This window comes from Microbulbifer sp. SE14 (genome assembly GCF_059834885.1).
Window position 1 is genome coordinate 1 of sequence record NZ_JCBAJA010000009.1, and the last position, 169913, is coordinate 169913.

The 169913-nt window shown below is 61.9% G+C and carries 132 protein-coding genes and 1 pseudogene; 81 read left to right on the top strand and 52 right to left on the bottom strand.

The window, feature by feature from the left end:
• The 19 genes and pseudogenes from AC6R19_RS08360 to AC6R19_RS08450 all read left to right on the top strand — a co-directional run.
• Positions 1-129 (top strand): annotated as a pseudogene (locus AC6R19_RS08360) (IS256 family transposase); the annotation flags it as partial.
• A gap of 390 nt (positions 130-519) precedes the next feature.
• Positions 520-1458, top strand: a complete 939-nt coding sequence (locus tag AC6R19_RS08365; RefSeq protein WP_500579342.1) for a hypothetical protein — start codon at positions 520-522, stop codon at positions 1456-1458.
• A gap of 65 nt (positions 1459-1523) precedes the next feature.
• On the top strand, positions 1524-2774 hold the full coding sequence (locus AC6R19_RS08370) for a hypothetical protein (protein ID WP_500579343.1): 1251 nt from the start codon (positions 1524-1526) through the stop codon (positions 2772-2774).
• Entirely contained in the window at positions 2771-3568 is a 798-nt protein-coding gene (locus AC6R19_RS08375) for a glycosyltransferase family 2 protein (protein WP_500579344.1), read from the top strand. Before AC6R19_RS08370 ends, AC6R19_RS08375 begins: the two co-directional genes overlap by 4 nt.
• Positions 3569-3809: 241 nt before the next feature.
• The gene (locus tag AC6R19_RS08380) at positions 3810-4256 is read left to right on the top strand and encodes a hypothetical protein (protein ID WP_500579345.1); all 447 of its coding nucleotides are present in this window, start codon (positions 3810-3812) and stop codon (positions 4254-4256) included.
• 111 nt (positions 4257-4367) lie between these two features.
• Complete coding sequence (locus tag AC6R19_RS08385) at positions 4368-5522, top strand: glycosyltransferase (RefSeq protein ID WP_500579346.1); 1155 nt, start codon at positions 4368-4370, stop codon at positions 5520-5522.
• Positions 5523-5689: 167 nt separating this feature from the next.
• On the top strand, positions 5690-6616 hold the full coding sequence (locus tag AC6R19_RS08390; RefSeq protein WP_500579347.1) for a glycosyltransferase family 2 protein: 927 nt from the start codon (positions 5690-5692) through the stop codon (positions 6614-6616).
• 9 nt (positions 6617-6625) lie between these two features.
• Positions 6626-8374: a carbamoyltransferase family protein gene (locus AC6R19_RS08395; RefSeq protein ID WP_500579348.1), complete on the top strand. Its 1749-nt coding sequence runs from the start codon at positions 6626-6628 to the stop codon at positions 8372-8374.
• Positions 8375-8425: 51 nt separating this feature from the next.
• Entirely contained in the window at positions 8426-9655 is a 1230-nt protein-coding gene (locus AC6R19_RS08400) for a glycosyltransferase WbuB (protein WP_500579349.1), read from the top strand.
• A gap of 70 nt (positions 9656-9725) precedes the next feature.
• The gene (gmd, locus tag AC6R19_RS08405; RefSeq protein WP_500579350.1) at positions 9726-10847 is read left to right on the top strand and encodes a GDP-mannose 4,6-dehydratase; all 1122 of its coding nucleotides are present in this window, start codon (positions 9726-9728) and stop codon (positions 10845-10847) included.
• 20 nt (positions 10848-10867) lie between these two features.
• The gene (gene fcl / locus AC6R19_RS08410; RefSeq protein WP_500579351.1) at positions 10868-11833 is read left to right on the top strand and encodes a GDP-L-fucose synthase; all 966 of its coding nucleotides are present in this window, start codon (positions 10868-10870) and stop codon (positions 11831-11833) included.
• A 187-nt stretch (positions 11834-12020) separates the two neighbouring features.
• A complete protein-coding gene (locus AC6R19_RS08415) occupies positions 12021-12368 on the top strand; it encodes a VanZ family protein (RefSeq protein WP_500579352.1) in 348 nt (115 codons plus the stop codon).
• A 228-nt stretch (positions 12369-12596) separates the two neighbouring features.
• The gene (locus tag AC6R19_RS08420) at positions 12597-14006 is read left to right on the top strand and encodes an undecaprenyl-phosphate glucose phosphotransferase (protein WP_500579353.1); all 1410 of its coding nucleotides are present in this window, start codon (positions 12597-12599) and stop codon (positions 14004-14006) included.
• 155 nt (positions 14007-14161) lie between these two features.
• Positions 14162-15355 carry an outer membrane beta-barrel protein gene (locus tag AC6R19_RS08425; RefSeq protein ID WP_500579354.1) on the top strand — a complete coding sequence of 398 codons (1194 nt, stop codon included), beginning with the start codon at positions 14162-14164 and terminating at the stop codon, positions 15353-15355.
• A gap of 37 nt (positions 15356-15392) precedes the next feature.
• On the top strand, positions 15393-15965 hold the full coding sequence (locus AC6R19_RS08430; RefSeq protein WP_500579355.1) for a polysaccharide biosynthesis/export family protein: 573 nt from the start codon (positions 15393-15395) through the stop codon (positions 15963-15965).
• A 23-nt stretch (positions 15966-15988) separates the two neighbouring features.
• Positions 15989-18247, top strand: coding sequence for a GumC family protein (locus tag AC6R19_RS08435; RefSeq protein WP_500579356.1), 2259 nt, complete (start codon positions 15989-15991; stop codon positions 18245-18247).
• Positions 18244-18999, top strand: coding sequence for a tyrosine-protein phosphatase (locus AC6R19_RS08440; RefSeq protein WP_500579357.1), 756 nt, complete (start codon positions 18244-18246; stop codon positions 18997-18999). The genes AC6R19_RS08435 and AC6R19_RS08440 overlap by 4 nt, the downstream gene beginning before the upstream one ends.
• On the top strand, positions 18977-19741 hold the full coding sequence (locus AC6R19_RS08445; protein WP_500579358.1) for a VpsP family polysaccharide biosynthesis protein: 765 nt from the start codon (positions 18977-18979) through the stop codon (positions 19739-19741). Before AC6R19_RS08440 ends, AC6R19_RS08445 begins: the two co-directional genes overlap by 23 nt.
• A gap of 473 nt (positions 19742-20214) precedes the next feature.
• Positions 20215-21942 (top strand): DEAD/DEAH box helicase, encoded by a 1728-nt coding sequence (locus AC6R19_RS08450; RefSeq protein ID WP_500579359.1) that lies wholly within the window; start codon positions 20215-20217, stop codon positions 21940-21942.
• 146 nt (positions 21943-22088) lie between these two features.
• Here the strand turns inward: AC6R19_RS08450 and AC6R19_RS08455 are convergent, their stop codons facing one another.
• Together AC6R19_RS08455 and AC6R19_RS08460 are read right to left on the bottom strand one after the other, a co-directional pair.
• Entirely contained in the window at positions 22089-22628 is a 540-nt protein-coding gene (locus AC6R19_RS08455) for a cytochrome b (RefSeq protein ID WP_500579360.1), read from the bottom strand.
• Positions 22629-22964: 336 nt separating this feature from the next.
• Complete coding sequence (locus AC6R19_RS08460; protein ID WP_500579361.1) at positions 22965-23882, bottom strand: LysR family transcriptional regulator; 918 nt, start codon at positions 23880-23882, stop codon at positions 22965-22967.
• 184 nt (positions 23883-24066) lie between these two features.
• Here AC6R19_RS08460 and metE point away from each other — a divergent pair, with 184 nt between their 5' ends.
• Positions 24067-26301 (top strand): 5-methyltetrahydropteroyltriglutamate--homocysteine S-methyltransferase, encoded by a 2235-nt coding sequence (gene metE / locus AC6R19_RS08465; RefSeq protein WP_500579362.1) that lies wholly within the window; start codon positions 24067-24069, stop codon positions 26299-26301.
• Positions 26302-26382: 81 nt separating this feature from the next.
• On the opposite strand, the gene nagA is transcribed toward metE, so the two are convergent.
• The 5 genes from nagA to agaR all read right to left on the bottom strand — a co-directional run bounded on the left by nagA (position 26383) and on the right by agaR (position 31884).
• Positions 26383-27579 carry an N-acetylglucosamine-6-phosphate deacetylase gene (gene nagA, locus AC6R19_RS08470; RefSeq protein ID WP_500579363.1) on the bottom strand — a complete coding sequence of 399 codons (1197 nt, stop codon included), beginning with the start codon at positions 27577-27579 and terminating at the stop codon, positions 26383-26385.
• Positions 27579-28493: an ROK family protein gene (locus tag AC6R19_RS08475; RefSeq protein WP_500579364.1), complete on the bottom strand. Its 915-nt coding sequence runs from the start codon at positions 28491-28493 to the stop codon at positions 27579-27581. The genes nagA and AC6R19_RS08475 overlap by 1 nt, the downstream gene beginning before the upstream one ends.
• Entirely contained in the window at positions 28490-29617 is a 1128-nt protein-coding gene (locus tag AC6R19_RS08480) for an SIS domain-containing protein (RefSeq protein WP_500579365.1), read from the bottom strand. The genes AC6R19_RS08475 and AC6R19_RS08480 overlap by 4 nt, the downstream gene beginning before the upstream one ends.
• Positions 29618-29631: 14 nt before the next feature.
• Positions 29632-30906, bottom strand: a complete 1275-nt coding sequence (locus AC6R19_RS08485; RefSeq protein ID WP_500579366.1) for a D-tagatose-bisphosphate aldolase, class II, non-catalytic subunit — start codon at positions 30904-30906, stop codon at positions 29632-29634.
• 207 nt (positions 30907-31113) lie between these two features.
• Positions 31114-31884 (bottom strand): transcriptional repressor AgaR, encoded by a 771-nt coding sequence (gene agaR, locus AC6R19_RS08490; protein WP_500579367.1) that lies wholly within the window; start codon positions 31882-31884, stop codon positions 31114-31116.
• A gap of 258 nt (positions 31885-32142) precedes the next feature.
• Between agaR and AC6R19_RS08495 the strand changes: the two genes are divergently transcribed.
• From AC6R19_RS08495 to AC6R19_RS08505, 3 genes are all read left to right on the top strand, one after another.
• Positions 32143-33513: a Gfo/Idh/MocA family protein gene (locus AC6R19_RS08495; protein ID WP_500579368.1), complete on the top strand. Its 1371-nt coding sequence runs from the start codon at positions 32143-32145 to the stop codon at positions 33511-33513.
• A 173-nt stretch (positions 33514-33686) separates the two neighbouring features.
• Complete coding sequence (locus AC6R19_RS08500; protein ID WP_500579369.1) at positions 33687-36512, top strand: TonB-dependent receptor; 2826 nt, start codon at positions 33687-33689, stop codon at positions 36510-36512.
• A gap of 76 nt (positions 36513-36588) precedes the next feature.
• Entirely contained in the window at positions 36589-37911 is a 1323-nt protein-coding gene (locus AC6R19_RS08505) for a sugar MFS transporter (RefSeq protein WP_500579370.1), read from the top strand.
• 113 nt (positions 37912-38024) lie between these two features.
• Here the strand turns inward: AC6R19_RS08505 and AC6R19_RS08510 are convergent, their stop codons facing one another.
• Both AC6R19_RS08510 and pepQ read right to left on the bottom strand, forming a co-directional pair.
• Positions 38025-40079, bottom strand: a complete 2055-nt coding sequence (locus tag AC6R19_RS08510; RefSeq protein WP_500579371.1) for an amidohydrolase family protein — start codon at positions 40077-40079, stop codon at positions 38025-38027.
• 258 nt (positions 40080-40337) lie between these two features.
• On the bottom strand, positions 40338-41657 hold the full coding sequence (gene pepQ, locus AC6R19_RS08515) for a Xaa-Pro dipeptidase (RefSeq protein WP_500579372.1): 1320 nt from the start codon (positions 41655-41657) through the stop codon (positions 40338-40340).
• A gap of 90 nt (positions 41658-41747) precedes the next feature.
• Between pepQ and purU the strand changes: the two genes are divergently transcribed.
• The 4 genes from purU to AC6R19_RS08535 all read left to right on the top strand — a co-directional run bounded on the left by purU (position 41748) and on the right by AC6R19_RS08535 (position 45027).
• Positions 41748-42584, top strand: a complete 837-nt coding sequence (purU, locus tag AC6R19_RS08520; RefSeq protein ID WP_500579373.1) for a formyltetrahydrofolate deformylase — start codon at positions 41748-41750, stop codon at positions 42582-42584.
• Positions 42585-42609: 25 nt separating this feature from the next.
• Positions 42610-43035, top strand: a complete 426-nt coding sequence (locus tag AC6R19_RS08525; RefSeq protein WP_500579374.1) for a hypothetical protein — start codon at positions 42610-42612, stop codon at positions 43033-43035.
• Positions 43036-43459: 424 nt separating this feature from the next.
• Positions 43460-44233 (top strand): hypothetical protein, encoded by a 774-nt coding sequence (locus tag AC6R19_RS08530; protein ID WP_500579375.1) that lies wholly within the window; start codon positions 43460-43462, stop codon positions 44231-44233.
• Between the two features lie 56 nt (positions 44234-44289).
• Complete coding sequence (locus tag AC6R19_RS08535; protein ID WP_500579376.1) at positions 44290-45027, top strand: MHYT domain-containing protein; 738 nt, start codon at positions 44290-44292, stop codon at positions 45025-45027.
• A gap of 168 nt (positions 45028-45195) precedes the next feature.
• Here AC6R19_RS08535 and gcvP read toward each other — a convergent pair whose 3' ends face one another.
• Positions 45196-48087 carry an aminomethyl-transferring glycine dehydrogenase gene (gene gcvP, locus AC6R19_RS08540; RefSeq protein WP_500579377.1) on the bottom strand — a complete coding sequence of 964 codons (2892 nt, stop codon included), beginning with the start codon at positions 48085-48087 and terminating at the stop codon, positions 45196-45198.
• Between the two features lie 455 nt (positions 48088-48542).
• Here gcvP and AC6R19_RS08545 point away from each other — a divergent pair, with 455 nt between their 5' ends.
• The 4 genes from AC6R19_RS08545 (at position 48543) to AC6R19_RS08560 (ending at position 53049) form a co-directional block, all read left to right on the top strand.
• Positions 48543-48998, top strand: coding sequence for a substrate-binding domain-containing protein (locus tag AC6R19_RS08545; protein WP_500579378.1), 456 nt, complete (start codon positions 48543-48545; stop codon positions 48996-48998).
• A 58-nt stretch (positions 48999-49056) separates the two neighbouring features.
• Positions 49057-50169, top strand: a complete 1113-nt coding sequence (locus AC6R19_RS08550) for a hypothetical protein (protein ID WP_500579379.1) — start codon at positions 49057-49059, stop codon at positions 50167-50169.
• A 196-nt stretch (positions 50170-50365) separates the two neighbouring features.
• Positions 50366-52084 carry a diguanylate cyclase domain-containing protein gene (locus AC6R19_RS08555; protein ID WP_500579380.1) on the top strand — a complete coding sequence of 573 codons (1719 nt, stop codon included), beginning with the start codon at positions 50366-50368 and terminating at the stop codon, positions 52082-52084.
• A gap of 38 nt (positions 52085-52122) precedes the next feature.
• The gene (locus AC6R19_RS08560; protein ID WP_500579381.1) at positions 52123-53049 is read left to right on the top strand and encodes a 1-phosphofructokinase family hexose kinase; all 927 of its coding nucleotides are present in this window, start codon (positions 52123-52125) and stop codon (positions 53047-53049) included.
• Positions 53050-53184: 135 nt separating this feature from the next.
• Here the strand turns inward: AC6R19_RS08560 and AC6R19_RS08565 are convergent, their stop codons facing one another.
• The 3 genes from AC6R19_RS08565 to AC6R19_RS08575 all read right to left on the bottom strand — a co-directional run bounded on the left by AC6R19_RS08565 (position 53185) and on the right by AC6R19_RS08575 (position 56561).
• Entirely contained in the window at positions 53185-54066 is an 882-nt protein-coding gene (locus AC6R19_RS08565; RefSeq protein WP_500579382.1) for a dTDP-4-dehydrorhamnose reductase family protein, read from the bottom strand.
• Positions 54067-54278: 212 nt separating this feature from the next.
• Positions 54279-56015 (bottom strand): arginine--tRNA ligase, encoded by a 1737-nt coding sequence (argS, locus tag AC6R19_RS08570; RefSeq protein ID WP_500579383.1) that lies wholly within the window; start codon positions 56013-56015, stop codon positions 54279-54281.
• Positions 56016-56111: 96 nt separating this feature from the next.
• Positions 56112-56561, bottom strand: coding sequence for a VOC family protein (locus tag AC6R19_RS08575; RefSeq protein WP_500579384.1), 450 nt, complete (start codon positions 56559-56561; stop codon positions 56112-56114).
• A gap of 172 nt (positions 56562-56733) precedes the next feature.
• On the opposite strand from AC6R19_RS08575, the gene sbcB reads away from it, so the two are divergent.
• The 7 genes from sbcB (at position 56734) to AC6R19_RS08610 (ending at position 64851) form a co-directional block, all read left to right on the top strand.
• Entirely contained in the window at positions 56734-58188 is a 1455-nt protein-coding gene (sbcB, locus tag AC6R19_RS08580) for an exodeoxyribonuclease I (protein ID WP_500579471.1), read from the top strand.
• A 122-nt stretch (positions 58189-58310) separates the two neighbouring features.
• A complete protein-coding gene (locus tag AC6R19_RS08585) occupies positions 58311-59327 on the top strand; it encodes an aspartate carbamoyltransferase (RefSeq protein WP_500579385.1) in 1017 nt (338 codons plus the stop codon).
• A gap of 244 nt (positions 59328-59571) precedes the next feature.
• A complete protein-coding gene (locus AC6R19_RS08590) occupies positions 59572-61599 on the top strand; it encodes a DUF3472 domain-containing protein (RefSeq protein ID WP_500579386.1) in 2028 nt (675 codons plus the stop codon).
• A 185-nt stretch (positions 61600-61784) separates the two neighbouring features.
• Positions 61785-63158, top strand: coding sequence for an NfeD family protein (locus AC6R19_RS08595; RefSeq protein WP_500579387.1), 1374 nt, complete (start codon positions 61785-61787; stop codon positions 63156-63158).
• 34 nt (positions 63159-63192) lie between these two features.
• Positions 63193-63951 (top strand): slipin family protein, encoded by a 759-nt coding sequence (locus tag AC6R19_RS08600; RefSeq protein ID WP_500579388.1) that lies wholly within the window; start codon positions 63193-63195, stop codon positions 63949-63951.
• The gene (locus tag AC6R19_RS08605) at positions 63951-64592 is read left to right on the top strand and encodes a MarC family protein (protein WP_500579389.1); all 642 of its coding nucleotides are present in this window, start codon (positions 63951-63953) and stop codon (positions 64590-64592) included. The genes AC6R19_RS08600 and AC6R19_RS08605 overlap by 1 nt, the downstream gene beginning before the upstream one ends.
• 28 nt (positions 64593-64620) lie before the next feature.
• Positions 64621-64851, top strand: a complete 231-nt coding sequence (locus AC6R19_RS08610) for a hypothetical protein (RefSeq protein ID WP_500579390.1) — start codon at positions 64621-64623, stop codon at positions 64849-64851.
• Here AC6R19_RS08610 and AC6R19_RS08615 read toward each other — a convergent pair.
• The 3 genes from AC6R19_RS08615 to AC6R19_RS08625 form a co-directional block, all read right to left on the bottom strand.
• On the bottom strand, positions 64848-65528 hold the full coding sequence (locus AC6R19_RS08615) for a 2-dehydro-3-deoxy-6-phosphogalactonate aldolase (RefSeq protein WP_500579391.1): 681 nt from the start codon (positions 65526-65528) through the stop codon (positions 64848-64850). The genes AC6R19_RS08610 and AC6R19_RS08615 overlap by 4 nt on opposite strands.
• Positions 65521-66453, bottom strand: coding sequence for a 2-dehydro-3-deoxygalactonokinase (locus AC6R19_RS08620; protein WP_500579392.1), 933 nt, complete (start codon positions 66451-66453; stop codon positions 65521-65523). The genes AC6R19_RS08615 and AC6R19_RS08620 overlap by 8 nt, the downstream gene beginning before the upstream one ends.
• A 133-nt stretch (positions 66454-66586) precedes the next feature.
• Complete coding sequence (locus AC6R19_RS08625) at positions 66587-68350, bottom strand: IlvD/Edd family dehydratase (protein WP_500579393.1); 1764 nt, start codon at positions 68348-68350, stop codon at positions 66587-66589.
• Between the two features lie 221 nt (positions 68351-68571).
• On the opposite strand from AC6R19_RS08625, the gene AC6R19_RS08630 reads away from it, so the two are divergent.
• The 3 genes from AC6R19_RS08630 to AC6R19_RS08640 all read left to right on the top strand — a co-directional run bounded on the left by AC6R19_RS08630 (position 68572) and on the right by AC6R19_RS08640 (position 71328).
• Positions 68572-69282, top strand: a complete 711-nt coding sequence (locus AC6R19_RS08630) for a FadR/GntR family transcriptional regulator (protein ID WP_500579394.1) — start codon at positions 68572-68574, stop codon at positions 69280-69282.
• 473 nt (positions 69283-69755) lie between these two features.
• Positions 69756-69911: a hypothetical protein gene (locus tag AC6R19_RS08635; protein WP_500579395.1), complete on the top strand. Its 156-nt coding sequence runs from the start codon at positions 69756-69758 to the stop codon at positions 69909-69911.
• Positions 69912-69945: 34 nt separating this feature from the next.
• Positions 69946-71328: a serine hydrolase domain-containing protein gene (locus AC6R19_RS08640; RefSeq protein ID WP_500579396.1), complete on the top strand. Its 1383-nt coding sequence runs from the start codon at positions 69946-69948 to the stop codon at positions 71326-71328.
• An 18-nt stretch (positions 71329-71346) separates the two neighbouring features.
• Here the strand turns inward: AC6R19_RS08640 and pgi are convergent, their stop codons facing one another.
• The 4 genes from pgi to nhaC form a co-directional block, all read right to left on the bottom strand.
• Positions 71347-72972, bottom strand: coding sequence for a glucose-6-phosphate isomerase (pgi, locus tag AC6R19_RS08645; protein WP_500579397.1), 1626 nt, complete (start codon positions 72970-72972; stop codon positions 71347-71349).
• 933 nt (positions 72973-73905) lie between these two features.
• Positions 73906-74949: a DUF3549 family protein gene (locus AC6R19_RS08650; protein ID WP_500579398.1), complete on the bottom strand. Its 1044-nt coding sequence runs from the start codon at positions 74947-74949 to the stop codon at positions 73906-73908.
• Positions 74946-75080, bottom strand: a complete 135-nt coding sequence (locus tag AC6R19_RS08655) for a hypothetical protein (RefSeq protein ID WP_500579399.1) — start codon at positions 75078-75080, stop codon at positions 74946-74948. Before AC6R19_RS08655 ends, AC6R19_RS08650 begins: the two co-directional genes overlap by 4 nt.
• Before the next feature lie 59 nt (positions 75081-75139).
• Positions 75140-76621, bottom strand: coding sequence for a Na+/H+ antiporter NhaC (gene nhaC, locus AC6R19_RS08660; protein WP_500579400.1), 1482 nt, complete (start codon positions 76619-76621; stop codon positions 75140-75142).
• A gap of 232 nt (positions 76622-76853) precedes the next feature.
• On the opposite strand from nhaC, the gene AC6R19_RS08665 reads away from it, so the two are divergent.
• The 3 genes from AC6R19_RS08665 to AC6R19_RS08675 all read left to right on the top strand — a co-directional run bounded on the left by AC6R19_RS08665 (position 76854) and on the right by AC6R19_RS08675 (position 80872).
• Positions 76854-78086, top strand: a complete 1233-nt coding sequence (locus AC6R19_RS08665) for a 1-acyl-sn-glycerol-3-phosphate acyltransferase (RefSeq protein ID WP_500579401.1) — start codon at positions 76854-76856, stop codon at positions 78084-78086.
• Between the two features lie 122 nt (positions 78087-78208).
• Positions 78209-80389, top strand: coding sequence for an ATP-dependent DNA helicase DinG (dinG, locus tag AC6R19_RS08670; RefSeq protein WP_500579402.1), 2181 nt, complete (start codon positions 78209-78211; stop codon positions 80387-80389).
• 156 nt (positions 80390-80545) lie between these two features.
• On the top strand, positions 80546-80872 hold the full coding sequence (locus tag AC6R19_RS08675; protein WP_500579403.1) for a YqcC family protein: 327 nt from the start codon (positions 80546-80548) through the stop codon (positions 80870-80872).
• A 96-nt stretch (positions 80873-80968) separates the two neighbouring features.
• Here AC6R19_RS08675 and AC6R19_RS08680 read toward each other — a convergent pair whose 3' ends face one another.
• The 9 genes from AC6R19_RS08680 to AC6R19_RS08720 all read right to left on the bottom strand — a co-directional run bounded on the left by AC6R19_RS08680 (position 80969) and on the right by AC6R19_RS08720 (position 90976).
• Positions 80969-82348, bottom strand: a complete 1380-nt coding sequence (locus AC6R19_RS08680; RefSeq protein ID WP_500579404.1) for an FAD-dependent oxidoreductase — start codon at positions 82346-82348, stop codon at positions 80969-80971.
• A 234-nt stretch (positions 82349-82582) separates the two neighbouring features.
• Positions 82583-83863, bottom strand: a complete 1281-nt coding sequence (gene kynU / locus AC6R19_RS08685) for a kynureninase (RefSeq protein ID WP_500579405.1) — start codon at positions 83861-83863, stop codon at positions 82583-82585.
• Between the two features lie 193 nt (positions 83864-84056).
• Entirely contained in the window at positions 84057-84881 is an 825-nt protein-coding gene (locus AC6R19_RS08690; protein WP_500579406.1) for a cyclase family protein, read from the bottom strand.
• Positions 84882-84898: 17 nt separating this feature from the next.
• Entirely contained in the window at positions 84899-85912 is a 1014-nt protein-coding gene (locus AC6R19_RS08695; protein ID WP_500579407.1) for an amidohydrolase family protein, read from the bottom strand.
• Positions 85906-86454, bottom strand: coding sequence for a 3-hydroxyanthranilate 3,4-dioxygenase (locus tag AC6R19_RS08700; RefSeq protein ID WP_500579408.1), 549 nt, complete (start codon positions 86452-86454; stop codon positions 85906-85908). Before AC6R19_RS08700 ends, AC6R19_RS08695 begins: the two co-directional genes overlap by 7 nt.
• Positions 86451-86885 carry a RidA family protein gene (locus tag AC6R19_RS08705; protein ID WP_500579409.1) on the bottom strand — a complete coding sequence of 145 codons (435 nt, stop codon included), beginning with the start codon at positions 86883-86885 and terminating at the stop codon, positions 86451-86453. Before AC6R19_RS08705 ends, AC6R19_RS08700 begins: the two co-directional genes overlap by 4 nt.
• 179 nt (positions 86886-87064) lie before the next feature.
• Complete coding sequence (locus AC6R19_RS08710) at positions 87065-88513, bottom strand: aldehyde dehydrogenase (protein ID WP_500579472.1); 1449 nt, start codon at positions 88511-88513, stop codon at positions 87065-87067.
• On the bottom strand, positions 88513-89301 hold the full coding sequence (locus AC6R19_RS08715) for an SDR family oxidoreductase (protein WP_500579410.1): 789 nt from the start codon (positions 89299-89301) through the stop codon (positions 88513-88515). The genes AC6R19_RS08710 and AC6R19_RS08715 overlap by 1 nt, the downstream gene beginning before the upstream one ends.
• Before the next feature lie 13 nt (positions 89302-89314).
• Entirely contained in the window at positions 89315-90976 is a 1662-nt protein-coding gene (locus tag AC6R19_RS08720; protein WP_500579411.1) for a thiamine pyrophosphate-binding protein, read from the bottom strand.
• A gap of 352 nt (positions 90977-91328) precedes the next feature.
• Between AC6R19_RS08720 and AC6R19_RS08725 the strand changes: the two genes are divergently transcribed.
• Genes AC6R19_RS08725 through AC6R19_RS08735 form a run of 3 tightly spaced genes read left to right on the top strand, consistent with a single transcriptional unit; the run spans position 91329 to position 94640 of the window.
• A complete protein-coding gene (locus AC6R19_RS08725; protein WP_500579412.1) occupies positions 91329-92027 on the top strand; it encodes an ATP-dependent zinc protease family protein in 699 nt (232 codons plus the stop codon).
• A gap of 60 nt (positions 92028-92087) precedes the next feature.
• Complete coding sequence (locus AC6R19_RS08730; protein ID WP_500579413.1) at positions 92088-93620, top strand: UUP1 family membrane protein; 1533 nt, start codon at positions 92088-92090, stop codon at positions 93618-93620.
• A gap of 12 nt (positions 93621-93632) precedes the next feature.
• On the top strand, positions 93633-94640 hold the full coding sequence (locus tag AC6R19_RS08735) for an alpha-L-glutamate ligase-like protein (protein WP_500579414.1): 1008 nt from the start codon (positions 93633-93635) through the stop codon (positions 94638-94640).
• Between the two features lie 55 nt (positions 94641-94695).
• Here the strand turns inward: AC6R19_RS08735 and AC6R19_RS08740 are convergent, their stop codons facing one another.
• On the bottom strand, positions 94696-95841 hold the full coding sequence (locus AC6R19_RS08740; RefSeq protein ID WP_500579415.1) for an acyl-CoA desaturase: 1146 nt from the start codon (positions 95839-95841) through the stop codon (positions 94696-94698).
• Positions 95842-96526: 685 nt separating this feature from the next.
• Between AC6R19_RS08740 and AC6R19_RS08745 the strand changes: the two genes are divergently transcribed.
• The 5 genes from AC6R19_RS08745 (at position 96527) to AC6R19_RS08765 (ending at position 106738) form a co-directional block, all read left to right on the top strand.
• Positions 96527-98539, top strand: coding sequence for a hybrid sensor histidine kinase/response regulator (locus tag AC6R19_RS08745; RefSeq protein ID WP_500579416.1), 2013 nt, complete (start codon positions 96527-96529; stop codon positions 98537-98539).
• 190 nt (positions 98540-98729) lie between these two features.
• Positions 98730-101762 (top strand): EAL domain-containing protein, encoded by a 3033-nt coding sequence (locus tag AC6R19_RS08750; RefSeq protein WP_500579417.1) that lies wholly within the window; start codon positions 98730-98732, stop codon positions 101760-101762.
• A 404-nt stretch (positions 101763-102166) separates the two neighbouring features.
• Complete coding sequence (locus tag AC6R19_RS08755; protein ID WP_500579418.1) at positions 102167-104287, top strand: choice-of-anchor B family protein; 2121 nt, start codon at positions 102167-102169, stop codon at positions 104285-104287.
• A 273-nt stretch (positions 104288-104560) separates the two neighbouring features.
• Positions 104561-105487 (top strand): FixH family protein, encoded by a 927-nt coding sequence (locus AC6R19_RS08760; RefSeq protein ID WP_500579419.1) that lies wholly within the window; start codon positions 104561-104563, stop codon positions 105485-105487.
• A gap of 9 nt (positions 105488-105496) precedes the next feature.
• The gene (locus tag AC6R19_RS08765; RefSeq protein WP_500579420.1) at positions 105497-106738 is read left to right on the top strand and encodes a cytochrome-c peroxidase; all 1242 of its coding nucleotides are present in this window, start codon (positions 105497-105499) and stop codon (positions 106736-106738) included.
• Between the two features lie 127 nt (positions 106739-106865).
• Here the strand turns inward: AC6R19_RS08765 and AC6R19_RS08770 are convergent, their stop codons facing one another.
• The gene (locus AC6R19_RS08770; protein WP_500579421.1) at positions 106866-107669 is read right to left on the bottom strand and encodes an inositol monophosphatase family protein; all 804 of its coding nucleotides are present in this window, start codon (positions 107667-107669) and stop codon (positions 106866-106868) included.
• A 165-nt stretch (positions 107670-107834) separates the two neighbouring features.
• Between AC6R19_RS08770 and trmJ the strand changes: the two genes are divergently transcribed.
• From trmJ to AC6R19_RS08895, 25 genes are all read left to right on the top strand, one after another.
• Complete coding sequence (gene trmJ, locus AC6R19_RS08775; protein WP_500579422.1) at positions 107835-108626, top strand: tRNA (cytosine(32)/uridine(32)-2'-O)-methyltransferase TrmJ; 792 nt, start codon at positions 107835-107837, stop codon at positions 108624-108626.
• Positions 108627-108795: 169 nt separating this feature from the next.
• Positions 108796-109272 (top strand): Fe-S cluster assembly transcriptional regulator IscR, encoded by a 477-nt coding sequence (iscR, locus tag AC6R19_RS08780; protein ID WP_500579423.1) that lies wholly within the window; start codon positions 108796-108798, stop codon positions 109270-109272.
• 174 nt (positions 109273-109446) lie between these two features.
• Positions 109447-110661 carry an IscS subfamily cysteine desulfurase gene (locus AC6R19_RS08785; protein WP_500579473.1) on the top strand — a complete coding sequence of 405 codons (1215 nt, stop codon included), beginning with the start codon at positions 109447-109449 and terminating at the stop codon, positions 110659-110661.
• 153 nt (positions 110662-110814) lie between these two features.
• Complete coding sequence (gene iscU / locus AC6R19_RS08790; RefSeq protein ID WP_500579424.1) at positions 110815-111234, top strand: Fe-S cluster assembly scaffold IscU; 420 nt, start codon at positions 110815-110817, stop codon at positions 111232-111234.
• Between the two features lie 25 nt (positions 111235-111259).
• Positions 111260-111583, top strand: coding sequence for an iron-sulfur cluster assembly protein IscA (gene iscA, locus AC6R19_RS08795; RefSeq protein WP_500579425.1), 324 nt, complete (start codon positions 111260-111262; stop codon positions 111581-111583).
• A 103-nt stretch (positions 111584-111686) separates the two neighbouring features.
• A complete protein-coding gene (hscB, locus tag AC6R19_RS08800) occupies positions 111687-112211 on the top strand; it encodes a Fe-S protein assembly co-chaperone HscB (RefSeq protein ID WP_500579426.1) in 525 nt (174 codons plus the stop codon).
• 2 nt (positions 112212-112213) lie between these two features.
• Entirely contained in the window at positions 112214-114091 is a 1878-nt protein-coding gene (gene hscA, locus AC6R19_RS08805; RefSeq protein ID WP_500579427.1) for a Fe-S protein assembly chaperone HscA, read from the top strand.
• A 92-nt stretch (positions 114092-114183) separates the two neighbouring features.
• Positions 114184-114522, top strand: a complete 339-nt coding sequence (fdx, locus tag AC6R19_RS08810) for an ISC system 2Fe-2S type ferredoxin (RefSeq protein ID WP_500579428.1) — start codon at positions 114184-114186, stop codon at positions 114520-114522.
• A gap of 33 nt (positions 114523-114555) precedes the next feature.
• A complete protein-coding gene (gene iscX / locus AC6R19_RS08815) occupies positions 114556-114750 on the top strand; it encodes a Fe-S cluster assembly protein IscX (RefSeq protein WP_500579429.1) in 195 nt (64 codons plus the stop codon).
• 297 nt (positions 114751-115047) lie between these two features.
• Complete coding sequence (gene ndk, locus AC6R19_RS08820; protein WP_500579430.1) at positions 115048-115476, top strand: nucleoside-diphosphate kinase; 429 nt, start codon at positions 115048-115050, stop codon at positions 115474-115476.
• Positions 115477-115769: 293 nt separating this feature from the next.
• Entirely contained in the window at positions 115770-116930 is a 1161-nt protein-coding gene (gene rlmN, locus AC6R19_RS08825; protein WP_500579431.1) for a dual-specificity RNA methyltransferase RlmN, read from the top strand.
• 48 nt (positions 116931-116978) lie between these two features.
• Positions 116979-117758: a type IV pilus biogenesis/stability protein PilW gene (gene pilW, locus AC6R19_RS08830; RefSeq protein ID WP_500579432.1), complete on the top strand. Its 780-nt coding sequence runs from the start codon at positions 116979-116981 to the stop codon at positions 117756-117758.
• Positions 117748-118809, top strand: a complete 1062-nt coding sequence (locus AC6R19_RS08835; RefSeq protein WP_500579433.1) for a RodZ domain-containing protein — start codon at positions 117748-117750, stop codon at positions 118807-118809. Before pilW ends, AC6R19_RS08835 begins: the two co-directional genes overlap by 11 nt.
• Before the next feature lie 101 nt (positions 118810-118910).
• Positions 118911-120023: a flavodoxin-dependent (E)-4-hydroxy-3-methylbut-2-enyl-diphosphate synthase gene (gene ispG / locus AC6R19_RS08840; protein WP_500579434.1), complete on the top strand. Its 1113-nt coding sequence runs from the start codon at positions 118911-118913 to the stop codon at positions 120021-120023.
• 241 nt (positions 120024-120264) lie between these two features.
• Positions 120265-121527 carry a histidine--tRNA ligase gene (gene hisS / locus AC6R19_RS08845; RefSeq protein ID WP_500579435.1) on the top strand — a complete coding sequence of 421 codons (1263 nt, stop codon included), beginning with the start codon at positions 120265-120267 and terminating at the stop codon, positions 121525-121527.
• An 82-nt stretch (positions 121528-121609) separates the two neighbouring features.
• Positions 121610-122383 (top strand): YfgM family protein, encoded by a 774-nt coding sequence (locus tag AC6R19_RS08850; RefSeq protein WP_500579436.1) that lies wholly within the window; start codon positions 121610-121612, stop codon positions 122381-122383.
• Positions 122380-123546, top strand: a complete 1167-nt coding sequence (bamB, locus tag AC6R19_RS08855; protein ID WP_500579437.1) for an outer membrane protein assembly factor BamB — start codon at positions 122380-122382, stop codon at positions 123544-123546. Before AC6R19_RS08850 ends, bamB begins: the two co-directional genes overlap by 4 nt.
• A gap of 236 nt (positions 123547-123782) precedes the next feature.
• Entirely contained in the window at positions 123783-125177 is a 1395-nt protein-coding gene (gene der, locus AC6R19_RS08860) for a ribosome biogenesis GTPase Der (protein WP_500579438.1), read from the top strand.
• 120 nt (positions 125178-125297) lie between these two features.
• Positions 125298-126755: an NAD-dependent succinate-semialdehyde dehydrogenase gene (locus AC6R19_RS08865; protein ID WP_500579439.1), complete on the top strand. Its 1458-nt coding sequence runs from the start codon at positions 125298-125300 to the stop codon at positions 126753-126755.
• A gap of 235 nt (positions 126756-126990) precedes the next feature.
• A complete protein-coding gene (tsaA, locus tag AC6R19_RS08870) occupies positions 126991-127680 on the top strand; it encodes a tRNA (N6-threonylcarbamoyladenosine(37)-N6)-methyltransferase TrmO (protein ID WP_500579440.1) in 690 nt (229 codons plus the stop codon).
• A gap of 327 nt (positions 127681-128007) precedes the next feature.
• Positions 128008-129849, top strand: a complete 1842-nt coding sequence (locus AC6R19_RS08875) for a metallophosphoesterase family protein (protein ID WP_500579441.1) — start codon at positions 128008-128010, stop codon at positions 129847-129849.
• Between the two features lie 195 nt (positions 129850-130044).
• Complete coding sequence (locus AC6R19_RS08880) at positions 130045-132093, top strand: protein-disulfide reductase DsbD family protein (RefSeq protein WP_500579442.1); 2049 nt, start codon at positions 130045-130047, stop codon at positions 132091-132093.
• Positions 132090-132704 carry a thioredoxin family protein gene (locus tag AC6R19_RS08885; protein ID WP_500579443.1) on the top strand — a complete coding sequence of 205 codons (615 nt, stop codon included), beginning with the start codon at positions 132090-132092 and terminating at the stop codon, positions 132702-132704. Before AC6R19_RS08880 ends, AC6R19_RS08885 begins: the two co-directional genes overlap by 4 nt.
• 20 nt (positions 132705-132724) lie before the next feature.
• Positions 132725-133228, top strand: a complete 504-nt coding sequence (locus tag AC6R19_RS08890) for a protein disulfide oxidoreductase (protein WP_500579444.1) — start codon at positions 132725-132727, stop codon at positions 133226-133228.
• A 132-nt stretch (positions 133229-133360) separates the two neighbouring features.
• Positions 133361-134176: an MBL fold metallo-hydrolase gene (locus tag AC6R19_RS08895; protein ID WP_500579445.1), complete on the top strand. Its 816-nt coding sequence runs from the start codon at positions 133361-133363 to the stop codon at positions 134174-134176.
• A 93-nt stretch (positions 134177-134269) separates the two neighbouring features.
• Here the strand turns inward: AC6R19_RS08895 and nagX are convergent, their stop codons facing one another.
• Positions 134270-135367 (bottom strand): transmembrane glucosamine N-acetyltransferase NagX, encoded by a 1098-nt coding sequence (gene nagX, locus AC6R19_RS08900; protein ID WP_500579446.1) that lies wholly within the window; start codon positions 135365-135367, stop codon positions 134270-134272.
• Positions 135368-135525: 158 nt separating this feature from the next.
• On the opposite strand from nagX, the gene AC6R19_RS08905 reads away from it, so the two are divergent.
• Complete coding sequence (locus tag AC6R19_RS08905) at positions 135526-136752, top strand: hypothetical protein (RefSeq protein WP_500579447.1); 1227 nt, start codon at positions 135526-135528, stop codon at positions 136750-136752.
• A 173-nt stretch (positions 136753-136925) separates the two neighbouring features.
• Here AC6R19_RS08905 and AC6R19_RS08910 read toward each other — a convergent pair whose 3' ends face one another.
• Positions 136926-137873: a glycoside hydrolase family 16 protein gene (locus AC6R19_RS08910; RefSeq protein ID WP_500579448.1), complete on the bottom strand. Its 948-nt coding sequence runs from the start codon at positions 137871-137873 to the stop codon at positions 136926-136928.
• Between the two features lie 285 nt (positions 137874-138158).
• Positions 138159-141542: a chitinase C-terminal domain-containing protein gene (locus AC6R19_RS08915; protein ID WP_500579449.1), complete on the bottom strand. Its 3384-nt coding sequence runs from the start codon at positions 141540-141542 to the stop codon at positions 138159-138161.
• 728 nt (positions 141543-142270) lie between these two features.
• On the opposite strand from AC6R19_RS08915, the gene AC6R19_RS08920 reads away from it, so the two are divergent.
• A complete protein-coding gene (locus tag AC6R19_RS08920; RefSeq protein WP_500579450.1) occupies positions 142271-144808 on the top strand; it encodes a TonB-dependent receptor plug domain-containing protein in 2538 nt (845 codons plus the stop codon).
• Positions 144809-144907: 99 nt separating this feature from the next.
• On the opposite strand, the gene AC6R19_RS08925 is transcribed toward AC6R19_RS08920, so the two are convergent.
• The 18 genes from AC6R19_RS08925 to AC6R19_RS09010 form a co-directional block, all read right to left on the bottom strand.
• Positions 144908-145366: a hypothetical protein gene (locus tag AC6R19_RS08925; RefSeq protein WP_500579451.1), complete on the bottom strand. Its 459-nt coding sequence runs from the start codon at positions 145364-145366 to the stop codon at positions 144908-144910.
• Between the two features lie 87 nt (positions 145367-145453).
• Positions 145454-146974, bottom strand: a complete 1521-nt coding sequence (locus tag AC6R19_RS08930) for an NADH-quinone oxidoreductase subunit N (protein ID WP_500579452.1) — start codon at positions 146972-146974, stop codon at positions 145454-145456.
• Complete coding sequence (gene nuoM, locus AC6R19_RS08935) at positions 146971-148557, bottom strand: NADH-quinone oxidoreductase subunit M (protein ID WP_500579453.1); 1587 nt, start codon at positions 148555-148557, stop codon at positions 146971-146973. The genes AC6R19_RS08930 and nuoM overlap by 4 nt, the downstream gene beginning before the upstream one ends.
• A complete protein-coding gene (gene nuoL / locus AC6R19_RS08940) occupies positions 148554-150404 on the bottom strand; it encodes an NADH-quinone oxidoreductase subunit L (RefSeq protein WP_500579454.1) in 1851 nt (616 codons plus the stop codon). Before nuoL ends, nuoM begins: the two co-directional genes overlap by 4 nt.
• A gap of 1 nt (position 150405) precedes the next feature.
• Positions 150406-150723 carry an NADH-quinone oxidoreductase subunit NuoK gene (gene nuoK / locus AC6R19_RS08945; protein WP_500579455.1) on the bottom strand — a complete coding sequence of 106 codons (318 nt, stop codon included), beginning with the start codon at positions 150721-150723 and terminating at the stop codon, positions 150406-150408.
• Positions 150713-151231: an NADH-quinone oxidoreductase subunit J gene (nuoJ, locus tag AC6R19_RS08950; RefSeq protein ID WP_500579456.1), complete on the bottom strand. Its 519-nt coding sequence runs from the start codon at positions 151229-151231 to the stop codon at positions 150713-150715. Before nuoJ ends, nuoK begins: the two co-directional genes overlap by 11 nt.
• A 129-nt stretch (positions 151232-151360) precedes the next feature.
• On the bottom strand, positions 151361-151879 hold the full coding sequence (nuoI, locus tag AC6R19_RS08955) for an NADH-quinone oxidoreductase subunit NuoI (protein WP_500579457.1): 519 nt from the start codon (positions 151877-151879) through the stop codon (positions 151361-151363).
• A 28-nt stretch (positions 151880-151907) separates the two neighbouring features.
• Positions 151908-152864: an NADH-quinone oxidoreductase subunit NuoH gene (gene nuoH, locus AC6R19_RS08960; RefSeq protein WP_500579458.1), complete on the bottom strand. Its 957-nt coding sequence runs from the start codon at positions 152862-152864 to the stop codon at positions 151908-151910.
• Complete coding sequence (gene nuoG / locus AC6R19_RS08965) at positions 152861-155689, bottom strand: NADH-quinone oxidoreductase subunit NuoG (RefSeq protein ID WP_500579459.1); 2829 nt, start codon at positions 155687-155689, stop codon at positions 152861-152863. The genes nuoH and nuoG overlap by 4 nt, the downstream gene beginning before the upstream one ends.
• 187 nt (positions 155690-155876) lie before the next feature.
• The gene (nuoF, locus tag AC6R19_RS08970; RefSeq protein ID WP_500579460.1) at positions 155877-157163 is read right to left on the bottom strand and encodes an NADH-quinone oxidoreductase subunit NuoF; all 1287 of its coding nucleotides are present in this window, start codon (positions 157161-157163) and stop codon (positions 155877-155879) included.
• Positions 157141-157713 (bottom strand): NADH-quinone oxidoreductase subunit NuoE, encoded by a 573-nt coding sequence (gene nuoE, locus AC6R19_RS08975; RefSeq protein ID WP_500579461.1) that lies wholly within the window; start codon positions 157711-157713, stop codon positions 157141-157143. The genes nuoF and nuoE overlap by 23 nt, the downstream gene beginning before the upstream one ends.
• 22 nt (positions 157714-157735) lie before the next feature.
• The gene (nuoC, locus tag AC6R19_RS08980) at positions 157736-159541 is read right to left on the bottom strand and encodes an NADH-quinone oxidoreductase subunit C/D (RefSeq protein ID WP_500579462.1); all 1806 of its coding nucleotides are present in this window, start codon (positions 159539-159541) and stop codon (positions 157736-157738) included.
• Between the two features lie 132 nt (positions 159542-159673).
• Positions 159674-160321, bottom strand: coding sequence for a NuoB/complex I 20 kDa subunit family protein (locus AC6R19_RS08985; protein WP_500579463.1), 648 nt, complete (start codon positions 160319-160321; stop codon positions 159674-159676).
• 30 nt (positions 160322-160351) lie between these two features.
• On the bottom strand, positions 160352-160768 hold the full coding sequence (gene ndhC, locus AC6R19_RS08990) for an NADH-quinone oxidoreductase subunit A (RefSeq protein ID WP_500579464.1): 417 nt from the start codon (positions 160766-160768) through the stop codon (positions 160352-160354).
• 453 nt (positions 160769-161221) lie between these two features.
• Positions 161222-163996, bottom strand: a complete 2775-nt coding sequence (locus AC6R19_RS08995; protein WP_500579465.1) for a valine--tRNA ligase — start codon at positions 163994-163996, stop codon at positions 161222-161224.
• A gap of 154 nt (positions 163997-164150) precedes the next feature.
• Complete coding sequence (locus AC6R19_RS09000) at positions 164151-165029, bottom strand: hypothetical protein (RefSeq protein ID WP_500579466.1); 879 nt, start codon at positions 165027-165029, stop codon at positions 164151-164153.
• A 38-nt stretch (positions 165030-165067) separates the two neighbouring features.
• A complete protein-coding gene (locus AC6R19_RS09005) occupies positions 165068-165490 on the bottom strand; it encodes a DNA polymerase III subunit chi (RefSeq protein WP_500579467.1) in 423 nt (140 codons plus the stop codon).
• Between the two features lie 251 nt (positions 165491-165741).
• Complete coding sequence (locus tag AC6R19_RS09010; protein WP_500579468.1) at positions 165742-167208, bottom strand: leucyl aminopeptidase; 1467 nt, start codon at positions 167206-167208, stop codon at positions 165742-165744.
• A gap of 187 nt (positions 167209-167395) precedes the next feature.
• Between AC6R19_RS09010 and lptF the strand changes: the two genes are divergently transcribed.
• Both lptF and lptG read left to right on the top strand, forming a co-directional pair.
• Positions 167396-168526: an LPS export ABC transporter permease LptF gene (lptF, locus tag AC6R19_RS09015; protein WP_500579469.1), complete on the top strand. Its 1131-nt coding sequence runs from the start codon at positions 167396-167398 to the stop codon at positions 168524-168526.
• Positions 168519-169580, top strand: a complete 1062-nt coding sequence (lptG, locus tag AC6R19_RS09020) for an LPS export ABC transporter permease LptG (protein ID WP_500579470.1) — start codon at positions 168519-168521, stop codon at positions 169578-169580. The genes lptF and lptG overlap by 8 nt, the downstream gene beginning before the upstream one ends.
• Positions 169581-169913 lie beyond the last annotated feature (333 nt).

Consider the following 169913-nt stretch of genomic DNA (forward strand, 5'->3'; position numbering starts at 1 on the left):
GCGATGAAGGTGGTCTTCCTGGCCATGCAGTCCGCAGCGAAAAAATGGACGATGCCTATCCGCAACTGGAAGCCAGCGCTAAACCGTTTTATGATCGAATTTGGTGATCGCTTGGTCGATCACCAGTAACCAGCGGCATGGGCGGTTACACAGAATTATTTACAGCCTCGATTTGCCCATAGAGGTTGCGCAGTGTCTGGCCCTCTATCCCTGTAGCCCGGGAGTAATGAAGACAGTTCGGCAATGTCATTATCGAAGATCAGACCGTTGGGATTTCAATTCTTCTCTTTGGTAGTTTTTGTGCCGATATATTCTGATCCGCTCTTCTGTCAGTATTTTTCTCATCGTGACAGGAGATAAAAAAGTAATGGATAATTTATACCTGTTCTTTCGCTGGATGCTTATTTGTGGCATTGCATGTTTAGTTATGCCTCCCTTCAACAACATGCGATGGGTTTTCCAGCGCCATTTGAAAAGCTACCAGCATTCGGAACACAGGGACTTCAGGTGAAATAAACAATGAGCCGGCGTGAATCTGAATTCTTCAAGGACTCTGTCATTGTGACAGGAACCCACTATTCTATGAGTTCGCTTGTCGGCCGGATTATCGGGCAGGCACCGGAGTTTAATGTTATATATGAACCGCTGAACCATTCGCCTACACTTGGGTACAATTCGATTGCGCCAGAACACTGGTATGAATATTATGACGAAACTCGCTACTCCGAACTCAGAAGTAGTCTTTACGGCTACATGGTTGGTCGGGGTGTTGTCGGACAGACTCTGCGCCGGGCTGCCAGAGTTCGTAGCGGTAAAGATATACTGCGAGTAGGCAAGTATTCATTAACCAATGCGCGGTTCCGATGTGGGCCGAAAAGGGCTGTATTTAAAGATCCCTTTCTGGTTTTTTCTGCGAAGCAGCTGCAGAGGAACGATGGACTTTTTATTGTCTTGTGTGTGCGCCATCCTTGTGCTTTCGCGGAGAGTCTGAAGCGGAGAGGTAAGGGATTCGAATTTAAACATCTATTGCAGCCTAGTCTACTTTCTGAAATGCCCAGTCATGATGCTGCCGATATCAGAAAATTCTCAGAGTCCTCTCAACCAATTATCTTACAAGCCGCCCTGTTATGGAAAGTAGTTTATGGGTGGGCCAGTACGCATTACCTTGATCACCCGCGGAGTATTTGGATTAGGCAGGAAGATCTAGCCTTCAAACCGTATGCAGAAGTCAATCGGGTTTTTGGAACGATCGGCGCAACGTATAGCTCCAAGGTGGATAACTTTATTCGTAGTAGCCTTGCCGCAAGATGCCCAACAGACTACACACCTGGCGAAGGTTCCTACATAAAACGTAATGCCAAGGAAACCACTGAAAAATGGAAGAGTCGCATGACTACCAGCGAGATCGATGCTGTGATAAACGTTATTGGCGATAGTGCGGAGCTGTTCGGATACTAATGTATAGAAGTGCAACAAGTATAGTTTACGCTCACCCTTCTGGCCGCACGAGAGCGTTCGATGGCTTGACTTTTTTAATCGGCCTTCTGTCTTTCTGGTATGTCAATTTCGTTGGTGAACTTTATGTCGTTGAGATCATAGCGCCGCCGCTTCTATTAATACTATGGATTGCAAAGAATGGGCTGGTAATCGAAAGGCCTGCCCGTAGGATTATGCTTCTCGGAATGATCTGGCTTTTTTCCCAGGTGGCGACTGATCTCTACCGGGGAACGCCTTGGTCAGATGTGGCCCGAGGGTGGGCTGCTATCATCGTTTTTCTAATCCTTCTTACAGTCATCATACAGCTGATCTCTGCAGATCTGCGCCGGATGTACCTGCTATTGTTCGGAATAGCGCTTGGGGGAATTCTCCGCCAATTCGTTCAACCGTCCCCGTTTTTCGAAGGGGAGCCTTGGAAATTCGGGTTTGGGCAACCGCTTGCGCTGCTGATGATTACTTGGATTGGGTGGCGGTGCAAAGACACTGGCCGGGTGCCAATCCGCTGGATTGTGGCTATGGTGGGGTTTGGCGCACTATCAATCTACCTCAACGCCCGTTCCCTGGGCGGGTTTATGGCACTTGTTGCATTTTTGACCTGGCTTCGTTCTCAGAAGCTGGGACAGAGCCTTGCCAAACGTAAACTGGGTTTCAGTCGTCTTATAGTGCTTGGCCTTGCAGGGGTATTGGCTGCGATATCAGTACTGAAAAGCTATGAATTCGCAGTCACTAGAGGGTGGTTGGGAGAAGCGGCACTGAGAAAATACCAGGTGCAGGCTCCAGGTACACTCGGGTTGATCATAGGCGGTCGGGCTGAAGTAATCCCGGCGGTTTTCGCTGTGATGGACTCGCCTATCCTGGGGCACGGCTCTTGGGCGAAGGATCCGAAGTATCGGGATTATCTATGGCTTTTGCTCGACATGGGCTATGGCAGTTCCGAGGATAGCCTGAAGTACTATATTGGCAGGACCGAGCGAATTCCATCCCATTCTCACATCCTGCAGGCCTGGGTTTGGGCTGGGTTCTTGGGGGCGGTATTCTGGTTTTCGATACTCATGCTGGTAGTCCGCGCGTTGATTGTTTCGTTTCGCTTTCCGCACGCTCTTTTCGTACCTACTATGTTTTATGGGCTGCACGCTTGTTGGGATGTATTCTTTTCTCCCTTTGGTTCGATGATGAGGTTTACATGGGCTGCAACAATCGTACTGTTTCTGCTTTCGATAAGGTTGGCAAAAGATAAGTCGAATAAAAGGGAGAGTGAGGAGCAAGCGCTTGCATGAAAGTATCTATTGTAACAATTTCCTATAATCAGGCTTGGTTTCTGGAAGCTTGCATTCGTTCGGTGCTGGAGCAAGACTATTCGGAGATCGAGTATATAGTTGTCGACCCTGGAAGCACGGATGGAAGCCGTGAGATTATAGAGAAGTACCGGGACAGAATCACGCACGTCATACTTGAACCTGACAAGGGACCAGCTGACGGGTTGAATAAGGGCTTTTCCAAAGCCAGTGGTGATATCTATGGTTATCTAAATTCGGATGACCTGTTACTGCCTGGAACAGTTAGTCGTATCGTACAGGAGTTCGAGGTGCGCCCGGAATCCGGCGTTCTGAGTGGGCACGGATACAAAATCGATGCTCAGGGCCGGATAGTCCGCAAGACCTTCTCTCACCGCTTCAACCCAGTTATGTACGTTTTGGGCGCCTGCGTCCTAATTCAGCAGTCTACGTTCTTCAGGGCGGAAGCCTTCAAGAGGGTGGGAGGCTTTAATATTGATAACCATGTAAGTTGGGATGGTGAGTTGTGGTTTGAGATGGCGCTGGCGGGCGTAAGGTTTAATCGTACTCACTCATATCTTTCTGGGTTTCGCATGCATGAAGATTCTATCACAGTCTCTGGGCGTTTGGAGCACCTTGAAAAGCAAGTGAAAAGACGGCTGGCTTCTAGGGCAGGGATAAGTGAAAGATGTGTAGAAAGTCGACTGCAGCAGTACTTCTATTTGATTAAGAATCGTCTGCTCGACCCATATGGAACTGTTCTAAGAGTCAGGGATAGTATCAAAAGTGCACATTAAAAATATCCTAAAGCATAAATGTGGAAGATATCCTTCACTTTTCTTTCCGTTATATAGGGCGTTGGCTCCACGGAGGCACGTTCAGGAGTGTTTGCTGTCTTCAGACAAGGAACTTGTTATCGAGGGCTTCCCCCGATCCGCTAATACCTACGCTGTGGTGGCATTTCGATTTGCGCAAAGACGTTACGTACCCTGTGGACATCACCTTCACGTCGAGGCCCAGATACTAAGGTGTGTAAAGTTGGGCAAGCCGGTAATTGTCCTGATCCGAAAGCCGGATGATGCGATCAGTTCCCTATTGATCCGGCATCCGGAAGTTGCACCGGATTGGGCTTATGAGCGCTGGTTTGAATTCTATTCCCCTCTCATAAGATTCAAAGACAGGATAATTTGGGGCTACTTCGAAGAGGTAACCAAGGATTTTGGTAAAGTCATTGAAAGAGTAAATGAAAAGTACGGGACAAGATACCGAATTTTTGAAGATACAGAAGCCAACGTGAAGGAAGTATATCGGCGCATTGAAGATATCAATCGGATGATACATGGAGGAAAAGAAAGCCACGTGGCGCGACCGAGTGAAGCCAGAAGAAGGTTGTGTGTGGAGCTGCCCTACTGTAAGGAAAGGTCTAGAGCGATGGCGCTCTACGAAGAGCTAAAGATTGACATGCACCGTGGTTTGCAAAGTTAATACAAATAACTATGGCAGCACGGAGGCTATGCAATTTCTTCCAGGTTATTGCCAGAGCTTGTGGGGTTATAGCCGGCTAAGACGAACTGCTTTGAAGGTCGTGAGAGTGAAATGAATATTCTCCACGTTACGCCCTCTTATTATCCTGCAACCTGGTATGGGGGACCGATATTTGCAACATGGCATATGAATAACGCCTTGAAGGCGTTGCCAGGAGTTAATCTTCGTGTGCTAACGACAGATGCAGCGGGCCCGAAGCGGTTGTCCAAGCGGGAGAAATCCATGGCGGCTGCTTATGACGTTGTGTTTACGAGGCGGGTTGCAATGAATAGTTTCGCTCCAGGGCTTCTTGGCCGGTTGGGGCCGATGGCTGCCTGGGCGGATCTGGTACATTTGACTGCCCTCTACTCTTTTCCCACCATTCCGGTTCTTATGGCATGTCGCGCACTGGGTAAACCGGTAGTCTGGTCTTTGCACGGAACATTGCTTGGGGATCAAAATCGAAATCTGTATGACTCGCAATCGACGTCAAAGTCGGCGGTAAAGCGATTGTGGAATCGCTTTTGCTTGCCTTATGTGAAGGCCGGAAAAGTGACAATCCACGTGACTACCGAACAGGAGTTGGAGGCATCCCGAACAGTGTATCGGAATGCGCGCTTCGTGGTGATTCCCAATGGGGTGGTGGTCCCTGAAGCTTTTCCATGCGGGAGAGGATGTCGAACTGACGGGAACCTCCGCTTGCTGTTCATGGGGCGCATAGCACCCGTTAAAGGGCTTGAAAATCTGCTGCACGCCATGGTCCAGCTTGGCCCCGGAGTTTGCCTCAACGTCTGTGGTAGTGGGGCCCCGGATTATGTCCACAAGGTTGAAACATTGGCTGAGGAGCTTCGAGTCAGGGATCGTGTATTGTTCTCCGGTTATGTTGAAGGGGAGGCAAAGGCCCAAGCATTTGCCGAGGCAGATGTCTGCGTGGTGCCGTCATATTCCGAAAATTTCTGTATTGTTGTCGTAGAGGCGCTGGCGCATGGGGTTCCAGTGATTGTCAGCGACTACTTGGCCTGGGAAGAGGTGGCCGAGATCGGTTGTGGGCTGGTGGTTCCGAATGATGCGGAATCACTATCTACCGCGATCAACGAAATTTCTGGAATGGAAGTCGGCGAAATGGGCCGACGGGGAAGAGAATGGGTGCAGGGAAAGTATGAGTGGTCTGCGGTGGCCAACCGAATGCTGGATGAGTACAGAAAAATGGTGGGCCAAAGTCTTTGACTAAGACGGAGAAGCATTTACTGAAACGGATGCCGTAGTAATGACAGGATTTGCTGGAAGGGTGAAATAGATATAACTCACGATCTATGAAGAGATCCATATATTGGGCTGTACCAACCGTTCGATCAAGAACACGTGTTTGGATATATAAAGCTTAAGGTTCTCGAATGAAAAATGACGATTCATTGACTGTAGTCATCCTCACATTCAACGAGGAGGTTCACATCGAACGGTGTATCCGTTCGGTTCAGCAAGTTGCTACGAAAATATTCATTGTTGATTCGTTTTCTACCGATCGTACTGTTGAAATTGCCAGATCCCTGGGGGCTACTGTTGTACAGAGAAAATGGAAAAATTATGCTGATCAGTTTCAATGGGGATTAGATAATTACGCTGATTACTGTGGTGGAGCTACGGATTGGATAATGCGGGTGGATGCAGACGAATATCTGGATCCGGATCTTAAGAATGGGCTGCATTCAGCACTGCAGAATATTGGTGACGATGTGGCAGGATTTTATATCCGCTTAAAGGTTATTTTTTATGGTAAGTGGATTCGTTTTGGCGGCTTCTATCCACTCATTTTGTTGCGGGTTTGGCGGCACGGATCAGGTTTCGTGGAGCAACGCTGGATGGACGAGCATATTGTTTTACCCGAAGGTTCTAGGACCTATATGTTGAATGGCCACTTAGTAGATGAAAACCTAAAGGGCATCACTTTTTGGGTGACGAAACATAATGCTTATGCTTCTCGTGAAGCAGTAGATTTGCTGAATAATAAGTACCACTTTCTTGAGAAAGACGAGTCCTTGAAGTCATTAGAAGCTTCCCAGGCTAAATGGAAGCGTGTTCTCAAGGATAGAGTCTATTCGAGGCTTCCCATTGGCTTTCGTGCGACGCTCTATTTCTTGTATCGTTACTTTATACGATTAGGTTTTCTGGATGGTGCTAAAGGTTTTATTTGGCATTTCATGCAGGGTTGGTGGTATCGCATGCTGGCCGATGTGAAGATTATGGAAATAGAAAAACGCAGTAACGGCGATGTGAATAAGCTACGCGAGATATTGCGGAATGATCACGGTCTGGACCTATGAGGAATAAGTATGTCTTATATATTAGGGATTAATGCCTATCATGGAGATTCATCTGCCTGCCTGGTTAAAGGGGGCGCTCTTGTGGCAGCAGCAGAGGAGGAACGCTTCCGGCGCATCAAGCATTGGGCGGGATTTCCTGAGGAGGCCATACGCTATTGCCTTGAAGAAGGAAATATAAGGCTCGGGGATGTCGGCCACGTTGCAGTCAACAGAAACCCAAAAGCGAACCTTTGGAAAAAGATCGGTTTCACTTTAAGGAACCGCCCGGAGATTTCTCTGATTGCGGATCGCCTGCGCAATGCTAAAGAGTGGGCCGGCATTGAAGAGGAACTACAACGGGCGTTTCCGGAGGACTCTTTCAGTGGCCGCGTGCATCACATAGAACATCATTTGGCGCATCTTGCCTCAGCATTTTATGTGTCGCCTTTCGACGACGCATGCATCGTGTCAGTAGATGGGATGGGCGACTTTGGAAGCGCGGCCTGGGGTGTGGGAAGCGGAAGCGAGATTTCCGTTGATGGAAGGGTTTACTTTCCGCACTCATTGGGGATTTTCTACCAGGCGCTAACCCAGTATCTCGGCTTTCCCCATTACGGCGATGAGTACAAAGTAATGGGGCTCGCGCCTTATGGAGAGCCCCTGTACCTGGGCCATATGCGTGAGATACTTCGGCTGCAATCGGAGGGTGGTTTCGAACTTAATATGCGGTTCTTCCGACACGGGAAGGAACGGATAGAGTATGAGTGGGAGGGAGGAGACCCGAAGGTAGGACGGCTCTTCGATCTTGAACTTGAAGAGCTGCTAGGGCCGGCCCGTGGTATAGATGAGCCATTGGAACAGCGCCATAAGGATATCGCTCGCTCCGTGCAGACGGTGTATGAAGAGGCTTTCTTTAACCTTCTGCATGCTCTCCATATGCGACATGGCGTAGACAATCTCTGTATTGCTGGAGGATGCGGCATGAATTCGGTGGCCAATGGCAAGGTACGACGTAGTACGCCGTTTAAAAAGGTGTACATCCAGTCTGCTGCAGGCGATGCGGGTGGGGCGATTGGGGCGGCCTTCTCGGTGTGGCACCAACAGGAAACCCATCGCGGGTTTGTGATGGATCATGCCTATTGGGGGCCTGCCTTTCATGACAATAAGATCCGGGAGGTCCTTAACCTGAATCAAGACAGGCTTGATGCTGAAAGCTGTTCAGTGGAACAGGTTTCTGATGAGGGCGATTTGTGCCGGCGCACTGCAGAAGCCGTCGCCGAAGGGAAAGTGATTGGCTGGTTCCAGGGCCGAATGGAATGGGGACCACGTGCGCTTGGGAACCGTTCTATCGTATGCGATCCTAGGCGTTCTGACATGAAGGACATCCTCAACCTTAAGATCAAGCGCCGCGAATCTTTTCGGCCTTTTGCACCTTCAATTTTGCGCGAAAAGGTTTCCGAGTGGTTCGAAGAGGACGACGATGTTCCTTTTATGATGAAGGTATTCCAGATTCAGGTGGAGAAACGTAGTCTGATACCCGCCGTGACGCATGCAGACGGGTCTGGTCGTCTCCAGACTGTGTTTAAAGAAACAAGTCCACGCTACTACCGGCTGATCGAGTCATTCGAGGAATTGACGGGAGTGCCCATCGTGCTTAACACATCGTTCAATGAAAATGAGCCGGTGGTTTGTCGTCCCGAACAGGCGCTGGACTGCTTCCTGCGCACCAAAATGGATTCATTGGTGTTGGGTAACTGGCTAGTTCAGCGCCAAGGGTGAAAGCCTTGGTTTTCATGGTCAGGTTCCCCTTTGTTGTTTGCGATTAGACGTATGAAGATTCTCGTGTACGGCATCAACTATGCACCGGAGAAGACCGGTATCGGCAAATACACCGGGGAGATGGTAGCGTGGCTGGTCGGGCGCGGGCACGAGGTTCATGTCGTGACGGCCCCGCCGTATTATCCTGAGTGGAAGGTGGCCCAGGGCTTCAGCAGTTGGCGCTATCAGACATCCCAGGTTGGTGGCACGATAGTGTATCGTTGTCCATTGTATGTGCCCGGCTCCGTCACCACCTTTAAGCGTTTGATCCATCTGGGCTCCTTTGCCGTAAGTTCAATTCCCGTGTTGGTGAGAAACCTGCTCTGGAAGCCTGAAGTCGTGGTCACGGTGGTGCCTACCCTTTTTACCGCCGTGAATGCGGTAGCGTTCACCCGCTTGAGCGGAGCCCGCTCGGTGCTGCACGTGCAGGACTACGAACTGGACGCGATGCTGGGACTGGGAATGGGTCGGGGAGGGCGTCTCGCGCGGTGGCTGCACTCCGTGGAGCGGTGGCTGTTGCGCCGGTTCGACCGGGTCTCCACCATCTCCCAGTCGATGCTCAACAAGGCCCGTGAGAAAGGCGTGGATGACGACCGGCTGGTGCTTTTTCCCAATTGGAGCACGTCGCTGGCTATACCCACTGCTGAGGAGGTGGCGGCGTTCAAGCAGCGGTTGGGGCTCGAAGAAAAGAAAGGAATCATCCTGTATTCCGGCAATCTGGGGGAGAAACAGGGGCTGGAGTTGGTGATCGAGGCCTCGAGTCACTACGCCCAGGCAGGGCGCGATGGCTGTTTTGTGATCGTTGGGGAGGGGGCCGCCAAGAAGCGGCTGAAGACGATGGTGGTTGAGCGCAACCTAAAAAATGTGCACTTCTATCCTCTGCAACCGTTGCAAGACTTACCCAAACTGTTGGCAATGGCAGACTGCCACTTGGTGGTTCAACGCCGCGGCGCCGCCGACAGTGTATTGCCCTCCAAGCTCGCCAACATCCTCGCTGTTGGTGGTAACGCAGTGATCACCGCCGGCCCAACCACCGAACTGGGGCTGCTTTGTCAGCGGTACCCTGGAATCGCTACCTGCGTTGAATCTGAATCCCTCGATGCCCTTTTACTGGGCATCGAACAGGCCATGGCCATGCCAGCCACAAACCAGGTCGCCATGGATTACGCCCGACAGTATCTCGTGCAGGATCGGATCATGTCGGATTTTGAGACGGTGCTGGGGTGTGGAGGGGACGTCTAGAATTGTAGTGTCAAGAAATGGAGTAGTGGGTTTGAGTCTGGAATTAGGTCGACAAGGATAGGGCTTTATTATGCCGAAAAAAGTTGCGATCATTACAGGGATCACTGGGCAAGATGGGTCTTATCTCGCCGAGTATCTGCTGGAAAAGGATTATGAAGTGCATGGTATAAAACGCCGTGCGTCATCGTTTAATACGGAGCGGGTAGATCATATCTATCAAGATCCCCATGAACCCAATCCTACCTTTAAACTACACCACGGTGATTTAACCGATAGTTCAAATCTAATTCGTATTGTCAACGAAGTGCAGCCAGACGAGATCTACAACTTAGGTGCTCAGTCTCATGTAGCCGTTTCCTTTGAAGCGCCAGAATACACTGCCGATGTTGATGCGTTCGGTACCCTAAGGCTATTGGAATCCATTCGTTTCCTTGGGTTAGAGCAGAAAACGCGATTCTACCAGGCGTCGACTTCTGAGCTCTATGGTCTGGTAAAGGAAGTGCCTCAAAAGGAAACGACGCCATTTCATCCCCGTTCTCCTTACGCAGTGGCAAAAATGTATGCTTACTGGATTACCGTTAACTATCGGGAAGCCTATGGTATATACGCTTGCAATGGCATTCTGTTTAATCATGAGTCACCCCGTCGCGGAGAAACATTCGTGACTCGCAAGATCACGCGAGGGCTGGCCAATATTTCTCAGGGCTTGGAGCAGTGCCTGTACTTGGGAAATTTGAATGCGTTGCGCGATTGGGGGCACGCCAAGGACTATGTGCGCATGCAGTGGATGATGCTACAGCAGGACAATCCGGAGGATTTCGTAATTGCTACTGGCAATCAGATTTCTGTGCGGGACTTCGTGCGCATGAGTGCCCTGGAGCTGGGCATTGAACTGGAGTTTCAAGGGGAAGGCGTTGATGAGAATGCCGTGGTCAAGTCCGTCGTTGGCGGAAAAGCACCGGCGGTGGCGGCGGGGGATGTGATAGTCCGGGTGGATCCGCGTTATTTTCGGGCTGCGGAGGTTGAAACCCTGTTGGGGGATTCCTCCAAGGCTAAGGAAAAGTTGGGGTGGGAGCCGGAAATTTCTGTGGGGGAGATGTGCGCGGAGATGGTTGCCGAGGATCTGGATAAGGCCAAACGCCATGCGTTGTTGAAAGAGCATGGGTATGAGGTGAATGTGGCAATGGAGTAGTGTGGTTAGTATTTTATCCTATGAGTATGAAGAAAATATTCGTTGCCGGACATAAGGGGATGGTGGGTTCGGCCATCGTCCGGCAGTTAGCCAATAGTCCTGAAGTGGAAGTTGTTACCCGCGATCGGGTCGAGCTGGACCTACTTGATCAGCGGGCGGTGCGGGGCTTTTTGTTGGGCGAGCGTATTGACCAGATTTATCTGGCGGCAGCCAAAGTAGGGGGGATTCATGCCAACAATAAGTACCCCGCGCAGTTTATCTATGAAAACCTGATGATCGCAGCCAATATCATTCATGCGGCCCATCAGGCGGACGTGCAGCAATTGCTATTTTTGGGCTCGTCCTGCATCTACCCCAAGTATGCGGAGCAGCCGATGGGGGAAGACGCCTTGTTAACCGGTGTTTTGGAGCCTACTAACGAGCCCTATGCCATCGCCAAGATTGCCGGTATCAAACTGTGTGAGTCCTATAATCGACAGTATGGCCGAGATTATCGCAGTGTAATGCCCACGAACCTGTATGGCCAGAACGATAATTTCCACCCGCAAAATTCCCATGTGGTACCTGCATTGATGCGCCGTTTTCACGAAGCGAAGCTTGCCGGTGAAGAGAGGGTTGTTGTCTGGGGCAGCGGCCGACCGATGCGTGAGTTCCTGCATGTGGACGATATGGCTTCGGCGAGTGTGCATGTATTGAACATTCCGCTGGAAAAGTACCAGTCCTACACCGAGCCAATGCTTTCCCACATCAATGTGGGTACCGGCGAAGACTGCAGCATTCGAGAACTGGCGGAAACCATGGCGCGGGTAGTGGGTTTCGAGGGGCAAATTACTTTTGATATTACCAAACCTGACGGCACCCCCCGCAAGCTGATGAATGTCAGTCGGCTGGCGGATCTTGGCTGGCGCTATTCCATCAATTTGGAACAGGGTCTGGCGGCCACTTACCGGTGGTTTCTTGCCAGCCAGGACAGTTTCAGGGCTTGAGGGCGATGAAGTAGCCAGGGAAATCTTCAAGACGACAGCGTCTTACAAACCGCTCATTTCCATATTGGGACCTGCAGCTGATACTGCTACTTGGGCGCGGATTAGATCCCGGCGGGATAGTCTGTGTTGAATTTTCTGAACTATATTTTGATTGTCCACAAAGGGCTATTCGTTGAGGTAGTAGTGTGTGTTACTAATAATCCGGGGGCTGTACCTGTTGCTGGTGGCTGTGGCTTTGCATGCAGGTCTCAGGTCACAACCAGTTCCTCAAATTGTTTCCAATTTTGACTTGGTGCTGCACTTTGGCGCTTTCTTCGCTATGAGTTTTTTGTGGCAGCTTGGCTTTTCCCGGCGCTGGCAATTGTGGGGCATGATTTTTCTGTTTCTGATGGGGGGTGGGATTGAGCTTTGTCAGGGGTTGGCCCTGCCAAGTAGGACGGCTTCGGCTATTGATATATTGGCCAATTTTCTTGGTGTTTTATCGGCTTGGGGAGTTGGGAGGTTTGTGCTATCGAGAGTTGGCAGTTATTTTTGAAATAAGAAGTTTTGGCGCTTGCTTCAATGTCTTTATCAGGTGGGCGTCAAATTTATACTGAAAGGTGTCTATCCTATGGCATTGATGAGGGAGTGCAGAAAGTTGGTCTCTGGTTGAGTCATCTGGGAACCCGCAGGATCTGGGTTGGCCGTCACTTTCTCGAAAAGACCGTTTTCACCGCATTGTCGATCATGGATTTTCGGCATTGGGGAATCTCAGGAGGGCGCCGTGGGACAAGGAAGTATCCGCAGCCATCAGAGTGGTTTGACAGCGCTTTACCGTTTTCTGGACGGTCTATTCATTCTTTGTACGCTTTTTCTCTGTTGTATCTTCTTCAATCAGTCACTCACCAGTGACTGGCTTCTGGCCGGATTGCTGGCGGCCATTGGCTTTGCCTTTATGGCAGAGTCGCTAGATCTCTATCGCTCCTGGCGCACGGACACCTATCCCCAGCTGTTCGGCTACACTGCGTTTTCCTGGGCAATGGTCTGCGCATTGCTGGTGTTGCTGGCCTACTTCAGCAAGTCGGGGCCTACCTACTCCCGCTTGGTGGTTGGGTGCTGGTTCCTGGGAACTCTCTTGGTGCTTAGTGGTTGGCGGTACGCATTCCGGAGGGTGCTCTTCTATATTCGTTCCCGTGATCGCAATACCCGTTCTGCTGCGATAGTCGGGGTGACTACGTCCGGCATCCAGCTAGCGCGCAATTTTTCCTCCGAGCCGCAGCTGGGAATTCGGGTAAAGGGGTTTTATCGCGTGCCCGATAGCGATGGCTGCGAACAATCGATGCTGGACTTGGGCCCGGTCAATCTGCTTGGCGATGTGAACGATGCAATAGACAGGGCCAGGTCCGGTGAGCTGGATCTGGTTTATATCGCTTTGCCGATGCGCGAGGAGCAGCGAATTTCAGAGATATTGCAGGCCTTTGCCGATACCACTGCTACTGTGCACCTACTGACCGACCTGTTTGTAAACAACCTGTTGCATGCGCGTTGGCACCAGGTGGGGAGCTCCAGCCTGTTAAGTGTTTACGACACGCCCATTGAAGGGTTTAACAGTTGGCTGAAGCGGTTGGAGGACCTACTCTTGTCATCGTTAATCCTTATCCTGGTTTCGCCGCTGATGCTGCTGATTGCGGTTGTCATCAAGTTGACTTCTCCAGGGCCGGTGATCTTCAAGCAGCTCCGCTACGGTCTGGATGGGCGCCCGATTGAGGTGTGGAAATTCCGATCCATGAAGACGCAGGAAAATGGTGACAGAGTGGTTCAGGCTCGCCGCAATGACGCCCGTATTACACCTTTCGGTCGCTTCCTCCGCCGAACTTCCCTGGATGAACTGCCGCAGTTTATCAATGTGTTACAGGGCAGTATGTCGATTGTGGGGCCGCGCCCCCATGCGGTGGCGCACAACGAAGAGTATCGCTGCTTGGTGGAAGGCTATATGTTGCGACACAAGGTCAAACCGGGCATTACCGGCTGGGCGCAGGTCAACGGCTGGCGCGGTGAAACGGATACTATAGAGAAAATGAGCAAGCGGGTGGAGCACGACCTGCACTATATCCGCCACTGGTCCATTTGGCTGGATCTGAAAATCGTGCTGATGACGGTGTTTAAGGGGTTTGTGGGAAAAAGCGCTTATTAGTTTTCTTTGAGTGGCAAATGTTTCTACAAATGGCTATACCCTGATTGACGTATCGAGGTTCCAGGTTGCGTATTCGATTTCGGAGCCATCCACCTCGTTGAAACTGAGCAGAGTTCTCGAGCCGAATTGGGTAAATTTTTTTGGGGAATGCAACGATGACTAAAGTAGGACTTTCCGCGGCGACGGGATTGATCGTTTTTATTTCGGCAGGTTCGGCACAGGCTCAAACCGAGGCGGCGTCGGTTAAGCTGGGCGGCGGTATCTTGTTTACGCCTTCATTAAGGCTGGGTCTTATGAACGACGATAACGTCATCTTTTCTGATACAGGGAAACACGAAAGTGTCGTCGCGACTGTCAGCCCTGATTTCCAGCTGTCGGCGGACAACGGCGTTTCCACTTATAACCTGAACTACTCCCTGACCAAGGGCGAGTATTTCGACAGTAACCAGGACAACTACCTGGACCACGCCCTGCATGGTGATGCCAATTGGGAGCTGAATGCCCGCAACCGATTCACCCTGGCCGGCAGCTATGAGGACAACCACGAGGCACGTGGTTCGGGCTTCTCGCAGGGGAGCGGCAGTTCCCTGGATGAGCCGGAAACCTATAAGGAAGATGATATCCACGGTACCTACAGCTTTGGTGCTGAGACTGCCAAGGGGCGTATCGACCTGACCCTGGGTACGGGGGAGCGAGACTACGATGGCGGCGACCGTACCCGCTACCGCGATCGCGGCACTGATTATGCGTCCTTGGAGTTCTTCTATAACATCGGTGGTAAAACCGAGCTGCTGGCAGAAGTCACACGCCGCAAAATCGACTATGTCTATACCGATGTCGACGTCGAAACGCTGAACAGTGCCGAAACCGATCTGCTGGTGGGTATTACCTGGGAGGGCACCGCCAAAACCAGCGGTACCATCAAGGTGGGATCCCGGCAGAAGAAGTTCGACAGTGCCACCCGCGACGACTCCACCGGTCCTCGATGGGAAGTGAGCGTCCGCTGGCTGCCTCGTACCTACAGTGCCTTCGACCTGTTGACCGAGCGCAGCAGTGAGGAAACCAACGGCATCGGTAACTTTGTCGATGCACAGCGCTACGCCCTGTCCTGGACCCACACCTGGTTGGAGCGTCTCAGCACCGAGGTGTCCATCAGCCACACCGATATCGAGTACGAAGGCTCGGATCGCGCAGATGATTTAGATATTTCCAGTTTGAGCGTCAAGTACCAGATGCGCCGCTGGCTGGCTTTTAGTGCAGGGGTGGAGCTTTCTGACAGGAATGCCAATATAAACGGCTTTGACTACGACAGGAACCTGACCTTTATTGGTATCCAGGCCTCCTTGTGATAGATGGCCTGGAGTAATAATAAAATTGGCTACCTTTATGAACAACGCAAAGATCGAAGGGCAGGGCGCCGGGCGCTGGGCCTTTCTTGCTTTTCTGGTGAGCTGTCTGGCGCTAGTACTCTTGACTCCTGAGGCCCGGGCTTCATCCGAGAACGATTACCGTCTCGGTTCCGGAGACAAGATACTGATCAGTGTCTACGGCGAGGACGATCTCACCATCGAAATCCGGTTGAGCGACAGCGGAATGGTGAATTATCCCTTCCTGGGCGAACTCAAGGTTACCGGCCTGACAGTTGCGCAGCTGGAGACGCGCATTGTCAAAGGCCTTAGGGGCGATTACCTGGTGAATCCGAATGTGCATGTGTCAATTCTGGAGTATCGTCCCTTCTTTATTCACGGGGAGGTGGAAAAGCCCGGCGGATATCCGTTCCAGCCGGGTCTGACCATTAGCAAGGCAGCAGCACTGGCCGAAGGATTCACCGAGCGCGCCTCCCAGTCCAAGATCTTCGTGGTGCGCGGCGACGACCCCAACCAGACACCGGTAAAGGTGGATCTGAATACCCTGCTGCGCCCTGGTGATGTGGTGACGGTGGAACAGAGCTTTTTCTGAGGCCAATAATAATGAACGCGCAAATGAACTCCATCAGTCAGGAGCGTTTACTGCAGGAAGAGGTTATCGACCTGCGCCAGTACTGGCGCATAGTGGACAGGTTCAAGTGGCGCATCGCCGTATTGTCCGTCACCGTCGCGATGCTGGCCGCGATGGTGGTCTTCTCGATGACTCCGCGCTACCAGGCCACCGCTACGCTGATGATCGAGGCGGAGCAGGCTAAGGCCCTTTCCATCGAGGAGGTTTACGGGCTGGATTCCAGCCGCAAGGAATACTTCCTGACCCAGTTCGAGATCCTCAAATCGCGCAAGATAGCCGAGCGCGTAGTAGAGCGGCTGGGGTTGACCAGCCACCCGCTGTTTGATCCAGGTCAGCGCCCCCCGTCTCTGAGATCCCGGGTCAAGGATTGGCTGCCGTTCCTGCCGCAGCCGGAGCCGCTGAGTGAAGAGGAGGCGCGCCAGCGCAGGCTGGAGGGCGTAACAGCAGCCGTTAGTGCACAGCTGACCATTTCGCCGGTGCGCAGTACCCAGCTGGTGGACATTACCTTTGAATCGGAATCCCCACAGTTGGCCGCCAAGGTAGCCAATACCGTGGCCGAGGTATTTATCGAAAGCCACCTGGAGGCGAAGCTGGAGATGACCCAGAAGGCCACGTCCTGGCTGAATGGGCGCCTCGACGGCCTGCGTACCAAGCTCGAGACTTCCGAGGCGAAATTGCAGGCTTTCCAGGAATCAGAGGGCTTGGTGGATGTCGAGGGCGTGCAGGGCCTGGCGGCACAGGAGCTGAACGAAATTACCACCCAGCTGATGCAGACCCGCAAGGAAATGAAGCAGGCGGAGAGTATCTACGAATTGGTGCAGACGCGCGGCGCCGACCCGGATGCACTGGCGAGCCTGCCCGAAGTGTTGGACCACCAGGTGATCCAGAATGTTAAAACTGCGGAAGTGGAGGCCTCACGGAAGGTTTCCGAACTGGCGCGTCGCTACGGCCCCAAACACCCGAAAATGATCGCGGCGCGGGACGAGCGGGAATCTGTGCGGGAAAACCTACGCAGTGAAGTGCGCCAGCTGATCGCCGGCATCAAGAATGACTACGAAACGGCGAAAGCCAATGAGCGCGCGCTGGAGCGTGAGCTGGCCCTGGCCAAGGGCGAGTACCAGCAGATTTCCCGAAAAGAGACCCGCTACAACGAGCTGAAGCGCGAAGTGGATGTGAACCGCCAGCTCTACAACGCCTTCCTGACCCGTTTCAAGGAGACCAGTGAGACCTCGGACTTCGAGGCCGCCAATGCGCGCCTAACGGACCCGGCCACGCCGCCGCGCGCAGCCGCCAAGCCGAAGAAAGGGTTGATTATCGCCCTGGCGCTGGTGATCAGTACCATGTTCGGCGTGATGCTGGCCTTCCTGGTGGAGGCACTGAACGATGGCATTCGCAATCCGGAGGACGTCGAGAACAAGCTCGGCCAGCGCATGATCGGCCTGTTGCCCTGGGTGAAACACGACAAGGACGAACGCCTGAGCCTGGGCACTTTCTTCGACAGCGACCAACAGGGTTTTGCCGAAGCGGTGCGCACACTGCGCACCAGCCTGGTGCTGTCCCACCTGGAGAAACCGGCCAAGGTGATTTCCGTCACTTCCTCGGTTCCCGGCGAAGGCAAGACTACGGTTGCGGAAAACCTCGGTTTTGCGTTGGCACAGATGGAAAAGGTGCTGTTGGTTGACGCCGATATGCGCCGCCCGTCCATGGGCAAGGATTTTGGCCTGCCGGTTTACCACCCGGGGTTGTCCAACCTGATCGCCGGTAGCAGCGATCTGGCCGACTGCGTCTATCGTGACGAGAAGAGTAGCATGGATGTCATGCCGGCCGGTGCCGTACCGCCGAACCCCCAGGAGCTGTTGTCATCGCCCCGTTTTGCCGAGGTGCTGCAGCTGCTCACCGATGAGTACGACCGCGTGATTATCGACACGGCGCCGGCACAGGTGGTCAGCGATGCTCTCATCGTGTCCCGCGTCGTCGATTCCATGCTGTATGTGGTCAAGGCTGACAGCACGCGACAGAAGATGGTCAACAACGGTATCGGTCGCCTGCTGCAAGTCGGTGCCAAGCTGGATGGCGTGGTACTGAATCAGGTGGACACCACATCCAAGGCCAGCTACTACGGCGACTACTACGGCTATTCCGGCGACTACGCCTATCGCGAAAATACCCCCGAGTCGCATTCCACTTCCCAAAAGACCTCTGAGCAGAAGAGGATGGGCGAGAAAGACCTCGAAGTCGCATGATCGATCTCCACTGCCACCTGTTGCCGGGCATCGATGACGGCGCGCGCGACCTGGACCAGGCCCTGTGTCTGGCGCGGATGGCGGTGGCCGATGGAATCACCCACTGTGTGGTGACACCACATATCCACCCCGGACGCTACACGAATACCCTCGGCAGCATCACAGAGGCTTTTGCCGCGTTCAAGGCGCTTCTGGTTAAAGAGGGAATTCCGCTGCAGCTGGGAGTAGCCGCGGAGATCCGCCTGTCGGAGGAAATTCTCGGCATGGTGGCGGCACAGCAAGTGCCATTCCTGGGCAGTTGGGAGGGTGACAAGGTACTGTTGCTGGAACTGCCCCACAGCCATGTTCCCCCCGGCGTCGAGCAGCTGATCCGCTGGCTGCAGAAGCAGAGAATCCGCCCCATGATCGCCCACCCGGAGCGCAACAAAGATGTTCTGCGCGATTTCAGGAAGGTACTGCCTCTGGCGCGCCTGGGGTGCCTGTTCCAGGTAACCGCTGGCGCTGTGGCCGGGGATTTTGGCGAGGGGCCGAGACAGCGCGCACGCGAATTGCTGGAACAGAATCTGGTAACAGCGCTCGCCACCGACGCCCACCACGAAGTCCGCCGCCCGCCGGTACTGGAAAAGGGCCGCCGCGCGGCTGAAGCCATCGTGGGGGAATCGAAATCCTGGGAGCTGGTGCGCCAGAACCCCGCACGTATCGCCGCCAGCCATTTTGTGATTGCCAACCATGTGCGCAGAAACAGCGCCTAAACACCGCCGGCGCCGCTCCCGCCGCACACCCTGGTACCGGGCCTGGTATGGAGGGATAACTCCCGGCCGCCTGGCGGTGACCTCTGCATTGCTGGTCCTTCTTGCGGGACTGTCTGTCCACGCCGGCTCCATGGGGCTCGCGCACCTACAGGTGATTCGGGTGGAAAACGACCTGAAACGCTGGCAGAAGGCCGGCAGGGTGACGTCCTTACCGGCCATCGAAAGTGCGCTTCTGGCCATAGACCGTGCCATTCGGTTGCACCGGGACAACCCCCACCAGCTGACCCTGAAAGCTCACCTGCTGGCGTGGCGCGCCTATACCACGGGTGATGGCTCCGCTGCGGCAGACTACCGCGCCGCGCTGGAACTGTACCGGCAGGCAGCCGTCCTGCGCCCGCTGTGGCCCAACAACCGCGCGGAAATGGTCAATGTAAAGCTGAATCTGAACCAGCTCGATAGCGAACTGGATGCGCTGCTGCGGCAGGCGGACAAGCTGGGACCTTATACGCCGGCAGTACACTTGGCGATAGTGCGCGCGGGTTTCGCGACGGGGCAACGGCATGAGCAGTTATTGCAGAGGCATTTACTGCGTGGTCTCCAGGATCATCGCAGTCGCGGCCATTTCGAACAGTTGGTGCGGCAATATGGCCAGGAGGCCACAGTCTGCCAATGGTTGAATCAAGCCCCGGAACCCAGGCCGAACCTCAAGTTCTGCGAAATCCGGGAGCTATCCGCAAAGTAGTCGCCACTCGCTCCGCCAGGTAGATATCTGAATGGCACCGTGTTAAGAATTGGTATAGCACTTTTCGTAGGGTGGTCACACCTACGCCATAGTGGCATTACTGCAGGCCAAGGGTTGACCCGTCGTGTCAGAAACCACGCCCAGAAGAAATCTGACTTCCGCACGGAAGCGAGGCTCGATAAGCGGGATCACCTTATCGTATGCGGCATTAGGTCAGACTCGATTGATTTCGGCCATAGGGCCATAAGTGCGCCGTGCGCACCACACCAAGGCCGGCGCAGCTCCGGCTCCCGGTGCGCACGGCGCACTCTATTGACTTCTTCTATCATTCCCTGGTCCGGGCCTGTGACCTAGCGGGCCTGGTCAAAAAATAGTCTGCCAGTCCAGGCCGAAACCTGATAGACTGCGCGGCCTTTTACCTGCCGCAGCGGCCCCTGTCGATACCGGGGCTCTGGCTCCAAGTGAACCCCGAAATGACCGATACCCCCAATCCCGCCGGCTTCGACCAGCTGGGCCTGCCGTCCGAAATCCTCAGCGCCGTCGAAAAGCTGGGCTACGAGACGCCGTCGCCGATCCAGGCGCAGACGATTCCTTCCTTATTGGAGGGCCGCGATGTGCTGGGCCAGGCGCAGACCGGCACCGGCAAGACGGCCGCCTTTGCGCTGCCGCTGCTGGCGCAGTTGGACCTGAAAGACAAGCGTCCCCAGGCCCTGGTGTTGGCACCGACCCGTGAGCTGGCGATCCAGGTGGCCGAGGCCTGCCAGTCTTACGCCGCCAACCTGAAGGGCTTCCACGTGGCGCCGATTTACGGCGGCGCCGACTACCGCGGCCAGATGCAGCAGCTGAAGCGCGGCGTGCAGCTGGTGGTGGGTACCCCGGGGCGGGTGATGGACCATATGCGCCGCGGCTCCCTGGACCTGTCCAACCTCAAGACCCTGGTGCTGGACGAGGCCGACGAGATGCTGCGCATGGGCTTTATCGACGATGTGCAGTGGGTGCTGGAGCAGATTCCCGAGGAGCGTCAGATAGCGCTCTTCTCCGCCACCATGCCGAAGGAAATCGCGCGCATCGCCCGCGAACACCTGCGCGAACCGGTGGAGGTAAAGATCCGCGTCAAACAGGAAACCGCCGAGACCATCCGCCAGCGCTACTGGCCGGTGGGCGGCCTGCACAAGCTGGACGCACTGACCCGCATCCTCGAGGCGGAGCCGGTGGACGCGACCATCATCTTCGTGCGCACCAAGAACAGCACCGTGGAACTGGCGGACAAGCTGGCCGCGCGCGGCTTTGCCAGCGCGGCGCTGAACGGCGACATGGCGCAGAACCTGCGCGAGGCGGTGATCGACAAGCTGAAGAAGGGCGCGCTGGATATCGTCGTCGCCACCGACGTGGCCGCCCGCGGCCTGGACGTGAAGCGTATCAGCCACGTGATCAACTACGACATCCCCTACGACACCGAGGCCTATATCCACCGTATCGGCCGCACCGGCCGCGCCGGCCGTGAGGGGGATGCGATCCTGTTCGTCGCGCCCCGCGAGCGGCGCATGCTGCGCATTATCGAGAAGGCCACCAAGAAGCCGATCGAGCAGCTGGAGCTGCCCAGCGCCGCAGCGGTGAACAGCGCGCGCATGCAGCGTTTTCGCGAGCGTATTACCGGCACCCTGGAAGGCCAGACCGATCTGGCCCCCTATCGCCAACTGGTGGAGGAATACCTGGCGCAGAGCGAATCCGATCCGCTGGACGTGGCTGCCGCCCTGGCCGCCATGGCCCAGGGCGATCAGCCGCTGCTGGTCAGGGAAGTGGAACAGAAGCCCCGCCGGGAAAGGCGCGAGCGCGACGAGGAATTCGAGGGCCGCGGCAGGAAAAAGGAAGGCTACGAGAAGGACAAGAAGATGCCGCCGCCGGACGAGGGCATGGAGCGCTTCCGCATCGAGGTGGGCCGTGAGCACGGTGTCAAGCCGGGCAATATCGTCGGCGCCATTGCCAACGAGGTGGAGCTGGACAGCTCCTATATCGGCCGCATCGAGATCTACCCGGAGTACACGACCGTGGACCTGCCGGAGGGTATGCCGAAAGAGGTGTTCCAGCACCTGAAGAAAGTGCGGGTGTCGGGCCGGGAGATGAAGATTTCCAAGCTGGGCGAGGCCGGCGGCAAGCCGCAGGGCAAAGGCAAACCGAAAAAGCGCAAGCCGAAGAGTTAATCGCTGGCGCATCCGTATCATCATTCCGGCACAACGCCAGCAGGAAGATCGATCGCGGCCAACGGCCGCTTCTCTTCTCTAAAGCGGCTCCTGATGTCAACCACTTGTAGGAGCGGCCGTTGTCCGAGATCAGGGGGCGAACGAATCTACCGCTGCGGCAGCATCCTCGTCAGCGTATTGTCCTTCTGTACAAAGTGATGCCACAGCGCCGCTGCAATATGCAGTCCCACCAGAACCAATAGCGCCGGCCACAGAACCTCCTTGTGCAGGAAGGCCAGCTGCTTGCCCAGGTCCGGGTTCTCCGCCAGCAACCGCGGCAGCGCAAACAGCCCGAAGAATTCCGTGTCCCGCCCGAAAAGCTGCCGCATCGAGATGCCGGAAATGGGCATGGCCAGCAGTATCAGGTAGAGGGCGCCCTGGGTCAGTTTGGACAGGGCCCGCTGCCAGCCGGGCCCCTCGGCCTGCGGCCGCTTGTGGCGGGCCCTCCAGTAGAGGCGCAGGGCCAGCAACAGCAGCACACTGATACCCAGGGAGAAGTGCAGCCGCACCAGCCAGCCGCGCATCGGGTCTTCGCGGTCGTAGAGCTCGTGCAGCTCCACCGCGCCCCAGACGCAGATCAGCAGGATTACAAACAGCCAGTGCAGGCCCTTGCTTAGCGGGTGCCAGCCCGGGTTCTTATTGGTCATGGGTTATCTCCTCACAGAAATTGCGGTCTATCTTAGCCGCATTTTGAACGCCGCCAAGGGATAAGCGGCCGGCTTAGGAATTCTTTACAGTCCCCCGGGGCTCCTGTCGAACCTACTGTTCACCCGACTGGCGGTGCCGGCTGCGACACGGGCGAACACAGGGTTCGCCCCTACAAATATGCTCCAGTGGTTTAGAAGAGCTGACCATCACTCCCGATCTTCTCGCCACTGATGAGAAGATTCCGCACGATCCCGCGGCAAGAATCTGAAGCCGGACCCGTAGGGGCGAATCTTGTGTTCGCCCGCTTGTCGGTAGGCACAACATCCCGGGCAGAATCAAACCGCACGGATTCCGTTCAGGTTGGCAAAGCAGGTATCCCGCGCCGTCCGCAGGAAATCCTCCACAAACGCCTGTTCCAGCATCTCCTCCCGCACCGCCGCGTAGAGGGTGCTCCACAATCCCTTCTCACCCAGGCGCAGCTGCGCGACAAATCCCTTCTGTAGATACTCGTGCAGCGCCCAGTTGGGCAGGGCGCAGACGCCGCGGCCGCTGGCCGCCAGCTGCACCATCATCACCGTCAGTTCCGCGGTGCGCACATCCGCCGGCTCCACACCGGCCGGGTCGAGGAAGTGCTGGAAGATATCCAGGCGCTCCCGCTCCACCGGGTAGGTGATCTGTATCTCCTCCGCCAGATCCTCAGGCAGCACCCAGCGCCTCTCGGCCAGGGCGTGTTTGCGGCTGATCGCCAGCACCATTTCGAAGCCGAACAGCGGCTGGTAGTGAATGCCCTTCAGCTCCGGGTCCGGATTGGAGGTGACAACCAGATCCAGGTCACCGCGCACCAGCGCCGGCAGGGGCGCGAAGTGGAAGCCGCTGGACAAATCCAGCTCCACCTCCGGCCAGTCGTCCCGGTAGCTGTCCAGGGTCGGCATCAGCCACTGGTAGCAGCTGTGGCACTCGATGGCGATATTCAGCCGCCCGGCCTGGCCCGACGCCAGCCGCGCCAGGTCCCGCTGTGCCAGCGCTACCTCTGGCAGTACCTCGTCCGCCAGCTGCAGCAGGCGCAGGCCGGCGCTGGTAAAGCGCAGCGGGCGCGACTTGCGCACGAACAGCGCCAGCCCGTGTCGATCCTCCATCTCGCGGAACAGGTGGGACAGGGCCGACTGGGTCAGGTGCAGCCGCTCGGCGGCGCGCACCATGCTGCCGGTCTCCCGCAGTACGTTCAGGGCACGCAGGTGGCGCAGTTCAATCATCTTTAGAAATATTCATGTTGCAGGCAAAAAATATGAAATTGATTGAATAACAGCGCGCCCGCAGAATCAACCCCGAATTAGCTCCCCTCTCCCGCTTGCGGGGGAGGGGTTGGGGGAGGGGGCCCGGGCCGCAGGCCCGCCATTCCGCAGATGGAAAAACATTCAACAGACTTGGGGACTACAGATGGCACAGACACATATCCTCGGCTACCCGCGCATTGGCGCCGCCCGCGAACTGAAAAAGGCCCAGGAGGCCTACTGGCGCGGGGAGATCTCGCAGAAGGAACTGCTGGCGGTCGGCGCGGAGATACGCCGCGCCAACTGGCAGGTGCAAAAAGACGCCGGCCTGGACCTGGTGACCGTGGGCGACTTCGCCTGGTACGACCAGGTGCTGAACCACACGCTGATGTTCGGTGCCGTGCCGCCGCGCTTCTCCGAGGGCGCCGCGGACAACAAACTGGATCAGTATTTTCGCCTGGCCCGCGGCCGCGCCCCCTCCGGCGAGCCGGTGGCGGCCAATGCGATGACCAAGTGGTTCGATACCAACTACCACTATCTGGTGCCGGAGTTTGCCGCCGACCAGCAGTTTGCACTGGACAGCGAATGGCTGTTGGAAGAGGTGCACGAGGCCCGGGCACTGGGCCACAAGGTGAAGCCGGTGATTATCGGTCCGCTCACTTATCTCTGGCTCGGCCGCATCGAGGGCGATGCACAGACACTGTTGCCGAAGCTGCTGCCCTGCTACGAGAAACTGTTGCAGCAGCTGGCCGGGGCCGGTGCTGGGTGGGTACAGATAGACGAGCCGATTCTCGGTCTGGACCTGCCGGACCAGTGGCGCGATGCCTTTGCGCCCGCCTATAAAAAACTGGATGCCGCAGCGGGGCAACAGAAGCTGCTGCTGGCTACCTATTTCTCCCCGCTGCGGGAAAACCTGCCGCTGGCATTCGCCCTGCCGGTGGACGGAGTGCATATCGACTGCGTGCGCGCACCGGAGGAGCTGTCTGCTGCCGTGGAAGCCCTCGGAGACAACCAGGTGCTGTCCGTCGGTGTGCTGAACGGCCGCAATGTCTGGCGCGGTGACCTGGCCAAATGGCAGCGCCGGCTGAAGCCGCTGGCGGGACAGCTGGGCGAGCGTCTGTGGCTGTCCGCCAGCTGCTCGCTGCTGCACTGCCCGGTGGACCTGGATACCGAAACCAAACTGCCGGCGGAACAGTTGCAGAAGCTCGCCTACAGCCGCCAGAAGCTGGATGAGCTGCAGCAGCTGCAGGCCCTGCTGCAACAGGATTTCGTCACAGACGCCGCCGGTGAGGCCGCGGCGACGGCAGCGAACACCGTTGCGGAAGAGCTGGAAGACACCTGGCGCCCGCAGTCCTACGCCGAGCGCGCGCCGCTGCAGGCGGAGCGCTGGCAGCTGCCGCTGCTGCCCACCACCACCATCGGTTCTTTCCCGCAGACGGACCTGCTGCGCCAGGTGCGCAGACAGTTCCGCAGCGGCGAAATCAGTGAGAAGGATTACCGGGATCACCTGCGCGCGGAAATCGCCGAGGCAGTACGCCGCCAGGAAATCCTCGGTCTGGACGTGCTGGTGCACGGCGAGGCAGAGCGCAACGACATGGTGGAGTATTTCGGCGAGCAGCTGGACGGCTTCGTGCACACCGGCAACGGCTGGGTGCAGAGCTACGGCTCCCGCTGCGTGAAGCCGCCGATCATTTTCGGCGATATCTCCCGGCCGCAACCGATGACCGTCGAGTGGAGCAGTTACGCTCAGGGCCTGAGCAAGAAGCCGGTCAAGGGCATGCTCACCGGCCCGGTCACCATCCTGAACTGGTCCTTCCCGCGCGAGGATGTACACAGATCCGAGAGCTGCCTGCAGATCGCCAAGGCATTGCGCCAGGAGGTGCTGGACCTGGAGGCGGCCGGTATTGGCATTATCCAGATCGACGAGCCTGCCCTGCGCGAGGGTGTGCCTCTGCGCAAGTCGGAGCACAAAAATTATTTCGACTGGGCCGTGGCCTGCTTCCGCTATACCTGCAGCCAGGTGAGGCCGGAAACCCAGATTCACACCCACATGTGCTACAGCAATTTCAATGCGATCATGGATGCGATTGTGGCGCTGGACGCCGACGTCATCACTATCGAGTCCGCGCGTTCGGATCTGCAACTCCTGCGCGCTTTCGCCGGCAAGAACGGCGGCTACCCGAACGAGATAGGTCCGGGTATTTACGATATCCATTCGCCCAATGTGCCGGAGCGGGAGGAGCTGGTGGAGCGGCTGAAGAAGATCGCCGAGGTGATTCCGCTGGAGAAACTCTGGGTGAATCCGGACTGCGGCCTCAAGACACGCAGCTGGGCGGAGGTGGGTTCTTCGCTGTTGAACATGGTGGAGGCGGCGCGGGCCGTGCGGGCGGAGTTGGCCTGAGCCTAAGAAAGTTCGGCCGTCATACCGGCGCAGGTTCTGCGCCGGTATGACGAAAGAACGCTGTAGGGGCGGCCGTCCGCCCTACGCGTTTTCTACCTGACCTGTAAACCGGCTGCGCATGTTTTCGTCGCAGTAGATCAATTCGCCGCGGTACAACGTCGCCCGCACATTGCCATCATCGTCGAGCACGGCGATATCCGCATCCTTCCCCTGCGCAATGGCCCCGGTTCTGTCGTCGATACCGAGAAACTTCGCCGGCGACAGGCTGGCCATATGCACCGCGTCGCGAAATTCGATACCCGCCAGGCGGTGCAGGTTGGCCGCGGCCTTTTCCAGGGTCAGGGTGCTGCCGGCCAGCGAGCCGCTGTCGGTCCTGGCGATGCCGCGCTCCAGTTGCACTTCCATTTTTCCCAACCGATAACGCCCATCCGCCAGGCCGCCGGCGTTGATGCAGTCGCTGATCAGGGTGATTTTTCCCGGTTCCTTCAATTTGCAGATCATCTGCAGTATCGCCGGGTGCAGGTGCACGCCGTCGGCGATCACCTCCACGTTGACGTCCTCCATCAGCACGGCGCCGGTACAGCCTGGCTCGCGGTGGTGGATACCGCGCATACCGTTGAAGACGTGCACGCCGCCGCAGGCACCTGCCCGCAGCGCCGCGGTGGTCTGCTCGTAACTGGCATCGGTGTGGCCCAGCATCACCTTTACGCCTTTTTCGGTCAGGTAGGGAATTATCTCCATGGCCCCATCGACTTCCGGGGCCAGGGCCAGCACCTTCAGCTGCCCGCGAGCGGTTTCCAGCAGCGCGTCCATGCGCTCGCGTGTGGGGGCGAGGAAGTAGTGCTCGTTGTGCGCGCCCTTGTGCCTGCAGGCGAAGAAGAGGCCCTCGCTGTAGCCCCCCAGCACCTGGGCGCCGGGCTGGGTTTGCAGCGCGGCGCGGCCCAGGTTGTCCATCGCGGCCAGGGTCTCCTCCCAACTGCTGGTCACGGTGGTGGCGAGGAAGCCGGTGACGCCATGGCGCGCCAGGGAAATGGAGATGATGTCCAGCGATTCGGGAGTCGCGTCCATCACGTCGCAGCCCTCGCGGCCGTGGACATGCAGGTCGATCATGCCGGGTATCAGGGTGGCGCCGGGGAGATCGATCAGCGGCAGTTCGCCGCCGGGCGTGTCAGTGATTTCGGCGATGCGGCCATCTTCGATGCGCAGGCAGTAATCGGCCAGGTCTCCGCTCTCGGCAATTATGCGCGCGGCCCTGAGGTAGTAGTTGGAAGTCTTCATCAGTCGGCCTTTTCGATCCGGAGGGCGAGCAGGGCGGCACCGCGGGCGCCGCTGGCGTCACCGAATTTCGGCGGCATTACCGGCGGGGCACCGAAGCCGGCAAAGAGGTGTCTTTCGATGGCGCCGGGCAAGTCCCGGTAGAACTCCTCGATGCGGGACAGGCCGCCGCCCAGTACGAAGATATCCGGGTCGTGCGCCATCACCAGATTGGCGAAGGCCGCGCCGAGCAGGTCCAGGTGCACCGCCTTGGTAACCAGGGCCCGCTGGTCCCCGTCGCGCCAGCGCTGTACCAGCGACGGTATCTCGATTTCCTCGCCCGACAGTTGCCGGTGCAGCGCCGCCAGGCCGGGGCCGGCGATAAAGGTTTCCAGGCAGCCGTTCAGGCCGCAGCCGCAACGAAGAATTGGCAGTTGGTATTTTTTCTGCAGGTCGGCTGGCAGCGGGTGGTGGCCGTACTCGCCCGCGATGCCCTGGCGGCCGCGGTAGAGGCTGCCGTCGATTACCAGGCCGCCGGCAGCGCCGGTGCCGAGCACCGCGCCGTAAACGCGGCGAAAGCCCTCGCCGGCGCCGCCGCGGGATTCGGACAGGGCGAACAGGCGGCAGTCGTTCTCGATCGCCACCGGCCGGCCGAGTCGTGCCACCAGGGATTCCGCCACCTTTTTGCCGCTCGCGCAGGCGATATTGGCGGACAGCGAGCGGCCCCCGGCGTCGACCAGGCCCGGCATGCCGATGCCGATCTGGCCCCGGCAACCGTGGCGGCGGTCCGCGCCTTCCACCAGGTCGACGAGCGTGTCGATAAAAGCCCCATAGTCGTCGACGGGTGTGGCGACCCGCTCGCTGTCGAGTTTGTCCAGGCCTGCGTCGAAACAGGCAAACTCGATCTTGGTTCCACCGATATCCACGCCGTAGATCAACGCGCATTCCCCACGATAAACGGGTGGATGGTCACCCCCTGCACCACCCGGTTGACTTCGCCGGTGGGGCAGGGGTTGTCCGGGGTGATGCCCAGCGCGAGGGACTTGTAGAACGCCAGCAGCTGCGCGAAGACGATGTAGTGCAGCGCCAGCCAGGCGTCCTCGAGGCCGCTGCTGTCGACCAGGTCCGCCGGGCATACCAGCAACTCGGTAGTGCCGTCGCGCCGCAGTTCCCCGAGCAGGTCGTCGTCGTAGCGCCGGCAGTAGGCGTCGTTGCTTTGCAGAAGTACCACCAGGGTGGATTCGTCGAGCATCGATTTGGGGCCGTGGCGGAAGCCGAGGGGGCTCTCCGCGTGGCAGTCCACCCGGCCAGCGGTGAGTTCCAGCATCTTCAGTGCGGCCTCGGTGGCGATGCCTTTCAGGCCGCCGGCGCCGAGGAATACCACGCGGCGGAAGTCACGCTGCGCCAGCGCGCGCACTGTGTCGAGCCGGGTTTCGAGAAGCCTGCGCGCGATCCCGGCCAGGGTTTCCACCTGCCCGGCCTGGGGGGCAAACACCTGCAGCGTGCTGGCGACCATGGCGGTGAAGCTGCTGGTCATGGCAAAACTCTGGTCGAGGGTCTCCTCCAGCATCAGCAGCGAGTAGCTGTTGTCGTTGTCCTGCGCGCGGCGGGCCAGCTCGCCGTCGCGGTTGCAGGTGATCACCAGGTGGTAGCAGGCGTCGACACACTGGTCGGCCAGGTCGTAGGCGCCGACGCTCTCGGGGCTGTTGCCGGAGCGGGCGTAGGAGATCAGTAGCGTGGGCTGCTGTCGCAGCAGGTAGTCCTGCGGGTTGCTGACCAGGTCGGTGGTGGAGATCGCCTCGACCCGGCGCTCCAGCGCCCGGGTCAGGTAGGGTGCCAGGGTTTCGCCCACATAGGCGGAGGTGCCGGCGCCGGTCAGGATGATGCGCAGTTCCTGCCGCGCGAGCAGGGGCGCCAGCCAGGCGTCGAGTCGGGCGCGCTGATGCTCGACCAGTTCGGCCGTGCGCAGCCACACTTCCGGTTGTTGGGCGATTTCCCGGGCGGTGTGCTCGCCGTTTTGTGCGCGCAGTTCAGCACTGCCGATCGCTAGATTCTCGTACATCATTGTGATCCTTTTTAATGCTTCCAGCAGGCGTTGGCGTAGGCGTCGGTGACCTTGCGGATGCGCGCCTTTACCAGCGCGCGTGGCTCGTTGGCGAGCCGCCCCTCGCGGATCTCGCGATATTCCTCCGGAAAATACTGGCTGACCAGTGGCAGCGGCAGCGGTTTGTCCGACAGGTTGTCGAGCAGTCGCGCGCAGGCTTCCTTCACTTCCCTGTCGGGCCAGTAGTAACGGATGCGGTCGCTGTAACTGTAGCGGCGATACAGCGGCAGCTGTTCCCCCGCGACTTCGTAGAAGGCCTGCCAGTACTTGGGTTCGCCCTGCATGCGTTGCTCGCAGACCTGTCGCAGCTGGGATTTCTCCGCGATGCCGGGCAGCTCTTCCTCTATATGGTTCAGCGCGAACAGGGCCTCGCGCAGGGCGAAGGTGAGCTGGGGGCCCACCTTGAGGATCGCGAAGTGGTCGCGTACCAGCTGCTGGTAGTTGTTCCGGGTCTGGTAGTCGGTGGAGTGGGCCTCGAAGGCGATGCCGCCTGCTTCCTCGGCCAGTGCTTTCAGCTTTGCGGCCTTTGCCGGCTGGTAGTCGATGACCGAGGTGTGATCGAACTCCACACCCGGCTGCACCACCAGTCCGATCACGCGCTGCCAGGCTTCAGTCAGCCCCAGCTTTTCGAAGGCGGCGCGGTGCAGCTCGATGGTGTTGCGCGCCTGGGCCGGGTCGGTCACTTGCAGCTCGGCGATCGCCTCCTTTGCGCCGCCGGGCGGCGGCACTTCGGTGCCGATGATGTAGACGATATCGCCATTGTTGCCGCGGCGACCGGCGGCCTCTTCGGCGGCGCGGCAGAGATCGGCGGCGCGCTCGGCGATAATCTCGTCCGCCAGCGGCAGCGGGTCGTCGGCGCAGGGCATGCTGCAGTCCAGGTGGATCTTGGTGAAGCCGGCCGCTACATAGGCGTCGATCAGGTCCCGGGCCTTTTCCATCGCCGTCCCGGTGGGTTCCGACTGCCAGCACACGGGGCCCAGGTGGTCACCGCCGAGCAGTATCCGCGAAGGCTCCAGCCCGACCCGGTCGGCCAGCGTCATCACATAGTCGAAAAAGTCCGCCGGCCGCATACCGGTATAGCCGCCGAACTGGTTCACCTGGTTGGCGGTGGCCTCGATCAGCAGGGGCGTGTCGTCCGCCAGCGCCTGCTCCATGGCCGCCTCCAGCACCAGGCCGTGGGCAGAGCAGACGGCGTAGATGCCCCGCGGCTGCCCGCGGAGATTGGCGGCGATCAATTCTTGCAGCATAAGGATTCCTTGTTGTTGCGTAACTACTCGCCCCTGTGGCACTAAGCCGAGGCCTGGGCGGCCCTGCTGTCGGTGGCCATTTGGGAAAAAGCCTCATCGGCAAACATTTCCCAAATGGCCCCCGACATCAGGGCCTTCGCATTGGAGTTCGGTATTCTTCTCCAAGTCCCCGGGACGAGTAGTTACGTTGTTTCTTTTTAGCTGTGTTCAGCTGACGATCACTACCTTTACCCCGGCATCGGCAATCGCCTGGTGAAAGGTGTCGGGAATACCGGCGTCGGTGATCAGTATGTCGATGTCGGCAAAGTCGCAGATCTTGTGCACACCGGAACGGTTGAACTTGGAGGAGTCGGTCACCGCGATCACCTGGCGGGCCACCTTGCACATCAGCCGGTTCAGGTTGGCCTCGTACTCGAAGTGGGTGGTGATGCCGCCCTGGAAGTCGATGCCGTCCACGCCCAGGAATACCTTGTCGAAGTGGTAGCAGCGCAGCATCTCCTCGGCGGGGCGGCCGTAGAAGGAGAGGGACTTCTTGCGCAGTGTGCCGCCGGTCATCAGCACCTCCACCCCCTCGGCGTCCACAAGCTGCTGGGCCACATTGAGGCCGTTGGTCATCACCAGCAGGCGCTCGAAATCCCGCAGCTGCCGGGCTATCTCGGCGGTGGTGGTGCCCGAGTCCAGGATAATGGTGTCCTGCTCGCGGATCTCCTGGACGGCGGCCTCGGCCAGCCGGCGCTTGGTATCCAGGTGCTCGGTGACCTTCTCCTGCACCGACAGCTCCTGGGTGACCCGGTTGCTGGCCACGGCGCCGCCGTGGGTGCGCACCAGCAGGCCCTTCTTGTGCAGGTAGTTGAGGTCGCCGCGGATGGTCACTGCGGATACGCCGTACTTCTCCACCAGTTCCGGCACCAGCACCCGCCCGGCATCGGCGGCGGTCTGGATGATGTCGTGTCTTCTCTCGATCGTGTTCTTGGGCACGGCTCTTTCTCGCTGGGGCTCTATCGATATTCTACGAAACTTTCGCTTGCTTTCAATAAAATTTTATTTTCAGGTGCTTTCGTTTTGTAAAAGTGCTTTTTATTCAATGATTTACTGGAAAATTTAGGCGCCGGATTGATTTCTGCTGATTAGAAAGTGAAAGCTTTCGAAGTATTTTTTTGTTGAACGGCGGATTTCGCTTGGTTATTGTCGGAAGCCTGCGAATTCCGACTGTCTGGACACGAGGTGAATATAAAAATGAGTTCGATCGATCGTCGCAATTTCCTCAAGGCGGGCCTGGCGGCAGCCGCGGCCGCAACTGCCGCCGGCTGCGCCGCAACCGGTGGGGCCAGGGGCGGGGCCCCGGTGGCCGGCCAGAAGTCGGTGATGGGGCTGGTGGTGCCGCCGATGGAGACGGTCCGGGTGGGCCTGATCGGCGTGGGCCAGCGCGGCGTCGGTGCGGTCAAGCACTTCTGCAATATCGACGGGGTGGAGATCAAGGCCATCTGCGATATCGACCGGCAGGTACTGGATCGCGCCGTCAATATCGTCGTGGACAGGGGAATGCCGCGCCCGGCGGCCTACGGCGAGAACGACTTCTCCTACCGCGACCTGCTGGAGCGCGACGATATCGATATCGTCATCATCTCCACCCCCTGGCGCTGGCATACGCCCATGGCCGTGGAGACCATGCTGGCCGGCAAGCACGCGATGGTGGAGGTGCCCGCGGCGCTGACCATCGACGAGGCCTGGCTGCTGGTGGACACCGCCGAACAGACCCAGAAGAACTGCATGATGCTGGAGAACGTCTGCTACGGTCGCGACGAGTTGATGGCCCTGAACATGGTGCGCATGGGTCTGCTCGGCGACCTGCTGCACGGCGAGGCCGCCTACATCCACGAGCTGCGCTGGCAGATGAAGGAGATAGACCGCAAGACCGGCTCCTGGCGCACCCGCTGGCACGCCCTGCGCGACGCCAACCTCTATCCTACCCACGGCCTGGGCCCCATCGCCCAGTATATGAACATCAACCGCGGCGACCGTTTCGACTACCTGAATTCCATGAGCAGTCCGGCCCTGGGGCGCGCCGCCTATGCCGAGCGCGAGTTTCCCGCCGACCACCAGCGCAACCGGCTCAAGTACATCGCCGGCGACATCAATACCAGCCTGATCAAGACGGTGAAGGGCAGGACCATCATGGTCCAGCACGACACCACCACGCCGCGGCCCTACAGCCGCCACAACCATATCCAGGGTACCAACGGTGTCTTTGCCGGCTTCCCCAACCGCATCGCGCTGGAGGAGGGTGGCCGCAAGAGCTACCACGAGTGGGACTACGACATGGACTACTGGTACGAGCGCTACGACCACCCCCTGTGGCGCCGCATGGGCGAGGTGGCGGAGCGCAACGGCGGCCACGGCGGCATGGACTTCCTGATGTTCTGGCGGCTGGTCTACTGCCTGCGCAACGGCCAGCCCCTGGACCAGGACGTCTACGACGCGGCCGCCTGGTCCGCGGTGACGCCGCTGTCCGAGGTCTCGGTGAAAAACCGTGGCGACAGCGTGGATTTCCCGGACTTTACCCGCGGCGCCTGGAAGAGCGGAACGCCGCTGGGCGTCGTCAGCTGACCGGGGCGGGCCATGGGCCCGCCGGATAAGTCCGGCTGCTAAAGGCCGCCGAGTTTCCATCGAACGACAACGAATATTCGCCTGCAAATGGCGAAGGGGCCGCCGTACGCCCGCGTTTTGCGCACTGCGCCCGAGCTGTACCACTCTCAAAACTATAAAAGGGAAGGTGAACCATGATTAAAAGTAAAAAGCACACCCTCAGCCTGGCAATCGGTGCCCTGGTCCTGGCGTCTCAGGGTATGGCGCAGGAGGCGGAAGCGGAGCGGGCGGGCGACGACCTGCAGCCGGTTTCGGATACTGTGGTGGAAGAGGTGCAGGTCACCGGTATCCGCAGCAGCATCAAGTCGTCGCTGGATATCAAGAAAAACTCGGTCAACGTGGTGGACGCCATCATGGCCGAGGATATCGGCAAGTTCCCGGACCAGAATATCGCCGAGGCGCTGCAGCGCATGAGCGGTGTCACCATCACCCGCAACGCCGGCGAGGGGCAGAACATCACCGTGCGCGGCCTGGGCGGCGACTACAACGTGACCACCATCAACGGCCGCCGCATGGCCTCGGAGCACAGCAGCCGCGATTTCAACTACGACCTGATCGCCGCGGAACTCTTGAAAGGCGTCGAGGTGTACAAGTCGCCGGTGGCCAAGACCCAGGAGGGCGGCATAGGTTCGGTGATCAATATCCAGACCCGGCGCCCGCTGGATTTCTCCGGCCTGACCCTGTCCGGCTCGGTCAAGGGCATCTACGAGGACCGCACCGAGGACATGAACCCCCAGGCCTCCTTCCTAGTCAGCAATACCTTCGCCGACGGCACCTTCGGCGCCCTGCTGACCGCGGTCTACTCGGAGCGCACCCTGCGTACCGATGCCTACCAGGGCGAGGGCTTCTACAACGAGGGCAATGAGGACTGGATCACCGTGCGCCAGGATGTGGACGGCAACGGCGAATTCGATCCGGCGGTGGACAACGAATACGGCTCCATCATTCCCGGCTATGTGCGCTACACCAACTGGCAGGACACCCGCGAGCGCATCGGTGCCAGCCTGGCGCTGCAGTGGCGGCCGCGGGACGACATAGAGGTGAATTTCGACAGTATCTATTCCGCCTACGACACCAACGGCGAGCAGTACGAGATCTCCTTCGTGACCTACGACGAGAGCTGGACGCCGGGTATTCCCAATGTCACCGACCTGGGTTTCGACGAGGACGGCCTGGTCAATGCCCTGACCCTGAGCGACGGCGCCATGGCCGAGCTGCTGAACACCTCGCGCCCGCGCAAGACCGAGACCTTCCAGGTCGGCAACAATGTGGCCTGGCATATCCGCGACAACCTGACCCTGGCCCTGGATATCTCCCACTCGGAATCGGAAAACACCAACAACGGCGACAACCGCTATATAGTTGCGCGGGGCTTCGTGAACGAGATCCGCATTGACCAGTCCGGCGGCAACCTGCTGCCGGATATCACCATGACCCCGGCGCTCTCCCACACCTCGCCCTTCGGCGCCCACTACAGCTACAACTACGGCGACGAGATCCGTGACAAGGTGAGCGAATTCAAGTTCGACGGCGACTGGGCGCCGCTGGACTCCATCGTCTCCTCGGTGCAGTTCGGCATCAACTACGGTGACCAGACCAAGGAGCGGGATTCCTATTCCTCGGTCAACCCGTCCATCTTCAGCAACGCTGGCGCGCATTTCGAGAGATACCCGGAGTATTCGCCGGATATGTCCGCGGCGGAAAATATCGCCGGTTTCGATCTGTTCCGACTGCCCGCGGACGTTTTGGTAGCCCCGCGCTTCGACAACTTCCTCGATGGCGAACCGGGCTCGCACCCGGCACCCTGGGCCAGCTTCGACTACGACAAGCTGTTCGCCTTCTACGAAAGCATCAGCGCCGATGCCGCCAACGACCTGGTCAGGGCCCAGTTCCGGCCGAACAACTCCTTCACCGTGGGCGAGTCCACCCTGGCCGCCTATGTGCAGGCGGACCTGCAGAGCGAACTGCTGGCGTTGCCCTTCACCCTGAACCTGGGGCTGAGGGTCATAGAGACCACCGTGACCAGCTCCGGTTTCTCCCTGGACGTGGACGCCGTGCGCTTCGAGGCCGCGGATGAGCCGGGCGAGCTGCAGTTTGTCGGGGATGTCTCCGACTACCAGCGCGAGATGGATTTCGAGGATTCCTACACGGACGCGCTGCCGAGCCTGAACTTCAAGTGGGACCTGCGCGACGACCTGATCTACCGCTTCAGCGCCGCCAAGGTGATCACGCGGCCGCAGATTGACTCCCTCAAGGCCTACAGCTACGTGAACCTGCGAGAGTTCGAGCTCTATGCCTCCAACCCGGGCCTGGAGCCGATGCGCGCGAACCAGTTCGACACAGGCCTGGAGTGGTATTTCTCCGACTACGGCGCCGTGACCGGCACCTTCTTCTTCAAGGATATCGAGTCCTTTATCGAGTCGGGGCGCAACGGCAGCCGCACCATAGACGGCCACAGCTTCGCCGTCTACAGCGCCATAAACGGCGAGGAGGGTGCGACCATACGCGGTACCGAACTGGCCTACCAGCAGTCCTTCGCCGGCATTCTGCCGGGTGTTTTCGGTGGGCTCGGGGCACAGCTGAACTACACCTATGTGGACAGCGAGTACGACGATCGCGAGCGCCGCGAGGCGGGCCTGCCCTTCCAGGGCATGCCGAAAAACTCCTACAACGCGGTGCTCTACTACGAGGGCGACGCCTTCCAGGCGCGGCTGGCCTATAACTGGCGCGGCAAAGTGATGACCAACGCCGAGGCCTGGGGCGGTCCCAGCTGGGATGCGGACTACGGCCAGTTCGACTTCAGTGCGGATTACGACTGGAACGACAATATCAATGTGAGCCTCAGCGTCAACAACATCACCAACGAGCGCAACTGGGGCTACATCATGCGCTCGGACCAGGTCAGCCACCTGGCGCGCTACGGGCGACTGGTTAACCTGGGTATAAGCGCGAACTTTTAAATTGTCGCGCCGGTCCGCCCGGTCGATCCGGGCGGACCGAGTTCCTTTTGAAATAAAAATATAAGCGGGAGCACCGATGACCACTCTTGTTTCCCACGAGAATACCGGGAGCAGTTCACGCAGCAGCTTGTTGCCGATGGCGATTATCGGCCTGCTGTTCTTTATCTTCGGTTTCGTCACCTGGCTGAACGGATCGCTGATTCCCTTCCTGAAAATACTCTGCGACCTGAATGACTTCCAGGCGCTTTTCATTACCTTTGTCTTTTATATCGCCTACACGGTGATGGCGCTGCCCATGTCCTTTATCCTGCGCCGCACCGGTTACCGGGACGGCATGGCCATAGGTCTCGCCATCATGGCGGGTGCGGCGCTGGTGTTTATCCCCGCGGCGCAGACCGGCAGCTATTCCGTCTTCCTGTTGGGCCTGTTCGGGCTGGGGGCCGGCCTGACGATACTGCAGACCGCCGCCAATCCCTATGTGGTGAAGGTCGGTCCGGTGGAGAGTGCGGCGACCCGTATCGCGATCATGGGCATTATCAACAAGAGTGCCGGCGTGCTGGCCCCGTTGGTATTTACCGCCCTGGTGCTGTCCGGCCTCACGGACTTCAACTCTGAGGCCGTTGCCCGACTGGCGGAAGCCGAGCGCGCGACGAAGATGGAAGAGGTGGCCAACCGGCTGATAGCGCCCTATATCGGCATGGCGGTGTCGCTGCTCCTGCTGGTCGGGCTGGTGAAATTCTCCCGGCTGCCGGATATCGAGGACGATCGGGCGGACGGCGAGTCGAAATCCGGCATCTGGCAGTTTCCACAGCTGGTGCTGGGTGCGCTGGCCCTGTTTGCCTATATGGGCGTCGAGGTGATCGCCGGCGATACCATCGGTCTCTACGGTGAGCGCCTGGGGTTGGCCAACTTTGCCTCGCTGACCTCCTACACCATGGCCTTTATGGTGGTGGGTTACCTGATAGGCGTCTTCGCCATTCCGCGCTTTATCAACCAGCAGCAGGCGCTGCTGGGTTCGGCGATTGCCGGCGCGCTCTGTGTACTCGGTGTGCTTTTCAGTTCCGCGGAGAGTGCGTCGATTGCCGGTGTGCTCTGGGGCTGGTCCGCTATCCCGGTCATTCCCGACACGGTGGTTTTCGTGGCGCTGATGGGACTGTCGCACGCATTGGTGTGGCCGACCATCTGGCCGCTGGCCCTGGACGGCCTGGGCAGGTTTACCGCCCAGGGTTCCGCGCTGCTGATCATGGGAATCGCCGGCGGCGCGGTGATACCTTTGGCCTTCGGCAGGATTGCCGAGGCCGCCGGCGATATAGTGAATGCTTATTGGATAGCGCTGCCGTGTTACCTGTTTATCCTGTTTTATGCCGTCAAGGGGCACAGGCTGCGCAGCTGGGCCTGACCTGGTCCACTGTAATTTCTCTCTCCCCATCATGCCCTCTCCGTGAGGGCTTTTTTGTATCTGTAGGAGCGGCGGGGCGGCCGTCCGCCGCTCCTACAGATATGTGGCGGATATTATTTGGTGGCGACCGTCGCCGAGCCGTTCAGCCTGAACGGCACCGACTCGTGGAAGGGCTCGATGCCCAGGGCCCGGTACAGTTCGTCGGGTTTGTAGAGATTCTGCCCCTCGATCACCAGCGCGGCGCGGCGCAGTGCGCCGATATCCTCCAGGGGGTTGCCGTCCAGCAACACCAGGTCCGCCTCCTTGCCGACGTCGATGGTGCCGCTGTGGTTCAGGGCGCCGACCACCCTGGCCGGTACTGAAGTGGCGGTGCGCAGCACATCGGCGTTGGGGATGCCCGCCCTGGCGTAGACTTCCAGTTCGCGCAGCAGGGTGAAGCCGGGCAGGCCATCGGTGCCCGCCACCATCGGCACCTTGTGCTGGTGCAGCTTGCGCACCATGTTCAGCAATGCCTCGGCGGACAGGTCGTAGTCGTCCCTGTGCTCCGGTTTGACGTCCAGATCGGCGCCGATAAACTGCCGGCGCACATTGACCGGCAGGTGGTCGGCGATACCGGTGTACTCCGGATCCAGCTTGCCCGGCTGGCGCAACAGCAGGGACCTGAAGACGCTGGTGGTGGTGTCCACCACCGTGCCCTCGCGGGCCAGCTTGTCCAGGAAGGCCGCCACTTCCTCGCTTTCCAGGTCCAGCTCGTGGGCGTGTTCACCCACTTCGGTAAAGCGCAGTTTCTTGCGGGTGTCGATCGGGCCCATAAAGTTCAGGAACAGCATGTTGATATGCTGGATCTCGTCGAAGCCGGCATCCACCGCCTCCTCGGCGGTCATGAAGGCCGGGATATGGCCCGACAGGCGCAGCCCCCTGCTGTGGATGTGCTCCGCCAGCGGCGCTATCCACTCGGGTTCCATGGAGCTGTAGGTCTTGATCTGCCCGTAGCCGCGGGCCGCATACCAGTCGACGATTTCCTTGGCCTCTTCGAGGCTGGAGGCGGTCCTGCCCATGCGCATGGCATTTTCGCTCTCGCGGTCCATAAAGCCCGCGCGATAGACGTCGCCGCCGATCACCCTGCCGGAATCGAACAGTTCGGTGACGCGCATGATGTTCTCGTGGGTGTTGCCGATATCCCGCACATTGATGACACCGGCGGCCATATTGAGTGCACCGTCGGCGGGCGACAGGTGGCCGTGCATATCCCAGAGACCGGGTATCAGCGTCCTGCCGCGGCCGTCGATACGGGTGGCGCCGGCTGCGCCGATCGGGGATGTGCTGATGCGCACTATCTTGCCGCCTTCGATCAGCAGGTGGCGTTTCTTCAGCAGCTCACCGGCCTCCACGTCCACCAGGTCCACGTTGCTGATCAGGATGGGGCCGGCGGATTTGTGCGTATGCTCCGCCGACAGCTCTTCCAGATAGGCGTCGGCGGCCCGTACCTGGCGCTCCTTCAACTGCTCGAGATGGGATTTGTCCCACCCCTTGCGCAGTATCGCGAACCAGCCGCCTTCGTCCTGAGCGAACAGGTCGCCCTCTTCGTCGAACCAGCCCAGCGAGGGGGTAAAGCCGAGGCCGCTGATGCCGTAGAGGTGAATGGTTTTCTCTTCCTTCCCCCGGGCCAGGGTGATTTTGTCCAGTGTCTTCAGCTGCGCCTGCCCCTGGGGCAGCAGGTCTATCCTGCGATCGTCGTCGGCGAGCAGCGCCTTGACCAGTTGTGATTGCACCGCCAGGGTCGAATTCTTGGGGATATAGAATTGCGGGCCGGAGGACTTGGCATTGCCGCGCTCATCGGTACTGTTCCAACTGGCGACGCCGTCCTTTACCGAGAATTGCTCTTCCACCGGTGCACCGAAGGGGCTGATGCCCTCGATATGCAGCTTTTCCGGCATCTGCGCCGCGCCGATGGTAAAGCTTTCCGCCAGGTTCAGGCGGCGGTTGTTCCAGCCCAGTTTGAGTTCGCCCGAGACCTGCGTGCCATTTTGTTCGACGACTTCCGTACCGGCGATGCCCTCCTTGTCGTAGAAGACGTACTCCAGGGTTTCGGCGTGCAGCTGACTGCTGAATGTGACAGAGGCGAAGACCGCCGCGGCGAGGGCGGCGGGGATGTTTGTGCGCTTCATGGGGATTCCTTTCTTATTAGAATGACTCGGGTAGCATGAAGCTTTTTGCGGGGCCCTGGCAAGCGGAGGCGATCAGATGCGCCTGTGGCGCGGCCAGTCGTAGGGCGGATAAGCTGCAAGCGCATCCGCCGCGTCGGTTGGTGGATGCGCCCGGCGTGGATGCGCCCGGCGTGGATGCGCCCGGCGTGGATGCGCCCGGCGTGGATGCGCTTGCAGCTTATCCACCCTACAGTATTTCCCGAGTTCCGAGTCCCGTTACTACTCCGCGTAACAGTCCCGCGTCATATTCTCGATACGGTCGGCGTGCACTATGACATTGTCCTCGATGCGCACACCGCCGAAGGGGCGCAGCTCCTCCACCTTGTCCCAGTGCACTTCCTTCGCCAGCTCCGAATCCTTCAGCTCCGCCAGCAGGCTGTCGATGAAGTAGAGCCCCGGCTCGATGGTAAACACCTGGTTTTCCTCGATGGTGCGGCTGGTGCGCAGGAAGGGGTATTGCGCCGGCGGCGGGGTGGTGCCGCCCTCGGGTGCCGTCTGGTGGCCGCCGACGTCGTGCACCTGCAGACCGAGGAAGTGGCCCAGGCCGTGGGGCATAAAGGTGCCGGTGAGTCCGGATTCCACCGCGCTCTCGGCGGAGGTCCTGATCACGCCGAACTGGTTCAGCAGTTCGCCCACCTTCTGGTGGCAGACGCGGTGCAGGTCCGGGTAGGGCAGGCCGGGCTTCAGGCCGGCGACCAGTTCCTGTTCCTTTTCATCCATCGCCGCCACCAGCTCGGCGAATTCGCTGTCGCTATAGGCCTGGTAGGTATGGGTGCGGGTGATGTCGGCGCAGTAGCCGTTGCAGTCGGCCCCGGCGTCGATCAGGAAGCTTCTCAGCTCCCCCTCCGGCAGCCGCTGATCCGACAGGTGGGTGTAGTGCAGTATCGCCGCGTGCTGGTTCAGGGCGACGATATTGCCGTAGGGCATGCGGTTCTCGCCCTGGCCGGCGGCCTTGAGATAGGCCAGGTTGATCTCGAACTCGCTGGCACCGCTGCGGAAGGCTTCTTCCGCGGCCCTGTGGGCCCTGACTGCTATGCGGTTGGCCTCGCGCAGGCAGGCGAGTTCGTAGGGAGTCTTGTAGGCGCGCGCCCAGTGCAGCCGCGCCAGAAGTTCTTCCGGGTTGGGGGTGCCGATGGGCCAGCCGTCCAGGCCGGCGGTCTCGCCGAGGAAGGCGGCCTTGTCGGAGCTCAGGAACTGTTTCGCATCCGACGGCTTGGCGAGCAGCTCTATGTCGTAGTGGTCGCTCCAGAAGGCCTGCGGGGCCGGCGGCACATAGTGCCAGAAGTCCACCGGGCGGTAGAAGAGCAGCTTCGGCTTCTGGCCGCGGCGGTAGACCACCCAGCTGTGGGGGTTGTCGGTGACCGGCACCAGGGCCTTGAACTGGGGGTTGGCCTTGAAGGGGTAGTAGTTGTCGTCCAGGAACTGCACCTTGGGCGCGCCGCTGAATACGTTCAGGGTGTCGTAACCGCACTGCTCCAGTATCTCGTCGTAGCGGCTGCGCAGGGTGGCGATATGTTCGGCGTAGAGCTTCTTGTCCATTGGGGCCCCTGGTAAATGGAGGGATGTGTGAATCGACTATCCGGCATAGTGTATAGTCTTGATTCTGGATATTTGGCCTGAATTTCGACCATGGAAAAGAAGATACTGCTGACCGACTGCCCCGATGCCAAGGGCCTGATCGCGAAGATCACCAACATCTGCTACAAGCACCAGCTCAACATCACCAAGAATGACGAGTTCGTCGACCGGGAGCAGGCGCGCTTCTTCATGCGCACCGCGCTGGAGGGCAACTTCAACGATCAGACCCTGCTCGAAGACCTGGACATGGCCCTGCCGGAGGGCGCCGAGCGCCGCCTGATGGCCAGCGGGCGCAAGCGCCTGGTGCTGATGGTGACCCGCGAGCCCCACTGCCTCGGCGATATCCTGATGAAGTGCTATGCCGGTGCGCTGGACGTGGAGATAGCGGCGGTGATCGGCAATCACCCGGATCTCGGCGCTTTGGTAGGGAAGTTCGATATCCCCTTCCACCACCTGCCGGCGGAGGGCCTGGAGCGGGCGCGGCACGAGGAGCAGGTGCTGGCGCTGGTGGACGGCTACCAGCCGGACTACCTGGTGCTGGCAAAGTATATGCGCGTGCTGACGCCGGAGTTCGTGGCCCGCTACCGCGGCCGTATCATCAATATCCACCACTCCTTCCTGCCGGCCTTTATCGGCGCCAAGCCCTACCAGCAGGCCTACGAGCGCGGGGTGAAGATCATCGGTGCCACGGCCCACTTCGTCACCGACGACCTGGACGAGGGGCCCATCATCGAACAGGACATCATCCACGTGGATCACGCCTATTCCGCCGCGGCCATGGCGGACGCCGGGCGCGATGTGGAAAAACTGGTGCTGACCCGCGCGCTGCAGCTGGTGCTGCAGGAGCGGGTGTTTATCCACGGCAACAAGACGGTCGTGTTCAAGTAATCGTTTTTCAACCGGGAGTATTGTTTTGCTGACCAGAACTCTATCTGTTTTCCTGTGGCGGCGCTGCCTGCTGATTGTCCTGCCGCTCTTTGCGCTCGCCTGTGCCAGCGAGGGGCCGCTGCCGGTCCCCGGTCTGAAGGAATCTTTCCATACGGAGATAGCCGCCAACGGTGCCAAGCGTTTCAGTTATTCCCTTGAGATGCAACACAGCGAGGTACCGCGGCCCTACACCGGCGAGGCGGTGAACAGGCAGCGACTGGGGCGGAATGCGGTGGGGGTCGGTCGGTCGTCGCTGGGTGCCCGCCAGGGCGGGCTGCAGTTCGACAGGGCCCTGCAACAAAAGCTTCTGGAAACCGGTTTTTGCAGGGAGGGCCATTTCGAGCTGGAGCGCAGTGTTTCCGCCTTCGCCGGCGAAGTGCGCGGCGAATGCAGGGAGGGGGCGCAACGCTAATCCGTCTTATTTTTGCGGGAGCCCGAGGCTCCCCCAGCATCCATTCCTGTCTGTCGAAACTGCGATAGCCCTTCAAGAAATCCCGCCTCAGTAGAAGCCTTCGCCGCGCTGCTTACCCGATTTAATTGGTACCGATCGTTTATTTATCTTTTCCTGGCAATTCGCCCTCAACTGTCAATGTGCCTCCTTTTTATATGTGACGACAGTCGCGATAATTTGATTTAAGGAAATAATTGGCGCCAATTTCTTGTGCAGTTACAAATTGGTGCTATCTATAAATTTGATTGAGAAAAGCTAAGGGACTGGTCGCACAATAATTGTCCCGGGCTCGGCCGTTTGCAAATTAGGTGGCGGTCTTGCCGCTCAGGTTGCAATTGATCGGTTCAATAGAACGATAACTAGACGTTCAAGCAGAAGGTAGGCAATGGAAGTTGAATTTACGGTGCTTTCTGATCGCCGCGAGGGTCTGCTGCGCGAATTGGGGAATGTCATCATTCAGAGCGGCTTTTCTCTGCTACGACAGCGCATGTCGGCCGTGGAGGCGGGAGTGCAGCTCTGGTTGCGGGTCAGTGGCCGCGAAGACCGCCTGCTCGAACTGGAAGAGCGGCTGGGCTCCCACCCCCTGGTACTGAGTTTTGAATCCGAACACCAAGTCGGTGCTGCGCGGGCGTCTCCGGCGCCCGCTCCAAAACCTGTGGTACCCAAGCGTCCGCTCCAGGGCGTCGGTCGCAGCCTGCAGGGCAGCAGTGCCGGGCCGGCCGTCGGCCAGGTTGAGGCCGAGCTTCCGGGCCTGGCAAAGGAGTATCCGCGCATCTTCCCCCGTCTGCTGAGTATGCACGGCAAGCTGCCGGATGGTCAGAAGGCGCCCAGTATGGAATTTGCCGGGCGCAGGGTCGGGGCCTGGGTATACAAGAGGGACTACGCCCTGGGCGGGAAACTGGATCTCTCCGGGGCGCTCAAGCAGATAGCCCTGCCGGCCATGCGCAACCTGCTTTCCACCGACCTGAAGGAAAACTCCCTGCGGGTAAAAAACAATCCCCTGTGCATGCCGGGCAGCCGCTGTCGCAACGGCGACTTTTTCTGCGGGTTCCTGCGTGGGTTGCTCGAGGAGTCGGGGGTCGGTGGGCAGATCACCGTGCGCGAAATCTACTGTCGCAGCGATGGGGCAGAGGACTGCGTTTTCGAGATAGTCAATTGATAGCACATTCCATTTATTGAAGATCGACGGGAAAGTCGGTTAAAGGGGAACAACTCATGTTCGGTCAATACAACCTGGTTCTGGTGACCCTGTCCTATGTGGTGTCTGTGCTAGGGTCTTTTACCGCTCTGCAACTGGCCATTGCGATTCCGCAGGCGCAACCCGGAAAGGAGAAACACAACGCTATCCTGGCCGCGGGCACCGCCATGGGCGGCGGCGCCATCTGGGCCATGCACTTTATCGCCATGCTTGCCTTCGAAATGGATATGCCGGTGGCCTACGACACCTTTATCACCATACTGTCGGCGGTGATCGGCATCGCCTCCTGCTCGGTGGGACTGGCCATCGCAGGGTCCGGCGTGTTCAGTTTTGACAAGCTGCTGCCGGCGGGGATATTCATGGGTTGCGGCGTGGCGGGTATGCACTACACCGGCATGGCGGCCATGCTGATGCCGGCGGAAGTCTACTACGACCTGAATATCCTGATGATCTCGGTGATCATCGCCGTGATCGCCTCCTGCGTGGCCCTGTGGATGGCCTTCCATATGCGCGGCCTCTGGCAGCAGTTCGGCAGCGCCATCATCATGGGCGTGGCCGTCTGCGGCATGCACTACACCGGTATGGCCGCGGCCCAGTACCGCCATGTGGACGTTGCTGAAGAGGCCACTTTTGCCGGCTCAATGAGCGGTGAATACCTGGGCCTGTCGATCTTTGTGATCAGCGTCGGGCTGCTGATGTTTGCGCTGGCCATCACCCAGGCACGGCGTCGGCGCCGGGAGGCCCTGGCGATATGAGTGGTGAGTGATGAGTGGTTGGTGGGTAGGTTGGGCTTCGCGGAGCTCAGCCCAACCTACGGATGCTGGTGAATTGAGTGGGTAGCAAAAGGCCGGGAATTCTCCCGGCCTTTTGCGTTCTGGTGGATGCGCCTGCGGCTTATCCACCCTGAGGTTACTGACCACCCCTCACTCCATATAACTCTCCACCGGCGGGCAGGAGCAGATCAGGTTACGGTCGCCGTACACATTGTCGATGCGGTTGGATGCGGGCCACACCTTGTGCTCCTTCAGCCAGGCCGCCGGGCGCCCGGCCACGTCGCGGGAATAGCTGTGGGGCCACTGGTCCGCCATCACGTCTTCCAGGGTGTGCGGCGCGTTGCGCAGCGGGTTGTCCTCGGCGCTGTACCTGCCGTTGGCCACGTCTTCCACTTCCTTGCGGATGATCGCCATGGCCTCGATAAAGCGGTCCAGTTCCTCCTTGGATTCGCTCTCGGTGGGCTCGATCATCAGGGTGCCGGCCACCGGGAAGGACATGGTGGGCGCGTGAAAGCCGAAGTCCATCAGGCGCTTGGCGATATCCTCCTCGGTGATACCACTGGCCTCCTTGAGCGGGCGCAGGTCCACCAGGCACTCGTGGGCGACGAAGCCATTGGTACCGGTGTACAGCAGTGGGTAGTCCTCGCTTAGGCACCTGGCCACATAGTTGGCGTTCAGTATCGCCATCTCGGTGGCTTTTTTCATTCCCTGTTTGCCCATCATGCGGATATACATCCAGCTGATCGGCAGGATGCTGGCGGAGCCCCAGGGGGCCGCGGAGATGGTGCCGTTGGCGGTGTCGGTTTCCGGTACCCCGGTCACCGGGTGGCCGGCCAGGTAGGGCTTCAGATGCTCGCCCACCGCTATCGGGCCCATGCCCGGGCCGCCGCCGCCGTGGGGGATGCAGAAAGTCTTGTGCAGGTTCAGGTGCGACACGTCGCCGCCGAACTGGCCCGGCGCTGCCACGCCGATCAGCGCGTTCATGTTGGCACCGTCGATATACACCTGGCCGCCGGCCTTGTGCACAAGGTCGCAGATCTCGCGGATACCCTCCTCGAAGACGCCGTGGGTGGAGGGGTAGGTGACCATCAGCGCGGCGATGCGGTCGCCGTGCTCTTCGATCTTCGCCTTCAAGTCATCGACGTCCACGTTGCCCTTGTTGTCGCAGGCGACGACCACCACTTTCATGCTGACCATCATTGCCGAGGCCGGGTTGGTGCCGTGGGCGGAGGCGGGGATCAGGCAGATATCGCGCTGGGTCTCGCCCTTGGCCTCGAAGTATTTCTTGATCGCCACCAGGCCAGCGTACTCGCCCTGGGAGCCGGCGTTCGGCTGCAGGCTCACGGCGTCGTAGCCGGTACAGGCGGCCAGCATCTGCTGCAGCTGCCTGAACATCTCTGCGTAGCCCTGGGCCTGGTCGGCGGGGGCGAAGGGGTGCAGCTTGCCAAACTCCGGCCAGGTCACCGGGATCATCTCCGCGGTGGCGTTCAGCTTCATGGTGCAGGAGCCCAGCGGGATCATGGAATGATTGAGCGCTATGTCCCTGGATTCCAGGGATTTCAGATAGCGCAGCATCTCCGTCTCGGAGTGGTAGCTGTTGAACACCGGGTGGGTCAGGAACTCGCTCTCACGCACCAGGGAAGCGGGCAGGCCCTGGGGGCCCTTGGCCGCAATTTCACTGTCCAGTGCGCGCAGGTCCAGGCCGTGTTCGGTGCCGGTGAAGGCGCTGATCAGGTCGGACACGTCCTGCAATTTGCTGGTTTCGTTCAGGCTGATACCCAGGGCATCGGTGCCGACTTTGCGCAGGTTGATCTCGGCATCCAGGGCGCGCTGGTAGATTTCGCCCTGTTTGCCGCCGACGGTGACGGTCAGGGTATCGAACCAGCTGTCGTGGGCCAGGTCGAAGCCCTGCTTCTTCAGGCCGGCGGCGAGGATGTCGGTCAGGCGCTGGATGCGCGCGGCGATGGTCTTCAGGCCCTGTGGGCCGTGGTAGACGGCATAGAAGGCGCTCATCACCGCCAGCAGTACCTGGGAGGTACAGATATTGGAGTTGGCCTTCTCGCGGCGGATATGCTGCTCGCGGGTCTGCATGGCCATGCGCAGGGCGCGTTTGCCCTTGCTGTCCACGGATACGCCGATGATGCGGCCCGGGGCGGAGCGCTTGTAGGCTTCGCGGAAGGCGAAGAAACCGGCGTGAGGGCCGCCGTAGCCCATGGGGATGCCGAAGCGCTGGTTGCAGCCGACAACCACATCCGCGCCCATTTCGCCCGGCGCCTTCAGCGCCACCAGGCTCATCAGGTCGGCAGCCACGGTCACCAGGCCGTTGGCCTCGTGCACTTTTGCGATGATATCGGCCAGGTCGCGCACCACGCCGGTGGAGCCGGGGTACTGCAGCAGGGCGCCGAACAGTTCGGCGGGGATGTCCTTTTCCGGGTCGCCGACGACGATCTCAAAGCCGAAGTGCTCGGCGCGGGTCTCGACCACGGCGATGGTCTGCGGGTGGCAGTCGGCATCGACGAAGAAGACATTGGACTTGTTGCGCTTCACCTGGCGCTTGCACATGGCCATGGCCTCGGCGGCGGCGGTGCCCTCGTCGAGCATGGAGGCATTGGCCAGTTCCATGCCGGTCAGGTCCATGATCATCTGCTGGAAGTTCAGCAGGCCCTCGAGGCGGCCCTGGGCGATTTCCGGCTGGTAGGGGGTGTAGGCGGTGTACCAGCCCGGGTTCTCCAGCACGTTGCGCAGTATGACATTGGGCGTGATGGTGTCGTGGTAGCCCATACCGATAAAAGTGCGGAAGATCTTGTTGTGTTTGGCCAGTGCCTTCAGCTCCGCCAGCGCCTCTTCCTCATTGACCGCATCCGCCAGGTCCAGCTCGTCGGTCTTGCGGATCGATGCGGGTACTGTCTTCTCGATCAGTTCGTCGAGGCTGGAAATCCCGAGGGTTTTCAGCATCGCCTCCACCTGCGATTCATCGGGGCCTATATGGCGGTGGATAAAGGCGTCGTGTTGTTCCAACAGCTGAAGGGTTGGCTGGGTCATAAACTTCGTTCCTGTAATCGCAGGGAGTCGTCGCTGTGCAAAAATAGCACCTGAAAACTGTTCCACTTTCCGACAAAAGCCCGCGGCCTCCGCATTGCGGAGTCGCGACAAAATACTCGTGGGAAAAACGGGCCGGCCGCCGCCAGGCCGGCGCGCATCTTAGCAATCGCCAGCGATGCCGGCAATCTGTGTGTTTTTAGCGTTAAAAGTGCTATTTTGTGTCAATAAATGTGAACTAAATCCTGCTATTGCCGGGATGGCGCAATTTTATTCTAATGGGTGCCGGCGGTTCCCCAGCCCGGCCGGACTTTCAATCATACTCCCTGGAAGCTTCGAGAGAGGAGGCTTCGCCAGTGGCCCCGGTGGGGAGTGTCCGGCCGCCCGACCCCCGGGATAAGAAAGGTGGGCCGGGGTCGCCCAATGTAAAGGAATGCGGAGCTGCAAACTGCAGAATAATGCCGGAGAGGGATCGCCGCGTGCTGCGCCTGGCCTGTTACCTTTTTTTAGCGCTGTTACTCTTATCTGCCGCCCCGGGCCGCGCGGAGGACGAGCGCTATGTGTTCGTGGTGGTGAACAGGGCCTCGGTCGGTTCCCTGGACCAGAAAGCGCTGCGCGCCATTTTCTCTATGCGCCTGCATAGCTGGGAGGACGGCAGTAAGGTCCATGTCTTCGTGCTGCCGGACAACGACGCTACCCACCGACAGTTCGTGCGCGAAGTTCTGCGCATGTATCCACACCAGCTGCGCCGCAGTTGGGACAGGGCAATTTACTCCGGCATGGGCGAAGCACCACAAGTGGTATCCTCCGAAGAGGAGATGATCCGCCGCCTGTTGAACAACCCCGGTGCCATTGGCTACCTGAGTGAGGACCCGCGTGATGAGCGGTTGTATACGGTTGCCATTAACCAGTAGGGCGCGGGCAGCGCAGTGGTCGCGGGCGGGCTTTCTCCGCTGCGCGGGTGGGCTCTGTTTGCTCTTTGTTGCTGCGCCCCTGGCGGCGGAAGTGGAAGAGGAGGAGGGCTGGTTGTCCTCGGCCCAGTACCACGGTTTTTTGTCCCAGGGTTATATAAAGACCGATCACAATCGCTTCTTCGGTGACAGCGAGTCCGGCAGTTTCGAATTCACCGAACTCGGGCTCAACGGCACCGTCAACCCGGTCAGCAACCTGAGGATCTCCGCCCAGCTGAACTATCGCCGTGCCGGTGAAAATGCGCCGGAGGAAGTCCAGCTGGATTACGGCTTTGTGGACTATCGTTTTGTCGATGACAATGCGCGCAGGATGGGGGTGCGGTTGGGGCGTATCAAGAACCCCTATGGCTTTTACAACGAAACCCGCGATGTGGCCGCGACGCGCCCGTCGGTGCTGCTGCCCCAGTCCATCTACTCGGACCCGCTGCGCGACGTCTGGCACTCGTCGGATTCCATCGGGGCCTACTACTACGGCTTCCCCGCGGGCCTGGAGTTCAGGTTCGACAGTGTTTATGGTCGCTCTGACGCAATCGGCGAGACGGTCGCGCGGGTGCGGCTGCCGGGCTACGAAGCCGACCTGGACAGCCGCTATATCAGCCTTGCGCGCGTGAGTATCGGCAGCGATGTGGGCAGCTGGAAGCTGGCCTACACCTTCGGCAAGACGGCGCTGGATTTCTCCACCAGCGCGCCCATCCAGCTGCAGCGGGGGCAGGTGCGTGAGGCGATCAACCTGCTGTCCGGCGAATATCTGCTGGAGGAGTGGATTTTCACCGCCGAGTACCAGCAACTGGAGACCTGGAGCCGCGCGGAGAGGGTGCCGGCAGTAGTGGGGACTTCGGAGTCCTGGTATCTGCAGAGCGCCTGGCTGTTCCGCCCCAAGTGGCGGGCCCTGCTGCGCTTCGACCAGTACCGGCCCGACCGGGACTCCGGCAGTATGCGTACCCGCGACCTGGCTCTGGGACTGAGATACGACTACGACAACCACTGGATGGCGGCCATCGAGTACCATAAAGTGGAGGGCATCGCCTGGTTGTCTCCGGCAGACAATATGGAAGTCGCCGAGTCGGTGAACGACTGGCAGCTGCTGGCGGCGGTGGTGAGCTACCGGTTTTGATGTAGGGAACTGGGGACTCGGGACTCGAGGAAGGAGACACCAGTTGATGCGAAGGCCCTGATGCCGGGGCCATTCGGGAGAAGCGCCCGAGGCTGAAAAATGGCCCGATGAGGCTGTTGAGCGAATGGCCACCGGCAGCAGGGCCGCTCCGGGCTGCGGGCTGGGGCGGAGTCTGTATGATGGAGTTGCAACGGAAATGCGGTTACACAGTTTGCGGGTGAAGGCCAGTGTTTTTTCGCTGCTATTGATAGTGGCGATGTGCCTGTTTTTCATTTTACTCGGCAACGGCGGCATGCAATCCCTGTTGGAAAAAAGCCGCGAGAATCGCTATGTCACCTACCAGTATCAGATTTCCGGCCTGCTCAGCCAGTCGCGGGAAGACCTGCTCCAGCTCTCGGACCTGATCGTCCTCTGGCGCGGCGGCGCTTCCGCCAGCCCGGCAATCCTTCGCGGGCTTTTCGATCGCCAGTGGGAGTATCTGCAGATCAGTTGGGGGCTGGAATCCCTCAAATTGTATACCGACGACCGGCAGCCGCCGATCAACTGGGGCGAATCCACCCGGCGCCTGACGCCGGAACAGATCCGCGAAGTCATCATCAGCGGCCAGCCGCTGGAGAGCGTCTACTGCAACCGTATCTGCGTGCAGAGCCTGGCGGTGCCGGTGATCGGTGAGAACGGCGTCGACTATGTGCTCCAGGTGGACAGATCCCTGGCCAACGAACTGCTCAGTTTCCGCGAGATCACCGGCTCGGACATCGGCATTCTGTCCGCCGCGCACAGCACACCGGCCTTCCACACCAGTGACTACCTGGAAAACTGGAACCGGGAGGTGATAGCACTCACCTCCAAGGAGATGCTGATGCCGCTGCTGCGCCAGATTGCTGCGGAGCAGTCGCAGATGCCCGGGCTGCGCTACTCCAAGAGCTACCTGTTTGAGAACAAGCATTTTGACGTAAAGACGATACCGATCAGCAGCAGCGATGAGCAGGGAGCGCATTTCGTCATCGTCGACAATGTCTCCGACCAGGTCAGCCAGATAGGCGATTCCCTTAAGCTGCTGCTGCTCTTCTCGGTACTGGGAGCCTTTATTTTTATCAGCGCCATCACCAGTATGTTGTGGCGCCCCATACTGCGCCTGCGTCGCCTGGCGGAGGCGCTGCCGCTGTTGAGCGAGGGCAAGTTCGATGCCGCACGCAGCCTGATCCGGCCCGTCGCCAAGCGCAGTTCCCACTACGATGAAATCGATGTGCTGGACTCCACCGGGCTGGCAGTGTGCGACCAGCTGGAAGTGATGAAGGAAATCGTGTCGCAGAATACGGCGGAACTGGAGCGCATCGCCATGTACGACACCCTCACCGGGCTCGCCAACCGGCACAATATCGTCGAGGAACTGAAAAAATACCTGCACGGGGGCGACTTCAGCGAGGGCACCGGCTACCTGTTCTTTGTCGACCTGGACAACTTCAAGCAGGTGAACGACTCCCTCGGCCACCAGGGCGGAGATGACCTGCTGAGGGTGGTGGCCCAGCGGCTGGTGAGCGTGATGCGCTTTGGCGACATGGTCGCGCGCCTGGGCGGGGACGAGTTCTGCGTCTTCGTGCGCTCCCTGTCCAGCGACGGCACCTATCGTACCCTGGCGGAGAAAATGCTGAGCATCGTCGCCGAGCCGGTGCGGATCGGCGACGAGAAGGTGCGGGTTACCCTGAGCATCGGGATTGTCGCCATTCCTGAGCACGGCAACACCCTGGAGGCCATTCTGCAGAAGGCGGATATTGCCATGTACCACGCCAAGTTCCGCGGCAAGAACAACTACCAGCTCTACTCGGCGGACTTGGCGGGAATGGAGCAACTGGTGGAGGAGAGCCCGGAGCCGACTGTGCTGGAGATGGTTGCCGGCAGCGACTCCGGCAGTTGACGACCATCCTGGCGGCCCCTGAAAAACTGCGGTGACCTATGATCTGGACGCTCACCATGAATCCGGCACTCGATCTGGCGGTCACTACGCCGACGCTGGAAATCAAACGCAAACTGCGCTGTCGGGAAGTGCGTTTCACGCCCGGTGGTGGCGGTATCAACTGTAGCCGCACCATTGCCAGGTTGGGGGGCGAGTCCCACGCCCTGTTCACTTGTGGCGGCGAGATCGGCGAAATGCTGGATCGCTACCTGCGCGACGCGGGAGTGGCAACGGCCCGATTGGACGTAAAGGGCAACACGCGGATCAATGTGCTCGCCAATCCCGAAGAGGAGGAGGGGGAATACCGGCTGATATTGCCCGGCCCGGAACTGAGCGAACGGGAGTGGCAGGGCGCCCTGCGCAGGCTGGGAGAGGTCCTGACGGGGGATTCGATACTGATCGCCAGCGGCAGCCTGCCGCCCGGCGTTCCCGATGACTTCTACTGTCGGGTGGCCGCCGTTGTCAACAGCCGCGGGGCGCGGCTGCTCCTCGACGGCCCCCCAGAGGCGGTGAGCAGGGTATTGGCGGATGAGTCCCTGTTCGCGATAAAGCCCAACAAGCCGGAGTGGATGGCGATCCGGGATTGCAGGGGCGATCGCCGGGCGCTGATCGCCGAGGCGGAAATGGTGGTGCGGGAAAAGGAGCGGGCCGAGGTTGTGCTGATTTCGCTGGGTTCCGCCGGAGCCATTTGTGTGACGGGGGAGGGCAGCGAGTACATTGCGGCGCCCGAGGTTGAGGTGGTGGACACCACCGGCGCCGGAGACAGCATGTTCGGTGCCTTCGCCCTGGCCATCGCCAATCGGATGCCACCAGCCGAGGCGGCGCGCTATGCGGTGGCGGCCGGCGCGGCGACCGTGGGTGAATTCGGCAGTGAGGTCTGCAGCCTCGAGCGGTTGGCGGAATTGCTCGAGAGGATGTCCCGCTAGCAAAACCTACTGTCTGTACCTGACGCGGTTTCACACCTTACATCCGTGGCGGATGCGCTTATCCGCCCTACAGGCTGCCGGTGGCCTGGCATCGTACCAAATTGCGGACTCGGTGGCGTTCGGAGAGAAACTGGATTAAAGGAAAGGGCTGAGATACCTGGCCAGTTGCTGCTTTAGTGGCTCGCCTGCCGCAACGCCCATGTCCGTGAGACGCGACTTGTCCAACTGGCAGTTGTGCGGGCGGGGCTCGGCGAATCGGGGTTCCGGATCCCCGCTCAGGTGATCTGCCGGCAGGTTGCAGCTCTCCGCGACCATCTGCGCGAGTTCGAAGCGGGTGCAGGCGGTGTCGCCGCTCCACTGGTAGATACCGGAAAAATGCTCTCCCTCGCCAATCTTTTGCAGGCACTGCTCCAGCACCCGGGCGACGTCCTCGACGCTGGTGGGGAAGCGCACAGCCCAGTCGTCCAGCGCCGTCGGGTGGGGGGTCCTGATGGTTTCCAGCAGCGCGGTTACACCGGACTCGCGCAGTTGGGTCACCGGTCCGAACAGCAGCGGCAGGCGCAGCACCCAGTGATCGCCGTTTTCCAGCACCGCCTTTTCCCCCTTCAGTTTGCTGCGGCCATAGAAGTTGACCGGATTGGGTTTGTCCCCGGCGGAGTAGGGCGGTTCGGTGCCGTCGAATACATAGTCGGTGGAGATATACACCAGTTGGGCGCCGGCCTCGCTGCACAGCTGCGCCAGTTTTTCCGTACTCTGTACATTGAGCTTCCAGGCCGCATCCGGGTCTTCGGCACAGCGATCCGGCCAGCGCTCGGCGGCGCAGTGGATCACGATTTGCGGCCGGGCTTTCCGCAGGGTTTCCCGCACCGCGTCGAAATCGGTGAGGTCGAGCCGCAACAGTCTTCCGCCGACGCGGGACCAGGCAGTGCCGGTTACCGACAGGTCCGGATTCGAGTCGAGCTGTTTGAAGACGCTGCGCCCGAGCAGGCCGGAGGCGCCGGTGATCAGGATATTCAAAGGTGTCTTTTCCCCGTTTGCGGTGAGATCGCCCCTGCGGGCAGGGAGCTGCACGGTGACCGGCTCCCCCTGAGCTTGCCGTGTAGGGGCCGAAGGCACCGCGAATACCTGGAGCGGCTGGAACGGACCTTGTATTCGCCCGAATGACCGTGCCACCTGCGGCCCGGGCGAACACAAGGTTCGCCCCTACAAGTCCGGTTTGAGTGTTCGCCCTACATTTTTTCCATGACTTCGATACCGAGCAGGTCCAGCCCGATGGCGATGGTGCGGGCCACCAGGTCACAGAGCTGCAGGCGGCTCTGCTTCTGCTCCTCGGTGATGCCTTTCCTGAGTACCGGGCAGGCCTCGTAGAAGGCCATATAGGCGCTGGCCAGGTCGTAGAGGTAGCTGCACAGGATATGCGGGAAGGTATCCTTGGCCACCTGGTTCAGCACTTCGCCGAACTGGCACAGCTTGATTGCCAGGGCGCGCTCCTCGGCGGTGCCCAGCTGTATCCCGCCTTTCAGTTCGCCCGGCTCGATACCGGCGCGGCGGAAGATGCTGCGCACGCGGGTGTAGGCGTACTGCAGGTAGGGGGCGGTGTTGCCCTCGAAGCTGAGCATTGCGTCCCAGTTGAATACATAGTCGTTGGTGCGGGTCTTGCTTAGGTCGGCGTACTTGACCGCGCCTATGCCCACCTTGCGTGCGATCTCCGCGCAGGTATCGGCGTCCAGGTCCGGGTTCTTCTCCGCCACGAGCTTTTCCGCGCGTTCCACCGCTTCGTCCAGTAGCGAGGCCAGCTTCACGGTGCCACCGGTGCGGGTTTTGAAGGGCTTGCCGTCGTCGCCCATCATGGTGCCGAAGGCGCAGTGCTCGAGGACGACAGAGTCCGGCAGAAAGCCGGCCTTGCGCGCGGCGGTAAATGCCTGTTGCAGGTGCAGGGACTGGCGCGCATCCACCACAATCAGGATGCGGTCTGCTTTCAATTGGTTGGCGCGGTAGCGGATGGCGGCCAGGTCGGTGGTGGCGTAGAGGTAGCCGCCGCCCTTCTTCTGGATGATCATCGGGCTGGGGTTGCCCTCCTTGTCCGCCATCTCTTCCAGGAAGACCACGATCGCGCCTTGGTCCTCGACGGCGATGCCGCGGTCCAGCAGCTCTTTGACCAGTACCGGCAGGTCGTCGTTGTACTGGCTCTCGCCGTACACGTCTGAGCGCTTGAGGGTCACGTTCAGCTTTTCGTAGATCTCCTCGCTGTGGCTGATGGAGACATCGATAAACTGCCGCCACAGTTTCAGGCATTCGGGGTCGCCGCCCTGCAGCTTCACCACGTATTCCCGCGCTCGGTCGGCGAAACCCTCTTCCTCGTCAAAGCGCACCTTGGCCTCGCGATAGAAGGTCTCCAGGTCCGCCAGCGCGACCTCCGCATCGCTGTTCTCCAGTTTGTCGGACAGGTGCGCCAGCAGCATGCCGAACTGGGTGCCCCAGTCGCCCATATGGTTCTGGCGAATCACCTGGTGGCCCTGGAACTCCAGTAGCCGCGCCAGGGCGTCGCCGATAATGGTGGAGCGCAGGTGGCCGACGTGCATCTCCTTGGCGAGGTTGGGGCTGGAGTAGTCGATCACCACCGTCTGCGGCTCGGCCACCGGGGCTATATTCAGGCGTTCGTCCTTCTCGGCGGCGGCCAGTTGGTCTGCCAGCCACTGCTCGCTGAGGTGAATGTTCAGGAAACCGGGCCCGGCAATCTCCACCTTGTCGATCATATCGCCCTTGTCCAGGTTCTCGAGAATCCTTCCTGCCAGCTCGCGCGGGTTGGTGCCCATACGCTTGGCCGCGGCCATGGCGCCGTTGGCCTGGTAGTCGCCGAAGCCCGCCTTCTTCGCCGGTACCACCACAGGGCCGCAATCTTCGGGGATGCCGGCGGCGATCATGGCGGCCTGGAACTTGTCGGAGAGGAGTTGGCGAATATTCATAGGGGGGAACTGCTGCTGTAATCGTGGAAACGCGGGATTTTAATGGCAGGGGGCGGCTTTGCAACCGGCCGCCCCCGGCGGAGTGGGGGATACAGATCAGGAGAGCTCGGCGGCGCGGCGCTCCAGTTCGTCCTCGGGCACATCCTCGATATGGGTGGCGAGGAACCAGACGTGGCCGAAGGGATCCTGCAGTGTGCCGCTGCGGTCGCCGTAGAACTGGTCCTCCAACGGGCGTTTGACGGTGGCTCCGGCCTCGACCGCGCGGGCGAAGACACTGTCCACGTCCTCCACATAGAGCAGCAGGCCGACCGGGGAGCTGCCCTGGGGGCTCAGCAGGCCGCCCTCGGGGTTGTCGTCAGCGAGGGATATGCGGGTGTCGCCGATCTGGATCTCGGCGTGGGCAATACTGCCGTCGGGCATCGGGAAGCGGAACAGCTCCTTGGCGCCGAAGGCGCGTTCATAGTAATCGATGGCCTTGGCGGCACCGTTGATGCTCAGGTAGGGGGTAACGCTGTGGTAGCCCTCGGGGATGGGTTTGACTGCCATATCGATTCTCCTTGTTGTGGTTTCCGGCAATGGTGTGCCTCGCTTGGATCTTTGTCCAGCCCCGTAGGATGGGCAAAGGAGCGCAGCGACGTGCCCATCACCGCCTGGGCTGATGGGCAGGCTACAGTTCTTCCCGAGTCCCGAGTCCCGAGTCCCGAGTCTCAATGCTATGATGCCCCCCAAAACAGGGGGGGGGGCCGTGAGCAAAACCACACTCTATTGGCACGACTACGAAACCTGGGGTACGGATCCGGGCGCGGACAAGCCGTCCCAGTTCGCCGGCATCCGCACCGACGAGGACCTGAATATCGTCGGCGAACCACTGATGCTCTACTGCCGCCCGGGCAGCGATTGCCTGCCGCAGCCGATGGCCAGCCTGGTCACCGGCATCAGTCCGCAAAAGGCCCTGGCTGAGGGCGTGCCGGAGATCGAATTCATCCAGAAAATCCTCGCCGAGCTGGGTGTGCCCGGCACCTGCGGTGTCGGCTACAACAGCCTGCGCTTCGACGACGAAGTGACCCGCCACACCCTGTACCGCAACCTGCTCGATCCCTATGAGCGCGAGTGGCGCTCCGGCAACAGCCGCTGGGACATCATCGATATGGTGCGCCTGACCTACGCCCTGCGCCCCCAGGGAATTGAGTGGCCGGAGCGGGAAGGCGGGGTGCCGTCCTTCCGCCTGGAGGAGCTGACTGCTGCCAACGGCATAGCGCACGAGGGCGCCCACGATGCCCTGTCCGACGTGCGCGCCACCATCGGGATGGCGCGCCTGGTGCGCAGCAGGCAGCCGAAACTCTACGGCTATGTGTACCGGCTGCGGCGCAAGCAGGAGGCGGCGAAACTGATTGACCTGCGCAGCCGCAAGCCACTGCTGCATATCTCCGGCAAGGTGCCCGCATCCCAGGGGCACCTGACCTATATAGTCCCGCTGGCCGCGCACCCGGTGAATCGCAACGCGGTGATCGCCGCCAACCTGGCCATGGATCCGGAACCTCTATTCAGACTAGACGCGGAGAGCCTGCGCGAGCGCCTCTACACCGCCCGCGACCAGTTGAGGGAGGGGGAACTGCCGGTGGGGCTGAAGCTGGTGCACCTGAACAAGTGCCCGGTGCTGGCGCCGGCCAATATGCTCGACGACCGGCGCGCCTCCGAACTGGGTATCGACAAGGCCACCTGCGAGGCCAACTGGCAGCGGTTGCGGGACATAGACCTGACGGAGAAGCTGCACCGGATCTATCTCGACAGCGACTTCCCCAAGAGGGATGTGGAGGCCGGCCTCTACGACGGCTTCCTCAATGACGCCGATCGCGACCTGTGCCGCCAGCTGCACCGGGACCTGGCTGAGCGCGGCCCGCAAGTCCTGGCCAGTGAGGCCCCTTTCTCCGACCCGCGCTTGCCGGAGCTGCTGTTCCGCCTGCGCGCACGCAACTTCCCCGAGACATTGTCGGTGGAGGAACAGCAGCGCTGGCAGGAGTGGCGCTATCGCCGCCTGACGGATCCCGCCGCCGGCGCCAGCATCACGCTGGAGGCCTACTTCGAGCAGATTGCCGCGCTACGCGAGCAGTTTCCGGACAAGGTGGCACTGCTCGACCAGTTGGAGAGCTGGGGCGACAGCCTCCTCGCCTGAGCCCTTGCAGGAGCGGCGGAGCGGCCGCCCCGCCGCTCCTACAGCTATGTTCTTTGCCAATGCCCGAGTAGAATGCCCCCGCCAAAGACTCGCGCCCACAAGGCGCAACCAACGGAGCAGCAATGGACTTTATCGGAGCCAATATCCTTTCCGTCAGCCAGTTCGAGCGCGGCGACATCGACCGCGTCTTCGAGGTAGCCGACGCCATGGGCCCCTACGCTCGCCGGGAGAAGGTCACCCGGGTGCTGGAGGGCGCCATCCTCGGTAATATGTTCCTGGAGCCGAGCACCCGCACCCGCCTCAGCTTCGGTGCCGCCTTCAACCTGCTCGGCGGCACGGTGCGGGAAACCGTGGGCATCAGTGCCAGCGCCATGGCCAAGGGCGAATCCCTCTACGACACGGCGCGGGTGCTGTCCGGCTACAGCGACGTCATCTGCATGCGCCACCCGCAGGAGGGCTCAGTGGCCGAGTTCGCCGCCGCCAGCCGGGTGCCGGTGATCAACGGTGGCGACGGCGCCAACGAACATCCCACCCAGGCGCTGTTGGATCTCTACACCATCCGCAAGGAACTGGAGGGCCACGGCCGCACCCTGGACGATTTCCGCATCGCCATGATCGGCGACCTCAAGTACGGCCGCACGGTGCACTCCCTGTGCAAGCTCCTGTGCCTGTTCAGCAATGTACAGGTGGTTCTGGTGTCGCCGCCGGAACTGGCGATGCCGGAGGACGTGGTGGAGAAACTGCGCCAGGCCGGGCACCGGGTGACGGTGACCGACCAACTGGAGACTTCCATCTCCGGCGTGGATATCGTCTACTCCACACGCATCCAGGAGGAGCGCTTCGCCTCCCAGGAGGAAGCCAACCTCTACCGCGGCCGTTTCCGCCTGAACCGGGAGATTTTCACCCGCCACGCCCAGCCCAACACGGTGATCATGCACCCGCTGCCGCGGGACTCCCGCGCCGAGGCCAGCGAACTGGACACCGACCTCAACGAGCACCCCAGCCTGGCCATCTTCCGCCAGACCGACAACGGCCTGCTGGTGCGTATGGCGCTCTTTGCGCTGCTACTCGGAGTAGAGAGCAAGGTGGACTACTACTCCCACGAGGTGCGCTGGCACAGTCGCCGCAATCCGGTGTAGCTATTGGGCCCGGCGGTCCCTCGGATTCGGGCGGCCGGGCTTTCGTTTGGCGCATGGAGCATCTGAAAGGAATGTTTCAACGAAAGAAATTGCCAGATAATTCACGCCCCAGTAATTATTTTCGCGTCATTCCGCCTGAAGTGTGACTGGCTAGACACCTGGCGTTCAGACGCGATTCTATATTCTCCCGGCGAAATCAATCCGCGGCGGTCACAGCACACGCCGCCTTCCCTGGAGAAACCCAATGCAAAAAATAACACTCAGCGGTATTTCGCTTCTCCCACTACTTGTCGCCCAGGTCCACGCCTTCGACTGCTCGGAACTGCCCGTCTGGAATGCGGGGGACGTCTATTGGGGCGGCGACCGGGTAGAGCACCTGGACTCAGCGTACGAGGCAAACTGGTGGACGCAGGGCAATGCCCCGGACCAGTACTCCGGCGCCTACCAGGAGTGGTCCCTGCTGGGCAGTTGCGACACCGCCGCCAGCCAGCCCCCGCAGGTGAGCCTGGATTCGCCACTGGCTGGAGCTTCTTTCACTGAAAATGACAGCGTTATCATCTCCGCCAGTGCCAGCGATGCAGACGGCGCCATAGCGCGGGTGGATTTCCTGCTGGACGGCGAACTGCTGGAGTCCGTCATCGCGCCGCCCTACGAGACAAGCTGGGCGGCGCAGGCGGGCAGCCACGACCTCAGCGCCGTCGCGGTGGACGACGCAGGCGCTTCAGCCACCTCCGGCTCTGTTTCCATATCCGTCGTCGCGACAAACCCGCCGCCTCCGGCCGGCACCGGCCTGCTGCGCTCCGTCTACGACTCGAATCTGTGCCTGGATGCCGGTGACTACGCCGGCGGCGCCGAAGTCAGCTTGCAGGCCTGTGACGGGACCAGTCCGCGGCAGCTGTGGCGGTTCGACAGCCAGGGCCGCATCGCGCTGGTGGAGGACGACGCCTACTGCCTGCACGCGAGCCAGCTGGATTACTTCGGCAACCCGCAGATGGCCGCCTGCGACACCTCCGCCAACCAGCAGTGGCAGCACCTGGATGGCGCCCTGCGCAGCGGCGACTGGGCGCTGGATATCGACGTCGCCAACACCGACCTGATCGTCTACGGCTTCCACGGCGGCAGCAATCAGCAGTGGCTGGGCTTTGAAGAGTGGGGCGGGGACACCGGGGAGTGTCCGGCGGGCTCGGTGATCGAGGCGCTGACCCCGGACGCCGGTGTGGCGCGCATGGGCTCTGTCTTTTCCAGCACCCTCTACGATCCCACGGACGAGACGCAAAACAACCAGAGCCACAATCCCCAGCAGATCGCCATTCGCGTCACCGACGGTGCCGGCATTCCGGTCTCCGGCTGTGAGGTGGCCTGGCAGGTAAGCGGCGGCGCGCCAGCCGGCGGCTGGGTGTTCCCGGACAGCCCGGCCACCGACGACGATGGCGAGATCACTGCCTGGTGGACCGCCGGCAGCGCTTCCCAGCAGACGGTCGTGGCCTCAATCACCACCGAGGGCGGCGGCCAGTCCAGCGCGAATGTCAGCGGCACCGCCTATCCCCACGCGACCCGCTCCAACTCCATCCATATCAACTGGAGCAGCGGTACCTGGGACAAATTCAGCGTGGATGTCACACCGCTGACCTTCCCGGCCACCACCTACTATTCGGCGATCAACTTCCCCGGCGGCTACACCGGCATCCAGCCCCACCAGGCGATTTTCTCCGTCTGGGATGTCGGCGGCGTGGATGCGGAGATTATCGATGTGGGCGCCTCCACCTGTACCGGCTTCGGTGGCGAGGGCACCGGCGCCAAGTGCGAGTACAAGATGACACCGACGGTCGGCAACAGCTACCGCTTCGAGGTGGAAGTCAGTTACCCGGTGGCCAACCGCACCGACTACACCGGCTATATGACCGATGTCGCCAGCGGCGAGCGCATCAAGCTGGCCACCATCCGCTACGGCTCGCGCCAGTACCCGAGTGGCGCCGCCGGCTTCGTCGAGGACTGGTGGGAGGAGGGTTTCTCCTGCCTCGCCACAAGTGCGCGCACCGCCTACTTCCACAATGTGCGCTACCAGAAGGACGGTGGCAGTTGGAATGAGATCCGGTCCGCTCGCTTCAGCGCCGTCTACAACCAGTGGCACAACGAGATCTGCGCCAACTATTACTTCGGCGTTGAGGACGGCAAATTCAAGTGGAGCTCCGGCGGCGATGAATTGGTCGGTCCGCCGATCAATGTACCCAACAACAACCCGGACTTCTCCACCACTGTGACCCTGCCGTAACGGCGACAGGATAGCGGGGCAACGGGTTTTTCCTGTTGTCCCGCACTGAAATCTGCCGGTGCTGCGTGGCCGCACGTTATTTCTGTTAATCTGAGTGCAGTGCCATTCTTGCATCCGGGACAGATGCCATGCCGAATCGGATTAAGGGAAGTTTGTGCAGTAGTGCTGTCGGGGCGTTGATTGCCTTGCTGTTATGGGTTCTGGTGCTGCCGGCCGCCGCGCAGAAGCCCGAGCCGTCGGACCCGTTGCAATCTCCGGCACCCCATGTGGCGCTGCTCTCCATCGAGGGCCCCATAGGCCCCGCCACCACCGACTACCTGGTGCGCGCCACCGAGGAGGCGCAGGAGGCGGGGGCGCAGCTGATCGTCATCCAGATGGATACCCCCGGCGGCCTGGACGCGGCCAGCCGCGATATCATCCAGCATATCCTCGCCTCTCCCGTTCCCATCGCCACCTATGTGCACCCGGCCGGTGCCCGTGCCGCCAGCGCCGGCACCTATATCCTCTACGCCAGCCATATCGCGGCCATGACGCCCGCCACCACCCTGGGCGCCGCCACGCCGGTGCAGATGGGCGGCGCACCTGGGCAGCCGCCCCCCGGTGAGCAGCCCTCCGAGGAGAAAGATGAGAAGAGTGAAAAAACTGAGGAAAAGGAAGAGGCGCCCGCCTCTGGTACTGCGATGGAGCGCAAGATGGTCAACGACTCGGTGGCCTTTATCCGCGGCCTGGCCCGGCGCCACGGGCGAAATGCGGACTGGGCGGAAAAGGCAGTGCGCGAGGCGGCCACCCTGACCGCCACCGAGGCGCTGGAAGAGAATGTCATCGATATAGTGGCGAAGAACAACGAGGACCTGCTGAAGCAGGTCGCGGGGCGCAAGGTGGCACTCGAAGAGGGAGAGCTCACGATATCCGCCAATATTGCCGAGCTGCCGGTGGAGTCCTACGAACCGGACTGGCGCAACGAGCTGCTGGCGCTGATCACCAATCCGCAGATCGCCTATATTCTGTTGCTGATCGGTATCTATGGGCTTATTTTCGAAGGCTACAACCCCGGGGCGCTTGTGCCCGGCATCGTCGGCATCATCTGCCTGCTGCTGGCCTTCTATGCACTGCAGGTGCTGCCGATCAACTACGCCGGGCTGGCGCTGATTATTGTCGGCGCACTGCTGATAGTGGCGGAAGTTTTTATGCCCAGTTTCGGCGCCCTGGGTATCGGCGGTGTCATCGCACTGGTGATCGGCTCGATGATGCTGATCGATACGGATGTGCCCGGTATGCAGGTGTCGCGCAACCTGATCGGCGCCATCGCCGGTGTCAGCGGCCTGGCGATGTTGGGCATACTGATGGCGGTGGGCAGGAGCCTGCGCAAGCCGCGCGTACCCGTGGAGCAGGCACTGGTGGGGCGCACCGCTGTGGTCAGCAATATCGAGGACGGCGAGGTACTGGTGCATCTCAATGGCGAAATCTGGCGCGCCCGATGCGACCAGCCGCTGCAGCCGGGGCAGCGAGTGAAAGTGGTGGCACAAAAGGGGCTTTCGTTGCGCGTCGAGCCCGAATAAACGGCGGAATACGACAAGGAAAAGGAGGAGAGGGATGTTCAGCTATTTTATCGGATTACTGATCGCGGCGGTGGTGCTATTGTTGATGTACGCCATCCGCATCATGCGCGAGTACGAGCGGGCAGTGGTTTTTTTCCTCGGCCGCTTCCAGGCGGTCAAGGGCCCGGGCCTGATTATCATTATCCCGGTGATCCAGACCATGGAGCGGGTGGACCTGCGCGTGGTGGTCATGGATGTACCGACCCAGGATGTGATCAGCCGCGACAACGTCTCGGTCAAGGTCAACGCGGTGGTCTACTACCGGGTGGTGGATCCGCAATCGGCGATCATCAATGTGGAGCATTACCACGAAGCGGTCAGCCAGCTGTCGCAGACCACGCTGCGCTCGGTACTGGGCAAGCACGAACTGGATGAGATGCTGTCGGAGCGCGACAAGCTCAATGTGGATATCCAGAAAATCCTCGACGAACAGACCGACGCCTGGGGCGTGAAGGTCACCAATGTCGAGATCAAGCACATTGATCTGGACGAGAGCATGATCCGCGCCATAGCCAAGCAGGCAGAGGCGGAGCGCTCCCGGCGCGCCAAGGTGATTCACGCTGAGGGGGAGGCCCAGGCCGCGGTAAAACTCACCGAGGCCGCGGACCAGCTCTCCAAAAATCCCAATGCGATCACCCTGCGCTATATGCAGACGCTGATCGATATCGCCGGGGAAAAGAATTCCACCATTGTATTCCCCCTGCCGCTGGACCTGATCCAGCCCCTGCTCAAACAGGCGGTGGAAAACAAATAATGGAACTGGACTGGGACCAGTTCACCAGGTCCTTCCTGTTACTGCTGGTGTTGCTGAACCCGTTCATCATGAGTATCTACCTGCTGGATCTGGTCAAGCGGGTGGAGCTGCAGGTCTTTACCCAACTGATCGTGCGCGCCTTCCTGATCAGCCTGGCGGTCTTCCTGGTGTTCGCCTGGTTCGGGGAGAGGGTTTTCGACAGCGTCTTCCAGGTGCGTTTCCTGGCGTTCATGATCTTCGGCGGCATCACCTTCCTGATCATCGGCATCCGCCTGATCCTCGGTATGGGGCCACCGGTGAGCAGTATGAATACCCAATCCAGTGAAGTTGCCGGCGCCATCGCCATGCCGTTTATCGTCGGGCCGGGCACCATCAGCGCCTGCGTGATCGCCGGCAGCCGCGTCGGCGCCCCCGGGGCCTCCCTCGCCATAACGTCGGCCATGGTGGTGGCCGCCGTCTCCATGATTTTATTGAAGATCCTGCACGACTGGGTGCAGACCCGCCAGGAGCGCTATGTGGAGCGCTATGTGGAAATTGCCGGCCGGCTCACCGCGCTGTTCACCGGTTCCTTTGCGGTGGATATGATTTTGAAAGGGGTTGAGCGCTGGCTGCAGCTGCTTCAAGAAGGGTTGTTGGAATAGAAAAGCCCCCCGGGAACAGGGGCGTAAAGTGCTCGAGGAACTGGGGCATGGTATAGATTTTCTTTTCCAGGAAAGCGGGCAGGAAATACGTGTCGATAATGATCAGGGTGATGGCCGCCATCCATTCGCAGGAGACGATGGCGAGACCTATGGCTTAGCCCGAGCCGGACATGCCGATAATCTGCTCCGCGGAAATATTCGAGGCGATCAGCGAGGTGCCGATGGCGCACCAGGGCCTGGCTTTGTGCTAACCGACTAGCTATTTGGATTTAGTCCGGAAAATTTCTTAATGTATTTTTCCGCCAGGTCGGCAACTTCTTCAGCTGCTCTTCCCGGCTTGTACAGATCTCCGCCGATGCCGAAGCCATTGATCCCCGCGCGGTGGAAATCCGCCATGTTGTCCAGGTGGATACCGCCTACCGCCAGCAGTTGCAGATCCCGCGGCAGCACAGCCTTCAGGTTTTTGACATGGTCGGGTCCCAGGCTGGCGGCGGGGAAGAGCTTAAGATGTTGCGCGCCGGCGGCGATGGCCGCGAAGGCTTCTGTCGGTGTCAGTACACCCGGCATGGCGACCATGCCGAACTTCAGGCTGCGGCGGATCACCAGCGGGTCGCAGTTGGGCGAAACGATCAGGCGCGCACCTATCGACGCCAGTTTCTCCACCTGCTGTTCATTGGTTACGGTGCCTGCGCCGCAGCAGGCGCGCTCGCCGAAGTGCTGTACCAGCCGGGCGATGCTTTCCAGCGGTTGTGGTGAGTTCAGGGGCACTTCGATATAGCGGAACCCGGCCAGGTAAACCGCCTCGGCCACCGGAATGATTTCCTCCGGGGTGACGCCGCGCAGTATGGCTACCATCGGTGGCTGTGCCGGCTGTGCCGGCTGTGCCGGCTGTGCCGGCTGTGCCGGCTGCGCCGTTGCGATGGGTTGTTCAGTCATCGATTCCGCTCCAAAGGTAGAGTTGCCACAGGCCACGCACCGACATCTCCGCGCCGTCGTGAGCGAAAGCGCGGATGTCGTGCCGGGCCAGCGCGCGCTGATACAGGGCGTTGATCTGGCGGTCGCCGATCAGGTGCACGTAGGAATTGTCCGGCAGTGTCTCCAGTTGCGCGCCTATCTCGCTGCCGATCAACAGTCCGGACAGGTAGGCGGCCGCGTGGTGGCTGGGCAGCCGCCGGTCGAATGTCCTGGTGCGCGTGGAGAAGAGGCTGAAGCTGAGGGACGCATTTTCGCTGCTGGCGGCGAGACCGGCATCGAACGCCAATGGGTCGAATTCCTGTTTGCCCTGTACCAATACGCTGTGTCCGCTGAGCAGCGCGTAGAGTTCACCGGTCAGCGAAGTGCTGAACTGCTGCACCCGACCGTCTTCGATTTTTGCCCACTTGGCGTGGGTACCGGGCAGGCACAGCCAGCTCGAGCGGTGCTCTTCCTCCGCCGCCTGCGCCAGCCAGCCGGCGATCTGGGTTTCCTCGCCGCGCATCACCTCCAGTTCGCCCGCGCCGGTGTGGGCGCAGAGTCCGGGCACTATCCAGGCGCGCCGGCCATCCGCCTGCAGCGGTTCCAGCGCTGCGGCAATCTGCTGCGGATCCGCGGGGCAGGGCAGGTAGGGCACATTCTGCAGGCCGATGGTGGAGCCCACCATGCCGCACATAAGCAGCGGCAGCCGGCGCGCGTCGTCGGGTAGCTTGGCGATTTCCGCCTCAAGGTAGGGCAGCAGCTCCGAGCGTGGGACACGAGATATGCCGCGCTCGGAAATCCTCTGCTCCCGCGGCGCGCCGTCGCTGTCGAGCGCGGTGAGGCGGAAACTGCTGGTGCCCCAGTCCACCGCCAGCAGGCCGCCGTTTTGTTCGGGGGTCGTGTGCATCAGGGCACCTCTGTAAATCGTAGCGAGCGGGTGGCTGTTGGTGGCCGCCGGAGCGCAGGAAGCGGAGTGTACTTTAGTACATGAGCATTCCGACCGGGCCGGCGCACGCGCAGTAGATTTTCAGAGGTGCCCATCAGTGGGACTCCCTAGATACTTCGTCGCCGGAGCCGCCCACCAGGAAATCCAGGTCGGCGCCCCTGTCGGCCTGCAGTACCGTGTCCACATAGAGCTTGGCGTAGCCGCGCTGGTAGGGGGATTCGGGTTTATTCTGTTGCCACTGCCCGAGGCGCGCCTGCAGTTCACTGTCGGAGATCTTCAGGTTCAAGCTGCGCGCCTCGCCGTCGAATTCGATCAGGTCGCCGTCGCGCACCACTGCCAGCGGGCCACCGGCCTGGGACTCGGGTGCCACGTGCAGTATCACCGAGCCGAAGGCGGTTCCACTCATGCGCGCGTCACTGACGCGCAGCATGTCTTTTACGCCCTTCTCCAGCAGTTTTTTCGGCAGCGCCATATTGCCCACTTCCGGCATACCCGGGTAACCCTTGGGGCCGCAGCCCTTCAGGACCATGATGCAGTGCTCGTCGATATCCAGCCCCGGCAGGTCCTTGCGCGCGTGGTAGTCCTCGATGGATTCGAACACCACGGCGCGGCCGATGTGCCTGAGCAGCTCCGGCGTCGCCGCGTTGGGTTTGATGATGGCGCCCTGGGGGCAGAGATTGCCGTGCAGCACCCAGATGCCGGAGTTGTCCCGCACCGGATTGTCCAGGTCGCGGATCACCTCGTCGTTGTAGCACTCGGCGGACTCTATCTGCTCACCCAGGGTTTTACCGCTGACGGTGGCCGCATCGAGATCCAGATGGGCGGAGATTTTTTTCATCACCGCCGGCAGGCCGCCGGCGTAGTGGTAGTCCTCCATCAGGAAGCGGCCGGAGGGCATCAGGTCGACGATCAGTGGCAGGTCGCGGCTGTAGCGGTCGAAGTCCTCCAGCCGCAGATCTATCTCCAGGCGCCCGGCCAGGGCCAGCAGGTGTACCACCGAGTTGGTGGAGCCGCCCAGGGCCGTGTTGACCTTGATGGCGTTGATCAGGGAGTCCTTGCTGACGATGTCGCGGATGCGGATGTCCTCTTCCACCAGCCGCACTATCTCGCGTCCGCTCATATGGGCCATCGCCTGGCGGCGGGCGTCCACCGCCGGAATGGAGCCGTTGTACGGCAGGCACAGGCCCATGGCCTCGGTCAGGTTGGATACGGTGGAGGCGGTGCCCATGGTCATGCACACGCCGCGGGAGCGGGACATGCCGCTCTCGGCGGCGATAAAGTCCTCCTGGCTCATCTCACCGGCGCGCACCGCCTCGGAGAATTTCCACACGTCGGTGCCGGAGCCGATATCGCGGCCGCGGAACTTGCCGTTCAGCATGGGGCCGGACGAGACGACGATGGTGGGCAGGTTGACGCTGGCCGCGCCCATCAGCTGTCCGGGAGTGGTCTTGTCGCAGCCGCCCAGCAGTACAACCCCGTCGATGGGGTTGCCGCGGATGGATTCCTCCACGTCCATCGCCAGCAGGTTGCGGAACAGCATGGCGGTGGGGCGCATCTGGGTCTCGCCCAGGCTGGTCACCGGGAATTCCAGCGGCACGCCACCGGCCTCCCAGACGCCGCGCTTGACATACTCCGCCAGCTCGCGCAGGCCCGAGTTGCAGGGGGTGATCTCCGACCAGGTGTTGCAGATGCCGATAATCGGGCGGCCGTCGAAACAGTGGTCCGGGTAACCCTGGGCCTTCATCCAGGAGCGGTGGATAAAGCCGTCCTTGTCCAGTTTGCCGTAGCTCAGCTGGCTGCGGCGCTGTTTGTTGCCGCCCTGTTTTCTGTGACTGGGAGGCTTGTTGTTGTCATTCATTGTGCTGACTCGATTGCGGCGGTTTCCCGCACGGATTTCGTTTCGCTCTTTTTGTATGATAAATATGGATTATGGGTGTGGCAAGTCAAAACTGCCCAACCGGCGCATAACGTGCGTCGAGTCACGGGATGCGACTGGGGTGGCGGAGATATTCGCCAGCCGTTGCCGGCCGCTGTATGATTAGTAATATTAAAGTACCGCATCACTGAGGAAGCCGCAGTATGGAGATGAACGCCAATCGCAACCTGACCCAGCAGGTGACGCACGCGCTGGGTATGGGAATACTGCAGGGCAAGTACCGGGCGGATCAGCCCTTCCCGTCGGAGGCGGAGCTGTCGGAGATGTTCAGCGTCTCCCGCAGTGCCACCCGCGAGGCGGTCAAGATGCTCACTGCCAAGGGACTACTGTCGTCGCGCCCGCGCCAGGGTATCCGCATACTGCCGGAGACCCAGTGGAATATGTTCGATACCGACGTGCTGGGCTGGATTCTCGCCAGCCGTCCGAGCATGGAGCTGCTGCGGGATTTCATCCAGATGCGCGTCGCCATAGAGCCGGAGGCGGCCGCCCTGGCGGCGGCTCACCCGGACTCCACCGAGGTGGCCCTGATCGGCGAGGCGCTGGCCCGCATGGCGGATGCGGAAGAGGGACTGGACGATCCGCTGGAATCCGATATCGCCTTTCACACCGGTATCCTGCTGGCCAGCAAGAACCGCTTCTTTATCCAGTTGCGCCCCTTCAGTGCCACCGCATTGCGCGCCAGTATCCGCCATACCAACAAACTGAAGGGCGTGGCCATGGCCAGCGTCAAGGAGCACACCCGTGTCTACGATGCGATCCGCAAGGGCAAGGCGCAGCAGGCGCGCAACCTGATGCGCAATCTGGTAGAGGAGGCGCTGCAGCTGATCGAGGAGAGGATCGCCGAGGCGGCCTGATTCCCGGATTATTCCGCTTGGCGCCCGGATTCCTGCGATCTTCTACCCTGCTGCGCCTCCCGGACGAGAGCAAAAGCCGCTGCTGCCGCTAACAGCCACCACCACAAGGCATTGCTGTCTTCCTGTGTGTCGCCGGCCGCGGTGTCGGCCTGGAGGCGTTCAAGCAGCGGGGACGTACGATACCCGGGAAATGGCAGCGCATCTTCCAGCGCGAACCCGCGCTGGATCTTCCTATATGGCCCTCGCTGCTTCCCGGGTTGGTGGGGGCCTGCAGGCGGTCGGTGAACATGCTTGCCAAGCGGCCGTAGTCTTCTCCGTCCATGTCACCCGGTAGCGCCCGTCGCTGCAGCAGGTAAAGATAGGATTCCAGGGCGCGGTAGACGAGAACTGCTGGAGGCGCTGGGCCACCCGGGCGCCTGGCGGTTCTGTATAGTGTTCTGTCGGGCCATGGAGACACTGCGTCGCTCTCCGAATTGCCGGAACTGGGCACCCGCGGGCAGCTGTACCACCACCTGAAATCGCTGGAGAACGGCGGCTGGCTGCAGCCGCTGCGCCGCGGAGTCTATGGCGTGCCCGCGGAGCGGGTTGTTCCCTTGCTCACGGTGCTCGCCGCGACTACCAGGCCCTGATTTCCGAATTTCCATCAGTAAAGGGAGAGACTCGATGCGCTATCTGAAGAGGTTTCTTTTCGCCGCCCTGTTGGGCCTGGTTGCTCCGTTCGCCCCAATGGCGGCGGAGCCCGATCCCCAATCTCTGCTGCACGAGCATGTGGAGGAACAGGGGGCGGGCACCGCGATAATCGCAATGGTGGTGGATGTGGAGGGTGGCGAATCACGGAGCCGTGTCTACAGCTATGCCGTTGCCGGCGAACAGCCGCCGACAGCGGACAGCCTGTTTGAAATCGGCTCCATCACCAAGGTGTTCACCTCCCTGCTGCTGGCGGATATGGTCGATCGCGGCGAGGTGGGGCTGGACACCACCGTCGGGGAAATTCTGCAGCGCCAGCTACCGGAGGACGTTGCGTCCATCACCCTGCGCGAACTCTCGCAACACACTTCAGGCCTGCCGCGCATGCCGCTTAGCCTGGACACCCTTGTTCGAGGACTGTTTCGGCAGGCGGACCCCTACATCGGCCTGACCCGGGAGGACCTATTCCGGGCCCTGCAATCCACGCGGCTCAGCGGTCGCGGCGAGTTCGCCTATTCCAATCTGGGGGCGGCGCTGCTGGGACAGCTGCTGGCGGAGCGGACGGGCCGCGACTTTTCAGCGCTGTTGCGGGAAAGGGTCCTTCAACCCCTCGGATTGGAGGATATATCGGTGGACTCTGCCGGCGCGCCGCCAGAGCGGCTGCTGCAGGGACACAGACGCAATGGATTGACCACTCCCTGGTGGAGCCTGGGCGCCTACGCCCCTGCGGGAAGCCTGGTCGCCTCCGCGCGCAGCCTGGAAAAACTCCTCGAGCAGCAGATGACACAGGCCTGCCCAATCTGGGACTACTGCGCCGGCGGAGATAAGAGTGCTGGCCTTCGCCTGGCCTGGATGGAAGACGACATCGAGGGGCAGAAGCTGATCTGGCACAACGGCGGTACCGGTGGCTTTCGCAGCTTTGTCGGCTTTGTGCCCGAGCACGGGCAGGGCGTGATCGTGCTGTCCAATGGCGCCGTGCCGGTGGAATACCTGGGAGCGCAGCTGCTCGGAATGGAATCGGCCGCGGTGCCGCAGCCCCGCTACTTCTTGATCTTATTTTGCGGGGGAATGCTGCTGCTGATCCCGCTCTGTCTTTTCCTTTACAGTTGGTCCGGGGGAGAGGGAAGAAGGGCGCTACAGTGGTGTCGGCTCTTTTTCGCCGGTGGCTGGCGCTGGAATCGCTCTAGCGGAGGTCGCGCGGAGTACCTGGTCTGGCTCGCCGTGTGCGCCGGCTTTTACACTTTCATTATTCCGCGAGGTGCCTGGGAGGCTCTGCCGGTATGGCTCGCCTGGGCGTCCGCGGCTGTTTCAGCTGCGTTGCTGTTGCGACTGATCTGGGGAAGGGCGAGGCCGGAGTGATCCGGCCTCGCAGCGCTGTTACGGAAACAGGCGTTGCAGCAGCTGTCGGGTGGAGCCATCCCAGTCCTCCGGCGCCTCGCCGCCGATTGCCTCGTGAATCTGTCCCCCCAGCAGCTTGCCCAACTCCACACCCCACTGATCGAAGGGATTGATCCCCAGGAGGCAGCCGTGCACAAATACCTTGTGCTCGTAGAGTGCCAGCAGGGCGCCGAGGTGGAAAGGGTCCAGCCTGTCGATGATCAGGGTATTGCTGGGGCGGTTGCCCGGCACCACCTTGTGCGGTGCCAGGGCGTGGGCCTCGCGGTGGGTGTAGCCCTGTTCCTCCAGTTCCTGCCGGGCCTCGTGCAGGCTCTTGCCGCGCAGCAGCGCCTGGCTCTGGCTGATGCAGCAGGCCAGCAGCCACTGGTGCTGCTCGTGCAGGTCCGAGGTCGGTTCCTTTACCGCGATAAAGTCCGCCGGAATCAGGTCGGTGCCCTGGTGCAGCAGTTGGTGGAAGGAGTGCTGGCCGTTGCTGCCCTCGGTGCCCCAGATGACGCTGCCGCTCGGATACTGCAGCGCGTGCCCGTCGCGGGCGACGCCCTTGCCCAGGCTCTCCATATCCAGCTGCTGCAGCCAGGCCGGGAACTTGGCCAGTCGCTGCGCATAGGGCAGCACTACCTGGCTGCCGGTGCCCCAGCATTGGCGGTACCAGAAGTGGATCAGGGCCAGCAGTACCGGCAGGTTTTCTCCCGGCGGCGCAGTGGCAAAATGCTCGTCCATCGCGTGGGCGCCGGCCAGCAGCTGCTCGTAGGTTTCGTAGCCGCAGGCCAGCGCTATCGGCAGGCCTATCGCGGACCAGAGTGAATAGCGGCCGCCCACCCAGTTCCACATCGGGAAGATGTTCTCCGCCGCTATGCCAAAATCCTGTGCGGCGACAATATTGCTGCTGACTGCGACAAAATGTTTGGCAAGATCGGCTTCCGCGCAACCCGCGTCGAGCATCCACCGGCGTGCGGACAGGGCGTTCTGGCGGGTCTCCAGGGTGGAGAAGGACTTGGAGGCGACGACAAACAGGGTGTTTTCCGCCGGCAGCCTGGCAATGGTGTCGCTCAGGTCGGCGCCGTCGATATTGGCCACAAAGTGCACGGCTATGTTCTCCCGCTGCCAGGGCCGGAGGGCCTCCACCACCATGCGCGGGCCCAGGTCGGAGCCGCCGATGCCGATATTGACGATATGCCTGATGGACTCGCCGCTGAAGCCGCGCCAACCACCGCTGTGTATCTTTTCGGCAAACTTCTGCATCTGGGTGCGGCAGTCGGCCACCGCCTGTTCGTGTTCTGTCTGTGGCTGGCCCTGGAAGCGAAGCGCTGAATGCAGGGCGGGGCGGTGCTCTGTGTTGTTGAGTTCGGCACCGCTGAGGAGTGCCTCGATCTGTTCGCGCAGGTCTGTCTGTTCGGCGTAATCCAGCAGCAACTGCAGTGTGTCATCGCGCAGGTGGTTCTTGCTGTAGTCCAGGTAGATGCCGGCGGCCCCGGCGCTGAAGCGCTGGGCCCGCTTTGCATCGCTGGCAAACAGGTCCCGCAGGGACCACTTCTGTTGCTGCTGGTGGGATTCGAGGCGCGCAATTGCGGCGGTGCGGCTGGCCGCAAGGGTTTCGCTTGTCATGGCAGTTCTGGATTATTGCTCTTTCGATGCGGTTGAAGGACCCGGATATGCCGGACCGGAATGGAGCGTCAATGCTAGCGATAATTGTTGCGGCCGGCCAGTGGAAGAGGGGATGAGTGAGGAAAAATTCCGGATCAGAAATACAAACGCCGCTTCGAAAAGCGGCATTTGGTGTGGTGACTCATACTAAATGATGCTCGGGAGCCTTCAGCGGCACTGGTTTATAGAGCCTCAGTGGCAAAGCCTGAAATAGCCCTCAGCGACAAGACGTCATTTAGTATGAATCACCACACTGGTCCTGCTTGAAAAAGGTCTTACTTGACCACTTTCATGCAGCGCACATTGTCGGAAGCCATCCAGCAATCCGCGTCTGCGGGACAGGCCATTGAAAGCGGGATTTGCTCAGAGCCCGGAGGGCAGGAGGCCGGTGGCACAGGTGCCGCACAGCAGCCTGCCAGAATCAGTGCACTGATAATTCCCATTAAGTACTTGGCTGGAGTGAAATTCATCCCCTAACTCCTTTCCGTTGATGATTAGCTATCAGCATAGCCAACAAAACGTCACCTGTTTGGTCTGCTTTGTAAAAATCTTTTCTACAAAGATACCGCCCAATGGAGTGTAATAGGCGCACGGTTTAAATAGCCGCCAGCGGTGAAGTCTGGATAAATTTTGTGCCAGTTTGTCGTGTGGAGGTACCTAAATTTAAGGGTTTTTCTGCCAAACTGGTCGGTAGACCATTGCAGGGCGGCTAGAAATTTTTTTTCCGAAAAATGAAAGAAATTCCCGGTAGCGATATTTTTTGTTGTTCTGCGTGTCACTCTTTAAAAGGTGCAAACCTTTTGCGACTGCGGGAAGCATAGCTGGCCGATCAGCCGGGGTAGGGCAGACGGTGAGGAAGGCAGCGCCCAATTCGGGGCTTCGGCTGGGGCCGCTTCAGTGGGTTGGTTCCGGCCCGTGCAGGAAGTTGCCAAAGGCCCGCGCCAGGGCTTCCGGCCGCTCGGGGTCGCGCAGTACGCCGAGCAGGGCCGAGCGCACAGCGGGCAGGAACAGCAGATCGGTCAGCAGCAGGTTGAAGGCGTCCTGGCCCTGGCTCTCCGCCAGCGCGGCGAGCCAGGGGGCGGCTATCTCAGGGTTTTCCAGGTCGTCGGCGCAGCGGCTGCCAATGGCGGCGAGTACTTCGCCGTTGCTGCCGGAGGGTGTCTGCAAAAGCCGCTTCAGGAACGTCTGGCGCAGGCCGCGCGCCGGGGAGTGGGATATTCCACGCACCGCGGCGGCGACCAGCCCCTGGTCCGCCGGGTCCCTCGCCAGTGCCGCCTCGGCGCAGTCGATGATTCTCCCTGCCAACTGGTGGTCTACCGCCTCGTTTTCCAGGCACTGGCAGAGGCCGATAAACACCGGCGGTGCCAGTCTGGAAAACTGCTGCAACAGCAGCTTCCTTTCCCGCTCCCAGCGCGCGGCCAGGTCGGCGATACCCTGTAGGCCCAACTGGTCCCAGCGATGTTTTTCCGGCTCTTGCAGGTAGGCCTGCACCGCTGCGTAGTGTGAACTCGGCGGGTGCCCCAGCAGTACTGCGGCGTGGGCGTGAAAGCTGGCCTGCCGATCCGCCGCGGGGGTAAACAGCAGCCCGCTCTCCTCGAGCGCGGCGTGCAGTTGCGCGGCGGAGTCGGCCGGGTCGCCCCGGCTGAGTTTCTGCGCGATCAGGCGCAGGAGCGCATCCCGCGCCGGCAGCTGCAGCTTGCCCTGTTCATCCAGCGGCAGGCGCAGGAACCAGACCGCCGGAGCGCCGCCCTCCTCGGGCCACAGCAACAGACTGGTCCAGGCCTGGCGCAGGTAGGGGTGGGGCCAGGGTGTACGCCCCTCTTCGAACGCCTCGGCCGTGGCGCGCGGCACCGACTGCAGGCGCCGGCCCAGGTCGAACCAGCGCAGCTTGAATTGGGCCTCTGTGATCAGAGCGCTCAGGGTTGTGCTTTCACTCATAACTCAAAATGTAACTGCTTACCCTTATTACCGGTAAGAGAGGCCTGGGCGGCCCTGCTGCCGGTGGCCATTTGGGAAAAAGCCTCATCGGCAAACATTTCCCAAATGGCCACCGGCAGCAGGGCCTTCACATCTGGCTCCGCTATTCTTTCCCGAGTCCCGAGTCCCGAGTCCCGAGTCCCGAGCCCAATCAGCGCGCCGAAGCCGCCGCGGACAGCGGCATCTGCTTGAAGTGGAACCAGCCGTAGCCGATCGCCAGCAGCGGGCAGATCAGGTTGAACAGGGCATAGGGGGCATAGGAGAAGGTGGCTATACCCAGGGTGGCGCTCATATAGGCGCCGCAGGTGTTCCAGGGGATCAGCACCGAGGTGATGGTGCCCGAATCCTCCAGGGTGCGCGACAGGTTCAGGCCGTGCAGCCCCTTGTCGGCGAAGGCCTCGCGGAACATGCGTCCGGGGATGATGATGGCCATGTACTGGTCGCCGGCGGCGGCGTTCATGCCGAAGCAGGTGAGCACCGTGGTGGTGACCAGGCTGCCGACGGTCTTGACCCGCGACAGGGTCCAGTCGACGATCACCTGCAGGAAACCGGCGCGCTCCATGGCGCCGCCGAAGGCCATGGCCGATATGATCAGCCACACAGTGTTGAGCATGCTGCTCATGCCGCCCTTGGACAGCAGCTCCGCGACGTTCTCGTTGGTGGAGGTGGACTTGTAGCCGTCGAACAGGCTGTACCAGGCGCCCTTGATGGCCGCCAGGATGCCGTCGCCACCGCCCAGGCGGCGCGCGGTTTCCGGTTCAAAGATGAGCGCTATGGCGCAGCCCACCAGGGCGCCGATAAGCAGGGTCGGGTAGGCGGGGATCTTGCGCCAGGCCATAAACAGGAGCAGCGCCAGGGGTACCAGGCTGACGATGGAGATATTGAACTCCTCCTGCAGCGCGCCTAGCAGCTGCTCGATATCCGTCGCCGAAGCTGCGCCCGTGTCGGCGGTGAGGCCGATAACCGAGAAGATCAGCAGCGCGATGACGAACGCCGGCATGGTGGTCCACAGCATATGGCGGATATGCAGGAAGAGGTCGTTGGAGGTGACCGCCGCGGCCACGTTGGTGGTGTCGGACAGGGGCGACATCTTGTCGCCGAAATAGGCGCCGGAGATGATCGCGCCGGCGGTGATCGCCGGGTCCAGGCCCAGTGCGCCGGCGATACCGATCAGGGCCACGCCCAGGGTGCCGGCGGTGGTCCAACTGGAGCCGATGCTGAGGCCGACGATGGCGCAGATGATGCAACTGGCGGCGTAGAACCACTGGGGCGACAGTATCTGCACGCCGAAATAGATCATCGACGGCACTGTGCCGGCGAGGATCCAGCTGCCGATCAGCGCGCCCACCGCCAGCAGTATCAGGATGGCGCCGAACACCAGGCCGATGCCGTGCAGCATGCCCCCTTCCATATCGTTCCAGCTGTGGCCGTTCTTCATGCCCATCAGCGCCGCCACGCCGGCGCACAGCAGCAGGGCTATCTGGTTGGGGCCGTAGGAGGAGTCTGCGCCGTAGAAGTATACGGACAGGGACAGGAGGGCGATCAAAATGCCCAGCGGGATCAGGGCGTCGCCCAGGCTGGGCGTGCGCGGCTCGCTTCCGGAGCTGGCGTGGGGGGAACTGGTCTGACTCAAGGTGAACTCCAGGTCTACTGCGCGGCCCCAGTGCTCAAGCTCAAAACAGGGGGCCGGGGTTCGTTATCGTTGTTTTTGCCGTCAGCGACGGTGCGAAGCGGCCTATTCTCCCGGCTGCGATGCCCTGTGTCCACACTGGCCGGTCGGGCGCGACGCTGGCAGTTCGCCGGCGCTTCCGGTATGTTCTGCGCCGGCCCGCCAGCCCCCGCAGGGAATGGGCGGGCAGAGTCCAATGTCCACAATAAGAATGCGCCAGGCCCGCCCGGGAGGCGGCCTGGCAGGTAGTGAGTTCATGAGAGCAAGTGAGTTGGATCCCGCTCAATTCGAGGATATCCGCCCCTATCGCGACGACGAGGTGCGGGAGGTACTGGACCGGCTGATCGCCGACCCGGAGATGTCGCACGCAGTCGCGCACTTCCTGGTGCCCAAGCTGGCCAAACTGGAGGGCCCGGTGGCCTGGCTGGTGCGCCAGTTCGTGCGTTTCGAATTCCGCAAGGCGCGAGATGTGCGCGGGGTACAGGAAGTCATTTCCAGGTACATGGACCTGGTGGTGCGCCGCACCACTTCCGAGTTCACCATCTCCGGCCTGCACAACCTGCCGCGGGACCGCGCCTGCCTGTTCGTCAGCAATCACCGGGATATCGCCATGGATCCGGCGCTCGCCATCGTCGCCATGTTCAAGGAGGGCCACGAGACGGCGCGTATCGCCATCGGCGACAACCTGCTCACCAAGCAGTTCGCCACAGACCTGATGAAGCTGAACAAGAGCTTCATCGTCAAGCGCCAGGCCGGCAGCCGTCGCGAGAAGCTGCAGGCCGCCACCCAGCTGTCCAATTACATCTACCACTCCATCGTCAACGATAACGAACACGTGTGGATCGCCCAGCGCTCCGGCCGTGCCAAAGATGGCCTGGACCGCACCAACCCGGCCCTGGTGGCCATGTTCGCCATGACCAAGGACAAGGAAACCCCCTTCGCGGACTACTGGCGCAAGCTGCACATAGTGCCCCTGTCCATCTCCTACGAGTGGGATCCCTGCGACGAGCAAAAGGCCAGGCAGCTCTACTTCACCGAGCACAAGGAAGAGCAGTACCGCAAGGGCGAGCACGAGGACCTGGGTTCCATCGCCAAGGGCGTGGTGGGGCAGAAGGGCCATGTGCACACCGCCTACGGCACGCCCATCGAGGGCGATTTCCACGATGTGGCCTCCATTGCCGACGAGATAGACCGCCAGATCATCGGCAACTATGTGCTGCACCCCACCAACCTGATCGCCTACCAGATGGTCTACGGCGAGGTGCCGGACCTGCCGGTGGGCTACCCGGCAAAGCCCTGGAAGCCGGAGGATCACTCGGAGACACGCCGGGAGTTCGAGGCGCGCATGGACCGCATCGACGAGCGCTGGCGCGATAGGGCGATCCAGGGCTATGCGAACCCGGTGGTTTCGCGGCTCGCCTACGAGTGATCGGTGATTCCAGTGGCCAGTGGTTAGTGGTTAGTGGTTAGTGGTTAGTGGTTAGTGGTTAGTGGATAATGCGCTCCTCACCAACCACTCATCACTGACCACCGACCACTGACCGCTCCAAAGTGCTAAACGACCAACACAAAAAAGCCATCCAGTCCGCCTACAGCCAGTTCCTCGCCGGCCGCGACCTCAAGGCCCGCTACGGGCAGAAACTGATGGTCGCGGCCATAGCGCGCACCCTCGGCTCCATTGTTCAGGACGGCAGCGGCGAGCGCGACGCCGCCAAGACCAATGGCGAGCATATCTGTGTGGTCGAGGCGGGCACCGGCACCGGCAAGACGGTGGCCTACCTGCTCGCCGCCATTCCCCTGGCCCAGGCCCAGGACAAGACCCTGGTGGTGTCCACCGCGACGGTGGCGCTGCAGGAACAGATCATCAACAAGGACCTGCCCGAGGTGGCCCGCCACAGCGGCCTGCAGTTCGATTTCACCCTGGCCAAGGGGCGGGGTCGCTACCTGTGCCTGTCCAAGCTGGACCAGCTGCTGTCCAGCTTCAGCGCCACCGGCACCGGCTTCTCGCTGGGTCTCTACGGTGACGAACAGCCCGCGCTGGGTGAGGACAGCGTGGTGCTCTACCGGGACATGGCCGACAAGCTGGCCACCGGGTCCTGGGACGGGGACCGCGACAATTGGCCGGACACAGTGGAAGTGGAGGACTGGAGCCGCGTCACCACCGACCACCGCCAGTGCAGCGGCCGCCGCTGCCCCCACGTGGGCAACTGCAGCTTCTTCCGCGCCCGCGAGAGCCTGGGCAAGACCCAGGTGATCGTCGCCAACCACGACCTGCTGCTGGCCGACCTGGCCCTGGGCGGCGGCGCCATACTGCCGCCGCCGGAGGAGACCATCTATGTGCTCGACGAGGCCCACCACCTGCCGGACAAGGCCCTGAATCACTTCTCCCACCACAGCCGCGTCGGCGCCTCCACCGGCTGGCTGGACCAGGCCAACAAGAACCTGGGGCAGATGCTCGGCGAGATAGGCGACGGCGGGGAGATAGACCGCTGCGGCGAACAGCTGCCGGCGGTACTCACCTCCGCCAAGCAGGGCCTGGAGCAGATGTGGCCGCTGATCGAGGAGCACTGCGAGTTCGAGGACGAGCGCGGCTACGGTAATTTTCACAATAGCTCTGGCAGTTCTGCTGCCGGCCGCAGCGCCCGCCACCGCTTCGAGGGCGGCGTGGTGCCGGATGCCATCATGCGGCTGGCGGAAAAGCTGCGCGAGGATTTCGACGAACTCGAAACCCTGCTGGACAAGATGCTGCAGAGGGCGCAGAAACTGCTGGAGGACCCGCACTCGCCGGTGCCGGCGGTGGACCTGGAGCGCTGGTACCCACAGCTGGGCAGCTGGTATGGCCGCGCGGAAGCCAACCTGCAGCTGTGGGCCAACTATTCCCGCCCCGACGCCGAGGGCGCCTTGCCCCAGGCGCGCTGGGTCACGCTGGTAGACTGGGGCGGTTCACACGACTTCGAGGTGTGCAGCTCGCCGATACTGGCCGGCAAGACCCTGGAATACAGCCTCTGGCGCCGTTGCTACGGCGCCGTGCTGACCTCCGCCACCCTCACCGCGCTGGGCAAGTTCGATCGCCTGAAGATGCGCGCCGGCACGCCGGACAATGCCAGTTACCAGGTGGTGCCCAGTCCCTTCGATTTCTCCCGAGCCACCCTGCAGGTGCCGGCAAGCGCTGTGGACGCCGGCAATGCCGATGCCCACACAAATGCGGTCATCGGTGCGCTGCCGGAACTGCTGAAAGGCGAGGGCGGCGCCCTGGTACTCTTCTCCTCGCGCCGGCAGATGGAAACCGTCTACGAGGCGCTGCCGGGCACCTGGCGCAACCGCATCCTGGTGCAGGGGCAGAGATCCCGCCAGCAGTTGCTGGAGAACCACCGCGAGGCCGTCGACGGCGGCGGCAGCAGCGTGCTCTTCGGCCTCGCCAGCTTTGCCGAGGGCCTGGACCTGCCCGGCGACTACTGCCGCCACGTGGTCATCGCCAAGCTGCCGTTCGCGGTGCCCGACGACCCCATAGAGGCGGCGCTGGCGGAGTGGATAGAGGCCAGGGGCGGCAACCCGTTTATGCAGATCACGGTGCCGGACGCGGCGCTGAAACTGGTGCAGGCTTGCGGGCGCCTGCTGCGCACCGAGGGGGACAGCGGCACCGTGACCCTGCTGGACAGGCGCGTAGTCACCCGCCGCTATGGCCGCGCGATACTCGACTCGCTGCCGCCATTTAGCCGCAGAATCGATTAGAGTGCACATCTATAAATCTACTGCGCGTGCGCCTGGCGGCGTCCGGCGGTGCTCACAATCCTCACGTACTAAAGTACGCTCCGGTTGTTGCGCTCCGGCGGCCACCACCAGCCACCCGCTCGCTACGATTTCTAGATATGCCCTAAAGTGAATGGTATGAATCCGATTTACGACGACGTCGCCACCCTGCTGCTGCAACTGGAGGCCGAGCTGCGCCGGCTGCAGCTGTGGGAGGAGCAACCTCCGCCCGCGGAGCTGCTGGCGAGCACGGAGCCCTTCTGTGTGGATACCCTGACCCTGCCGCAGTGGCTGCAGTTCGTGTTCCTGCCACGCATGACCGAGCTGATCGAGGGGGCGCGCCCCCTGCCGGACCAGTGCGGCATTGCCCCCATGGCCGAGGAGTATTTCCGCGGGGGTGACTATACGGCCGGTGAGTTGATCAAACTGTTGGTGGATATCGACGAGCGGCTGCAGCGGGGCTAGTGCTGTATTCCATTCTGTTTGGAACTTAACACGTAGGGTGGGGTGAGTGTAACGAACCCCAACATGGGGCGCCGGCAGGCGGCACTGATGGGCACGCTATCGACGCGGTAACAGCTCCTCCACCAGTTGCCGAGCCCTGTCCCAGTCCACCTGTTCCACAGAGTCTATGTCCTCCGCCAACTCGGCCAGGATCCTGCGGTTGATCTCGCCCTTGCACTGCGCCTCGGCGTAGGGCAGCCGGTGAAACATCACCATGCCGTAGCGGGGTATAAAACGGCCGGGGAAGCGCTTTTCCAGCTCGAAGCCAATGGCCTTTTTCAGCAGGAACTTGGGATCCCGCACCGAATCGCGCATCTCCACATAGTTTTCCAACGCCATATCGGCGATGGCATTGGCGTTGGGAATACGCGATTCACTGTAGTTTGAAAATATCCTCCGCCAGTCGCCTTCGTTCTGCCCGATACAGCCGTCAAGCGAGACGCAGTCCTCGAAGCCGCAGTTCATGCCCTGGCCGTGGAAGGGCACTATCGCGTGGGCCGCATCGCCGATCAGCGCCGCTGTGCCGTCCAGGTGCCAGGGTGCGCAGCGCACGGTGCCCAGGTGGCCGCAGGGGTTGTCGAAAAAGTCCTCCAGCAGCGATGGCATCAGTGCGGCGGCGTCGGGGAAATAGCGCTGGAAAAAATTTTCCACCTGGGCAGTGCTCTGCAGCGTGTCGAATCCGGGCCTGTCCCCGTTGGACTTCTCCGGCAGGAACAGGGTCACCGTAAAACTGCCGTCCAGGTTGGGCAGGGCGATCAGCATAAAACCGCCGCGGGGCCAGATATGCAGCGCCTCCCGCTCCAGTTGGAAGCCGCCGCTCGCGTCGGCCGGTATCTCCAGTTCCTTGTACTGGTGGTCAAGCGGCTCTATCTGCTCGCGGCAGCCGGTGTCCGGCTGGTTTTCCCGCACGGCATCGAGCAGCAGGCTGCGGGTCGGGGAGCCGGCGCCGTCAGCACCGACAAACCGGTCGAAAGAGACCGATTCTTCGCGGTCGCCCGCACAATCGAGAAAGCGCGCCCGCTTCTCCCCAAAATCGATATCGAGCAGCTCGCGCTCAAAGAAAATTTCGACACTGCCGGAAGCCTCGGCCTCGTCCAGCAGCAGGCCATTCAGGGCACCGCGGGAGACCGAATAGATCACCTCGTCGGACTTCTGCCCGTAGGGCTGGAAGTTGCGGCTGCCGTCCGTATCGTGGACCATCCTGCCGCGCATCGGGATCAGCAGCTGTGAAACCCGCTCCATCAGGCCCAGTTTTTCCAGCGCGTAGATGCCGCGGTTGGCCAGCGCCAGGTTGATGGAACGCCCGGCGGAAATATCGTGCGTGCGCAGATCCCTGCGGCGCTCGTACACCTCCACCCGGAAGCCGCGTCGGGCGAGAAAGCTGGCGACCATGGCGCCTACAAGACCGCCGCCGGCGATAACGATTTTTTCCTGCATTTAAAAGCCTATATATTTTTCCTTTGCTGTGAACGTGCCCGCCGCCAGTATGAGATGCCCGGGCGGCCCTGCTGCCGGTGGAAGTTTGCGGGACACGGGCTAGGCGCCCCCCCTCAATACATCCCTGTAGGCTTGGCAGCGAGGTCCCTCTCGCTGACAGTCCCGCAAGCTTCCCCCGGCATCGGGACCTTCGCATCAGGCTCCAGTGTTTTTTCTGGGTTCCGCTTCTCGCAGCTATTCATTACACGCCGCCTTCAATATCTCCACGAAGCGGTGCGCATCCTCGAAACTGTTGTACAGCGGCACCGGCGCCGCCCGGATCACATTGGGTTCGCGCCAGTCGCAGGTCACGCCGTTCTCTTCCAGGCGCTGGAACAGCGCCCGGCCGCCCAGGTGCCTGGCATCGCAGCACAGGGACAGCTGGCAGCCGCGCTGCTCCGGGTCCTCCGGCGTGATGATGGAGATAAATTCGCCCACTTCCGACTTCAGCAGGAACTGCAGGTACGCGGTGAGTTTCTCCGACTTGCCGCGCAGCGGCGCCATGCCACCGGCCTCGGTGAAGACATCGAGGGAGGCGCGGATGGCGGCGAGCGAGAGTATCGGCGGATTGGACAGCTGCCAGCCCTCGGCGGTGGGGATGGCCTGGAAGCGGTTTTCCATGCGGAAGCGGGTCTGCTTGTCGTGCCCCCACCAGCCGGCGAAGCGCGGTAGCCCGGTGTTCTGCGCATGGCGTCGGTGTACGAAGCAGCCGGCCACGGAACCGGGGCCGGAGTTCAGGTATTTGTAGCTGCACCAACAGGCGAAGTCCACCTGCCAGTCGTGCAGCTGCAACGGAACATTGCCCACCGCGTGGGCCAGGTCGAAACCGATACGGATGCCGCGGCGGTGGGCCAGTTTAGTCAGTTCTGCCATCGGCAGTACCTGGCCGGTGTAGTACTGTACTCCGGGCAGCAACATCAGTGCTATGGAATCCCCCTGTTCCTCGATCAGCGCGGCAATATCCTCGAGGCGCAACAGGTCCTCGCCGTCGCGCGGCTTCAGCAGCACCAGCCCGTCCCGGGGATCTATATTGTGGTGGTGCAGCTGGCTCTCCACCGCGTAGTGGTCCGACGGGAAGGCGTGGTCTTCGATCACTATCTTGTAGCGCTCGGCCGTCGGCCGGTAGAAGGTCACCATCATCAGGTGCAGATTGACCGTCAGCGAGTTCATCACCACCACTTCATCGGTCTGCGCGCCGACCAGTGCCGCCGAGGGTTCGGCCAGGAGCTCGTGGTAGGGCATCCACGGGTATTCGCAGTCGAAGTGGCCCCTGACCCCGAGGGACGCCCACTTGTCCAGCTCCTGCATTACATATTCCCGCGCGCGCTTCGGCTGCAGGCCGAGGGAGTTGCCGCACAGGTAGATTTCCCGGCTGCCGTCGGGGCGGGTGGGAAAACTGAACTGGTCCCGGAATCGGGTCAGGGGGTCTTCGCTGTCCAGCCTTCTGGCGAAGCCGATACCTGTTTCAAACTGCATACTGCGGTTCTCTTATTGGTTATTCATAAGTACTCACCCATCAGGGGGCGAACAGAACGGTAAAAGTGATGCGAAGGCGCTGCTGCCGGTGGCCGTCCGGGAAATGTTTGCCGATGAGGCTTTTTCCCGGACGGCCACCGGTAGCAGCGCCGCCCAGACTTCGACTGAGTGCCGCAGGGGCAAGTAGTTACGACTATTCCTCGATCTCTTCCAGCGGCATCAGCACCGGCCGACTGGGGGCGGCATCGGAGCGGAAGGCCGGTATCTGCAGGTTGAGCAGGTAGAGGCCGTCCGGTACCCGATCCGGAACGTAGATCATCTCGGTGACCGTGCACCGGGTCCTGGCCTGCGCGCCCACTCTGTGGCTGCCCGCGGCTATACGCCAGAAGCTGTGGTGGTTGTCCAGCGCGCCCTCATCATACATCTTGTCCAGGCTGGGAAAGTCCACCAGCAGGTGCTCGAAGGTCAGCAGCAGCTCCATCGCCTCGCTGGAAAAGAATACCGGTGGCTGGCCCTCGGCATAGGCGCGGCGGCATTTTTCCCCGTCGTTCGGCAGTGTGCGTATCACTATGGCAGGGCAGTGGTTCGCCGCCGGCTGCTGGCTCAGGGCTTCGGCCAGGCGCCTGCCGCTCACCACCAGGTCGCCGTCCTCGGGATTGGGGCTGTAACTCTCGTTGCTGCCGGCCAGGGTTTCCGGTGTCACGCTGACGAGGATGCAGGGCAGCAGCAGGGGGGAGAGAATCTCGCCCACCGGCAGCAGTTCGTCGACGATATGGCTGACGGATTCCGTGTGGGTGCCGTTGCAGTGGGGGACCAGGGTCAGCTGGGTGACATTGCAGCTGCCGCCGCGGCGGGTGTCGCCGACAAAGCCGTCCGCCTCCAGGGTTTCGGCGCGCGCGGTGGGCGCGCCGAAGTGATTGGGCTGCGCGCCGTCGAAATCCAGGGGGATAGCGATATTCAGCGCTTGTTCGGTATCCGCTCCATAGGTACAGCCATTCAACGTCAGGGTCAGTTTCATCTGGCGACCTCCAGGGGTCATTCAATAAATTGTGACCGCTCCAGTCCCAACCACTCCAGTGCGGTGCCGGCCAGCAGGCGGGCCTTTACGTCGTCGCCCACCGCCATGGATTTGATCAGCTTGCCCGGTTCCAATTCACCGAGCGGGAAGGGGTAGTCGCTGCCCAGGGCGATGCGGTTGGCCCCCGCCAGTTCGATCAGGTAGTTCAGCATCAACGGGTCGTGCACCAGCGAGTCGAAATATATTTTGTCCAGGTAACTCCGCGGGCTGTGGCCGTTGTCCACCGCGCACAGGTCCGGGCGCACTTCGAAGCCGTGTTCTATGCGGCCGATGGTGCCGGGAAAGGCGCCGCCGCCGTGGGCGAAGGCGACGCGCAGCCCGGGGAATTTCTGCAGCACGCCGCCGAAGATCATCGAGCAGATGGCGCGGGAGGTTTCCGCCGGCATGCCCACCAGCCAGGGCAGCCAGTACTTGGGCATCTGCTCGCTGCCCATCATCTCCCAGGGATGCACGAAAATGGCCGCGCCGAGGGATTCCGCCGCGGCCCACACCGGCTGCAGCTCCTCCTGGCACAGGTTCCAGCCGTTGATGTGGGAGCCTATCTGTGCGCCGGCCAGCCCCAGTTCTTTCACACAGCGCTCCAGCTCCCGCACCGCCAGCTCCGGTGCCTGCATGGGTATTGTGCCCAGGCCGACGAAGCGGTGCGGCTGCTCCGCCACCACGCCGGCGATATGGTCGTTGAGCAGTTTCGACAGGTCGAGGGCGTGCTCCGGTTTGGCCCAGTAGCTGAACATTACCGGTACCGTGGAAAGCACCTGCACATGCACGCCGAAATCGTCGCACTCCTGAAGGCGCACCTGCGGGTCCCAACAGTTGCTCTGCACCTCGCGGAAGAATTGTTCCCCGCGCATCATGCGCGCGCAGCCGCACTTGTGGTGGTCGAGGTGGATAAAGCCCCCGTAGCCGTAGCGCTCTTTCAGGTCCGGCCAGGTTTCCGGGAGTATGTGGGTGTGGATATCGATGGTCAGCATGATTCACTCTTGCTTTCCGCCTTTTGCTCCGGCAGCGGCATCAGGTGGCCGCAGGCGTCGCAGTGGCGGTTTTCCTCGGAGCCGAAGAAGCGCTCGAATACTGGCGGAAAGTCTTTTTCGATATTGCGCAGCTGGAAGAATTCCTCGTACAGCAGGTGGTTGCATCGGTCGCAGTACCACTGCAGTCCGTCCAGTTCCTCCTCGGTGCGCCGGCGTTCCACCACCAGGCCGACGGTATCTTTGAAACGCTGCGGCGAATGGGGCAGCCGCGGCGGCAGCAGGAACATCTCGCCCTGGCGGATGGGAATGTCCACTACCTGGCCCTGCTGGATAGTCTTCAGCAGCATGTCCCCTTCGATCTGGTAGAAGAGTTCCGGGCCCTCGTCCACATGGTAGTCCTTGCGGGTGTTGGGCCCGCCGACCACCATGACGAAGAAGCCCTGTTCCTCGAACACCAGCTTGTTGCACACCGGCGGCTTCAGGTATTGGCGGTGTTCCTCTATCCACTCGAGCAGGTTGATCGGGGGCATGATCTGTGTCATCGGGCTAGCCCTCTCTGGTCGATGGTTGCGATGCACTTGAGTTCTATGGCGATGGGGGTGGGCAGGGACAGCACTTCCACCGTGGTCCTGGCCGGCTGGTTATCGCGGAAATAGTCGGCGTAGATGGCGTTGTAGGTCTTGAAGTCCGCTTTCATATTGGTCAGGAAGACGGTGACATCCACCAGCTGGTCCCAGCCGGAACCGCACTCCTCGAGAATATTCCTGACATTGTCGAATACCGAGCGGCACTGGACGGCAATATCGTAGTCGACGATTTCTCCCTGCGGGTTCAGCGTAACTCCAGGAATATCCTTGCTGCCGCGCACCCGCGGGCCGACGCCGGATAGGAAAAGCAGGTTGCCGACACGCCGCGCGTGGGGGTAGAGGCCCACGGGTTCCGGTGCTTTGCTCGAATGAATCGCGTCGCTCATCGATCTTCCTTCTGGTGCGGTGGCAGCTGCTTGGTGCCTGTAAGAGAGACTGGTGGTGGCGCTGCTGCCGGTGGCCACCTGACAAAAAACCTCATCGGTAAACATTTGCCAGGTGGCCACCGGCATCAGGGCCTTCGCATTTGGCTAAGGTATTCTTTCCCGAGTCCCGAGTCCCGAGCTTACCCGCCATAATGGACACATACATTCTTCGTTTCGGTAAAAAACCTCAGCGCCTCCCAGCCGCCCTCGCGGCCGACGCCGGAGTTCTTCATGCCGCCGAAGGGAGTGCGCAGGTCCCGCCGCATCCAGCAGTTGATCCACACTATGCCGAAATCCAGCCGCGCGGCCAGGCGATGGCAGCGGCCCAGGTTCTGTGACCAGACGGAGGTGGCCAGGCCGTAGCCGGTGCCATTGGCGAGCCGCAGCGCTTCCTCTTCATTTGAAAAGGGTTGTATCGTGGCGACGGGCCCGAATATTTCCTGCTGGTTGGTCCGGCAGTCGATGGGCAGCCCCTCGATCAGTGTCGGTGCGACGAAGTAGCCGTCGCGACAGCGGTCGTCGATCTGCAGCCGCTCGCCGCCGCAGAGAATCTGTCCGCCTTCCTCTCTCGCCTGGGCGATTGCATTCAGCACCTTTTCCATATGGGCGGCGGAGACCAGTGCGCCCTGGTCCACGTCGGTGGTCGGGTCTCCGATTTTCAGCTGTGCCACCTGTTCCAGCAGCGCCGTCTTGAAGTCCTGGTAGATGGACGACTCCACATAGATGCGCGAGCCGCACAGGCAGATCTGCCCCTGGTTGGCGAAGGCTGCGCGCAGCACACCGTCGACGGTTTTGTCCCAGTCGCAGTCGGCGAACACCAGGGTCGGGTTCTTGCCGCCCAGTTCCAGGGACAGCTTCTTGAAACGGGGCGCGGCCTCGGCGGCGATGCGCGCACCGGTTTCCGTGCCGCCGGTAAAGGAGATGGCTTTTATTTTCGGGTGCGCGACAAGTGCGCTGCCGATATCGGCGCCGCGGCCGTGGAGGATATTCAGTACGCCGGCGGGCAGGCCGGCGGCGCGGCAGATCTCGGCCAGCATGCTGGCGGTTTTCGGCGTGACTTCCGAGGGTTTGGCGATCACGCAGTTACCCGCCGCCATGGCCGGCGCTATCTTCCAGGTGAACAGGTACAGCGGCAGGTTCCAGGGCGAGATGCAGCCGACGATGCCAAGGGGCGCGCGCAGCGTGTAGTTGATCGCGCGCTCGCCCATGGCGTGGGATTCCGACGCGTACTGGGTGATGGCGCGGGCGAAAAAGCGGAAATTGGCCGCGGCGCGTGGAATGTCGACGCTGCGCGCCAGGGCCAGGGGCTTGCCGTTGTCGCGGGACTCGGCCGCGGCCAGTTCGTCGAGGTTTTCCTCGATCAGCGCGGCGATGCGCTCGAGATATTGTGCCCGTTTTTCGATATCCAGCGCCCGCCAACCGGGCAGGGCGGATTCGGCGGCGGCGACCGCGGCCTCCAGGTCGGCCGCGGTGGAATCCACCAGCCTTCCGTAAATTTTTCCGGTGGCCGGCTCTATATTGTCCAGCAACCGGGCATCCGCCGTCGGCTCCACTATCTCGCCGCCGATATAGTTGCCGATAAGGTCCATCACAGACACCCGGTCCTGCCGCCGTCCACCGGCAGGTTGACACCGTTGATATAGGAGGCCGCCGGCGAGGCGAGGAAGGCCACCGCGTTGGCGATCTCCGGGGCCTCACCGAAGCGTCCCAGCGGGATGGTCGCCTTTTCCGCGGCTTCCACCTGCTCGCGGCTCTTGTCCAGTTTCTTCGCCTTGTTGTCGAGAATGGCCTCCAGGCGCACCGTATTGGTCGCGCCGGGCAGCACATTGTTGACGGTGATATTGTACTGGCCCAGTTCGCTGGCCAGGGTCTTGGCCCAGTTGGCCACGGCGCCGCGCACGGTGTTGGATACGCCGAGGCCCTTCAGCGGTTGCTTGACCGAGGTGGAGATGATATTGATCACGCGGCCGTAACCGGCCTCCTGCATGCCCGGCAGCAGGGCCTGTACCAGCGTCTGGTTGGATACCAGGTGCAGGTTGAAGGCGTCGACAAACGCCTGGGGATCGGCGCTGTGGGCCGGGCCCGGGGCCGGGCCACCGGTGTTGTTGACCAGTATTTCGCAGGGGCCGCCTTCCGCCAGCTGCCTTTCCACCGCCGCCCTGACCTGGGCCGGGTAGGCGAAGTCCGCCACCAAAACGGCGTGGGACTGTCCGGCGGAAGTGTCCAGGCCCTCCCGCACTGCTTCGAGCTTTTCCCGGTCGCGGGAAAACAGCACCACCGATGCCCCCAGGGTGGCCAGCTGTTCCGCGCAGGCCCTGCCTATACCCTGGCTGGAGCCGCATACCAGCGCGCGCTTGCCGCGCAGATTCAGGTCCATAGTCCACTCCCATCTATAAATCGGACAATTTCAGGTTGGGTGTCAGCGCCTCCAGTGGCAGCTGCAGCTCCAGCAGTGCCGGGCTGTTCGAATCCAGGGCCGCGGCATAGGCCGGTGCGAATTGTTCCGTCTTCGCCACCGCTTCGGCGTAAAAGCCGTAGGCCCGGGCCAGGGCGACGAAATCCGGGTTTTGCAGGTCCGTGGCGCTGGTGCGGCCGGGGTAGTTGCGCTCCTGGTGCATGCGGATGGTGCCGAGGCTGCCGTTGTTCACCACCAATAGCAGAATATTGGCGCCATACTGCCGCGCCGTGGCCAGCTCTTGCAGTGTCATCTGCAGGCAGCCGTCGCCGGCGAAGCAGATCACCTGGCGCTGCGGATAGCGCAGTTTGGCGGCGATGGCCGCGGGCAGACCGTAGCCCATGGTGCCACTGATGGGCGCCAGTTGGGTGTCTCCGCGCCGGTAGCGGAAAAAGCGGTGCACCCAGATGGAATAGTTGCCGGCGCCGTTGCAGATGATGGCGTCGTCTTCCAACTGGTCGCGCAGCCAGGTCACTATCTCGCCGTACTGCAGATTGCCGGGGATGGGGGCGGGTCTGTTCCACAGCTCGTAATCACTGCGTGCACTCTGTACCCATTCATGTCTTTCGCCGGGAACTTCGCCGGCGCCGGATTGGAGCAGCGCATTCAGCAGGTTTCCCATACCGGCATTGACCGCCAGCGCAACCGCTGGCGCACTGGCCAGTTCGTTGGCGCAGGGATGTACATAGACAATCTTCTGCCCGTTGACCGGCTGCAGGACGGTGTAGCTCTGGGTGACTATCTCACTGAAGCGGCCGCCGAGGAGAATCACCAGGTCGGCACTTTCGACGCGCCGGCGCAGGGCCGGATTGATGCCGAGACCGATGTCGCCGATATACAGGGGGGTGTCGTTGTCGAAGCGGTCCTGGCAGCGGAAGGCCGCCGCCACCGGCAGTTGCCGGCGTTCGCACCAGGCGTGCAGTTGTTCGCGGGCGCCGTGCCAGGGGCCCTCGCCACAGATCACCAGGGGCCTGAGGCTCTCCGCCAGCAGTCGGTTGAGGTGGTCTATATCCACCGGATCCGGTGCCGGAGTGGCGACGGCGGTGGATGCAGTGAGCCGGGGCCGTGGCGCGGTTTCGCGCAGCATATCCTCGGGCAGCGCCAGCACCACCGGGCCGGGCCTGCCGGCGCGGGCGGTGGTGAAGGCGCGCTGCACATACTCGGCGAGGCGGTCGGCGCGGTCGACTTCCGCCACCCACTTGGCGATGCCGCCGAACATCCGCCGGTAGTCGATCTCCTGGAAGGCCTCCCGGTCGCGGGCGTCGCGGCCGACCTGGCCGACGAAGAGCACCATCGGCGTCGACGCCTGGCGGGCCACGTGCACGCCGGCGCTGGCGTTGGTGGCGCCGGGACCGCGGGTGACGAAGCAGACTCCCGGGTTGCCGCTGAGCTTGCCGTCGGCCTCCGCCATCATGGCGGCGCCGCCCTCCTGGCGACAGGTGACGACCTGGATTTGCGGCGCATCCACAAAGGCGTCGAGCACCGCCAGGTAACTCTCTCCGGGTACGCAGAAGACGCGCTCCACGCCCTGGGCCTGCAGGCACTCCACGAGAATCTGGCCGCCGCTGGCGGCGGGCCGCTCTGCTATCTCGGTCATTGTCTTATTCTTATTGTGAAGACAAAGCAATGTCTCCCGACTATACCCGCCCGCGCAGGTGGATACAAAGCGGGAATGATCCGATGGATTGTTAGTGAGAGGTCACTGCCTGCGAGGGCGTTGGGCTCCGGCCGGTGCGGCCATACTTTTAGCCCGATCGGGCCGTGGCGCCTGCCCGATCCAGTCGTCGCGTGTTGTACCTCTTCCGGCGCGTCGCTGTTCAGTGACCGGATGGATGCGTTAATATCCCGCTTTTGCACGACACGGAGGCGGGACTCTCCGGCAAACAAAATAGGCACGGACAGCTGGATCCCTCAGGGATGGCCGAAGGGCCCTAAGGTAGTAAACAAGAATGCGGACTTTTCCCTTTATATGGTTGTTACTGGCTTCCCAGTTGCTGGTCGGCTGCGAATCGCTGCAGTTCCCCTGGCAGAAGGAACCGGCAACGGTCGAGCCAGGTGAAGTCGTGGAGACACCCGAGACCGCCGGGGAGGGCGCCCAGTGCCCCGAGCCCGTGGAAGTGGTCTGCGCCGAACCCGAAGTCAAGGTGGTGGAGCGCGTCATCGAACGAAGGTTCGAAAAGGTGGTCGAAGTGCCGGTTGCCGAGGACAAGCTGGTGCTCGGTACCGTGGAGACGGTTGCCATCGAGCCCGGCGGTCTGATCGTGGATTCCCTGGTTGATACCGGGGCCGCCACCTCCTCTCTCAGCGCCCAGGAGCTGACGCCCTTTGAGCGCGACGGCAAGGAATGGGTGAGATTCAAGCTGTTGCCGCCGGGCAGCGGCGACGAGGACGAGCCTGTCACCATAGAGCTGCCGATCAAGCGCCAGGTGCGTGTGGCGCGCCCGGGATTTGAGAGCCAGAAACGCCCCATCGTAGATATGAGCCTGACTATCGGCGACGTCACCCATATGGTGGAGGTCAACCTGACGGATCGCAGCGGCTCCGATTTCCTGCTGCTGGTCGGACGCAACTTCCTCAAGGACGCTGCGGTGGTGGACGTGAGCCGGCGCAATGTCCAGGGTGTACCCAAAATGCCCGCTGGCAAATAATCTTATAGAACACCCGGCGCCGGTCCTGCCCGGCGCCTGCACAATTATGGGGAATGGCGAATGTCGCCGCGCGCTCAGGTTTATATTCTCGCAGCACTGCTCGCCCTGATGGGCATCGGTCTGACCATCTACAAGAATCGCGCACTGGGCTTTCCGCTGCTGCCCGGTGAATACCGCACCGTCTGGACCATAGAGGCCAAGGTGGGTTTCGATGCCGACGGCGGTCCGGTCAAGGCCGCGCTCACCCTGCCCCGGGAGCAGCGCAATATGGAAGTGCTGGGGGAATCCTTCAGCTCCTCCGGTTACGGCTTCAATATCATCCAGGAAGATGACGAGTACCGCGCCGTCTGGTCGCGTCGCGCCGCCGCGGGCCCCCAGTCGCTCTTCTACCAGTTGGACGTGCACCAGACGCCGGGCGCGCCGCTGGAACAGCCGTTGGGCCTGAGCACCGAGGTGCAGAAGCCCTTTCTGGGCGCCCGCGAGCAGGAGGCGGTGCGCCAGGCCATCTACTCCCTGGTGGATTACGCCCACCAGCGCTCCTCGGATACCAAGACCTTTACCACCCAGTTGCTCACCGCACTGGGGGACACCGGCAATCAGGACCGCAACCTGATCTTCGGCTACTACAAGGACAGGTCCCTGGTGGATGTCGCCCTGCTGCTACTGGCGGCGGCGGACATTCCCGCACACCGCATCCGCGGCCTCTACCTGGAGGACGATCGGCGGAGGCTGGCTCCCGAGGACCTGCTGGAAGTCTACGACGGCGAGCGCTGGGTGGTGTTCGAGCCCATCAGCGGTTCGCCGGGGGTACCGAAAAATTTCTTTATCTGGCAGCGCGGCGGCAAGAGCCTGCTGGACGTCGAGGGCGGGCGCAATTCCCAGGTGACCTTCTCCGTCATCGCCAACGATGTGCCGGCGCGGGACGTGTCCATGCTCAAGACCAGCAAGGAGAAAGAGGCGCTGGTGGATTTCTCCATCTACAGCCTGCCGATCGAGCAGCAGAGCATCTTCAAGCTGATACTGCTGGTGCCGGTGGGCGCGCTGGTAGTGGTGCTGCTGCGGGTGTTCGTCGGCCTGCGCACCTCCGGCACCTTTATGCCGGTGCTGCTGGCGGTCGCCTTTATCGAGACGCAGCTGTTCACCGGCCTGTCGATCTTCGTTCTGATCCTGATACTCGGCCTCTGGGTGCGCTTCTACCTCAGCAGGCTCAATCTGTTGCTGGTGGCGAGGATAGCCGCGGTGGTGGTCACGGTGGTGATACTGATGGGCGCCATCAGCGTGGTCAGCTACAAGCTGGGTATAGAGCAGGCGCTGACAGTGACTTTCTTCCCGATGATCATTCTCGCCTGGACCATCGAGCGCATGTCCATTGTCTGGGAGGAGGACGGCCCCTATGAAGTGGTGGTGCAGTCCGGCGGCAGCCTGCTGGTGGCGGTGCTCGCCTGGTGGGTGATGACCAACCGCTATATCGAGCACTGGACCTTCAACTTCCCCGAGCTGCTGCTGGTGCTGTTGGCACTGATTCTGGTGATCGGCAACTACACCGGCTTCCGCCTCGGCGAGCTGATGCGCTTCCGCCAGCTCGTGAAGTAACCGGAGGCGCGGATGCTCGGCTTTTCCTTCAGGCACCTGTTCACCAAGCTGCGCGGCGGCCTGGTGTCGCCACTGGCGCTGCGCCGCATGGGCGTGTTGGGCATGAACGCGCGCAACGTCAACTATATCGCCCGCTACAACGACCGGGATAAATACCCGATCGTCGATGACAAGCTGAACACCAAGCGCGCCGCCAGGCGCTACGGTATACCCTCGCCGGAGCTGATTGCCGCCTTTGAGACCCAGCCCAGCCGCTCGCGTGTCATGGAGGTGATAGAGCCGCTGTGGCAGTTCGTGATCAAGCCGGCGCGGGGGTCCGGCGGCAAGGGCATTCTGGTGATCGTCGGGCGCAAGGGCGACAAGTACCTGAAGCCCTCCGGTGCCGAAGTGACGGCGCTGGACATACTGCGTCACGTCAGCAATATCCACAGCGGCCTCTACAGCCTGGGCGGCAAGCCGGACCGGGTGATGGTAGAGGCGCTGGTGGATTTCGATCCGGTATTCGACAACTACTCCTTCGAGGGGGTGCCGGATATCCGCGTGATCGTGTTCCGCGGATTCCCGGTGATGGCCATGCTGCGCTGCTCCACCCACGATTCCGACGGCAAGGCCAATCTGCACCAGGGGGCCGTGGGTGTCGGTATAGATCTGGCCACCGGCAGGAGCTGCCACGCGGTGCAGCGCGGACTGCGCATTGACAGGCACCCGGACACGGAGATGCCGTTCGACAAGCTGCAGGTACCGGACTGGCGCGACCTGGTACGCCTGGCGGCAAGCTGCTACGAGATGACCGGCCTCGGCTACCTGGGCTGCGACATAGTGCTGGACCGCAAGCGCGGCCCGTTGCTGCTGGAGGCCAATGCGCGCCCGGGGCTGGCGATCCAGGTGGCCAACGGCGTCGGACTGCGCCGCCGCCTGCAGCATATTGAGCGCCTGGAGCTGGAGCAGCTGGAAAAGAATGTGGAAGAGCGGGTGAATTATTCCATGCGGCAGTTCGCCGCCGGGGGCAGCGAACTGTAAGGGCGGGCCCCCGGCGCCCCTCGATAATAATCCCGGAGTAAATTACCGAGCGCCGCTAGGCGGCGCTCGGGCAGAGATGGAACTGCTCCATCATGATCGCCAGGCGCTTGCGCTGCATCTTCAGGCTGTACTCCAGTTCCTTGACCCTTGTGCGGATGGCCGCGCTCTCCCACTTGGCCAGCAGGCGCTCGCGGGCGTTTTCGTAGCGGCGGGACTGCAGCTCCTTCCACTCGCCCAGGGCGGCGGAAAATTCCTGCGCTTCCTTCTCCAGCAGCTGGCGCCAGCTCTCCCTGTGGCTGGACTGCTGCAGCTTTTGCTCCGCGCGCTTGAACTGCATGGTGAGCATGGCGCGCTGGATGCGCATCGTCGGCACCGTCTTCAGGTTGCGCGCCAGTCCCAGCCAACTGGCGGTCCTGATCAGCCACTTGGTGGGGTCCCACTGGTACCAGCGGATGCCGTTGCGATAGTCGGTCTGGAAGATGTGGTGGTAGTTGTGGTAACCCTCACCGAAGGTGAAAAAGGCCAGCAGGTCGTTGTCCCGCGCGCTGTTCTCATCGGTATATGGGCGACGGCCCCAGATGTGCGCCAGGGAGTTGATAAAGAAGGTGGTGTGGTGGTTGACCACGATGCGCAGCACGCCGGCGAGCAGCAGCATGCCGGCGATGTCACCGGTGAGCCAGCCCAGCAGCAGCGGCAGGCCCAGGTTCATCGCCAGGGTGATGGGGACATAGTGATTGTGTTGCCACATCACTATCTTGTCCCGCTGCAGGTCCTTGGCGTTGTCGAAATCCACCTGGCCGCTGGGATAGTCCCGCAGCATCCAGCCGATATGGGAGAACCAGAAACCGCGCCTGGCGGAGTAGGGGTCTTTGTCGTTGTCGTCCACGTGCCGGTGGTGGCGGCGGTGGCCGGAACCCCAGATCAGGATGCTGTTCTGCAGTGCGGCGGCACCGAAAAGGGCGAACAGCAGGCGCAGGGACCAGTGGGCCTCATAGGTGCGGTGCGACCAGAGGCGGTGGTAGCCGGCGGTGATGGAAAAGCCGCAGAGGGCGCCGTAGACGGCGAAGGCCAGCCACTGGTACCAGTGGTAGCCATAGAGTATGCCGTACAGGGGCACAAGAATCAGTGCCGCCAGCGCCGTGCTGGAAAACAGGATGGTGGTGACCCACAGGCGTGGCGGGGTCTCTGGAACTGCATTCATAGAACAACCTTTCTTGTGCGCTACTGCGAGTTTGCGGGATGAAGCATTGTAGATCGAGACCGGTTGGTCGACTGCAAGGCGCCCGCAGCTTGGCAGATGCTACCTGATCCCGTTGAGCAAGGCACCTTTGTGAGGCAGAGATTGGGAACTCTGCCAGACTTCCGGTCACGCTTGTGCCTGTATTTGGTGCGCCGGGTTCGAACGGGGAGCCCTGTTGGTTCACGCGCCCGCCGCATTTCCCCGATCGGCGGGTCCAGAGCCGTCGGAAGGCGGTAGGTGCAAACTTGGCATAGGGGTTGCAATACTACTGACGTAGGCCGCAAGGCCTGCGCTCCGGGAATCCATCACGGGGTTATGGCAAACCTCCGGCCAACGGCCGGAACCAGGTGAAACGAACTGCGTGACTTCCCGTTTTCTCTCATCATCGCTGATTCAGGCCCCGCATTGCGGGGCCTTTTTTTATTCGGTCCATTCATGGCTCGGAATGCCGAACCGCTCCCCCTACGGGCAGCCTTCGGCTGCGCAACACGGCAATCCCTGCCGTTTTGTTATAACCAGTTCTTCGATGGCGGACTCCAATTCACCTTTATTACTTCTAGCCGCAGCGGCCTGGCGCTCTTTTCACGGCAGGGGATAAATGATTCACTTAGCCGGTGAAGATGAAAAAGCCCCTAAAGTAATCCGTGTGTCCGAGCAAGCGTCCCCTGAGATTCCCGATCTGCCGCTACAGTTGGCCTCGCCCGACGAGCTGAGCGCGCTCGAACCGGAGCAGCTCGCCCGGCAGGCGGTCTACCTGCAGAGCCTGCTGCTGGAGGTGGACTGCGGCCTGTGGGAGTGGCACCCGCACAGCGGTCGCCAGCGGGCCCAGGGCATTGTCTGGTCCGTATTCGATGACGACGGGCAGTCGGCCCTGAGCAGTCTCTGGACGGGCGACGACCTGAGCCTGGTACATTCCGATGACCGTGAAAAACTGCGGTCACTGCGCTGCCGGCTCAGTTCCCAGGGCGGTTACATCGATGTCACCTTCCGCGCCTACGACAGGGCCGGGCAGCTCTACTGGCTGCGCCTCTGGGGACGTGCACTGACCCTCACTGACGGTGAGGGAGGCGGGCGTTTTGTTATCGGCGGCTGCGCCGACTATACCGAGGCGCTGTCGGTGCGCTACCTCTGCAGTCTTCCCGGCGAGCGACCGCTGCAGGCGCTCGCCGGCGTCGGCGACGGCCTCTGGGAGTGGGACCTTCGTGCCGATGAGGTGGTGCTGGACAAGGCCTGCTGGGCAATGCTCGGTTACGAACACAGCCCGGAGGACAATGATGCGCGCACTGCACTCTCGCACTGGAAATCGCGCATGCTCCCGGAGGATTATCCCCGCGCCGAGCAGGCGATGCAGGACCATGTGCGCGAGCAGTTGCCACTGGATGTGGAATTCCGCCTCTGGCACAGGGACGGCGGTATCGTCTGGGTGCGCTGCCGCGGCCAGGTACAGCGCAACAGCAGGGGCACGCCGGTGCGGTTGCTCGGCGTGTTGCAGGATATTACCGGCAGCCGCGAGGCACTGTTGCGCTCCGAGCGGGAACTGCAGCAGCAGCGGCAGGAAAATGCCAATCGCGCAGACCTGCTGTTCAGTCTCAGCCACGAACTGCGCACCCCGTTGAACGCGATACTCGGCTACAGCCAGATGGTGGAACTGGACCAGAGCCTCAATCCGGACCAGCGCCAGCGCCTCGGGGAGATCCGCCGCGCCGGGCAGCACCTGCTGCACCTGGTGGGTGATGTACTGGAGCTGGCGCGCATCGACAGCCACCGGCTGGCACCGTCGATGGAACCGATGCAGCCGGCGGCACTGGTGGCCGACTGCAAGCGCTTGTTGGAGCCGCTGGCGGAGACCCGCCGCGTCAGCCTTATTTTCGAACCCCTGGGCTGGGAGTCCGCCTATATCTGCGCCGATCCGGTGCGCTTCAAGCAGGTGGTGCTGAACCTGGCTGGCAATGCGGTGAAGTACAACCGCGAGAACGGCCGCGTGGTGATCAACTTCGCCCCCCAGGCGGAGGGCTGGTTGCGGCTCAGTATCCTGGATACCGGCAAGGGTATTCCCGAGGAGAAGCGCGCGGAAGTCTTCGAGCCCTTCAACCGCCTGGGAGCGGAAAAGGGGCAGATAGAGGGCACCGGCGTGGGCCTGGCCATCGCCAAGCGGCTCACCGAGGCCATGGGCGGGCGCATCGATTTCGACAGCCACGAGGACCAGGGCTCGATATTCTGGATCGAGTTCCCCCTGATAGACGCGCCGGTGGAGGTGATGCAACTCTCGGCCAAGCCGAGTGCGTCGGTCACTTTTCCCGCCTGCCGCATCCTGCAGGTGGACAACCGCCCCGCCGGTATCAGTCGCCTGAAGGCCATGCTGGGTGCCTATCCCCAGGTCCAGCAGCTGGTTGCTACCGATGCGGTTGAGGCCATATTCACGGCCCGGACCCAGCGCCCGGATGTGGTGCTGTTCGACTCCTCGGTGCCGGGCATGTCCACCGCCGATATTGCGCGAATACTGAAAGAGGACCCGCTGACGGAGTCCGTGTGTTTCGTGGCTATCGGCGAATACGGCGGCGAGGAGTGCGATGCGGCTCTGCCCGAGGGGTTTGAGTTGGTACAATTGTCTCAAGTGTTGAGGCGGTGTATTGCCATTACTGCGGGCGCGAACCGGTAAGGTTCGGCCCTCTCGAAATATATTTCATCTGTTGTTGCGTGCTCGACTACACTTGCCCCCGTTCAGCCATAACAACTTTCCAATAGCGGCTGTAAGGAATCCCTGGACAAGCGCCCGGAAATCTCTTCGTTCAGAGATCCCACGATTCAGGCAATACTCACGGAACGATACCAATAAACCGAGGAAGTGGATGTCTGTCATTCTCCCGGATAGCCGCTCGGTCGGGCGGGAATTCCGACAAAGTCTTTGGGTCTCGGCGCTGCTATTGGCTGTTTTCAGCGGTTCCTTTGTGGTGGTCTGCAAACAGCTGCTCAGCTTTAACGGTGGCAGTGCGGTTATCTGGTTTGCCGATGCGATCGCCATCGCCTTCCTGGTCAGGCGCCCGCCGCGGGACTGGCCGCCGCTGGTCGGTACCTTTTTTGCCGTCAACGTCATGCTGGGCCTGGCCATGGGGTTTGAAATCAGTGCGGCGGCGCTCTATACCCTGGCGGGCCTCGCCGAGGTACTGCCTGCGGCCTGGCTGCTGCGACGCTTCTATCCCGCGGGAAACTATTTCGACAGCCTGGAGCAGTGGGCCGGCTTTACGCTGGTCACCGCGGCGCTGCCGCCGTTGGCCAGCGCCAGTCTCGGTGCCGCAATCGCCGCACTGCGTACGGGTATCGATTACTGGACCCTGTTCCCCGCCTGGTACCTGGCGGACGCGGCGGGGATCCTGGTGCTCCTGCCCCTGGCCCTGAAATGCAATCTGGAATCCCTGCGGGGACTCCTGGACCGCGCCCTGTTGGTCAGGCTGCTGGTTGTATCCACCGTTGCCATCGGGTCGATTTTCCTGATCCTCGAACTGGCCCTGCTCCCCTTCGTATTCGTTGCCCTGCCCCTGATCTGGGTGGCCACCAGGCTGCCGCTGTTCCAGACGCTGGCGGTTATTTTCAGCGTCATCCTGCTGTTGACACTGAGATATGTCGGCATAGAGTCGCATCCCAATCCCAGTATCTCCCCTGCATCGGGACAGCAGACCGGTGTTTCGCTGGTACTGGTCATTTTCGCGGCCGCGATCCCCGCCTATGTGATGGCCGTCTACACCAATATCGAGCGCAATCGCAATGCGCGCATCGTGGAGATGGAGAGCAGCTTCCGCGCCGCGGTGGAGAAGTCCCGCATCGGCATGCTGCTGGTTTCGCTGGACGGCATTGTCCTGCGGGCGAATGCCAGTTTCTGTGACTTCCTGCAGTACCCGGAGCAGGAACTGGTCGGCCGCAGCATTTTTGATATCACCTACGCCGAGGACCATCCGGAAAGCCGCGCCTTGTGGCTGTCTTTCGCCAGGGGAGAGCGGGAGGCACCGCATATGGAGAAGCGCTATGTGCGCCGGGATGGCGCCGTGGTCTGGGGCCATCTTTCCTATTGCCTGGCCCGTGGCGTCGAGGGCGAGCCCCTGTATGCCCTGGCCCAGGTAGAGGACATCGACAGGCGCAAGCACAGCGAAGCCGGCCTGCTGGAATCCAGGGAGCGGCTGCAGGTGACCCTTTCCTCCATCGCCGACGCGGTGATCTCCACCGACGTCCACCTGCGCGTCAACTTTATGAACCCGGTCGCCGAGCAGATGACTGGCGCCGCGCTGGAGCAGGCGCTCGGGCAGCCGATTGATACCATTTTCCATGTCACCGCGGGGCGCGACGGCAAACCGCTGGGCAACCCGGTGGAGGAGTGCCTGCAGCGGGGGGAGGCGGTGCGCGGCACCGAGGGCGCGGTACTGCACAGCCGCGACGGGCGCAGCTACGATATCAAGAACTCGGCATCGCCCCTGAAGACGGAGCGCGGCGAGTTGCTGGGCGCGGTGATGGTCTTCCAGGATGTCAGCGAGTCGCGCCAGCTGATCCGGCAGCTGAGCTACAAGGCCTCCCACGACGATCTCACCGGCCTGCCCAACCGCGACGCCTTCAAGCGCGAACTGCTGAAGGCCATCGAGAGTGTGCGCGACAGTGACCAGCGCCACGCGCTGGCCTATATCGACCTGGACCGCTTCAAGGTGATCAACGACAGCGCCGGGCACCTGGCCGGCGATGCACTGCTGAAGAAAATCAGCAAATACCTGCGCGCGCTGCTGCGCTCGTCCGACAGTGTCGCACGCCTCGGCGGTGACGAGTTCGGGCTGCTGTTCCGCAACTGCACCAAGGAGCAGGCGAAGCTGCGCTGCGAGCAGTTGATCCGCCAGATTGTCACCCTGCGCTTTCCGTGGAACCAGCGCGTCTACGATGTGGGGGCGAGTATCGGCATCACCGAGATCAGCCCCAGCAACGACCGCCTCGGCGACCTGCTCAGCCAGGCGGACGTGGCCTGCTACTCCGCCAAGCACGGCAGCCGCGGTACCGTGATGATCTACGAGATGGAGCAGAGCGCCGCGGCCGAACAGCACCGGGAAATCATCATGGCCTCGGCGATCCGCGAGGCGCTGGACGAGAACCGGCTGACGCTCTGCGCCCAGGCCATTGCCAAGACCGCGGACAGCGCCGCGATCAGTCACCACGAGATGCTGGTGCGCATGGTCGACGACTACGGCAAGCTGATATTGCCGGCCGCCTTTATACCCGCCGCGGAGCGCTACGGACTGATGCTGCAGATCGATCGCTGGGTGATGGATGAAGTCCTGGTGCGGCGCGCGGCGCAGATCTGCGCAGCGAAAATACACTTTTCCCTGAACCTGTCCGCCGATGCGCTGGGCGATACGGAGTTCCAGTCACACCTGATCAAGCTGCTGGAGCAGACGCCGATTCCGCTCGCGCGCATTGGCTTCGAAATCACCGAGACGGCGATGGTCAACCAGATGGACAGTGCCAGCCACTTTGTCGCGACCCTGCGCAGGATGGGATGCAAGGTGGCGCTGGACGATTTCGGCAACGGCCTCAGTTCATTCAATTACCTCAAGGCCTTCTCCATCGACTTTATCAAGATAGACGGCAGCTTCGTGCGTCAGGTGGAATCCAATTTCGTCGACCTGATCATCGTCGAGTCCATCCACCAGGTGGCGCACCGCCTGGGGGCGAAGACCATCGCCGAATATGTGGAGGACGCCTCCACCGCGGCGCGCCTGCGCAGCATCGGTGTGGACCTGATACAGGGTTACCATATCGGCAGGCCGGAGCCACTGGATCGGCTTTTACATATGGAAACCGAAAATACCGAAAATATTTCGAGTAAAATCGATGCGTTAATATTGGGGTAGAAAACTTTACATCGCTATAAAATAAGCTGGCGCAGGAATTGTTCTGTTTTTGCCAATCTCTCGTCAATAGCTGTTTTCCCTTCATGATTTTTGCGTTGCGGTCTTTATACTGGTTCGCGCAATAGCGGTCAGGATTCCCGCGTTGGAGCCACAAGCGATATCGCATGGAATCGTCGTTCCCGACCGGACAAATGGAACCGCAAACCTCTCTGTTCACCCGCTTCGCGGATTGGTTGTTTTTTGGGGGGGCCGCAAAACCGACAAACCGTCCCATTGCTGCAGTCGGCGGTGCCGCATGTCTGCTTTGCGCAGAAGCTGTTTCATAAATTGGCGAAATTTTATGGGCTGGTTTCTGTAAGCGGTCGACAATGAAAACCGCAAATAAAAATAAGGAATCGCAAGCAATGATCAAACCAGTTAACCGGGGCCTCGCAGCTGCGCTGTTTTCCCTGGTCTCCGCATTCTGTTGGGGCCACAGCGCGATGTTTCCCGATGGCTTCAAATACGATGACAGCAACGAGGGCGCCCCGCCGCCCGCAATGCAGGCCCTGATGGAGGGCCAGCAGGCAGCCACCCTGTGCCAGAGTGGCAGCGCCGCCGGCTATCCCTGTAAGAACGTCGACCTGATGTCCTTTGTCGCCAAGGCCGATATGGGCGGCGGCAGCGCCAACCTCAACGATATCTGGGGATACTCGGATCCGCAGACCGGAGCGGAGATCGCCATCGTCGGGCGCACCAACGGCACCTCCTTCGTGGATGTGACAGCGCCCGAATCGCCGGTTTTCCTGGGCTTCCTGCCCTCCCACAACAACGGCTCCGACTCCTGGCGGGATATCAAGGTCTACAACGACCACGCCTTCATCGTCGCCGACGGCAGCGGCAACAGCTCCCACGGGCTGCAGGTGTTCGACCTGCGCACGCTGCGCAACCTGCCATCGCCGGGGCAGACCCTGAGCGAGACCGCGCATATGGACGGTTTCGGCAACGCGCACAATATCGCCATCAACGAGGACAGCGGCTACGCCTACATCGTCGGCAGCAACCAGTGCAGCGGCGGCCTGTATATGGTGGATATATCCGACCCGGCCAATCCCCAGTACGCCGGCTGCTTTTCCTCGGACGGCTATACCCACGACGCCCAGTGCGTGATCTATGCCGGCCCGGATACGGAATACAGCGGCCGCGAAATCTGTGTCGGCTACAACGAGGACACCATCACCATTGTCGACGTCACGGACAAATTCAATCCGCTGCAGTTGTCGCGCACCCTGTACCAGGGATCCCAGTACACCCACCAGGGCTGGTTTCTCGACGGCAACCACAGCATCCTGATCATGAACGACGAGCTGGACGAATCGCGCAACGGCCACAACACCACCTCCTATATCTACGACGTGAGCGACCTGCAGAACCCGGTGGAAACAGGGCGTTATGTGGGGCCCACCGCGGCCATAGACCACAATCTCTATACCCGCGACGGCTATATCTACGAGTCCAACTACCGAGCCGGCCTGCGCATACTCGACGCCGCGGATATCGCCAGCGGACAACTGAATGAAGTGGCCTACTTCGACACCATCCCCAACTCCGACAGTGCGCAATTTTCCGGTACCTGGAGCAACTACGCCTATTTTGCCAGCGGCAATGTCATCGTGAGCGACATAGGCAACGGCCTGTTCACCGTGCGCCCGGACTGGGATGCGATCCAGAATCCGGACCCGGATCCCGACCCAACGTACTGCAGCGCCGGTTCCGATAATGCCAGCGAGGAGTGGATCGGCCAGGTCGACCTGGCCAGCTTCAGCCACAGCTCCGGCTCGGCGACCTATTCGGATTTCACCGCGCAGACGGTCAATCTGAACGAGGGCGCCAACGCCGTCAGCCTGACCCCGGCCTTCAGCGGCAGCAGCTACGGCGAGTACTGGAAAATCTGGATCGACCTAAACGGCGACGGTGACTTTACCGACAGTGGCGAGGAGGTCTTCAGTTCCGGCGGCACCTCTTCCAGCACGGTAAGCGGCACCTTGAATGTGCCCGCCGGCAGCGATGGCGTGACCAGTCGCCTGCGCATCGCGATGCGCTACAACACAGCGCCATCTCCCTGTGGCAGTTTCAATTACGGCGAAGTGGAGGACTACAGCGTGACCATCGGCGCCGGCGATGGCGGCGGTGACGGCGATCCGGTGACCTACTCGAATACCAGCAGCTATTCGATTCCCGACAACAATGCCACCGGTGTCAGCAGCCCCGTCGACGTGGACCGCAGCGGCGCCTCCGGAGCCATAGAGGTCAGCGTGGATATCAGCCACACCTATATCGGCGACCTGGAGGTGGACCTGCTGGCTCCCAGCGGCGCCGTGTTCAGCCTGCACGACCGCAGCGGCGGCAGCGCCGACGATATAGTGCAGACCTACAGCCTGGATGCCGGCGCCGAGGAGTCCGCCGGCCAGTGGTCGCTGCGGGTGCGCGACAGGGCGAGCTGGGATACCGGCACGATTAATGAGTGGAGCCTGACCTTCCAGTAGCGGCTCTGTCTGCAAAGGGGGGCGGCCCACTGCCGCTCTCCTTCCGGATCTGTCTGATAACTCAAGTTTCGGAGTTCACATGAATAGGCAGCCCAACAGGGAGGCAGCTTCGATCGGCCCTGCTACCGGTGGCCACCTGGCAAAAAACCTCATCGGTAAATATTTCCCAGGTGGCCACCGGTAGCAGGGCCTCGCGCTGTGCCGGCCGCAAGAGTTCTGCCGACGATGTGAACTCCTAAACTTGAATGAAAAAAATAATAATCGGGAATTCCTATGCAAACGTATTTTCTTCGCTGCGCCCGTCTGGTCGCGGCCCTGTTGCTGTGCCCCTGCCTGTCGGCCGCCGAGGTCGAAGATCTTTCCTCCAGTAATTCCCTGATGGCCCTCGGCGGCGAGATGCTGCGCGGCGCCAGGGCGCTGCAGGCGGAGTCGGTATCCATCACCGGCCACGGCAACGCGCTACGCAAGGAGCTGAACCGCCTGCGGGTCAGGCTGCGCTCCCTACCCGAGGGCGATGGGCGCGAAGCGCTGGGCGAAACCATCGATCTACTCGCGCGGGAAATCCCCCTGTGGCAGCAACAGGCTGCCGATTTGCGCGAGAGGAGCCAGGGCGAGCGCGAGCGGGCGCTGGCCCTGCTGGAGAGCGGTTACCGCCAACTCTGGCGGCCGCATATCCGCCTGTCGGGACCGGTGCAGCTGGAGGAGGGCGTGGCACCCATCTCCGGGCACAATGCGCGGATTCGCAGCGTCCACCCGAGCAAACTGAATATGAATGTCGCCACCAATGACGCGGTGCCGCCGGAGGGTATGACCCTGGCGGTGCCCGCCGCCCAGGGGCAGAACATTCCCGGCGAACTGGATCTGCGCAGCTTCCAGATCTCCCGCGAGTTGTCGGTGTTCGCCCACGTGGAGCCGGAAACCGGAGCCGCGCGGGTGCCGCTGAACGAGATCCACGACTGGAAACTGATACTGTCGGACATCAATGGAAAGCCGCTGGGCGGCGCCGAGATAGAGATCGTCGGGCATATGCCCGGGCATGTGCACGGCCTGCCGACCCAGCCGCGGGTAACCGCCGAGCCCGAGCCCGGCGTCTACCGGGTGCAGGGGGTCAAGTTCCAGATGACCGGCTGGTGGGTGATGACGTTCAATATCGACGCCGGGCAGTTGGACGACGCGGTCACCTTCAACATTCGCCTGTAGGAGTCGGCCGTGAGGAAATTGCTACTGCTGCCGCTGGCGATCTGGTGCTCGCTGTTGTTCGCCGACGGCGATAGCAACTACCGCTTCACCCCCGCGGATATACGCTTTCTCAGCCGCTTTTCCCTGGACGCGCTGCCGCCCCCGCCGGCGGCGCCGGACAACGCCGTGGCCGACGATCCGCGCGCGGTGCAACTGGGACAGCGGCTGTTCTTTGACACGCGCCTGAGCGCCAACGGCCGGGTGTCCTGCGCCAGCTGCCACCAGCCGCAGATGTACTTCACCGACGGCCTGCCGCGCTCCCGGGCGCTGGGGGTGACCAGGCGCAACGCCCCGACGATTCTCGGCGCCGGCCACAGCCCCTGGCTTTTCTGGGACGGGCGCAAAGACAGCCTCTGGTCCCAGGCGCTGGGGCCCTTGCTGGACCCGGGCGAGCACGGACTCGACGGCGTGGCGGTGGCGCAGCTTGTCCATCGGCACTACCGGAGCGAATACCGCCAGCTGTTCGGCGACGGTGGCGACCTGGACCTGCTGGTGCGGGCCGGCAGCAAATTGTCCGATGCCCAGCGGGCGGCGCGGGACAGGATGCTGAGCCGGGTGGGCAAGGCGATCATGGCCTACGAGCGCCGGCTGCAGCTGCGCCCGGCGCGCTTCGATCGCTTCGTGGCCCAGCTGCGGCGGGACAGCGGCGATCGCGACGCCCTGGCCGGGCTGATGAGCGAGGAGGAGTTGGCGGGTATGCGACTGTTCATGGGGCGGGGCAACTGCGCCAGCTGTCACAACGGGCCGCTGTTTACCAACTACGAGTTCCACAATATCGGTGCCCCCGAGCCGGATGTGGCGCGGGTGGACCTGGGGCGCTATGCGGGAGTGGCGGCGCTGGAGAAGGATGCCTTCACCTGCCTGTCCCGCTGGAGCGATGCCGGGAAGGGGGATTGCGCGGAGATGCGCTTCCTGAAAAGGCAGGGCCCGGAACTGGTGGGGGCCTTCAAGACGCCGACCCTGCGCAATGTCGCGCAAACGGCGCCCTATATGCAGGCCGGGCAACTGGCGACGCTGGAGCAGGTGCTGGCCCACTACAACAATCCCACGCCCCCCTACTATGACCGCGAGCAGCACCCCAGCCGGCCGCATTTCGATATCCTGCCACTGGGGTTGAGTGAGGAGCAGCTGGGCCAGATGATCGCCTTCCTGCATACCCTGACGTCGCCGCTGCCGGAGGACGATCCGCTGTGGAAAGTGCCGGAGAGCTAGGAGTGGTTGGTGGTTGGTGTAGGATCGGCCGTTGGCCGCGATCGGATCTGCCGACTCAGCGGGCATCGATCGCGGTCAACAGCGGATGGCCGCCCCGCCGCTTCTGCAGGGGGGGGGAGGTCGGGGCCTAGCGAACGCCGCCCAGGTGCCTGCCCACTATCTGCAACAGCGGCTTGAACACCCTGGGGGTGGCGCAGACCAGGTGACCGGAATCGAGGTAGTCCTCGCCGCCGCGGAAGTCGCTGATCAGGCCGCCGGCCTCCTTCACCAGCAGTGAGCCGGCGGCGATATCCCAGGTGTTCAGGTACATTTCCCAGAAGCCGTCGAAGCGGCCGGCGGCCACATAGGCCAGGTCCAGCGCCGCCGCGCCGGGGCGGCGGATACCGGCGGTCTGGCCGGCGATCTCTTTCAGTGCCGCCAGGTAGGGATCGATGTTTTCCAGCGCCGGGCCATTGAAGGGGATGCCGGTGCCGATCAGGGCGCCGCGCATATTCTGGCGGGGGGAGACGCGGATGCGGCGGCCGTTCAGGGCCGCGCCGCGGCCGCGGCTGGCGGTGAATTCCTCACGCTTGATCGGGTCCAGCACCACCGCGTGCTCTATGCGGCCGCGGTAGCGACAGGCGATGGAGACCGCGAATTGGGGCACGCCGTGGATGAAGTTGGTGGTGCCGTCCAGCGGATCGATAATCCACTCGTAGTCCGGCTCCGCGCCCTCGATGAGGCCGCTCTCCTCGGCCCGGATGCTGTGTTTGGGGTAGGCCTTGCGCAGGTGGTAGATGATCTCCTGCTCGCTGGCCCTGTCCACTTCGGTGACGAAATCGTTGCGCGCTTTCTCCTCGAATTTGGCCAGATCGCCGCGCTCCCAGGCTCGTTCAATCAGTTCACCGGCCTTGCGCGCCGCGCGCAGGGCAATATTCAGCATGGGTTCCATAACAATTCCGCACTAAGTGGTAGAGAAGGGTTAAAAAGCGGGAGGCGAAGAAGGGGAGCCTCGGTGACCGGGCCGGCCGGACGGGTGTGATTGTAGGGATTCCCGCGCATATTTGCTACACTCGCGCGCCCGCAGCATCCCGACAATCCAACACATTCATTGAGTATGGCCAAGTCCCCCCTCGACAGCGCTCCCACCGGAGTCCTCGACAACATCCGCGTGGTACTGGTGAACACCGCCCACCCCGGCAACATCGGCGGCGCCGCACGCGCGCTGAAGAATATGGGGCTGAGCCAGCTGTACCTGGTGGCGCCGCGGGAATTCCCCGCCGCCAACGCCATCTGGCGCGCCGCCGGCGCTGCCGAACTGCTGGATACGGCGGTGGTGGTGGACACCCTGGAGGAGGCGGTGGCCGACTGCGGCCTGGTGGTAGCTACCAGCGCCCGCGAGCGCCGCATCCCCTGGCCGCTGCTGACCCCGCGCCAGTGTGGCGAGAGGGCCGTGGCAGAGGCGCCGAGTCATCCGGTCGCGCTGGTGTTCGGGCGCGAGGACCGCGGTCTCACCAACGAGGAACTGCAGGCCTGCAACTTCCACGTACATATCCCGGCCAACCCGGACTACAGCTCCCTGAACCTGGCCACTGCGGTGCAGGTGCTCGCCTACGAAGTGCGGGTGGCGGCGCTGGAGGCGCAGAAGGGCGCGGAGCTGAGCTACGCCGACTGGGACAGGCCGCCGGCCAAGGCCAGCGATATGGAACTCTACTTCGAACACCTGCAGCAGGCGCTGGGTGAGCTGGGTTTTATCGACCCGGACAACCCGCGGCAGACGATGACCCGGCTGCGCAGACTCTTCAGTCGCGTGCGCCCGGACGATATGGAGCTGGGGATACTCAGGGGCTGGCTGACTGCCATCCAGAACTATATCCACAGGACCGGCGGCAAGGGCAGACCGGAGTGAGTGGTCAGTGGTTAGTGGTCAGGAAGGCGGTGACTCACAGGCCACTGATCACCAACCACTCACCACTAAACCCGACAGGGGCGCTGGGTTATATACTTGACTGAGACGCTGGGTTATTCCATACTCGCGCCCCGATCGAAAAAGGGCTGTAGATCAGTCGGGAGCTGATATGCGTTTGACAACCAAGGGCCGCTACGCGGTCACGGCGATGCTGGATCTGGCGCTGCACGCCGATCGCGGCCCTATCAGCCTGGCGGACATCTCCAAGCGCCAGGGCATCTCCCTGTCCTACCTGGAGCAGCTGTTCTCCCGCCTGCGCCAGTCCGGCCTGGTTTCCAGTGTGCGCGGCCCCGGCGGCGGCTACCGCCTGGCGCGGGACGGGGGCGATATCTTCGTGGCGCAGATAGTCGATGCGGTCAACGAGTCCGTCGACGCCACCAGCTGCGGCGGCAACGCCGACTGTGCCAACGGCGAGCAGTGCCTGACCCACTACCTGTGGTCCGACCTGAGCGAACAGATCCACAGTTTCCTGAGCGGCATCAGCCTCGCCAACCTGGTGGCGCGGGCGGAAGTGCAGGAAGTGGCGCGCCGCCAGGATATGCGCGAGGCGCCGGAAGAGAGAATCGCTGTGATTGGCACCATGTGAGGCCCCGCTGCCGGTGGCTACCCGGCAAAGACGCCTGTGGCTGATAAACAGCACCGATGAGGTTTTTTGCCGGGTAGCCACCGGCAGCAGGGCCGGGCGAAGCCCTTGTTGAAATGTACGGCTTAACTTGATGCCGTTGATATTAGAGAGTTACAGAGCGGAAACGGTATGACTATGAAGCTTCCCATCTACCTGGATTACTCGGCCACCTGCCCGGTTGACCCGCGCGTCGCCGCCAAAATGGCGGAGCAGCTGACGATGGAGGGCAACTTCGGCAACCCCGCGTCGCGCTCGCACCTGTTCGGCTGGAAGGCGGAAGAGGCGGTAGAGGAAGCGCGCCGCCAGGTGGCCGAGCTGGTCAACGCCGATCCGCGCGAGATCGTCTGGACCAGCGGCGCCACCGAGTCCGACAACCTGGCCATCAAGGGCGCGGCCCACTTCTACCAGGGCAAGGGCAAGCACATCATCACCTCCAAGATCGAGCACAAGGCGGTCTTGGATACCTGCCGCCAGTTGGAGCGCGAGGGCTTCGAGGTCACCTACCTGAACCCGCGCGCCGACGGCATCGTCTACCCGGATCAGGTGGAAGAAGCACTGCGCGAGGACACCATCCTGGTCAGCCTGATGCACGTCAACAACGAAATCGGTGTGATCAACGATATCGCCGCGATCGGCGAGCTGTGCCGTTCCCGCAAGGTGATCTTCCACGTGGACGCGGCCCAGAGCGCCGGCAAGCTGCCGATCGACCTGGGGTCACTGAAGGTGGACCTGATGTCCTTCTCCGCCCACAAGGTCTACGGTCCCAAGGGCATGGGCGCCCTCTACGTGCGCCGCAAGCCGCGGGTGCGTATCGAGGCGCAGATGCACGGCGGCGGCCACGAGCGCGGCATGCGCTCCGGCACCCTGCCGACCCACCAGATCGTCGGTATGGGCGAGGCCTTCCGCATCGCCAGGGAAGAGATGGCTGCGGAATCCGAGCGTCTGCTCGGACTGCGCAACCGCTTCTGGGACCAGATCAAGGATATGGAAGAGGTGCATATCAACGGTTCCGTCGAGCAGCGCGTGGCCGGCAACCTGAACGTCAGCTTCGCCTTCGTCGAGGGCGAGAGCCTGATCATGTCCCTGAGGGACCTGGCGATTTCCTCCGGTTCCGCCTGTACCTCCGCCAGCCTGGAACCCAGCTATGTACTGCGCGCCCTGGGTGTGAACGACGAGCTGGCCCACAGCTCCCTGCGCTTCAGCTTCGGTCGCTTCACCAGCGAGCAGGATGTGGACACCGCCGCGAAGGAAGTGCGCCAGGCGGTGGAAAAGCTGCGCGAACTCTCCCCCCTGTGGGACATGTACAAAGACGGCATCGACCTCAATACCATTGAATGGGCGGCGCACTAAAAGTGGTCTCAAAGCTACTGCGCGTGCGCCAGGCGGCGTCCGGCGGTGCCCGGCATCCTCATGTCCGGTGCCTCCGCTCCGGCGGCCGCCGCCTGGCACCCGCTCGCTACGCTTTGAGCTCGCTTTAAAAACAGGTTTTAGGAGACGGTAACAATGGCCTATAGCGATAAAGTAATCGATCACTACGAAAACCCCCGCAACGTCGGCCGCCTGGACGACAAGTCGGACAATGTCGGTACCGGCATGGTGGGCGCGCCCGCCTGTGGCGATGTGATGCGTCTGCAGATCCAGGTGAACGACGAGGGCGTGATCGAGGACGCCAAGTTCAAGACCTACGGCTGCGGTTCCGCCATCGCCTCCAGCTCCCTGCTCACCGAGTGGGTCAAGGGCAAGACCATCGACGAGGCGGAGCAGATCAAGAACACCGCCATTGCCGAGGAGCTGGCGCTGCCGCCGGTGAAAATCCACTGCTCGGTACTGGCGGAAGACGCCATCAAGGCGGCGGTGCGCAATATCCGCGAAAAGCGCGGCCAACAGGCCGGCGAGGGCAGCAAGGAAGAGGCTGCCGGTTAAGCCACTGAGCAGTAGGGGTATTGTTATGGCGATTACCATGACCGAAGCGGCGCGGCAGCATATCGAGCGCCAGCTCTCCAGCCGCGGCAAGGGTATCGGCATCCGCGTCGGTGTAAAGACCGCCGGCTGCTCCGGCCTCTCCTATGTATTGGAGTTTGTCGATGAGGCGGAAGCCGAGGACGTGGTCTTCGAGCAGGAAGGCGTGAAGCTGGTGGTGGACCCCAAGAGCCTGGTCTACCTGGACGGCACCGAGCTGGATTTCGTCAAGGAGGGGCTGAACGAGGGTTTCGCCTTCTCCAACCCGAATGTGAAGAACGAGTGCGGCTGCGGCGAAAGCTTCCACGTTTGATTGCCGCTCGCCATAGAGAGGCCGGGTGCGTCGCGCACGCCGGCCTTTTTAATATGCTTGGGGCTCAGACGGTGCGCCGTGCGCACCAGAAACGGGTGTATCAATGTCACTGCAACAGACCTATTTCGAAATGTTCGGCCTCAGCCCCGGGTTTGAAATCGACCGCGCGGCGCTGGCCGAACGCTATCGCCAGCTGCAGCGGGAATTCCACCCGGACAAGTACGCGTCCAAATCCGAGCGCGAACAGCTGCTGGCGATGCAGTACGCGGCGAAGATCAACGAGGCCCACACCACATTGCGCGACCCGGTGCTGCGCGCCGGTTACCTGCTCGAGCTCGCCGGCGTGGAGGTGAGGCCGGAGCAGACCACAGCCGATGCGGAATTCCTGATGCAGCAGATGATGCTGCGCGAGCGTCTCGAGGAGGTGCGCGACGAGGCGGACCCGGCCGCGGCGCTGGACGAGCTGGGCGACGAGGTGCGCGGCCTCTTCACAGGAGAACAGAAACATTTCGCCGAGGTCTTCGCCGCGGGCAACCTTGAGGCCGGCAAAGACTCCCTGCTCAAGCTGCAGTTTTTGACCAAGTTGCAGCGGCAGGTGGAAGAACTGGAAGAAGATTTACTGGATTAAAAATGGCACTACTGCAGATTTCCGAACCCGGCCAGACCCCCGAACCCCACCAGCGCAAGCGCGCGGTGGGTATAGACCTGGGTACCACCAACTCCCTGGTGGCGACGGTGCGCAGCGGTTCGGCGGAGGCCATAGCCGCGGAAGACGGCAGTGTGATACTGCCATCGGCAGTGCACTACGGCGAAGGGGAAATCACTGTGGGCGCCGCGGCGCGCGCCCGCGCCGGCAAGGATCCCTACAACACGCTGATTTCGATCAAGCGCCTGATGGGCCGCGGCATCGCCGATGTAAAGAGTTTCGGCGACCAGCTCCCTTACAGGTTTGCCCAAAGCGGTAGCGGCGAAAGGGCCGACGGCGGCATGCCGGCCATTGAAACCGTTGCCGGGCCGATCAATCCGGTGCAGGTGTCTGCGGAGATACTGAAGGAACTGGCCCGGCGCGGCCGCGAGGCCCTCGCCGGCGAGCTGGACGGCGCCGTGATCACAGTGCCGGCCTATTTCGACGAGGCCCAGCGCCAGGCCACCAAGGACGCCGCCCAGCTGGCCGGCCTCAAGGTGCTGCGCCTGCTGAACGAGCCCACCGCGGCGGCGGTAGCCTATGGCCTGGATCAGGGCGAAGAAGGTGTGATTGCCGTCTATGACCTGGGCGGCGGCACCTTCGATATCTCGATACTGCGCCTGTCCCGCGGCGTCTTCGAAGTGCTGTCCACCGGCGGCGACACCGCCCTCGGTGGCGACGACTTCGACCGCGCCATCGCCGGCTGGATGGCCGGGCAGGCGGGCCTGGGCACCAATCTCGATGTGGCCACCCAACGCGCGCTGCTGGACCGCGCCTGCGCGGCCAAAGAAGCCCTGGCGCAACAGGAGCAGGTGGAAGTCAGCCACGGCGACTGGCGCGGCACCCTGGACCGCGCGGGTATGGCGGAGTTGCTGGATCCGCTGATCGACAAGACACTGCGCGCCTGCAAACGGGCCCTGCGCGATGCCGGCCTGTCCGTCGGGGAGGTACAGGAAGTAGTGCTGGTGGGCGGCTCCACCCGCACCCTGCGCGTGCGCGAGCGGGTGCGGGACTATTTCGGCCGCGCGCCCCGCGCCGGTATCGATCCGGACCAGGTGGTCGCCATAGGCGCGGCCCTGCAGGCAGACGTGCTGGTGGGCAACAAGTCCGGCGACGACCTGCTGCTGCTGGACGTGATTCCCCTGTCCCTCGGCATAGAGACCATGGGCGGGCTGACCGAGAAACTGATTCACCGCAACACCACCATACCTGTTGCCAAGGCCCAGGAGTTCACCACCTTCAAGGACGGCCAGACCGCCATGGCGATCCACGTGGTGCAGGGGGAGCGCGAGCTGGTTGCGGACTGCCGCTCCCTGGCGCGCTTCGAGCTGCGCGGCATACCGCCGATGGTGGCCGGCGCCGCCCATATCCGCGTGACCTTCCAGGTGGACGCGGACGGCCTGCTGTCGGTGACCGCGATGGAAAAGAGCAGCGGCGTCAGCGCCGATATCACCGTCAAGCCGTCCTACGGCCTGGAGGACAGGGACATAGCGCGCATGCTGCAGGACTCCTATGCCCACGCCGAGGAGGACATAGCCGCGCGCGCGCTGCGCGAGGCCCAGGTGGAGGCGGAGCGCACCCTGGAGAGCCTGCTGGCCGCGCTCAGGGAGAACGGTGCCGAGCTGCTGGACGGGGGCGAGTTGGACCAGTTGGAGCGGGCCATGGAGGCGCTGCGCCTGGCCCACAACGGCGGCGATGTGGAGGAGATCCGCCGGCGTATGGACGCGCTCAACCAGTTGTCCGAGCCCTTCGCCGCGCGGCGTATGGACGCCTCCATCAAGCGCGCCATGCAGGGGCACACCCTGGACGAATTTGATAAATAACCCCCTTGCCCCCCTCTCCCGCTTGCGGGAGAGGGGGGGGAGAGAGTGCCGAGCGGAGTTCGGCGTTCCAGACCATAGCGAGTTAGCAGCCCATGCCAAAAATCGTATTTTTACCCCACGCTGAAATCTGCCCCGAGGGCAAGGTGGTGGAAGTGGAGCCCGGCGTCAGCATCTGCGACGCAGCCCTGGAGCACGGCATTGAAATCGAGCACGCCTGCGAGAAGTCCTGTGCCTGCACCACCTGCCACGTGATAGTGCGCGAGGGCTTCGACTCCCTGGAGGAGCCGGACGAGCTGGAAGAGGACCTGCTGGACAAGGCCTGGGGCCTGGAGCCGGACTCGCGCCTGTCCTGCCAGGCGATCGTGGACGATCAAGACCTGGTGGTCGAGATTCCCAAGTACACCATCAACCAGGTGTCGGAAAAACACTGACGCATTGGTCACGGTATCTGCGGAGAAACAAGAATGAAGTGGACGGATATTAACGATATCGCGATAGAGCTGGTGGATGCTCACCCGGATGTGGACCCACTGACGGTCAACTTCGTCGATCTGCGCAACTGGGTGATGGAACTGCCCGGTTTCGACGACGACCCCAACCGCTGTGGCGAGAAGATTCTCGAGGCGATACAGGCGGCCTGGATCGAAGAGGCTGAATGAGCACTCTGTTGTCCATAAGAAAGGCCTGGGCGGCCCCGCTGCCGGTGGCCATTTGGGAAAAAGCCTCATCGGCAAACATTTCCCAAATGGCCCCCGGCATCAGGGCCTTAGCATCGGGTACGGGCTTTGTCATCAATAGTACAAACTTCGTGCAACAGCGCGTATAATCCGCCCGCCGCAAAAGAGCGGTGATCAAAATTTGAGTACTCTTTGAGTACCTATCGAATTCACGGAAGAGCAACTGTTTGGGTTGCTCTTTCTGTATACGAGTTACAAACACTGAAACTGGAGAAAAACATGGCCCTGGAACGCACTCTTTCCATCATCAAGCCGGACGCGGTAGCCAAGAATGTGATCGGCGAAATCGAAAGCCGCTTCGAGAAGGCCGGCCTGCGTATCGTCGCCATGAAAATGCTGCAGCTGTCCCGCGAGAAGGCAGAGGGCTTCTACGCCGAGCACAAGGAGCGCCCCTTCTTCAAGGACCTGGTGGACTTCATGACCTCCGGCCCGGTTGTGGTCCAGGTTCTGGAAGGCGAGAACGCCATCCTGGCCAACCGCGACCTGATGGGTGCCACCAACCCGCAGGAGGCTGCCGCCGGCACCATCCGCGCCGATTTTGCCCAGAGCATCGACGCCAATGCCGTACACGGCTCCGACTCCGCCGAATCCGCCGCGCGCGAAGTGAGCTACTTCTTCGCCGATGACGAGATCTGCCCGAGAGCTTAAGCTTTAGCGCTTAAGCTTAATGGTGCGCGACCGCCATGGATGGCGGAATGCCGCCCAGCGGAAGTGCAGAAAATGCAGGAGCAATTTTCTGTCGCGGCGCACCCTACCGCTATTAAGAAGTAGCGAGCCTGATGCGAAGGTCCTGATGCCGGGATTAGCTTGCGGGACTGTCGGCGAGAGGGACCTCGCCGCCAAGCCTACAGGGATGTATTCACGGCGTGTCCCGCAAGCCAATCCCGGCAGCAGGGCCGCCCGGGAACCTGCTTAGAGCCCCGAATACCGAGGGTGAATCCATGACTGAAACCGCCAAAACGAACCTGCTCGGCCTGTCCGTGGACAAGCTGGCCGCGTTCTTCGAATCGCTGGGCGAGAAGCGCTTCCGCGCCGTGCAGGTGCTGAAGTGGATTCACCAGAACGGGGTGGACGACTTCGCGCAGATGACCAATGTCAGCAAGGCGCTGCGCGAGAAACTGGCCCGGGTGGCCGAGATACGCGCGCCGGAAGTGCTGGGCCAGTGGGACTCCGCCGACGGCACGCGCAAGTGGCTGATACAGGTCGAGGGCGGCAATGCCATCGAGACCGTCTATATCCCCGACGGCGACCGCGGCACCCTGTGTGTCTCCTCCCAGGTGGGCTGCTCCCTGGACTGCAGCTTCTGCGCCACCGGCAAGCAGGGCTTCAACCGCGACCTGACCGCGGCCGAGATCATCGGCCAGGTGTGGATCGCCTGCAAATCCTTCGGCCAGCTGCAGCCGAAGGGCCCGCGCAAGGTGACCAACGTGGTGATGATGGGCATGGGCGAACCCCTGCTCAACTTCGACAATGTGGTCGACGCCATGAACCTGATGATGGAGGACAACGCCTACGGCATCTCCAAGCGCCGGGTTACCTTGTCCACCTCCGGCGTCGTGCCGGCCCTGGACCGCCTCGCGGACGTGACCGATGTCAGCCTGGCCATCTCCCTGCACGCCCCCAACGACGCGCTGCGCAACGAACTGGTACCGATCAACAGGAAGTACCCGATAGCCATGCTGCTCGACAGCGCCAAGCGCTATATCGAGCGGATGCCGGACACCCATCGCAAGATGACCATCGAGTACACCATGATTCGGGAGGTCAACGACCGCCCCGAGCACGCCGAGCAGCTGGCCGAGCTGTTGCGCGATGTGCCCGTCAAGATAAATCTGATACCCTTCAATCCGTTCGAGCTGTCCGACTACCAGCGGGTGAGCAACAACGCTTTGCGACGCTTTCAACAGATTTTGTTGGACAAAGGCTATACGGTAACCGTGCGGACCACCCGGGGCGACGATATCGCCGCGGCCTGCGGCCAGCTGGCCGGCAGCGTCAACGACCGCACGCGCCGCTCCGAACGCTACCGCAATGCCGAACGCCGTGGCGACGATATAGAGCGCTGCGGCGATATAGAGAGTCCGGTCCGTATCGTCGGGTGATGTCGCGAGACATCACCGGGACGGAATATAAAAATGACAGGTGATGTTGTGTTAGCGAAACGACCCTCTCTGCCCCTGTTGGGGCTGATTCTCTCCGCGTGGCTGAGTGGCTGCGTGACCACCGGCCTGCCGCCGCGCCAGGAAATCGACATCGACAAGGCCGTGCAGACCCACGTACAGCTGGGACTGCGCTACCTGCAGAGCGGCGACAACCGCGATGCGGCGCGCCACCACTTCAACAAGGCCCTGGAACTGGGCAAGAAAAACCCCCTGGCCCACCACGGTCTCGCGATCCTGTACCAGGCGGATGGCGAGATGACAGTAGCCGAATCCCACTTCAAGAAGGCGCTGCGTTACGGCGACAACTTCTCCATGGCCCGCACCAACTACGGTGCCTTCCTCTTCCAGCAGGAGCGCTACCAGGAGGCGTTGGAGCAGTTTGAGAAGGCCTCCGCTGACCTGACCTACAACCGCCGTTCCTACGCCCTGACCAATTACGGCCGCACCGCGGCCAGGTTGGGCATGGTGGAAGCCGCGGAAAAGGCCTACACCCGCGCCCTGGCGCTGGACGACGATCTGCCGCAGGCCCTGCTGGAGCTGGCGGAACTCAAGTTTGACGCCGGTGCCTATGCACAGGCGAAGCACTACCTGGACAGATACAGTGCTAAAAACCGGCAGATACCCCAGTCCCTGTGGCTGGGTATCCGCATCGAAAAAATCTTTGGCAATCGGGACAAGGAACGGAGCTATGCCCTGGCGCTGAAAAACCTCTACCCCTATTCGGCGGAAACGCTGAAGTACAAGCAGATGATGGCCAATGACGGATAACCTCTCTGAAATCTCCGAAGAGCGCGCTCAGGAGTCCACTGAGCAGCCGCTGGACAACTCCCCCGGCAGCCAGCTGCAGCGGGCGCGGGAAGAGGCGGGACTGAGTCGCGAGGAGTTGTCCCGTCGCCTGTGCATGACTGGCAACAAGCTGGAGCTGCTGGAGCGCGACGAATACGACCGCCTGCCGGGCACCCTCTACGTGCGCGGCTATATCCGCAACCTCTGCAAGGAGCTGCATATCGACGCCGGCCCGGTGTTGCAGGCCTATTCGGCTTACTGCAATGCCGAGGAAGAGAGCCGCGAGATACTCGCCCATGTCAGTCGCGGCCCGGTTATGCAGGAGCGCAAGCGCAGCTTTAAAGGCCTGGCGCTCCTGCCGCTGCTGCTGGTGGGCGGTGTCTTCTGGTGGATGCACGGCCGCGACGGGATACCGCCGGCAATCTTTGCCGGTAAATCCGAGCCTGACCGCCCCATCGAGAATCCGGTGCAAGCCTCCGCCGAGGGACTCGAAGTGGCTTCGGTCGAGGCCGAAACGCGGCAGACGGCTGCCGAGGTGGAGCAGCCGGTGCCGGGTGACAGTGATGTTGCGCCTGTAGCGGCCGCGACTGAGTTGTCTTCCGGCGACGATGCCCCCGCTCTGGAGTCCGAACAGCCAGGGTCCGGACAGGAGCCTGTCGCCGGGCCGCCTGTGGCAGGCCCGGTTTCAGTTGCCGGGGTGGCCGCAGGGGAACAGGTCCCTGTGGCCACCGAGGCGGAGCCGGTTGCCGAGACGCCGGCTGCGGCAGCGCCTGTGTCCACAGGGAGTACCGCCGCAGCAGAGCTGCAACTGGCGTTCGACGAGGACTCCTGGGTCGAGGTCAAGGATGCCAGTGGCAGCCTGCTGCTGGCCAAGTTGAAGCCCGCCGGCAGTGAAGTGGTGCTGACCGGCCAGCCGCCGTTCCAACTGATGCTGGGCAACGCCCGCGGCGCCCGGGTGCGCTATCAGGGCGAACTGATCGACAGCGCCCCCATCGGCAACCGCCGCACCCGCCGCCTGACGGTCGGGGAATAATTTCCTCTTCTCCCGGTGAGGGCGCGAACCCTGTAGGTTTGCGCCCAATCTCTCTATAATCTCCCCTTCGTTTTTCTGTCTGTAGAACGCCAGGTCACCCTATGCAATTTGAGTCACCCATTGTCCGCCGCGTGTCGCGGAGAATCATGGTGGGCAATGTGCCCGTCGGCGGCGGTGCGCCTATCTCGGTGCAGAGCATGACCAATACCGACACCTGCGACGTCGCGGCGACCGTGGACCAGGTGAACCGCCTGCAGCAGGCCGGTGCGGACATAGTGCGCGTCTCCGTGCCGAGCATGGACGCCGCCGAGGCCTTCGGTGAGATCAGGAAACAGGTGACCGTGCCGCTGGTGGCGGATATCCACTTCGACTACCGAATCGCGCTGCGCGTGGCCGACCTGGGCGTCGACTGCCTGCGTATCAATCCGGGCAACATCGGCCGCGAGAAGCGCATCCGCGCGGTGGTGGACAAGGCCCGCGACCTGAACATCCCGATCCGCATCGGCGTCAACGCCGGTTCACTGGAAAAAGACCTGCAGAAGAAATACGGCGAGCCCACCCCGGATGCACTGGTGGAATCCGCCCTGCGCCACGTGGAGATACTCGACGGCCTGGACTTCCAGAATTTCAAGGTGAGCGTCAAGGCCTCGGACATCTTCATGGCCACCGCCGCCTACCGCAAGCTGGCGCAACTGATCGAGCAGCCGCTGCACCTGGGCATCACCGAGGCCGGCGGCCTGCGCGCCGGCACGGTAAAGTCCGCCATCGGCCTCGGTGCCCTGCTGCTGGACGGCATCGGCGATACCCTGCGGGTATCCCTGGCCGCGGACCCGGTGGAAGAGGTGAAGGTGGGCTGGGACCTGCTGAAGAGCCTGCGCCTGCGCACCAAGGGCATCAACTTTATCGCCTGCCCCAGCTGCTCGCGGCAGAACTTCGACGTGGTGAAAACCATGAACGAACTGGAGGCGCGCCTCGAGGACATCACCACGCCGCTGGATGTGGCGGTGATCGGCTGCATCGTCAACGGCCCGGGCGAGGCGAAAGAGGCGGATATCGGCCTCGCCGGCGGAACTCCCAGCCACGCCATCTATGTGGACGGCCAGCCAAATCGCAAATTCACCAATGAAAACCTGGTCGACGACCTGGAGCGCCTGATCCGCGAAAAAGCCGCGGCCAAGGCCGAGCGCGAGGCGGACATTATCGCCAAGGCGTAATTCCCGGGACTCGGGACTCGGGGCTCGGGGCTCGGGGCTCGGAAAAGAACACAGAAATCAAATGCGAAGGCGCTGATGCCGGCGGCCTTTTGCCAGACCTTCTGCGGCCATGGATGGCCGTGGAGAGCGTACAGGGACGTATTCACAGCGTGTCTGGCAAAAGGCCGCCGGCAGCAGTGCCGCCACCGAGCCAGCAACTGGCACCTGTGGCTCAGCAATAACGAGCAAGTAAGGAACACCGTTGAAACAGCTTCGCGCAATACGCGGCATGAACGACCTGCTGCCGGACCAGTCCCCGGTCTGGCAGTATGTGGAATCCACCCTCAGCGAACTCTTCGCCCGCTACGGCTACAGCGAGATCCGCACCCCTTACCTGGAGGCGACCCAGCTGTTCAGCCGCGCCGTCGGCGAGGCCACGGATATCGTCGAGAAGGAAATGTACACCTTCGACGACAAGAGCGGCGACAGCGTCACCCTGCGCCCGGAGGGCACCGCCGGCACAGTGCGCGCGGCCATCCAGAGCAACCTGCTGATCCAGCCCCAGCGCCTGTGGTATTTCGGCCCCATGTTCCGCTACGAGCGCCCGCAGAAGGGCCGCCTGCGCCAGTTCCACCAGTTCGGTGTCGAGGTTTTCGGCATCGAGGGCCCGGATATCGATGCGGAAATCCTCATCATGACCGCGCGCCTGTGGCGCCAGCTGGGTATCGATGAGCATGTGAAACTGCAGCTGAATTCCCTCGGCAATTCCGCCAGCCGCGCCGCCTACCGCGACGCCCTGGTGGACTACCTGAGCGAGCGCCGCGAGCAGCTCGACGAGGACAGCCAGCGCCGCCTGGAGCGCAACCCGCTGCGCATCCTCGACAGCAAAAACGCCCAGACCCAGGAACTGCTGGCGGGCGCCCCCTGTCTACTGGACTTCCTGGACGAGGAATCCGCAGCCCATTTCAGCCAGCTGCGCGAATTACTGGACGCCGCCGGAGTGGCCTACGAGATCAACCCCCGTTTAGTACGCGGGCTCGACTACTACGGCAAGACCGTATTCGAATGGGTCACCGACAGTCTCGGCGCCCAGGGCACCGTCTGCGCGGGCGGCCGCTACGACGGCCTGGTGGAACAGATGGGCGGCAAGCCGACCCCGGCGGTGGGCTTCGGCCTCGGTGTCGAGCGGCTGGTGCTGATGCTGGAGACCCTCGGCGCGCTGCCCGAGGCCCTGGACCAGCAGGTGGACGCCTACCTGGTGGCCGTGGGTGATGTACAATCGGCGGCTTTGGCCGCGGCGGAGCAGCTGCGTGACCAGCTGCCCTGGCTGCGCCTGCAGACCCACATGGGCGGCGGCAGCTTCAAGAGCCAGATGAAGAAGGCCGATAGGAGCGGGGCCGACGTGGCGCTGATCATCGGCGAGGACGAGGCCGCGGCGGGGCAGGTGACCGTCAAGTACCTGCGCGCTGAAGAGCCGCAGCAGACGGTCGCGCTGGCGGAGCTGCCCGCATTGCTGCAGGGCTGAAGAAATAACCCTGTAGGAGCGCGGTCAACGGTCGCTCCTACAAGGAAAAATCTAAGAAATTACAGGAAAGGCGAATCATTCCATGGCTGACCACATTACCGAACAAGAACAAATAGAAACACTGAAACGCTGGTGGGCGGAAAACGGCAAGGGTATCGTCACCGGCGTGGTGTTGGCACTGGCCGGCTACTTCGGTTACCAGTGGTGGCAGGGCTCCGAGCGCGCCAAGGCCGAGGAGGCCTCCAACCTGTACCAGAACTTTGTCGAGGCGATGTCCGCCAACGAGGGCCAGCCGGACAACAAGCAGCTGACTACTGCCAAGAGCGTCGGCCAGCAGTTGAAGGAGGATTTCCCCAAACGCATCTATGCCAGCCAGGCATCCCTGCGTCTCGCCGCCATGGCCGCGGAAGCAAACGACCTGGAAACCGCGGAGAAGGAACTGCAGTGGGTGTTGGACAACACCGGTGAAACCACCCTGGAACTGCTGGCCAGGCGCCGCCTGGCCGCGGTGAAGGCCGCGCGCGGCAAGCCGGATGAGGCGCTGAAGCTGCTCGAGGGGGATGTGCCGCCGTCCTTTGCCGCGCTGTTCGCTGAGACCCGTGGCGATATCCTGCTGCAAAAGGGCGAAGAGGAGGGCGCACACGCCGCCTACCAGCAGGCGCTGGCACAACTGCTGCCGGAGCAACAGGGCAGCCGTCGCCTGCTGGAAATGAAGGTCGAGAGCCTCGCCCCGGCACAGGACAGCAGTGAAGAGAAGGCCAGCGAAGAGCAGGATGGCGAAGCCGCCGAAGGCGAAGAGACCCAGCCGACTGAGGCTGGGACAGAGACAGGGACCGAGGAGAGCAACGAGCAATGAGTTTCCTTTCCCGCGCGACCGGCCGCGCCGCAGCCGTAGCCCTGGCGCTGGCAATCGCCGCCTGCGCCTCCAACGAAGAGAAGGAAGACACGGATCCGGTCGAACTGGTGGATATCACCGCGACCGTGGAGCTGGAGGAGGTCTGGTCGAAGAATATCGGCGATATCGACACCAAGCGCTACGCCATGCTGCAACCCGCCATCGGCAATGGCATGCTGGTGGCGGCCAACAGCGAGGGCGACATCATCGCCTTTGACCGCAATAGCGGCAGGCGCCACTGGAGGACGGAACTGGATGTCGAGATCAGCGGCGGTGTCGGCGTGGGCCTGGGCATGGTGGTGGTTGCCGATTACCGCGGCCGCGTCGTGGCGCTGGACCTGAAAGACGGCAGCGAGCTGTGGACCTACCAGGTCTCCGGCGAAGTGGTGTCCGCCCCGGCGGTGGGCGCCGGCATGGTGGTGGTGCAGACGGTGGACGGCAAGCTGGTGGGCCTGGACGCGGCCAGCGGCGAGGAGCGCTGGAGCCACAGCACTGTGCTGCCGGTACTGACCCTGCGCGGCACCGCAGCACCGGTAATCACCGGCGGCACGGTGATTGCCGGACTCGACAACGGCAAGCTGATCGCGCTGGACGCTCGTGACGGCATACCGCGATGGGAGCAGCGCGTCGCCATTCCACAGGGCTCGGCCGAACTGGAGCGGGTGGTGGATATCGACGGCACGCCGGTGGTGCGCGGCGACCTGGTATTCGCCGCCAGCTACCAGGGCCGCGTCGTGGCCCTGTCCCGCGAGGACGGCCGCGGCCTCTGGGCCCGTGACGCCTCCACTCACCACAGCGTGGCCGTAGGCGCGGGCAATGTATACTTGAGCGATGCCGGGGGCAGTGTCTACGCCTACAATGTGGGCAACGGCCAGATCGTCTGGAACAACAACGAACTGCTGCGCCGTGAACTGGGCGGCCCGGCCTACTTCGGCGACGTGCTGGTGGTGGGCGACCTGGAGGGCTACCTGCATGTGCTGGACCCGGCCAACGGCCAGTTTATCGGCCGCGAGCGCATCGACAGCGACCCGATACGCATCCCGATGCTGGTGGACGGAGACCTGCTGTTCGCCCTGTCCGACGATGGCGAATTGGTGGCCCTGCGCCTGGAGCGCCGCGAGTAACCAACGCGCCGTTTCCCTAATCGCCCCTCTCCCGCTTGCGGGACAAATTTGCCGGGAGCAAATTTGGACGCCGGAGACGCCCGCGAAGCGGGCCAGCGCCAGGGATGGCGCGAGTCACTGGGGCCGGGGGAGAGGGCATCGCGGGCTGCAGGCCCGCAGTGAATTCAAGCACCGCCCGCGCCCCGCGGGCGTTCGCATTTCTGGCAAAAGCGATTTTGCCCCGAGTAGATAGAACTATGTTGCCTGTAATCGCCCTGGTAGGGCGCCCCAACGTGGGCAAATCCACACTTTTCAACCGGCTTACCAAGAGCCGCGACGCGCTGGTGGCCAACTACGCCGGCCTGACCCGCGACCGCAAGTACGGCGAGGCGGAGATAGACGGCCGCAAGGTCATCCTGGTCGACACCGGCGGCATCAGCGGTGGCGAGGAGGGTATAGACGCGGCCATGGCCCAGCAGTCCATGCAGGCCATCGAAGAGGCCGACATTGTCCTCTTCCTGGTGGACTGCCGTGCCGGCCTGACCCCGGCGGACGAGATGATCGCCGACCAGCTGCGCACCAGGTCCAAGCCCACCCTGCTGGTGGCCAACAAGGTCGACGGCGTCAATCCGGATATCGCCCTGGCGCCCTTCTATGAGCTGGGCATCGGCGAGCTGTTCCCGACCACGGCCACCCACGGCCGCGGTGTGCGCGCCCTGATGCAGCGCGTGGTCGAGGATCTGCCGGAGCAGGCCGAGCCGGAGCAAGTGGAAGAGGCCAAGGGCATCAAGATCGCCATCGTCGGCCGCCCCAACGTGGGCAAGTCCACCCTGGTCAATCGCCTGCTGGGCGAGGACAGAGTCGTCGTCTACGACCAGCCGGGTACCACCCGCGACAGCGTCTATATCAATTACGAGCGCGACGACAAGCCCTATACGATCATCGATACCGCGGGCATCCGCCGGCGCAAGAATATCAAGGAGTCAGTGGAGAAGTTCTCCATCGTCAAAACCCTGCAGGCGGTGGAAGACGCCAATGTGGTGGTGCTGGTGATCGACGCCCGCGAGGGCCTGGTGGACCAGGACATGCACCTGATGGGCAGTGTCATCCAGGCCGGCCGAGCGCTGGTGGTGGCACTGAACAAGTGGGACGGCCTCGAGGCCGATCACCGCGACTACGTGAAGGCGGAACTGGAGCGGCGCCTGCGCTTCGTCGACTTCGCCGATATCCACTTTATCTCCGCCCTGCACGGCACCGGCGTCGGCCACCTGTACGAATCCATCGAGTCCGCCTACCAGAGCGCCACCGACAAGCTGTCCACCAACCACCTGACGCGCATCCTGCAGTGGGCGGTCAGCGAGCACCAGCCGCCGCTGGTGCACGGCCACCGCATCAAGCTGCGCTATGCCCACGCCGGCGGCCAGAACCCGCCGGTAATCGTGATCCACGGCAACCAGACCGAGCAGGTGCCGGCGCACTATGTGCGCTACCTTGAGAAGACCTACCGCAAGGCCCTGGATCTGCACGGCACCCCGATCAAGATCGAATTCCGCACCGGCGCCAATCCCTACGCTGGCAGGAAACAGAAACTGACCGACCGCCAGAAGGCCAAGAAGCGGCGACTGATGAAGTTTGTGAAAAAGAAAAAGTAGTATTGTCGGGACTCGGGACCCGGGACCCGGGGAAAGGCGCCCCCGGGAACTCGGAGCCCCAGCTCCGCATTGTGGGCCGCAGGCCCGCAACGCCAAAAGGCAATGGAAAAGGAGAACGCCATGCTGGACCTGAAAAACACCTCACTGCTGCGCACTCAGTCCTACGTGGACGGCAAATGGATAGACGCCGACTCCGGCGCAACCTTCGAAGTCACCAACCCCGCCACCGGCGAAGTCATCGCCAGCATCGCCGACCTGGGCGCCGCAGAAACCCGCAAGGCCATCGAAGCCGCGGACAAAGCCTGGCCCGCCTGGCGCAACGCCACCGTCAAGGAGCGCGCAAAAATCATGCGCCGCTGGTTCGGCCTGATCATCGACAATGTCGATGACCTGGCAAGGATTCTCACCGCCGAACAGGGCAAGCCGCTGGCGGAATCCAGGACCGAGATCCTGTACGGCGCCAACTATATCGAGTGGTTTTCCGAGGAGGCCAAGCGGGTCTACGGCGACGTCATAGCGCCGCCGTCCAACGACAAGCGCATCGTCGTGATCAAGCAGTCAGTGGGCGTCGCCTGTTCTATTACCCCGTGGAATTTCCCCAGCGCCATGATCGCGCGCAAGATGGCCCCGGCGCTCGCCGCCGGCTGCCCCTTCGTCGCCAAGCCCGCTTCGGAGACGCCGCTGTCGGCCTTGGCGCTGGCGGTACTGGCGGATGAGGCGGGCATTCCCGCCGGCGTCTTCAACGTGGTGGCCGGCAAGAGTGCGCGGGAAATCGGCGAGGAGATGACCTCGAATCCGCTGGTGCGCAAGTTCACCTTCACCGGCTCCACTGCGGTGGGCAAGCAGTTGCAGGCCCAGTGCGCCGAGACCATCAAGAAAACCTCCCTGGAACTGGGCGGCAACGCCCCATTTATCGTCTTTGACGACGCCGATATCGATGCCGCGGTCAAGGGCGCGATCATCTGCAAATACCGCAATGCCGGCCAGACCTGCGTCTGCGCCAACCGCATCTTCGTGCAGGAGGGCGTCTACGACGAGTTCGCGGAGAAATTCACCGCTGCGACCAATGCCCTGAAAATGGGCCACGGCGCCGAAGAGGGCACCGACGTCGGCCCGCTGATCACCAGCAAGGCGGTAAAAGGTGTGCAGGAACTGGTGGACGACGCGTTGCAGAAGGGCGCAAAGCAGGTTCTCAGCGGCGGCCCCAATGCACTGGGTGAATGCTTCTACGCCCCCACCGTGCTGACCGAGGTCAACGACGAGATGCGCCTGTTCAAGGAGGAAATCTTCGGCCCGGTGGCGCCGCTGTTCAAATTCTCCACCGAGGAGGAGGCTATCCGTATGGCCAATGACACCGAATTCGGCCTCGCCTCCTATTTCTATTCCCGCGATATCGGCCGCATCTGGCGTGTGGCCGAGGGGCTGGAATACGGCATGGTCGGCATCAACGAGGGCATAGTCTCGAATGAAATGGCGCCTTTCGGTGGCGTCAAGCAGTCCGGCACCGGCCGCGAGGGCTCCAGGTACGGCCTGGACGATTACCTGGAAATCAAATACCTCTGTATGGGAGGGATTTGAACTGAATGATGACTGCGGAATTTGGATTGTACTCTGTAGGAGCGGCCGGTGGCCGCGATCGATGTCTGCTGTTGCCTTCAAGTTCGATCGCGGTCAACGGCCGCTCCTACGGGAAAAAAGCCAAAGCGTGCATTGACTCACGCCATCCATGGCGTTCGCCCTGCGGGCGCCTTCGGCGTCCAAATTTTTTCCGGAAAATTTGTCCGCGCTCCGCATTCATCATTCTGCATTCCAAATGACCCCTATCGCCACCGTCCACTCCTGCTTCGGCGAAAAATTCGGCGTTCCCCGCCAACCCCTGCTCGCCGACGCCAGTCGCGCCTCCATTGAACTGCTGCCGCCGCTGGACACCCCCGACGCCGTCGCCGGCCTGGAGGAAAACACCCATCTGTGGGTGATCTTCCAGTTTCACCAGGCCGCCGGCCAGTGGTCCGCCAAGGTGCGCCCGCCGCGCCTCGGTGGCAATAAGAAACTCGGCGTCCTCGCCACCCGTTCCCCTTTCCGCCCCAACAATATCGGCCTGTCGGTGGTGCGCCTGATCGAAGTGCGCACCGAGCCCAGGGTGGAACTGATCGTCGGCGGTGCCGATCTGGTGGACGGCACGCCGGTGCTGGATATCAAGCCCTATATTCCCTATGCGGATGCGCTGGCAGATGCGCACAGCGCCTTTGCCGAGGCGCCGCCGGAACCGGTAGCCGTTTCCATTCCCGGGGAGATCATGAAGAAGGCCGCTGCCTACCGCGACGACTGGGGCACCGACCTGCCGCGGTTGATCGAGCAGGTGCTGGCCCAGGACCCCAAACCCGCCTACCAGAAACCGGATCCGGAGCGGATCTACGGCATGCAACTGTGTGGCTTCAATCTGCGCTGGCGCTATGTCGATGCAGGGATCGAGGTTATGGCACTGAATCCTCTCCCGAGCTGATCCGCGCCACCGCGATTTCAAGCAACTGAAGTAAAATTGTCATTTGCCGGCTGTTCAATGGATACGGTCGTCGGTGGACAACCCATATCCGATTTTCCCTTCGAGCAGTTCCCGGAAGTGACTTGCGGCGCGAGTCTGTGGTGGCCCTGTCCAATTTTTCCCAAGAACGGAGCAGGACAAATGACTGGCAGCAAAACATGCGGGCGGTGGATGCTGTTGACGATGGTTGTTGTCTGGAGTTTCGCGGGCTGCGAATCGGATTCGGGTGGAAACTCTGCTGCCGAAATTCCCGGGCAGCCCGCCGCGAGGGGGAATAATGAAACTTCGGTGTTTCGCCTCGGCCTGCTGCCCGATACCCAGGGCGGCGTCGACGGCGAAGGCCGGGCCCACGTGGCCCTGCACCCGATGCGCGAAGTCCTCAAGCACCAGGAGGCGGCCGGTGTCGATATGGTGATCGCCCTGGGCGACCTGACGGAGCGGGGTTCCGCGGAGGAACTCGCCGAGTGGCGCTCCCTCGCCGATGGTTATGCGGAGAGGGGAGTGGAGTTCCTGCCGCTGATGGGCAACCACGAGACCAGCTACGCCTACAGCGTCGAGTGGATCGACAATATGCGGGATTTTATTCCCGCAGACGCGGTGCATATGCCCGGTTACGAGTGGATCAATTACTACGTCGTCCGTGAAAATGTGCTGGTATTCGGCCTGGCCTATAACAACCTGCCCACCGCCTTCGAGTGGATTGAGGCGGTGGTGTCCGAACAGCGGGACCAGGTGGATCATATCGTCGTGGCCGGCCACGACGGCCTGATCGGCGCCAAATACGGACAGACCCGCGAGCATATCGTGGAGGGCCTCAAGGAGGACAGCCAGCTCTACCGGATTCAGCCACGGATCCGCGAATTCCTGGCCGACAACGACGCTATCTATGTGCAGGGCCACGAGCACCAGTACCAGCGCTCGCTGATTTCCGCCAGGACGGCGCTGCAGACGCTGCCTTCCGCTTCCACTTCCGCGGGCGGCAATTACCGTATGCCCGCCTATACCCAGATCATGGCCGGCAACGCCTCCTACAAGGGCTACGAATTCCGCTACGGCGAGCGGGATCTGGTGCAGATGATCGTGTCGCAGAAGAACGCCACGCTAAAGAACGGCTCCGAAGCCCTGGACGTCAACTCCTCGATTCTGACATTTCGCGGCCCGCGGGTGGATTACGTCTCCTACTTCTCGTCCCATCGGGCACAGAGCAACGATGAAACCGAGGCATTCGAGGCCAATTGGAAACTGCTCGACAAGTTCACGCGCACCGCGGATCGCTGTGAGGCGGTCGTCTATGCGGATTCCATTCCAGAGGGCACCCGCCCGGCCATGGTGCTGCAGCGGGAATACCGCACCAATATCTGCCTGGCGCCTAGCGGCGGCCAGGCACAGCTGCTCGGCGGCCGCAATGAAATTTTCAACCGCACCGATAGCCGCACATGGGACATGGCGTTCACACCCGGCCTCAACCGCGCGGAATCCCTGAACGACCTGATGCGCCTGACGCACCAGTGGCTGTTCCAGCACCACGAGAAGTGGACCCCGAACCTGAACAGCTCGCAGCGTGCCCTGCCGGATGCCGACAGCGATACACTGACCATTCCGGAAACCACCATCGACCTGAAAGAGCATGTGACCCTGAGCTGGCTGCCCGCTTCTGAAGAGACGGTTTCGGATATCCTGATCGTCAGCGGCACCCAGAACCAGGCCGGTGTCTACCAGGACGACTACGGTGTACTCAAGGATATCGAAACGGATCCCGGTCTCGCAGCGAGCAGCACCGGCGGCCATGCCAAACCCCCGGTCGAGCTGCCGGACTACGCGACAAAGTCCTGGGATATCGGCGATGCTGTGGCCGATCGCTATGCGCTGTCATTTACCGGTCCGGAGGGTGCCGGCGAAGAAGTGGTGCTGTCCGTCAAAGACGGGGGCAAGTGGCAGGCCCTGGCCCCGGAGCAGTGCCTGGTACAGGCAGGCTGGCAGAACAGCTTTCTCGACAAGGCTCCCGAGCGCACCGCCGGCTGTGACCACTGGCCGCTGGCGGGCTTCGATCCGGCGCAGCGCAATCGCTGGTGGGCAGTCCTGCAGCGGGACGCGGAGCTGGCACTGGTTTTGCGGGAAAGCCTGAACTGAGGGTCGCCGGGGCCGGGCTCGGAAAAGAACACGGGAGCAGGGGCAAGTAGCTGTCCACCCCCTTTCCCTGTATAACCATCGCAATGGCATTTGCAGCTTAACCGCGAATCCGCTTGAATGGGGCCGTCCCATAAAAATAATGCCGGTGCCGGAAACCTCCGCGAATCGCAGCCGGTCGGGAGGGAAGAGGTGTGAGTGTCTAACCTGCACAGAGTTGCGAAATTCATCCTGACCGCCATCCTGCTGGGCGCCGCCACTGCAGTGTTCGCCCAGGACAGCGCCAGTGGCGACCATGTGCGTGTGCGCTGGCTGGCACCGGATTCGTTTTCCCACGGCAAGAGCGAAACCATCGGCTTTTATTTCGAAGTGGACCCTGGCTGGCATGTCTACTGGCGCAATGCCGGCGACTCGGGCGCGGCGCCGCGTTTTGATTTTTCCGCCCGCGACGCGGAAGTCGGCGATATCCACTGGCCCTTCCCGGTGCGCCTGCCGGTAGAGCACCTGACCAACCTGGGCTACGAGGGCGATGTCGCCTACCTGTTCGACGTGACCCCCGCCGCCGGTGCCGGCAGGCTCTCCCTGGACGTGAACCTGGAGTGGCTGGTGTGCAGGATCGACTGCATTCCCGGCTTCGGCACCATGGGCCTGTCGCGCCCGCTGGCGGGGCGGGGAGACTGGCCGGAAGCGGATCGCGCACTGCGCGACCGCTTCCTGGCGCGGGTGCCGCAGTCACGGGTGGACAGCCCCTGGCGCCCCGTGGAATTGAGTGATGCCGGCCCCGGGCGGGTGCAACTGATACTCGAGCCTTCCGAGCTGAAAGAGGCCGAGCCGCCGCAGGTATTTCCCCTCGACGGCAACCTGCTCACCGCCGCCGAGCCCGAGGTGCGCCGGGACGGCGGCCGCCTTCACTACACCTTTGCCCGCGTACCCGGTGCGCCGCCGGCTGCGGCGACCGGTTTTGTGATCAGCGACGGTGAGCGCGCCTGGTCCCTGGACTCGGTCCCCTTCGGTGCAGTGCCGGCGGCGGACGTGCCGCAGACCCTGTGGCTGCTGGTGCTCGCCGCCTTCGCCGGCGGTGTGATCCTGAACCTGATGCCCTGTGTCTTCCCGGTGCTGTCGATCAAGCTGTTCGGCCTGGTCGGCAGGGGCGCGGCGGTCCGCAGCCGACTGCGCGAGGGACTGATGTACAGCGCCGGCGCAATTGCCACCTTCGCCGCCCTGGGCGCCCTGCTGCTGGCCCTGCGCGCCGGCGGCGCGGCGGTGGGCTGGGGCTTCCAGTTGCAGTCGGCGCCGGTGGTACTGGCTCTGATACTGCTGTTCTGGCTGATGGCGCTGTCCTTCAGCGGCGTGTTTGAATTCGGCCACCGGCTGATGAACCTGGCCGGCAGCAGCCGCGGTGGCTCCTTTGCCACCGGCGTGCTGGCAGTGTTCGTCGCCGCCCCCTGTACCGGGCCCTTTATGGGCGCCGCCCTCGGGGCGGCGGCGGTTCTGCCGGCGACATCGGCAATGGCGATCTTCCTTGGCCTCGGCGCAGGCCTCGCGGCGCCCGTCCTGCTGCTCTGTGCCAGTCCGGGGCTGCTGAAGCGCCTGCCGGCACCCGGCCCCTGGATGGACAGGCTGCGCCAGTTGCTGGCCTTCCCGCTCTACGCGACGGTGATCTGGCTGCTGTGGGTGCTCGGCAGGCTGCTGGGTGACGGCGGCTGGCTGATCGGTACCCTGTTGCTGCTGGCGGTGGTCTTCGCCCTGTGGCTGGGCCGCAGTTTCGCCCGCTGGGGCAGGGCGGCCGGATACCTGGTGGCGGTCGCCGCGCTGGTCACCGCCTTCGGTGCCCTGCGCGCGCCGGAACAAGGTGGCCCGCAGCTCGCCCGGGGTGCATGGCAGCCCTATGACAGGGCAGCCATCGACCGGGCGCGGGCGGGCGGCCGCGCGGTGTTTATCGACTACACCGCCGCCTGGTGTATCACCTGCCAGGTGAACAAGAAACTGGTGCTGGAATCCGAATCGGTGATGGATCTGTTCCGGTCCCACGACGTGCTGCTGGTGCGCGCCGACTGGACCGAGCGCGATCCGGAGATCACGCGGGCTCTGGCCGAGATGGGACGCAACTCGGTACCGGTCTACGCCTGGTACCCGCCCGGCGCGGAAAAGCCCGAACTGCTGCCGCAGATACTGCGGGAGCAGATGATTGCCGCGCTCTTTGCCGGCGAAGATACCCTTCAACTCACAGAGGAAGACGCACCATGAACGGAAAACAATTGATCCGCAGCCTCCTGCTGCCGCTGGTAATGACCGCTCCCGCCCTGGCGTTGGCCGTCGCCGTTCCGGGCGAACAGGCGCCGGCATTTTCCGAGGTGGACGCCGCGGGCAAGACCCATGCGCTGTCTGACTATACCGGCGAGTGGCTGGTGATCGAGTGGTTCAACAAGGACTGCCCCTACGTCAGGAAGCACTACGGCAGCGGCAATATGCAGGCGCTGCAGGAAAAGTACACCGGCCGGGATATCAACTGGCTGACGGTCATCTCTTCCGCCAAGGGCAAGCAGGGCTACCTGGAGCCGGCACAGGCGCTGGAAGTGGCCGAGAGCCACAGGCTGAATGCCAGCGCGCCCTTCCTGCTGGACGCCGACGGCAGCATGGGCCGCGCCTACGGCGCGAAAACCACACCGCATATGTTTATCATCAACCCGGAGGGTGTGGTGGTCTATGCCGGCGCCATCGATGACAACGACTCCGCCAATCCCGCCGTGATTCCCGATTCCAAGAACTTTGTCGCCGCTGCACTGGATGCATCCCTCGGCGGTGAGACCGTCGCCGTCGCGTCATCGCGGGCCTACGGCTGCAGCGTGAAATACTGAGGTCCGGCGGGAATTCAAGCTTGAAGGCAAAGTGGGTGGCGGCCCTGCGCCGGCTGGCGGTTTTTGCTCTGTTGGCAGCGGTGCTGGTCGGCGCCGTCGGCTACTATCAGCAGCGCGACATTCCCAGGGACCGGGCGCCGCTCCTCGCCGGCCAGTCGCTGGATGGCGAATTCCTCGATTTGCAGCGGATGACGGCGCGAGGCCCGGTACTGGTCTACTTCTGGGCCACCTGGTGCCCCTACTGCCGCCTGGTGTCGCCGACGGTTTCCGGCCTCTCCGCTGACCACCAGGTAATCTCCGTCGCCATGCAGTCCGGCAGTGACGAAGAACTGCGCCAGTACCTGGCCAGCGGGGATCTCCACTTTCCCACCATCAGTGATCCGGCCGGTGCACTCAGCAGCTCCTGGGGTGTGCGCGTCACGCCGACGATCGTCGTCGTCAACAGCCGCGGCGAGGTGAGCTGGGTGACCTCCGGCACCACGTCCAAATGGGGCCTGCAGTTGCGGCTGATGCTGACCGATTGAGACCGAGAAAGAGGGAGTCCCCTTTTGTCATGCACAATTGTGCAATCGGTAATTTCAACGTCTGCGGCAATTGCCTACAAATAAGCTTCACGCTCCAGCGAATATCTCATTTACCGAGTCTGAGGGGTTGCCGTGTCCGTACTCGATTCCTTCCGCTACAGAGACCTGGATGCGCTGCGCGTAGGGCGCTTCAACCTCGGTATCAATACCTCGTTTATCGTCTACCGCCTGGGGGATACGCTTGTCGACACCGGCCCCAGCAACCAGTGGAAGTTCGTCCGGCCGTTTGTCGAGAGCAGGCCCTTCAGCCAGTTGCTGCTGACCCACCACCACGAGGACCACAGCGGTAACGCCGGCGCGATTCAAAAGCTGACCGGTGTGCAGCCGCTGGCGCCGGCGATCACGGTGGATATCCTCAGGCGCGGATTCTGGATACCGCCGATCCAGAAAGTCATTTGGGGGAGCGCAGGGAAGGCGGACGCGAGGGCGCTGCCGGATGAGATCCATATCGGTGGCGAGAAGGTGCGGTCGATCTTCGCCCCGGGGCATGCAAAGGATATGACCTGCTATCTGTTGCCGGAGCGGGGTTGGCTATTCAGCGCCGACCTGTATATCGCCAACTACCTGAAGTTGCTGCGCAGCGACGAGCATATTCCCACGCTGATGGACAGCATAGGTGCCGTCCTGGCGTGTGACTTCGATATCATTCTGTGCCCGCACCGGGGCGTGGTGGAAAATGGCAAACAGCGATTGCGGGAAAAATACGATTACCTGCTTGATTTGGCCGAGCGGGCGCAATCGCTCGAGCGGGAGGGGCTGGAGCTGGATGAAATCACCCGGCGCCTGTTGGGCCGGGAGTCGCTGATCAGCTTCCTGAGCCGCTACAATTTCAGCAAGCGCAACCTGGTCGCTTCCTGCCTGGAGGTGGATATTTCCCGCTACCGATAGTTTTCTTCACTCCGTGGGAGTGGCCGGTGGCCGCGATCGATCTGTGGAAATGCCCGGCGTCGATCGCGGCCAACGGCCGCTCCTGCCGGGGGCTCAGGGGCTGATCAGGATTCCGCGTTTGTACAGCCAGCGCAGTACCAGCCACTGCAGCAGGATAACGCCGAGAGCGATCACCAAGGCGTTGCCGGCCTCCGGCAGCGCCGCAGCTATGCCGCCGAACAGGCTCTCGCTGCTGTACTTCCAGTTCACCAGGCTGGTGCCCAGATACACCAGTATCGCGTTGCAGCCGATCACGGCGAAAAAGGTGTTGAACCAGCGCCATTTCCACATATCCACCAGCAGGTAGAAGAGGGCCAGCAACAGCAGGCTGCAGGCACTGGTGATCAGTACGAAGGAGCTGGTCCAGAGCTCCTTGTTGACCGGGTAGACCCAGTGCCACAGCAGGCCGCCAAGCAGGCAGGCGAGGCCGCCGATTACCAGTCCCTGCAGGATTATTTTGTGTTGGCCGGAGTGCTTGCGCAGCCAGCGCCCGGCGAAGACACCCATCAAGGCGTTGGCGACGGCGGGTATCGTGGAGAGCAGGCCTTCCGGGTCGTAGGGACGGTTCCGGTAGGTGATGCCGGGCAGGCAGCACTGGTCCACCCAACTGTTGATCGAGTCCGTGGGGGTCAGCGCGCCGAGGCTGACCTGCAGCAGCCAGTAGCCCAGCAGAATCGCGGCGGCAATGAGGTATTGGCTGCGCACACTGCAGTGCCAGACGATCATGGCGGCAAAGAACCAGGCGAAGCCGATTCGGGCGAGCACGCTGGCGTAGCGGATTTCGCCCGGGTCCGCGGAAATGCCTGTGCCCCAGCCGTGGTTGTAGACGATGCCCAGGACGATCAGTATCAGCAGGCGCTTGACGGCCTTCTGGTAGATAGGCCTGCGACTCTCCATTGGCAGGCCACGCAGGGACTTGTTGGCGATGCCGAGGGTGACACCGGAGAGGAAGATAAACAGCGGGAAAATCAGGTCGTAGAAGCGGAAGCCGTCCCACTCGCTGTGCTGCATCTGCCCGTGGCCAAAATGGAAAATGCTCCAGCCGGTGAGGGCCAGCAGGGGCGGGAACAGGGCCTCGCCGCCGATAATCCAGAACATGTCGAAGCCGCGCAGCGCGTCGACGGAGGCCAGGCGTTGTTTTTTATTGGTCATGGGTACTTCTTCTATCTCTGCTTTAGTTGTTGTAGGAGCGGCCCGGCCGCGATCGGTCTTTGCGTTTCCTTCAGCTCTGGATCGCGGCCATGGGCCGCTCCTACAGGGGTGCTAGACTGAGGACATGAGCGCCGAACTGCGCGGCGGGAGGTGACCGCATGTCCGACGCTGCGGCGACATTTCTCAGGTATCTGCAGAGCGCCAAGCCGCCACTGCCCGACTACTTTTCGGTCGCCTGCGCGCATCAGCGTATTCCCGACACACTGCTCGCCGAGGTGGATGCCTTCATCGACCTGTTCGAGCGCGTGGTCCGGCGCCAGGCCTGGGTACGTGAGGCCACAGCGCAGGCGCCGGCCATCGCGCGGACGCCGCGCCCCGAGGTCTGCTTTTTCAGCGCCTGGGATTTTCACCTGCCACCGGACAGGCCCGGCGACTGGCAGCTGATCGAGTTCAACGACAACGGTTCCGGCTTTCTTTTTGCGGCGCAGGTCAACCGCGTCTTCTACGAGGTCTTCCTCCCGGATGATGCCGCCATACGGCCGCCCCCGTCGCTCGGGGAGCTGGAGCGGCAGGTTCAGGCGATGATCGCGCAGGAATGCCGGACCTGCCTGAACACTGAATTCCCGCAAGGCTTGTTGATTCTCGACGATGGGGGTTCGCTGCGTAGGGGCCGCTTCCGCGAAGAGCATAAGTGGCTGAAGGCAATCTGCCGGACCCAGGGCTGGCGTAGCTTTATAGCCGCACCCGAGGCGCTGGCGTGGGATGGCGACAGCCTGCTTGTCGAGGGCGAGCCGGTCGATTTCGTCGTCAACCGCTCGACCGATTTCTTCTGGCAGGGAGATTGTTTTACGGCACTCAGGGAAGCCTACGCGAGTGGCCGGATCTACACTGCCCCGAATCCCTTCAGCTACACCACCCGCAGCGACAAGCGCCTGCTGGACTGGCTCTCGCGGCCGGACCGGGATGCCGAGCTCGGCATCACCGCGGACGAACGCACACTGCTCTCGCGGCATGTGCCGGAGACCTGGCAATTGTCCGGCGACAACCTGGAAGCGCTGGCCGCACGCAAGCTCGAGCTGGTGTTCAAGCCCGCACAGGGCCACGCCGGCCTCGGTGTACTGGACAGCCGCGAAGTCGGTCGCCACCGCTTGCAGCGGCTGCTGTCCAAGGGGGAGCGCTATGTCGCCCAGCGGCGGGTCGACAAGGGCGAACTGCTGGATGCGGACGGCAATCGCCTCTGGACCGATCTGCGCGTCTGGTCCTGGCGCGGCCGGCGATACCTGATCAGCGGCCGGGCATCGCGACGGGCGGACCGCCTGGAGCTGGAGTCGCCGGGCGGCTGGCTGCCCACCTTCGGGGAGGTGTCGGCGAAGCGGCCGGACTGACCTGGTCCCGCACGGGGCGCATGTCGAAGCGCGGTGTAGTTTCTGGGGCATAGGTACTTCTAGCGCTATTTCAATCGCGGTGTCTTAGTCTCGGTGTAGGAGCGGTCCCGCCGGCTTTCCCCGGGCTTTGATCGCGGCCATGGGCCGCTCCTACAGGGGGTTTTTGAATTCCGCTATAGACCGCAGGGGGAATCCAGTTTCGGGCTCCAGTCAGGCACCGTATCCCGGTAGGCGATCCTGTCCGCGCGCAGGCCTGCGACCGCCTGAATGACCTGGTCCGTATCCATTATCTGGTTTGCGCTGTGGAAGACCCAGTCCACATCCTGCTGGTAGACACGCTGCTCGTCGGAATCGATCAGGCCCTCCTGGGTAAACCAGAGGTTGAAGTTGATCGACATGGGCTCTTCCGGGAAGACGTGCTCGCTGTGGCGGGCGAACTCCTCGCCGTCGACAAAGTAGCGGATCTCGTTGTCCGTCGCCTGCAGCACCAGGGTGTGCCAGCCGGCAAAGCTGCCCTGTTTCACCGAGTATTCATTGTCCTTTTCGAAGGGGTTCAGCTTGAAGGTCTCCCAACTGGTGGCGAAGAGGGCGTGGCCCTCCTCGCCCCAGCCGCCGTTGGCCAGGTATTCGAAATCCATCTCGCTGTAGTCGGGGTCCATCGGCGCCTTCAGCGGGCTGATGGTGTAGAAGGTCTCGATAATCTGGTCGCCGTCCGGCCCCTGTACCGGCTCGTCGCGGAAGAAGACCCGCGCGGCGTAGGTACCCTCCAGGTATTTGCGCTGGTGGCAGAACTGGGTGTGCTCGGTGTTTTCGCCGCTGCCGTCGGTGGAGGAGGTGAGGCGCAGCAGGGTATTGCCGTCCTGTGCGCTGTCCGCCAGGAAGGAAATACCGTCGGCGGACCAGCGGGCGCCGGCTACGCCCGGGTGGCCGGCCTGGGTGCGCACGCGCCAGTCGTTTCCGAGCATGGCATCCAGGTCCGTGTAGGAGAAGTCGTCGAAGAATATCTGTGGGCTTTCTTCGCTGATTGCTGCGGGTCTGGACTCCCCGGTGTCGAGGTCACAGCCGGCGAGTTGCAGGCCGAGTAGCGGGGCTGTGGTCAGGGTGAGCAGTTTTTTATTCACGATACATTTCCTTTCCATCTAACAACGAAAAAAGCCCCGGCGAACCGGGGCGAATATAGGAGTATTACCTATAGATCAACAACGAGAGAGAACTAACGGTCACCTCTATAAATCTACTGCGCGTGCGCCTGGCGGCGGCCGGCGGTGCTGGTGCGCCAGCCCGGTCCAATCCTCAAGTACTAAAGTACGCTCCGGTTGCTGCGCTCCGGCGGCCACCACCAGCCACCCGCTCGCTACGATTTCTAGAGGTGCCCTTCCTGCGAGAACAACTTCCTTAAATTTTTCTTAATCCACGGTGCAGACAAACTCCCAGCTGCCGTCGGCGGTACCGGGGACCGAGTTGGTCCACCACTTGGCCTGCCAGACATCGCCTTCGTGGATTATCCGGTCGCCGCCGTTGGCGTGGTCACCTGCGGGCCAGGTCGGATAGGTCACATAGCCGCTCGGATCCACGCCGGCGGAAGAGCAGCTGGTGCCGCCGCTGCCACCGTCGCCGCCGTCACCACCGCCGGACAGATCCGCCAGAGGCAGCTCCGGGTGCTCGAAGGCCAGGGCGTAGGTGGTGCCGTTGATGGTGGCGGTGTAGGCCTGGGGGCCCGAGACCGGCAGGTAGTAGTTCAGGGTCAGGTCCCAGCTGGCGCCGTCGGCCAGGTTCTGCCAACTCGGCAGGGTGAAGCGCACCCGGTGGAATTCGTGCTCGGCACCGCCCACATTGCCGCCGCCGGCGTTGGCGCCGCTCTCGATGACTTCCAAACCGGCACCGCTCTGGTCGGTGATGGTATCGGAAGTGGAGGTGGGCATGTCGAACTCGAACACCGTACCGCCGGGAATGGTGCTGCCGGTGTTGTTGGTGATGTACAGCTTCGGGTTCAGCGGGTAGTTCTGGTCGCCCAGCTTGAAGCCGTCCACGACCATCTTGATGTCCACCGCTTCAGACGGCAGCGGGCGGTCGCTGCGCAGTTCGCGGTAGGGGGCGGCGGTCCTGAACTTGTCGTAGGCGAGGCCGGTCAGGGTGGAGCCCATAAAGTACTCGCCCTTCGAGGCATCCCAGTCGTAGTCGCCGGCCAGTTCCCAGAACATGATGCCGCCCACGCCCTGGTCGATCACATACTGCACCTTGGCGTCCATGGACTCTTCGTCTTCGGTGGAGATGAACACGTCCTTGGTGTCGTTCCACAGCCAGGGGGCCTCGGACACGCCGTCGTAGTGGCGCACGTAAGTACCCACCAGCGCGTCTTCCGGATCGTTGTTCGGGTCCAGGCCGTAATCGTCCAGGTAGCTGCCGAGGATGCCGTTCTCCAGGTTCTTGGCGTGCCACATGGGGTTGGAGCCGGCGCCCATCTCCTCGCCATTGCTATCGAGGTCGTGCCACATATTGTCGATACCGATGGCGCCGTAGCCGCAATCGGAGGCGCCGCCGGTGCCCTCGGGGCATTCGGACTGGTTGGGCAGCGCGGCGCTGCCGCCGAGGCCGTTTGTGCCGCCGGTTACGCCCTGCCAGCCGCGGGTGTAGTAGGGGATGCCGATATTGATACGCCCCGGGGACATGGAGCCGCGGAAATACTTCACCGCCCAGTCGATATTCAGGTAGCCGATACCGCCGTACTGGGCCGTGCCGTAGACGTTGGCTGCGGCCAGTTCCGGATCCTCACCGTTGTCGAAGAGCGCGGAGTTGTGCCCCACGTATTCGTTCCAGGCGCCGTGCAGGTCGTAGGTCATGATATTGACGTAGTCGAGATATTGGGTGATCTGCATGGTTTCCTGGCCGCGCAGCAGGTAGCCGGAGGAAGGCGAGGCGATGGTGAGCATGTAGTGGGTGTTGTCCTGCTCACCGGCTTCATCCAGCTTCTCGCGCAGTACCCGCATCAGCTCCACGTAGGAGTCCATCAGGTAGGCGCGCAGCGGGTTGGATACACCGAAGTCCAGTGGATTGCCGGCGTCATTCATCGAGGTGGGGTACTCGTAGTCGATATCCACACCGTCGAAGCCGTAGGTGCGGATAAAGTCCACCGCCGAGTTGGCGAAGGCTTCAATGCCCTGGTGGTTGATGCTGCCGTCGGCATTGGTGGTCATGGTGTAGAAGCCGCCGTCGTTGACGCGATCGCCGTATTCGTTGAAGTGGCCACCGGTCTCGGCCCAGCCGCCGACGGACACCAGGGTCTTCACGTCCGGGTACTGTTCCTTGTACTTGGACAGCTGGTTGAAGTGACCCTTGTAGGCGTAGTCGGGATCGGTTTCCGCGCCGGCCACGCCGGGCCACTCCATACCGGTGGCGGGGTTACCCGCGTCCGCGGTATTGCCGACGGACACGGAGTAATCGCTGCCGACATGCGCGAAGGCATAGTTGATATGGGTGATCTTGTTCCAGGGAATATCCTTCACCAGATAGCTGGGCTGGCCGTTGGCGCCGTTACGCCAGCTGGTGAAGTAGCCGATGATGCGCCGCGGGTGGTCCGCGCCCATCTTCTCGCGGCCGGCCGCGTCGTAGATATCGCAGTAGTTCGGCGCCGTGCCGGGAGTGGTATGGAGGCCGTCCGGCCGGCAGGGGTGGTCGCTGGTGATCGGTTCGCCGTTTACGGTGATGGAAACTGGCGCTGAATCCGCAAACTGGTCGGCGCTGTCGAAGGCGCGAGCGTAGACGGAGTGGCTGCCGGCCTTGGCGGTCCAGCCGAAAGCGAAGGGCGAAGAGGTATCCTCGCCCACCTTCTGGCCGCCCACATAGAACTCGATGCGGGCGACCGGGCCCTCGGCGTCGGTGGCGCTGGCTTGCAGGGTGACGGTGACACCCTCGTCGAAGACGCTGCCGTCCGCTGGCGAATCCAGGGTGACGCCGGGCGGGTTGTCCGGGTCGCCGACGGAGATGGAAACCGGCGCCGAATCGCCGCTCAGTTGGTCGTTGTCGGTGGCCGTCGCGGTGATGGTGTGGCTGCCGGCAGTCGCGGTCCAGGTCGCCGAATAGGGCGCGCTGGTGTCGGTGCCGACGCTGCTGCCGTCGACAAAGAATTCCACGCTGGTGACGCTGCCGTCCAGGTCACTGGCGGTGGCGCTCAACGGCACAGCTTCACCGGTGGTGTAGGTGGCGCCATCGCTGGGGGAGTCCAGGCTCACCTGGGGTGGCTGCGGCTGGTCGGAGGTGACGTCTATGGAGATGGCCGCTGTAGTGGTATCCAGGCCGCCGTCGTCCTCGATCCGCGCGGTGAGCTGGTGGCTGCCCGGCGTCGCGGTCCAGTTGAAGGACCAGGGGGTGCTGCTGTCGCTGCCCACGGCGTTGCCGTCAACGAAGAACTCCACCAGCACCACCTGGCCGTCGTCGCTGGCGTCGACTTCAATGATAACGCTGTCATTTTCGGCAAAAACGGCACCGCTGGCGGGGCTGGTGATAGATCCCTGTGGGGGCTGGTTCTGGCCGCCATCACAGGCGCCCAGTTCGGTCCAGGCATTGGTCCAGGCCCAGCCGGCACCCGGCTCGTAGGGGCCGCCGACTGTGCACCAACCGCCCACCGTGCACTCGTATGCCGTGTCGTTGTTTTGTACCCGATCGCCGGTGTTGTAGTTGGATCCGTCGACATAGACGGGCAGGCCGTTACAGTCGTATGCGTAACTGTGCCCGGTGAAGAGGCCGGACAGCAGAGCCGCGGCGATGCCTGGCCTGGTGATTGCTGGTTTCATGTTTGTCACCGTTATTATTGATATAAGTTCAGGGTGCCAGTGGCAATGGCCTCAAAACCCTCGACCGCAATCCACCGAACCAAACAGCGATAAATTTCCTGACCTGGGGGCTCCGCGGCAGACCGATACACAGCGGAGCACCATCCCGACCAAGCGGCGACAGGCGAAGTCGCCGAAAGCGCTGCAAAATGACACCGCTGTCAAAAATAACAGCAATGCGGGTCCGCTGACAACGGCGAATTGCCACAAATGTGTAACAGGCAGTGAAACCTCCGCCAATTTGCGCATGGAAATTGGCAGTGAGTAGCGGTTGTGCACTGTTTTTGCGCCAGTGTTACGAATGGTGACTCGAAGAGGGGCTGGGTTCACAGCCAATCGCAAAGCTGCCTCCGTGCGATCCGTTGTCACGTCATTATCCGGATCCTGTGCGCAAACAGTTTTTGCTTGGTGTCACCAGAGGATGAAATTTACGCAGATTGATCGCTGGTCGCGCGCAGTCTTGTCACATTAAGCACAATACCTCCAAAAGACCAAAAACAATAAAAAGCGGTTAAAGTGCGCTGATCTTGATTAGTTCCGTGGTCAATTCGCACGATTTCTTAAAAGAACCATTTTGCATTTGCGCCTGCGCGAATGTGTCACGGTTTTTGCATTTTTGCTGTGGGAAGCTTCCAACACGCACGCGCAATACGTGCGCATAACAACGAAAAATTGCAAGGGTATTCTCAATGAAAAAAAACACACAGATCGGAGTTTCGTCGGTCTCGTTGATCGCTCTGACCGGCGCCTTGGCCGCGCCGGTTCTGGCGCAGTCCACTGGTGACAATTTGGTGATTGAAGAAGTAGTGACCGTAGGCTCGAGAACCAAGCCGCGCTCCGTGGGTGAATCTCCGGTTCCCGTAGACGTCATTAGTGCCGAGGAACTGGCGAAATCCGGCAGCAGTGACATGTTGGACATGCTGAAGAGTTCCGTACCTTCCTTTAATGTGCACGACCAACCCATCAGTGACGCTGCATCCATGATTCGCCCCGTTAACATGCGTGGCTTGTCTTCTGACTCAACCCTGATCCTGCTCAACGGCAAGCGCCGTCATCGCGCCTCTGTGATTGCCTTCCAGGGCGGTGGCCTTAACGATGGTGCCCAGGGTCCTGATATTTCCGTTATTCCCAGCATTGCTCTGAAGCAGGTGGAAGTGCTGCGCGATGGCGCCGCCGCCCAGTACGGCTCCGATGCCATTGCCGGCGTGATGAACTTTGTTCTGAAAGACGATGCCGAAGGTGGTTCGCTCGAGCTGAAAACTGGCGAGTATTTCGAAGGTGACGGCCAGACCACCACCATCGCGGGCAATTACGGCATGGCAATGACAGACTCGGGTTTCCTGAATCTGAGCTTCCAGATGAAAAATGCCGACGACACCTCTCGTTCAGTGCAACGCGCCGATGCCCAGGCGCTTGTCGACGCAGGCAACACCGCGGTAGCAGACCCGGCACAGATTTGGGGGCTGCCGATTGTTGACGATGACCTGACATTGTTTGCCAACTTCGGCATTGACCTGAAGGATGGCTCCGAGATCTATGCCTTCGGAAACTACTCCAACCGCCATGTCGACGGCGGGTTCTATTACCGCAACCCCAATAATCGTTCAGGCGTTTATACCGACGGTGATGGCAACCGCCTGGTTGGTGCACTGGATGGCAATGCCGCCAGCTGTGATGCCTACCGCACCGCGCCTTTGGCCGATGGCTCTGACATGGTGGATTCCGGGCTGACGGCAGACGACAACTGCTTTGTCTTCAACAAGATGATTCCCGGCGGTTATACCCCGCGTTTCGTGGGCGACATTACCGACACCTCCTTTACTGCTGGTCGCCGCGGCGAGTTCACCGATGGTTTCATGCAGGGCTGGAACTATGACCTGAGCGGTTCTGTGGGCCGCAACGAGGCAGTGTTTGGTCTGAACAACACCATCAACCCATCCTTCGGACCCGACAGCAAGCGCGATTTCGATACAGGTTCCTACATTCAGCTGGAGAAGACCTTTAACTTCGACCTGCAGAAGCAAATGGATAACCTGAGCCTTGCCATGGGCACTGAGTGGCGTGAGGAGTCGTTCCAGATCATCGCCGGCGAGGGCATGTCCTGGCAGGTAGGGCCGCTGGCCGACCAGGGCTTCAATATTGGTTCACACGGTTTTGCCGGATTCTCCATTGATTCCGCCGGCACCGCCGAGCGCAGAAATTACGCCCTCTATATGGATCTGGAAAACCAGCTGACGGATAACTTTATGCTGGGCGGCGCGCTGCGCTACGAAGATTTCGACACCTTCGGCGATACCGCCAATTACAAGTTGGTGGCTAACTGGCAGATTACCGATAACCTCGCCTGGCGCGCTTCACACAGCACCGGCTTCCGGGCTCCGACCATGGGCCAGGCGTCCGTCGTCAATACCCAGACCTCGATCGTTGGCGGTCAGCTGACCCAGGCGCAAACACTGCCGGCGCCCAAGCTGGGTGAGGCCGAGCTGCAGCCAGAAGAGTCCGTTAACTTTGCCACGGGTCTGGTAATGTCTGTTGGCGATCTGGAAGTGACTGCCGATGCCTATTTCATCGAAGTAACCGACCGAATCGCCCTGACCGATAACGCCACGCCTACCGCAGCCCAGCGCTCTGCCATGGCGACTGCAGGCGTTCCCAACCCGGAATTGATTGGTCAGGTCAACTACTTTGCCAACGACTTCGATACCGAAACTACCGGGCTAGACGTGGTGGCAACCTACGGTACGGAATTGTTCGGTGGTGGCACCGACTTCAGCCTGGCCTATAACTGGACCCAGACCGAAGTTATCGGCGGAGACATCACCTGTGGCGGCAGTTTCGTAAACAACCAGGGTGAGATCTGTAAAGCGGTACGCCTGGAGCGCGGTCTGCCAGAACATCGGGCCTCCTTCACCGTATCCCAGAACTGGGACAAGGTGAGCGCCTTTGTTCGTACCAATTTTTACGGCGAGTATGTGGGCGTACACGCCGACTGGTTCGGTGAGGAATTAGGTTCTGAGTTCACGGTAGATTTTGAACTTACCTACGCCGCATCGGACAGCATCGTGCTGACTGCAGGCGCCGCTAATCTGTTTGATGAAATGGGTGGCGAGATTGATGGTTCAATCGTAGGAGTCCCTGACAATGATTTGGGCGGGATTTACTATGAGACATCGCCGTATGGCATTGGCGGTGGTTTCTACTATCTGAAAGCCGGGTACGAATTCTAAAACAACGTCTTGTTTTGGAATTCTGAAAAGCGCTCAGCGGGGCACTGCTGTCCCGCAGTGCAGCAGTCACAAGGCGAGTCTCATTTGAGGCTCGCTTTTTTACATATCCCAAAGCGAATTGGTGGCCATGGAGAGGGTAATCCGTTCCTTGTCCTGGATCTGCTTAAGGTCCTCGAAGACCTCCTTCACTTCTGCGGATTCTATTGCGCCGTAAACCGCCTGGTACAGGTCGGAGAAATAGCGGTCCACTTCGCGGCCCATATTGTTGATTTCGGTGATGGAGGGTGGGTCGCTCAGCTCCAGGCTCTTGATAAAATCCTCGGCGGACTCCTCGTGGGTATACTGCAGCCAGGTCTGCATCACCTTGTGCTTGGCCACTTCGCCGTAGTTGGCGAGATTCCTCGCCATACGCTGCTCGTGCTCCAGCATATGTTTCAGGAGCAACTGTGTTCTCTTGTCTTCGGATTTTTCCAAAAGCTGTTCGTATAGATCCGCCATTTCCAGGTGGAATTTTTCCGCATCCTTGAGGACTTCGTACGCCTGCTTGAAGGTTTTCATAGAATTGCCTTTCGGTATTTTTGTGTAGTTATGTGATGGCGGCAAAACATAATGCGTGTCTCGTCGATCATCGATCCATATGTATTCTTATAGTGCATTTATCCAATCGATCAAGATCTGCGGAAAGACTCCAAACAGCAACAGCGCCGCTGTCAGGGAAAAGAGCAGCAACTGGCCGGAGGCGGCTATCTGCACACCTTCCGAGGTGGCCGCCGCCGGCTGCGGGTCCCGCTGCACCATGATCAACAGCAGGCGCAGATAGTAGTAGAGGCCCAGGGCGCTGCCGAGCACGACCGCCGCCAGCAGCAGCCACAGCTGGCCCTGGACGCCGGCGGCAAAGATATAGAATTTGCCGATAAAGCCGATAGTTAGCGGAATGCCCGCCAGTGAGAGGAGCATCGCCGCCAGGCAGCAGGCCAGCCAGGGCGAGCGCCACAGCAGGCCGCGGTAGAATTCCCGCTGGAAGGGATCACAGGTGGTATCGTTGATCGGGTGGGGTGCCCCGGCCCCGGCCAGGGTAGTGTCGGCGATCAGGCCGACCACGGCGAAGGCGCCCAGGGTGGTGATCACATAGGCCACCAGGTAGTAGATCACCGCCTCGCTGCCAAAGGCGCTGTTGCCGATCAGGAAGGCGACGATCAGGTAGCCGATATGGGCGATGGAGGAGTAGGCCAACAGCCGCTTGATGTTGTTCTGCATCAGCGCCAGTAGATTGCCCACCAGCATGCTGGCCACGGCGGTGATGGCGAGCAGGCTGGTCAGCGTCGGTATCGCGAACAGGTCCAGTTGCGAGAAAATGCGCAGCAGCAACGCCACCACGGCGCCCTTGCCGACGGTAGCAATCAGGGCGGTAACCGGAGTCGGGGCGCCCTGGTAGACGTCCGGCGTCCAGATATGGAAGGGCACCAGCGAGAGCTTGAAGGCCACGGCGATCAGCAGCAGTGTCAGTCCCGCCAGCAGCAGAGAGGGGCCCTCTTGCAGCTGTGTCAGCGCCACCGCTATGCCGCCGAAGTCCAGTGCGCCACTGGCACCGTATATCAGCGCTATGCCGAACAGACCAAGTGCCGTGGACAGGGCGGAGAGCAGCAGGTACTTGATGCCGGATTCCAGCGAGTGCAGCTGGTCCCGCTGCGGAGACAGGTCGCCGCTCACCGCGAAGCCGAGCAGCGGGTAGAGCGCCAGGCTCATCAATTCCAGGGCCAGGAAGAAACTGGCGAAATGGTTGGCACAGACCAGCGTGGTGGCGCCCAGCATTACCAGTAGTAACAGTATGTAGAACTCCTCTGGATAACTGCCGTTGCCGCAGCGTTGCTGCAGATAACTGAATCCCAGCACCGCGACGGCGACTGCCGCCAGCAACAGCAGCAGGCAGAAAAACAGCGCCGTCTGATCCACCAGTAGCAGACTTGTTGCTTTGATGGAACCGACTCCCCGAGACAGTGTCGCGGCCACCTGAAAGCAGGCGTAAATCGCGGCGACCAGGGTTGCCAGCGTCGTGATCGCCGCGGCCCCGTGCCCGCGCCGGAAGGACACCTGCAGTAACAGGAGGACTATGCCACCGCTCAAGACCAACAGCGGCAGGATGGCGTGGACTTCCTGTGTACTCATGGCGATTCTCCTTCGCTGCGATCGGCATCGGGCCAACCGGGGCCTGCGGCGGTCTGCAATGCGGTTTCGGGTTTATCTGCGGTTCCGGCGGTGCGGGCTTTCTCCAACTGCATCGTGGAATGGGTGATGGAGGGTGCGGCGATATCGAATACCGGCTGCGGGCGCAGACCGAGAAATACCAGCCCCGCGGCCAGGGACAGCAGCGCCAGCGTCTCGCGAAAATTCAGGTCGATTACTGCTTCACCGCCCTCGGATTTTGGGGTGTGCAGTCCGCCGAAGAATACCCGCTGTATCATCCACAAGGCATAGAGGGCCGCGCCCACCAGGCCGATGGCGGCGACTACGGTGATCCAGCGGTTGGCGCCGAAGCTGCCGACCAGTACCAGGAATTCGGCGATAAAGTTGCCCAGGCCCGGCAGGCCGAGGGAGGCCACGGCAAAGAACAATGCGATGGCGGACAGCTTCGGCAGGCTGGACCAGAGGCCGCCCATTTGCGCCATGTCGCGGGTGTGCAGCCGGTGCTGCAGGGCGCCGACCAGGGCGAAGAGAGCCGCGGTACTGAGTCCGTGTGCGATCATCTGCATTACCGCGCCCTGGATCGCGATGGTGTTGAGTGCGTAGAACCCCAGCAGTACGAAGCCCATATGGCTGACGCTGGAGTAGGCTACCAGCCGCTTCATATCCTGCTGCGCGAAGGCGAGCACGGCGCCGTAGATAACGCTGACCGCGCCGATAGACATGGCCACCGGCGCAAAGGCCACAGAGGCTTCAGGAAAGAGCGGCAGGGTAAAGCGCAGCAGGCCGTAGGCGCCGGTTTTCAGCAGTATCGCCGCGAGCAGGATGCTGCCCGCCGTCGGCGCCTGGGTGTGGGCGTCCGGCAGCCAGGTGTGCAGCGGCAGGGCCGGCAGCTTTACCGCGAAGGCGATGAAGAAACCGAGCATCAGCCAGTAGGCGGCGGTGGGCGACAGCTCCGCTGCCAGCAGCTCGCGGTAGTTGAAGGTCAGCTGGCCGCTGGCGTTGTAGTGCAGGTAGACGAGGGCGACTATGGCCATCAGCATCAGCAGGCTGCTGGCCTGGGTGAAGATAAAGAACTTGATCGATGCGTAGATGCGCTCCTCGTAGCCCCAGACGGCGATCAGGAACAGCATGGGGATCAGCATCACCTCCCAGAAAAAGAAGAATAGGAACAGATCCATTGCCGTGAAGACGCCCACCACGCCGGCCAGGGTCCACAGATAGTTGAAATAGAAGAAGCCGCGACGGAATCGGATGTCCCGCCAGGTTACGACCAGGCCGAAAAGTCCCATCAGCAGCGTCAGCGCCAGCATCAGGAAACCGAGGCCGTCCACGGCTAGGAAGAAACTGATACCGAAGCGGGGGATCCAGTTGAGCTGCAGGCTGTCCCACCAGATGCCGCCTGGGGCGGCATCTGTAAATTTTGGCCAGTAGCTTGCGAGTAGCGCCGTGGCCAGCAGCAGGCTGATCAGGGAGATCCAGCGGCTGCCGCTGTTGAATAATCGCTCGGCCAGCCAGGCCAGTATCCCCCCGAGAAAGAGAATCGCGATAATTGTCACTAGTGTCATAAGGTCACCAGAAGCGCGAGGAAGAGAATGGAGCCGCACACGAATGACGCCATATACCAGCGCACCTGCCCGTTCTGGGTCGTGCTGAGCAGACCGTTCAGTTGCCGGCTGATATAGGCGGTTCCCCTGTAGAGGCTGTCGACGATATCGTCGCGGTTGACCCGGGCGAGGAACAGGAGGGGTTTCACCAGCAGTCGATCGTACAGCCAGTCGAAGCCCCAGCCGCCGAACCACAATTTATGAAGGGCCGAGGGCTGGCCTGTGGGACGGCGTTCTTGCAGGAAAAAACTGCAGGCGATGGCCAGGCCGACGATCGGCATCGCAATGGCAACGCCCTCGACCCAGACCGGCGGGTGATCCGGCTCAACCTGTCCGAATACCGATTGCAGAGGCGGCACCAGCAAGCCACCCAGCAGGGCCAGCACCGCCAGTACCAGTAGCGGTAGGATCATGACGCGATTGTTGGCGTCCTCGCAGTGGGCAGACGCCGAACCCTCGCGGCCGAAGAACACCAGGAACAGCAGGCGGAAGCTGTAGATACCGGTCACCAGTGCGCCCAGCAGTCCCGCCAGCCAGATGCCGTTGAAGCCGTGGTGGAATTCCCAGGCCCTGAGCAGTATCTGGTCCTTGCTGTAGAAACCGGAGGTCAACGGCAGCGCCGCCAGGCAAGCGCAGCCGACGGCGAAACAGATGAAGGTGAAGGGAATCTTCTTGCGCAGGCCGCCCATGGCAAAAATGTTCTGCTCGTGGTGCAGGCTGAGTATCACCGAACCGGCGGAAAGGAACAGCAGCGCCTTGAAGAAGGCGTGGGTCATCAGGTGGAAGATGCCCCCGGCCCAGGCGCCCACGCCGAGGGCCAGGAACATATAGCCGATCTGGCTGATGGTGGAGTAGGCCAGCACCCGCTTGATATCGCTCTGCACCAGCGCGCTGCAGCCGGCCAGCAGCAGCGTCAGGGCGCCGACGATGGCGACGGCGCTCATCGCCGTTTCCGAGGCGGCAAACAGCGGGTGCATGCGCGCTATCAGGTAGACGCCGGCGGTGACCATGGTGGCCGCATGGATCAGGGCGCTGACCGGTGTCGGGCCGGCCATGGCGTCCGGCAGCCAAGTCTGCAGCGGCAGCTGCGCAGACTTGCCCACCGCGCCGCCGAGCAGCAACAGGGCCGCCAGGGTAATGGTGAAATCATTGATTGGAGCGGAACCGGCAGCCGTGGCAAGCTCGCGGACATTCAGCGTCGCGAACTGGCTGAACAGCAGGAACAGACCTATGGCCATGGCGGTGTCGCCCACGCGGGTGACGATAAACGCCTTGCGGGCTGCGGCGCCGTTGGCCGGGTCCCGGTACCAGAAGCCGATCAGCAGGTAGCTGCACAGGCCCACGCCCTCCCAGCCCAGGTAGAGCAGCACCAGGTTGTCCGCCAGCACCAGTATCAACATGGCGCAGACGAACAGGTTCAGGTAGGCGAAATAGCGCCGGTAGCCGTCATCCCCGCGCATATAGCCGGCGGAATAAAGGTGGATCAGGAAGCCGACACCGGTGATTACCAGCAGCATCACCATTGTCAGCCAGTCCACATAGAAATCGAAGCCCAGTTGCAGGCCGTCGACGTCCAGCCACTGCGACAGGGAGACCTGCATGACCGCGGACGGATCGTTGCGGAATATCGCAAATGCGAGGGTTGTCACCAGCGATGCGGCCAGGCCGACGCTGCCGACGCCGACAATCGCTGTTGCACCTTCGGGCAATTCGCGCCGGCTGAACAGTGGCACCGAGACAAGGATCAGAAAACCGAGCAGTGGCAGCAGCGGAATCCAGGCCAGGATCCAGGTGAAAGATTCCTGCATTTCAACCTCTCAGTGCGTTCAGTTGGTCGATATCCACCGTGTGCCGGCGGCGGTAGAACTGCAGCACCAGGGCCAGGGCGATGGCCACTTCCGCTGCAGCCAGGGTGATGACGAAGACAAACATCACCTGCCCGTCCGCACTGCCCCAGTGGGCGCCGGCGACGACAAAAGCCAGCGCCGCCGCGTTGGTGCAGATCTCCACACACATCAGCATAAAAATAATATTACGCCGCACCATCAGCCCGGCGAGGCCGAGGCAGAACAATATGGCGGCAAGTGCCAGACCCGAGTGCAGTCCGGGTATGGATTCAATCGGCATTTTTTGTCTCCGGGTTTTTCTGTCGCGCCAGATGGAAGGCGCCGACGAGACCGGCCAGCAGCAGCATCGAGGCCAGCTCAACTGCCAGTATGTAGTGGCTGAACAGGGCGACACCGACTTCCTTGGGGCCGACATAGTGTGACTGCTGTGCGGATTCGCCGGTTCCGCTGAACAGCAGCAGAACCAGTTGTGCCAGCAACACGGTGCTCAACAGCGCCGGCCCAAACCAGCCTCGTGGCTGCAGCCACTCCTTCTCCTGTTCCACCGCCGCATCGCCCTGGTTGAGCATCATGATCACGAAAATCATCAGTACCATGATTGCACCGGCGTAGACGATCACCTCCAGCGCCGCGGCGAAGGGGGCACCGTACTGGTAGAAGATCACCGCGACCGCGAGCAGGGAGACGATCAGGTAGAGCAGGGCGTGGACGGCGTTGCGGCTGAAAATGACCATGGCCGTGGAGGCTATGGCGACCGCTGCGGTTAGATAGAAAACCATTGCGCTCATCGATTTACTCCTCGACCTGAAAGGAAAACTCCCCTCTCCCATTTATGGGAGAGGGGCCGGGGGAGGGGACCAGCGGGAGAGGGGAGCTTTCTTATCTTGTTCATGGGTAATCCCGAAGTTCTGTGTTCTTTATAAATTCAGGCTTTTCACGTTGACCGGCTCGGCCTCATTCTGCGCCTCGCCCTTGTCCTTCCCGGCAATCGCCTTGCCCGCCACATTGTAAAAACTGTAATCGTGATACTTCCCGGGTCCTCTGATCAGCAGGTCCTCTTTCTCGTACACCATGTTCTGCCGGTCGTACTCGCACATTTCGAAATCCGGTGTCAGCTGTATCGCATAGGTGGGGCAGGCGTCTTCGCAGAGGCCACACATGATGCAGCGGGAGAAATTGATGCGAAAATAGTCCGGTCGCCAGCGGCCGTCCTCGTCCTCGGTTTTCTGCAGGGAGATGCAATCCGGCGGGCAGGCGACGGCGCAGAGATTGCAGGCCACGCAGCGCTCCTCGCCGTCCGGGTCGCGGGTCAGCACTATGCGGCCGCGGTAGCGGGGGGCCAGGTAGGGTTTCTGCTCCGGGTATTGCACAGTGGCGTTGCGGCGGAACAGGTGCCTGAATACCAGCCACATACTGCGCAGTTGACTCGCGATCATCTGACTTCTCCGGCTCTTTTCCGTTTTCTTATCCGACCCACAGCAGCACCCCGGCGGTTGCCAGCAGATTCACTAGCGAAAGCGGCAGCATCGCCTTCCAGCCGAACTGCATCAGCTGGTCGTAGCGGGGTCTCGGTATGGCGGCGCGCAGCAGGACAAACAGCATCACCAGAAAGCCGGTCTTCAGGGAGAACCAGACCACCGGCGGCAGCCAGGGTCCCAGCCAGCCGCCGAGAAACAGGGTGGTGATCAGCGCGGAAATCAGGATCACCGACAGGTATTCGCCGACGAAGAACATACCGAACTTCATGCCCGAGTACTCGGTGTGAAAGCCGGCGGTGAGTTCGTGTTCCGCCTCGGGCAGGTCGAAGGGCAGGCGGTGGCTCTCGGCGATGCCGGCGATAAAGAACACCAGGAAGCCAACAAACTGGGGGAGTATGTACCAGCCGCCCTGCTGGGCCAGCACTATCTCGCGCAGGTTGAAGCTGCCCGCCAGCATCACCACGCCCATCAGGCTGATGCCCATAAATACTTCGTAGGAAACCGTCTGCGCCGCTGCGCGCAGGCCGCCGAGCAGGGCGTATTTGTTATTGGAGGCGTAGCCGCCGAGGATCACGCTGTAGACCGCCATGGACGACATGGCGAGGATAAACAGCAGGCCGATATTCAGGTCGATCACGCCGATGGCCGGCGATACCGGGATGACGACGAAGCCGAGCAGCATGGTGGCCATGACTACCGTGGGGGCGAGTATGAATACCGGGATATCGGCAAAACGCGGGACGAAATCCTCCTTGAAGAACAGCTTGATCATATCCGCGACCACCTGCAGCAGGCCGAAGGGACCGACCCGGTTGGGTCCCGGCCTGTCCTGCCAGAAGCCCAGCAGGCGTCTCTCCCCCCAGGTCAGCAGTGCGGCCAGCAGCACCGCCGCCGTCAGTACACCGAAGATATTCAGCAGTGTGGTCCAGACCGTTGTTGTCATGGGTTTTCTCCGCTTTCGGTGACGGGCTGGGGTTTCAGTTGGGCGCGGCCTGGCAGCAGGGGGGCCAGGGCTTCCAGCCCCGGCAGGCCAAAGGGCACGCCCAGGATGCCGCGGGGCTGGGCGTCGCTGATGCGGATCTCGAGGGCGAGGGACTCGGAATCCGCCTGCAGCTGCCATTGCTCCGATTCCCGAATGCCGAGCCGCTCGGCATCGCCACGGCTGATCAGCGCAAAGGGTTTTTCGGTTGCGCTGGCGATGGCGGCGGCTGCTGCGCTCAGCTCGTCGGAGCCGAACATCCGGTATAGGGGCACTGTGGTCAGTGCCTCGCCCTCCTGCTCAGGCTCTCCCGGCAAATTGGTCCAGTCCGGTATCGGCTGCGACGGCCGCCGGATCTCGATACCGCCGTCGGCGCCTTTGCGGGCACCGCCGATGCCCTGCTGGAACTTGAAGATGGACTGGTTGGAGTTCCAGCCCGGCGACCAGATATTGGCGGACAGCGGCGTGATGCCGGGGCTCTGGATACCTTCCATGCTGAAGGCCATGGGCGCGTCGGGATCCGGGGGCGGGGGAAATTCGGCCACCTCGGCCCTGGCGTGCACGGCGGTGCGCCCGCTGTAGCGGTGGGTCTGCCGCGCCACCTTGAGGCCGTCGATGCGGTAGTCCTCGTCGGGGCCGATCTTTTCCAGTACCTCAAACTGGGGAAACTCAGCGGCGAGGGCCTCGCTCAGGTCTATGCTGTGCCGCCAGGCGGCGATCGTTGTCAGCTCCGGGGATTGGTGCTCGCAGTAGCCGGCGGCGTCCACCAGCCAGCGCCAGCTCTCCTGAATAAAGCCAACGCCCTCGTAGACGGCGTAAAACCGCTGCGCCACACCGTTGCTGTTGATGTAGGTGCCCTGGGACTCCGACGTCGCCGCTGCGGGCAATATCAGGTCGGCGCGTCTGGCGGTGTTGTTCAGCAGGCTGTCCAGCAGAATGACTTCGTCGGCACAGGAGAGAATCCGCTCGATCACTTTGCGCGTGGCGCGGCGATAGAGGTCGTTTTCAAGGATCACCAGAGTGAGCGGATTTTTGTCGCCTTCGTTCAGTTCCCGCGCCAGCCGTTCCAGGTCTCCCTGTCCGGAATCGAAGAACTGTGCCAGGCCGAGGCTGTTTACCTCCGGGCAGGCCAGGTAGAGGGAGCCCGGGGATGAGGACCTGTCGGCGAGGGCAGCGGCGATTTTCCCCGCGCTCTTGATGATCTCCCCCAGCCTGCTGCCGCAGCCGGAGACAATCAGCGGTTTTTCCGCTGCCGCCAGGGCATCCGCCGCGCGCGTCGCCAACTCCCGCCGCTCATTGGGCAGATTCATGGCCGCTGAACTGTCGCCGCCGATCAGCTGCGCTACTGCCTCGGCAAAAAGCGCAATCTGCCCGGGTGTGTCGAATAAAGTTGCGCTGCATATATCAGCGAGCCCCGGCATCTCCGTGCCGGCGAAGAACACCGGGCTGTGCTCACCGCGCAGCTGGCGCACCGATGCGTCCTGCCACAGGGGGATCTTCAGCTTTTGTGCCTGCTGTTTCTGCCGGTTGCGCGCCGCCTGGCGCACGGCCAGGGAAATGCGCGGTGCCGTGTTGTCGATATCCTCGCCGAGAATCAGAATCGCGTCGGCGCTCTCGATTTCCGGTGTGGTGGGGCTGTGGATGCGCTCATCCCTCTGCACCCTGTCCACCAAGTGCAGCAGTTGCAGATCCCGATCGGAGAGGCCGGAATAAAAGTTGTCCTCCCCCACCAACTGTCGCAGGGCAAAGTTGTTTTCCAGCGAAGTGCGGGGTGAACCGATGCCGATCAGGTGGCGTTGGCCATTCTGTGCTTCGGTGAGGCGCCGGGCAAAATACTCTACCGCCTCCTGCGGAGGCATTTCCCGATGTACCCTATCGTGGGCTTCCGCGGTGGAGCCGATCATCTCATCCCGGCGCGCGACCAAGACCTTTTTGATGCGCGCATCGCTGTTGACATAGTCGTAGCCGAAGCGGCCGCGGTCGCAGAGGAAGTAGCCGTTGATATCCCGGTTGTAGAGATTGACCACCCGGCGCAGCACCGGCTCCTGGCCGTTGCCGGGCTCGCGCGCGCCCGGAGAGGTATTGCAGCCCACGGCGCAGTGCTCGCAGATGGAGGGCGCCGACTGCAGGTCCCATTTGCGCACGAAGTGCTTGCTGAAGGTCTTGTCGGTGAATACGCCGGTGGGGCAGACCTCCACCAGGTTGCCGCTGAAGCCGCTTTCCAGCATGCCGTCCTGCTGGCGGCCGAAATAGACCTGGTTGTTTCGACCCAGCGGCTGCAGGTCGCTGCCGCCGGCGTAATCGCGGTAGAAGCGGGTGCAGCGATAGCAGGCGATGCAGCGGTTCATCTCGTGGTTGATAAAGGGGCCCAGGTACTGGTTGCGGTGGGTGCGCTTGCTGCCGCGGTAACGCCGGTCGACGTGACCGGTCATCTCGGTCATATCCTGCAGGTGGCACTCGCCGCCCTCTTCGCACACGGGGCAGTCGTGGGGGTGATTGGTCATCAGGGCTTCGATGATGCTGCCGCGGAATTCCCGCGCGTTTTCGGCATCGACGCTGTAGATGCCGCCCTCCCTGACCTGGGTCATGCAGCTCATCACCAGCCGGCCGCGCTGATCCTCGGCGTCTTTGTATTCGATCACCGCGCACTGGCGGCAGGCGCCGACCGAGCCCATGGCCGGGTGCCAGCAGAAGTAGGGCAGGTTGATACCCAGGGAGAGGCAGATGCTGAGGAGGTTCTGCTCTCCGTCTACCTGGTATTGTTCGCCGTCGATGGTGATGGTTGGCATTTTGGGTCCGTTTTTTTTGCCTTATGAGTAACTACTGGCCTCTCCCGTTGCCGGTTAGAGAGGCCTCGGCGGCCCTGCTGCCGGTGACCGTCCGGGAAAAAGCCTCATCGGCAAACATTTCCCGGAGGGTCCCCGGCATCAGGACCTTCGCATCTGGCTCTGGTATTCTTTCCCGAGTCCCGAGAATTCATATATAGGGGCAGCAGCCCTTTGTAATGTGATCGATAAAATCCTGCTCGAATAATTTCAGCGCACTCTGTATCGGTTCAGCCGCGCCGGGGGCCAGTGCGCAGAAGGTGTTGCCGGGACCCATGCGCTGCGCCTGTTCCCGCAGCAGCTCCAGGTCCTCCGGGACGCCCTCGCCGTTTTCGATGCGCTGCAGGATTTTTACCGCCCAGGGCAGGCCGTCGCGGCAGGGTGTGCACCAGCCGCAGGATTCCCGCGAGAAGAACTGTGTCAGGTTCAGAACCAGGCCCACCGGGCAGGTATGGTCGTCCAGGACTATGATGGTGCCGGTGCCCATGCGGCTGCCGGCCTTGCCGATGGCGTCATAGTCCATCGGCAGGTCCAGGTGCTCGGGGCCGAGAAAATCGGTGGAGCCGCCGCCGGGGAGGAGGCCCTTCAATTGCAGGCCGTCCTGCATGCCGCCGGCGTGTTTCTCGATAATCTCGCGGATGGGGGTGCCCATGGGCAGCTCCCAGGTGCCGGGGTTCCTTACCTTGCCGCTGACACCGAACAGCTTGCTGCCGGCGTCCTCGCCGCGGCCGAGGCTTTTGTACCAGTCGATACCCAGATCGATCAGGTGGGGGATATTGCAGAAGGTCTCCACATTGTTGACCACCGTGGGCTTGCCCCAGAGGCCGCTGACCTGGGGGAAGGGCGGTTTGGCCCGGGGTATCGCCCGCCGGCCCTCCAGCGCGCTCAGCAGTGCCGTCTCTTCGCCGCAGATATAGTTGCCCGCGCTGCGGTGCAGGTGTATTTCCAGGCTGTAGTCGCTGCCCTGGATATTGGAGCCGAGCAGGCCCGCTTCCTCGGCTTCGGCGATCGCCCGTTCCAGACGCGCCGCCGCAAGGTGGTATTCGCCGCGGATAAAGATATAGGCGGTGCGGGCCTCTATGGCGTAGGCGGCGATGGCCATGCCTTCGATCAGCAGGTGCGGATCCCGTTCCATCAGCAGCCGGTCCTTGAAGGTACCCGGCTCCATTTCATCGGCGTTGCACACCAGGTATTTGACCGACGGGCTGCCCTCGCCGCGGGGAACGAAACTCCATTTGAGGCCGGTGTTGAAGCCGGCACCGCCGCGACCGCGCAACCCGCTTTCCTGGACCAGGTTGACAATATCTCCCGGCGTCGTGTCCAGCGCCTTGCGCCAGCCGCGGTAGCCGCCATTTTCCCGGTAGCGGCCTATATCCGCGGCGATGTTCTGCGGGCCTATGTTTTTGGTCAGCGGCTTACTCAGGTTTTGGTTCAGCATGGCTATTCTGATTGGTCTTGCTATCGAGGATTTCGTCGACGCTGGATTCGGTGAGGTTGCGATGCATCTCCTCGCCGATCATCATTACCGGTGCCCTGTCGCAGTCGCCCAGGCAGGGGGTTTCCAGCAGGGTGAATATCCCATCCTCCGTGGTTTCTCCGGGCTTTATGTCCAGCTTCTGTTCGATGTGTTTCTGCAGTTTCGTGCAGCCCATGATCCAGCAGCTGGCGCTCTTGCACAGCAGGATCACTTCCCTGCCCACCGGCTGGCGGAAGATCAGCTGGAAATAGGTGGCCAGGCTCTCCAGTTGCGCGACGGGAATACCCAGGTAGGTGGATACCGCCTGCATGCTCTCGTCGGAAACCCAGCCGCGGTGCTTCTGCACTATGCGCAACGCCTCCAGGCCCACGGAAGCCTTGTCCTCATAATGGGAGAACTCGCGGTCTATTTCGGCTTTCTCGGCGTCACTCAATCTGGCTTCGGCAGACTCTTCGCCCGCGTTGCTGTGCTCCATTACTTCTATGACTTCCGGTTCGAAAATGCTGGACATAAGCTATTCCCAACTATTAGCCCTATCGGTCCACATCCGCCATGACGAAATCGATGCTGGCGATAATCGCGATCAGATCCGCTACCAGCAGTCCGCGGGATATCAGCGGAATCATCTGCAGGTGCGGGAAAGACGGCGTGCGAATTCTTGTCCGGTAGGCGTTGGTGCCACCGTCGCTGATAATCTGGTAGCTGTTCAGGCCCTTGGTGGCCTCGACGGGATAGCAGACTTCGCCGGCGGGCATGACCGGCCCCCAGCTGTTGTTGACGAAGTGCTGGATCAGTGTCTCGATATCCTGCATAGTGCGCGCCTTGCGCGGCGGCGTCGTCAGCGGGTGATCGGACTTGTGCGGGCCGGGGGGCATATTGTCGAGACACTGGCGGATGATACGCAGGCTCTGCCAGATCTCCTCGACGCGCACCCGGCAGCGGTCGAAGCAGTCGCCACCGTCGAATGTGGGGATATCGAACTCGAACTGCTCGTAGCCACTGTAGGGCCGGCGTTTGCGCAGGTCCCACTCCAGCCCGGTGGCGCGCAGGCCGGGACCGGTGACGCCCCATTCCAGCGCCTCGGCAGTGTTGTAGACGCCGACGCCGCGGGTGCGTTTCTGCAGCAGCTTGTTCTTGATCACCATGCCCTCATACTCGCGCAGGCGCGCGGGCATATAGTCGAGGAATTCGCGCACCATTTTGTCCCAGCCCCGGGGCAGGTCCTGGGCCACACCGCCGATACGGAACCAGGCCGGGTGCATACGTCCGCCGGTGATCGCCTCGACGATGCCGAAGAGCTTTTCCCGGTCGACGAACATGTAGAAGACGGGCGACATCTGTCCCACGTCCTGGGCGAAGGTGCCGTAGAACACCAGGTGGCTGGCGATGCGGAATAGTTCGCACAGCATCACGCGAATCGTCTGCGCCCGCGGCGGCACCTGTATGCCGGCCAGCTGCTCCAGCGCCAGCACATAGGGCAGGTTGTTCATTACCCCGCCGAGGTAGTCGATACGGTCCGTGTAGGGCACGTAGGTGTGCCAGGCCTGGCGCTCGGCCATCTTCTCGGCGCCGCGGTGGTGGTAGCCGATATCCGGCACTGCGTCGACTATCTGCTCGCCGTCCAGTTGTAACGCGACGCGAAATACGCCGTGTACGCTGGGATGGTTGGGCCCCAGGTTCAGGAACATGAATTCTGAGCTGTCACTGGCGCGGGCCATGCCCCATTCTTCCGGCCTGAACAGCAGCGCCTCCTGTTCCGCCCGCTGTTTTTCCTGTGTCAGGGTATAGGGATCCACTTCGGTGGCGCGGGCGTGGTGATCCTTGCGCAGCGGATGCCCCTGCCAGGTGGACGGCATCATGATGCGGCGCAGGTTCGGGTGACCGCTAAACTCAATGCCGAACAGGTCCCATACTTCCCGCTCGTACCAATTGGCGGCGGCCCAGACACTGGTGGCAGAGGGCACGGACAGTCGCGATTCCGGTAGCGCCACCTTGATACGTACAAACAGGTCGCGCTCCACCGACAGCAGCTGGTAGACGAGGGTGAAATCGCTCTGCGGCTGCTTGAGTTCGCCCTTGCCGCGGTTGAGGCGCAGCCGCTCGTCGATAGCGGTCAGGTCGTAGAGCATCGCAAAGGGGCGGGAGATTTCCGATTTCAGGAAGCGCAGCAGCGGCAACAGGGACTGCTGGTCCAGCCACAGGGTGGGCATATCCAGGCAGTCTGGCTGCAGCCAGTAGTTGTCCTGGTCGTACTCACTGCGCAGGTCGCCGATAAAGGCCTCCGCCTCTGCGCGGTAGGGAGTTTCCGTGTAAACGCTTTTTGCGATTACGTTGCTCATCAGGTTTCCGCTAGTGGTTGTTTTTTATAACTTCCTTGATACCCGTGCTCCGTAGGAGCCTGCCTGCAGGTGGATGGACACAGAGCTCTGTTCCTGTTCGCCTGCAAGCAGGCTCCTACAGGGGAGGTTTGGTTAGACGGTATCGGGTGAACGCAGCCGGTCAGCCTTCATACGTCCTTCACGGCTCTCATCGCGCAGGCTGGGGCGCTCTATCCGGCGCGGGCCGTGATCATCCACCACCCAGCTGATTCCGCGGCGCTCCCTGGCTACCTGCTTTTGCAGCAGAATCAACCCCTGCATCAGTGCCTCGGGGCGCGGCGGGCAGCCGGGCACATAGACGTCCACCGGCAGGAAGCGGTCCACCCCCTGCACCACGCTGTAGATGTCGTACATGCCGCCGGAATTGGCGCAGGAACCCATGGAGATGACCCAGCGCGGTTCCACCATCTGTTCGTAGAGACGCTGCAGCACGGGAGCCATTTTTATAAAGACGGTGCCGGAGATAACGATCAGGTCGGATTGTCTCGGCGTGGCGCGGATGACTTCGGAACCGAAGCGGGAGATGTCGTGGCGGCTGGTAAAGGCGGTGGCCATTTCCACATAGCAGCAGGAGAGGCCGAAATTGAAGGGCCACAGGGAATTGGCCCTGCCCCAGGCCACCAGGTCTTCCAGTTTGGTGAGCAGGATGTTTTTTTTGACTTCCTCGGAAAAAATTTCTTCTTCAGTGCGCCTACCGCTCGCCGCAATCAGGTCGTCCGCTTTGGTTAACTGCCAGCGCATAGTGCTTCCCTGTTTTTTTGATAACGGTTTTTATTGTCGATCTTCCCCGGCTTCCATCAGGCTCTTCTGCCTTCCGCCCCAGTCTAGTGCGCCCAGGCGCCACAGGTAGATCAGGCCAGCGAGCAGTATCACTATGAAAATAGTCGCTTCGATAAATCCCAGCAAACCGGTCTCACGAAAGGCAATGGCCCAGCCGAACAGGTAGATGGCTTCAAGGTCGAAGACGATAAACAGGATTGCAACCAGGTAATAGGTGACGGAGAGACGCAGCCGCGCGCTGCCCTGGGATATGATTCCGGATTCGAAGGGCTCATCGGTGGCGGCATCCCGCCGGCGCTGGCCCAGGAAGTGCGAAAGGCCCAGCATCAGTGCGATCAAAGCGAATACGGCGAGGCCGTAGACGATTAGTGGCCATACCTCAGGGTCGAACTGGGCTGGGTAGTTCAACTTCTCTCTCCCCGATCTGCTGGCGGGCGCGGGCCCGGGTCCATCACTGATACAACGGTGTAAAAAGGAACCTCTGATTTGGTGTTGGTTACAGAATTTTCCCGTCGGCGCGGAAAAGTTTGACGCAAATTTACTTGTTATTTTTGTTCGGCATTGGCGCGAAAATTATTTGGCGCGCGATATAAAGCGAAACATTGCCTGATTTATAAATCTTTGACGGGGATAGCGCCAGTGAGGATAAGGAACGATTGCTTCTTAATCGAATGGTTTTTATGCATGTAGCTTCTGTGATATTGAACGTCACAGAATTTTTGCGGAAATGGAAAAACGGCACGGGTTGCCGTTTCGCACAGCCGCAGGCCGCCCGCGAGCGGGTGAGGCGCAGGGACGTACCTGGTGAAAAAGGGGCGCAAGGCCCCTTTTTCATTGTGTCGCGGAACTTAATACGCGCCATTAAAGCCTGCCGATTTCCTCCAGCTGCTGCTGCAGGCGCGCCTGTGCGCTCTGCATATCGGCGAGCTTTTCTTTTTCCTTGGCCACCACTTCGGCCGGTGCCTTGTCGACAAACTTCGGATTCTGCAGTTTGCCCTCGACGCGGCCCAGCTCCTTCGCCAGCTTGTCGATCTCCTTCTGCAGGCGCGCGCTTTCCGCCTGCACGTCGATCAGGCCGGCCATGGGTACCAGCAGTTCCATATCGCCCATCAGCGCGGTGGCTGAGGCGGGGGCGGACTCGCCGGCTTCCAGCCAGGTGATGGATTCAAGCTTGGCGAGCTTGACCAAAAGGCTGTGGGATTGCTCCAGCAGCTCCCTGTCGCGATCTGAACCGTTGCGCAGGATCAGCGGAATCTTCTTCGCCTCAGGGATCTTCATCTCACCGCGAATATTGCGCACTCCCTCGATCACCTGCTTCAGCCAGGCGATGGCCGCTTCCGCTTCGCTGTCGATACGGTGCTCGTTGGGCTCCGGGTAGGGCTGCAGCATGATGGTATCACCGGCAGCACCGGCCAGGTCCTTGACCCGTTGCCAGATCTCCTCGGTGATAAAGGGCATCAGCGGGTGCGTCAGGCGCAGCACCGTCTCCAGCACGCGGATCAGGGTGCGGCGGGTGCCTTTCTTGACCGCATCGGAGGCGCCCTCATCCCAGAGCACCGGCTTGGACAGCTCCAGGTACCAGCTGCAGTACTCGCCCCAGATAAAGTCGTACAGGGCCTGGGATGCGAGGTCGAAGCGATAGCTATCCATCGCCTCGCGCACGGTTTTTTCGGTTTTCTGCAGCTGGGAGATGATCCAGCGGTCGGCCAGGCTCAGCTCGAAATCGCCGCTGCCGTCCTGTCCGCAGTCGTGGCCCTCGCAGTTCTGCAGCACATAGCGTGAGGCGTTCCAGATCTTGTTGCAGAAGTTGCGGAAGCCCTCGATGCGGCCCACGTCGAATTTGATATCGCGGCCGGTGGAGGCCAGAGAGTAGTAGGTATAGCGCAGTGCGTCCGTGCCGTAGGCGGCGATGCCCTCGGGGAATTCCTTGCGGGTCTGCTTTTCGATTTTTTCCCTCAGGTGCGGCTGCATCATGCCGGTGGTGCGTTTCTGCACCAGGCTCTCCAGGTCGATGCCGTCGATCAGGTCGATGGGGTCCAGCACGTTGCCCTTGGACTTGGACATCTTCTGCCCGTGGCTGTCGCGCACCAGGCCGTGTACGTAGACGGTGTGGAAGGGTACCTGCTTCCTGAAATAGAGGGTCAGCATCATCATGCGCGCGACCCAGAAAAAGATGATATCGAAGCCGGTCACCAGTACCGAGGTCGGGTGGAAGGCTTGCAGTTCCGGCGTTTCCTCGGGCCAGCCGAGGGTGCCGAAGGTCCACAGGCCGGAAGAGAACCAGGTGTCGAGCACGTCGTCGTCCTGGCGCAGGACGACGTCTCTGTCGAGGTTGTGCTTTTCACGTACCTCCACCTCACTGCGGCCGACGTAGACATTGCCCTCGGCGTCGTACCAGGCCGGAATGCGGTGGCCCCACCACAGCTGGCGGGAGATACACCAGTCCTGGATATCGCGCATCCAGGAGAAGTACATGTTCTCGTAGTTCTTCGGCACAAAGTTGACGCGGCCGTCCTCGACCGCCTTGATGGCGTCCTCGGCCAGCGGCTGGGTCTTCACGTACCACTGGTCGGTGAGCCAGGGCTCGATCACCACGCCGGATCTGTCGCCGCGGGGAACCTTCAGGGTGTGGGGCTCGACCTTTTCCAGCAGGCCCAGGGCGTCCAGGTCGTCGACCACCTGGGAGCGGGCGGCGAAGCGCTCCATGCCGCGGTATTTTTGCGGCACGTTTTCGTTCAGGTTGGCGTCGGCGTCGAGGATGTTGATGATCTCGAGGTCGTGGCGCTGGCCCATCTCGTAGTCGTTGAAGTCGTGGGCCGGGGTGATCTTGACGCAGCCGGTGCCGAATTCGCGGTCGACATAGTCGTCGCCAATGATCGGGATTTCGCGCTCCGCCAGCGGCAGTTTGATGGTCTTGCCGATCAGGTGCTTGTAGCGCTCGTCTTCCGGATGCACGGCCACGGCGGTGTCGCCGAGCATGGTCTCCGGGCGGGTGGTGGCGACGACGAGATGGCCGGAGCCGTCCGCCAGCGGGTAGCGGAAGTGCCACAGGTGGCCCTGTTCCTCTTCGTTCAGCACTTCCAGGTCGGAGATGGCGGTGTGCAGCTTCGGGTCCCAGTTCACCAGGCGCTTGCCGCGGTAGATCAGGCCGTCCTCGTACAGGCGGATAAAGACTTCCTGCACCGCCTTGTAGAAGCCGTCATCCATGGTGAAACGCTCGCGGGACCAGTCGGGGCTGGCGCCGAGGCGGCGCAGCTGGCGGGTGATGGTGCCGCCGGACTCTTCCTTCCACTCCCACACCTTGTCGATGAACTCGTCGCGGCCCAGTTCGTGGCGGGACTTGCCCTCGGCGGCCAGCAGCCGCTCCACCACCATCTGGGTGGCGATGCCGGCGTGGTCCGTGCCCACCTGCCAGAGGGTATTGTCCCCCTGCATGCGGTGGTAGCGGATCAGCGCGTCCATGATGGACTCCTGGAATCCGTGGCCCATATGCAGGCTGCCGGTGACGTTCGGCGGCGGGATCATGATGCAGTAGGGCTTGGCCTGGGTGTCGCCGTTGGGCTTGAAGTAACCGTTCTCTTCCCAGGTCTTGTACCACTGCTGTTCTATGGCGTTGGGCTGGTATGTCTTGTCCATGCGGGTGTAGAACCTTGTGTTGACTGACTGCGGGCGCGGCTTGGGCACGGTTTCGGCACAGAATAGTGCGGCAATCCATCTGGCTGCGCCAAAAAGGCGGGAATTATACCGCCCGGCTCAGGGCGGCAAAAGGCGGGTTTGGCCGCTGGCGGGATCAGCCCCTGCTGGCTTCCAGCTCGTCGACCATCTGCTCGATGCGCGCGCGCAGCTGGCGCTCCAGTTCCGGCAGCTGCTTGGCCACCAGGCGGTCGATCAGCTGCTGGCGCTGGAGCGCGCGCTCGGTGAGTTCGGTTTCCCCCGCCTTGGGCTCGGGCTCAGGAGCGGTTTCCTCCGCGTCCAGCGCGGCTTGCGGTACCGTCTCCTCCTCGATGGGCGGTACGGGCTCGGGAGCCTCTTCGGGGGCTGGGGGCTCCTCGACCCGGGGCTCCTGTTGCTGGAGTTCTTCAGTCTTCGGCACCCGGCCGCCGGTCAGGCGCGCGCGGATATGGGCGGGCAGGAAGGGGTTTTCCTTTACCGGGCCCGGTTCCGGCTGGTCGAACAGCTCCCCCTGCTGTTCTTCTTTGTGGGTAGAAGGCTCCTCTTTTTTTTGCGCTGAGGGCTCTTTTGATGGCGCTGAGAGTTCTTTTGATGGCGCTGAGGGCTCTTTCAACGAAGCCGAGGGTTCCCTGCCGGTGGTGGGCAGGTCCTGCAGCGGGCGCAGCAGTGCGCGGTCGGACTCGTTGAGTTCGGCCCGGTAGTCATCGGGCAGCTCTTCGTCCACCGGCGAGAAGAGGATCGGCAGATCAATTTCGTCCAGCGGCTTCTGCTGTGGTGGACGGGGCGCCTGTACCGGCGGACGCGACACCCGCGCTGGCTTCAGGGGGGCGGAGGCCGGTCGGGACCCGCCGGGCTCGGCAACCCGGTCGAGCAGGGGGATATCGCCAATGTCGTCGGTGCCGAGGAGGTCGCGCAGGGAGTTCAGCTCGTCGAGCAGTTCGGAGGGCTGCCCACGCTGGTGTCCGCGCTGCTTGTTTTTGCTCTTTCGACCGGACATGGCTGGGTGAGTGGTTGCTTACCGTATGTGAATAGGTGTCAGTTGATCTTGTGGGATTGTAACGGATATCCGCGATCGCGGAAGTGGCTGAAGCGTGATCGTGAGCGCGCCAGTACTTCCGGCTGCTGCACGACGATTTCGGCCAGCCGTTCAAAGCGGCTGAACCAGCCGGGTACCTCGCTGCACAGGTTGATCAGCAGGCCGTGGTGCAGCCCCGGCTCCTCGCCGCAGTTGATCTCCACCGCCGTGCCCTGCCCGGCGCCCTGGGGAGCGTGGGGCAGGAAGCTGTCCTCGCGGAAGGTCCACAGCAGCCGGTCCAGCTGCTCGGCGCGCTCCTTGTCGTCCACCGCCAGCAGCACGCGCAGGCCGGCGCGGTAGGCCTTTTCCGCCAGGCGGCAGGCGAAGATGTCGGCTTCCTGGCGTTGGTCGGAAGAGAGTACGTAGAAATCTATTCGGGTCATAACATATATGTATCGGCGTTCTGTGTTGGTGCAGATTGGGCTGAGCGCAGCGAAGCCCAACGGGTGCCGCGGGCGATGTTGGGGTTGACTCGCGCCATCCATTGCGCTCGCCCTTCGGGCGCCTGCGGCGTCCCAATTTGCTCCCGGCAAATTGGTCGCAGGACTCCCCCCAACCTACACACTTTGCGAGTCCCGGGGGCGGGCCTGCGGCCCGTGCGCGGAGCTGGAATTTTCAGCTCTGCGCTCCCGGGTTATTTCCCCAACAGGTACTCCACCAATAGCGGCACCGGCCGCCCGGTTGCGCCCTTGTTGGCGCCGGAGTTCCAGGCGCTGCCGGCGATATCCAGGTGTGCCCAGGTATAGTCCTCGGCGAAACGGGCCAGGAAGCAGGCGGCGGTGACCGAGCCGGCCTCGCGGCCGCCGATATTCTGGATGTCGGCGAAGTTGGAGTCCAGCGAGGACTGGTACTCGTCCCACAGCGGCATATGCCAGGCGCGGTCGCCGGTGCGCTCGCCGGCGGCGAGCAATTCCTTCGCCAGTTCATCCTTATTGGCGTAGAGGCCGGTGGCGTGGTTGCCGAGGGCGATCACGCAGGCGCCGGTGAGGGTGGCCACGTCGATCACCACTTCCGGCTTGTACTTGGCGGCGTAGGTCAGGGTGTCGCAGAGCACCAGGCGGCCCTCGGCGTCGGTGTTGAGTATCTCGATGGTCTTGCCGGACATGGAGGTGACTATGTCGCCGGGCTTGCTGGCGCGGCCGCTGGGCATATTCTCCGCGGCGGCCACCAGGCCCACCACGTTGATGGCCGGCTGCAGTTCCAGCAGGGCGTGCATGACGCCGAATACGCTGGCGGCGCCGCACATGTCGAACTTCATCTCGTCCATCTGCAGGCCTGGCTTGAGGCTGATGCCGCCGGTATCAAAGGTGATGCCCTTGCCGACCAGCACCACCGGCTTGTCGCTCGCCTTGCCGCCCTTGTACTGCATGGCGATCAGCGCCGGCGGCTGGTCGCTGCCCTTGGCCACACTCATAAAGGCGCCCATGCCCAGGGACTGCATCTTCTTGTCGTCGAGCACTGTGGTGGTCAGCTTTGTATGTTTTTTCGCCAGTGCGCGGGCTTCGGCGGCGAGGTAGCCGGGGGTGCAGATGTTGCCCGGCAGGTTTCCGAGCTCCCGCGCCACATTGCTGCCCACGGCCTGGGCTGCACCTATGTCGACGCCGCGCTGTATCGCCTTCAACTGCTTGCGCTCCGGTGCATGCACGGTGAATTTTGCCAGCGGATTACCCTTGGCGTCGCTCAGGCAGCGGGTGAATTTGTAGGCGGCGAGGCCGGCGGCCAGGGCCAACTGCTGGGCCTGCCAGGCGGCTTCGGCATCGGCTACTTCCAGTTCGGTCAGGTAGCTGCAGGCGTCCTTGAAGCCCTTGGCGGCGCCGGCGCTGTTGCGGGCCAGCTTGCGGAAGTCGGCCTGGCTGAGCACGCCGTCACCCGCGCGCACCAGCAGTGCGCGCTCTGCCGGGCCCTCCACCAGGTTGAGCACCAGGGTGCTGGCCAGCTTGCCGCCGAGGTCGCCGCGCTTGAGTATCTTGCCGATGGTGCCGCCGCAGGCCTCATCCAGCGCGTTGCCGCTGGCGCTGAGGCGGTTTTTGGAGTCGACGGCGATAATGGCGCAGGCGCTGCGCTGCTTGCTGATATCGGAGACCTTGGCAGAGAACTGCATAATTCCTTTTCCTTTCACTTAAACGGAATTCGATGCCCCGCTGTTCGAGACATCGCGTAATAATTTGGCGATAATGCGCCGCAAAGTTTAACCCCTGAGCCGCCGGATTGCTGTACGGGGGCGCGACTTGCTCATTTTTTGATCCAGAATTCACCGCATCACTGTCGCCAAGGAATTCATTCGTCCTGTGATTATTTTCCGCTACCTCTGCCGCGAGCTGCTTTTCGCCACGCTGGCAGTCAGCGCTGTTCTTTTGCTGATGGTGATGAGCGGCCGCTTCGTGAAATACCTGGCGGACGCGGCGGCGGGCGACCTCTCCGCAAATATTCTCTTTTCCCTGATGGGCTACCGGTTGCCCGGCTTCCTGGAGCTGGTGCTGCCACTGGGCCTGTTCGTCGGCATTCTGCTCGCCTACGGCCGCCTGTATATCGAGAGTGAAATGACGGTACTGCACGCTTGCGGTTTCAGCGAGCGGCGCCTGCTGGTATACACCCTGGCGCCGGCATTTATCGTCGCGCTGGTGGTGGCGGCCATGAGCCTGTATTTCTCGCCCACCGGCATGGAGCGCTCCTCTGGCCTGCTGACCGCGGACAAGTCGCGCAACGAGTTCGATCACCTGGTGCCGAAGAAATTTGTTGCCACCGAGGGGGACAGGGCCGTCTACTACGCGGATTCCCTCAGCGAGGACAAGTCCACCATGTACGATGTCTTCCTCGCCGAGCTGGGTTCCTCCCGCGCGGAGACGGAGACAGACCACCAGATCGTCACAGTTGCGCGGGAGGGGGTGCAGCAGATAGACCCGGATACCGGGCTGCGCTACCTGGTACTGCGCGACGGCTACCGCTACGAGGGCGTTCCGGGTCAGCGGGATTACCGCCTGATGAAGTTCTCCAGCTACGAGGTGCAGTTGGAAATTCCCGAGGCCCGCAGTCGCTGGCGCGACCGCATCGAGTCCGCCGCGACCCTGGACCTGTGGCGCAGCGACAACCCGGTGGAGCGGGCCTACCTGCACTGGCGTTTCAGCCTGCCGGTGCTGGTGCTGGTGGTGGCGGTGCTGGCGGTGCCCCTGTCCCGTACCAACCCCCGCCAGGGCCGCTACGCGAAAATGATCCCGGCGGTACTGCTGTACATCACCTACCTGATGATTCTGCAGGGGGTACGCGGCGCCGTCGAGGACGGCAAGATCGCCAACCCGGCGGCCATCTGGCTGGTGCACCCGCCGTTTCTGATTCTCGGCCTGCTGATGCTGGGCGGGAGCAGTTGGAGGCGCCGACCGAAGCGCGTCGATTCACAGCCCCGGGAGGCCGGCAATGCGTAAGCTGGATACCTATATCGGCCGCACTGTGGCGCTGGCCGTCGGCGCGGTGCTGATGGTACTGATCGGCCTGGATGTGATCTTCGCGGTCATCGATGAGCTGGGCGACCTGGAGGGTGACTACCAGTTTGCCGATGCCCTGCAGTATGTGCTCTGGACGCTGCCGCAGCGGGTTTACGAGCAGCTGGGTTTCTCGGCGCTGGTGGGCTGTATGGTGGGGCTGGGCACCCTGGCCGGTACCAGCGAGCTGACCGTGATGCGCGCCGCCGGCGTCTCCATCGGCCGCATCGCCTGGGCGGTGATGAAACCGGTCATGCTGCTGATCGTGCTGGGGCTGGCGCTGGCGGAATTCGTGATTCCGCACACCAACCAGACCGCGGAAAACCGCAGGGCCATGGCCCTGGGCGAGCTGGAGGGCAGCGGCCTGGAAGAGGGGTTGTGGATCCGGGAGGGCGGCGAGTTCGTGCACTTCAATGCGGCGCTGTCCAGCGGCGAGCTCTACGGTGTCACCCGCTACCGCTTCGGCGATGAGCGGGAACTGCAGCGGGTGGAATTCTCCGAACTCGGCCACTTCACCGGCGACAAGTGGGTACTGGAGAACAACCGCGCCACCACCTTTACCGCCGAGCGCGCCCTGAGCGAGGCGACTGCGCGGAGCGAGTGGCAGGCGGATATTTCACCGGAACTCTTCTCCCTGGTGGTGCCGCTGCCGGCGGATTTGTCGCCGCGCAACCTCTGGTCCTACGGCAACTTCCTCGACCGCAAGGGCGAGGATTCCGGCCGCTACTGGCTGCAGTTTTGGAAAAAGTTGCTGCAGCCGCTGACCATCGCCAGCCTGGTGATGGTGGCCATCTCCTTTATCTTCGGCCCGCTGCGGGAAGTGACCACCGGCCTGCGCGTCTTTACCGGCGTTATCGTCGGCATCGTCTTCCAGACACTGCAGGACATGCTCGGCCCTTCGTCAGTGGTGTTCGGCTTCCCGCCGTTTATCGCCGTGTTGCTGCCGATACTGCTCTGTTTTGCGGTGGGCTGGTTGCTGTTGAAGCGCGCCCGGTAGATGAATGGTCGGTGGTTACTCAAGCTTCGGAGTTCACGGGGGTTGGCAATGTCGGAGTGAGGCGGCTTCGAGCGGCCCTGCTGGCGGTGGTTACCTGGCAAAAAACCTCATCGGTAAATATTTGCCAGGTAACCACCGCCAGCAGGGCCTAGCGCAGTGCCACCCGGAGCGTCCCGGACCTCGACGTGAACTCCGAAACTTTAGGTGGTTAGAATACTGACCACTGACCACTGACCACTGACCACTGACCACTGACCACTGACCACTGACCACTGACCACTGACCACTGACCACTGACCACTGACCACTGACCACTGACCACTGACCACTGAC

Excerpts from the sequence above, each read along its gene's own strand:
- trmJ (WP_500579422.1), top strand. The coding sequence starts at position 107,835 with ATGGCCAAGTCCCCCCTCGACAGCGCTCCCACCGGAGTCCTCGACAAC.
- AC6R19_RS08665 (WP_500579401.1), top strand. The coding sequence starts at position 76,854 with ATGTCCACAATAAGAATGCGCCAGGCCCGCCCGGGAGGCGGCCTGGCA.
- purU (WP_500579373.1), top strand. The coding sequence starts at position 41,748 with ATGGAAAAGAAGATACTGCTGACCGACTGCCCCGATGCCAAGGGCCTG.
- AC6R19_RS08835 (WP_500579433.1), top strand. The coding sequence starts at position 117,748 with ATGACGGATAACCTCTCTGAAATCTCCGAAGAGCGCGCTCAGGAGTCC.
- pgi (WP_500579397.1), bottom strand. The coding sequence starts at position 72,972 with ATGACAAGCGAAACCCTTGCGGCCAGCCGCACCGCCGCAATTGCGCGC.
- gcvP (WP_500579377.1), bottom strand. The coding sequence starts at position 48,087 with ATGACCCAGCCAACCCTTCAGCTGTTGGAACAACACGACGCCTTTATC.
- AC6R19_RS08365 (WP_500579342.1), top strand. The coding sequence starts at position 520 with ATGAGCCGGCGTGAATCTGAATTCTTCAAGGACTCTGTCATTGTGACA.
- AC6R19_RS08495 (WP_500579368.1), top strand. The coding sequence starts at position 32,143 with ATGAGTTCGATCGATCGTCGCAATTTCCTCAAGGCGGGCCTGGCGGCA.
- AC6R19_RS08710 (WP_500579472.1), bottom strand. The coding sequence starts at position 88,513 with ATGGACCTTATCGGCAACTATATCGGCGGCGAGATAGTGGAGCCGACG.
- AC6R19_RS08530 (WP_500579375.1), top strand. The coding sequence starts at position 43,460 with ATGGAAGTTGAATTTACGGTGCTTTCTGATCGCCGCGAGGGTCTGCTG.
- rlmN (WP_500579431.1), top strand. The coding sequence starts at position 115,770 with ATGACTGAAACCGCCAAAACGAACCTGCTCGGCCTGTCCGTGGACAAG.
- AC6R19_RS08445 (WP_500579358.1), top strand. The coding sequence starts at position 18,977 with ATGTGCGCAGAAACAGCGCCTAAACACCGCCGGCGCCGCTCCCGCCGC.
- AC6R19_RS08740 (WP_500579415.1), bottom strand. The coding sequence starts at position 95,841 with ATGAATGCAGTTCCAGAGACCCCGCCACGCCTGTGGGTCACCACCATC.
- AC6R19_RS08385 (WP_500579346.1), top strand. The coding sequence starts at position 4,368 with ATGAATATTCTCCACGTTACGCCCTCTTATTATCCTGCAACCTGGTAT.
- AC6R19_RS08785 (WP_500579473.1), top strand. The coding sequence starts at position 109,447 with ATGAAGCTTCCCATCTACCTGGATTACTCGGCCACCTGCCCGGTTGAC.
- AC6R19_RS08500 (WP_500579369.1), top strand. The coding sequence starts at position 33,687 with ATGATTAAAAGTAAAAAGCACACCCTCAGCCTGGCAATCGGTGCCCTG.
- fcl (WP_500579351.1), top strand. The coding sequence starts at position 10,868 with ATGAGTATGAAGAAAATATTCGTTGCCGGACATAAGGGGATGGTGGGT.
- AC6R19_RS08915 (WP_500579449.1), bottom strand. The coding sequence starts at position 141,542 with ATGAAACCAGCAATCACCAGGCCAGGCATCGCCGCGGCTCTGCTGTCC.
- fdx (WP_500579428.1), top strand. The coding sequence starts at position 114,184 with ATGCCAAAAATCGTATTTTTACCCCACGCTGAAATCTGCCCCGAGGGC.
- AC6R19_RS08770 (WP_500579421.1), bottom strand. The coding sequence starts at position 107,669 with ATGGAACCCATGCTGAATATTGCCCTGCGCGCGGCGCGCAAGGCCGGT.
- AC6R19_RS08995 (WP_500579465.1), bottom strand. The coding sequence starts at position 163,996 with ATGGACAAGACATACCAGCCCAACGCCATAGAACAGCAGTGGTACAAG.
- AC6R19_RS08985 (WP_500579463.1), bottom strand. The coding sequence starts at position 160,321 with ATGCGCTGGCAGTTAACCAAAGCGGACGACCTGATTGCGGCGAGCGGT.
- AC6R19_RS08700 (WP_500579408.1), bottom strand. The coding sequence starts at position 86,454 with ATGACACAGATCATGCCCCCGATCAACCTGCTCGAGTGGATAGAGGAA.
- nuoI (WP_500579457.1), bottom strand. The coding sequence starts at position 151,879 with ATGATCGCGAGTCAACTGCGCAGTATGTGGCTGGTATTCAGGCACCTG.
- nuoJ (WP_500579456.1), bottom strand. The coding sequence starts at position 151,231 with ATGAGCGCAATGGTTTTCTATCTAACCGCAGCGGTCGCCATAGCCTCC.
- AC6R19_RS08755 (WP_500579418.1), top strand. The coding sequence starts at position 102,167 with ATGATCAAACCAGTTAACCGGGGCCTCGCAGCTGCGCTGTTTTCCCTG.
- iscA (WP_500579425.1), top strand. The coding sequence starts at position 111,260 with ATGGCGATTACCATGACCGAAGCGGCGCGGCAGCATATCGAGCGCCAG.
- AC6R19_RS08480 (WP_500579365.1), bottom strand. The coding sequence starts at position 29,617 with ATGTACGAGAATCTAGCGATCGGCAGTGCTGAACTGCGCGCACAAAAC.
- AC6R19_RS08920 (WP_500579450.1), top strand. The coding sequence starts at position 142,271 with ATGAAAAAAAACACACAGATCGGAGTTTCGTCGGTCTCGTTGATCGCT.
- nuoG (WP_500579459.1), bottom strand. The coding sequence starts at position 155,689 with ATGCCAACCATCACCATCGACGGCGAACAATACCAGGTAGACGGAGAG.
- AC6R19_RS09005 (WP_500579467.1), bottom strand. The coding sequence starts at position 165,490 with ATGACCCGAATAGATTTCTACGTACTCTCTTCCGACCAACGCCAGGAA.
- AC6R19_RS08425 (WP_500579354.1), top strand. The coding sequence starts at position 14,162 with ATGACTAAAGTAGGACTTTCCGCGGCGACGGGATTGATCGTTTTTATT.
- AC6R19_RS08625 (WP_500579393.1), bottom strand. The coding sequence starts at position 68,350 with ATGAATGACAACAACAAGCCTCCCAGTCACAGAAAACAGGGCGGCAAC.
- AC6R19_RS08630 (WP_500579394.1), top strand. The coding sequence starts at position 68,572 with ATGGAGATGAACGCCAATCGCAACCTGACCCAGCAGGTGACGCACGCG.
- AC6R19_RS08730 (WP_500579413.1), top strand. The coding sequence starts at position 92,088 with ATGTCGCCGCGCGCTCAGGTTTATATTCTCGCAGCACTGCTCGCCCTG.
- hscA (WP_500579427.1), top strand. The coding sequence starts at position 112,214 with ATGGCACTACTGCAGATTTCCGAACCCGGCCAGACCCCCGAACCCCAC.
- AC6R19_RS08750 (WP_500579417.1), top strand. The coding sequence starts at position 98,730 with ATGTCTGTCATTCTCCCGGATAGCCGCTCGGTCGGGCGGGAATTCCGA.
- AC6R19_RS08620 (WP_500579392.1), bottom strand. The coding sequence starts at position 66,453 with ATGCACACGACCCCCGAACAAAACGGCGGCCTGCTGGCGGTGGACTGG.
- AC6R19_RS08605 (WP_500579389.1), top strand. The coding sequence starts at position 63,951 with ATGGAACTGGACTGGGACCAGTTCACCAGGTCCTTCCTGTTACTGCTG.
- metE (WP_500579362.1), top strand. The coding sequence starts at position 24,067 with ATGGCACAGACACATATCCTCGGCTACCCGCGCATTGGCGCCGCCCGC.
- nagX (WP_500579446.1), bottom strand. The coding sequence starts at position 135,367 with ATGACCAATAAAAAACAACGCCTGGCCTCCGTCGACGCGCTGCGCGGC.
- AC6R19_RS08720 (WP_500579411.1), bottom strand. The coding sequence starts at position 90,976 with ATGACCGAGATAGCAGAGCGGCCCGCCGCCAGCGGCGGCCAGATTCTC.
- AC6R19_RS08650 (WP_500579398.1), bottom strand. The coding sequence starts at position 74,949 with ATGAGTGAAAGCACAACCCTGAGCGCTCTGATCACAGAGGCCCAATTC.
- AC6R19_RS08510 (WP_500579371.1), bottom strand. The coding sequence starts at position 40,079 with ATGAAGCGCACAAACATCCCCGCCGCCCTCGCCGCGGCGGTCTTCGCC.
- AC6R19_RS08615 (WP_500579391.1), bottom strand. The coding sequence starts at position 65,528 with ATGACTGAACAACCCATCGCAACGGCGCAGCCGGCACAGCCGGCACAG.
- AC6R19_RS08680 (WP_500579404.1), bottom strand. The coding sequence starts at position 82,348 with ATGCAGGAAAAAATCGTTATCGCCGGCGGCGGTCTTGTAGGCGCCATG.
- AC6R19_RS08715 (WP_500579410.1), bottom strand. The coding sequence starts at position 89,301 with ATGGACCTGAATCTGCGCGGCAAGCGCGCGCTGGTATGCGGCTCCAGC.
- ndk (WP_500579430.1), top strand. The coding sequence starts at position 115,048 with ATGGCCCTGGAACGCACTCTTTCCATCATCAAGCCGGACGCGGTAGCC.
- nuoH (WP_500579458.1), bottom strand. The coding sequence starts at position 152,864 with ATGACAACAACGGTCTGGACCACACTGCTGAATATCTTCGGTGTACTG.
- AC6R19_RS08430 (WP_500579355.1), top strand. The coding sequence starts at position 15,393 with ATGAACAACGCAAAGATCGAAGGGCAGGGCGCCGGGCGCTGGGCCTTT.
- lptG (WP_500579470.1), top strand. The coding sequence starts at position 168,519 with ATGCGTAAGCTGGATACCTATATCGGCCGCACTGTGGCGCTGGCCGTC.
- AC6R19_RS08400 (WP_500579349.1), top strand. The coding sequence starts at position 8,426 with ATGAAGATTCTCGTGTACGGCATCAACTATGCACCGGAGAAGACCGGT.
- AC6R19_RS08555 (WP_500579380.1), top strand. The coding sequence starts at position 50,366 with ATGCGGTTACACAGTTTGCGGGTGAAGGCCAGTGTTTTTTCGCTGCTA.
- nagA (WP_500579363.1), bottom strand. The coding sequence starts at position 27,579 with ATGAAGACTTCCAACTACTACCTCAGGGCCGCGCGCATAATTGCCGAG.
- AC6R19_RS08450 (WP_500579359.1), top strand. The coding sequence starts at position 20,215 with ATGACCGATACCCCCAATCCCGCCGGCTTCGACCAGCTGGGCCTGCCG.
- der (WP_500579438.1), top strand. The coding sequence starts at position 123,783 with ATGTTGCCTGTAATCGCCCTGGTAGGGCGCCCCAACGTGGGCAAATCC.
- AC6R19_RS08560 (WP_500579381.1), top strand. The coding sequence starts at position 52,123 with ATGATCTGGACGCTCACCATGAATCCGGCACTCGATCTGGCGGTCACT.
- AC6R19_RS08690 (WP_500579406.1), bottom strand. The coding sequence starts at position 84,881 with ATGAAACTGACCCTGACGTTGAATGGCTGTACCTATGGAGCGGATACC.
- AC6R19_RS08695 (WP_500579407.1), bottom strand. The coding sequence starts at position 85,912 with ATGCTGACCATCGATATCCACACCCACATACTCCCGGAAACCTGGCCG.
- AC6R19_RS08590 (WP_500579386.1), top strand. The coding sequence starts at position 59,572 with ATGCAAAAAATAACACTCAGCGGTATTTCGCTTCTCCCACTACTTGTC.
- bamB (WP_500579437.1), top strand. The coding sequence starts at position 122,380 with ATGAGTTTCCTTTCCCGCGCGACCGGCCGCGCCGCAGCCGTAGCCCTG.
- AC6R19_RS08725 (WP_500579412.1), top strand. The coding sequence starts at position 91,329 with ATGCGGACTTTTCCCTTTATATGGTTGTTACTGGCTTCCCAGTTGCTG.
- AC6R19_RS08705 (WP_500579409.1), bottom strand. The coding sequence starts at position 86,885 with ATGAGCGACGCGATTCATTCGAGCAAAGCACCGGAACCCGTGGGCCTC.
- sbcB (WP_500579471.1), top strand. The coding sequence starts at position 56,734 with ATGCCCCCCAAAACAGGGGGGGGGGCCGTGAGCAAAACCACACTCTAT.
- AC6R19_RS08545 (WP_500579378.1), top strand. The coding sequence starts at position 48,543 with ATGCCGGAGAGGGATCGCCGCGTGCTGCGCCTGGCCTGTTACCTTTTT.
- AC6R19_RS08865 (WP_500579439.1), top strand. The coding sequence starts at position 125,298 with ATGCTGGACCTGAAAAACACCTCACTGCTGCGCACTCAGTCCTACGTG.
- AC6R19_RS08675 (WP_500579403.1), top strand. The coding sequence starts at position 80,546 with ATGAATCCGATTTACGACGACGTCGCCACCCTGCTGCTGCAACTGGAG.
- AC6R19_RS08435 (WP_500579356.1), top strand. The coding sequence starts at position 15,989 with ATGAACTCCATCAGTCAGGAGCGTTTACTGCAGGAAGAGGTTATCGAC.
- AC6R19_RS08440 (WP_500579357.1), top strand. The coding sequence starts at position 18,244 with ATGATCGATCTCCACTGCCACCTGTTGCCGGGCATCGATGACGGCGCG.
- iscR (WP_500579423.1), top strand. The coding sequence starts at position 108,796 with ATGCGTTTGACAACCAAGGGCCGCTACGCGGTCACGGCGATGCTGGAT.
- nuoF (WP_500579460.1), bottom strand. The coding sequence starts at position 157,163 with ATGCTGAACCAAAACCTGAGTAAGCCGCTGACCAAAAACATAGGCCCG.
- AC6R19_RS08640 (WP_500579396.1), top strand. The coding sequence starts at position 69,946 with ATGCGCTATCTGAAGAGGTTTCTTTTCGCCGCCCTGTTGGGCCTGGTT.
- nuoK (WP_500579455.1), bottom strand. The coding sequence starts at position 150,723 with ATGCCGATTGAATCCATACCCGGACTGCACTCGGGTCTGGCACTTGCC.
- AC6R19_RS09000 (WP_500579466.1), bottom strand. The coding sequence starts at position 165,029 with ATGTCCGGTCGAAAGAGCAAAAACAAGCAGCGCGGACACCAGCGTGGG.
- AC6R19_RS08735 (WP_500579414.1), top strand. The coding sequence starts at position 93,633 with ATGCTCGGCTTTTCCTTCAGGCACCTGTTCACCAAGCTGCGCGGCGGC.
- iscU (WP_500579424.1), top strand. The coding sequence starts at position 110,815 with ATGGCCTATAGCGATAAAGTAATCGATCACTACGAAAACCCCCGCAAC.
- AC6R19_RS08905 (WP_500579447.1), top strand. The coding sequence starts at position 135,526 with ATGTCCGACGCTGCGGCGACATTTCTCAGGTATCTGCAGAGCGCCAAG.
- argS (WP_500579383.1), bottom strand. The coding sequence starts at position 56,015 with ATGAATATTCGCCAACTCCTCTCCGACAAGTTCCAGGCCGCCATGATC.
- AC6R19_RS08930 (WP_500579452.1), bottom strand. The coding sequence starts at position 146,974 with ATGAGTACACAGGAAGTCCACGCCATCCTGCCGCTGTTGGTCTTGAGC.
- AC6R19_RS08925 (WP_500579451.1), bottom strand. The coding sequence starts at position 145,366 with ATGAAAACCTTCAAGCAGGCGTACGAAGTCCTCAAGGATGCGGAAAAA.
- AC6R19_RS08395 (WP_500579348.1), top strand. The coding sequence starts at position 6,626 with ATGTCTTATATATTAGGGATTAATGCCTATCATGGAGATTCATCTGCC.
- nuoM (WP_500579453.1), bottom strand. The coding sequence starts at position 148,557 with ATGACACTAGTGACAATTATCGCGATTCTCTTTCTCGGGGGGATACTG.
- pepQ (WP_500579372.1), bottom strand. The coding sequence starts at position 41,657 with ATGGACAAGAAGCTCTACGCCGAACATATCGCCACCCTGCGCAGCCGC.
- AC6R19_RS08850 (WP_500579436.1), top strand. The coding sequence starts at position 121,610 with ATGGCTGACCACATTACCGAACAAGAACAAATAGAAACACTGAAACGC.
- AC6R19_RS08575 (WP_500579384.1), bottom strand. The coding sequence starts at position 56,561 with ATGGCAGTCAAACCCATCCCCGAGGGCTACCACAGCGTTACCCCCTAC.
- ispG (WP_500579434.1), top strand. The coding sequence starts at position 118,911 with ATGCAATTTGAGTCACCCATTGTCCGCCGCGTGTCGCGGAGAATCATG.
- AC6R19_RS08460 (WP_500579361.1), bottom strand. The coding sequence starts at position 23,882 with ATGATTGAACTGCGCCACCTGCGTGCCCTGAACGTACTGCGGGAGACC.
- gmd (WP_500579350.1), top strand. The coding sequence starts at position 9,726 with ATGCCGAAAAAAGTTGCGATCATTACAGGGATCACTGGGCAAGATGGG.
- nuoL (WP_500579454.1), bottom strand. The coding sequence starts at position 150,404 with ATGCAGGAATCTTTCACCTGGATCCTGGCCTGGATTCCGCTGCTGCCA.
- AC6R19_RS08535 (WP_500579376.1), top strand. The coding sequence starts at position 44,290 with ATGTTCGGTCAATACAACCTGGTTCTGGTGACCCTGTCCTATGTGGTG.
- hscB (WP_500579426.1), top strand. The coding sequence starts at position 111,687 with ATGTCACTGCAACAGACCTATTTCGAAATGTTCGGCCTCAGCCCCGGG.
- nuoC (WP_500579462.1), bottom strand. The coding sequence starts at position 159,541 with ATGAGCAACGTAATCGCAAAAAGCGTTTACACGGAAACTCCCTACCGC.
- AC6R19_RS08760 (WP_500579419.1), top strand. The coding sequence starts at position 104,561 with ATGCAAACGTATTTTCTTCGCTGCGCCCGTCTGGTCGCGGCCCTGTTG.
- iscX (WP_500579429.1), top strand. The coding sequence starts at position 114,556 with ATGAAGTGGACGGATATTAACGATATCGCGATAGAGCTGGTGGATGCT.
- AC6R19_RS08600 (WP_500579388.1), top strand. The coding sequence starts at position 63,193 with ATGTTCAGCTATTTTATCGGATTACTGATCGCGGCGGTGGTGCTATTG.
- AC6R19_RS08505 (WP_500579370.1), top strand. The coding sequence starts at position 36,589 with ATGACCACTCTTGTTTCCCACGAGAATACCGGGAGCAGTTCACGCAGC.
- kynU (WP_500579405.1), bottom strand. The coding sequence starts at position 83,863 with ATGCAGTTTGAAACAGGTATCGGCTTCGCCAGAAGGCTGGACAGCGAA.
- tsaA (WP_500579440.1), top strand. The coding sequence starts at position 126,991 with ATGACCCCTATCGCCACCGTCCACTCCTGCTTCGGCGAAAAATTCGGC.
- AC6R19_RS09010 (WP_500579468.1), bottom strand. The coding sequence starts at position 167,208 with ATGCAGTTCTCTGCCAAGGTCTCCGATATCAGCAAGCAGCGCAGCGCC.
- AC6R19_RS08375 (WP_500579344.1), top strand. The coding sequence starts at position 2,771 with ATGAAAGTATCTATTGTAACAATTTCCTATAATCAGGCTTGGTTTCTG.
- AC6R19_RS08390 (WP_500579347.1), top strand. The coding sequence starts at position 5,690 with ATGAAAAATGACGATTCATTGACTGTAGTCATCCTCACATTCAACGAG.
- AC6R19_RS08455 (WP_500579360.1), bottom strand. The coding sequence starts at position 22,628 with ATGACCAATAAGAACCCGGGCTGGCACCCGCTAAGCAAGGGCCTGCAC.
- AC6R19_RS08585 (WP_500579385.1), top strand. The coding sequence starts at position 58,311 with ATGGACTTTATCGGAGCCAATATCCTTTCCGTCAGCCAGTTCGAGCGC.
- nuoE (WP_500579461.1), bottom strand. The coding sequence starts at position 157,713 with ATGTCCAGCATTTTCGAACCGGAAGTCATAGAAGTAATGGAGCACAGC.
- AC6R19_RS08885 (WP_500579443.1), top strand. The coding sequence starts at position 132,090 with ATGAACGGAAAACAATTGATCCGCAGCCTCCTGCTGCCGCTGGTAATG.
- AC6R19_RS08485 (WP_500579366.1), bottom strand. The coding sequence starts at position 30,906 with ATGCTGCAAGAATTGATCGCCGCCAATCTCCGCGGGCAGCCGCGGGGC.